Source organism: Mameliella sp. MMSF_3455 (genome assembly GCF_030733205.1).
Classification (GTDB): Bacteria; Pseudomonadota; Alphaproteobacteria; order Rhodobacterales; family Rhodobacteraceae; genus Antarctobacter.
Window position 1 is genome coordinate 1 of record NZ_JASHJL010000006.1, and the last position, 202,260, is coordinate 202,260.

Sequence of the window (202,260 nt, forward strand, 5' to 3'; positions counted from 1 at the left end):
GGCTGGCGGCGGGGCAGGGGGCGGCGGTGCTCATGGCCTCGATCAACGGGTATACTGCGCATCCGGATCAGGCGCTCTATACAGCGACGAAACACGCCGTTCTCGGGCTGGCGCGGGCCGCCGCGCTGGACATGGGCCGCGACGGGGTGCGGGTGAACGCGCTTGCTCCCGGGCCGATCCTGACCGACGCCCTGCGTGGGCGGATCGAAACCCGCGCCGCGAATGGCGGCACGCCAGCCGATCAGGCGATTGCCGCGCTTCAGTCCGAGACCGCGCTGGGACGGCTGGCCACAGAAGCGGACGTGGCCCATGCCGCCTGTTTCCTTGCCTCGCCGCTTGCTGCCGGGATCACCGGCACCTGCCTGCCGGTCGAGGCCGGGCTGGCCTGATCCACACCTTTTGAATTGACGAGACTTCCATGACTGACAAGACACCCGCCATCATCTGCGTGGCGATCACCGGATCCTTGCCGACCAAGGACGACAATCCCGCCGTGCCGATCACGGTCATCGAACAGATCGAAAGCACCCATGCCGCGTTCGAGGCCGGGGCCACGATCTGTCATGCCCATGTGCGCAATGATGACGGCACGCCCAGCTCGGACCCGGATCGTTTCGCGCGACTGAAGGAGGGGTTGAACAAACATTGTCCCGGCATGATCGTGCAGTTTTCCACCGGCGGACGGTCCGGCGCGGGGCAGGCGCGGGGCGGTATGCTGCCGCTGTGCCCGGACATGGCCTCGCTGTCGGTGGGGTCCAACAATTTTCCGACGCGTGTCTATGAGAACCCGCCGGACCTGGTTCAGTGGCTGGCCAATGAGATGCGGACCTATGGCATCAAGCCCGAGATCGAAGCCTTTGACCTGAGCCACATCCTGCAAGCGCGGGCCATGATGGACCGCGGAGAACTGACCTCGCCGCCCTACGTCCAGTTCGTCATGGGGGTGAAGAATGCCATGCCTGCCGATCGCGAGGTATTTGATTTCTATGTCAAAACCGTCCATCGCCTGTTTGGCGACGTGCCGTGGTGCGCGGCCGGTATCGGGCGTCATCAGTTGGAGCTGAACAGATGGGCCGCAGAGGCCGGCGGACATCTGCGCACCGGTTTAGAGGACAATATTCGGCTGGACAAGTCGAGGCTTGCCCCGTCCAATGCCGCGCTGGTCACGCGCGCGGTGGAGATCTGCGCAGAGAGCGATCGGAAGGTCGCAACCACCTCGGAAGCGCGCGAAATCCTTGGCTTGGCAGCGGCGCGCTGAACCATATGCGACTGCAGGTCGATGCTCGTGCCTAGCTGCGTATCGGGGGCAAGAACCTGCCAAAGGGCTCCGAAACGGACAGGGGGATGCCCATCTCGAAGCCCTTTGCAGGAAGACGCCGCTTGGATGACACGGACATTGGGCGTCTCCCTGATGGGTGTGGTGCGTCGGAACTGGCGGGTCAGGCCACGACGGCCACTTCGTCACCGCCCAGGGCCGTTTCGTTCATGGCCAGGTATTTCTCGGCTTCGAGCGCGGCCATGCAACCCATCCCGGCCGAGGTGACCGCCTGGCGATAGATGTGATCGGTCAGGTCGCCCGCCGCGAAAACGCCGGGTATCGATGTTTCCGTCGAGTCGGGCTTGGTCACCACGTAGCCGCCGTGATGGGTTTCCAGCTGGTCCACGACCAGTTCCGAGGCGGGGGCATGGCCGATGGCGACAAAGACGCCGTCACAGGCGATCTCGGTCGTCTCGCCGGATTTGACGTTGCGGGCGCGGATCCCTTCGACGCTGCGCGGGTTGTCGGCGCCAAGGACCTCGTCCAGTTCGTGTTCCCAGAGCACCTCGACTTTTGGGTTGTTGAACAACCTGTGCTGAAGGATCTTCTCGCAGCGCAGCGTGTCGCGACGGTGGATCAGGGTGACCTTCGCCGCGAAGCTGGTCAGGAACAGGGCCTCTTCGACCGCGGTGTTGCCGCCGCCGATCACGACCACGTTCTTGCCGCGGTAGAAGAACCCGTCGCAGGTGGCGCAGGCCGAGACGCCAAAGCCTTTGAATGCCTCTTCGCTGGGCAGACCCAGCCATTTTGCCTGCGCCCCCGTCGCCAGGATGAGGGCATCGGCGGTATAGGTGGTGCCGCCATCGCCCTGGGCCGTGAAGGGGCGGCTGGACAGATCGATCGCGTTGATGTGGTCGCTGACGATCTCGGCGCCGACCTCGCGGGCGTGGGCCTCCATCCGGACCATCAGGTCGGGCCCCTGAACCATCGCATCCCCCGGCCAGTTCTCGACCTCGGTGGTGATCGTCAGTTGGCCGCCGGGCTGGATCCCCTGGACCAGCACCGGTTCCAGCATGGCACGGCTGGCGTAGACGGCGGCGGTATAGCCGGCGGGGCCGGAACCGATGATCAGGACTTTGGTGTGCTTGTTGGGCATTGGGGGCGCTCTCTGACAAATGGACGGGCCGGCCCGGGACGCGGGCCGATGATGGGGCAAGGCGACCGTGAAGGTCGCCTTGCGGGGCAGGAGGAGTGAGTCTGCCCCGGAAACGCACCGGGAGCGTGCGTTTCGATCCGCAGGATGGCTCAGGCGGTGGCCTTGGCTTTCGACTCGGCCTGACCCTGTTCGGCGCGCTCGGCGGCGCCCACCTCGGCGAAGCGGCCGGCATAGGCCTCGATATCCTCGATCGAAAGTCCCTTTACCGCGTTCCACTGTTTCTGGTTGTATTCCTCGGTTTCGAGGTTGGTCCAGAAACTGTCGTTCAGGCGGTTGATCATGTTGAACATCGCGCAGGCCATCGAGATCTCGACGATCTCGGTGTCGGTGAAGTTCTCTTTCATCGCGGCCCAGACGTCCTTGTCGCGCTGTGCCGTGTTCTTGGTCATTGCCTCGGACCAGGCGATGGCGGCACGGTCGCGTTCGTCGAACAGCGGGCTGGTCTTGTAGCTGTCGTCCATCATCGCCTCGAGTTCTTCGTCGGAGATGCCGAGGCCCTGGCCGAAGGTCGAGGTATGCGCGGTGCAATAGGCGCAGGCGTTGGTCATCGAGGTCTTGATGCAGGCCAGGCCGCGCAGGCGCGGATCGGTGGTGGCGCCGAGGTCGGGCTGGCGGACGGCGGCGACGAGGCCACCGAACCAGCGCGCCAGGTAGGGGCTGTGGGTGGCCAGGATGCGCTGAAGATTGGCGGTGCGGCCAAGAAATTTGTCCGAGGCTTCGAAGATCAGCTTGGCGGTTCCCGTCGCTTCTTCGTGGCTCTTGCCGGTCAGTCGTTGTGTCATGAATCCTCCCTATGGATGCTGGTGTTACGCGGTGGTGTCGGTGACGGGTGGCCAGACGCGGCGTCCGGCATGCGGGCTGCCGTAGGCATGTATCGCGTATTCGAGCACGTGCCGCCCCTGCCAGTTCTCCCCCCGGTCCGCCGCGACGAACCGGTGCTCGAAGCTGCTGTCGCCCTCGGGCAGATCGGTGAATTCCCACAGGACGCCGTGCTTGGCCCAGCCCGCGATCGAAAGCAGCTTGCGGCCACGGATCATGCCCGGGGTGACGGAGACGCGGGCAAAGCGTTCGGCCCTGTACCAGCGAGCCAGTTCGACCTCATCCTCGGGGGTGCCGACGTTGTAATTTCCCAGCTGCATGGCCGGGGGCGGGCCCATGCCGTAGGGCGAGGCGCGCAATTCGGGGGAATTGACCACCTGTTCCTCGATGTAGACGGCGCTGCGGTGATTGCGAAGCCGGGCAAGCTGGTCGGCGTGGGATTGCGCCAGGGTATCCAGCGGGTCGTTCCGGCCAAAGAAGACCTCGGGTGAAACGGCGGCAGTGAGAATGACGTTCTGCCATCCGGTAGGCAGGGTCGGGTCCGTCGTTTCCTGCCGTTGCGGGGCGCCCGCGATATAGGGCTTGTCGGGGATCTCGACGATCTCGTAGTGGGCGGTCCATGCGACGCCCGGAACGGACTGGACTTGCGGCAGGTAGCTGTCATGCAGCCAGGACCGGATCGCGACGCTGGACGAATTGTCTAAATCGAACCAATCGGCCTTGATCACTTCGCCCATGCTGGTCTCCTGCGAGGTCGGGGACAGGTCTTTGGTGGGGCGACCATCGTCACCTCCACCGGTTGTGCCCGGCGAGACGTACCAGCCCTGAAGGCAAGTCAGTAAACATCCTTACTGATGCCGCTTATCAGGTTTTTGGATAGATAAATGGAATAGGCATCCTTTTGTCGGATGCCGGGTCCCATGCCGAGGGACCAAAATTCCCTGTCAAAGCAACAGGGTCTGCCAGTATCCGCTTGGGGATTGGCGTGCGGCGAGGCGTGCAAAATCGACTGGCCGCGATGCGACATCTGGCGTGAGCATAACGCGCGGATCGAAGCGACCGCACCTGACTTTGCAGCAAGACAGGCGCGGTTCGGTCTGTGTCGGCCCATACGGCCGACCTAAGGCGTCAGGCGTCGAGGTGACGATGCATGATGTGCTGGCCCACGGTCATCCGGTCGAGCCCGTGTTCGGCCAGCTGGGCGTCCGACATGTTCGAATAATGGTCATAGGCTTCTGCCGCGGCAGTCGCGCGCGCCAAACTGTCGAAGAATGCCGATACCGCGCCGACCGCCTGTTGGAAATAGCCCGCGCCTTTGGAGAAATTCTCTGTGATAGCAGTCATTGGGACCGTCCTTTGCGTCATACCGACTTCGGTTCAAGGTTCCCATTTGATATCGTGCAGAGGGCCCGCCACGACCACCCACGATCGCGAAAGGCCGCGTTGCGCCTGACGCAACGCTTGCGATGGCTGTCTTGGCGCAAAGAACGGGGCGGCGCCGGCCGTGCAACCGGTCACCGCCCCTGGGATGTCGCCCGTATCGGACCCTGCGGGCCGGTCCGGTCAGGCGGTCCCGTCCGTGTCCTGCGTCAGCTTGTCGAGCGCGGGATAGAGGCGGGTGAAATCCTCATCGGCCATGCCGGCATCAATCGCCGCCTGGATCCAGGCAAGCGTCTGGTGCCCGATCCGCATCGGGCTGCCAAGCTCCTTGGACAGGGCGACGGCCATGCCCACGTCCTTGCGCAGGTTGTAAATGCGCGAGCGGCCGTCCCAGGTTTCGGTGAGGATGTGATCGGGAAAGCGGCGTTCGGAAATGAAGCTGCGCGCATTGCCCGCGTTGAACACCTTGATCATGTCGGCAAGGTCGATCCCCGCCGCCTCGGCGAGGCGGCCGGCCTCGGAGCAGGCAAGGAAATTGGTATGGGTGATCAGGTTGTGGACCACCTTCATCGTGTGCCCGGCCCCCGACGGCCCGAGATGGATCAGCTTGCCGGCGCAGGCCTCCAGCGCCGGGCGCGACCGTTCCAGGACCTCGGCATCGCCGCCGATCATCAGGGTCATCGTGCCCTCGTCGGCGCCCTTGGCGCCACCGCCCGTCATGCCCGCGTCCATGTAGGGCACCCCGGCCTCTGCAGCCCGCGCGGCCAGCCGTTTGGTGTAGACCGGATCGGAGGTGGTGAAGTCCCAGAGGATCAGGCCGGGGCGGGCGTTCGCCAACATGCTGTCAAGGATGTCGTCGATTTGCGGTGACCCCGGAACCACGAAAATCACGATCTCCGCCTCGGCGGCCATCGCGTCCGGTTCAAGGATGCGGGCGGTGTCGGAAAACCGGGACCTGGCCTCTTCGGTGGTGTCCCAGGCAATCAGATCGTGGCCCGCTTTGGCGATGTTCCGTGCAATTCCCCGGCCCATGTTGCCCAGGCCGATCACGCCGACGGTTTTGGTCATTTCTGTTTCCATTTCAGTGGTTTGGTGCCATCTGCGAGTGGCGGGTTTCGGGGCAGGGCGGGACCGGATCGGTGCCGTTCCCGTCAAGGCGCAGCTTCTGGCCCTTGCATTTCGCGGCCAGACCTTGAAATCTCTGCATCACTTTCGTTCCTAGACCGATATCATCTCTGAAAGCCCCGCCTTGCCCCGTTCGCAAATCGTACGTTCGTCGCTTTCCGCACAAATCCGCGAGCATCTGATGAAGCAGATCCTGTCCGGCGCCCTGCGTCCGGGGGACAGGCTGGTGGAGTTGCGGATCGCGGCAGAGCTGAACACCAGCCAGGCGCCGGTGCGCGAGGCCGTGCGCGAGCTGGAGGCGATGGGGCTGGTGGAAACCCGCCACAACAAGGGCGCGCGGGTTCGGGTGATCAGCGACGACGAGATCCGCGAGATCTATGACGTACGCGCCCAGCTGGAGGCCTACGCGTCGGAATGTGTCGCCAAGGCCGGCATCGATCTGCGGTCCAAGCTGGAAAAGCAGATGGAACAGATGCGCAAGGCCGCCCATGCCGCGGATTCGTTTCTGTTTGCGCAGCACAACATGCGCTTTCACCGCATCATCCTGGAAGCGGCGGGCAACGACACGCTGCTGTCGGTGTGGGAGGGGCTGAACGTGCGTTCGCGGACCAGCCTGAACGTCATGCGCCACAGCGCCGACCTTTTGCGGGTGACCGATTCGCACCAGGTGCTGGTCGATACGCTGTGCTCGGGCGATCCCGAGGCGGCGCGCCTGGCGGCCCGGGACCACGTGCTTGTCAACAAGCCGTGACGGCCTGCCTATAATTCCCGTTTTTCCTTGAAACCAGGCGATTGCGGCTGACTCTCGGTTGCACAAGTTATCGATAATCGATACTTTAGCCGCAATGCGCCGGTGAATCCAGAGGCATGCGGCCAAGGCCGCCCAACCTGGCGCTCAGGTATGAGGAGAGGACCGCCCGATGTTCGAGAAAATGCCGCATATCAAGGAAGAGGCCTATATCGGCTTTCTCGACCGGACGGTCGAGATCCACTGGAACTACCATGCGATCCTGATGGTCAGCATCTGGTTGTTCCTGGTGCCGCTTCTCGTGACGATCATCCGCTACGGCAAGCCCAAGCCGACCAAGTACGGCCTGCGCCGCAAGGTGCACATCAGGCATATCGAATGGTGGTGGTTCAACGCCCATAAATACGGGCTCTGGACGGCGGTTCTGTTGTCGCTGGCCGGGGTGACGGTGGCCTTTGTCGTCAGCAAGGGATTCAGCGGATCGGTGCATTCGATCCTGGGTATCCTGACCGTCATTCTGGGCGTGATCCAGGTCACCGCGGGGATGCTGCGGGGCACCCACGGCGGCAAATACTACAACAACGCCGACCCCGAAGACCCGTCGACCTGGCATGGCGATCACTACAGCCGCACCACCCGCCGCCGGATCTTCGAGGCGTACCACAAGACAGCCGGTTATTTCACGCTGTTCTGCGCCGCCGGGGCGATCGGATCCGGCCTGATGCAATACCCGATGCCGACCCTTGCGACCATCGCTCTGATCACGCCCTTTGTTTTCCTGGCCTTCTGGGTCCTGATGGAATTCCTCGAGCGGCGCTATGACGGCTACCGCGCTGTGCACGGCTACGGAATGGAACATCCCTACAACAAGGAACGCGAATACCTCTGAGCGGTGCGCCGCATCGGAAATTCGTTTTGGCCCCGGTGGGCCACATATCGGGCCACGGGGCCAGAAAGAGGATCAGAGCATGTCGGATGTCGTCATTTCCGAATTCATGGACAAGGAAACGGCCGAGGGGCTGATCGCAGAGTACGATGTCCACTGGGACCCGAACCTGTGGGACAAGCGGGCGGAACTGCTGGAAAAGATGGCCGACGCGCGTGCCATCGTCGTGCGCAACGCGACGCAGGTGAACCCGGAGCTGCTTGACGCCGCGCCCAACCTCAAGGTGGTTGCGCGGATGGGGGTCGGACTGGACAACATCGACGTCGAGGCCTGCAAGGAACGCGGCGTCGATGTTTGCCCGTCGATCGGGGCGAACGCGGTTTCCGTCGCCGAATACGTCATCACGACCGCGATGGTGCTTTTGCGCGGACCCGCCTATTTCGCGACGCCAGAGGTGGCCGGCGGCGCCTGGGATCGCCCGAAATTCGCCGGTGCGCGCGAAATCGCGGGGCGCACCATCGGCATCGTCGGGTTCGGCTCCATCGGTCAGGTGGTGGGCGAAAAGGCCCGTGGCATGGGCATGAACGTCATCGCCTATGATGCGATGATGCCGGACGACCATCCGGCCTGGACCGATGCCCGCCGGGTCGATCTGGACGATCTGATCGCCGAGGCGGACGTGGTCACGCTGCATTGTCCGAAGCTGCCGCAGACCATCGACCTCATTGATGCGCGACAGTTCGACCGCATGAAGCCGGAGGCCGTCCTGGTCAATTCCGCGCGCGGCGGCATCGTGAACGAGGCCGCCTGCGCCGAAGCCTTGCGTGCGGGCAAGATCGCCGGGGCGGCGCTGGATACGCTGGATGTCGAACCGATCACGCCCGAGGTCTGCAAGATCTTCGAAGGTGTGCCCAACCTGATCCTGACGCCGCATATCGCCGGTGTGACGCGCGAATCCAACCGCCGCATCGCCGAAGTGGCGGCCGAAAACGTGCGTCGGGTTCTGGGCTAGGGTATGGGGGCGGGCGGCTTATGCCAGCCGCTCGCCCAGATCGTCGAGATCGGTGCTGCCGATCAATGCGATGGTCCGGTCGATTTCCGCGGACAGCAGGTTGATCGCGTGATCGATGGCTGGCTGTTCGCCCACCGCCGCGGCGTAGAGGAACGGCCGGCCGACAAAGACGAAATCAGCCCCAAGCGCCAGTGCCTTGACCACGTCGACGCCCCTGCGGACGCCGCTGTCCAGCAGCACGGCCATATTGCCCTTTTCGCGCGCGATCTCTGGCAGCACCTTGATCGGCGGGATGGAGGAATCCAGCATCCGCCCGCCATGGTTGGACACGATGATCCCGTCCACCCCGGCTTCGGAGGCCGCACGCGCATCGTCGGGTGCAAGGATGCCCTTGAGCAGCAGCTTGCCCTGCCACTTGTCGCGCAGCCACTTGATGTCTTCCCAGTTCAGCGCGTCGCGCACATGTTTGCGCTGTGGCGCGCGGGCCGAGATGATCGGGATGCCCCGGCCTTTGCCGTAATTCTCGATATGCGGCATCCCGCTGGTCATCAGGGACCGCAGGAAGGTGCCCGTCAGCCAGCGCGGGTGGCACAGCCCGTCGACCGCGATCCTCATGCTGGGCCGCATCGGGTATTCGAACCCTTGCCGATAGGTCGCGCGGCGATTGCCCGGAACGGGGACATCCACCGTGACCACGAGGGTCGAGATCCCGGCGGCGCGGACACGCTCGATCAGTTCCGCGATGGTGGCGCGGTCCGCCGCGACATAGGCCTGGAACCAGACATCCGGGTTGACCTCTGCGACACGTTCCATCGGGACCAGCGCGCTGCCCGACATGCAGAAGGGAATCCCGGCCTCTTTCGCGGCGCGGGCAAAGTTCAGATCGGCCTGGTAGCCGAACATGGCGCTGGCGCCCATCGGCGCGATGCCGAACGGCGCGGCATAGCTCTTGCCCAGCAAGTCCTGCCGGATCGACCGGTCCGAGACATCCCTCAGGACGCGGGGTTGCAGCCAGATATCCTCGAACGCCTGCCGGTTGCCGTCTCTCGACAGGTTGTTTTCGGCCCCCTGCGCGGCGAATTCCCACAGCGCCCAGGGCAGCAGGGACTTGGCGATGGGTTCGAGGTCCTCCAGGCGTTGAACCTTGCCCTTCCAGCGCGGGCCTAGCATGACGCCGGGCCCGAAAACGTTTGTTCGACTGGCGTCGGCGCCGCGCCGGGCACGGAGCCCCTGTCCATGGTCATGGATGTCACCATAGTTTCCTTTTTCCGAAATTTTCGACCGGGGCGCCCTACAGGAATTCGCGCTGCTTGTTGTAGGGATGTTCCAGGCCATAGCCGTGGGCGACGCGATAGCCGTCATAGGCGCGTCCCCTGAAATCATAGAGCGCCCAGGCCGCCAGCCATCCCAATCCGGTGAGCACGACAACCCCTGTCAGCACGGGCATGGCGTATTGCATCAGCCCGGAGCCCACCGCCGCGAAGGCGCAGATCAGGGTGAAGTAACCGCAGGTCTTGTGCACCGCCTCGAACAGGCGCCGTTTGGGCGTGTGATCGTACTGGTCGCCGCGCCATGTCGCGGGATCGTCGGGGTCGGCCCCCACGCGATATCGCCCGCCGCGGGTGCCGCGCATCTGCGAGGACAGGATCTGGCCCAGCCCCATCGCCACCGTGAGCGCGCCCAGGCAGGCATGAACCGATCCGCTGAACCCGCCGCTCGCCCAGAAGGCCACCGCCGTGCCGGCAAGGACCGCGGCCATGGCCAGAAACAGGCCGTATTTGTGCACGCTGAAGAACCACCATTCGCGGTGCCACAGGCTGACGTCGCGCCGGATGCCCTTTTCGGACGGCGGCGGTTTGTGGAACCGCATGATGGTGACGCAGAGCGGCACAAGGCCCATCCAGACGACGTACATCAGAACCGCGTGGTAGTTCCAATGCACGTCGATCGTACGGCCGAGAATGCCCAGGTAGACCTCGGTGGGGATGTGGCTGGGGTGGTCGATCACGGCGTGCCCATGTGTCCTGTCCAATCGTTCCGGGGGCGCGTGTCAGCCGTTGTATTCCAGGATGTACATCCCGGCGTTGTAGTCGGACACGTAGCAAAGACCCTCTTTCGAGACCCAGATATCGGTCGACTGGATCACCTTCGCCCGGTTCGGGCGGCGGTCCATCAGCCGGGCCGGGGCAGGGGGCACGAAGGCCGCCGTCTCCTTGGGCTGATACTCGTTGGAGATGTCGTAGACCCGCACCCCTGCATTCTGTTGGGTCGCAAAGATCAACTGGTCGCTGACCATTCCGTCGGGGCGGTTCTCGTGGATGTTGTGGGGGCCGAAATGGGCACCCTTGGCACAGTAATCCTCTTCGTTGGGGATCGGCACGGTGGCGATGCTGACCGGGTTGGACGGCTCGCGGATGTCGAAGATCCAGATGTGCTTGATCCCGTCTGCGCAGTTGTCCAGCACGGCCTCGTCGGCGACGACCAGCAGGTTGCGGTCGGGCAGGGGGAGCGCGTTGTGCGTCCCGCCGCCAAAGGGCGGGGACCAGTTGCGATGCACGATCAGTTCCGGGTTGGTCCGGTCCTTGACGTCCATGATGACAAGCCCGCCGTCACGCCAGGCGCCATAGGCAGTGTCGCCGTGGACGATGGCGTGGTGCAGGCCGGCGCGCGCCTGGTCCTGCGACGGATCCTCGCCGGCGGCCACGTTCATGCCGGGCAGCCAGAAGCGGCCAGCCTCTTTCGGGTTGGTCGGATCGGCCATGTCGATGGTGATGAAGATGTAGTCCGTGAACCCGTCCAGCAGCGCCGAGGCATAGGCCCAGCGGCCGCCGGTGTACCACAGCCGGTGAATGCCGCCGCCCTCGATGTCCATGAAGCCGATCTTTTTCGGCTCTGCCGGGTTCTTGATGTCATAGACTGCCATGCCCGCGGTCCAGTCGCGCCCGGTCGAGGCAGTGGCGGCGGTGCCCACCTTGTCGCCCAGCTTGCCCTTGTAATATTCCTCTTCGTTCTGGAATTCCTCCGCCGCGAACATGTTCTTGGCGTTGATCACCAAGAGCAGGTCCTCGTGGGATTGCAGGTGGATGTTCCAGGTGTTGGGAGGGGCCGGGATATAGGCGACCGGCTTTGGTTCGCGCGGGTTGCGGCAATCGATCACGCTGAACCCGTCCGAGAACATGTGACCGACGATGGCGTGGCCCTTGTTGACCATGAGTTGCACGCCATCGGGCCGTCCGCCCTGATCGGAATAGCCGATCAGTTTCATGTTGCGCACGTGGTCGGGTGTGGGCAGGTCCGGTTGTGTCATCTGGGCTGTCTTTCCTTGCTTCGGGCCTTGGTTCGGGCCTTGTTTCTGGCCTTGGGTCCGGCGTCAGGCCGCGCTCAGTTCACGATCGAAGAGATCCCGCAGTTCTGGCGAAAAGGCCTTGCGGGTCTCGTCCACCTCGGGGCGGGTCGCGGCGGCGAAGGCGGCGCGCGTTTCGTCGTCAAGCTCGACCAGTTCGACGCCCTGCTTGCGCATCTCGTCGCCGCAGATCTGATCATCCTCTTCGGCGAAGCGGCGCTGCTCGGCGGTGGCGCGGTCGACGGCGCGCTGCAAACCGGCCCGCAGATCCGGGTCCAGCGTCCCGAGACGTTCGGCGTTGAACAGGACCAGCGCGACGCCCAGCAGGTGCCGGGTCAAAAGAATGTGCCGGTGGGTCTCATGCAGCTTGAAGTTCAGGATGTTGGTCAGCGGATTCTCCTGCGCATCGACCCGTCCCGTGACCACGGCCTCCGGCAGGTCGCGGACGTCTATGCTCTGCGGATCAAAGCCCAGGGCGCGGAACACGCGCTGGTGGGCCTCGTTGGCCAGTGTCCGGATCTTGAGCCCGTCGCAATCGGCCACGTTGCGGATCGGCGGCCCGCTGGAAATATGACGCAGCCCGTTGTCCCAGTAGCCCAGGACCTCGTAGCCGGTTGCCTTGGCGACCTCTGTCCGCAGACGGTCGCCAAGGGCGCCGTCCAGCAGCGCATAGGCGCGGCGCCGGTCGGGCACGACGAAATGCTGATCGAAGAGCCCAAGCTCTGGCACCCGCTTGGCAAGGTAGCTGGACGAGAAATAGCACCCGTCAAGGTCGCCGCTTTCGGTCAGGCTGAGAAGGTCGGCCGCCTTGTGCCCGCGGCTGACGATGTTTTCGTCGAAGACCAGGCGGATCTTGCCGCCTGTCTCTTCCTCGACCGCCTTTGCCAGCACCTGGCCGCCGCGGGTGTGAACGGAATTGGGGCCCTGGTAGCCCCCGAATTTCAACTCGATGCTCATTGCGGCCTCACGTCAGCTCTTTCATCAGCTCTTCGGGATCCGGGGGCAGAGCGACCGGGGCGCCGCGCTTGGCCGAAAGATCCATCGCCATTGTCATCAGCAGGTTGCGGTGCCCGTCAGAGGCAGTCGCGTGCGGGGTGCTGGCCCCGGTGTAAAGCCGTTGGAACCAGGCGTTCGTCTCTTCCCGCATCGGCCCCCAAAGCTGGCCGTCGTGCAGGTCGCCCGGCGGATAGCTGGTCAGGAATTCCACATGCCGGTCCGGGGCCGTGTAGCCCTCGGGCGCATAGCCGGCGCCCTGGGCGAAATTCGTCGCCATGACAAGGTCGCGGTGGGTGTCCTCGATGTCGATCACGCCTTCGGAGCCGACAATGCCGATCTCGATCCCGTAGACCGCGCCCGGCCAGACCTCTGGCAGGCCCCAGGAAATGTTCATCGAGAACACCGAACCGTCATCCATGGTGAAGATGCCGACCGTGGAATCCTTGGTGCCCCATTTGCCCAGGACCGGATCGGTTGATTGCGCAAAGACGGAGACGGGTTTCTTGCCCTCCAGCAGCCACAGCGACATGTCGAGGCTGTGTGTACCGGAGACGACCATCGGGGTCAGCGTGGCGCGTTCCTGCGTGCGCTGGACGGTGGCGATGGGGACCATGCGGTTCATGAAGGCGCGTGTGACCACCGTGTGAACGTCGCCGATCTGGCCGGTGATCAGGCGTTCCTTCACGGTCAGGAACCGGCGGCGGAAGCGGTTGGTGTAACCGATCACCGCGTCCAGCCCCGCCGACTGGATCGCGTCGAGGATCTGCGCCGATTGCCGCGCGTCGGTCGCCAGCGGCTTTTCGATGAACAGGGAATGTCCCTTTTCCACCGCCAGCATAGTGGGGTCGAAATGGAAGTTCTCGTCCGTTGCGATGATCGTCGCGGTCACCTCGGGCCGTTCCAGAAGCTCGCGGTAGTCGTTGGTGAAGAAATCGGCCTGGACGTCCTCGGCCAGTTTCTGGCCGATGTCCGATTTCAGATCGCACAAGCCGATCCAACCGACCCCGGGGTAGGCGCGCGCCAGTTCGGCGCGTATCCGGCCGATAGTACCGCACCCGACAATGGCCAACCCGATCTGATTTCGTTCCTGCATGGTGTCTCCCACTTAACTTGCTGTTCCATCGGCCTGTTCACCGACGGTATCTTTTCCTGAACGCGCCGCCCGGATCATCCGGACAGCACCTTCCACGATCACGAGTCCGACGCAGATCATCAGGAAGGTCCCGATCCACTGCGACAGGACGAACCCGGCGCTTTCGCCTTCGAACACCAGCAGCGACCGGCGCACGTTCTCGTCCGCGAGAGGCGCCAGGATCACGCCCAGCACGACCGGCGCGACCGGGAACTTGAACACCGAGAACAACCAGCCGACGACCCCGGCGGTGAACATCACCCAGACGTCGAACATCGACAGTTTCACCGCGTAGGCGCCGATGATGCAGACCGGCAGGATCATCGGCATGAGGATGCCGCGCGGCAGGCTGAACAGCTTGACGCAGGGGCCGATCAGGGCGAAGGCGGCCAGGTACATCAGGATGTTGGCCACGATCAGCGCCGAGTAGATGAAGTAGATCAGGCCCGGGTGATCGATTTCGATGGTCGGGCCGACGACGACGTTCTTGAGCGTCAGTGCCGCCAGTAGCGCCGCGGCCGCCGCGTTTCCGGGGATCCCCAGCGCCAGGGTGGGCAGCATCGAGCCGCCGATATTGGCGTTGTTGGCGGTTTCGGCGCAGACCAGCGCATGATAGCTGCCCTTGCCCCATTTCGCTCGGTCCTCGGAATTCGCGCGGCGCCGTCCGACGTCATAGGCCAGGAACGAGGCCACGTTGGCCCCGGCGCCCGGAATCGCGCCGATGAAGGTGCCCATGATGCCCGAACGAACGGCCGAGGGCGTATAGCGCGCCAGCAGCCTGAGCGGCGGGAACACCCGGCCCACGTCCGACGGGATCGTAGGCATGTCCTTGGCGGGCAGGGTGCGCAGGATTTCGGCCATGCCGAACAGGCCGATCAGCACTGCAACATAGGAAACGCCGTCGAAGAGCGCGAAGGAATCGAAGGTGAAACGGGGGACCGCGTGGATCGCGTCGAGGCCAATGAAGGCGATCAACATTCCGAGCCACCCGGAGATCCAACCCTTGATGGGCAGCGATCCAGCGGCCATCGTGCCGGACACCATGATCCCGATCACCGCCAACCAGAACATCTCCCACGAGCGGAAGTTCAGCGCGAAGGTTAGGATCACCGGGATGATCAAGACCAGCAAGATGATCCCGATGCCACCGCCGATGAAGGAGGCGGCGATCGACATGCCAAGCGCCTGTCCGCCTTCGCCCCGTTGGGCAAGCTGGTGGCCCTCGATCATGGTCGGCACCGCGTCGGGCGTTCCGGGAATATTGATGAGCACGGCAGAGATGGCGCCACCGAACACGCTGCCGGTGTAGACGCCCAGCATGAAGGAGATGGCGACCTCCTGCGACATGCCGGCCGACAGGCCGATCAGCAGGCCCATGGCCATCGTTGTCGACAAGCCCGGAAGGGCGCCCCAGATGATCCCGAGGCTGACCCCGGCAAGGGTCATCATCAGCAGGTAGGGCGTCAGCGCAAGAAGAAGGCCGTCGATCATCAGAATGTCCCCGGAAGTGGAATTTTGAACACCAGCTGGAAGACCAGCGACAGGACCAGCGTCCAGCAAGTCGCGATGGTTGTCGTGATCCAGATCGGGCCGCGCCAGCTGAGGTGCATGATCACGGCAAGCGTCAGGATCGTGGCCGGTTCGAACGCCGTGAAGGAAAGGTTCAGCCCCAACAGGTCAAGCCGGTATTGGAAGGCCAGGAACTGGAGCGCGGCGATATAGGTCGCGACGCCGCCAGCCAGGATGAGGGTCCGCAGGTCGGTCGCCACATCGCGGCCGTCCAGAAGCGGAACGCGCACGCCGCTGCGATACCGCGAGACCGCGGATGCGCCCAGCCCCAGTGCCATGAGCAGCAGCGAGGCCGACACGATGAAGGGCAGCAGCCCGGGCGCGGTTCTCAGCCCGCCGGGAACCGGCAGGCGCAGCGAGGCGATCATGACGGCAACCGCGATCGTGATCAGGATTGCCGTGGCGACCAGGTCGAGCACGGGCGACGCGTAGCCGGTGCCGGCCTCTTCGCCCTCAAACTCGAACTCGGGGTCTTTGGAATTGGACATGACGTTTTCCGTCGGTTCAGGAGAGGAGCCCGCGCACGCGCGGGCCCCTGCCAGGTGTCAGGTATCAGGTGTTCGACTTGATCGGCGGCGGCACGTAGCCCTGTGGCGGCCACCAGCTGTCGAAATCGGCCGGGGCGGGCAGGCCCAGCTCTTCGGCGGATCTGACCTCGGCACCGATTTGGTCGGCGTTCTTGTTGAAGATGTCGGCGGTGAGCGCCTCCATCAACGCGCCTTCGCGGTCCGCTTCCTCGCCGATCTTGATGTCGGCCTGATAGTACTTGGAGGCCAACAGTTCGAGGAACCCTTCGGAGCTTGCCGCTTCCACGAAGGCATCCGAGATCTCCTGCAGGATTTCCGGCGGCGTGTCCCGCTTCACCATGAAGTTGTAGGTCGAGCCGGCCGGCGTGTTCGTGGCGCCCGGGATCGCGGTGCTGAGGGTCGGCAGCACGGTGCCGTCTTCCAGGGTGATGTCCTTGCCGGTGGTCTGCACCAGGCACCGCATGTCGCCCGAGCGGATGAGGTCGATCTGCTCATGCAGGCCGCCGCCGGAGATGTCGGTTTCACCCTGCAGCCCGGCCAGCGTTGCCGGCTTGCCGCCCTGGTAGGGAACGTACTTGAGCTGGATACCCGCCGCGTCGGCGATGATCAGGGCGGCCTCGTGCCAGACCCCACCGGTGCCCGAGGTCGAGATCGAAAGTCCGCCGGGATCGGCCTTGGCGGCATCGATCACGTCCTGGATCGTCTGATAGGGGCTGTCGGTCCGGACGGCCCAGGCGGCAGGCGCGCTGCCCGCCTTGAACGGCAGCCAGTCTTCCCAGGGGGTGAACTCGGCATGGCCCATGACACGGACAAAGCGGTTGTAATTGGCGGCGCCCAGAATGGTGTAGCCGTCGGCCGGGGCATTCGAGACGAACCGTGTCGCCACGCCGCCAACCGCGCCGGGCCGGTTCTGGACCTGGATCGTCCAGCCCCTTGCGTTGGCCATCTCCTCGGCCAGCTTGCGCATGATCGTGTCGGTGCCGCCGCCCGCCGCGTACATCACGACGATGGTGATCGGACGTTCCGGGTAGCCAGCGGCCAGTGCCGCAGACGGCATGGTGATGTGAAGGGATGCGAAGCCGGCGGCTGCGCCTCCCAGGAATGTCCTTCTGCTAGGACCATTTCCATTGAACTTTGTCATTTCATCCTCCCTTTGGGTGTGACGTTTCTGCTCGGTTCAGGCTCTTGTTTCGGGCAGGTCGCCCGGCACTCGTGACTGCCTGGACCTGCGCCGGGGACGGGTATCCGCATCGGCGCGGGTCGCTGCCCTTTGTCAGGTGTTCGACTTGATCGGCGGCGGCACATAGCCCTGTGGCGGCCACCAGCTGTCGAAATCGGCGGGATCGGGCAGGCCCAGTTCCTCTGCGGTCCGGACCTCGGTACCCAGCTGGTCGGAGTACTTGTTGAAGATCTGGGTCGTCATCGACTCCATCAGAGCGCCTTCGCGGTCGGCCTCTTCACCGATCTTGATGTCGGCAAGCAGGTACTTGGAGGCGAGGAATTCGCGATACTCGTCCGAGCTGGTCGCCTGGAGGAAGGCATCGGCGATTTCCTGGAGCGCGTCCGCAGGCACGTCGCGGGGCACCATCAGGTTCATGGTTGCGGTGACGGGCAGGTTGGCCGCGGAGGGAATGACCGTACCCAGCGTCGGCAGCACGGTGCCGTCGTCCAGCGTCACGTCCTTGCCCGAGGTCTGCAGCAGGCAGCGCAGATCGCCGGAACGGATCAGGTCGATCTGTTCATGCAGGCCGCCACCGGCAATATCGGTTTCGCCCTGCAGGCCGGCCAGCGTTGCGGGTTTGCCGCCCTGGTAGGGGACGTACTTCAGGTCGATCCCGGCCGCGTCGGCGATGATCATCGCCATCTCGTGCCAGTTGCCACCGGTGCCCGAGGTCGACAGTGTCACGGTCCCCGGGTTGGCCTGTGCCGCCTCGATGACGTCGTCCAACGTCTTGAAGGGGCTGTCGGCGCGCACCGCCCAAGAGGCCGAGGCCGCGGCAGCCTTGAACGGCAGCCAGTCTTCCCAGGGCGTGAACTCGGCATGGCCCAGCACCCGGACGAACCTGTTGTAGTTGCCGGCGCCGAGAATGGTGTAGCCGTCGGAGGGGGCATTGGCGACGAACCGTGTCGCCACGCCACCGACCGCGCCGGGCCGGTTCTGCACCTGGATCGTCCAGCCCTTTGCCTTGGCCATCCCGTCGGCCACCTTGCGCATGACCGTGTCGGTGCCGCCTCCCGCGGCATACATCACCACGATATTGACGGGCCGTTCCGGGTAGCCGGCTGCGCGTGCCATGGTGGGCATGGTGATCTGAAGCGTCGCGACGCCAGCGGCCGCCCCCCCCAGGAAAGCCCGTCTGGTCGGAGTCCTTCGATTGAAGTCCGTCATGTCTTCCTCCCTTATGTCGGTTGTCGAGCCTGCTTTGGTCAGGTCTTGTTGCCGGGCAGGTCGCCCGGGCCGTGGTAGTCGCTATTGCCGATGAACGAGGTCACGGAGTCTTCGAGATCGGTCTGCATCAGCGCGTTCCAGCGGTTGTTGAAACCGAACAGCGCGATCACCGCCCCGATCTCGACGATTTGCGCCTCCGAGAAGTGCTCTCGCAGGATAGCCATGTCCTCGGGGGTGGCGTAGGAGGGGCATTGCCCGCCGGTCATCGCCACCCGCAGCGCGGCGCGTTCGCCCTCGGAGAACAGCGGCGAGGTCTCGAATTCCCACAGCGCCTCTAGCTTGTCCTGAGGCACGCCGTTGTCGGCACCGTTCTTGAAGGTATGGGCGGAACAGTATTCGCAGCCATTCGCCAGGCTGGTGACATGGGCCACCATCCAGCGCAGCGCGGGATCGACCGTGCCGTCCGGATTGCGGACCACGGCGCGGATCAGTTCCAGCACGGCCTTGGCAATTTCCGGGCGGTGCGACAGGGCCAGCATGGAGTTGGCGACAAATCCGGTGGCCGAGGCGAGCCATTCGATATCCGCCTTGGCTTCGGAATCGTTCAGGTCGAGCGGGGCTACATATGGCATGATCTTGCTTTCAGCTTTCGTGTGTTTCAGTGGCGGCAATCGTTTGGCGGTCGGCCGTCCGGCTGATCCGCCGGGCGGCTGGGTCCGCGGTCACGGTTTCGGGATGTCGTTCACGAATTTCGGCACGTCGTAGCCGCGCTGCACTGCGGGCCGTTCGGCGATGCGCAGGTACCAGTCCCGGACATTCGGATAGTCGTTCAGTTCGATCTGTTGCCAGTCGAACCGCGAGATCCACGGCCAGCAGGCCATGTCGGTGATCGAGTATTCCCCGCGCCCGGCACCGGCGATGAAATCGCGCCCCTCAAGCCGTTTGTTGAGCACCTCGTAAAGGCGGTTCGCCTCCTTGGAGTAGCGTTCCTCGGCGTATTCGGACTTGCCAGGGTTGTACTTCACGAAATGGTGGACCTGGCCCAGCATCGGGCCCAGCCCGCCCATCTGCCAGTTGAGCCATTCGATCGCGGCCCAGCGATGTTCTGCCTCTTGCGGCAGGAACCGGCCGTGCTTTTCGGCCAGGTACTGCATGATCGCGCCGGTTTCCATCATCTGGACGCCGGTCTCATGGTCGACGATGGCCGGGATCCGGTTGTTCGGTGCGATTGCGAGGAAGTCGGGCGCGAATTGTTCGCCCTTCGAGATGTCGATCGCGTGGACGGTGTAATCCACGCCCAGTTCTTCCAGCAGGATGGAAACCTTGCGGCCGTTCGGCGTGGTCCATGTGTAGAGGTCAATCACGGTGTCAGTCGTCCTTCAGTAGGGTTGCTCGCACGGATTTCAGATGCGTCTTCATCGCCTGGTAAGCGGCGGCGCGGTCGCGTTTTTCAAGCGCTTCCAGGATCTCGTCGTGTTCGGCAAAGGAGTGGTAATCGCGCGTCGGTCCGCCCTGCGGCAGGTCGAGACCCGACCACACGACCGAGACGCGCACAGCGTCCACGATTCGGTGCAGTTCCAGCAGGATCGCGTTGCCCGACGCAATGGCGATGAGCCGGTGAAACCGCGAATCGTGGTGTTCGTATTCCGCCCAGGTCGTGGCCGAGCGCATTGCTTCGCATCGCCGCCTGAGTTCGGCCAGGTGCCGTGGGGCGGCATGGATGGCCGCGTGTCCGGCAAGTTCGGGTTCCAGCGAAAGTCGGGCCATCATCGCGGCGTGCGGGCTGGAGATCTCTGACAGGCGCTGAACGATCGCTTCGCCGGTATCCTCCATGTCCGCCGGTGACTTGAGAAAGGTGCCGCGCCCGACATGCCGTTCGATGATGCCCTCGGCCTCCAGCGCCATCAGAGCCTTGCGCAATTCGCCACGCGAAACGCCGAGCTCCGCGGCCAGCCTGCGCTCCGGCGGAAGCCGGTCGCCGACAGCGGTATCGGAGGACGCCAGCCAATTGGCCAAGACACATCTGGGTTCGGTATGATTGTCGTGCACGTCCATAATGGTTAACCAATCGGGCCTCCTCGGATTGAAGAAAACGGCAGGAGAAGTCACCTGTCAACAGAAGAATCTCATTTACTGCGCCAAAAATTTCGATATTATCGATAATCAGAGAGCGCGATACGGCTTGCCAATATCCAAATTGGTCAACCAATTTGCGCATTGATTTTTGATACAAACGAGGGGGAGCAGGGTGGAGAAAAGACCTGCGATGACCGTCAAGTACGACGACTCGATGCCCGTTCCGGCGAAGATGAAGGCATGGGTTCTCGGGGATCCCGACGAACTCAAGCTGATCGACAAGGAAGTGCCGGCTCCGGGCCGTGCCGAGGCGCTGGTGCGCATCGATGCGGTCGCGATCTGCGCGACCGACCTGGAGATCATCAGCTACGGTACACCGGCGATGTTCGAAGGCGGTCCGCCGTTCAACAAGAACTTCACGCCCGGGCATGAATACATGGGGACGATCGCCGCGCTTGGCCCCGGTGTCGACGAATTCGAGATCGGCGACCGCGTGACCGTCGAGATCCATGCCGGGTGCGGACAGTGCAAGCGGTGCCGGTCGGGCATGTACACGTCATGCCACAATTACGGCCTGAACTACGGCGACCGCGACAAGGGACACCGCGCCAACGGGTTCACCACCAATGGCGGGTTCGCGGAATACGCGGTCAACAACATCAACACGATGATCAAGGTTCCCGACCAGATGTCAGACGCCGAGGCCACGCTAGTCGTGACCGCCGGCACGTCCATGTACGGCCTGACGGAGCTGGGCGGCCTGGTTGCCGGAGAAAGCGTGGTCGTCATCGGGCCGGGGCCCATCGGCCTGCTTGCGGTTGCGGTGGCAAAGTCGCTGGGGGCGGATCCGGTGGTGCTGGTCGGCACGCGCGAGAATCGCAACCGAATCGGCAAGGAGCTGGGCGCGGATGTTACCATCGATGCGCGCAACGAGGACGCGCTTGCCCGGGTCAAGGAGCTGACCGGGGGCAAGGGGGCCGACTATGTCGTCGACTGTGCCGGCAGCGAAACGACAGTGAACCAGGCCATCCACATGACGAATCGCGGCGGCAAGGTCTGCCTCGCCGCCTTCCCGAAAAAGCCCGTGGAATTCGATCTGGGCCATCTCGCGGTGAACAACATCTACCTTTACGGCATCCGTGGAGAGGGCAAGTCCGCCACCCATCGCGCGATGGCGTTCATGGCGGACAAGCGGTTCGACGCGACCAAGGTCCATACCCACACCTTCCCGATGCATGACCTGCCCAACGCGCTGAAACACGCGCGCGAGCGGATCGACGACGCGATCAAGGTGGTGGTTTCGATGCGCGAGAACAGCGCCGAATCCTCTGCCGCAGAATAGGACGAAGACCAGATGACAAAAGCCAAGCGAGGCATCTACGCGGCCGCGATCACCCCTTTCAATGACGACGGATCGGTCGACGTGCCGAAGCTCACCGCCTACTGCAAACACCTGCTGACCGATGGCGGTTGCGATGGTGTTGCGCCGACCGGGACCACGGGTGAGGGCAATTCGATTTCCTACCGCGACCGGATCGCGCTGCCGGGCGCCTTTGCCGAAGCGGGGTTCGATGCCGACCGGGTCATTTTCGGAACCGGGTCCTGTGCCACGCAAGACGCGGTGGACGTGACCAGCGCCGCGGTGAAGGCGGGGTTCTTCAACGTCCTGCTGCTGCCGCCTTTCTACTACAAGAACCCGTCCGATGACGGACTGTATGCCTACTATGCCAGGCTGATCGAGAAAGTCGGCGACGACCGTCTGCGCGTCTATCTCTACCACTTCCCGCAGATGTCGATGACGCCGTTCTCGGTGGATTTGGTCAAGCGCCTGAAGGCCGACTTCGGACCCGTCATTGCCGGTCTGAAGGATTCGAGCGGAGATCTGTCGCAATCGTTGGCTTTTGCCAAAGCGACGGGCGGTGTCGACGGCGATTTCGATGTCTACCCTTCGAGCGAGGCATTCGTCTTTGACGGGCTGGACGGTGGTTGCGCCGGGATCATCTCGGGCTCGACCAATGTCACCGCCAACCTGGTTCAGGCGGCTTTGGCGGCCGAGGGCAAGGCGCGTGAGGACGCGCTGGGGGTCGTCAAGACCGCCCGCGCCACGGCGTCGAAATACCCGCTCATGGCGGCCATGAAACAGCTGGAGGCGTGGCGCACGGGCGACGAGACCTGGACCCGCATGGCGCCGCCGCTGGTTCCGCTGACGGAAGAACAGAAGACCGGGCTGAAAGCCGACGTCAGCGGTCTTGGCGTCGCAGCAAGCGCGGCCTGATCCCGGGGCGCGCAAACGCAATATCCACGGCCGGACCAGGTGGCGCGACGCCACCCGGTTCCGGAACCGCGAAAGGAGATCGAGCGAAACTGCAAGAAGGCCAAGCGGCGGGCACAACGTCGGAATGGCACGCAAAAACATCATTCCGGGAGGGGAATCATGAATAGACTCTTTGCCAGCAGCGCTGCTGCCATTGCCGCGATCGGACTCGGGCACGCCGCCCAGGCCGACAACATCACCTTGCGCATCGGATCCGGCCACCCGCCGGGGGTCGTCTATGCGGGGCTCATGCAGGACTATTTCCAGCCAGAGCTGAAGCGCCGGGTCGAAGAACGCACCGACCATACCATCAGTTTTGTCGAGGGTTATTCTGGTTCCATCGTCAAGGTGACGGAAGTTCTTGAGGGCGTTCAGGACGGGATCATCGACATCGGAGGCTTCTGCTTCTGCTTCGAGCCGTCCAACCTGCCGCTGCATGCGTTCCAGGTGATGATGCCCTTCGGGACCATGGACCCGGAAATGTCGCTTGCGATTGCGCAGGATGTCTATGCCGAGGTGCCCTACCTTGAAAACGTCTTTCCGGACCGATTCAACCAGGTGCTTCTGTCGCGGATCGCGGACGGCGGTTACAACCTTGGCACGTCCTTTCCCTGGGACGACCTGGACGATCTCCAGGATCAGAAGATCGCCGGGGCGGGCCTGAATCTCAACTGGCTCGAATATGCCGGCGTCTCGCCCGTGCAGTCGTCGCTTGCGACCGCCTATACCGAGATGACCACCAACGTCTACGAGGGCTGGATCATGTTCCCCTCGGCCTGGGTGAACCTCAAGCTGTACGAGCCGGGGCCGTACTACACGCTGATCGGCTTTGGCTCGATGACTTGGCACGGGCTGACCATCAACCAGCAGACCTACGACGCACTTCCCGACGATGTGCGGGAAATCCTGCTGGAGGTCGCGGCGGACTACGAGGAACAGACGGGTATCGTGAATGCCGCGGAGTACGACCGCCTCGTCGGCGAATTGCGTGACCTGATCACCGTCTCGGAGATCGATCCCGAGGTCCGCAAGGCTTGGGCCCAGAGCCTTGCCGATTGGCCGCAATCCTTGGCCGACGATCTGGAACAGCAGGGGCTGCCGGCCAAGCAGGTGTTGAACCTGGTGCTCGACAAGGCGGAAGAGCGCGGTCACGAATGGCCGGTCCGTTACGTGATCGAGTAACTGGGCCCGATCCGGAGGCGCCGCCGGACTCCCCCGGCGGCGCTGCATTCCGCGGGCAATCCTGCCGTTCCGTCGAATTTATGGATTTGATGCCATGTTCCTGATCAAGGTCGCGGATGGTCTGACCAGATCGCTATTGGTCCTCGCCGCCGCCTGGGCATTTGCCCTGTGTTTCTTCATCATGGCCGATATCATCGCGCGGGCCGCGAACATGCCCCTGCAGGGCACCAAGGAGATCGTGGCCAACTCGGTCGTGATGATCGTCTTTCTCCAGGTCGGTTTCGCGGTGCGCTCGGGTTCCATGCTGAGGACCGACTTCCTGACCAGTTTTCTGAGCCCGCGCGCTGCCCGCGCGCTGGCGATCCTCGGGTTCCTCCTGGGTGCCGCGTTTTTCCTGCTGCTCGCCAAGGCCGGAATAACCCCCGCCCTCAGGTCCTTTGCCAACGGTGAATTCGACGGCGAAGGCGCGTTGCGCGTTCCTGTCTGGCCAGCACGTTTCATGATCATCTTCGGCAGCGCGCTGGCGGCCCTCAACTACGTCATCCTGGCGATCGTGGAGCTGACCGGAAAATCCGAGGAGCTCTGGTTCCGATGACCTTCACAAATCGAGGTATGGACCGTGTTTGACGCCAGCACTGCCATATTGATGGCCGGAGTCCTGATGGGACTGGTGGTCATCGGAGTCCATGTGGCTGTGGCGCTGGGTGTGACCAGCGTGCTGGGGATCTACCTGGTCACCGGCAACATGCGCATCGTCGAGGCGATGGTCGCCTCGACCGCGGCCGAGGCCCTCAGGAGCTTCACCTTTGCCGTCATCCCGCTATTCATGCTGATGGGCGAGTTCATGGGGCGATCCGGCTCCGTGACCGACATATTCTACGGCATCAACCGGGGGTTGCGGCGATTGCCGGCGCGGCTGGGGATCGCGACTGTTCTGGGCAATACGGTGTTCTCTTTTGTCACTGGCGTGTCCATCGCATCGGCGGCGACGTTTTCGCGGATTGCTTACCCTGAGATGCGTACCTTCGGTTATCACCGGGGCTTTGCCCTGGGGGCCATTGCCGGGTCGAGTTGCCTCGGGATGCTGATACCGCCTTCCGTGCTGATGATCGTCTGGGGTATCCTGACAGAGCAGTCCATCGGCCGGATCTTCCTGGCCGGCGTGTTCCCCGGGCTGCTGCTGGCGTCGATGTTCATTTTTTACATCGTTGCCATGGCCATCGCGAAACCCGAGGTCGTGGGGGAGGGCGCCGAGCCGGAGGCGCGCGAAACAGAAGGCGACAAGACCGAATTGCCGGCGCGGCAACTCTGGACCAGCGTTCTGGGCGTCTGCGGCATAGTCGCGGCCGTTCTGGGCGGGATCTGGTTCGGCGTCTTCACCCCGACAGAGGGCGCGGGCGCGGGGGCCGCGCTGGCGCTGATCTTTGCATTTTTCAAGGGCATGAACCTGCGAGAGTTCCTGGACGCGGTCTATTCGGTCGGCAAGACCGCCGCGCCCATCCTGATCCTGCTCTTTGCCGCGGCGCTCTATTCCCGAACGCTGGCGATGACTGGCGTCACCAGCGCGATCCGCGAGTTTTTCCTGAATTCCGGCCTTGAGGCATGGCATGTGCTGGGGATCATCATCCTGATCTGGTTCGTTCTGGGCATGGTGATCGACAGCATCTCGATCATGTTGCTGACGGTGCCGATCGTGGAGCCGATCGCCGTAGCCTTCGGGTTCGACCAGCTGACCTTCGCCATCGTCGGAATCGTCGCGATCGAGGCCGGCCTGCTGACCCCGCCGTTCGGCCTGCTGGTCTACACGGTGAAGGCGGCGATCAACGATCCCGAGGTGCGCGTCGGGGACATTTTCAAAAGCTCGATTCCCTATTGGGGCATCATGTTGGTGGCAGCAACGCTGCTCGTGCTGTTCCCGCAGTTCGCCAACTGGTTGCCCAACAGGGTGATGTAGAAACAAACGGAGAAATCGCATGCCCGCTTACTGGATAGCACGCGCAAGGATCAACGATCCTGTCGAATACAAGCGTTATACCGATCTGGTTCCCGAGATCATCGAGAAACACGGTGGCAAGGTCCTGGCGCGGGGTGGCAAGTACCAGATCATGGAAGGCCCCGAGCATTTCCATCGGTTCGTGGTCATCGAATTTCCCACGCTTGAACAGGGGGTCACCTGTTTCGAGTCGCAGGAATATCAGGACGCCGCCGCGTTCCGTCGCGCCAATGGCGCCGGAGAGGTGCAGACGGTTGTCGTCGAAAGCGGCGACGCCACGGATTGAGGTCGAAACATGAAAGTATCCAAAGTCATCATCGAAGAGCAGGGCGGGCCGGAGGTCATGAAACTGACCGATGCCGAACTGCCGGACCCCGGTGAAGGGGAAGTGCAGATCGAGCAGGGCGCGATCGGCCTGAACTATATGGACGTGTACCAGCGCTCGGGCCTGTACGCGCTGGACCTGCCAAGCCCGCTGGGCCTCGAAGCGGCGGGAACGGTGCGCGCTGTCGGGGCCGGAGTCGAGGGTCTCGCGGTGGGCGACCGGGTGGCCTATGGCGGTGTGCTGGGGGCCTATGCCACAAGGCGCAACGCCCCCGCCGCGCGTATGGTCCGCATCCCGGGCGGCGTATCGGACGAGTTGGCCGCTGCTTCCCTGATGAAGGGCATGACAGTCGAATACCTGCTGGAGCGCACCTACAAGGTGAAGCCCGGCGACAAGGTCCTGTTTTTCGCGGCGTCCGGCGGCGTCGGGCAGATCGCGGGGCAATGGGGCAGGCACCTGGGCGCAGAGATGATCGCCGTCACCTCGGGGCCGGAGAATTGCGCCCGTGCGCTGGACCTGGGCTATGCCCATGCCATCGACCGCAAATCCGAGGACATCGTCGCGCGGGTCAAGGAGATCACCGGCGGCGAAGGTGTGCCGGTGGTCTATGACAGCATCGGCAAGGCCACCTTCGAGACCTCAATCGCCTGCCTCGCGACCTACGGGCTGTTCGTTTCTTACGGCGCCACGACCGGAGAGGCCCCGCCGGTGCCGCCCAGCCTGCTGCAGAAATCCGGATCGCTTTACTTTACCCGGCCGACGCTGGCGAACTACGTCGGTCCCCGTGCGGACCTGGAGCATTCGGCCGGACGGGTCTTCGAGATGATCCAGGCCGGGCATGTCTCGGTCAATATCGGCCGGCGCCTGCCCTTGGCAGAGGTGGTCGACGCGCATCGCGCGCTGGAGGCAGGCGAGACGACCGGATCCACGATCCTGATCCCCTGAGGCGGCCACATGCGACGTGTCTCTCCCCTGGCGGTGGCCGGCTTCGGCGTGGCCACCGGCGCAGGCCTGATTGCCTATGGCTTGGTCCTGGGCGCGTCCGGTGCCCTATGGACGGCCGCCGGGCTGGGCTTGGCGGGGATCACATTGTTCGCGACCCGCGCGGTGCCCGAGGTCGTGGCCGCCATTGCCATTTTCCTGGTGGCTCTGGGGTTGGGTACGGCCCCGCGCGACATCATCTTTTCCGGGTTCATGTCCGGCGGGTTCTGGTTGATCGTGTCGGGGATCATCCTGGGAACGGCGATCACCGCGACGGGGCTGGCGGCCCGGATATCCGGCCGGCTGTTCGCGCTGGCGGGCCCGTCCTATGGGCGTGCGACGCTGGTGATTGCGACGACCGGGCTGCTGCTGGGCATCCTGGTGCCGTCGACCATGCCACGGGTCATCGTGATGGTCCCGGTTGCGGCCGCCTTTGCCGAGCGGCTGGGGCTCGACCCCAAGGGGCGGGGGGGCATCGGCCTGATCGCAACCGCCGTCACCGCGACGTTGCTGCCGACCTACACGATCCTGACAGCAAACCTTCCTACCATCGTGCATGTCGGCGCGATGCAGCAAAGCTATGGTATCGCCAGCACCTATTCCGAATACATGATCCAGCAATGGCCGGTGAATGCGCTGCGGTTCCTGCTGATCGTGATCCTGATGATGCGCTTCACCACGGAAACGCCCGTGTGCGCTGCTGACGACGCAGCGGGGGCGGCGCCGCATCGCCCGGAACAGCGGCGGCTTCTGATCGTCCTGGGGGTCGCCATCCTTGGCTGGATGACGGATTTCCTGCACGGGATTGAACCCGCCTGGATCGCCATGGCGGCGGCGGCCATCGTGATCTGGCCCCGTTTCGGGATGCTTGATGGCAATGCGATGCGCGAGAGGATCGATTTCTCGCCGCCGATCTTTTTTGCCGCCCTCGTGACCGTTGTGGCCGTTGCCCGCGAGGCCGGGCTGGACCAGGTTCTGGCGGATTTGTTCATCGCTCGCCTGCCGTTGTCGCCCGCCGGTGACCTATCATCGGTCTACGCGGTCTACGGGTTCTCTGTCGTCATCTCTCACCTGACGACGGCGCCCGCGGCTCCGGCGGTGCTGGTGCCCTTCGCCGCCTCGTTGTCCGAGGCGACGGGCCTGTCGCTCAAGGCGGTTTCCATGGTGCAGATGATCGGGATCGCAACACCGGTCCTGGCCTACCAAGCGCCACCTTTGATCGTGGCGATGTCGATTTCCACGGTGCCCAACGCCGTGTTCGTCAGGCTCTGTGTCTGGCTGGCGCTGGCGGTATCCCTGATCGGTTTGCCGCTGACCTACCTGTGGTGGCAAGTGATCGGTTTCGTTTGAGAACGGGCAGCGGAGATCATCAGAAGACCCGAAACCGGGCAAAGGAGGAAACATGAAAATGACAATCGGCATCTTCGGGCTTGGCCTGATCGGAATGGCGCTGGCGGAACGCCTGCTCGCCGCGGGCCACACCGTGCTTGGAACCGATGTCGACCAGGGGCGGCTGGACCTCTTGGAATCGAAAGGGGGACGCAGGGCAGAGCCTTCGGCGCTATGGCAGACGGACGTTCTTCTGTCCGCCGTTTTCAGCACCGACCAGCTGGCCGATATCATCGAGGCCGCCCCGGACGGCACGGGCAGGGTGCTGGTCACCATGAGCACCTGCGATCCCGAACAGGTCGCCGCGTTGGAAGGCCGTGCTGCAGCCAAGGGCATCACCTTGGTGGAATCGCCGATTTCCGGCACTAGCCTTCAGGTGCAGCAGGGCACCGCGCTGCTGCTGCTGGCCGGGAATGACGCCGGACTGGACGAGTTCGAGGAATTCGCGGACGCGATTTCGACCCAGCGGGAGCGGGTGGGCGCCATCGGCAATGGCAACCGGACAAAGCTGGCGATCAACTGCGTGCTGGGGCTGACCCGCGCCGCGGTGGCCGAGGGGCTGGTCTTTGCCGAGGCCGTGGGGCTGGATCCCGAAACGTTCCTGCAGACAGCACTGCGGTCCGCCGCGCGGTCGGACGTGATGGCCGCCAAGGGGCCGTTGATGGTGAAGCGGGACTTCACCCCGTTGGGACGAATTGCCCAATCGCAGAAGGATTTCAAGCTGATCCACGAAATGGCCGGCCGTTTCGGTCACGGCGGCATGCCGATGGTCAACCGCTATCTCGAAGTCATGGAGAATGCCGAGGCCGCGGGCGACAGCGATCTCGACAATTCCGCGGTGTTCCGGGCCGTTCTGCGGATGGCAAAGGCCTAGGCGTCACAGCGCTGCGATATGCAGGGCGGCGGCGATCAGGACGGGCAGGCACAAGAAGTTCAGCACCGTCGAGCTGACAACAAACGCCGCCACCCGTTCTGGCTCGCGCCCGTAGTGCTGGGAAATCACGTAGGTGACCAGCGCAGAGGGCATGGCGGACATGAGAAAGACGGCACCCGCCTCGATTCCGTCCAGACCGAACAGAAAGACCATCGACAATCCGGTCGCGAGGCCGATTGCCAGTCTCAACATCGCCAGCAGGATCGACGTCGCGATATCCTTGACGCGCAAACGGGCCAGCGCGCCGCCCAAAAGGATCAGCATCACCGGGATCATCATCCCTCCCAGCAGGGCGGTGGTGTCGGCGATGATCTTGGGGGGCGCCACATCGGCCACGCGGAACCCGATGACAGCCAACACTGTCCAGATCAGCGGTTCCTTCAACAGTTTCCGCAGGCCCAGTTCACCGGAAACCACCATAGGCACAACCGTGTACTGAACCAGTGCGATGACGAAAAAGAACGCGGCGCCAATCGCCAATCCCGCATCCGAGAATGTGAAGAAGACAACCGGAAGCCCGGCATTGCCAGCATTGGGAAGCGCCAGAGGGGACAGAAACGTGCGTTGAGGCAGGCGGAACAGGGCCAGCGCCAGAAACGCAAGCGCACCACCCAGAACGGCCACCGCAAAGGTTATTCCGATCATGCGGGCAAGGGCCTCGTCCGGCAAGGCGGTGTTTGTCAGAGAGGAAAACACCAGGCAGGGTGTGCCGATCCAAAGCGCAAGGCGGCTAAGCGTGGTGGAATCGAAGCTGGGTCCGCGTTTTTCGAAAAGGAAACCAAGCGCCGCCACGACAAAGATGGGCGCGATTATCTCAAAGATTTCAAATACCAAGTTGCCCCCGATCATATGGAGCCCGAGACAATAAATCGTACCGCCACTCCGGTCTTGCCGGCCTCCGGCAAGACGGGCGGCGACCGCCGTGACGGTTCGGTGTCAACGGCGGCACAAGGGGGCCAGGCCCTCGATGACGCGAAAGGTCACTCCGCCGCCTTCATGTCCGCGAGGGTTGCCATCGCGTGGTTGGACAGCGGCAGGCCCACAGGCTCGCCAATCTCGGCCGAGATATCGGCGGCAAGGTAGCTTTCCATCACCATCCGCGCATGTTCCGGCGCCACCAGCGGCTGGCGATCAAGCAACACTGATTCGAGGAAATGCAGCGTCTCCGGCCCCATCTGACCTGCATACATGTGGTCCACATGCTCGCCCGGCATGGTCGACATGGGGAAGCGCGTGCCACCCTCGACGGTGTTGAACCAGTTGTCGCGCGAGGTGTCGTCAAGCACCAGGGAACCTTCGGTACCGGTGATCTCGATCCAGGTCGCGCAGTAGTTTGGATAGGACGGGGGCAGGTTCCAGCCACCGCCGATCACGACCAGCGCGCCATTGTCCATGTTCACCGTGTTCCACATGCAGTCGTAAGAGCCGTTCAGCTCTTTCATGTAGCCATAGGCGCCTTGCGAATAGACCTTGGTGGGTTTGGCATCGAGCAGCCAGTAGACAAAATCGAGGTCATGCGTGCTTTCCATCGCCGCCGGCGACAGCTTGACCCGGCCGGCAATGCGCGACCCGAGGCTGCGCGACAGGTGGCGCGACACCATGACATTGACGATCTTGCCCAGTTTGCCCTCGGCGATCGCCTTCTTGGCCCAGGCGATTTTCGGGTTGAAACGCTGCGAGTAGCCGATGGTGAACTTGACGCCCTTTTCCTTTGAAATGTTGATCAGGTCGTCGGCCTCGGCCAGTTCCATCGCGATGGGCTTTTCCAGCAGGACGTGCTTGCCCGCCTTCAGGCAATCGCGCGCGATGGGATAATGCGTCGGTTCCGGCGTGGTGGAGATGTAGACCACCTCGATCGCGGGATTGCGGACGATGTCCTGGTAATCATCCGTTGCCGTCGCGGGGTTGGTCAGCTCTTTCACTTCCTGCAACCGTTCGGGCCGGATTTCGCAGATGTGAAGCTTGTCGACCAAGGCCGACTTCGCCAGCGACTCCGCTCGCATTCCGCCACACCAGCCAGTGCCGATCACGGCCACTTCAACCTGTCTCATTCTCGCTCCCAACGTGTCTATGTTGCTGATCAGTTTCGCAAATGGAAAATGCCGCTACAAACAAGCATTCCTGATACCCGGTATGCATTCTTCTGAAGCCGCTTTTCAGGCCCGCGAAGCGGCGGTCATCTGCGAAAGGGTGCTTTCCAGATGGGCGCGCATCGCCTCTCCGGCCGCGGTCGGATCGCGGCTTTCCAGCGCCGCGAGGATGGCGTCATGTTCATCGAAAGAGTGATAATCCGGGTGCGGACCGCGATCCGAGGTGTTGAGCCTGCGCCAGACCACGGCCAACCTGACACCGTTCAGAATGCGGTGCAGTGATTGCAGCAATCCATTGCCGGAGGCGGCTGCGATGGCCTCGTGAAAGTCGCTGTCGAGCTGTTCGTAGTTGCTCCAGTTCGTGGCCTCGCGCATGGCCAGGGCCATTCTGCGCAAGTCCCGCAACTGTTTCGGCGTGGCGTGCAGTGCCGCCAGCTGACAAAGCTGCGGTTCAAAGGCCAGGCGGGCATTCATCGCTTCGACCGGGCCGGTGCTTTCGGACAGTGTCGCGATGGATCGATCGATCCTGTCGCCGCCGCGCGTGGTGCGGGGGGGCTTTGCCAGGAACGTGCCGCGCCCGACGTTGCGATCCAGGATACCTTCGGTCTCCAGCACCAGCAAGGCCTTGCGCAGTTCGGCCCGGCTGACGCCAAGCGTTTCGCAGAGCGTGCGTTCGGGCGGCATACGATCCCCGCGGGACAGGCCGGAGCCAGAGATCCAGTTGCGTAATCGCGTCAGGACGGTGTCATGCATTGGTTCACCAAATCGAGTTGATTTCGGGGCCATTCACAGCCATAAGGCTTTCGCATCGGAGCGCCTATGGCTATTGTGGAAAAGGGTTTCTTCCCTTCTGGCACGGCCCTGACAAATTGGTCAACCAATTTCGCACCTACACCTGATCGCGAGGCGACATATGCGCCACCGTTTCCCCGGTTTCGACAAACGTCCGCGTGACCTCGCGGGCACCGTAGATCCACAGGATCGTCAGCGGCCCGTCTCCAGTGTTGCGAAAATAATGCGGCACATCGGCGGGCACGAAACTGGTGTCCATCGGGCCAAGCTGCATCACCTCGCCGCCGACCATGGCCTCTGCTTGGCCTGCGAGGATGGTGACCTGTTCGGCGCAGTTGTGCGTGTGCAAAGGCGCGGCGCAGCCTGCCGGAAAGGTCGTCGTCCCGGTGGTGAAGGGGGCCGCCGGGTCGGTCTCACGACCAACCATCAACCGGGTCTCGACGCCGTCGCCCCGGGCGAAGGGCGTGATCTCTTCGTGGCGCACGATGGTGCCCTGGGGTGTTTCGGAATCCATATCCTGTCCTTTCAAAGTTTGAGGAAATCTTCATGACCGACAAGACCACGCATGCCGATCTGACTGCTTTCATCGCCCGCTGCCTCGAGGCTTGCGGAATGCCGGCCCCGGATGCTGCCAGGGTCGGCGGGTTGATGGCCAAGGCTGACCTGATGGGGCAGGACGGCCACGGGGTGTTTCGGCTGCCGATGTATGTCAGGCGCATTCGTGCCGGCGGCATGAACATGACGCCGGAATTCCGCCGACTCAAGGAACGGCCCGCGACGGCGCTGATCGATGGCGACAATGGCATGGGCCATCTGGTGATGCATCACGCCACCGAATTGGCGATGGAAAAGGCGCGGACCACCGGTGTTGCCTGGGTTGGGGCGCGACATTCGAACCACGCGGGGCCCGCGTCTCTTTATGCGATGATGCCGGCGGCCGAAAACATGATCGGGCTTTACCTGGCGGTGGGTAGCGCCAATCACATGCCGCCTTGGGGCGGAACGGATATGCTGCTCTCGACCAATCCGATTGCGGTGGCGCTGCCGTCGAAGGATTTTCCGCCCATCGTGCTCGACATGGCAACGACGGTCGCGGCCTATGGCAAGGTCAAGACCGCCGCGCAGAGAGGCGAAACCATGCCCGAGGGCTGGATGATCGACCGCGACGGCAAGCCGCTGACAGATCCTCGCCGAGCGGCCGAAGGTTTCCTTCTGCCGATCGGCGGCCCCAAGGGCTATGGGCTGTCGCTGATCTTCGGTATCCTGGCGGGTGTGCTGAACGGGGCGGCTTTTGGCCGCGATGTGGTGGATTTCAACGCGGACCCCAAGACGGTGACCAATACCGGACAGGTCATCCTTGCGCTTGATATCGCCGCGTTTGCCGATCCCGATGAATTCCGCGCCGGGATCGATGATGTCTGGCGGCAGATGAAATCCTCGGAAAAAATGCCCGGTGTCGACGAGATCCGCCTGCCGGGCGAGCGGCTTGACCGGGTGATGCACGACAGGTCCGAAGCTGGAATCCCGATCCCGCCGGCGCTCCGCGAGACGCTGGACGACCTGGCCAGGGACCTTGGTGTCGCCGCGCTCTGACGCGGACAAAAAAGCGCCGGGCACAGGGCCCGGCGCGATCGGTTTCGTCCGACAGTGCATTACTGCGAGGTCAGCTCGTCGACCAGGACCTCGTAGGCCTTCGACTGCTCGGCGCGCATCTTGTCGTATTCATCACCGGAGATGATGTTGATGTTCTCGCCGAGACGACCCATCATGCGGTTGAAGGTGGAGTCCTCTTCCAGCTTCTTGAAGGCTTCGGAAAGCTTGGTCAGCGCTTCCTCGGGCGTGCCTTTCGGGGCCAGAACGACCCGGTGCATGAAGCCGACGTCGCCTTCGACACCCACTTCGGCAAAGGTCGGCACACCTTCGTAGATGCGCTCTTCGCCCGCGGTGGCCAGCACGCGAACGGTGCCTGCATCAAGATGGCTGGACAGCGAGGACGGGAAGCCCATGGTCACGTCCGCATCCCCCGACAGCAGCGCCTGCAGGGCGGGTCCGCCACCCGGGTAGGGCACCAGGTTCCACTGCATGTCCAGCGCCTGCATCATCTGTGCTGCGGGCACGAACAGTGCGCCCCAGTTGCCGGAATGGGCCATCTGGATGCCACCGGGATTCTCCTTTGAGGCGGCAATCAGTTCGTCCATCGTCTGGTAAGGGCTGTCTGCACGGACGGCGACCGCGATGGGCGCATAGTTCACCCGTGCCACCGTGACGAAATCCTCCAGCGGATCATAGGGCAGGTTCTCGACGTGCTGTTGCAGCATGTCGATGTAGTTGTGGGTGAACAGAAGCGTGTAACCGTCTGCCGGAGCACGGGCGACCTCATGCGTGCCTTTCTGGCCGCCGGCGCCGGGGGACAACTGCACGATCATCGCCTGGTTCAGGTAGCTGGGGATGATCGAGGTGATGACCCGGGCATTCAGGTCGTGCGAACCGCCCGCACCCAGCGGGATCACCATCGTGACCGGTTTCTCGGGGAATTCCGCCTGGGCCGGCGCCGCGAAGGACGCGATCGCGGCCCCCGTCACGGCCAGCGCGGCCAGCGATTTCTTTGCGAAGTCTTTGAACATGGGTCTCTCCCTTGGTTTGGTCTTGTTTCGGCGCGGCGCCGGGCGGCGCCGCACCTGTCCTTGCAGTCAGGCTGCAACCGGTGAGCTGTAGAGACGTTTCCACAGCAGGTATCCGATGATGGGGGTGGACAGCAGGACACAAAGTGCGCCGATGCGGTCGGTGAAGAAGAACCCCAGCGGGTTGCCCTGCGACATAGCGACAGTCTGTCCGAAGGCATATTCCATCGACGGTCCGAGGATGAAGCCCATCACCATGGGCATGACGTCGAACCTTGCCGCCTTGGCAATGATGCCAAAGATACCGAAGGCCACCAGGATCATCAGGTCGTTGATGTCGGAACGGAACACGTAGGTTCCGGCAAAGGCGAACATGATCACCACGGGGATCAGGATCGATGTCTTGATCGTGACCAGCCGCGAGAACATGGGGATCGACAGGTAACCGATGACCAGAAACAGCAGGTTGGCGATCACCATGGCGACCAGGATGGCAAAGACGGTCGCGCCCTGCTGCTCGAAGAGTTCCGGGCCGGGACGCAGGCCCTGGGCCACGAAGGCGCCCAGCAGGATGGCTGTCACGTTGTCGCCGGGAATGCCCAGCGTCAGCAGCGGCACCATCGTCGGACCGTTGACCGCGTTGTTTGCGGCCTCTGCGGCGGCAACGCCTTCGATTTCGCCCTCACCGAAGGTTTCCGGGTGCTTCGATGCGTTCTTTGCTGCGGAATAGCCCATCATGGCCGCAACGATCTGGCCCAGTCCGGGAACCATCCCGACCCCGGCGCCGATGGCCGTCGAGCGGCAGATCGTGGGCAGGCAGCGACGGAACTCCACGCGGCTCAGTCGTTCGCCGACCAGAGCAGCAAGTTTCTTGCCCTTTTCATTGCGGATGATCACGTTGGCGACCTCTGGCAGGGCAAAGACGCCGATCAGCATCGGCAAGAGCGGAATGCCGGACTTCAACTCGAACAGGCCAAAGGTAAAGCGCTCTACCCCACCCAGCGGATCAGTCCCGATAAAGGACAGCCACAGCCCGAGCATCATCATGATCAGGCTCTTGAGCGGGTTGGCCCCGGAGGTCGCCGCGATGATCACCAGGCTCATCAGCAGAACCGCGAACAGCTCGGGTGGACCGAATTGCATGACGAGGAAGGCGATCGGAAAGATCATCATGATGGTGAAGATGTCGCTGGCCGTGTCGCCGAAGACCGACGAGAACAGGGCGATGTCCAGGGCCTTTCGCGACTTCCCCTTCTGCGTCAGCTTGTACCCGTCGCGCGATGTCGCCACAGCGGCGCCCGTGCCGGGCATGGAGATCAGGATCGCCGGAACCGAACCGCCGAAGATCCCGCCCTTGTAGATGCCCAGCAGGAACGGGATGCCCACGATGGGATCGAGGAAGAATGAGATCGGCAGCAGGATCGCCATCGCCATCAGGGTGGTGAACCCCGGCAGCGACCCGACAAGCATCCCGGCGAAGAGGCCGACGCTCATCAGTGCCATGGTGTCGAAACGCATGGCCATGGCGAAGCCTTCGGTGAATTGGTCTAGCATGGTTCTGGCCTCAGAGTTGGATACGTTTCATTCGGCAACTGTCGGATCGACTGCCTCGGCAGGTCCGGCGGATCCGGCTGAAAGAATGCTGGAATAGGTCTTTTCGACCACGTCGAGCTCAGGGAGCGACACCGCTAGAAGCTGGGTTGCGGCGAGGTACAGCGCGACCGGCCCGATCAGCGCCACGGCAGCGATCTGGATCACGTTCCTGGCGCCCATGTGCAGAGAGATCAGGGATGTCGCGATGGCCGTGGAAATCAGGAATCCGAACGGTTTCATCGTCAGCGCATACAGGATCATGATCCCGAACAGCGTGATTGCACGCACCCATTCGGTCCATGTCATCCGCGTTGACTGCTCGGCCACCACGCCCGAGCGGATCATCCAGAGCGCGCCGGCGCACATCACCGCCATGAGCGCCAACACGATGGTCGGGAACAGGCTGGGCGCGATGGGCGAGAGGGAGCGACCGAACAACACTTTCGGGGCTGCAACCAGGTATTGCATGAAAATCAACGACAGCACCGCCGCCAGCAGCAGCGCGACAAGCGTCAGCGTTTCGGGTGAGCTGAGGACTCTCTTGCGGGTCACGGTGATCCTCCCTTGTTGTGTGGAGCGCGCCTCGGCGTTGGCCGTCGGCAGCTCGTCATTGGTGATTACGGGGCTGTCGGTCATGCAGGAGACTTCCTTCGCTACGGGATCCTATGCCGCACGGGGCGCGCGGGTCGGCTGACTTGTGGCCTGTTGCGCCCGATTTGGCGAGATCCGGAACCAAGGTGCGATGCCGGGACGGCCGGTGCGGGGCATCACGCCGTCCCTCGGGACATGCGCGCTGCATCGGACAGCACAACGCTGTGAATCCGGACGGATCTGTTCTGCATGGTGTCCTCCCTTTTTTGCGGGCGCTCCGCTCGCCCTGATTGTCCTGTCGCACCCGGGCCGGTTCTCCCTTCCGGCGGGCGGGTCGTTTTCGGTTGCGCGCGGTCGATCTACTGGGTCAACCAACGGCATCCTTCGCTGTCCCGGCAGGTTCCGGCGAGATGCCGTCCGACCCCGAGATCGCGAGAGCCAGCCAGACGAGGCCCGGCAGGCAGATGAATGTCAGCAGGGTCGAAACCACGACCGTTCCCGCGACCTGGCGGGCATTGTGCTGATAGCGTTCGGCGAACACGTAGCTGACGATCGCAGTCGGCATCGTGGCCAGCAGGAACACGGTTCCCGCTGTGACGCCGTGAAGATCCAGTGCCCAGATCACCACGCAAGCCGAGACAAGGCCCAGCACCAGCCGCCCGACGGCCACCATCAGTGCCGGTCCCAGATCCGCGACCTTCAGTGTCGCCAGGGACACGCCAAGCAGCATCAGCATTGCCGGGATCATCATGCCGCCGAGGATCTCGGTCGTGGTCAGCAGGATCTTCGGCACCGGCAGCCCGGTCCAGGTGACCAGCAGCACGGCCGACACCGAATAGATCAGCGGTTGCCGCAACAGCATCGACAGCCGCAAAGACCCCGCGTAGATCGACAGGCCCAGCGAATATTGCACCAGAGCCACCACGAAGAAGTACGCGACGCCCAGTTGCAGCCCGTCTTGACCGAAGGCCAGCACCACCAAAGGCAGCCCCATGTTGCCCGAGTTCGGCAGCATGAGCGGCGGCAGAAAGCTGCGCACGGACCCATGAGCAAGCTTCAGCCCCACCAGGCCGAGAACCCCGGCGATGGTGACGCACATAAGCGCGGCCCCGGCCATGGTCTGGATTGTTTCGGGCGTGACCCGCAAGGATGTCAGCGTGTGGAAGATCAGCGCCGGCGTCGCGACGTTGATCACCACGGTCGAGAGCGAGCGCGTTTCCAGCCCGACCTTGGACCGCCCCATCAGGTAGCCGATCAAGGTGATCGCGATGATGGGACCGAGTATGTCGACCATCTGCATCAGCATGTCGTGATGTCCTCGGGGTCACGGGATCGCTCCGGTCCAGGTCTCGGCCTCAGACGGCTTCGCCGTTGAGGGTCCAGTTCTCGTTCACTTCGGTGCCGGATTCCTGCAGCATCTTGGACACCGCACAGTATTCCCGCAGCGTCCTGCTGACCTCGATGGCGCCTTCGCGGGGGCCTTCGTAGTCGGCCTTGATGTTCAGCGTGACCGAAGGGAAGGGCACGTCGATCGGGTTGATCAAGCGGGTGCCGTGGCTGTCCATTGTCACGTTGATGTCGATGTCCATCGCCGTGAACTTGATGCCGTTCGCAGCCGCCAGCTTGTTCGAGATCACATGCGTGCAGCCGGCCAGTCCCATGAACACGTATTCAACCGGCATCGGACCTTCGTCGGTGCCGCCGCGCTGGACCGGTTCGTCGATGATGACGCTTTTGCCCCGCGCCTCGGCCACGGATTGCGTTTTGGTGTTCTGGCGCCCGTTTACACTGAATTTCCAGATCGGTTTTTCCTTGACGGCCATTTCGGGTCCTTCTTGCATTTGTCGGTTCTGCAGGGTGGGAGAGGCTGCAGGCGCGCAGAAAGGCCGGTAGATCGCCTCTCAAGTTGCTGCCTGATCTCGCGGCCCCCTCCCCTGGAACGCGGTTCTGATGACAAAAACAATGCCTGCTCTCAATGTTCAATGGAAATGGTGTTTACTCCTAGCTGCCTTCAGAAAACCTGATAGAAAGAGGCCTGCTGCGCTATCAGTTTTCATGGAGCGTATCATCAAATTACATCGTTGGTTCCGATGGCAGACGCTTTGTAGATTCGGCGGGTACGCGCCGGGCGGAGCCTGTGCGCCGTGTGACGACTTTATCTGACAGGGAGACATCAATGACCGAGGCAACCGAGACCTTTACCGTTGCCATCGCCGGCTTTGGCTGGTGGGGCAAACACATCGCGACCCGGTTGCAGGGCCATCCATGGTTGCGCGTGGCGGGTATCATTGAACCGGTCACGGCCAACCACGCGGCAATCGGTGACATGGGGCTGACGGCCTGGGCGGATTTCGACGCCCCGCTGGCGATGGATGAGGTCGACGCGGTCATTCTGACCACGCCCAATACCCTGCACGAAGAGCAGATCGCCCTTGTCGCCGCGGCGGGCAAGCATGTCTTTTGCGAAAAACCATTGGGGTTGAACGCGGACTCCGCACGCCGTTCGGTCAAGGCCTGCGAAGACGCCGGGGTGCAGCTGGGGATCGGGCACGAGCGGCGCTTCGAACCGGCGATGTTGGCGCTGCGTTCCGCGTTGGACAAGGGTGAGCTTGGCACCGTGATGCATGCCGAGGCGGCCTTCAGCCATGACAAGCTGATCAACGTCCCCGCCAACGACTGGCGCACCCGCAAGGATGTCGCGCCCGCGGCGGGTATGACGGCGATGGGGATTCACCTGAGCGACCTGCTGATTTCCTTCTTTGGTCCGGTGGAGACCCTGCACGCCTTTACCGCGGACCGCTCTCTGGGTTGGGAAACCGGCGACGTTGTGACGGTGCAGATGAAATTCGAGGCCGGCATGACGGCCACCTTCAGCGCGGTCCTGCATACGCCGCATTTCATCCGGATGCATGTCTTCGGCACCGACAAATGGGTCGAGGTCCTGAACGACAGCCATCCCGACACGCCGGACGGAATCGTGCGCGTCCTGACCGCGGAATCCGGCAAGGACGTGAGCCAGGCAGAGTACAACTGGGAGGATGCGGTAACGGCCAATATCGAGGCCTTCGCCCATGCGGCCAAGGGCCGTGCGCCCTATCCGTTCACCAACGCGGAAATGGTCCACAACATCCAGGTGCTGGAGGCCATCGCGCGCTCCGCGGAAACGGGACAGTCGGTCAAGCTGGCGGACGTCTAAGGCGGGCCAAACGATTTGCGCCGCGCATCCCCTTGACGGGATGCGCGGCGCTTTCATTTCTGTCCGGGGCCAAGTCAGGCCTTCTGGTAGCCTCGTTCCAGACCCAGCGTATCAAGGACGGCCACGTTGAAGTCACAGGGGCTGTCGATGTTCACGATATGCTTGGCCCCCGGCACGACGGCCAGTTCGGATCCGGGGCAGGCCTCTTTCATGGCGCGCATGGCATCCGGCGGCGCGGCCATGTCGTTTTCGCCTGCAATAAAGAGTGTCGGCACCTTCATGTCACCAAGGTGGCGCAGGTAGTCCAGCCCCATCAGCGCATGAGCGCAACCACGATAGCCGTCGTCGGTCGTTTTCAGGAAGCTTTCGCGCAGGGCGGCCTCCCGCTCAGGATGATCGCGGCGGGTGTCTTCTCCCAGCCACATGCCGACGGTGTTGTTCCACACTTCTTCGACCCCGCCGCGCTCCAGCATGCCCAGGCGGTTGTGCCAGTTCTGCACGAAGGGGTCTGGCGCGTCAGCCCGCGCTGCGCAGCAAACCAGGCTGTTGATCCGTTCCGGCGCGGCCAGGGCCATGCCCAGTCCCGTCATGCCGCCAAGCGACAGGCCCATGACGGTTGCGGTTTCCACGTTGTGCCGATCGAGCACGGCAAAGGCGTCGGCCACGAGATCGTCAAAGGAATAGGGCGGCGTGGGTGTCGGGCTTTCGCCGTGGCCACGGGTATCGCACCGGATCAAGCGATAATGCGATTCCAGCAGCGACATCTGCGGATCCCACATCCTGTGCGTGGCGCCGAAGCTGTTCAGCAACAGCAGGACGGGCGCGTTTTCACGCCCTGAAACGATGGAATGAAGAGTTACTGCGGTCATGCGTATCCAAGCTTTCTGAATTTATGGCGCAAACGTGAGAGTCGGCGCGCAGGTCCGTGACTGGGCATCCGTGGCGCGGCCACAGCCAATTGCCCGGGCATCGGGCCTCCTCCACAAGGCGAAGGCGAGAGCCGCCTTCCTTGCGCCAGCTTAGGGCGGCGGGACCATACACAGAAATAATATATGGTCAGGGCAGGTATCGACAAATCCGATAGCCGTCGGCCCCAACTATGTCCGGCTTGTCGGATCGATTTCCAGGGCGGAGTTCAGCTCTTCCTGCAAGACATCGGCAAAGACCTGAGCGGCGGGGTTCAGCGGGCGCTGGCGCGTTTCGATCCGCATGTAATCGACATACAGCGGCGGATCGGCCAGTGGCACCACTTTGCGGCGGCTGCCATCCAGGTCAGGCAGGCACAGGATGCCGGGCAGGATCGTTACCCAGTCCGAATTCGCCACAAGACTCAGCGTTCCGTGCATCGTGTCCAGCTCCAGCAGTTCGGCCACTTCGATCTGGTTCACGTTCAGGTAGTTCTCGATCCTGTTGCGGCGCGCGTTGCCCGGCCCCGGCAGCGCCACGCGCAGCGGTGCCATATCGCGAAGCTGGACCCCGCCCTCTGTCAATGGGACGTCGCGGCCGGGGCTGCAGACGAGGCATTCACGGTCTTCTCCCATCGGCTTGGAGATCAGCAGGTCGTCCACTTCGAAGGACGATGGCACCACGCCGAAGTCCAGCCGCCCCTCTGCCACACCATCGGCAAGCACGCCGGAATAGGCCTCGGAAATCGAGACGCGCACCTCGGGGTATTCCTTTGCGATGCGCAGCAGCACCGAGGTCAGCACCGCACGGGTAAAGGTTGGCATAAGTCCCACGTGAACATGGCCGACGACCGCCCCGGACAACGCTTGCAGGCGATCCTCTGCATGGCGGGCCGCGGCCAGCACCTTCACGGCTTCCAGGTAAAAGTTTCGCCCCGTTTCGGTGGGCGTCACCCCGGAAGAGCTGCGCACGAACAGGGACACGCCATAGCGTTTTTCGATCTGGCTGACGTGCATCGACAGTCCGGACTGCGTTGCATTCACCTTTTCCGCAGCGGCAGAGAAGGATCCTTGCTCGTAGACCGCAGCGAAGTATCGCAGTTGTTGCAGTTTCATTTGGCCATCCGTTTCTCTTGTAGGTGATATCCGGTATTATTAGTAGTTGTGAAGGCCCCGGCGACCTATTCTGGGCAGGAAGAATAGGATCGAAGGACATCGCCATGACTGGGACCTGCAGCCCAAGCAGCATTTCCCCGAGGCATTCAGGTTCATTGACGCCGCTGCCACGCCTGATGGTTGCGCCCAATGGCGCAAGACGCGGCAAGGCAGATCACCCGGCGCTGCCGGTGACCGACGACGAGCTTGTGGAAACTGCGCGTGCGTGCCAGTTGGCCGGTGCGGACGGGTTGCATATGCATATCCGCGATGCTTCGGGTCGGCACCTGCTTGATGCTGGCCGCTACGCAGCGCTGGTCGAAAGACTGGCCGACCAGGTTCCGGGAATGTACCTTCAGGTCACCTCAGAGGCCGCCGGACGCTACGAGGCCGAAGAGCAACGCGCGATGATGCGCGGCCTGCGGCCGAAATACGTCTCGGTCGCCCTGCGAGAGATGGTGCGGCGTCCGGATGACTGGCCCGCGGCCCGCGATTTCTATCTCTGGGCCTTGGACAACGGGATCGAGATTCAGCATATTCTGTATTCCCCGCACGAAGTGCGCGCCTTTGCAGATGCCTGGGTGGCCGGTCTGATCCCGGGCACGATGCAACTATTGCTCTTCGTGCAAGGCAGTTATGCCAACGGGTCGCGCGACAGTATCCCCCTGGAAACCTACCTGCAGCAGCTGGACCGGGCCAGCGGGATGTCCTTTGACTGGATGTCCTGCGCTTTTGGCGCCGATGAAACAGCTAGCCTTGTGCGTGCTGCGGAACTGGGCGGCAAGGCGCGTGTCGGGTTCGAGAACTCGCTCCAGAACCGGGACGGCACGACCGCGACCGACAACGCCGAGCGCGTGCGCGAGGTTGATGCCGCCATTCGGGACGTCACCGGGGCGGCCCAACACGCAGACACGGCCTGACGGCGGCTGCCCCCGGGTCGGCAACCCGACCGTATCACACGCGGATAGCGGCCTTTCATGTCTCAGACAGATCAACCCGTCCTCTACGTCATCGTCCGAAGGTTCCGCCCGGAATTTTCGGGCGACATAGAGAAGGCCATCGAAAGCATCCAGAAAACCGTCGCCGACCAGCCGGGATTCATCGGTTTGCAAAACCGCATCACGCCGAAACATGACGGTCGCGAGCTTGTCACGATCGTCACCTTCGACACGCAGAAAAACCTGGAGCGATGGGAAAATTCACCGGTCCGGCGGCGCTATGCGGAAGAGCTGGACAGGCTGTCACAGGACTGCGCGACCAACACCCGTTTCGACGACCTGTCGCGACTTGTCGCCCCGACGGCGCGGATCAGCAAGCTGGAAACGGTCCTCATCCTGATTGCGTGGATCCTGGTTCTGGGCCACCTGCTTCGCCATCCTGTCGAGATCCTCGTGCCCGATTCAGTCGGTCAATTCTGGCAGAGTGCGTTGACGACCGCGATCATTGTCGTGCTCATCAGTTACGTTCTCTTGCCCGTCTCCAGCCTGGTGCTGACACGGATCAAGGCGCGATTGTCGGGACGGCGTCGGACCTGACACCGCCCTGACAAAGAGCCGTTTACTGCCGGATGAGTTGCCGCAGGACTTCGGTGAAGGTATCGACCTGTTCCTGGCTGAAGTCCCGGAAGGTCTCTTCGGCGTGGGCTTCGGCAAGGCCCCAGCACTGATCGGCTTTTGCCTGGCCCGGTTCGGTCAGAACGTATCCGCCATCCCGACGTGTCACCAGGTCCCGGTCGCTCAGGTTCAGCAGCGCGGCCCGCGCCTCGTCGATCTGGGTGTGCAGATGCACGACCAGTTCTTCGACGTCCAATCCTGACAGATCGTTGAGAACAAGCAGGATACGCGCCTCGATCAGGTTCAGGCCCAGGGTCTCGAGCTTGGGGTGATAGCGGTCCTGATAGGCGCGCACGGCCCGCAGCATCAGGAAGAACGCGTGATTGCCCATCCGGCCCTCGTCAGCACCTGCCGAGGCAACGCCCCCGGCCTTCGGCAAACTGCCGGGGTGGTTGAAGATCATGGCATAAGAGCCTTGGTGGAAACACAAGGGTGTGCGCCCGAAGTCGTCGAAGGCAACGACCCGTCCAACAAAAATCCAGTGATCGCCGCCGTCGAGCTTGTCATAGGTTTCGCACTGGAACCGGCCGGCGCAATTCGGAAAGATGGGGGCCCCGCCTATGCCTTCCTCGTATTCGATCCCCGCGAACTTGTCTTCCTGTTGCCGCGCGAAATGGTTCGACATCTCCATCTGGTCGGAGGCAAGGATGTTGACCGCAAAATGCGTCGCGCTTTCGAACACGGCACAGCTGCGGGCGTCCTTCATGCTGCTCCACAGGATCAGCGGCGGGTCCATCGACAGGGAATTGAAGCTGCTCGCGGTGACGCCGACCGTCGTGCCGTCGGGCGCGCGCGCAGTGATGATCGTCACCCCTGTCGCAAAGTTGCCAAGTGCCCGGCGGAATGCCTTGGGATCGATTTCGGCCTGTTTCGTCATCGTCGTCAATTTGGATCTCCCGGTTCGAACAGTGGCAACTTTGGACAGGGTGACAGCGCGTCAGGCGGCCGCGGCGGCGGGTTCCGACTTGGTCGCTTCGGTCAGGATCGGCATGACCTTCTCGGCCATCAGGATCATGCTCTTGCGGCCCAGGTCGTAGTCGGCCCAGTCATGGCCGGCATAGACCACGTGCTTGAACGGACCGGTTTCCTCGCGCAGCTCCAGGATCTGATCGGCCACCGACTGCGGGTCGCCGTGGATCACGAGGCGATCCATGACATAGTCCAGGGTGACCTCGTCGTCGGCCATGTTCTGGTCTTCCTTGAACAGGTTCAGGCGGCCACCGGCGCGCAACTTGGTCAGCAGTTGCGAGTAGTAGAGGACATAAGGGCTGTTCGGATCGCGGGCATAGGCGCGCGCGGTTTCCATGTCGTCGGCGACGCAGATGTTCTTGGCCACGCGCCAGTCGGAATAGTCCGGCACATAGCCGCCTGCCTCACAACCCTCCACGTACTTCGGCCAATGCGTGGCGACCCACCTGGGCAGCAGAAAGTTGGCCGAGATCGGTTGCCAGCCGCGCGCGGCCATGGCCGAAACCCCCTTGGAGAATGGGGCGACGGCGGTGCCGACGATCGGCGGGTGCGGATCCTGGTAGGGCTTCATGATCTCGCCCTGGCCGATTTCGGGCATCATCATGCGCTCGGTCGAAACCTCCCAGAAATCCCCCTTGAGGTTGTAGGGCGCCTCTCCGGACCAGATTTCCAGCACCATGTTGATGCATTCCAGGAACATGGCGTTCCTGTCCTTGTCGAGGTTTCCGAACACCTCCGCATCCGACATCAGCCCGCCCGGCGAGATGCCGAAGTTCAATCGGCCTTCGAGCATGTGATCCAGCATCGCCACTTCGGCGGCCACCCGTGCGGGGTGCGAGTTCGGCATGTTTACCGTGCCGGTGCCCAGGCGGATGTTCTTGGTCTCGTAGGCGAGGCTGGCCAGAAAGGCGACGCAGGATGTGATGATCTCTGCCTGATCCGTGGTGTGCTCACCGCAATAAGCTTCGGAAAAACCCAGCTTGTCGGCCAGAATGAAGGCTTCCCGATCTTCGACAAGACTCTTGGCAAAGGGCTTGCCCAGCGGATGGATCGGCATCGTGAAGAACGAAAGTTTCATGAGGGTGCTCCTTGAATTGGTGACAGTCTGAAGCACCGGGGACAGCGGAAAAATTGAAACTTTCTGAAGTGAGCCATCGGGTTTTCCGATACTGCGCGCGGACCGCGACCGGAACAGGGTCAAGGATATTCCACACGCGGCCACGGATAGGCGCGAGATGCTGAAATCGATCCGCCAAGTTCCCTCCACGCCGATCGCGATTGGCGAGGTCTTCAATTCAGAGTTGTGGATGCAACATGTTCATCAAGAACGAAACGATCGACTCCATGCGCCTTACCGCGACTTGCTCCGGTGGCATCACTTCGCTGAAACGCAACACCGACCGCGCGGGAATGCGAGGTGCTTGGTCCGGGCGTCGGGGACAAAGATCCTTGAGCGTGTTCGCGGGACTTCTGAATGTGGCACTTCAAGCCTCTGAAAAAATTATGGTTTGTGAGTTTCTGTGCCTTTGGTCGGGGATTTCATGTGGTGATCCGCAAAAGGCGTGGGGAACGCGGATGGACCAGTGCGCTCAGCCATTCGAATCGCGGTGTCACGGCGCGTCATAGGTATGGCCCTTGGCCGTCAGCCTGGCGTGCAGGGTCTGGTAGGGCGCCAACGCGCGGGGCAGCGTGGTGATGCCAAGGCCGGGGGACCGGGGCAAGTGCAAGTGACTGCGGGGCTGGGTCGGCGCAAACAGGTCGAAGGCCTCGCGCAGCGGGTTGGGGTTCACGTCCACCTCCAGCAGGCCGGGACCGCCCACCGCGGCCAGCAGCGCGGCAGAGGCCACAAGGCCGATCCCGCCGCCGAGGAAATGCGGGCAATAGGTGGCGCCGCTGGCGAGGGCGCGGCGGGCGACCGTCTCGCAGCCGGTGATGCCGCCCCACTTGGCAAGATCCGGTTGCAGGTAGGAAAATGTCCCTGCCGCGATACTGCGGTCAAAGGCCTCAAACCCGGCGAGGTTTTCACCGCCCGCAAGAGGGATGTCGCTGTCCTGGCCCACGCGCGCCCAGTCCTCTGCCGAGGCAGTGGCGATGATCGGTTCCTCTAGCCAACCAAGCGGCACTTCCGCGATCCCCTGCAGGTAGGAGGTGGCCTGATCCCTGTCCCATCCCTGGTTGGCGTCGGCAAAGAGGCGTTCGGCAGAGGCAAGGCTTGCGGCGATCCGGCGGGTGTCCGCGATGTCACGGGGCAGGTCAAAGCCGGTCTTGATCTTGAAGGCATCGTGCCCGGCATCGCGGCAGCGAGCAATGACCTTGTCGGCGTCGCGGATGTGGATGCCGCTGGCATAGGTGGGGACACGGGCCAGCGCTTCGGGGTTGAGGAACTGCGCAAGGCTTTGCCCCGCTTTGCGCGCCATGAGGTCATGGCAGGCCACGTCCAGCCCTGCGATGGCCTGATCGAAAGGCCCCCATTCACGGCATTGCAGGGCGCGGATGCGCGTCTGTTCGGTCAGCCGGTGGAACAGGTCCGAGCGGTGGGCAAACCGCTGCCCGATCAGCAGGTCGCCCATATCCTCGACCAGCAGGCGTGCGCGGTGTTCGGCCCCGGCGGCGGGCCAGTTGGAAAAGACCTCTCCCCAGCCAAAGGCGCCGTCCGAGTCCTCGAGTCGCAGGAACACTGCGGGACGGTCACGCATGGCGCCGAAACTGGTCACGACGGGCTGATCCAGAGGTACGCGAAACACCTGCACGTCAAGGCGGGTGAGGGTGATCGGGGCGGGAAACCGGGGCATGCGGCGATCCAGTGCTGTTGGGGAAGGAAAGAAAGTTTTTATTCATGGCAGGGGTTTAGTCGGTATATTTTGGTATGACCAAAATTGATAGTCGACAGGAGGCTAAAAATAATCGACGATTTTGGCAACATCATTGGTTGAAATATACCCGCGACCAATCCGAGTTTGGGAGGACTTCATGGGATCGGGACAGGCACCCACAGGCGCACTGGGACTTGGGGCATGAGCCGCGCGCCGGATATCCTGTTGATCACCACGGACCAGCAGCGCGGCGACTGCATCGGCGGGGCAGGGCGGGGCGTAAGAACGCCCAACATCCAGCGCATCGCCGACCGGGGCGCGCGGTTCGACACCTGCATCACGCCGCACCCCATGTGCCAGCCGGCGCGCGCCTCTATCCTGACGGGCAAGCTGCCCTATTCGCACGGTGTGCGGGACAATGGCCGCAACCTTGATCCGGCGATTGCCGAAGAGGGGATCGGCGGCGTCTTCGGTCGCGCGGGCTATGACACGCGGTTCATCGGCAAGGCGCATCTGTCCACGCATGAGACGTTCGAGCCCACCGGCGCGCCGGAGTGCTACAATTCGGTTGCCGATTACCCCGAGGACTGGACCGGACCCTACATGGGGTTCGACAAGGTCGAGTTGATGCTGCGGCCGCACCATCACTGCGGCTGGAAAGAGCGGCCGCACACCCTGCACTATGAACATTTCCTCGACTGGGACGGGCAGGGCGGCACCCGCTGGGCGCGCGCCAAGGAGGCGGTGCCGCCGCTGACCCATCACAAGCAGGTCTGGCGCTCGGCGCTGGAGGATGAGTGGCAGTCCACATCGTGGATCGGGGATCAGGCGATGGCGATGCTGGACGAGGACCGGGATCAGCCGCTGATGGCCTGGGTGTCCTTTCCCGACCCGCATCCGCCCTTCCTTGCCTCTGATCCGTGGTCGCGGCTGTACGACCCCACAGAGGTCGACCTGCCGCCGCATCGCGCGCTGGACCTGGACCGACGCCCCTGGTGGCACCGGGAATTCCTGGAAAGCCCGGTGCGTCGGAACCAGAAGCGCGACCACGCAGGCGATCAGCCGTTCTGGGGCTGGGACGGGGCGCTGGAGGACCGCGACCTGCGCGACGTGATCGCGGTGTACTACGGCATGATCGCGGCCATCGACTTTCAAATCGGACGCATCCTCGACGCGCTGGAGGCGCAAGGGCGGCTGGAGAACACCATCGTGATCTTCACCTCTGACCACGGCGAGTGGCTGGGCGATCACGGGCTGCTGCTGAAGGGACCGATGCTGTACGATGGCCTGCTGCGGGTGCCGCTGGTGATGGCGGGGCCGGGGGTGACACGCGGGCGGTTCGATGCGCCGGTGTCCACGCTGGACCTGCGGGCAACCATGGTAGAGCTGGCCGGCCTGAGCGTCAGCGCAGATGACGGCACCTCGCTTACCGATGTCATGGCCGGGGCGACCCGCGATGTGGCCCACAACGAATGGGAGGTCGACCCCCTGCGCAGCGGCGTCGACCTTGACCTGCGGACGGTGCGCTCTGCCACGCACCGGCTGTCCATCGACCTGAAGAGCGGGGCAGGGGAACTGTATGACCTCACCACTGACCCGCATGAAATGACCAACCTCTGGGACGATGCCGGGTCCGCGGGAATCCGCGACCGGCTGACCGCGAACATCGCGGCAGAGCGTCCCGGCATGATCCCCGCCGCGCCGCGCGTCGGCTGGCACTGAAAGGCCCTGTTTCCATGTCAAAGATTACCGCTATCGAACCGCTGCTGGCCCGCGTGGGCATCCGCAACCAACTGCTTGTGAAGGTCAGCACCGACGACGGGCTGATCGGCTGGGGCGAATCCGGGCTGTCGGCGCGCGAGGAGTCGGTCGCCGCCACGATCCGGCACTTTGCCGAGTTCCTTGTGGGCAAGGATTCCAACCAGATCGGGCGCATCTGGCAGGAAAGCTATCGCAGCCAGTATTTCGAGGGCGGGCGCGTGCTGACCGCCGCCATGTCGGCCATCGATATCGCGCTGTATGACATCCTGGGCAAACGTCTGGGCGTGCCGGTTTACCAGCTGCTGGGTGGCAAGCAGCGCGATGAGATTCCGACCTTCCCCAGCGCGCAGTCGACCGATCTGGATACGCTGATTTCCAAGGCGCGGGTGCTGGTGGATGCGGGGTGGGATTGCTTGCGCATCTACACGGGCGAATTCAACGGCAACGGTGTCTTTGACCCGCGCAAGAACCTGAACCGTGCCTCGAAAGAGCTGATCGCGCTGCGCGAGGAATTTGGTCCGGACCTGTGCCTTGGCATCGACCTGCACCACCGCCTGTCGATCGCCGAGACCGCGGATTTCTGCAACCGACTGCCTACCGGGACGCTGGATTTCCTTGAGGAACCGATCCGCTGCGAGACGCCCGAGGCCTATCGCACCCTGCGGGCCATGACCAACATTCCCTTCGCGGTGGGCGAGGAGTTCGCCAGCAAATGGCAGGCCGCGCCGTATATCGAGCAGGGCCTGACCCAGTACATGCGTCTGGACATCTGCAATATCGGCGGCTTCACCGAGGCGATGAAGGTCGCGGGCTGGTGCGAGCGGCATTACATCGACCTGATGCCGCACAATCCGCTGGGCCCTGTCTGCACGGCGGCGACGATCCACATGGCCGCAGCAGTGCCGAATTTCAGCTGGGCCGAGACCCGGCAGGGCCCGACCGAGGACCTGGGTTTCCACGATCCCGAGCTGTTCCCGGTGCAGATCCCGCTGGAGGGCATCACCTACACCGTCCCCGACCGGCCCGGTCTGGGCGTCGAGGTGGACGAGGACAGGATCCGCGCCACCACACCACAACATGTCGAACCGCCGCACCTGTGGCGGCCGGATGGGTCTGTCACCAACTGGTGACGCCGCCCTTGCCGCTACCCGGCGGCCAATACGTTCAGCAAGGAGGAGGAAACCAATGCTGAGAACGAGGAGAATGACGACGCTGGCCAGTGTCATCGCGCTTGCGGTGGGGGCACCGGCGTTCGCCTGGGAAGAGGCGCCGGACCTGGCGCAGAAGGTTGCCGACGGCACGCTGCCCCCCGTCGAGGAACGCCTGCCGGCGGACCCGCTGGTCATGGACGTGATCGAGGGGCCGGGCGAATACGGCGGCACCCTGCGCCGCGCCATCCTGGGCGGTGGCGATCAGCACAACATGGTGCGCACCATCGGCAGCGACAACATGGTGCGCTGGTCCCCGGACTGGAAAGAGGTGCGTCCGAACATCGCGAAATCCTGGACCGTGTCCGAAGACGCCTCCAAGTTCACCTTTACCCTGCGTGAGGGGATGAAATGGTCGGACGGGGCGCCCTTTACGGCCGATGACATCATGTTCTGGTACGAGGATGTCTTCAGCGACCCGACCCTGACGCCGAACAAGGACGCCACATTCGTTGGCCCGAACGGCCCGGTGAAGGTGACCAAGATCGACGACGTGACTGTCGAGTTCGATTTCGGCGCGCCGAACGGTCTGTTCCTGCAGGGTCTGGCCTATGGCTTTGGCTATCACCCGACGGCCTATCCGAAACACTACCTCAGCCAGTTCATGCCCAAGTACAACGACGATGTGCAGGCGTTGGTGGACGCGGAGCCGGCGGCGGGCGACTGGGTGCAGCTGTTCAACCTCAAGGCCGGGCCGATGGACACGCCGCTGTTCTGGCAGAACCCGGACCGCCCCACGCTGCACGCCTGGCACCTGACCAACGCCTATGGATCCACGGATCGGGTCGTGGCGGTGCGCAACCCCTATTACTACAAGGTCGACAGCGAGGGGCAGCAGCTGCCCTATATCGACCGCATCACCTATGACCAGGTCGAGGATGTGGAAACCATCCTGCTCAAGGCTTTCAACGGTGAGATCGACTACATGCTGCGCCACATCGGGCGGCCGTCGAACAAGGCTGCGCTGACCGACAACATGGACCGTGGCAAGTACCGGTTCTTCGACGTGGCCGACCTGCCGGGCAACAGCATGATCCCGATGATGAACCTCAACCACACCGACCCGGTGAAGCGAGAGGTGATCCAGAACAAGGATTTCCGCATCGGTGTCAGCCATGCCATGAACCGGCAGGAGATCATCGACCTGCTGTATTTCGGGGCGGGGGAGCCGGCGCAGGTGTCGCCACGCCGCGGCAGCACCTTCTACCGCGAAGAATACCAGAAACAGTACACCGAGTACGATCCGGAGCTGGCGAACGAGTACCTCGACAAGGTGCTGCCCGAAAAGGACGACGAGGGCTATCGCCTTGGCCCGGATGGCGAACGGTTCACCCTGATCTTCCTGGTCGCCGACGTCTTCGGGATGCAGTTTCCCGACGCGATGGAGCTGATCCAGGGCTATGCCGCCGACGTCGGCCTGGATTTCCAGATCCGCGCCACCGACCGGTCGCGCCTGATCGAGCTGCACACCTCGAACAACTTCGACGCCTACCTGTGGAATTGCTCGGGCGGACAGGCCGACATCTACACCTCGCCGATGTGCTACATGCCGATGATCTCGAACTCGGTCAGCTGGGCGCGGGAATGGGCGGCCTGGGGTCTGGACCCGACCACGGGTGAGGAACCGCCGCAGGCGGTCAAGGATATCTTTGACAAGTACAAGGAAATCCGCGCAGCCGCGTCGCCGGAACGGCAGGAAGAGCTGATGTTCGAAATGCTGGACATGCAGGCCGAGCAGTTCTTTACCGTCGGCATGATCCACACCGACCCGGTGTTCGGCATCGCGCGGAACAACGTGCGCAACGTGCCGGACCCGCTGCCGATCTCCGGCCAGCTGTGGTTCCCGGCGCCCTACACCGCGCAGATGTACTTCGAAGGCGGTGCCAACCTGCCCTGATCCGAAGTACCCTTGGGGCGCCGGGCCTCTCCTCCCGTCCGGCGCCCCGACCATCCCTGCAATGCAACGGAGAAGACATGGGCGGCTTTATCCTGCGGCGGGTTCTCTACATGATCCCGACCGTCTTCCTGGTCTCCATCGTGACCTTCATCATCATCCAGCTGCCGCCGGGCGACTACCTGGACACGCTGGCCGCAGAGATGGGCGAGGCCGGTGTCGACAACACCGCCGTCGTCGAGCAGCTGCGCGAGCAGTACGGGCTGGGTGAGCCCATGTACCTGCAATACTGGAAATGGATGACCGGCATCCTGTTCGAGGGCGACTTCGGCATTTCCTTTGAAAAGAACGTGCCGGTGACGGATGTGATCTGGGACCGGCTGGGCTGGACCTTTGCCATCTCGATCCTGACGCTGTTCTTCATCTGGATCGTGGCGCTGCCGATCGGCATCTACTCGGCGGTGCGCAAGTATTCGGTGGGCGACTACATCGCCACCCTGCTGGGGTTCATCGGCCTGGCGATCCCGAACTTCCTGCTGGCGCTGGTGATGATGTACGTGGCCTTCAAGTATTTTGGCCAGTCGGTCGGCGGGCTGGTCAGTCCGGAGTATCTGGATCAGCCGTGGTCATGGGCCAAGTTCGGCAACCTGCTGCAGCATATCTGGATGCCGGTTTTCGTGGTCGGCACTTCAGGGGCGGCGGCCTTGATCCGCATCATGCGCGCCAACCTGCTGGATGAACTGTACCGGCCTTATGTCGTGACTGCCCGGGCCAAGGGCATGCCCGAATTCCAACTGCTGATGCGTTACCCCGTGCGCGTCGCGCTGAACCCCTTCATCTCGACCATCGGGTGGATCCTGCCGACGCTGGTATCGGGGGAAATCATCGTGGCCGTGGTCATGAACCTGCCCACCACCGGGCCGCTCCTGCTGCGCGCGCTCCTGGTGCAGGACATGTACCTGGCCGGATCGCTGATCCTGATCGTCAGCCTGCTGACGGTGATCGGCACGCTTCTCTCCGACGTCCTGCTTGCCTGGGTCGACCCGAGGATACGTTACCAATGACAGCCATCGATTCCGCATCCGAGGTGCAGGCGGCCGAGTCCGTCAAGACACCTGCCCTGCTTGGCCCCTGGGCGCTGATGTGGCGGCAGTTCCGCCGGCACAAGATCGCCTACTTCAGCCTGTTCATCGTGGGGTTCATCTATTTCGTCGCTCTGTTCGGCGAGTTCCTCAGCCCCGCCGACCACCTGAAAACCAACACCCGCGCGCCCTTTGCGCCGCCGCAGGGCATCCATTTCTTCGCCCCCGCCGAGGACGGCGAAAGCCGGTTCATCCTGCACGCACGCGGCCTGAAGATGGAGATCGACCGCGAGGCGATGCGCCGCCATTTTGTCGAGGACCCGGAAAAGGTGATCCCGCTGGGGTTCTTCGTGAAGGGGTATGAATACAAGCTCTTGTGGCTGATCCCGACCAACCGGCATTTCTTCGGCCCCAAGAACCCGCGCGACACGGTGTATTTCCTGGGCGCCGACCGGCTGGGCCGCGATATCCTCAGCCGGATCATCATGGGCACGCGGATTTCCATGTCCATCGGTCTTGTGGGCGTCGCGGTGTCGCTGATCGTGGGGGTCAGCCTTGGCGGGATTTCCGGCTACTACGGCGGCTGGATCGACAACGCCATCCAGCGCCTGATCGAATTCCTGCGCTCTATCCCGACCATCCCGCTGTGGATGGGGCTGGCCGCCGCGATCCCGCTGGATTGGCCGCCGCTGCGGACCTACTTCGTGGTCACGCTGATCGTGTCGATGATCGGCTGGACGACCTTGGCGCGCGAGGTGCGGGGCAAGTTCCTGTCGCTGCGGCACGAGGATTTCGTCACCGCCGCGCGGCTGGACGGGCTGTCCGACTGGGAGGTGATCCGCAAGCACCTGGTTCCCAGTTTTGCCAGCCACATCATCGCTTCGCTGACCTTGGCGGTGCCGCTGATGATCCTTGCCGAAACCTCGCTGAGCTTTCTCGGCATCGGGTTGCAGCCGCCGATCGTGTCCTGGGGCACCCTGCTGAAGGAGGCACAGAACATCCGCACCATCATCGAAGCCCCCTGGCTTTTGATCGCGCCCGGCACGGTCATCGTGACCGCCGTGCTTGCCCTCAACTTCCTCGGAGACGGCCTTCGCGATGCCGCAGATCCCTATGCAAACTGACAACACAGACCAGCCGATGATTGAGATCCGCGGGCTGAAGACCCACTTTTTCACCGATGACGGTTTGGTGAAGGCGGTCGAAGGCGTCGATCTGGACATCATGCCCAACCGCACGCTCTGCCTGTTGGGGGAGAGCGGCTGCGGCAAGTCGATCCTCGCCCGGTCCATCCTGCGCATCGTCGATGCGCCGGGGCGGATCACCGGGGGCAGCATCCTGTACCACGCCGCAGACGGGCGCACCGTGGATCTTGCCCGCGCGCGGCCCGGGTCGCGGGAACTGCGGTCGATCCGGGGCAGCGATATCTCGATGATCTTCCAGGAGCCGATGAGCTCGCTTGGGCCGATCCAGAAGATCGGCAAGCAGATCACCGAGACCATCCGCCTGCACCGCGACGTGACCAGGGCCGAGGCCAAGGCAGAGGCCATCGACATGCTGGCCCGCGTCGGCATCCCGCGCCCGGCCGAACGGTTCGAAAGCTACCCGTTCGAGCTGTCAGGCGGGATGCGGCAACGGGCGATGATCGCCATGGCGCTGTCGTGTCAGCCGCGTCTGCTGATCGCGGATGAGCCGACGACCGCGCTGGACGTGACCACGCAGGCGCAGATCCTCGACCTGATCGCCGAGCTGAAGGAAGAGTTCCAGATGGCGGTGATGCTGATCACCCATGACCTGGGCGTGGTGGCCGAGGTCGCCGATGACGTGGCGGTGATGTACATGGGAAAGATCGTCGAGAAATCCGACGTCTACGGGCTGTTCGAAAATCCGCGCCATCCCTACACCCGCGCGCTTCTGAATTCGGTGCCGCGTATCGGGATGACGTCCAAGGACCGCCTGCCTGCCATTCGCGGGATGGTGCCGCATCCGCTGGCGCGGCCCTCGGGCTGTACGTTCCGCACCCGCTGCGACCAGTTCATGCAGGGCACCTGTGACCTGCGCGAACCTCGGCTGAAGCCGGTGGAGGGCGGCGAAGTCGCCTGTTTCCTGCATGAGGGGGAGACGACCAATGTCTGACGCCATTCTGGAGGTGCGCGACCTGACCATGTCCTTTGGCGGCAGCAAGGGCGGATGGCTGTCCAAACCCGCCAAGGGCTTCGTCGCGGTGGACGCGGTGTCGTTTGACGTGAAACGCGGAGAAACCTTTGGCATTGTGGGCGAAAGCGGCAGCGGCAAGACCACGCTGGGCCGTTGCATCCTGCGAGTGCTGGATCCATCGGACGGCAGCATCCGGTTCCGCCCGCAATCGGGGGCGGAGGTCGAACTGGCCGATGCGCCCATCGACCAGCTGCGGCAGGTCTGGCGCAAGCTTCGGATGATCTTTCAGGATCCGCAGGCCTCGCTCAACCCGCGCCTGCGGGTGATCGACATCGTCGGGCAGGCCTTGCAGAAATCCGAGGGGCTGAAGGGCAAGGAACTGGCCGAACGGGTCGGCGACCTGCTGGAGAACGTCGGGCTGCGCAAGGAATTCATGCAGCGCTATCCCAATGCCTTTTCCGGCGGTCAGCGGCAGCGGCTGGGCATCGCCCGCGCGCTTTCAACGGGTCCAGAACTGGTGGTCGCGGATGAGGCGGTTTCCGCGCTGGACGTGTCCATTCAGGCGCAGACGCTAAACCTGTTGCAGGACCTGCAACAGGAGTTCTCGCTGACCTTTCTGTTCATCGCGCATGACCTTGCGGTGGTGGAGCATATCTGCGACCGGGTGGCGGTGATGTACCGGGGCCAGTTCGTCGAGGTGGCCGATACCGAAACCCTGTTCCGCAACCCCCAGCACCCCTACACCCGCGCGCTGTTGCAGGCCGTGCCCGTGGCCGATCCGCGCCAGCGCCGCCGCAAGGCCGGGGCAGGGGCCGAACCGGTGGACGTGACCGCGCCGATGCGGGGCTGCCGCTTTGCCCCGCGCTGTCCCCATGCCACGGACCTGTGCCGCAGCACCCGTCCGCCCGCGCGCAACATCAGCGGCGCGGATGTGCTGTGCCACTATGCGGGAGAGATATGACCATGCGCGTCATGGCTATTTCCCAACAAGGGGGGCGTGGTTATAGTGGCTGCTGATCCGAAAAAACGGGCTTGGCGTATGGCAAAGGACGACGGCACCGAGGATACCTCTCTTTACGAGGCGATCCTTGACGACATCTACGAGGGCCGCCTGACCGGGGGTCAGCGGCTGAAGGTGTCGGAACTGGCCGAACGCTTTGGCACCTCGACCAGCCCGGTGCGCGAGGTGCTGCGCCGGATGCAGGGGGAGGGCTTCGTTCAGATCCATCCCAACAAGGGCGCCACGATCCGCCCCACGGACACCGGGTTCCTGCAGAACGTGTTCGAGGTGCTCCAGATGCTGGAGCCTTATTTCGTCACCTGGTTTGCCGATTATGCCTCTCCCGAAATGGTGGATGAGCTGGCGGCGATCCAGGAAAAGATCAAGGCGACGCCGCATGCCGAACAGCGTGCCTTTCGCAAGCTGGACTTTGAATTCCACGACGTGTTCAGCCGCCATCATTACAACCAGACCGCCGCCGAGATCTGGCACAACCTGCGCACGTCTTTGAACGTGCAAGCCGCGCGGTTGCGGATTTCGCCCGCGCGGTTCGAGACGATCAAGGAAGAACACGACGAGATCGTCGCCGCCTGCCGCGCCCATGACGCGGCGCGCGCGCACCTGGTGATCTGCAAGCATGTGGACGGGTCTTTTGTCCAGATGTCGCAGCAGATCCGCGCGCTTGGCCTGTCGGCCAACACCAGCTTCTGATCGCCACGCCGGGCATTGCCCGCGCTGTACCGGGCGCGCGTGCCCCCGGCTGATCGCCGCCATCCGCCTTCCCTGAACTTGGCCGACCGTGGCCTTGCCCCCGCGCTGCGGGACTGGGCCGCTTTGCCGAAAAATCATGCGTCTTTTCCAAGCGCAGGCAGCTTCGGGGCCGCCTGTCCGCAGAAAATTGTTGACTCGTTGTTACATGCTTCACATGCTGCATAGCAATACACATGTTCTGATATACAACACATGGAGATGACTCATGCATAGGGTTCTGGCCGCCAGCGCGATGGTTGCGGCGTCACTAATGGCGCCGCAGATCGCCCTCGCCGAAAGCGCGACGGTAAAGCAGATCGAGGAACGGGGAACGCTGCTGTGCTCGGGTCACAACGGCAGCTACTTTGGCTTTGTCGAGGTGAACGACAACAACGAGTGGAAAGGCCTGGACATCGACCTGTGCCGCGCCCTGACCACCGCGATTCTTGGCGATCCGGACAAGAACCAGATCGTGCCGCTCAGCTGGGCGCAGCGGTTCCCGGCGCTGCAATCGGGCGATGTGGACGTGATCATCAAGGCCACAGGCTGGACGATGGGCCGCGACACGGAACAGGGTCTGCAGTTCAGCCTGCCCTATTTCTTTGGCGGCGCGCAGCTGATGGCGCATGGCGATCTGGGTGTGACGGACGTCGCGGGCCTCGAGGGCGGCGTGATCTGCGTCGAGGCGGGCACCACGATCGAGCGCCTGGTGGCCAACTACCTGTCCACAGAGGGCATCGAACATGACATGGTGTCCTATGAAAGCGCGGCGGAACTGCGGTCGGCCTATCTTGCCAACCGCTGCGATGCCTTTGCGGCCTGGGGCCCGTTCCTGGCCGTGCTGCGCGCCACCGAAATCGGCGATCCCGACGCCCATGTGATCCTGTCCGACCAGCTATCTGCCGAACCCATCGCCGCTGCGATGCGCCAGGGCGACGAAGGCTTTGTCGATGTGGTGAACTGGATGCTGTCGGCGCTGCTGATCGCCGAGGAAGAAGGCGTGACCTCTGAAAACGTCAATGACATGGCGGCCAACCCGGCCAACCCGCGCGTCGCGCGCCTGCTGGGTGTCGAGCCGGGCATGGGCGAGCGTCTGGGTCTGCGCGATACCTGGGCGCGCGACATGATCGCCGCCGTCGGCAACTTTGGCGAGATCTACGACCGCAACCTTGGCAAGGACAGCCCCTACAAGCTGGACCGCGGGCTGAATAACCTGTGGAGCCACGGCGGCGTGCTGTACGCGCCGATCCTTGATTGATGACGTGACCATCCCGGGCCGCGCCCTGTCGGGGGCGGCCCGTTTTCCGAACAGGACGCAAGGGACGTATCATGCAATCGGCAGAACAGCTGCGCACACGGGTCAAACGGCGCAAACTGATCGTTCAGGGAACGATCCTCATCATCACGGTCCTGGCCGTCTGGGGTGCGGTATCCAACGCCCAATACAACCTGACGCGCCTGAACATGACCAGCGGGTTTGCCTTTCTGGAACGGGGCACCGGCTGGAACTACTCGTTCTCGCTGGTCGAGCGGTCGATCAACGATCCCTATGCCTACACCCTGTTCATCGGTCTGCTGAATACGCTGTTCGTGGGGTTCACCTGTATCGTCACCACCACCATCTTTGGCTTTGTCGTGGGGACGATGCGCGATGCGCGACACCCGGCGCTGAATTTCATTGCGAATGTCTATGTGCAGATCTTTCGCAACATCCCGCTGATCCTGCAGGCGGTTTTTCTCTACGCGCTGCTGATCCACATCGGCGGACCGAGGCAGGCCATCAGCCTTGGCGACGTGGCCTTTCTGTCCGGACGGGGGCTGATGCTGCCGGGGCTGAACGTCAGCCCTTGGGTGGCGGTTGCGATGCTGGGCGCATGTCTTGCGCTGGCCATAGGACTGATCCTGGCCAAGGTGACGCTCTGGCGCGGACTGGCGGGCTGGCTTGGCGGCAGTGTCGCGATGATAATGGTTATGGCCGTTTCCTTCCGGCCTGAGGGGGCAAACCTGCTTTCGCTCCCCGAATTGCAGGGGCTGCGGTTTCGCGGCGGTGTCTCTGTCCCGATCGAGCTGTTCGCGCTGGTGGCCTCGATCACCCTTTACGGCAGCGCCTATATCGCCGAGATCGTACGTGGCGGGCTGGCGCAGGTGCCGCGCGGGCTGGTCGAGGCGGGGCAGGCGCTTGGCCTGACGCGGGCCGCGATCTGGGCGCGGATCAAGGTGCCCATGGCGCTGCGCAGCATCATCCCGCCCTTGGGCAACCAGTGGATCTTCATGATGAAGGCCACAACCATCGGCATCGCCATCGGCTTCAGCGACCTGTTCTACATCACCGTCAACTCGATCAGCCAGTCGGGCCAGACGCTGGAATTGATCCTGCTGCTGATGCTGACCTTTCTCGCCATCAACTATTCCATCGCGATTTTCACCAACTGGCTGAACGCGCGCCTGCAACTTAAGGAGCACTGAGGATGGCACTGACAGAGATTGCCGCGCCCGCACCGATGGGCCTCACACCGCCCAGCCGGGTGCAGATCGCGCGGACAAAGTTCTTGAAATACGGCTTCGGCTCGCCGCTGGCGGCGGCGGTGTCGGTGCTGGTCTTTGCGCTGCTGGCCTATATCCTGTGGCGCTTTGTGGACTGGGCCGTGGTGCATGCGGTCTGGTCCAGGGACAACGTCGATCAATGCGGCCACGGCGGTGCCTGCTGGGCGGTGATCGACGCGCGTCACCGGCTGATCCTGTTCGGCACCTACCCGTTCGAGGAACATTGGCGATCGACACTGGCCGCCATAGCCATCGTCGCCACGGTGCTGCTGTCCTGCATTCCGGCCATGTGGCAGCCCGCCCGCCTGGCGGTTCTGTGGGTTGTGGGCTTTGCCGCCTATTACCTGCTGATGGAGGGCAGCCTGCTGGGCCTGCAACAGGTGACGACGGACGGCTGGGGCGGGCTGTCGCTGACGCTGTTCCTGTTTGCGGCGGTGGTGCTCTTGGGGATGCCGATGGGGCTGGGCCTGGCGCTGATGCGGCGGTCGGACATGCCGGTGGTCAAGTGGTTTGCCTTGATCATCATCGACACCATCCGGTCGCTGCCTCTGGTCACGACGCTGTTCACGGCGGCGGTGGTGGTGCCGCTGTTCCTGCCCGGCTGGCTGGACGGGGACAAGATCTGGCGCGTGATCCTGGCTTTTGCGCTGTTCTTTGCCTGCTACCAGGCAGAGGTCTTTCGCGGTGGATTCCAGGCGATCCCCAAGGGCCAGGTCGAGGCGGGCAAGGCGCTTGGCCTTGGGTATTGGAACATCATGGGGCGCATCGTGCTGCCGCAGGTGTTCCGCCACGCCCTGCCCAGCACGATCAACATGGTGGTTGTGACCTTCAAGGAAACGGCGATTGTGACCATCATCGGCTTCTTCGACATTCTCGCCTCTGGCAAGACGGCCTTCGGCACGGCAGACTGGGCGCCCTACTATATCGAGGTCTACCTCTTCGTGGCGGCGATCTACTGGGTCTTCATCTACTCGCTGGGTCAGTACGGCGAGTACCTGAAAGGTCGGATGGCCCTGTCCGAACGCTAGACGCGGCTTCAGGTCACCGAGGCGGCGATGATCCCTGATATGAGGTCTCGCAGCCAGACGTGGCCCTGATCCCGGCGCAGGTGCGGGTGCCAGGCGATCTGGCTGGGGAAGGTGCCCAGGTCCACCGGCACCTCCATGTTGCGCAGACCGTAGGGCCGGGCGGTCATCGTGGCCACCCGCGCCGGAACCGTGGCAATGCCGCCAAGGCGCAGGACAGTTGGCGCGGCGGTCAGGAAATGTGAGACCACGACAGCGGTGTTGCGTCTCAACCCGGTCGCCTCTGTGCGTTTGTGGACCCCGGTGCGCCAGTTTCCCGGGGGCGCCACGACCACATGCGGCAGCCGTTCGTACAGGTCCCGGTCCAGCGCGGCGCCCTCTGGCAGGGCTTGCGGGGCCACGATGCAGCGAAAGCCGTCGCGAAACAGTTCCGACACCACCAGGTCCTGTGGCGGGGTGGCGAAGCGCCCGATGGCCAGGTCAAAGGCGCGCCCGGCCAGATGGCGCGGATCCAGGTCTGGTCCGATGGGCGCGATCTCCAGCCGGGCGGATGGAGCCTTTGCCGCAAAGGCCGCCGCCAGTTCAGGCGCAAGCACAATTTCGGCATAGGGGCCGAGCAGCAGCCGGAACCGGCGCGTGGTACGGGCGGGATCAAAGGGCTCGGCGCTGCGAAAGGCCTGTTCCAGCCGCTCCAGCCCGGCGGCGATGTCCGGCGCGATTTCAAGCGCCTTTTCGGTCGGCTCCACGCCGTAGCGCGCCCGCAGGAACAGCTCATCCCCCAGCGCCTCGCGCAGACGGGAGAGCGCCGCGCTGACGGTGCTTTGGGACTGGCCCAGTCGTTGCGCGGCGGCGGTGACGTTGCGTTCCTCCATGATCGCATGGAAGACCCGCAAGAGAGAAATGTCCGGTGTCATATCTCCGAAATATCGATTTCTGACGTTGCCTGCATCAATTTCTTGATCGGCCATGGGCAACCTAAATCTGCGTCGACGCGTTCACGGCAAATATGCCAACGCGCTGACACGCATACATCAAGGAGACCCTCCACATGGCACGCATTCTGATCCTTTCCACCGCATCCGACGTTCTGGGCGAGACAGGCAAACCCACCGGCGTCTGGTACGAGGAACTGGCGACCCCCTATTACGCCTTCCTCGACGCGGGCCATCAAGTGAAACTGGTCACGCTTGGCGGCAAGGCCGTCCCGATCGACCCGAATTCGGACGTGACCGGCGATGATGCCCCGGCCTCTGTCACCCGGTTCCGGGCCGATCCAGAGGCCACCGCGTTGCTGGAAAATCCCGGCAAGCTGGAGGACGAGGACGTGACCACCTACGACGCGCTCTACATCCCCGGTGGGCATGGCGCGATGTACGACCTGGCGACCAGCGACTTGGTGGCCAAAGTCATCGGCACCGCCTGGGACAACGGCAAGGTCGTCGCCTCGGTCTGTCACGGACCTGCGGCCTTTGCCAAGGCGGTGGACGCAAACGGCGATCCCATCGTGAAGGGCCGCAAAGTGTCCGCATTTACCGACAGCGAGGAACATGGCGTGGGCCTTGCCGATGCGGTGCCCTTCCTGCTGGAAACCCGCCTGCGCGAGCTGGGCGCGAATTTCGAGAGCGTCGCGGACTGGCAGCCGCACGCCGTTGCCGACGGGCGACTGGTGACGGGCCAGAACCCGGCCTCGTCCGAGGCGGCAGCAGAGAAGGTGCTGGCGTTGCTTTGATGCCATGCTGCGCCACCCCCGCCGGGGTGGCGCAGCAGCGCCGAGGATCCGAATAACGTCTTGGTGATCACGGGCGGGGTGGGGAACGCCTTGTGCCTTGCGCCGTTGGCCCTGCAACGAAGACAGGAGATACCATGTCCACGATCACCACGAGGAACCCGGCAACGGGTGAGACGATCCAGACCTATCCGATGATGAGCGAACAGGAGGCCGTACAAAAGTTGGAGGCCGCCCATGCCGCCTTTCTGGAGTGGCGGCAGCTGTCCCATGCCGAACGCGCGCCCTACCTGACGAAAATCGCCGAGGTGCTGCGCGCCCATACCGATGAGCTGGCCGAACTGATGACGCGCGAGACCGGCAAGCTGTTGCGCGACGGCAAGATGGAGGTCGAAATCTGCGCTGCGATCTTCGAGTATTCCGCAGAGAACGGGCCCGACGTCCTGGCCGATGAAGAGCGCACGCATGGCCGAAAGGGGTCGCGCGGCATCGTCACGCATCAGCCGATCGGGGTGATCTATTCGATCCAGCCGTGGAATTTTCCGCTGTACCAGCCGGTCCGCGTGTTGGCCGCCAATCTGATGGCGGGCAATGCCTGCGTGCTGAAACATGCCAGCATCTGCACCGGGTCCGGCCTGCGTCTGCGCGAGTTATGCATCGAGGCTGGCCTGCCCAAGGATCTGTTCCAGGTCATCCTGATCGACCATGACACCAGCGACAACCTGATCCAGCACCCGCTAGTGCGCGGCGTGACATTGACCGGCAGCGATGGCGCGGGCCGCCACGTGGGCAGCGTTGCATCGAAGGCGCTGAAGAAAACCGTGCTGGAGCTGGGATCTAACGACGCCTACCTCGTGCTTGAGGATGCCGATATCGAGACGGCCGTGAAATACTCGGTCATGGGGCGGCTGTACAACAACGGCGAAACCTGCGTGTCGGCCAAGCGCTTTGTCGTGGCGGACAAGGTCTATGATGCCTTCGTGTCGGCCTTTGTCGACCAGATGAAGTCGATCAAGATGGGCGATCCCATGGACGAGGACGTCCAGCTTGGCCCGCTGTCCAGCGAGGACCAGTTCGAGACCGTCGAGGAACAGGTGAAACAGAGCGTCGCCAAGGGCGCCAAGGTGCTGTGCGGCGGCGAGGCGCCCGACCGGACCGGCGCCTATTACCCGGCGACCGTGCTGGCGGAGGTGGCGCCGGGGATGCCAGCCTATGATGACGAGATCTTTGGCCCGGTCGCCGCCGTGATCCGCGCCAAGGACGACGAGGACGCCATGCGCCTTGCCAATGACAGCCGCTATGGACTTGGCGGCGGTATCTTCTGCAAGGACGAACAGCACGCGCTGAAACTGGCGCGCGACCACTTCGACACCGGCATGGTGCGGATCAACTCCTTCGGTGCGGCCGATCCGAACATGCCCTTCGGCGGGGTCAAGGATTCGGGCTACGGGCGTGAACATGGCGGCTTTGGCATGAAGGAATTCACCAACGCAAAGGCGATCTTCCTGCCATGATCACGCTACATGCCCTGCAATATTCCCGCGCGACCCGCGTGTTGTGGTTGCTGGCCGACCTCGGCCAGCCCTGCAATCGGGTGGATTATGACCGCACCGATGCCTTTCGCGCCCCCGAGGCGCTGGCCAATGTGCATCCGCTGGGCAAATCCCCGGTGATCGAGGACGGCGGTGAGACGATCGCCGAATCCGCCACGATCCTGCGCTACCTCGCGGCGAAATACGGCGACGACAGCCATGCGCCTGCGCCCGGCACGGCAGAGTTCTGGCGCCACGAAGCGCTGCTGGACTATGTCGAAGCCTCGCTGGCCCCGGTGGCCTTGCAGGTGATCCTGCCGGCGTTCCAAGGTCAACCCGTGCCGGAGGAGGCGCGCGCCGCGCTGACCCGGCACCTCGACTACATCGCGCAGGCCATCGGCGACGGACCCCTGCTGTTCGGCGATACCGCGACACTGGCGGACATCCAGATCTCGTACATCATCGCGCTTTTGGCGCGGTTCGACCTGCTGGCCGACCATCCGACCGTCGCCGCCTACTGGACCGCCCTACAGGCACAGCCCGGCTACATCGCCGCCACGCAGGCCACGGGGCCGATGGCACCGCCTGCCTGACATCGAAAGGATCCGACATGCCCAAGAGCATTCTCATCGCCGGCGCGACCGGCAAAACCGGACGTATTCTGACCCGTGACCTGTTGGACCAGGGCCATGAGGTGACGGCACTTGTCCGCGATAGTTCCGACACGGGCGCGTTGCCCGAAGGAGCGAAGCTGCGGCAGGGCGACCTGACGAACCTGCAACCGGGCGTCTGTGACGGCGCAGATGTGGTTGTTTTCGCGGCGGGCTCTGGCGGGTCGACAGGCCCCGAGATGACAGAGAAGGTCGACCGCCAAGGGGCGATCCGGCTGGTCGATCTGGCCAGGGACGCGGGCGTCGAACGGTTCGTCATGCTCAGTTCCATCGGCGCGGACCAGACTGACCCGTCGGGGAAGCTGGCGCATTATCTGAAGGCCAAACATGACGCGGACGAACATCTGAAATCATCCGGATTAACCTACGCCATTCTGCGCCCCGTTGCCCTGACGGATGCGGGCCGCAGCGCCGAGGTCGTTCTCGGCGACGAGGTGAACGTGTCCGCCGAGGCGACCCGCGCCGACGTGGCCGCGGTTCTGTGCACGGCAGCGACCAGCGGAACGCTGGACGGCCAGGCGGTGAACATGCAATCGGCCTGAGGGGGCCGACCGTCAAGGTCGCGCAGGGCGCAAGTCCCTGTCCCGAGACCGGGGCAGGCCCCTGCGTTCACGCAACCTGCGGGCGCGGGCGCAGATACCAGTACCAGAGGCGATAGGCCTCTAGCAGGGTCAGCGGGACAAAGTGGACAAGCGACGGGCCAAGTCCGCCCCAGTCATGCTGCGCCGCCCAGTGCAGCAGGGTCAGGACGGCGGCGGCATAGGTCCAGCGTTGCAGCGTCTTCCAATTGCGGCCCATCTTGCGCACGAAATAGTCCGACGAGGTGACGGCCAGCGGCACGAAGATCACGAAGGCGGTCCAACCGGTCCAGATGTAGAATTTCGGCAGGTCGGTCAGGACCTTCTGCATGGAGGAAAGGTCGACCAGGTAGAGCACCGTATGCGCCAGCGCGTAGCCGAAGGCCGCAACGCCGAAGTAACGGCGGTTCTTCTTCAGCCAGCGCGGCCCGCGCCACCCCTTGAACACCAGCGCCAGCGGCGAGGCCAGCATGGCGATGATCATAAAGCGCGCGGCGAATTTGCCGGTGGGATGCAGCGCCTCGTGAATGGCGGCCGCAGTGGCGGTGGCGTCGGTCACGCCGAGGATGCCGGCGCTGATGGCAAAGCCCGGCAGTGCCATCAGCGCCCAGAGCCAATAGGGAGAGAGTCGAGACAGCATGTCGGTTGCCTTTCCTGTAGGGACCGACCGCCTGGCCGGAAGGATGGGTCTGGACTGTCACGCTGCGGCGCAGCGTTTCCGTCGCGCTCCGTTGCGCAGCGCGCAGAAATAATCGGTCCAGGTATGATGCGGGCGGCGGAAGAACCGGCCCGTCGCCCGGTCTGTGCCTAGCGGCCGTGATAGGCCTGGCTGACGGCAAAGCTGTCCTCGAACCAGTGCCACAGCACGACCTGACCATCGCGGACCTTGGCGCGCAGGGCGAACGTGAACTCACCGATTTCCTGGCCGGAATGGGGCGTGATGCCGTTCATCTTGCCAAAGACGGCAACCGTTTCGCCCGAAGCAAAGGCGTCGGTGTTTTCCCACTTGGTCGTCTGCAGGTTCTCGGAGAACACGGCAAGGAAGGCAAAGATGTTTTCCTTGCCTTTCGCACCGCCGATCCAGGGCAGGCTGGCGTCGCCCTCGTTGTGCCAGACCATGTCATCGGCCATCAGGCGGCCCATCGCTTCCATGTCGCCCGATCCCATCGCGCCCATGAAGGCCATGACCGTGTCAAAGCTGGCTTGTGTCCGGTCGTCCATTGTCTGTGCGCCTGCGTGTTGTGCGAGAAGGGCGGCGAGCGTCGCGCCCAGCGAGGTGGTCAAAAGGGTTCTGCGGTTCATGTTATGCTCCTTGGTTGATGGGGGTCTTGAATTTCCGGCTTCGTTGTGCGGGGCATCGTCGCCAGGCATGGGCGGGCATCAGGCCCCGGCGCTCTCGGTAATTGTCCAGGTCAGCTCCGGAGTTTCGCGAAAGGCAAAGCGGTCAAGATGGCTGGAGATGACGTCGATCGCCCTGTCGAGGGCGGGCCGATCCCTGGTCGAGATGGCCAGGTGCAGGCCGGTGGCATCCGCGCGCAGATCGCACTGGCCAAATGGCAGCTCGATCCGGCCCGCGCTGGTATCGAAGGTGACCGGAACCTTGTGGCCGAAATGCTTGCAGAGCGTGCCCAGGTAGCGGTGGGCGTTTTCCGTGGTGAAGAAGCCGTTGGCGTTCATGTCGATGCTCCGTCCTGTTGCACGAACCATCTATCCCCAGTGCATTGATCCGGGTATTCCTTGCCTCCAGACCACATAGTTCGGGCAAGCAGAACAATGATCGAGCATCTGCGCCACATGGCGATCTTTGCACGGGTCGTCGACGAAGGATCGTTCCGCGCCGCGGCCAAGGCCATCGGTCTTGCCCCCTCGCGGGTCAGCGAGACCGTGTCCGAGCTGGAAGAGTTCCTAGGCGTGACGCTGCTTTACCGGACGACGCGCAAGATCGCGCTGACCAACGAAGGGCGCATGTTTTACGCCCGCGTGGCCGAGATGCTGCGCAGCGCCGAGAACGGGTTGAACGAGCTGAACGCCCTGTCACTGGAGCCGGTGGGCGCGTTGCGGGTGTCCATGCCGGCCTTCATGTCCTCGTCCGCGCTGGCCACGGCCTTCGCGGAATTCGTGCGCCGCCACCCGCAGGTCGCGCTGTCGGTCAGTTTCACCGACGGGCGCACCGATCTGCTGGAGGACGGATTCGACGTGAACATCCGCGCCGGATGGCTGGACGACAGTTCGATGATGTCGCGCAAGCTGGGGGAAAGCGACCGGGCGCTGGTGGCCGGAACAGGCTATGCCGCCACACGCCCGCGCCCGGCACATCCGTCAGAGATGGAGGACTGGGACTGGCTGCGTTACAAGCATCGTTCCGACCATACAACGCTTTACGGGCCGGAGGGCGAGACGGTAAAGGTTCTGGGCCAGTCGCGGCTGGAGGTGGACAGCGTCGATGCGCTTTATCACTTTACCTGCCAGAACCTCGGCGCGACGGTCCTGCCCGAACACCTCGCCGCCCGGGGCGAGGCCGAGGGCAGGCTGGTGCGCCTGCTGCCGGACTGGCGTCTGATCCCGCTGGGCTTCTTTGCCGTCTGGCCGGATACCTCGCGCCGCGAAAGCCTGACGCTGCTGTTCGTGCGCTTTGTCGTGGAGTGGTATCAAGAGCTTGTTCAGAACGCCTGATCACGCTGCCGTCAGTCCAGGACCACGGGGCCGTTGGGCGATGTCATGGCAAAGGACAAGGCGGGGTCACCTGCGCTGACCTGCGCCAGGTGATCCACCTGCAGCGCCTTCAGAATGCCCCGCAGGTGATCCGGGTCCGGGTGCGACAGGTGCACCGATTCCAGGTGCACGCCTAGATCCTGCTGGCCGGTGCTGGGGTGCGGGCCGGGGGACCATTCAATGAAGGCGGGCAAGAGGCCGCCCATCGGCAGGCTGCCGTCCTTTGGCACCGTCAGCCGCCACGACCGGTCGCCGCGCGTGAACAGGACGACCTCGCCCAGGTCTACCGGGCTGGCAGCGATCACCGCGTCCAGATCATCGGTGCTCACCACCCAGCACAGGGCGCGCGGGCGTTCGGCCAGCCGGGCCTTTGTCGCCGGATCGTCCAGCGTGAACCAGCGGGTCCGGCCGGGATCGGCGGGGGCGTCGGGATCAATGGCGATCAGTTCGAAAAAGCTTTCGTTGCCGGACTGCATGACGCAGTTGTGCGTGCTCATGGCGTCATGCTTGCCGCCGCGCGGCACGGTCACGCCCAGCTTGGCCTCCATCGCGGCAACGCCTTGATCCAGAGTGTCCGCGCCGATGGCGAAATGGTCGATCTTGTTGTGCATGGGTCTACTCCGATGCGGTGTTGAGAAGGGGCAGGGCGGCGGCAAGGTCGGCCTTCAGGCTGTCGGTGTCCTCCAGCCCGATGTTGAAACGGACAAGCTGGCCCTCTTCGGTCCAGGTGCCCGCGCTGCGCTGAGGTGTGACCGGCAGGACGAGGCTTTCGTAGCCGCCCCAGCTGACGCCGATGCCGAAGTGATGCAGCGCATCGACAAAGGCGCGGATCCGGTCGTCGCCGCAGGGGTGAAAGACCACGCCGAACAGTCCCGCCGCACCGCTGAAATCGCGCTGCCAGAAGGCATGACCGGGGCAGGAGGGCAGGGCCGGATGCAAAACACGCTTGACCTGTGGCTGCCGGGCGAACCATTCGGCCATCTCACGCCCGGCCTTGTCGAAATGCTCCATCCGGATCTTGAGCGTGCGCAGGCCGCGCAGGGCAAGGGCGACCTCCTGTCCGCCGGTCTTGTCGCCCACGGCCATCACGGTTTTGCGGATGGGCATGGCGTGCTCGGCCGTGCTGGCGATCATGCCCATCATGCAATCCGAATGCCCGCTGAGGTATTTCGACATGGAGGCCACCGCCACATCCACACCCAGCGTCAGCGGCTGGCAGAAGACCGGCGTCGCCCATGTGCCGTCGAGGATCGACGGAATGCCCGCCGCGCGGGCGGCACCGGCAATGGCGGGGATGTCTGGCACCTCGAAGGTGCCCGAGCCCGGCGCCTCGAACATGACTGCGCAGGTGTCGGGGCGGATCAGGCCGGCGATCCCGGCGCCGATCATCGGGTCGAAAAAGGTGATTTCGACCCCCATGCGGGTCAGCACCGTGTCGCAGAAGGCGCGCGTGTTGCCATAGACATGATCGGCCACCAGCAGGTGGGAACCCGGTCGGGCATATGTCAGCAGGGTCAGCGTGATCGCGGCCACCCCCGAAGAAGTCAGCGTCACCCCCTGCGCCCCTTCCAGCCGCGCCAGCATCTGTTCCAGCTTGGTGGTCGCTGCATTGCCGTATCGGCCGTAGTACGGTGTTCCGCCTTGGTAACGGGCGTCGCGCGCGGCCTCGAAGGCGGCCAGCGTGTCGAACACCATGGTCGAGCCAAGCTCGATCGGCATGTTGACGTGTCGGCCCTCGGCACGGTCCGGGCGGCCCCACCGGACCAGCCCGTCAGCGATTGGTGGATCTGAAAGCGGCATCGTTTTGACTCTTGTGACGGATTGATTTCAGGATGACAGTGACGGCACGCTGTGTCAATATTCGGAAAACTTGTTTTCTATGCTGGCACAAAAGGTGAGCCATGAGCGAACATCAAAGGAAACTGACCGCAAGCCACTGGGGCGTCGGGCTGGCCACCGTCGAAGGTGGCAAGGTCACTGCCGTTGCCGGGCATCCGGGGGATCCGGCGGCTTCGCCGATCAACCAGAACATTCCCGGCAGCCTGCATGGCCGCGCCCGCGTCCGGCGGCCGGCCGTCCGCAAAAGCTGGCTGGAAGGCAGGCCGGGGGCCGTGCCGCGCGGACAGGACAGCTTTGTCGAGGTGGACTGGGACCGCGCGCTGGACCTGATCGCGGCAGAACTGACGCGGGTGCGCGAGACGCACGGGAATACCGGCATTTTTGCGGGGTCTTACGGATGGTCCAGCGCCGGGCGCTTTCACCATGCGCAGTCACAGCTGAAACGCTTTCTGAACACCATCGGTGGCTTTGTCCGATCCGAGGGCAACTACAGCTACAATGCCGCGCTGGGTCTGATGCCGCATATCGTCGGGCCGTATCGGTCTCATGTGGCTCGGGCCACGCGGTGGCGCGTGATCGCTGAACACAGCGACCTTGTAGTGATGTTCGGCGGCATGGCACTGCGCAACACGCAGGTCAGCGACGGCGGCGTGGCCCGCCACCGGATGAGCGACAACCTGGCCGCCTGCGCCAAGGCCGGGGTGTCCTTTGTCAACATCAGCCCGCTGCGCACCGATGCTGAGGAGGTGCTGAACGCCGAGTGGATGCCGGTCCGCCCAGGCAGCGACACCGCGCTGATGATGGGATTGGCGCATACCCTACTGGTCGAGAACCTGCATGACCCGGAGTTCCTGAACACCTACGCCGTCGGCTTCGACAAGGTGGAAACCTACCTGCTGGGCCACGAGGACGGCGCACCCAAGGACGCCGACTGGGCCGCGGAACAGACAGGGATCGAGGCCGAGGCGATCCGAGCGCTGGCACGGCGCATGGCGGCGGGCCGTACGATGATTAGCGTGGCCGCCGGGGTGCAGCGCACGGACCATGGCGAACAGCCGATGTGGATGGCGATCACCCTGGCCGCAATGCTGGGCCAGGTCGGACTGCCCGGCGGCGGCTATACCGTGGGCTACGGCGTGAACGCCAATATCGGCAACATCGAACGACTGTTCCGCTGGGGGACGCTGCCCCAGGGCCAGAACCCGGTGCAGGACTTCATCCCCGTGGCGATGATCAGCGAGATGCTGCTGAACCCCGGCGGCACCTATCATTACCAGGGGCAAGAGAGGGTCTTCCCGCACGCGCGCCTTGTCTGGTGGGCCGGAGGCAATCCGTTCCATCACCACCAGGACCTCAACCGCCTGCACGCCGCGTTCCAGACGCCGGAAACGATCATCGTCAACGAGGTGAACTGGACCGCCACCGCCCGGCACGCCGATATCGTGCTGCCGGTCGCCGCCGCGCAGGAGAGGACGGATTTCGGGGCCGGCAAGTCCGACAACGGGCTGGTTCCCATGCCCCGGCTTGTCCCACCCGAGGGTGAGGCGCGCATCGAATACGATATCTACGCCGAGCTGTCGGCACGCCTGGGCACGGCGGAGGCCTTTACCGAAGGCAAGTCCGCCGATGACTGGCTGCGCGAGATCTGGGAGATCACGCGCCACCGCGCGCAGGAGGCGGGATGCGACCTGCCCGATTGGGAGACCTTTCTGAGCGGTGATGTGATCACCCTGCCGGACCCCAGCCCGCAGCAGGTGTTCCTGGCCGACTATCGCGCCGATCCCGTGGCCAACAGCCTGCCGACACCCAGCGGCCGGATCGAGTTGTACTCGGAGACAATCGCCGGGTTCGACCTGCCGGACTGCAAGGGGCACGCCGCGTGGTTCGTGCCGCGCGATCAGGCGGCGGGGCAGGGGGCGCGGTATCCGCTTGCGCTGCTGTCCGGTCAGCCAAAAACCCGGCTGCACAGCCAGCTGGACAACGGCGCCTACAGCCTCAGCCACAAGGTGCAGGGGCGGGAACCGGTTCTGATCCATCCCGATGACGCGGCCAGTCGGGGGATCACGGATGGCGACGTGGTGGAACTGTTCAATGGACGGGGCCGCTGCCTTGCCGGCGCGCGGGTGACGCCAGAGATCCAGCAGGGCTGCGTCTTTCTCTGGACCGGGGCGTGGTACGATCCCGATTTCAGCGCGCCGCAGGCCCGCGACCGGCACGGCAACCCCAACGTCCTGACCCATGACCTGCGGACCTCGGCCCTGACGCAAAGCCCGGCAGCGCATTCCGCTCTGGTGGACCTGCGTCGCTTTGACGACGACCTGCCCCCGGTCGAGGCGCACCAACCGCCACCTTTCGAAGCCGGAGCGTAGGTGCTACCAAGTCCAAAATGGAACGGGAAACAATATGAGCCAGGCCCCAGCGAAAGAACCCAAGGTCGATTCCACGCTGTCCAAGGGGCTTGCCATCCTCGAAAACCTCGTCGGGTCGCAGCAGGGCAAGGGCGTCACGGAACTGTCCAAGGAATTGGGCCTGACCAAGTCCAACACCTTTCGGCTTTTGCAAACGCTGGCGACGCTGGGCTATGTTCAGCATCTGCCGGATAAGACCTATGCCGCCACGTTGAAGACGTGGCGCGTCGGGCGTGCGTCTGTCGAGAACCTGAACCTGCGCGAACTGGCGGCGCCGGAACTGGCCTACCTGTCGAAGGAAACCGGTGAGGCGGTCTATCTCGCGGTGCGTGAAAGCCTGTCCATCGTCTATATCGACAAGATCGACAGCCAGAAACCGATCCGGTCCTGGAACACGATCGGCGGCACCGCACCGCTGCATTGCGTGGGCACCGGCAAGGCGATCCTGGCCGCCGAGTATGACAAGCTGCGCGATCAGGTCGGCGCGGAACTGGTGGCGCATACAGACCGGACGATCACCGATCTTGCCGGGTTGGATGCCGATATCGAGGCAACGCTGAAGCGCGGCTATGCCTATGACACCGGTGAGTTCCGCGACCGCATCCTGAGCTTTGGCGCACCGATCACGCTGCCCGGGGGCGAGCCGGTCGGTGCGCTGGGGATCTCCCTGCCGGACATCAACCTGCCCGAGGGCGGCGTCGATCGCTACGGGGCGCTGGTGTCGCACGCGGCCCGCTCTGTCTCGCAAAAGCTGGGCCGCGGCTGAGGGACGTCAGTCCTTCTATTCGGGGAGTTCCACCGGGCCGCCGTGCCTTTCCCAGGTGGAAAAACCCTCTTTCAGGTGCGCGGCCTCGAATCCCATGTCCTGAAGCGTTGCGGTCGTCAGGGCCGAGCGCCAGCCCGAGGCGCAATGAAAGACGAATGTCTTGCCCTCCTGGCCGAAGATCTCCTTGAAATAGGGACTGTCGGGATCGACCCAGAATTCGATCATCCCGCGCGGCGCGTGAAAGCTGCCGGGGATGTATCCGCTGCGCTGTCGTTCGCGCACGTCCCGGATATCGACAATCACCACATCGGGATCGTCCACCATGGCGATCAAGTCCGGCGTCTCGATCTCTTTGATCCGGGCGCGGGCGTCTTTCACCATCTGGGCTGAGGAAATTTTAAGCGGCATCTTGGCGTCACCTGTATTGCTATGCAGAACATGTATTTCGTATGTTGACACGTTTCGGGGCACTGTGCAAGCTTTCGGACAAGGCTGCCACAGCATTTCGAATTGGAGAATCGACCCATGACACCTTCCGATGCCATTTCGCTTTGGGATGCGTCCGCGCAGGAACCGGACTATCGCGCGCCCTTGGATACGGGTGAGGAGATCCTTGACGTCGCCGTGGTCGGCGGCGGTTTTACCGGGCTGTCCACGGCCCTGCATTGCGCGGAAAAGGGACTGTCCGCCCATGTCATCGAGGCCGAGCAGATCGGCTATGGCGGGTCAGGCCGCAACGTCGGGCTGGTGAATGCCGCCCTTTGGCTTCCACCCCAGAAAGTGCGCGAACAGCTGGGCCAGACCTACGGGCCACGTTTCATCAAGCGGTTCGGGCAGGGGCCGGAATACGTGTTTTCGCTGATCGAAAGGCACCAGATCCGCTGCGAGGTCACGCGCACCGGCACAATCCACGCCGCCCACGGCCCCAGCGGCGTCAAAGACCTGCAGGACCGGCACAGGGAATGGCAGCGCCTGGGCGAACCGGTGGACCTGCTGACCCGGGAGGACGTGTCCGACCTGATCGGCACCACACATTTTCACGGCGGCCTGGTGGATCGCCGCTGTGGCACGATCAACCCGATGGGATATTGCCGGGGGCTGGCCCGCGCCGCGCTTGGCGCCGGGGCCAAGATCAGCACGGGCGTCCGCGCGACCGGCCTGAAACGGGATGGCGGCATCTGGACCGTGACCACCGATCAAGGCGAGATCCGGGCGCGGGCGGTCGTGCTCGGCACCAATGCCTACACCGACACGCTCTGGCCGGACCTGAACCGCACCTTCACGATGATCCATTACTTTCAGCTGGCGACCAAGCCGCTGGGGCCGGAGGCCGCTCACATCCTGCCGGGGCGGCAGGGGCTGTGGGACACGGGGCAGATCATGTTCAACGTCCGCCGCGACGCCTACAACCGTCTGCTGGTCGGCTCGATGGGCAAGGTGATCGGCACTAAGGATCGCGGGCTGTCGCACCGCTGGGCAAAAAAGCAGATCGCGCGCATCTTTCCGACGCTGGGACCGGTCGAGTTCGAAGAGGCCTGGCACGGCCAGATCGCCATGACACCCGATCACCTGCCGCGCGTGCATGAGCTGGACCAGAACCTGTTCACCGCGATCGGTTACAACGGGCGCGGGATCACCACCGGGACCATGTTCGGCGAAACCATGGCCGGGCTGATGACCGGCATGGACCGCGCCGATCTGCCCTTGCCGATGACCGAACTGTCGACGGTCTCCAGCGCGCCCTTCGTGTCGCGCATCTATCAATCCGCATTCACCGCCAAACAAATCATGAAGGCGATCTGATCATGGCCATTCCAAAGACTCGCGTCGGCGTCGATATCGGCGGCACGTTCACCGATGTCGCGCTTGCCCATCCCGGCGGGCTGTCCACCTGCAAGGTCCTGACCAACTACACACAACCCGAACAGGCCATCCTGGACGGGATCACCATCGCGGCGGAGAAGGCCGGGATCGCGCTGGCCGAGATCGGCCAGGTGATCCATGGAACCACGCTGGTCACCAATGCGCTGATTGAACGGCGGGGGGCGCGGCTGGCCTTTATCACCACCGAAGGGTTCCGGGACGTGATCGAGATGCGGTCCGAGAACCGCTTTGAACAATACGACCTGAACCTGACCCTGCCGGTGCCGCTGGTGTCCCGCGAAGACCGGTTCACCCTGAAGGAACGCATGGGTCCGAACGGTGAGGTCCTGTTGCCGCTGGACCCGGTCGAGGTGCAGACCATGGTGCAGCGGGTGCTGGACGGCGGCTATGACGCCGTCGCCATCGGCCTGATGCATTCTTACGCCAACGACGCGCATGAGGTGCAGATGGCAGAGGCCCTGCGCGCCGCCGTGCCCGACCTGTCGATCTCGATTTCCTCGGTCATTTCTCCGCAGATGCGTGAACTGCCGCGCTTCAACACCGTGATCGCCAATGCCTACGTCCAGCCACAGGTGGCCGATTACCTGGGGCGGCTGGTGGCGCGCCTGCAAGAGGCGGGGGTCTCTGCGCCGGTCTTCATGCTGCATTCCGGCGGCGGCCTGATCTCTGTCGACGTGGCCGCCGAACAACCGGTGCGCCTGCTGGAATCCGGCCCGGCGGGGGGCGCGATCTTTGCCGCCGATTTCGCGCGCGGTCACGGGCTGGACAGCGTGCTGTCCTTTGACATGGGCGGCACCACGGCCAAGATCTGCCTGATCGAAGGCGCGGAACCGAAAACGGCCAACACCTTCGAGGTTGCCCGGACCTACCGCTTCAAGAAGGGGTCGGGCATGACGGTTTCGACCCCGGTGGTCGAGATGGTCGAGATCGGGGCAGGGGGTGGGTCCATCGCATCCATCGACAGCCTTGGCCGGATCCAGGTTGGCCCCCGGTCGGCGGCCTCGGAACCCGGCCCGGCCTGTTACGGGCGCGGCGGCACGGAACCCACCGTCACCGATGCCAACCTGCTGCTGGGCCGGCTGGACCCCGAGAACTTTGCCGGTGGCGCGATCCCCCTGTCGCCCGACGCCTCGGACAAGGCGGTTGCGGACAGGCTGGCGGCCAAGCTGGACATAGGTGTTTCCGACGCGGCCTTTGGCGTGACGGAGATGGTCGATGAGAACATGGCCAACGCCGCGCGGGTGCACACGGTGGAGAATGGCCGCGACATCGAACATTTCACCATGATCGGGTTCGGCGGCGGCGCACCGCTGCACGCCTGCCGCCTGTGCGAAAAGCTGGGCATCCGCGAGTTGATCATTCCGCCGGGCGCGGGCGTGGGGTCCGCCATCGGGTTCCTCAAGGCGCCGTTCAGCTATGAGGCCACGCGCGGCTTGTTCCAGCGGGTCGAAAGTTTCGACGCCGAGGCGGTCAACGCCGCCCTCAAGGAGCTGGAGGCCGAGGCGGCCGCGTTCGTGAACGCCGGCGCCAACGGCGAGGCCACCACGACACGGCTGACCGCCTTCATGCGCTATTCCGGCCAAGGCTGGGAAATCCCGGTGCCGCTGCCCTACAAGACCTTTGTCGATGCGGACCGGACGCAGATCCTCGAGGCTTTCGAAGCCGCCTATCGCACCCTCTTTGGCCGGGTGATCGACGGGCTGGGGGTGGAGGTCACCAACTGGTCGCTCGTCGTCGCCTCTGTCCTGCCGGAGACGACACCGGTTGTCCGCCACGACAGCGGCACCGTCGTCACACCGCTGCGCACCCGGCAGTTCTATGACGCCGCACGCCGACAGGCCGTGGATGCCGTCGAGGTCGACCGTAAGGACATGACCCCCGGCCGCGCGGTCGATGGACCGGCCATCATCGTCGAGGCCGAGACCACCACCATCGTCACCTCGGCCTATCGGGCCGTGGGGCAGGGCGATGGCAGCCTTCGCCTTACCGCCAAGGGAGACACCCAATGACCCCCACTGCGATTGACTACCAGATCATGTGGAACCGCCTGATCGCCGTCGTCGAGGAACAGGCGACAACGCTGATCCGCACGGCCTTTTCCACTTCGGTGCGCGAGGCGGGCGACCTGTCGGCGGGCCTGTTCGACCGGCAGGGGCGGATGATGGCGCAGGCTGTCACCGGCACGCCCGGCCACGTCAACGCCATGGCCGAAAGCGTCACCCATTTCGTGCGCGAGATCGGCGCGCAGAACATATTCGAGGGTGATGTCTTCATCACCAACGATCCCTGGCTGGGCACCGGGCACCTGCACGACATCACGGTGGTGTCTCCCAGTTTCCGGAACGGCCAGCACATCGGGTTTTTTGCCTGCACCGCGCATGTGGTCGACATCGGCGGTCGCGGGTTCGGCCCGGACGGCAACGAGGTCTACGAAGAGGGCCTGCTCATCCCGATCATGAAATTCGCCGAACGCGGCGAGGTGGCCCGAGACCTGATCCGGCTGGTCCGCGCCAATGTGCGTGAACCCGACCAGGTCGTGGGGGACATGTATTCGCTGGCCGCCTGTAACGAGGCCGGGGATCGTCGCCTTCAGGCCATGATGGGCGAATTCGGTATCGACGATCTGCAGGGTCTGTCGGATTTCATTATCGACAGCAGCCGCAAAGCCACGCGAGAGGCCATCGCCAAGGTGCCGAACGGGACGTTCCGGCATTCGATGCAGGTGGATGGCTATGACGTGCCGGTGCAGATGGTGGTCAGGCTGGACGTCGAAGGCGACCACCTGCGCGCCGATTTCGACGGCACATCCGGGATGAGCCGTTTCGGCGTCAACGTGCCAGAGGTCTATACCCGCGCTTATGCCTGCTACGGCCTGAAATGCGCGATCGCGCCGCAGGTGCCCAACAACACCGGCTCTCTGGAGCCGTTCGAGATCACCGCGCCGGAGGGCTGTATCCTTGCGGCCAAGCGCCCTGCGCCGGTCTCGGTGCGCCACGTCCTGGGCCACCTTGTGCCGGACGTGGTGCTGGGCGCACTGCACCAGGCGCTGCCCGGAACGGTCCCGGCAGAGGGGGCAAGCGCGCTCTGGAACATCCAGATTTCTGCGCGGCCCAGCGACCCGGACAGCGGGCTGCCGAACCGCGAGGTGCTGATGTTCAACTCTGGCGGCACCGGCGCACGGCCTCAATTCGACGGGTTGTCCGCCACGGCCTTCCCCTCGGGCGTGTCCACCATGAGCGTCGAGGCCACGGAACACGTGGGTCCCATCACGATCTGGCGCAAGGATCTGCGTGCGGGATCAGGCGGCGCCGGTGCCCTGCGCGGCGGGTTGGGCCAAATCATCGAGATCGAGCCGCGCGAGGGCTATGACTTCTACTTCAACGCCATGTTCGACCGGGTCGAGAACCCCGCGCGTGGGCGCGACGGCGGCAGCAGCGGCGCGCCCGGTCGGGTCGAACTGGCCGATGGCACGCCCTTGCGCAGCAAGGGACGCCAGCAGGTGAAGAACGGAAAGCGGCTGAAGCTCAGCCTGCCGGGGGGCGGCGGTTACGGCGCCCCGGCAAACCGCGACCGCGCAAGCGTCGAGGACGATCTGAAGACCGGATTGATCACGCCGGAACAGGCGAAAGCAGACTATGGATACGAAGGGTAAGACGATGACAGGGAAACCTCTTGCACTGGTCACGGGCGCGGCCCAGGGGATCGGCTATGCCTGCGCCGAGGCGCTGATCGAAGACGGCTTTGACGTGATCCTGTCCGACATCCAGGCGGATGGCGTGGCCGAGGCGGCCAGGACGCTGGGTGCCGTTGCGGGGCTGGTTTGCGATATAGGCGACGTGGCCCAGATCGAGGCGATGTTCGCCCGGATCGCGGCAGATCACGGCCCGCTGCACGCATTAGTCAACAACGCGGGTATCGCGATGCCCGGCGATTTCCTGACCTATGACCTGAAAGCCTTTGAAAAGGTGATCGACGTGAACCTGCGCGGGGTCTTTGTGGCCACGCAACTGGCCGCGCGTGTCATGGTCGAGCACAAGATCGAAGGCGCCATCGTCAACATGTCCTCAATCAATGCGCAGGTGGCGATCCCGGCGATCCCGGCCTATTGCGCGTCCAAGGGTGGCGTGATGCAGCTGACCAAGGCTGCCGCTCTGGCGCTGGCTAAGGACAATATCCGCGTGAACGCGGTTGGCCCCGGTTCCATCGACACGGAAATGATGGCGGGCGTCAACGCCAACCCCGAGGCCTTTCGCGTGGCCATGTCGCGCACGCCGCTGGGCCGGTCGGGCAGCGCGCGGGAAATCGGTGACGTGGTGGCGTTCCTCTGCTCGAAGAAGGCCAGCTACATCACCGGCGAGACGATCTATGTCGACGGTGGCCGCCTTGGCCTGAACTACACCTGCTGAGGCTGCGCAAGATGTCGAGATATTCCGAGACTTACGCCGCCTGGCAGGCCGATCCGGTCGGATTCTGGAAGCAGGCAGCGCAGAACATCGACTGGTTCTCCCCGGCGACACAGGTGTTCAACCCCGACGCCGGGGCCTATGGGCGCTGGTTCGACGGGGCGATCTGCAACACCTGTTACAACTGCGTGGACCGGCACGTGGCGGCAGGGCGGGGCGATCAACCGGCCGTGATCCACGACAGCCCGATCACCGGCCATGTGGCGCGCTACACCTTTGCCGAATTGCAGGAACAGGTCAGCGCGCTGGCCCATGTCTTGCGCGGGCTGGGCGTGGCCAAGGGCGACCGGGTGGTGATCTACATGCCGATGGTGCCGCAGGCGATCTTTGCCATGCTGGCCTGTGCGCGGCTGGGGGCGGTGCATTCCGTTGTGTTCGGCGGTTTCGCCGCGCAGGAACTGGCCACGCGGATCGACGATGCCGCGCCCAAGGTGGTGATCTCGGCTTCTTGCGGGATCGAGCCGGGCCGCGTGATCGCCTACAAGCCGTTGCTGGACCAGGCGATCGACCAATCGCAGCACAAGCCCGAACACTGCGTGATCCTGCAACGCGACACCCTGACCTGTGACCTGATCGCGGGCCGGGACCTGGATTATGCGCAGGCGGTGGACGCTGCCATCGCGGCAGGCGCATGGACGGATTGCGTGCCCGTCGCCGCCACCGATCCACTCTACATCCTTTATACATCCGGCACCACGGGCCAGCCCAAGGGCGTCGTGCGTGACAACGGCGGTCACATGGTGGCGCTGCGCTGGACCATGGAACACCACTACGGCATCCAGCCGGGAGAGGTATTCTGGGCCGCATCGGACGTGGGCTGGGTCGTTGGGCACTCCTACATCTGTTATGGCCCCCTGCTGCACGGTGCGACGACCATCCTGTTCGAGGGCAAGCCGGTGGGCACCCCGGACGCAGGCGTGTTCTGGAAGGTGATCCAGGATCACGGTGTCTCGGCCCTGTTCGCCGCCCCGACAGCCCTGCGCGCGATCCGCAAGGAAGACCCGAGCGGTGCCCTGATCGGCGATTATGACCTCAGCAGTTTCCGCACGCTGTTCCTTGCCGGGGAGCGGTCCGACCCGGCGACGGTAGACTGGGCGCAGGCCAAACTGTCGCGCCCGATCATCGACCATTGGTGGCAGACCGAAACCGGCTGGCCCATGTCGGGCAACCCGGTGGGCCTGGGCGCATTTCCGGTCAAGCCGGGATCGCCGGGCAAGCCGATGCCGGGGTATGACATCCGTGTGTTGGACGACGAGGGCCACCCGGTGCCGCCCGGAACGCTGGGCAATATCGTCTGCAAACTGCCGCTGCCGCCCTCGGGCTTTCCGACGCTGTGGAATGCGCCGGAGCGCTTCGTGAAATCCTACTTGGCAGAGTTCCCGGGCTATTACGCGACCTCGGACGCCGGGATCATCGACGAGGACGGCTATGTCTTCATCATGGCGCGCACCGATGACATCATCAACGTGGCCGGGCACCGCCTGTCGACCGGCGCGATGGAAGAGGTCATCGCCAGCCATCCCGACATTGCCGAATGCGCGGTGGTGGGCAAATCGGACGCGCTGAAAGGGCAGAAGCCGCTGGGCCTGTTCGTGACCAATGACGGCAGCGACCGCGATCTTGTCGAGTTGGAGCGCGAACTGGTGACGCTGGTCCGGTCCAAGATCGGTGCCGTCGCCGCCTTCAGGACCGCGATCGAGGTCAAGCGCCTGCCCAAGACGCGGTCCGGCAAGGTGCTGCGCGGAACGGTCCAGAAGATTGCCGACGGAGCCGATTACAAGATGCCGGCCGCCATCGACGACCCCGCGATCCTTGATGAAATCACCGCCGCGCTGCGGGCCCGGCACCTGATCGGAGAACCAGCATGATCGAACGACTGCACACAGGTCCACGCATGAGCAAGATCGTCAAGCACAACGGCACCATTTACCTTTGTGGGCAGGTTGGTGCCGGGGACACCGTGGCCGACCAGACCCGCGATTGCCTGTCGCGCATCGACGCCCTGCTGCAAGAGGCCGGATCGGACCGCAACCACATCCTGCAGGCCATCGTGTGGTTGGCAGACATGGCCGATTTCGCCGAGATGAACGCGGTCTGGGACGCCTGGGTGCCCGAGGGCAAGGCCCCCGCGCGCGCCTGCGGCGAGGCGCGACTGGCCCGCGACGCGCTGAAGGTCGAAATCATCGTCACCGCCGCCGAGAAACCCAGCCCTGAGGGAGACCGCCCATGACCCCGGCCGTCGAAATGCGCAACGTCAACAAGTGGTACGGTACCTACCACGCGCTGAGGAATGTGAATCTTTCTGTTGCCAAGGGCGAAAGGATCGTGGTCTGCGGTCCGTCCGGCTCCGGCAAGTCCACCATGATCCGCACCATCAACCAGCTGGAGGAACACCAGTCCGGCGATATCCTGATCAAGGGTGAACCGATCAACGCCGACGCCCCCAACATAGAGGCGATGCGCCGAGAGGTCGGGATGTGCTTTCAGCACTTCAACCTGTTTCCGCACCTCAGCATCCTGGAAAACTGCACCCTTGCGCCGATGCTGGCCCGCAAGATGCCGCAGGGCGAGGCCGAGGATACGGCGATGAAATTCCTCAACAAGGTCCAGATCGGAAACCAGGCGCACAAGTTCCCTGGCCAACTGTCGGGCGGACAACAGCAGCGCGTCGCCATCGCCCGCGCCCTGTGCATGAAGCCGGAAATCCTGCTGTTCGACGAACCGACCAGCGCGCTGGACCCCGAGATGATCGGCGAGGTTCTGGACGTGATGGTGACGCTGGCACAGGAAGGTATGACCATGATCTGCGTGACGCATGAGATGGGGTTCGCCCGCAAGGTCGCGGATCGGGTCCTGTTCATGGACGCCGGTGAGATCATCGAGGAAAACGACCCCGAGACCTTTTTCACCGCGCAGTCGAACGAACGCACCCGCGCATTTCTGGACCAGGTCCTGACGCATTGACCCTGTCGGTTGGCGTGCCGGGGCAGATCGTGACCCCGGCTCCCTTCTGCGCGCAAAAATTACATAACACGCATTATTGGCCGGCGCGCGGGCGCCATCCGATCAGCGCACGCTGAAAGCAGATGTGATCCGGGCAACTCTTCTAAGTGGCCCGGATCGACCTTGACGATAATCAGGCTTTCACGTCGACCACGACCCGGCCCTTGACCTGGCCCTTGAGGATGTCACGCCCAAGACCCGGCAAGTCGGCAAGCGTGGCGGGCTGTACCATCGCCTCAAGTTTGTCCATCGGCAGATCGCGTGCGATGCGCTTCCACGCGCGGACGCGGTTGTCGTAGGGCTGCATGACCGAGTCGATGCCCAGCAGGTTCACACCGCGCAGGATGAAAGGCGTGATAAGGGCCCCTTCGATTGCCGCCCCGCCCGCAAGGCCGATGGCCGCGACCGAAGACCCGTATTGCATCTGCTTGAGCACCCGTCCCAGCATGGCCCCGGCAACGGCATCGACACAGCCGCCCCATTGCTCGGCTTCCAGCGGCTTCTTCGTGACTTCGGTCAGGTCCTCGCGCGCCACGATCTGTGCCGCGCCAAGGCCCTTGAGGTAATCCGCCTGATCCGGGCGCCCCGTGACGGCCGCCACCTCGTGGCCCAGCCTGGCCAGGATCGCCGTCGCCACCGAGCCAACGCCCCCGGCGGCGCCGGTCACCAGAACCGGGCCGTCCTTGATGCCCTGATCCTCCAGCGCCATCACGGCCAGCATCGCGGTCAGTCCAGCGGTGCCCACCGCCATCGCCTGGCGGGTGTCCAGCCCGTCGGGCAACGGCACCAGCATGTCGGCCTTCACGCGCGCCTTCTCGGCATAGCCGCCCCAGCGGTTTTCACCGACGCGCCAGCCGGTCAGAACCACCTTGTCGCCGGGCTTGTAGCGGTCGTCATCGGAACTCTCGACCGTCCCGGCAAAGTCGATCCCCGGCACATGCGGATAGCTGCGGACAAGCCCGCCGCCCGGCCCGATGCAAAGCCCGTCCTTGTAGTTCACGGTGGAATATTCCACCGCCACGGTCACGTCACCCTCGGGCAGTTGGTCTTCGCTGACCTCGGTGACGCTGGCGGATGTCTTGCCCTCGTCGTTTTTCTCGACGAGCAGTGCCTTGAACATGTCGTTTCTCCTTAGTTCCAGAATTCGCGAATGGTGACGGCGCACGGGCCGACGGATACCGGCGACAACGGCACGAAACTTGCCGAACCGGGGGCCAAAGCGCCGAAGGTCTGGTGCATGGCTGGCGCCTTTCCTTAGCGAGGGCCGTGCCAGTCGATCTGGCAGATCTCGGCCGAGCGGCCTTCGAAATCCCAAACCCGGCCAAAGGCACGCACGCGGCCCTTCTTGGCGGTGCCCACCGTCACGTCCGATCCCATCCAGTAGTCGGTGTTGGTGATCGTGGTCTCGCGCCCCTTGGCATCCTTGACGGGAACGACCTCGCCCTGGATCTTCTTGCCGACCATCAGGCGACGGGTGTCGCCGTCGTTCTCATAAGAGACCGGCGCGCTTTCGGCACCGAGGAACTCGCTGACCAGGATGCCGAATAGCCCCGTTGTGCCCCGCGCCGCGCCGCTGAAGATATTCACCAGGGCCTCATGCGCCGCCGCGCTGGCCCGGTCGTCGATGAAGACGGCGGCCTTCCAGTTGCCGCGCGCCATCTGTCCGGGAATCTCGATCAGAAGGCCGATGTTCAGCCCCGAGAGATCCTCTTCCCCAAAGCTGCCCTCGTCGATGCGCACCCCGCCCCAGGTCTGGCAATAGCCCTCGGTTGGCGGGTGCTTGCCCAGGCTGACAACGCAGGGGCAGAAGACCGTGCAGTTGCAGTTCAGGATCAGCTCACCCTTGATTATCCAGTCCGGAATGGCGGTCGCATCCAGTGCCATTTGATATCTCCTCCCTATGAGATCAGCGGCAGTGCTAGACCGGATGCGATCAGCATCCCGCCCAGCGGTTTTGTCAGGTGGCGCCCGATGTCGGGCAGTTTTTCCAGCGTCATCAGCAGCATGGCCAGCCCCATGAACCCCAGGTTCATCGTGCCCCCCACGAAGGCCAGCGCCATCAGCGCCCAGCAGCACCCGACGCAATCAAGACCCATCCGCAGCCCGTTGCGGAAAGGGCCTTCTTCCCAATGCTGGATGAAAAAGGTCAGCGGCGCGCGGCAGCGCGACAGGCAGGCCTCTTTCATGGCGCTGAACTGGTAGAGCCCGGCGCCGATCAGCAGGGCGACGGTCAGCGGCAGCGACAGGCTTTGGCCAAGCCCGCCGATCAGCCCGGCCCTGTACAACCCGACCTGCGCCAGCGCTGCCACGCCAGACAAGCCAACCCACACGGCGATGTATCCGCCAAGCAATTGCCAGAACGCGGTCTTGGTGACCTGTCCAAGATCATCATAGGTGGCCAGTGCGGGCACGGCGGTCGGCGCCATCATTGCCGCGCTCATCAGGACCCACATCGCAAAGGCAGAGGCAAAGCTCGATGTCCCCAGCAACCCGGTGCAGAGGAACTCCACCACCGACGTACCATATGTGGCCTCCAGCGCGCGCAACTCGGCGGGCACGGCCATCGCAAAAAGCACGCACCAGCACAGCAGAAGCCCGGCAAAAAAGGCGATCCAGTGCGCGCGCCGCAGCGATCTGATAGTCAGTGCAAACAAGACCGTTTCCTCCCTCACGGTGTGCGCGCCAAAGCATTGACCAGAAAATGCCTGACAATTAAATGTAAGACAAATGAAATCAGCCAAGCAAAAACAAGGACCTGACCTGCCGGCACAAATTGCCAAGGCGCTCCGGGATGCGATTCTCGCTGGTGAATTGACCGCTGACGACCGTCTGCCGTCCGAATCAGACCTTGCCGAACGCTTTGACGTGTCCCGCCCGACGGTGCGCGAAGCGCTCAAACGGCTGGCCGCGCAATCGTTGATCCGGACCGAACGGGGGGCCTTTGGCGGGGCTTTTGTCCGTCGCTTGTCCTACAAGGAGGCGCAGGCGCTCCACGCGACGTCGTCGACTCTTCTGCTTTCGATCAACCAGGTCGACTTCGACATTGCCTGCGAAGCGCGTTTCGCGCTGGAACGGTCCTGTACGGCGCTGGCCTCGGAACGGAGGACGGCAGAGGATCTCGCGGCGATGCGCGCCGAAATCCGACGCCAGGGCGAACCGGGGCTGAGCGACGAGACCTTCTGCGCCTCGGACGTCGCGCTGCACCGGGCACTGGTGGATGCGGCCAAGAACCCGATCCTGTCCTATCAACTGGCCGGAGCCGTCGAGGCAATGCAGCCGCTGATGAACATGATCACCTACTCGGCACGATCTCGGGAACAGATCGTGCATCTGCACACCGCCCTGACAGATGCGATCGAAAACCGCGAACCATCCCGGGCCGACGAGGTCCTGAGCGAACTCGCCCTCTATACGCTGGAGCTCGGCAAAGGCGTCATCGTGTCCAGGGCAGAGCGGAAACAGCGTGATCTCCGCGAGGAGATGTTCAGGTCGTGAGATCTGGCGCGACCTTGTCGCAGACAAGGCACGCTCGGATCCCAGCGGGCCGCGCGACCGCAGGGCCCGCTGCATGCGCGTCGTTGGGGCAGGACAAGGCCCTGCCCCAGTCCCCTCAGAACGGGCTGTCGGGGTAGTAGAAGTTTTCGGCATTTTCCGGCGTGACCAGAACCGAACCGATGGTAAAGGTGCCGGAGACAGGCGCTGTCGAGGTCATGGCAATCGCGGTCAGTTCGATTGCCGTGGCGATCATCGACGGCGGATAGGTCACGTCGGCGGGGATCATCTTGTCGCCGTCCATGACGCGCTTGACCATCTCTTTCATGCCTGCACCGCCCAGCACGAACTGGATGTCTTCGCGGCCCGCCGCGTCGATGGCGGCGAGGACGCCCACGGCCATGTCGTCGTCCGAGGCCCAGACCGCGTCGATCTGATCGTGCTTGGACAGGAAATCCTGCATCACGTCAAAGCTGTCGTCGCGGTTCCAGTTGCCGTGCTCCATGTCGATGATCTCGATGCCGGAGCCCTCGATCGCCGCCTTGAAGCCGTCGACGCGTTCGTTGTCGATGGTGGTCGGGATGCCACGCAGGACGACGATCTTGCCGCCTTCGGGCATCTTCGACACCATGTATTCACCCGATACGCGGCCAAAGCCCGGGTTGTCGCCGGCAACGTACAGATCCTCGATCCCTTCCACCGACAAGCCACGGTCCACCACGGTCACCCATGCGCCGCCTTCGGCGACCGCATGCACGGGCGAGGTCAGCGGCTCGGATTCGAAGGGCAGAACGACAAGCGCGTCGATGTTGCGGGTGGCGACCATGTCTTCGATGTCGTTCACCTGCTTGCCCGGATCCGAGGCCGTCGCCAGAACGAAGTCCAGTTGCGGATAGACGCCTTCCAGCCGTTCCACGGCCTCGCGCGCGTGAAAGTTCATGCCGCCGGCCCAGCCGTGGGTTGCCGCAGGGATCGAGACGCCGATCACCTTGGTGTCCTGCGCCATGGCGACGCTTGCGGTCAGGGCGGCCGCAACCAGTCCCGTTGCGAAAGTCTTTAGATAGGTCATGGAGTTCCTCCCGTTGGTTGGCAAAGGTTTCATCCCTTTGCCTTGGCTTCGCGCTGCAGAATGACAGCGAGAATGATGATGACCCCCTGGATCGCGCCGTTGAGATAGGGCGAAACAAGGTCTGTCAGATTCAGGATGTTGTCGATCAGGGACAGGATCAGAACGCCGATCACCGTGCCCCAGACCCGGCCGAAACCGCCCTTGAGCACCGTGCCGCCGATGATCACCGCGGCAATGGCCTCCAGCTCCCAGAGGACCCCGGTCGAGGCCGAGGCGGACCCCAGCCGCGGGACGTACATGATCGTCGCCACGCCCACCAGGATGCCCAGCATGGCGTAGGTGGTCATTCGGGTACGGTTGACGTTGACGTTGGAATAATGCGCGACCTCCTCGCTCGATCCGGTGGCGGCGCAGTGACGACCGAAACGGGCGCGGCTCATGACCACCTCGCCGATGATCACGACCAGCGCAAAGACGATGATCGGCCAGGAAATGCCAAGGATGCCGTCGAAATAGACCGGGCGGTAGAAGGTGCGCAGCCCGAAATCGAGACTAAGCGTGCCGCCGTCCGCCAGCCATGTGACAAGGCTGCGGTAGATCCCCATGGTGCCAAGCGTGACGATAAAGGCCTCGATCCCCAGCGTGGTGATGAGAAAGCCGTTCAGCAGCCCCGCCAGCAGCCCGGCGATCAGCGCGGTCGCCATGCCCAGCAGGATGATCGGCACCCCCACGCCCAAGGTCGGCAGCGCCGCGTTCATGACAAGGATCATCAACCCGGCGATGAAGGCCGCCATCGATCCCACCGACAGGTCCAGCCCGCCCGCGGTTATGACAAACGTCATGCCGACGGCGATGATTCCGATAAAGGCCGACCGGGCCAGAACGTTGGTGATGTTGCCCACCCCCAGGAAATTCTGGTTCAGGAAGGCACCGATGGCGATCAAGGCCAGCAGCGCAATGATCGGGCCAAGGACGCTCATCGAAGGGAGCGCGCGGCGCGGCGGAGTGTTCACGGTTTCACTGGTCATCAGGCGACCCTTTCCTCGGGATCGGCGCCCACGCCCATGGCGTGCCGCACGATGGCCTCTTCGTTGATGTCTGAGCCGGACAGTGTCCCGGCGATCCGGCCACGGTGCATGACCAGAACCCGGTCCGACAGGCCGATGATTTCCTGCATCTCGGACGAGATGACGACGATGCCGTGCCCCGCCGCGGCCAGCGTGCGAAGATAGGCATAGATTTGCTGCTTGGTTCCAATGTCGATGCCGCGCGTTGGTTCATCGACGATCAGGATGCGCGGTTCGGATTGCATGACCTTGGCCAGCAACAGCTTTTGCTGGTTGCCCCCGGACAGGTTGCCAACCCGCACGTCGCGGCGCCCGGCGCGGATATCGAATTCCCGGATCGCCTCGTCCAGCGCCGCATCCTCGGCTTTCTGGTCGATCAGGACACGGCCGAACTTGCGCAAGGCCTGCAAGGTCAGGTTCTCGCGCATCCCCTTGCCCAAGAGCAGACCGCGCAGCTTGCGGTCCTCGGTCAGGTAGCACAGGCCGTGCTGCAGGGCGTCCGCCGGGCGGCGGATCGTCACCTCGGTCCCGCCGATTTCCACCCGCATCGCGGTGGCCGGGCGCAGGCCGCACAGGCCTTCCATCGCCTCAGTCCGCCCGGCCCCCACCAGCCCGGCTATGCCCAGCAATTCCCCCGCCCGCAGCTCAAAGCTCAGCCCCGCGGCATGGCCCGGCACATCCAGCCCCTCGACCCGCATCATGACGGCTGCATCCGATCCGATGCCGGGCTTGGCCGGATAAAGGTCCGACACGTCACGCCCGACCATCGCGGTGGCCATGTCGTCCTCGCTGAGGTCGCCCGCCTTTGCGGTCAGCACGACCTTGCCATCCCGCATGACCGCCACGCGATCCGCGATCTGCTTTACCTCGCCCAGCTTGTGCGAGGTAAAAACGACGGCGGTGCCAGCCGAGCGCAGCGCCTCGACCTGGTCGAACAGGATGCTGGCCTCGGCATTGGTGAGGACGGCGGTCGGTTCGTCCATGATCAGAACCCGGGCATCGCGGCTGAGCGCCTTGGCGATCTCGACCATCTGCTTTTCAGAGTTCGACAGGCGCGACACCGGCGTATCCGGATCGACATGACACTTGACCTTGGCCAGGTACTCACGCGTCAGCGCACGCATCCGCGCCTTGTCCAGCAACAGACCGCGCCGCAATTCGCGGCCCAGAAAGATGTTCTGCTCGACGGTCAGCTGTTCGGCCAGGTTGAATTCCTGGTGGATCAGGACGACGCCCGCCGCCTCGCCGTCATGCAGCGAGGCGAACCGGGTGTCCGCCCCGTCCAGCAGGACCTGCCCCGAGCTTGGCGGCTGGTATCCGGCGAGGATCTTCATGGCCGTCGATTTGCCCGCGCCGTTTTCCCCGATCAGGGCCAGCACCTCTCCGGCCCGGATGTCGATGTCGATACCATGCAGCACCTCGACCGGGCCAAAGCTCTTGTGCACGTCGCGCAGGGACAGGACGGGAGGTGTGGTCACAGTGCCACCCATGCAGCGTTGTCGCCGGAGGATTGAACGCAGGCCCGGATAAAGGCCATCCCCTCCAGTCCGGCACCTATGCCCGGCAGGATACCAAGCGCCGCGTCCCTGTCTCCGCCTGCCTGAACATTGCGGATCGCCTCTGCGGCGGCGGCATAGATATTGGCGAACCCTTCCAGGTAGCCCTCGGGATGGCCCGGGGGAATGCGGCTGACCGCGTTCGCCGCGTCAGAGGCCCCTGCCCCCATGCGCGTGATCCGGCGTGTCGGTTCCCCAAGCGGCGTGAACCACAATTCGTTGGGGTTCTCCTGCGCCCATTCCAGACCGCCCTTTGCGCCATAGACCCGCAGGCGCAGACCGTTCTCGTTGCCCGGGGCGACCTGCGAGCACCACAACATCCCCCGAGCGCCGCCATTGAAACGCAGCATGACATGCGCGTTGTCATCCAGGCTGCGTCCCGCGCCGAAACTGTGCAGGTCGGCGGCGAGTTCGACGCCCTTCAGGCCAGTCACGAAACAGGCGAGGTTATAGGCATGGGTGCCGATGTCGCCCACGGACCCGCCGGCGCCCGACCGCGCCGGATCGGTCCGCCACTCGGCCTGTTTGACGCCCTCGGCCTCCAGCGTTTCGGTCAGCCAGTCCTGCGGATACTCGGCCTGGACCACGCGGATCTGGCCAAGGTCACCGTCGGCAACCATCTCTCGGGCCTGCCGGATCAGCGGATAGCCCGTGTAATTGTGCGTCAGGATGAACATCGCCTTGCTGTCGGCCACGGCCCTGGCCATCGCCTCGGCATCCTCTTGCGTGGCAGTGAGGGGCTTGTCGCAGATGACGTGAATGCCCCGATCAAGAAAGGCCTTGGCCGCCGGGAAATGCACGTGGTTCGGGGTGACGATGCTGACCGCCTCGATCCCATCGGCGCGGGCCGCTTCCCTTTCTGCCATCTCCACGAACGACCCGTAAGAGCGGTCAGGATCCAGCCCCAGCGCCTTGCCGCTGGCGGCGGCCTTTTCCGGGGTGGAGCTGAGAGCCCCGGCCACCAGTTCGAAACGGTCGTCGATGCGGCTGGCGATGCGGTGGACGCCGCCGATGAAGGCGTCATTGCCGCCGCCCACCATGCCCAGTCTGATGCGTGTCATATCAGTCGATCCCCAGCATCTTGCGGTTGGCCGCGTCATCGGTGCCGCCATCAGCGAAATCGTCGAAGGCGTGCGGGGTGACGTGGATGATGTGATCCTTGACGAACTGCGCCCCTTCGCGCGCGCCGTCCTCGGGGTGTTTCAGGCAGCATTCCCATTCGACGACAGCCCAGCCGTCGAAATCATTGGCTGCCATCTTGGAAAAGATCGCCCCGAAATCCACCTGCCCGTCGCCCGGGCTGCGGAAACGGCCGGCGCGTTTTTCCCAAGGCTGATAGCCGCCGTAGACGCCCTTGCGCCCGGTCGGATTGAACTCGGCGTCCTTGACGTGGAACATCTTGATACGGTCGGCGTAGATGTCGATGTTATCAAGATAATCAAGGCATTGCAGGACATAGTGGCTGGGATCGTACAGCATGTTGCAGCGCGCGTGCCCGTCCAGCCGATCCAGGAACATCTCGAAGGTGTCGCCGTCGTGCAGATCCTCCATCGGGTGGATTTCATAGCAGACGTCGACGCCGCAGTCCTCGGCGTGGTCCAGGATCGGACGCCACCGCGCGGCCAGTTCTTCGAACGCCGTTTCGACCATGCCCACGGGCCGCTGCGGGAACGGATAGACAAAGGGCCAGCACAATCCGCCCGAAAACGTCACGTGCTGACCGATGCCAAGGTTCTTCGAGGCTGTCAGCGCCTTCTTGACCTGCGCGATGGCCCATTCGGTGCGCTCTTTCGGCTTGCCCTGCACCTCTGGCGCGGCGAACCCGTCGACCCATGCGTCATAGGCCGGGTGCACCGCCACGAGCTGGCCGAGGATATGCGTGGACAGGTCCGTGACTTCGACGCCATTGGCGCGCGCCTGACCGACCCATTCGTCGCGATAGGCCTGCGAGTCTGCCAGCTTGTCCAGATCGACAAGCCGCGCATCCCAGACCGGAACCTGAACACCCTTGTAGCCGCAATCGGCCGCCCATTTGGTGATGGCATCCCATGAGTTGAACGGTGCCTCATCCCCTGCGAACTGTGCAAGGAACAGGCCCGGACCCTTGATCGTCTTCATGATGAAGTCCTCCCAGTCAAACGTAGCGATTGACGATGTTTTCAAGAATTTCCTGCCGCCCCGAAACGGGCTGCGGATCGACCTTGCCCGCCTCGACGGGCGCGGCCACGCTGGCCAGGTCCGAGGTCAGCATCGCCTGCGCCTCTGCCCGGTCCCACCCGGCGTATCGGTCGCGGCGTGGCGCCTCCAGCGCGTCATCCTCCAGCATCTTCGCCGCGGCCTTCAGGCCGCGCGCGCAGACATCCATCGCGCCCGCATGGGCCGCGACCAGATCGATCGGGTCGAGCGATTGCCGCCGCAGCTTGGCGTCGAAGTTGGTGCCGCCCTGCGTGAAGCCACCGGCTTTGAGGATTTCGTAGTAAGCCAGCGCCACCTCGGGCACGTTGTTGGGGAACTGGTCGGTGTCCCAACCGGATTGATAATCGTTGCGGTTCATGTCGATAGAGCCCAGAACCCCAAGCTCGCGTGCCAGGGCCAGTTCGTGCTCGAACGAATGCCCGGCAAGAATGGCGTGGCCCTGTTCGATATTGACCTTCACCTCCTTCTCCAGCCCAAAGCGCTGGAGAAACCCGTAAACGGTGGCGACGTCGTAGTCATACTGGTGCTTGGTGGGTTCCTGCGGCTTGGGTTCGATCAGGATCTGGCCGTCGAAGCCGATCTTGTGCTTGTAGTCGACCACCATCGACAGGAACCGGCCCATGTGCTCCATCTCGCGACCCATGTCGGTATTGAGCAGGGTTTCATAGCCCTCGCGCCCACCCCAGAGCACGTAGTTCTGCCCCTTCAGGCGGTGCGTCGCGTCAAGGCAGGTTTTTACCGTCGCCGCCGACCAGGCAAAGACGTCCGGATCGGGATTGGTGGCCGCGCCCGACATGAAACGGCGATGCGAAAACAGGTTCGCCGTCCCCCAGAGCAGCCGCACCTTCGCGCTTTCCATCTTTTCCTCGAAGAGGTCGATAATGGCGTCGAAGTTCGCCTTGCTCTCGGCGAAGGTCGCGCCTTCGGGACGGATGTCCGCATCGTGCCAGCAGAAATAGGGCACGCCCAACAGGTCATACAGTTCGAACGCCACATCGGCCTTCAGACGGGCCGCCGCCATGTCGTCGCCGAACCAGGGGCGTTGAAAGGTCTGGCCGCCGAACGGATCGCCGCCGGGCCAGGCAAAGCTGTGCCAGTAGGCGACGGCAAAGCGCAGATGGTCTTCCATGCGCTTGCCCATGACCACCTCGTCGGGGTCATAGTGACGAAACGCCAGACCGTCGCTGTCGGGGTCGAAATTCAGGGGCGCGAGGTCTCCAAAGAAGTCGCTCATCAGGGGGCTCCGTTCTGGTCGTCAGCAATGGTGTCGGGAAGGTTCTCGCGCACGTAGATCGCGGGAACGATCGGCACGGGTTGCGTCTGGTCCATGCGGTCGGCCATTCGGCGCAGGCATTCGAGGGCCAGCTTGATTTCGTCGTCGGGCCGCTGGTCAATCACCAGGTCGATCAGCCCGTCCTGCAAGGCGCGGCGCGAATGCGGCACCAGTTCGTGCAACACCACGACAGGGCGCGAAACATCCGGCGGCAGGTCTTCGAGCACGCGGACAAGGCCTGCATTGCCGGCGCCTGCGCTGTAGATCGCGGTTATTTCCGGGTCGTCCAGCAGTGCCTGCCGGACCAGGCGTTCGACGTGATCGTGCAGGTCGCGACCTTCGATCACGGGGGCCATGCTGACCCCGCCGCCGGTTTCGGCCAGGGTTTCACTCATGCCCTGCAGCCGCTCGGCGTGGTCCAGCGCGGCGCGCGACCCGACCACGGGCAGCACCCGCCCGCCGCGCCCGCCATGCGCAAGGATCAGCAGGCGACCCGCGGTGCGCCCGGCCACCACGTTGTCGATCCCGACATACAGGTCGCGCCCGGCCTCGGGCACGTCGGCAACCAGGGTCAGCACGGCGACCCCCTGCTCTTTCAGGCGGTCTATGGCATCGCGCAGCTTGGGGTCATCCATGCCGACAAGCGCGACACCGTCCAGCGTTTCGCCGGACAGTTCGACAAGGCATTGCGCCAGCGCCCCGGCATCGAAGGCGCGGACGTTTTTCACGACCACGTCGACCCGTTCGATCAGCAGCGCGTCATGCACCTCGGACAGCACCTGTCGCAGGTACTGGAAAAAGCTGTTAGGACCTTCGGGGATGACAAACACAAAGCGGTAGGTCCGCTTTTGGGACAGGTTGGCCGCCGCGACATTGCGCACATAGCCAAGCTCTGCAATCGCCTCACGCACCCGCCGCACGGATTTTTCAGCCACGCCGCCGCGGTCGTTGATGACCCGATCGGCGGTCGCATAGCTGACGCCCGCGTGGCGTGCCACGTCGCTCAACGTTGGCAGTTGCCGCTTCATGAATTCCTCCCGGCAGCGATCATCGGGGGGATAATGATTGACGTCAATCTTTTTTTGATAGACGTCAATCATATCAGTTTTTCGGCATTCTTGGCCAACCGCGCCAATCATCCATTGATGCCAAATGTTCTTTACCGAAAAAAAACAATTGACCGGACAGGAGTTTGTTTTTTATGCAATAGAGACCAAAATGGATCACGAAACCTTGGGAGGGGGGATCCAATGACACAGCCGACAAGCGCCCGGACCATCCTGAAGGCGCGCGGACTCAGCAAACATTACGGCGGCGTCGTGGCGCTTGATTCGGTCGACATGGACCTGCACGAGGGCGAGGTGCTGGCCGTGGTCGGCGACAACGGCGCCGGGAAATCGACCCTGATCAAGGTGCTGACCGGCGCCATCTCCAAGACCGCCGGGACGGTCGAGATGTACGGTCAGGAGGTACAGATCAACACTCCCACCGACGCCAAGGCCGCCGGAATGGAGACGGTCTACCAGGACCTGGCGCTGGTCAACGAACTGTCGATCACCAAGAACATGTACCTGGGCCGCGAACTGCTGCGAAAGGACTTTACCGGGCGGCTGTTCGGCGCATTGGACTTTGCCCGGATGGACACCGAGGTCCGCGCCCTGTTCCAGAAACTGGATATCCGCATCGTCGACATCTACCGCGAGGCCGCAGCCTTCTCCGGTGGCCAGCGGCAGGCCGTGGCGCTGGCGAAAACGGTCATGTTCGGCAAACGCATCGCCATTCTGGACGAACCCACCGCCGCGCTTGGCGTCCGCGAAAGCCAGATGGCCATGAACCTCGTACGCTCGCTCAAGGATCACGGACTGTCGGTCATCATGATTACCCACAACATGCAGCACGTCATGAATTATTGCGACCGCGTGATGGTCCTGCGGCTGGGGCGGCTGGCCGCCGTGCGCGACGTCAAGGATGTGGACGGCGACACCCTGGTTGGCCTGATCACCGGCACCACCGAAGACAAAGCAGCCTGAAATGAGCGACATGAGCCAGAATTCCTCGACCCAGGTCTCCACCCCCGCCCCCGTCGGCCGCAGCATCGACCTGCTCAAGCACCAGTTCCAGCAGATCTGGCAGGTGCTGGCGGCACTGGTGCTGATCTACCTGGTGTTCTTCGTGCTGTCCGAACCCTTCCGCAGCCTCGACACGCTGCTGTCGATCTTCGGTCAGGCCTCGATCCTTGCCATTCTCGCCTGCGGCACGACCGTCGTCCTGATCTCGGGCGGGCTGGACCTGTCCGTGGGGTCGATCTTTGCCGTCGTCGGCGTGATCGTCGGCATCGCGCTGGCCGAGTACCAGTTGCCGGCGCCCGTCGCGGTGCTGATCGGCCTTGGGGCGGGTGCGCTGTTGGGTGCGCTCAATGGCACCGTGCAGGTGCTGACCGGGGTGCCCGCCTTCATCGTGACGCTTGGCGGGTTGACCGCCTACAAGGGTATGGCCGAGATCCTGGCCAGCGGGCGCGACCTGTCGCGCTTTCCCGACAGTTTTCAGGTGTTGGGATCCGGCTACCTGGTTCCGATGCTGATCATGTTCGGCGTGGCCCTGCTGACGGGGCTGTTCCTGACCAAGACCCGGCTGGGCAACCATGCTTTTGCCATCGGCGGCAACGAAGAGGTCGCCCGTCTGTCCGGCGTCAATGTCCGCAAGAGCCGCATCTACTACTACATGATCGGCGGGTTGCTGGCGGCAACGGCGGCGATCCTCGAAATCGCCAAGCTGAACTTTGCCATGCCGTCCCGCGGCCAAAGCTACGAGCTGTTTGCCATCGCGGCGGTGGTCATCGGCGGCACCAGCCTGTTCGGCGGTCGCGGCGGCGTGGGCAAGACCCTGATCGGCATGCTGATCATGCAGACCATCATCGTCGGCCTGTCCTACCTGGGCGTCAGCACCTCGGTTCAGCGCATCGCCATCGGGATCATCATCATCGCGGCGGTCTACTGGGACGTCTGGCGACGCTCCAGCCGCTAATCCGGCGCAAATTAGCGAATTCTGCCCCGCTGGGAGGACAGCGCGCAGGACACGTCCGCCCGGACAACCGGGCAGACCACACCCCAAGGGAGGAACACAATGGAACTGAAATCTCTCAAGACCATCCTTGCCTCTGTTGCCGTCGGCGCAACCATGGCCGGGGCCGCAATGGCCGAGGATCTGCGGATCGCCTACACCGGCTATTCCACCGACAACACTTTCTGGATCGGCGTCGCAAAGGCCGCCGCCGCCAAGGCGGACAAGATGGGGGTCGAACTGCTGGACCTGACCGCCTCTTCCCCCGATGCGGCGGCGCAAAAGGACGCGGTGGACCGGGCCATCAACATGGGGGTCGACGGCATCATCATCGGGTCGGTCGACAACCGCGCCTTTGGCACCTCGCTGGACATGGCCAAGCGCAAGGGCATCCCGGTGGTCGCCGTGGACACCGGCATCCACCATGACCACATCGCCAGCCTCGTGCAGACCGACAACCTTGCCGCCGCGGGCATCGCGGGCAAGTACATCGTCGACCAGATCGACGGCGGCACCGTGCTGATCCTGGGCGGCTCTGCCGGGCACCAGACCGGCAACGCCCGCCGCGACGGCGTGAAGAATGCCGCCGAGGCCGCGGGCCATGAGGTGATCTTTCAGATCTGCGACTGGAAGGACGCCTGCGCCTATGAAACCACGATCAACTTTCTTCAGTCCAACCCGGACATCACGGCGATCTTCTCGGCCTGGGATCCGGGCGCGCTGGCGGCGGTTTCGGCGGCCTCCGAACTGGGCAAGCTGGACGACCTGGTCATCGTGGGCTTTGACGGCAACCCGGCCAACCTCGTGTCGATCGAGGCGGGCGAGCTGGCCGCGACCATCAAGCAGGACAATGCACGCATGGGAGCCGAGGCGGTGCAGAACCTCGTCGGGCTGATCAAGGGCGACGAGGTCCCCGAATTCACGCCGATCGACGGCATTCTGATCACCTCTGAAAACGTGGCGGATTACAAGTAATCCCGACCCTCGCCGGTCGCCCGCCCGCGCGGGCGACCCCCTGGCGCCATTCCAAGGACACAGCCGCAGATGCAAGCACTGGTCATCACAACCATCGGCGAAACAGCGTTCCGGACGGTGGACCCGCCCACCCCCGCCAAGGGAGAGGTGCTGCTGCGCGTCGGGCATGTCGGCCTGTGCGGCAGCGACCTGAACACCTTTCGCGGCCTCAACCCCCTGTCCGCCCTGCCCCGCATTCCCGGGCATGAAATCGGCGGAACGATCCTCGAGGCAGGCGCGGACGTGCCCGCCGAATTTGCCCCCGGCAAACGGGCCATCGTCATCCCTTACACCGCCTGCGGCACCTGTTCCGCCTGTCGGCGCAACCGCCCCAATGCCTGCAAGAACAACCAGACCCTTGGCGTCCAGCGCGATGGCGGCATGTCCGACCTTTTATGTGTTCCTCATGACAAGCTGATCCTGAACGACAGCCTCTCGCTGCCGCAGCTCGCGTTAGTCGAACCCCTGTCCGTAGGCTTTCACGCGGTGAAACGGGGACGGGTCACGGCGCAGGAGACCGTGCTTGTGCTGGGCGCGGGCATGATCGGTGTCGGTGCCGCGCTTGGCGCGCTGGCCCGGGGCGCGCGTGTCATCGTATCAGAGGTCAGCGACACCAAGAGCGCCGCACTGAAGGCCCTTGGCGTGAGCGCCGTAATCAATCCCATGACCGAGGATCTGCCCGCCCGCATCGCAGAGCTGACCGAAGGCCACGGCGCGGATGTGGTGATCGAGGCCGTCGGCCTACCGGAAACCTTTCGCGGCGCGGTCGACATGGCCTGCTTCGCCGGGCGCGTGGTCTATGTCGGCTATGCCAAGGCCGAGGTCAGCTACAACACCGCGCTCTTCAACCTCAAGGAACTGGACATCATGGGCTCGCGCAACGCCATGCGGGCGGATTTCGACGCGGTCATCGCCTACCTCGAAACGCGCCCTGATCTCCCGGACCTCCTGATTTCACGCACCTTCCCCTGGGCCGAGGCCGATCAGTCCTTTCGCTATTGGGAAGACAACCGACAGGAAACCTTCAAGGTGATGATCGACATGCAGGATGCGTCCAATGGCTGATACATCCGTACTTGCGGCCCAATACGGGCTAAACGGGAAAACCGCGCTGGTCACCGGCGGCGGCACCGGGCTGGGCAAGGCCATCGCCACCAGCCTGGCGCAAAGCGGCGCAAAGGTCGTGATCGCCGGCAGGCGAGAGGACGTGTTGCAAGCCGCCTGTGCCGAGATCGGCCATGACTGCGCCTACCAGGTTCTGGACTTGACCGACATTGCCGCCATTCCCGAGGCCGCAGCGCAAATGCACACCGCACACGGCTGTTTCGACATTCTCGTGAACAACGCCGGCAACACCGTCAAAAAGCCATTCATGGACTCCGACCTTTCGGATTTCGACCGGGTCTTTGACGTGCATGTGCGCGGAGCGCTGGAACTCAGCCGCGCGGTCATCGGCCGGATGCAGGAGGCGGCCAAACCCGGCTCCGTGCTCTTCATCTCGTCCATGACCGCCTACATCGGCCAACCCGATGTTTCGGGCTACACGATTTCCAAAACGGCGATCAACGGCGTGATCCGCGCCCTCTCCGCCGAATGCGCCGCCCACGGGATCCGGGTGAACGGCGTCGCGCCAGGCTGGATCGACACCGACGTGTTTCGCACGGCGACCAAGGGCGACCCCGAACGCAAGGCCAAGATCATGGGCCGCATTCCCATGAATACGCTGGGCGATCCCGCCGACATCGGCTGGGCCTGCGCCTTCCTTGCCTCTCCGGCCGCCAAATACATCACCGGGCAGGTGCTGCTGGTGGATGGCGGCGGCGCCACGGGTTTCTGAGGTGCATGCCATGACCGACACCGAGCTGTTCGCCACCATGAAGGACCGTCTGTTCACCGCCGTGATCGGCGATGTCCTGGACACAATGGGCCACCGCCGGCAATTCTTGCCGCAGCCGATCAAACTCCAGGAGTCCGAAGAACAGGCCATCGGCCTGGCGCTGGAAAATGTGGCCACCGAAAACGAGGTCGCCAAGGACATCCAAAAGGGTATGTGCACGCAAGAGGCCTTTGCAACATTTGGCGCTATGTAGGACTCTGTGTGCCCCTAAACAAAAGGCTCTCATCCGGATGTCGCGCGACAATTCCACTTACAAGGAGGCGTTCAACCGCAGCCTCGACTTTGTCGCCACGCTGGGGCCGGATGGCGCATTGCCGTCGGAAATCGAATTGACCCAGCAGCTGGGCACCAGCCGGACAACCGTACGGGCCGTGCTGTCCCATCTGGACGAACTTGGCGTGATCCGCTGGTCCGGGCGTACGAAGACCGTGCTGCGCCGGCCAAGGCCTGCCGACTACTTTGCCAAGGAGGAAACCCTGTCGACCAGCGAACGGGTGGCCTCGCAGTTCATGGAATTCATCCTTGGCAGCGATCTGGAGCCCGGCACCATCCTGCACGAAAGCGAGATGGTACGCGAATTCGGGGCCAGCACCTCGGTCCTGCGCGAATGCCTGATCAAGTTCTCGCGCTTTGGCCTGATCGAGAAAGAGCCGAACCGTCACTGGGTGCTGCGCGGGTTCACCCGCGACTTCGCGATTGAACTGTTCGACGTCCGCGAGATGTTCGAAGTGCGCGCCTTTCGCAACCTGCTGGAAAAGGGGCCGGGCGCCAGCGCGATGACCGATCTCATCGCGTTGGACAAGGCGCACGAAACGATCATCGCCGACAGCGAGCGCGAGTACCTGAATTTCCCCCGGCTGGACGAACAGTTTCACCGCGTGCTGATCGACGACCTGAACAACCGTTTCATCGACGATTTCTTCGAGCTCGTCTCGGTGATCTTTCACTATCACTATCGCTGGAACAAGCGCGACGAACGCGAACGCAACCTCGTGGCTGCCCGGCAGCACCTCGCCGTGATCCGCGCGCTCGAGGCCGGGGACGGCGACCTCGCCATGGCGCTGTTCAAGGACCACCTGAATTCAGCCCGCTCGACCCTGCTTACCTCTGTCGCCTGGGACACCGATAAATGACCGACGATCTTGCCACCGACAACCGCCTGCTGACGCTTGCGCCGGGCGCCAACATCGCCGTGCTGATCGCGCTTGGCGCGGGCGGGCGCACCGCCTCGGAAACGCTGGGCCATGTCGAATTTGTCCTGACCTACAAACCTGCCGCGGCCAATCCCGGCTGCCACCCGAACTAAGGCCCCCCATGCTGAACGACTCCCACCGCCTCTCGCTGGGCACCGCCGCGCTGGCGGGATTGTACCGCCCGGTCAGCAAGACCGCCGTGCAGGAGGTGCTGACCACCGCCTGGGACAGCGGCATCCGCTATTTCGACACGGCCCCGCATTACGGCAACGGCGCCGCCGAAAGCCTGATCGGGGATTTCCTGCGGGACCGCGATGGCTGGATCCTGTCGACCAAGGTCGGCCGCGTCCTGACACCCGACCCCGCACCGCCCGCCGTGGTCAACGGCTTTCACAACGGCAGGCCCTTTCGGCAGGCGTTCGATTTCACCCATGACGGCATCATGCGTTCGGTCGAGGACAGCTTTCAGCGGCTGGGCCTGAACCGGATCGACATCCTTTATGTCCATGACATCGGCGATCCGGGCGCGGGCACCGATACCCCGGACCACCGGGCGCAACTGCTGGACAGCGGCGCAAAAGCGCTGGAACGGCTGAAAGCCGACGGCACGGTCAAGGCCATCGGCCTTGGCGTGAACACGGTCGAAATCTGCCAGGAACTGGTCGGACAATTCGACATGGACCTGATCCTGCTGGCCGGGCGCCATACCCTGCTGGACCAATCCGCCCACCACGGCCTGTTTCCGCAGTTGGAGAAACACGGGGTCCGGCTGGTCATCGGCGGGGTGTTCAATTCCGGCATCCTTGCGACCGGCCCGGTGCCCGGCGCGCATTACAACTATGCCCCCGCCTCGGACGAGATCCTGGACCGGGTCGCCCGGATAGAGGCGATCTGCGACCGCCACGACACCCCGCTGCCCGCCGCCGCGCTGCAATACCCGGATCAAAGCCCGCTGGTCGCCTCGACCCTGATCGGCACGGCCAAGGCCAGCTCTCTGAAATGCAACATCGCCCAGTTCAACGATGATCTGCCGCCCGCGCTCTGGGCCGATCTCAGGGCCGCCGGCATCATCGAGGGCAGCGCAGCCTGAGATCGTCCGGGCTACAGCGTGCGCAGGCGCATCCGGTCCAGCAGGCCGGTCAGCACGTCGCGGGCATGGCGCCGGTGATCACGGTGCACCTGCCGCGCCTTGACAGGGTCCCCCGCAAGGATGGCGGCATAGACCGCGCGGTGATCCTCGTTCGACTGCACGGGCAAGGGCCGCGCGAACAGGGTCGATGACTTGGCACGTCGCACCTGGTCGCTCATCATGGAAACGATCATGCAGACGCGGGAATTTCCGCCCAACCGTACCAGTTCAGAATGGAACCGGTCATCCGCCTCGGCCCAGGCCTCGAGGTCTTCCTGCTCGATCGAGCGATCCATGTCGTTGATCGCCGCGGACAGTGCGGCAAGGTCCTGTTCGGAATAGCCCGCCTTGGCAGCGCTTTCGGCGGCCAGGCTTTCGAGTTCGGTCAGAACATCGTAGATCTCGCGCATGTCGTCCGAGGACACGGGCAGGATGCGCACCCCCTTGCGTGGGCGCAATTCCACCAACCCCTGACCTTCCAGTTGCAGCGCCGCTTCGCGCACCGGGGTGCGCGACATGCCCAGGCGTTCGGCCAGTTCGGTTTCAAGGTGGTCGGACCCGGCGGACAACTCGCCGGAAAAGATCATCTCGCGCAGCCTGCTCACCGCACGTTGTGCGCTTGAGACGGGCTTGGGCGGTTGTCCGTTCAAATGGCTACCCCTTCAACTCGATTTTCTGCCCCGAGGCGGCAGAGGCGTAGATGGCCTGTTCGATCCCGATCACCGTCAGATAGTCCCTTGCGCTGTTTTCCAACGGCGTGCCGTTCAGAAAAGCGGAAACGACATGACTCTGCAAGGCATGGACACAATCGCCGCCAAAGCCGTCCCATTCGTCGGGCGGCAACAGCTGCTCCGGCACCGTCTCGCCGTGGCGCCGCAGATGAACCGCGCCGTCGCCGCCAAGGCTCAGCACCCCGGCGGCGCCTTCGAACAGCGCCTCGCCCATGGTGCGGCGCAGGTTGTCGGCGGCGTGGTCCAGGTGGCGGTTGCCGTCAAAGATCGCGCGCACGCCATTCGGGTGATGAAAGAGAACGATGCCCGCATCCTCGCCCCGGATCGCCGGATTGAGCCGACGCAGGTCGGCATAGACATGTGTCGGGTTTCCCAGCAGCCAGCGGAAGGTATCGACCCAGTGTACCGCGGTCTCATGGATCAGGAAGCGTTCCATCCGCTGGAAGTAGGGTTGCCGATCCAGGTAGGCGCGCGGCCCCTGCCCGTCACCGGGGCGCAGCCGGAACGTCACCTGTTGCAACTCTCCCAGCACACCATCCGCCAAGGCGGATTTCACCGCGCGGTACCAGGGCTGAAAGCGAAAGTTCTCGTGCACCACGATCACCGCCCCCAGCGCTTCGGCCTCGTCGGTGATTGCCCGGGCCTCGTCAAGGTCGCGGCAAAAGGGCTTTTGGCAGATCATGCGTCGAACACCGGACGCCAGCGCCATGCGGATCGTCTCGGCATGGGCGTTGGGCGGCAGGATGATGTCCAGCAGGTCGGGCTGCAGCTCGTCCAGCATTCGCGCCGGATCGTCATAGGCCGGCAGGCCCGTGGCCCGGGCCTTTGCCAGATCGCGGTCACAGGCGCCGACCAGACGCGCGCCGTCCATGCGCGCCCAGCTGCCATAGTGGAACTGGCTGAAATAGCCTGCGCCGATGCAGGCCACGCGCAGAGGAGAGGGGACCGTCGCCGTGCTCATTCGGCGCGGGCCTGCTCCAGCACCCGCCGCACCGCGTCGGCGGCATCTTGGGTACTTGCCGTGCCGCCAAGGTCCCGGGTCAGACAGTCACCGCGCGCGATCACGTCCTCGACCGCCCGGCGCAACCGCGCGGCATCGGCGCACATGGCTTCGTGTTCGTGCCTGATGCCCAACCAGTCCAGCATCATGGCCGCGGACAGGATCATCGCATGGGGATTGGCCGCGCCCTGCCCCGCGATGTCCGGCGCCGAGCCGTGGCAGGGCTGGAACACCGCCTGTTTCAGCCCGATGTCAGCCGAGGGCGCAAGGCCCAGCCCCCCCATCAGTCCGGCGCCAAGGTCGGACAGGATGTCGCCGAACATGTTTTCCGTCACCAGGACGTCGAAATCCCAGGGTTTCTGCACCATCCACAGCGCGGTGGCATCGACATAGGCGTGATCGGCGATCAGGTCGGGATAGTCCTGTGCAACCTCGTCAAAGATCCCGCGGAAGAAGGCAAAGGCCCGAAACACATTGGCCTTGTCGACGCAGGTGACGCGGCCCGGTCCGCGCCCGGACTGCTTGCGCTCGCGGGCCAGGTCAAAGGAAAACCGGAAGAGATGTTCCGACACCTCGCGCGTGATCCGCAATGTCTCGCGCGCCTCGGTCTCGGTGACCTCACCCTGGCCCATCGAGTAGAACAGGCCTTCGGTGCTTTCGCGGACCAGCACAAAGTCGATCTCGCGGCCCTCGGGCAGGGTCAGCGGCCCGGCCTGCCCCGAGCGCACGCGCACCGGGCGGACGCCCGCAAACAGGTTGAACGCGATGCGGAGTTCGATCTGCGGCGAAATCTCTGTCCCGTCCGGGTAACGCACGTCCGGCAGGCCCATCGCCGACAGAAGGATCGCATCCGCCTGTTCGGCCACGCGCAGCGACTCGGCGGGCAGCGATTCTCCGGTCTTTGCATAGTGAGCGGCGCCGGCCGGCACCGTGACGAAATTCAAGGCATATCCAGCGGAGTCCGCAGCAAGCTGGTTCAGCAGAGCAATCGTCGGCGCCGTGATTTCCGGCCCGATTCCGTCACCCTCGAAGACCGCGATTTCAAATGTGTTGTTCATCTATGGCTACGCCTCATTCGTGAATTTTCTGTCAGAGACCGCCCGAACTCCAGCCCGGAGTGGCGTTGACAACGTGTTATTTAATGCATACACAAAAAAACGCAACAACCAACGCAATGCCTTTGGGAGGATTTGAGGACATGCACGCTTTGACAAAGGGAACGCTGGCCGCGCTGGCCCTTGCGACCGGGCTGGGCACTGCCGCGCAGGCGCAGGACTACCCCTATCGCGACATAACCACCGCCGTGGTCTGGGGCGCCGGTGGCGGCACCGACACGATCAACCGCATGATCATGGCCGAAATGGAAAAGCACCTGCCGGTCTCGATCAACGTGATCAACCAGACCGGCGGCGTCGCAGGGTCCAACGGCATGGTCTACGTCGCCAACCAGCCCGATGACGGCTACACGCTGGTCGGCCTGTCCGAATCCAATGTCACCGCCGCCGTGCAGGGCGGCTGGGACAAGAAATTCGACTTCTGGTATCCCTTCATCGTCGGCGGTTCGCCCGACCTGATCTCGGTCCCGGCCAACAGCCCCTACGACACGCTGGCCGACCTGGTGGAGGCCGCGCAGGCGGACCCGGGCAGCATTCCCGCCGCGGCCGGCGGCGCCGGATCGATCCACCACCTGAACCTGCTGGCGCTGGAACAAGGCGCCGACGTGACGTTCAAGTTCATCCCCTACAAGGGCTCCGCCCCCGGTCAGGAAGCCGCGATTGCCGGTGAGGTGGCGCTGGTCGTGACCTCGCTGGCGGAACAGGCGCCGCTGATCGAAGGCGGACAACTGAAGCCGCTGGCCATGCTGACCGCCGACAGCGTCGAGATCGCGGGCACCACCGTGCCCTCGGCCTTTGACAGCTATGCCGGGCTGAGCGAGGTGCTGCCGCTGAAACAGGCCATCGGCTTTGCGGTGCACGACTCGGCCCCCGACGGCGTCAAGGCCACGCTTTCCGACGCCTTCCAGAAGGCCATGGCCTCGGACACTGTCGCGGAATGGGCGGTCGCCAACAACTACGACATCGGCGGCCAGTTCGGCGAAGAAGCACAGGCGCTGTTCTCGACCCTCGAAAGCACCTTTGCCTACACGCTCAAGGATCTCGGCGCGGCAAAGGTCATGCCCGAGGACCTGGGCATCGAGAAACCATAAACACCAGACGCCCCGGCCCGACCGGGGCGCAGCGTTCGGCGGGCGCCCGGGCGTCCGCCGCCTGAGCGGGAGGCAAGGTCATGGATCAATCGACAGATGAGGCGTTGGCTGATCAGGCCCGCCTGCGGGCGCGGGATTTCTGGGGCGCGCTGGGGCTGATCGCCCTGTCGCTGTTCTTCTTGTGGCGCACGCTAGACATCCCCATGGGCGGCAGCAACGGCGTCGGCGTCAACAGCGCCGCTTGGTACACCTCGGCCGCGATCGTGCCTCTGGGCATCTTCGGCGCGCTTCTTGCCCTCAGCCTGGTACTGCTGGGCATTTCGATCCGCTCCGGCGGGGCCGCGTACGCGCTGAGCGCGGTTGGCATCGGCTGGAACCCGCGGGAAGTCTGGCGCTTTGTCGCCGTGGCCCTGATGCTGCTGGCTTATATCGCCGGTCTGGTCCCGCGCGTGGATTTCATTCTGTCCTCCGCTCTGCTCATCACCGCCCTGATCGCCAGCTTTCACGGTCACGACCGTCCCCGCCCACTGCTGCCGCTGCTGACCGTTGCCGCCGCCGGGGTCTATGCCCTTGTGGCCCACATGCCGCGTTCGGAATGGGGGCAGCACGATGACGACTGGGTGGCGCTGGCGCTGCTGGTCGGGTTGACGCTTTGGCACCAATGGACGGGGCACATGGGCCGTGCGTTGCGTCTGACACCGGTCCTTGCCGTCGGCGTTCCCTTGATCCTGGTCTGTGCAATGGCCTTCGGCTTTCGCCAGAACGTACCGAACCGGGGCGGCCTGATCTTCGCCAAGATCGAATACACCTACTACGTCCACCTGCGCCCGATCTGGAGATCGTGAATTGGAGTTTCTTTTCGGACAACTGGCGGGCTTTGGCGCCGCCTTCGCCGCCCTTGTCAGTGACCCCTGGACCTATGCCTACCTGGTGACCTCCGTCTTTCTGGGCATCGCCTTCGGCGCCCTGCCGGGGCTGACCGCGACACTGGCGGTGACGATCCTGACCGGCTTTTTCGGCGACAAGATCCCGCTGGACTATTCCCTGATCGCACTGTTGGGCGCCTATGTTGGCGCGATCTATGGCGGGTCCTACCCGTCGATCCTGCTGAACATCCCGGGCACCGCGGCCAGTGCCGCCACCGCCATGGACGGCTATCCGCTGGCCCGCGAAGGCCGAGGCGCCGAGGCGCTGGGGCTGACCACCACGGCCAGTTTCCTGGGCACACTCGTGGGCACGCTGGCGCTGCTGATCTTCGTCTGGGTGCTGCTGCTGATTTCCAAGAACATCGCCAGTCCGGAAAAGGCACTGCTGGCGCTGTTCGGCATCCTGCTGTCCGGCACCCTGATGAGCGAGGACCTCGCCATCAAGGGGTGGATCGCCGGGCTGATCGGTCTTGCGCTGGCGATGGTGGGCATGGACCCGATCCTGAGCGAGGCGCGCTACACCTTCGGCTGGGCCTACCTCCTGTCGGGCATCGCCGTCGTGCCTGTGCTGATGGGCGCCTTTGCAATCCCCCAGATCATCGAGGGGATGCGCCACATGGACACCGGCGAGGTTGCCACGCTGACCGGGCGCATCCTGCCCAACATGACCGCGGTCCGCCGCTACCTGCCGACGATCGGGCGTTCCGGCGTCATCGGCACCGGCGTCGGCGCCCTGCCCGGCGTGGGCGAGGACGTGGCCGGCTGGGTCAGTTATGGCGTGGGCAAGACCGTCTCTGCCGATGGCGACAAGTTCGGCAAGGGCAGCCTCGAAGGGCTGCTGTCCTCGGAAACCGCCAACAACGCCTGCATTGGCGGCGCGCTGATCCCGCTGCTGGTGCTGGGCATCCCCGGCTCACCCCCTGCCGCCGCGCTGATGGGCGCGTTCAAGATCAACAACGTGATCCCCGGCCCCACCATCGACCCGGACATCATCCTGCGTGTCGTGGCAATCATGGTACTGGCCAGTTTCACCATGTTCGTCATGGGGCTGTTCACCGCCCGCGTCTTCATCAGGATCCTGCGCATTCCGCAGACGCTGTTCCTGCCGCTGGTCATGATCCTGACCACCATCGGATCCTTCAGCGTCGGCGGCGGGTTGAACGATCTCTACCTGATGCTGGGCGTGGGTCTGGTGGCCTATTTGATGAACCTGATGCGCTATCCGATCGCGCCGCTGGTCATCGGCGTGATCCTGGGCGGCATGTTCGACGAGACCTTCCGCCGGTCGCTGTTGCTGTCGGACGGGGATCTCTCGGTCTTTGTCTCGCGGCCCGGATCGGCCATTCTGCTGACACTCATCCTTGCCCTGATCCTCGGCCAGTTGCCGGTGGCGAAACGGGCCATGACTCGCCTGAAAGGACGCAACGCCTGATGTATGCCGTGACCGTGACATTCACCTTGCACCCCGGCACGCGGGCAGAATTCCTGCCGCTGATGACAGAGAATGCCCGCCTGTCGCTGGCCAATGAGCCCGGCTGCCTACAATTCGATGTCTGCTGCAACGATGCGGCCGATGAGGTCTTTCTGTATGAGGTCTACGACAGCGCCGAGGCCTTTGACGTGCATCTGCAAAGTCCGCATTTCAAGTCCTTCGATGCCGCCGTTGCCGACATGATCGCCGCCAAGACGGTGCGGACCTACACACAGGTGATCCGATGAGTGGCTGGGAAATACACGCCGTCAAATACGCCGAGCGCAACGCGCGAACGCGGGCCGACAGCTTTCTGTTCGACGACAATCACGATGCGCCGCACGCGATGGATTACTACATCTGGGTGCTGCGCCGCGGGGCAGAGGTGATCGTGGTCGACACTGGCTATGACAGCAAAGAAGGCGCTTCGCGTGGCCGCCCGATCTTGCTGGACCCGCGCGAGGCGCTGAAACCGCTGGGCATCGCGGCAGAGGACGTCACCCGGATCATCGTCACGCATCTGCATTATGATCACGCGGGCGGGTTGCACCTGTTTCCCAACGCGACCCTTCACATGCAGGCGGCAGAGATGCAGTACGCTACCGGCCCCTGCATGTGTCACGGCACCCTGCGCGCGCCCTTTACCGCGCCGCATATCTGCGAGGCAGTCACGCGGCTCTATTCCGGCAAGGTCATCTTTCACGACGGCGACGCCGAGATCGCCGAGGGCGTGACCGTGCATTGCATCGGCGGCCATTCACGCGGCCTGCAATGCGTGCGGGTCCGGACAGAGGCAGGCTGGATGGTGCTGGCCTCGGACGCCGCGCATTACTATGAAAACGTCTTTGCGCGGAAACCCTTTCCCATCGTTGTTGACCTTCAGAACATGCTGGACGGCTTTGACCGGCTGGAGGCTCTTGCCTCGCATCCGCGCCTGATCGTGCCGGGCCATGACCCGCGCGTGCGCCAGTTGTACCCGCAGGGCGTGGCGCCGCATGTGTTCCGGCTCGACCATGGGCCAAATGGCAACCCGCAAGAGGACGCAAACACATGAAGATCGGTGTCATAGCGGATGATTTTACCGGCGCGTCCGACATCGCGCTGACCCTCGCCGAAGGCGGCCTGCGCACCACGCAATACAACGGCGTGCCCAAGGGCCGGGCCGACGACCTGCCGGAGGCGGCGGTGATCTCGCTGAAATCCCGGACTGCCCCGGTACAAGAGGCGGTGGACCAATCCCTGGCCGCCTGCGACTGGCTACGCGAACAGGATGCACAGCAGATCATCTTCAAGGTCTGCTCGACCTTCGACAGCACGGACAAGGGCAATATCGGCCCGGTACTGGATGCGCTGGCCGACAGGCTGGGGGCACGTGGGGTCATCGTCTGCCCCGCCTTCCCGGAAAACGGGCGCAGCGTCTACCAAGGACATCTGTTCGTCACCGATACGTTGCTCAGCGAAAGCAGCATGAAGGACCACCCGCTGACACCGATGCGCGACCCCGATCTGCGCCGGGTACTGGCCGCGCAGTCGCGTCATCCCGTGGGCCATGTGCCGATCTCGGCCGTGCTGGCCGGGGCCGAGGCGGTGCGCGTTGCCCTGCCCGATCACGGTCACGCCATCGTGGACGCGATCCGCGACGCAGACCTGCTGACCATCGGTGCCGCCGCGCGTGGCCTGCCGCTGCTTTGCGGCGGCTCGGGCATCGCGCTGGGTCTGCCGGCCAATTTCGGCGCCCAGCCCGCGACCCCGGCCTGGCCCGGCGCCACCGGGCCGGGTGTCGTCCTGTCCGGTTCTTGCAGCCAGGCAACCCGTGCGCAGGTCGCCACCTACGCCGAACAGGCCCCAAGCCGAGAGATCAGCGCCGAGGACGTGCTGGAGGGTCGGACCGACGCCGAAACCCTCTGCGACTGGGCGCTGGCGCAACGGAGCGCGCCGATGATCTATTCCTCGGCGGACCCGGAAACCGTGGCCGAGGTGCAGGAACGACTGGGCCGCGAGCGGGCCGCCAGCGCGCTGGAAGGGCTCTTTGCCGACCTTGCGGCACAGCTGCGGGCGCGCGGCGTGTCGCGGATCGTCGTGGCGGGCGGCGAAACCTCGGGCGCGGTGGTGCAGGGCCTTGGCGCGGACGCGCTGGACATCGGCCCGCGCCTTGCGGCCGGCGTCCCGGCCCTGCGCATGTCCGGCAGCGGTCTGGCCCTGGCTCTAAAATCGGGCAATTTCGGCCCGCCGAATTTCTTTGCAGAGGCCCTTGCCCGCATGGAGCAGGCCAATGACTGAACAGGCCCGGATACGCGAACAGATCTGCCTGTTTGCAAAAAGCATGTTCGACCGGGGCCTGACCTGCGGCTCCTCGGGCAATATCTCTGTCCGGCTGGAGGATGGCTCGGTCCTTGTCACGCCCACCGGCGTTTCGATGGGCATCCTCGACCCGGCCCGGATCAGCCACCTCGACCCGCAGATGCGGCTGCTGTCGGGCGATGCCCCCACCAAGGAAACGCCCCTGCATGCCGCGTTTTACGAAACGCGGGCAGGCACTGGTGCGGTAGTGCACCTGCATTCCACACATTCTGTCGCCTTGTCGATGCTGCCAGAGACAGACCCAGACGACGTGCTGCCGCCGCTGACCCCCTATTCGATCATGAAACTGGGCAAGGTAAAGCTGTTGCCCGTGTTCCTGCCCGGTGATCCCGCCATGGGGGACGCGGTGCGCGGCTTGGCGGGCCAACGCTCGGCGGTTTTGTTGGCCAATCACGGGCCGGTCGTGGCCGGCAAGGACCTGGGCGCCGCTGTCTACGCGATGGAGGAACTGGAAGAGACCGCCAAGCTGGCGCTGCTGACACGGGGCCTGTCCCCCCGGATGCTGCCGCCCGAAATGATCGGGAGGCTGCGGGACAAGGGATAGGCCGGTCAGCCCTGGCCGAGCAGCCTCAACAGGATGCGCGCGTCGTGATCCTGCCCTCCGAAGAACACCGCCAGCACGCGCAGGATCCGCCGATCGTCATCGACATCAAAGTAATAGACCGCGCGCCCCTTGGTGACGTTGCGGATCCCGTCGCCCAGATGCGGTCTCAAGGTGCCCTGATGGGGTACGCGGCCAAGCCCCGCCATGTCGGCCTCGATTTGGTTCAGGCGTTCTTCGGCTCGCGCGAATGCGGTTGCCGTGTCATCGCCAAAGGCCTCGGCGGCGGCGACGAGGAAATCGAATATCAGGTCGAGATCGACAGCAACATCCGCCGCGCGCAGGACCTTATAGGCCACGGTCCGCCCGCTTGCGCGCGATCATCTCGGCCGTGCCTTGCCGCCCCTCGTCCAACGACACGAAGGGCCCAGCACGGCGCCGATCCAACACTTCGCGCAGCGCATCGGTGGTCCGGGATTGCTCTCGCAACAACTCCAGCCCCTGCTGAAGAACCGCGCTCAGGCTGGAATAGCGCCCCTGCGCCACCAGTTCGCGGGCATAGGCCTCTTGGGATTCGGTCAGGGAAATCGATGCTTTCACGCTCATGTCGGCTCCACCGGGATGCTACCCAGTAGTATCTGGCCTGCCCACCCGCCTTGTCAACGCGCGTCCCGCAAAGGTGATCGTCAGATCACCAGCGATTGCAGGGCCCGGTCCCGCGCGCTGGCCAGGTGCTGCTCCAGCGCCTCTGCCGCCCCGGCTGCGTCCCCCTCGGCCAGCCGGTCCAGGATCGTCATGTGCTCATCCAGCGCCGGGCCGGTTTCCAAAAGGCTCTGTGGCAGGTTCAGCCGCGCCAGCAGCATGATCGTCTCGTTGCGGCGGTGCACCTCGGAGATCAGGTCGTTGCCAAGCGCGGCGACGATTTCGCGGTGCAGCGAATGGTCGGTCTCGATACGCCGCACTGTGTGATCCGGCCCGGTCACCCGCTGCCGCTGCTCCTCGATCAGGGCGAGTGTCTCTTCCTGAAAGCGGGCGATCTCTGCCGGGTCGACCTTGCGCGCGAAGGCGTGGATGGCCTTCAGCTCGATCATCATCCGCAACTCGTAGGATTCGGCCACCTCCTTGTGCGTGACCTCGTGGAATTCGACCCCGCGCTTGGGGATCAGCCGCACGATGTTTTCCGCCTCCAGCCATTTCAGCGCCTCGCGAATCGACGAGAGGCTGCATCCCGTGGTCCGGGCGATCTCGCGCTGGCTGATCAGCCGCCCGGTGCGCAGCTGCCGCGTCATCAGGGCAGAGATGATCTGCTCATAGGCCTCCTGACGCAGGCTGCCGCCGCTTTCCTCTTCGGTCGAAACCTCTGCCCGGTCAGGGCTGTCGGGCGTCATCTGTTCGGTCATCTGGTGTTCCCGCTGTGGCAGCGCGCAGGGTCGCGTGCGTGAAATTCTTGTCCGACCATATTGACGGAAAGCGGCGAATATGAAAAGTCTCAATTCAGCGCTTATCTGAGCGCTCAGTTGAAACGTTAGAAAAATCAAGCTCGGAAGACCGCCCATGATCCGCCCCGCAACCTCGCAGAACGGCCCCCTTTTCAAGGGCTTTGGCGGTGCCGGTCGTCGGCTGGGCAGTCGCAATCACCTGTTGGTGCTGAACGCCACCGGCCTGACCGAACAGATCGCCCGCCGCATCGCCGCCGCCCTGCCTGGCGCGGTCTTTGCCTCATATCCCTATGGCATGGGCGTCGTCGGCGCCGATGCCGATGCCGCCCGCCGCGCCCTGGCCGGGCTGGCCACACATCCCAACGCCGGCGCCGTTCTGGTGATCAGCGCGGACCGGTCGCGGCTGGAAGAGATCACCGCCCGGCTGGACGAGACACCCACCCCCTACGAGGCCTATGCCTTTGACGATGTGGCACATGACGCCCTCCGCCTGACCGCTCTGGGCATCGAGGCGGGCGCGCGGTTGCGCCACGCCGCCTCCCGACGGGAACGCCACTATGCCGCGATGAGCGATCTCGTCGTGGCGCTGCAATGCGGCCTGTCCGACCCGACCTCCGGCATAGCCGCCAACCCGCTGATCGGCCATGTCGCCGACCGTGTCATCGACTCCGGCGGGACAGTCATCATGGGCGAGACGCTGGAATGGCTGGGAGTCGAGGATCAACTGGCCGCCCGGGCCCGCACCCCCGACATCGCCAACCGGATCGAACAGGCCGTCACGCGGCGCGAGGCGCTGGCCGTGGCCAACGGCATCGACCTGGCCGGGATCAACCCCAACCGCCGCAACATCGAGGAAGGCCTGACCACGATCGAGGAAAAGGCCTCTGGCTCTGCCGCGAAATCGGGCCGCCATCCGGTCGAGGGCGTGCTGGACTACGCGCAGGCCCCCACCCATCCCGGCCTGTGGCTGATGGACGGGGCCAGCTATACGCCCGAATCCCTGACCGGGCTGATCGCGGCGGGCGCGCAGGTGGCGCTGTTCTCTACCGGCAGCGGCAACAGCTATGCCAGCGCGCTTTGCCCCACGATCAAGATCTCGGCCAATGCCGGGACGGTCGCCGCCCTGCCCGCCCAGATCGATTTCGACGCCTCGGCCCTGATGGACGGCGGCGATGCCGACACCCTTGCCGATGCCCTGCTGTCCGAGCTGATCGCAACCGTCAACGGCGCGCTCACCTGGGCAGAGGTCACGGGCGAAGGAAACGAAGTCATCAGCCGATACGGAGAGGCCCTATGACCAATGCGCTGTGCCTGCGCGAGGGCGACGACGTGGCCAATGTCCTGGCCCCGGTTAGCGCGGGCGATGCCCTGCGCGTGCTGCCCGACAGCACGCCCCTGACCGCCACTGGCGACCTGCCGCAATACCACAAGATCGCCCTGCGCCCCCTGCCCAAGGGACACCGGGTCCGGCGCGGCGGCATCGTCATCGGCATCACCACCGAAGACATCAACACAGGCGCGCATGTGCATGTGCACAACCTGCGCTCGCTGCGCGCCCGACCCGCCCGGACAGAGAAGGAAACCGCCTGATGCCACCGTTGCCCATTCTGGAAAAAGGCCGCGCCTTTCGCCGCAAACTGCAAACCGGCCAAAAGGTCAGCGGCGCCTGGTCCACGCTCGGTTCGCCCGAAGTCACCTGCCTGATGGCGCGCGCCGGGCTGGATTACATCCTGATCGACCTCGAACACGGGCGCGGCGGGATCGAGGGTCTGGCTGCGCAGGTACAGGCGCTGGCCGGTTTCGACACCGCCGTCATGGTCCGCCTGCCCGATCACGACGCGGGCAGCATAAAGCGCATTCTCGACATCGGCGCCAACTGCCTGCTGGTGCCGCAGGTGGACCATGCCGATCAGGCGAGCAGCATCCTCGACGCCGCGCTGTTTCCGACAGAAGGACGGCGCGGGGTGGCCGTGGGCGCCATCGCCGCCGCCGACTGGGGCTATGAACCGGCCGCCTATTACGAACAGGCCAACGATGCATTGACCATGCTGGTGCAGGTGGAATCGCCCGAGTCGGTGTCCAACCTGCCGCAGATCCTGTCCCTGCCCCGGCTGGACGGCGTCTTTGTCGGGCCGAATGACCTCAGCGCCTCGATGGGCCTTTTTCGCCAGTTCGAAACCCCGGAGTTCCGCCAGGTCTTTGACCAGGTGCAAGCACAGACATTGGGCGCGGGCAAGGTCTTTGGCGCGCTGCCCATTCCGCTCCCCGGTCTGGACGTGGCGGGGCTGTTCGCCTCGGGCGCGCAGGTCGTGCCCGCCGGATCGGACCAGACCATGCTGCGCGCCGGGGCCACGGCGATCGTCACCGACATGGCCCGCCAGCAGACGCAAGCCGACAAGGAAACCGCCTGATGACCCTCGACACTACCGTGACAGAGACCTGTCCGCCCACCCTGCCCGCGCCCGGCGACTGGTCCGCCGCCGACAGCTTTGAAACCGTCGATCCCGCCGACCGCAAGCGGCCCGTCGCGCGCTATGCGCTGGCCACCCCGGCGGATGCCGCGCGCATCCTGGACACCGCGCGACAGGGCTTTGCCGACTGGTCCGCCCTGCCGGTCAACCGCCGCTGCGACCTGCTCGAGACCTGGTTCCAGAGGATCGAGGCAGAGGCGGACGCGCTGGCCGGGGAGATGACCGACGAACAAGGCAAGCCGCTGGGTGAATCCAAGGCCGAAATCGGCAAATCCCTGCGCGAGGCCCACCAGATGCTGGGCTTTGCCCGGCAGCACGGCGGCCAGACCCTGCCGGGACGCGCACCCGGTTGGACCAACACCATCCTGCGCCGTCCGCGCGGCGTGGTTCTGGCGATCACGCCTTGGAACTTCCCCGTGCTGACCCCACTGCGCAAGTTGGTGCCCGCGTTGGCCACCGGCAATGCCGTTGTGCTGAAACCGTCCGAATACACGCCCGCCGCCGCCATGCGCCTGGTGCGCGCGGCAGAGGGCATCCTGCCCGAAGGCACGCTGACACTGGTGAATGGCGCGGGCGAGATCGCCGCCGCGCTGACCGCCGCGTCTGAAATCGACGCCATCTCCTTTACCGGCTCTGTCGCCACGGGCCGCAAGATCGGCGCGGTGGCGGGCGGCAACCTCGTGCCCGTCTCGCTGGAACTGGGTGGCAAGAACGCCGCCATCGTCGATGACGTGGCCGATCTGGATGCCGCGTTGGACGCGATCACCGGCGCCGCGATGCAATGCGCGGGCCAGCGCTGCACGGCGATCAGCCGCGTGATCCTGCATGACACCATTTATGACGCCGCCTGCAAGGGGCTGGTCCAACGCCTGAACGCCCTGCAACCGGGACCGGGCCGGGCAGAGGGCACGACCCTTGGCCCGATCACCACGCAGCCGCAGCTGGACCGGATCATCCACCTTGTGCGCGCCGCCGAACTGGACGGCGCTGAGGTGCTGACCGGCGGGCAACGGCTAAAGCCTGAGACCGCGCCGGACGGGATGTTCTTTGCGCCCACTCTGCTGGCTACGGACGACCCGCGGAACCCCGCCAACCGGGACGAGATATTCGGCCCCGTCCTGACCGTCTGCCGCTACCACACCGACGATGAGGCGCTGCGCCTGGCCAATGCCACCGCCTACGGGTTGACCAGCGCGATCTTCACCGACCGCCTCGATTTCGCCAACCGCGCCCTGCGCGAGCTGCAGACCGGCATGATCCACGTCAACCACGGCACCGCGCCCGACGACAACATGCCCTTTGTCGGCATCCGCGACAGCGGGCTGGGCACCGGGTCCGTCGGCCCCTCCACCCTTGATTTCTACACGACCGAACACGCCGCCTACACCGCCGGCTGAAGGAGCAGACATGAAGTTCACGAATATCGAGATCCGCGCCTGCCGCCATGAGCCGGAACAGGCCTACAAGCTGAAAGACGGCAAGCCGATCGACTTTGAATTCCTCGCCATGCGGTTCGACACGGACGAGGGGCTGAGCGTGGAAACCTTCGGCTTTGCCGGACGCAGCGCGCTGGCGATGGGGGCGGTGTCGGCGGAACTGCTGCGACCGTTCTTCCTGGGGCGTGACCCGGATTACCGCGAACAGCACTGGCACGATTACCGCCGCTTCAACCGGGCGTGGAACTTTACCCCCGGCTATGCCTATGCGCCCTATGACATTGCCTGCCACCTTGTGCAGGCCACCGCCGCCGGCCTGCCGCTCTACAAACACCTCGGCGCGGTGCGCGACAGCGTGCCGATCTACGGCTCGTCCCTGACCCTGCCCACGGCAGAGGCCTATGCCGAAGAGGCCAAGGACCTGCAGGCGCGCGGCTGGGCCGCCTACAAACTGCACCCCCCCGCCGATCTGGACATCGCGTTCGAGGCGCACCGCGCCTGCCGCGAGGCCGTCGGCCCGGATTTCCGCCTGATGAGTGACCCGGTCAACAACTTCAACTTCCAGCAGAACATCCACTTTGGCCGGATGCTGGAAGAGCTGAACTACTACTGGCTCGAAGAGCCGATGTTCGACGAATGCCACGGCTCTCTGCGCTCGCTACGCGACACTCTGAAAATCCCGATCGTCGGCGGCGAAACGGCGGAAAACCACCCCGCCGGCGTGGCCGAGCTGGTGGCCTCGCGGGCCATCGACATCGTGCGCGGCGATGCGTCCTGGTCGGGCGGGATCACCGGGCTGATGAAAACCGCGCACCTCGCCGAAGCGCATGGCATGAACTGCGAGATCCACACCGCGATCTATCACCCGCTGGAGCTGGTGAACCTGCATTGCGCGGCCGCCATCCGCAACAACGAATTCTTCGAGGTGCTGGTCCCCGAACACCTCTTTGCCATCGGCCTGAAGGATCCCATCGACATCCGCGACGGCCAGGCCCACCTGCCGCAGGCGCCGGGCCTTGGCATTGGGTTGGACTGGGATTTCATCGACAACGCCACGTTGAAGGTGCTCTGACATGGCAGATACGGCCCTTCCCCGCACCACGGTCGACGAGGAACGCCAGCGCCGCTGGCGGCAGGCCTCGATCTACGCGCTCCTTGCGCTGGTGACCTTCGTCATGGTCTTCCCCGTGCTCTGGATGATCTCGGTTTCCCTGAAACCGACGACAGAGACCTTCTCGCTGCCGCCGCGCCTGATCCCCGAGGAATTCCACTGGGGCGGCTATGCCAAGGTGCTGACCGATCCGAAGTTCCGCACCTTCCTGATCAACAGCTACGTTGTCGGGCTGGCCGTCACCTTCCTGTCGCTGATCATCGGCACCCTGGCCGCCTTCGGCTTTTCCCGCTACCGGTTCTTCGGCGACCGGGTGGCCAAGCTGTTCGTCATCACCACCCAGATGGTGCCGACGATCACCCTGCTGATCCCCTATTTCGGCGTGATCGTCTTTCTGGGGCTCTATGACACGCTCTGGGGTCTGGTGCTGACCTACCTGACCTTTGCCCTGCCCTATTCCATCATCATGATGAACGGCTATCTCGACACGATCCCCAAGGATTTCGACGAGGCCGCCACCATCGACGGCTGTACGCCCCTAGGCGTGCTGGTCCGCGTGCTGCTCCCGGTGGCGCTGCCCGGCATCATCTCGACCGCGGTCTACACCTTCCTGCTGGCCTGGAACGAGTTCCTGTTCGCCCTCGCCCTCACCCGGTCGATGGACATGCGCACCGTGCCGGTGGGGATTTCCATGATGGTGGGCGAGTTCGGCCTCAAGTGGGACGAGATGATGGCCTTTTCGGTGATCGGATCCCTGCCCGTGCTGATCCTGTTCATGCTTGTCCAAAGGTTTGTCGTCAGCGGCCTCGCCGCCGGGGGCGTCAAGGGCTGACCCGCCCGCAACACGGGGCCGGAACAGGCCCCGGATTTCCGCAGAGGAGGAGAAAGACCATGAAACGACACCTGCCCAAATGGGCGCTGGCCGCCGCCACCTCGGTCGCCACGTTGCTGCCCGCCAGCCTGCCCGCCGCCGAGATCGAATGGCTGCAGTGGTTCGCCGCCGAGGATCCCACCGGGTTCTATGACCAGCTGGTCGAGGATTTCGAGGCACAGCACCCAGACATCACGGTCAAGCTGGTCACACAGCCCTTCGGCAAGGTCCGCGAAAGCATCGTGACCGACAATGCCATCGGCGTGGGCTCTGACGTGCTGGGCCTGAACATGCCCTGGACCACCGAATTCCTCGATATCGGCATCCTTGAGCCGCTGGACGACTACCTCGCCCGCGATGACAACAGCTTTGCCACCTCCGACCTGGTCGAGGCGCCGATCGGCAAGATCGACGGCAAGACCTGGATGGTGCCGCTGAATGCCTTCCCCTTTGTCATGCACGTCAACATGGACCTTGTGAAACGGGCCGGTTTCGACGCACCGCCCACCAACTGGGAAGAACTGAGCGAACAGGCCGCCGCGATCGCCGCGCTGGAGGACGGGATTTCCGGCCTCGGCCTGCCGTTCAGCTCTCAGCCGCCCTCGAACGGCCCGATCCTGACCTTCCTGCCACTGCTCTATTCCAACGGTGGGCGGATCATGGATGGCACCACGCCAAACTTCGACAATGCCAAGGTTGTCGAGACGATGGAATTCATCAAGACGCTGAACGAGGCGGGCGCCATTGCCCCCGGCGCGGCCTCGCGCACCGGCGGTGTCGACCTTGAGGAATTCATCGCAGGACGCACCGGCTTCCTGATCTCTCCCGGTGTGCATTCCAGTGCGATCACCGGGCGCAACCCGGACATGGACTACACGCTGGTCCGCGTGCCCACCAATGGCACCAATGCGTATCGCGTGCACGGCTGGGAAATCGGCATCTCCGCCGACAGCCGCAACAAGGAGGCCGCCTGGACATTCGTGAACTACCTGCTCTCGCCCGAGGTCAACGCCCGCGTGGCCAAGGCGTCGAACGCCCTGCCCGGCAACCTCGCCGCGCTGGATGCGGTGCGCGAGGGCGCGGATGACACGCTGATCAAGCAGATGGACATCCTGTCCGGCGACACCCCCGTCGAGGAAATGCGCCAGTCGCCCAAGGCCGTGGCCAGCTGGTCCCTGATGACAGAGGAACTGCAATCCCTGCTGCGCGGCGACCAGACCGCCGCCGAGGCCGCCGCCGCCGTCCAGGCGCGCTGGATGGACCAGATCAAGTAAGCCCGCCGGGCGGGCGCCCCTTTTGGTGCCCGCCCCGCCCTGCTGACAAGGAAAAAACCGTGACCAGACCGTTCCGCCTGCTGACCGCTTCCGGCACGCCCTACCTGTTCCTGCTGCCGGGGCTGGTGATCCTCGGCGCGCTGTTGTCGGTGCCGCTGTACAAGGTCGTGGAATATTCGCTGTACGACAACGTGATCGTCGAGCGGAACCCGACCTTCGTGGGGCTCGACAACTATCGCAACATCCTGGGCGATCCGGGATACTGGAGCGCCGGGTTCAACACGATCGTCTTTACCGTCGGCTCTGTCGTTGGCCACATGATCGTCGGCATCGGGCTGGCGCTGCTGGTCAACGCCGACATCCACCCCCGCGCGCGCACCTTCTTTCGCTCGATGCTGGTGCTGCCGTGGATCTTTACCGCCGTGGTCGTGGCGCTGAACTGGCAGCTTCTGCTGAACCCCTTCGGCCTGATCAACTACATCCTCGACTGGCTCGGCCTGATCTCCGAACCGCTGGACTGGCTGGGCAATCCCGACCTGGCGATGTGGTCGCTGCTGCTGATCTCGACCTGGCGCGGCTATCCCTTCATCATGGTCAGCTTCCTGTCCGGCTTGCAGACCGTCCCGCGCGAACTCTACGAGGCCGCCGACATCGACGGCGCCGGGTTCTGGCACAAGTTCTGGCACGTCACCCTGCCCCAGCTGAAACCGGTGATCTTCGGCGTGGCGCTTCTGGACCTGATCTGGACCTTCCAGTTGTTCCCGCTGGTCTGGCTGACCACCGGCGGCGGCCCCGGCCGCGCGACAGAGGTGCTGTCCACGCTGACCTTCCGCCTTGCCTTCGTCGACTTCGAATTTGCCCAGGCGGCCACCGTCGCCGTCTCCATCCTCATCATCTCGGCAGCCTTCACCGTGCTCTACCTGCGCAACGAAGCGCGGCGCCTGTAACGCCCCGGAGTTTCCCTATGTCCCGCATCGAAATCTCAAACCTCGTCAAGATGTACGGCAGCCACCAGGCGCTGCACGGGATCGACATCTCGATCCAGCCGGGAGAGTTCTGCGTGCTGGTCGGCCCCTCGGGCTGCGGCAAGTCCACCACCCTGCGCATGGTCGCCGGTCTTGAAACCATCAGCGGCGGAGAGATCGCCATCGGCGACCGCGTCGTGAACGGGCTGCGCCCCAAGGATCGCGGCATCGCGATGGTGTTCCAGAACTACGCGCTCTACCCGGCCAAGACGGTCCGGGGGAACATGGCGTTCTCGCTGAAACTGTCCAAGATGCCCAAGGCCGAGATAGACCGCCGCGTGAACGAAGTGGCCGAGATCCTGGAACTCACCCCGCTCTTGGACCGCAAGCCCGCGGCCCTGTCGGGCGGTCAGCGCCAGCGCGTCGCCATGGGCCGCGCCATCGTGCGCGATCCAGAGGTGTTCCTCTTCGACGAGCCGCTGTCCAACCTCGACGCCAAGCTGCGCGGCCAGATGCGCGCGGAAATCAAGCGCCTGCACCAGCGGCTGGAAAACACCATCATCTACGTCACCCATGACCAGGTCGAGGCCATGACCCTGGCCGACCGGATCGTCATCATGCGCGACGGGCGGATCGAACAGCAGGGCACGCCCGACGCGGTGTTCCACGATCCCGAAACCGTCTTTGTCGCCGGTTTCATGGGCAGCCCGCCGATGAACCTGATCGACTGCACGGTGACACCGACGGGGCTGCGGCTGGGCGACACGGATCTCGCCTGCACCACGCCCGATGGCCTGCGGCCCGGCGATCGCGTCACCTTCGGCATCCGCCCCGACGACATCCGCCCGGCGGCGGACCTGCCGAACGGCGTAACCGCCAGCCTGCCGGTCGACCTGATCGAGCAGTTGGGCACCGAGAAGCTGGTGCATTTCCGCGCCGGTCCGCACGAACTGATCGGCAAGACCGGCGGCCGGGTAGAGCTGGACGAGGGCACGGCGCAGACGCTGGCCTTCGACATGGCCCACGCCTTCTTCTTCGACGCCGAAACCGGGCACCGCATCCGATGACCCCCGTGAAACCGGTCGGGCTGGGCTTTGGCCTGTTGGGCACCACCAACACGGCGCCCATAACGGACGCCGAGGCTGAGGAGATGTTCACAGCCGCCTGGGACATGGGGATCCGCCGTTTCGACACCGCGCCGCTTTACGGCGGGCGGCTGTCCGAGGAACGGCTGGGCCGGTTGCTGCGCGGGCGCCCGCGCGGCGACCATGTCCTCTCCTCCAAGGTCGGGCGCTACCGCGACTATGCCGCCACGGTGGTCAACCCCAAGGACAACCCCGGCGACTGGCACGACTACACGCGCGAGGCCACGCTGCAATCCGTCGACCACAGCCTGCACCTGCTGGGCACCGATCACCTCGATATCGTCTTTGTCCATGATTGCGACGCGCATCTAGACGACGCGCTGACCGGCGCCCTGCCCGCGCTGGCAGAGTTGAAATCGCAGGGCGTCATCCGTGCCATCGGTTGCGGCAGCAATGTCGCCGCAAGCCACGCCGCCCTGCTGCGCGAAACCGATCTGGACGTGCTGATGGTCGCCGGCCGCTTTACCCTGCTGGATCAAAGCGCGGCCGACACGCTGTTCCCGCTCTGCCTGTCGCGCGGGGTGCAGGTGGAATTGGCCGCGCCCTTCAACTCTGGCATCCTCGCCACCGGCCCGGATGTCGAGGTCACGCGCTTTGACTACCAACCGCCCGATGCTGCGCTGCGTGACCGGGTGCGCGCCATCCAGACCGCCTGCCTGGCCGAAGGCGTGGCCCTGAAACGGGCCGCGCTGCACTATGCCGCCGCCCATCCGGCGGTCACGCGGCTGGTGCTGGGCCTGATCCATCCGGGCGGCCTGCGCTCCAACCTCGAAGACCTCTCCGCCCCGGTGCCCGACACACTCTGGCCCGCGCTGGAGCGGCTGAACATCCCCAACCCGACGAGCCCAGCACAATGACCACAGCCATCGACGCCCATGTCCACATCTGGGACCGCACGCGGGGCGAAACCTTCATCGCCGAAAAGCAGTTCCCGGTGCTGACGGGCAAGGCCTTCTTGCCCGCCGACCTGGTCCCGGTCCTGGCCGAGACGCGCGCCGAGAGCGCGGTGCTGGTCCACGGCCCGGCCACCGTGAAACACGTGCATTACTGCCTAGACCTTTGCCGGCAGCACGAGATCTTTCGCTCTGTCGTCGGCTGGGTCGACCTGCGCGATCCGGACTGCGCGGCGCAACTGGCCCTTCAGGCCAGAGACCCGGCGTTTCGCGGCGTGCGCTTCACGCCCATGCTGGATGCCGGCCCCGAAGGCTACCTGCGCAGCGACGGCGCGCAAACCATCTGTGGCGCGCTGCAAACCGGCGGTCACCTGGTCGAGATCCTCGCCCCGCAACCGCTGTTCGGCGCCGTTGCCGACCTCGCCCGCGCCTTCCCCGACCTGCCGGTTGTCCTGGCCCATTTCGGCCTGCCCGACGGTTCGCCGGACAGCTATGACAGCTGGCGGCAAACGATGGCGGACCTTGCCCGCCTGCCCAATATCCACGTCAAACTCTCGGGCCTGCCGCTGACCGGCGACGCGCCAACAGACACCGACATGACGCAAAGCCATGTCGCCGCGATGCTGGCCCTCTTCGGCACCGATCGCCTGATGTACGCCAGCAATTGGCCCGTCGCCACGGCCCTTGCCAGCCCCCGCCACTGGCGCGTCCTGCTGGATGAAACGCTCGACAAGATGAACTTGGGCGCCCCGGACCGGGACGCCCTCTATCACGACAACACCGCGCGCCTTTACTGAGGCTTAGCGTCCCATCCAGCCGCCATCGACCACGAGGATCTCGCCGTTCACATAGTCGGAGGCCGCCGACGACAGGAACACCGCCGGTCCGGCGAAATCCTGTGGCGTGCCCCAACGGCCCTGCGGAATACGCTCAAGGATCGCCTCGGACCGGTCCGGATTGTCCTGCAACGCCTGGGTGTTGTCGGTGGCGATATAGCCCGGCGCGATGGCGTTCACGTTCACACCCTTGCCCGCCCATTCATTGGCCAGCGCCTTGGTCAGCTGGCCGATCCCGCCCTTGGACGCGGCATAACCCGGCACGGTGATCCCGCCCTGGAAGGTCAGCAACGAGGCGGTGAAGATGATCTTGCCCCGGCCCCGTTCGACCATGCCGCGCCCGATCTCGCGCGACAGGACAAACTGCGCGGACAGGTTGACCTCGATCACCTCGTCCCACCAGTCGTCGGGATGCTCGGCCGCGGGCTTGCGCTTGATGGTGCCGGCGTTGTTGATCAGGATGTCGGGCGCGACGCCATCCGCCTCCAACTGCGCAGCCAGCGCCGTGACCGCCGCGCGGTCGGAGAAATCGCACTGGTAGGGCGTGAACTTGCGCCCCAGTGCCGTCACCGCCTGTTCCACATCCGATCCCGGCTGCAAGGACGCGCTGACGCCCACGATATCCGCGCCCGCCTGGGCCAGCGCCTCGGCCATGCCGCGGCCGATGCCGCGCTTGGCGCCGGTGACGACGGCGGTCTTCCCGGAAAGGTCGAAACTGGAAAGGACGGTCATGCAGGGTCTCCCACCTTGATGAGGCTCTTCAGGGCTGTCGGGCTGGCGTCGAGCGATTCAAACGCCTGCTGGATCTCGGCCAGCGGGCTGACATCGGTGATCACCGTTTCGGCGTCGATCTTGCCCTCGGCCACCAGCGCGATGGCCTTGTCATAGTCTTCGGCTTCGTACACCCGCGCGCCGATCAGGTTCAACTCGCGCCAGAAGAACTGGAACATGTCGACCTGCGGTTTCTTGGCATGGATCGCCACCATGACGATCCGCGCGCGTGTCGCCGCAACCGCCGTCATCGCATCCACGCCGGGCTGGCTGCCCGAGACCTCGAACACCACGTCGGCGCCCTTGGTGCCGGTGCGCGCCTCGATCACCGCCTTCAGGTCTTCCTTGGCCGGGTTCACCGTGTCGAACCCCAGCTTGCGCGCGATCTCCAGCCGGGTCTCGTTGACCTCGGACAGGACGACATTGCCGCCCGCCTCGCACGCGACCATGGCCACCAGCACACCGATGGGGCCGCCGCCGATCACCACCACGTCCTCGCCCGGCTGAACCGCGGCCATGCGCACGTCATGGCAGGCCACGGCCACCGGCTCGATCAGCGCAGCGTGATCCAGGCGCATCCCCTCTGGTAGAACGTGCAGCGTATGCGCGGGAGCATTCCACAGCTCCTGCATGGCGCCATCGGTATCCAGGCCCAGGAATTTCTGGTTATGGCAGATGTGACCATGCCCGCGCTTGCAGGCGGGGCAATCCCCGCAGGGATCCAGCGGGCGCACCACCACGTTCTGACCCGGCGAGACATTGGTCACGCCCTCGCCCACCGCCTCGACCACGGCCGACATTTCATGCCCGACGATCCGGTTCAGGCCCACGCGCGCGTCCATGTTGCCGTGAAACACATGCATGTCCGTACCGCAGATGCCGCAATAGGCGATGCGCAACTGCACTTCGCCCGCGCCGGGGGCAGGCGCCTCGGCCTGCTCGACGGTAAAGGTGCGGTTGCCGCGGTAAAAGGCGGCGTCGATCTTGGTCATTCGTGCATCTCCTCATGGGCTGCTTGCAATCTGTCCCAGTCGAAGATCACGCCGGTGCCCGGCGTATCCGGCGCCACCGCCATGTGATCCTCGACCACCAAGGGACGGGTCGTGTAGGTGTCGATGGGGAAGGAATGCACCTCGATCCAGCCCTGCCCCTGCCCGGACACAAGGCTGACGTGCAGTTCCTGCATCCCGTGGCTGCACACGGTTATTCCGTGCTGCCGGCCAAGCGCGGCCACCTGCAACCAACCGGTGATCCCGCCGCAGTTCGAGGCATCGGGTTGAAGATAACTCAGCCGGGAATCCTCGACCGCGTATTCGAATTCATGGAACGTGTGCAGGTTTTCCCCCATGGCCAGGGGCACCCCCGTCGCCTCGGCGATCCGGCCATAGCCCTTGTAGCTGTCGGGGATGATCGGTTCCTCGAACCAGGTGATGTCATGGGGCGCAAAGGCGCGCGCGGCCTCGATCGCCTGATCCTCGGACATGGAATAATTCGCATCGACCATGAAGGTCACGTCAGGGCCGATCAACTCGCGCACCGCCTTCACCCGGGCCACGTCCTCGGCCAGCGTGGGCTGACCCACCTTGATCTTCACCGCGTCGAAGCCACGGTCCAGGTAACCGCGGATGCTGTCCAGCAGTTTCGGCAGCGGAAAGTTCAGGTCGATCCCCCCGGCGTAGGCCCGGCAGCGGTCGCCCGCCCCGCCCGCCATCTGCCACAGCGACTGGCCCGTACGCTTGCCGCGCAAATCCCACAGGGCGATATCCACCGCCGAAATCGCGAATGACGCCACGCCGCCCCGGGCCACGTAGTGCACGTGCCATTGCATCGCGTCGTACAGCGCCTCGACGTCCCCCGCCTCTTTGCCCAGCAAAAAGGGCGCAAGGTCATGTTCGATCATGGCGGCAATCGCGCGCCCGCCCTTGCCGCCGGTATAACTGTACCCGGTGCCCGTGCTGCCGTCCTCCAGCGTGACGGTCGCGGTGATCAGCTCGAAATGCGTATGGTCCCCGTGCTTGGCATCGGTCAGCACTTCGGCCAGCGGCACATCGAACAGACGTACGTCCACGCGGACGATACGAGAGGCAGGGTCAGGGTCGGACATCGGGGCGCCTTCTATTTTGATCGTACCAGGTTAAGGGCTTATGCTGGCAATCCGGCGGTTATGTCAATAATATATCGCCAAATTCCATTTTTAGTCGTACCAAAATACTCGAAATTGACTTCTGCGCGCCCTTTGGTCCAATTGCACGGGCCAAAAGGCCGGACCAAAAGGCGGATCGCAACATGCCACGACAGGACGAAACAGGCCGCGCAGCGGACCAGGTGGTGCGCAGCATCGCCGATCAGATTCGCTCGGGCGAACTGGCCGACGGCCAGCCGCTGCCGCCCGAACGCGACCTGATGGAGGCCTTCGGCATCTCGCGCACGGTGGTGCGCGAGGCGGTGCGCACCCTGTCCTCGCGCGGGCTGATCGAGGCGCTGCCGCGCCACCGCCCGGTGGTGCGCAAGCCGGGCTTCGACTCGGCCATCGACGCGGTGGGCAGCATCGTCACCCACCTGCTGGGCGAACCCGGCGGGGTCAAGAACCTCTTCGACACCCGCATCATGGTCGAAGCGTCGCTGGTCCGGCAGGCCGCCAAGGAGGCCAGCAAGGAAGACATCGCCGCGCTGACCGAGGCGCTGGAGGCCAATGGCGCCTCGATCCTCGACAGCGAGGCCTTCTACCGCACCGACAACGCCTTTCACGGCGTGCTGTACCAGATCCCGCAAAACCCCGTCCTGCCCGCCATCCACCGCGCCTATACCACCTGGCTGGCGCCGCAATGGTCGCAGATGCCCCGCCTGCCCGACCGAAACCGCACCAACTTCGACGCCCACAAGGCCATCTACGACGCCATCCTCATGCGCGATCCCGACACCGCGGAAACCCACCTGCGCGACCATCTCGCCACCGCATGGGCACAGGTCCGCGAAACCTTCGGCGACGTCTGAACCGTCAGAAGGCCTGGTACACCGTCCGCTTCTGCAGGTAGCCCTCGATCCCGTGCATCCCGTCCTCGCCGCCAAGGCCGGACAGCTTGTGGCCGTTGTGATAGCCCTGCACCAGCCCCGTGATCCCCGAGTTCAGAAAGATCGTCCCGGTCTCCAGCCGCTGGATCGCGTCCATGTAGACGCTTGGATTCTGCGTCCACAAATAGGCGGACAATCCGTCCGGGCGGGCATTGGCAACGGCAAGCGCCTCTTCATAGTCCGCCACGGGCACCACAGGCAGCACCGGGCCGAATATCTCTTCGCGCACCGCCGCCGTGTCGGGCGTGGCGCCGGTCAGCACGGTCGGTTCGTACCAGTTGCCGCCTTCCATCCCCTCGGGCCGCTTGCCGCCAAGCGCCACCTTGGCACCGCCTTCGACGGACTCGGCCACGATCCGTTCCACTCGCGCCAAGGCGTCGGCGGTGGTGATCGGCCCCATGCCGCCATTGGTGGCCGGGTCACCGACCCGCACCTTGGCCGCGTGGTCCAGCAGCTTTACGGTAAAGGCATCGGCCACCGCCTCTTCGACCAGCACCGATTCCGAACAGATGCAGACCTGTCCGGCGTTGGCGAAACGCGCCGTCGCACAGGCCGCCGCCGCCTTGTCGAGGTCGGCGTCCTTCAGCACGATGAAGGGCGCAGAGCCGCCCAGTTCCAGCGACAGCGCCGTGATGTTCTGCGCAGAGGCCCGCGCAATCGCCTGCCCCGCCCGGATCGATCCCGTCAGGGTGATCATCCGCACGATCGGGCTTTCGACCAGCGGCGCGCCGACCTCGGCGCCCGTGCCCGTGACCATGTTGATGACACCGGCAGGCACACCCGCCTCCTCGACGATGCGGCAGAAAACCGAGGCCGTGACCGGCGTCGCCTCATGCGGCTTGAGGATCATGGTGTTGCCGGTGACCAGCGCCGGGCCGACCTTGCGCCCGATCAGCGCCAGCGGATAGTTGTAGGCACACAGGCCCAGCGTCACGCCATAGGGCACCTTGTAGATGAACAGCCGCTCGCGCGGATTGTCAGATGGCAATATGTCCCCGCGCAGCCGGCGCGCCGCCTCGGCGGAATAGGTCATGTAGCGGATCGTGTCCGTGACCTCGCCCGCCGCTTCGGCGCGGGGCTTGCCCTGCTCCTTGACCAGCAGATCCTCGAACAGATCACGTTCCCGCTCGATCCCGTCTGCGATGCGGTAGAGGTAGGCGGCCCGTTCGACCGGGGGCAGCATCATCCAGGTCTTCTGCGCCCGCGCCGAAGACTCCAAAGCGCGCTCTACTTCGGCCCCGGTGCAGGCGGGCACCTCGGCCCAGGCCTCTCCGGTGGCGGGGTTTGTCACCTCCAGCCGCGCGCCATTCGACGCCTCGACCCATTCGTTGTCGATGAAGCATTTGTAGAACATGGGGGTTCCTTCAGGTCGTGTGACCGGCCCCGGCCATGTCGGCCAGCATCCGGTCCTTGTCGAAATGCGGATAGGCGTATTCCTGCACCTTGCGCCCCTCGAAGAGCGTCAGCACCCGGTCGCCCAGCATCAGCACCTCGTCGATTTCATAGGACAGGATCAGGATGGCGACGCCGCGTTCGGCCAGATCCTCGATGATGCGATAGATGTCGGCCTTTGCGTGCACGTCGATGCCGCGCGTCGGCTCCAGCAGGATCAACAGCTTCAGATCCTCGTCCAGCCAGCGCGAGAAGCAGATCTTTTGCTTGTTGCCGCCCGACAGAAAGCGGATTTCCTGCTCAGGCGAGGATGTCTTGGTCGAGGTGTCGCGGATAGCCTTGGCCACGATCCCGTCCACCCGCGCGCCGTCGATCAGCCCGCCCTTCACGGATTTCTCCAGGAACGGCAGGGCGATGTTGTCGCGCACCGACAGCGGCGGCAGGATGCCGTTCTTGTCGCGGTTCTCGGTCACAAGGCCCATGCCCTCACGCACCGCCACGGCGGGCCCGCGCCCCGGTTTCAGCACCCGGTCAAGGTAACGCACCTGCCCGTTATACCCGGCATCCAGACCGAAAATCGCCTTGGCGAGTTCCGGCGCACCGCAGCCGCGCAGGCCCGTCAGCACGACGATTTCGCCTTCGTGCACGTCCAGCGTCACACCTTCGTAGTTGCCGGGGCTCGACAGCTCGTCCACCGACAGCACCACCTTGCCGGTGATCTGCTTGTGGGGCTTCACGAACTGGTCCAGTTCGGCGCCGGTCATCGACTTGATGACCTTATCCTCTGTCGTGTCGGGGATGCGTTCGGACAGGACGATCACCCCGTCGCGCATCACCGTCACCTGCTCGGCGATGCCGAAAATCTCCGGCATGTGGTGCGAGATGTAGATGATCGCGATGCCCTCGGCCTTCATCCGGCGGATGAACTCGAACAGCATCTCCTTGTCCTCTTCGGACAGGGCCGAGGTCGGTTCGTCCATCACGATCAGCCAGGCATCGGACATCAGCGCCCGGATGATCTCGACGATCTGCTTTTCGCCGGAGTTCAACTCTCGCACGGGCTTGTTCGGGTCCAGCTTCAGTCCGAACCGGTCCAGCTGCGCCCGCACCTGCCGCGCCATTTCGCCCTTGTTCAGGAAGGGCGTTCCTGCGTGGCGGATCTCGCTCCCCAGAAAGATGTTGGCGGCGACGTTCAGCTCGTTGATTAGCGACAGCTCCTGGTGGATCATGGCGATCCCGTGCCGCGCGGCATCGGCGGGGGCGGCAATCTCGACCGCCTGCCCGTCCATGCGGATCTCCCCCTCATCCTTCTGATAGACACCGCCGAGGATCTTCATCAGCGTCGATTTCCCGGCCCCGTTCAGACCGACCAGGGCGTGCACCTCGCCCGCGGTACAGGTGAAATCAACGTTGTCCAGCGCGCGGGTGGCAAAGAAGGTCTTGCCGATGCCGGCCATTTCCAGACGTCTGGTCATTGCGCCTTCCTCCGCTGCACGAGCGTATCCAGCAGCACCACGCCCAGAAGGATCAGGCCCTTGATGAGGTTCTGCAAATAGGGGTTGGTGCCGGTCAAAACGAGCCCGTTGATGATGATCCCGTAGAGCAGCACGCCCAGGATCGTGCCCAGCAGACGACCCCGTCCGCCGAACAGAGATGTGCCGCCCAGGATCACCGCCGTGATCGCGTCGAATTCAAGGTACAGCCCCGTCCAGGGCTGCCCCGAGGACACGCGGCCCACGGTGATGATCGCCGACAGGCCCGCCAGCGCGCCGGACAGCACATAGACCCAGACCAGCGTGCGCTGCGGCATCCGGCCCAGCACGAAGGCGGTGTTGAAATTCGACCCGGCGGCATAGACGTCACGGCCAAAGGGCGACCGGTAGAGCAGCACCGACAAGGCGACAAAGACCAGCGCAACAAAGGGGATCACGACCGGCATGTTGCCCCAGCTCTGCCCGCCCAGCCACAGGAAGGCGCCGTTGAACACGTTGATCGAATCCGCGTCGTAGATCACCAGCGCCAGACCGCGCGCCAACGCGAAGGTGGCCAGCGTCACCATGAAGGCCGACAATCGCAGCCGCCCGATGAAGACACCGTTGATCGCGCCGATGGCCATGCCCGCCAGGACGGCGGCGGCAAATCCCACCAGCGCGCTGTCGGTGGCGGTCAGGGCGATCACCCCCACCCCGCCGGCGAAGGCCACGTTCGACCCGACGCTGAGGTCGATGCCGCCGGTCAGCATGATGAAGGTCATGCCCATCGACACCAGGAACAGCACCGCGATCGAGCGCAGCAGGATGCCGATGTTGGCAAGCGAATAGAAGTTGTCGTTGGCGATGCCGAACCCGACCGAGGCGATCACGATCAGCCCGATCAGGACAAGGTAGCGCTGGGTCAGGCTGTCCATCGCCTTGCCCCTGCGCGCAGGCGCTGCGGCCGTGGTTGTGGTCATGGCTTTCTTTCCGGAAATTCGGGGCGGCAGCGGGACACCCGCCGCCGCCCGCCTGTCTTACTTGACCGAGTCGGGGCCGAACTCGAGATAGCCCTTCGCGGCCACGTCCAGCGCCTCGTCGACGTAGTAGACCTCGACATCCTCGGGGAAGCCGTTGTCGAGCGCGGTCTTGTGGTTCTCCTCGGTCATCACCAGCGGCGTGAAGAAGTCATAGACCTTGTCCGGCGTCTCGCCCTCGTGGATGCGATAGGCCATCTGGACAAAGTTCCAGCCCTCGCGCGTGCCCGACAGCAGGATGTCGGCCTTCACGGTGCCGTTCTGCATCTGCTGCAGGATCGGGATATCGCCGTCGTAGCCGTAGAAATCCAGGTCCTTGCCGCTGTTGGTGGCAATGGCGATCGACGGGTACATGTAGGCGTCGGTGACGCCGGAAATCGCGTCGAGGTCCTCGAACTGGGTCAGCCAGTTTTCCGCAATGGACTGCGCCTTGACCGTGTCCCAGTCGGCGGGCTGCTCGGCCACGACCTCGATGTTGTCGCAGGCGCCGATGCCCTTCAGGATGCCCTCGCGGCGCGCCTCGCCCGACGGGTTGCCCGCCTGCCCCAGCATGATCGCCACCTTGTAGGGCTCTCCGCCCGACAGGGCGCACATGGCCAGGCCCTGATTGGTGCCGTTCACCACGTCGCCGAGGGTAAAGCTGTAGTCGGCGCTGTCCATGGGCGAATGCACGGCGATCCAGGTGATGCCCGCCTCCTGCGCCTTGGCGACCAGCGGCTCGAAGGCATCGACGTTGATGGCGTTGACGAACATCACGTCGGGGCCTTCGTTGATCGTCACCTCGGTTTGCTGGATCATCTTCTCCAGCGAGCCTTCGGCCGACAGCCAGCGGCCGGTGATCTTGGTATCCGGGAAGGCCTCGTCATAGGCGTCAATCGCATCCTCGAACCCCTTGAGCCAGGCAACGTGATAGGGCGCGACGTGGCCGTCGTTGATGAACACGATGTCCAGCGTGTCATCCTGCGCGACCGCCGGGGCGCCCATCAGGGTCAGCGCCGTCGCGGACATGAGTCCTGTCTTGAAGTTCATTGTCGTCTCCTCCGTGTTGAATTCTTCTGCGTCGTTCCTGCGTCAGTGAGCCTCGACCTGCCGCGACTGCCAGAGCACCCAGTTGGCCCCCAGCGCCGCCAGGATCACCGCGCCCTTGAACACCTGGTGCCAGACGTCCTCGACGTTCAGCAGGTTCAGCGCGTTGTTGATGACTCCGATGAACAGCAGCCCCCAGAAGGCGCCGCCGATGGTGCCGCGCCCGCCCAGGATCAGCGTGCCGCCGATGATGATCGCCGCGATCCCGTCCAGCAGCAGCCCGTTGCCGTCCAGCCCCGGCTGAACGAACCCCATCCGCGACGACAGCATGATCCCGGCAAAACCGCTACACAGCGCCGAGAACATGAAGACCCCGATCTTGACCCGGTCCACGTTCACGCCTGCCAGCCGGGCGTTTTCCTCGGAGTTGCCGACGGCGATCACCGCCGCGCCCCAGCGGGTGTGGTTGTAGACCACCCAGGCCAGCACGAAGAGCGCGACGAGGAACAGGAAGGACCAGTAAAGCCCCATGAATTTCTCGGCCCCGATGAAGCGAAAGAAATCGCCCATGAGAAAGATCTGCTGCCCGCGCGGGATGATCAGGCCCGACAGGCCCTGCGCGCAGAACAGCATCGACAGGGTGACGATGAAGGCGGGCAGCCTCAGCTTGGTCACCAAGACCCCGTTGAAGAACCCCAACGCCAGGGAACAGGCGATCACCGCCACGATCCCCAGCGCCACGCCCCCGGTCATGCCGAAAAACACTCCCAGCACGATGGCGAACAGCACCGATCCCATGCCCATCGACAGGTCGATGTTGCCGGACACGACGACAAAGAACTGCCCCAGCGCGATCAGCCCGATGGGCACGATCTGGCGCGAGATGGCCGACATGTTGTCAAGGCTCAGGAACCGCGGGCTGATCAGGTAGAACACCAGACACAGCGCCAGCGTAACGAAGATGATGTTCTTTTCCCGCAACAGGCGCGACAAGTCAGGCATGGTGTCCTCGGTTCATTTTGGTCGTACCAAATTCTAGCCATACGGCAGAGATTCGGCGATATTGTCAAGTTTATCTGCGAATATTCTGCATTTTGTCTTATGATACTCTCAGTTTGGAATGCTCAAACTACAGGTTTCCCAGCACCATCTCGGCACAGCGGTCGCCCAGCACCATCGCGGGCGCATTGGTGTTGCCCGCCGGGATCTCTGGCACCGCGGACATGTCACAGACCCGCAAGCCGCTGATGCCACGCACCCGCATCCGCGCATCCAGCACCGCCATCGGGTCGCCCTCGGCCCCCATCTTGGCGGTGCCCGCGGGGTGGAAATTGGTCTTCACCACCCTCCGACAGTGCTCTTCGAGCGCGGCATCAGACCAATCCGTGGGCGCGACCACCTCTGCCACCCTGTCGGCCAGCGGTCGGGTCTGCATGGTCTGACCAAAATAGCGCAGCCCCTTGACCATCTCGGCCATGTCGTGCGGATCCGACAGGAAGTTGGGGTTCACCTCTGGCATGGCGTCGGGATCACTTGATGTCAGCCGCACGGTCCCGCGCGATTGCGGTTTCAGCAGCACCATCTGGATCGACACGCCGTAATCCTCGCGGATCGTCTTGGCCTGCTCGGGGTTCAGGTACATCACCGGGATGCAATAGGCCACATGCGTGGGCAGCGCGTCCGGGTCCGTCGGGTTGACGAAACAGGCGGCCTCTAGCCCCGTTGTCGTGATCCGCCCGCGCCCAAACAGTTTGAACTCCAGCCCGTTGCGCAGCATGTTCCAGCCGCGATCCTGCCCATAATAGCCATAAGGCCCGTTGGCCCGCGCCACGATGGACACGTCCGGGTGATCCTGCAGGTTCGCGCCCACGCCGGGCAGGTCGGCCACCACGTCCAGCCCGTGTTCGCGCAGATGATCCGCCGGGCCGATCCCCGACAGCATCAACAGCTTCGGCGTCACGAAGGCCCCCGCCGACAGCAGGATCTCACCGCTGGCGCGCGCCTCATGCTCCACGCCGCGCGCATCGCGCCAGACCACGCCTACCGCGCGGCCATCTTCGATCACCACGCGCCGCACGCGCGCTTGCAGCTTGATCGTCAGGTTCGAGTTGTCCTTCAGCGGATCGAGAAAGGCATAGGCCGCCGACACTCGCTGTCCCTGATTGTAGGTGAACTGGAAAAAGCCCACCCCGCGCTGCCGATGCCCGTTGAAATCGGGATTGAACGGCTCGCCCTGCGCCTGCAGCGCCTGCACGAACCAGCGCGCCATATCGTCGATATGGCCGGGGTCCGATACCACCAGCGGCCCGTCGCAGCCGTGCAGATCGTCGTTGAACTTCCGGTTGCCTTCCAGCCGCTTGAAATGCGGCAGCACGTCCTCCCAGGCCCAGCTGACCCCGTCATTGCCGCCGCGCAGAACCTCGTGCCAGGCGTCGTAATCCTGTGGCCGCCCACGCACATAGGCCTGCCCGTTCACGGTGGACCCGCCGCCCAGCACGTTGCCCTGCGGGATCTCCGTCTGGCGTCCGTTCAACTGCGGTTGCGGCGTGCTGCGATGGGTCTGAAAGAACTTGGACCCGTTCTTGAGCAGCTTGAACACCCCCGGCGGCATGTCCAACAGCGGGTGCCGGTGGTGGTGCCCGCCCTCCAGCAGCAGAACCCGCGCCCCGCCCTCGACCAGCCGCGCCGCCGCGACCGCCCCGGCAGAGCCGCCGCCGACAACGATATGATCATAAGCGGCGCTCATGCCCCCGGCCCCAGAAGCAGAATCTTGCCATAGGCCCCGCCCGCCGCCATCGCGGCCAGCGCCTCACCCGCCTGTTCCAACGGATAGGTGGCGGCGGTCAGCGCGTCGAAATTTACCGCCCCGGATTCGACCAGTTGCACCGCCTCTTCGAATTCACGGTTGAACTGGAACGAGCCCACGATCTCGATCTCTTTCAGCATCACCAGATGCAGCATCACCTGCGCCTCGCGCGGCTGGATGTTGGACAGGATCGACACGCGCCCCTTGGGCCGCACCGCCTTGAGCGCGGTGTTGTAGGCCGGGATCGCGCCCGAGGCCTCGACCACGACGTCGAACCGCTTTTCGATCTCGCCTTCGTCGAACTGCCCGCCGATCAGCCCGGTCTCTGCGCCCGCTTTCAGCGCGACCTCGACCGCCCCTGCCCGCAGGTCCAGCGCGGTCACATACGCACCCCGCGCCGCCGCGCCCGCAATCGCCAGCAGGCCCATCGGCCCGCAGCCCGTCACCAAGACTTGCTGACCCGCAGAAACGCCACCCTTGTTCAAGGAATGCAGCGCGCAGGCCATCGGCTCGGCAAAGGTCAGGTGGCGGGGATTGACCCCCTCGGCCACCGGGCGGCAGCAGCGTGCCGGATGGTCGATCACCTCGCGAAAGAATCCGTCCAGATGCGGCACGGTGGTGGCCGAGCCGGGGAACTTCTTCGTCGTACAGAGGTTTTTTTCCCCCCGCTGGCAGGCCGCACAGATCCCGCAATTCATGATCGGGTTCAACGCCACCAACTGCCCCGCGCGCAGGTCAAACCCGTTCGGATCCACCACATAGGCGCAGGCCTCGTGCCCCAGCGTCACGGCGTTCTGCAACTGAAAGCCCGCGTTCGCAAAATGCGCGTAGTAATGCAGGTCCGTCCCGCAAAGGCTCGCCACCGCAAGGCGCAGGCGCACATGGCCCTCAGGGATCGGGCCGTCCTCCTGCGCCACGGTCTCGACCCGTTCGGCGGCGGTCAGTTTCGTCTGAAGCATGGTCATTCTTTCAGAACCCCACCGCATAGCCGCCGTCGACCGGCAGGTTGACGCCGTTCACGTAAGACGCGCGGTCCGAGGCGAGGTAAAACACGGCATCCGCCACATCCCGCGGGCTGCCAAAGGCATGAGACGGAATCCGCCCCTCGATCTTGTCCCGCCGCGCCGGATCCTTGGCCAGGATCGCGCGGGTCATGTCCGTTTCGATAAAGCCCGGAGAGACGGCGTTGCAGCGGATGCCGAAGGGCGCCGCATCCACGGCGACAGAGCGCGTCAGCCCCACCACCGCCGTCTTGGCGGTGACATAGGCGGCGGCCGAGGGCAGCGCCATGATCCCGCCCATGGAGGCGATGTTGACGATGGCGCCGCCCGCCTCGCGGTGCAGCGCCACGTAGCGGCCGCAGGCGGCGAACATGGCGCGCACATTAATGTCGAGCACGCGGTCCAGCTCCTCCGGGGCGACGTCCCAGACCGGCTTCTTCAGGTGCACGCCCGCGTTGTTGACCAGCGCCGAGATGGGGCCGGCCTGCCCACGCAGATCCGCCAGCCAGTCCGCGGCACGGTCGGCGGCGATGTCGCATTCCACGAAGCGCGCGCCCTCCAGCGTGTCCACCTCGGCGCGGCTGCGGGCCACGACATAGACATCGAAGCCCGCCTCCAGGAAGCGTTGCGTCTGGGCGAGGCCAAGCCCCTTGTTTCCCCCGGTGATGACGGCAGTGGGCATGGCTCAGGCCTCCTTGTGATGGCGGTAAAGCGCGTCGATCCGGCGCAGGAACTGGTCCTCGGGGATCGCCTTGCGAAAGAACTCCGGCATGATCGCGCAGACCTCGTCGACGAAGCCCAGGAACCAGGGCGCGCGCGGCCGGGTCCAGGCGTTGTCGATGGTGTGAAACCCGCCCTGAAAGAACCCGGCCACATCCGCGTTCCCCTGCTGCGCCAGCCAGGCATGGCGGTTCGCGGGCTGGCCATTGTTGTCCAGATAGACGCCCGATTGCACCGGCTCTGACGTGATCCACCGTGCAAAGGCCACCGCCTCCTCGGGGGCGCGGGTGCGTGCGGACACGCCGATTCCCGCCCCGCCCAGGATCGCGCGGGGCCGGTCGTGACCGGCGCAGAGCGGCAGATCGAAATAGCGGACGGGATGCGGACGAAAGCCGGGCCGCGCGTAGTTCACATAGCCAAACAGGCAGGGCGAACAGGCGAACTCGTCCGCGCAAGTCAGCGCCTCCAGCACCTTGATCGGGTTCATCTCGACCTGCTCGTCCGGGCCCAGCCGGTACAGCGCCCGCAGCACCCGCAGCGCGTATTCCCCGTTTTCCGGCGATACGAAATGCCGCCCGTCGCGCGGCATGTCCACCTCACCCCGGCCCGCCACCAGCGTCATCAGCATGTCAAAGGCATCGACCGGCAACAGCGGCGTCAGCGGACGAAACCGCGCCGCGTCATCTTGCAGGAAATCCTCCCACAGCTTTGGCAGCGACGCGCCCAGATCAGGCCGATACGCCGCCATCTGGCAGGCCGCGTCCAGCGCATAGGCCCAGCACTTGCCCTGCCACAGATAGCTTTCCGCCGATCCCCCCAGCGACGCACTGGCATCCCCCGGCGCGGGCAGCGGCAACAGCGCCCCGGTCTCGGCGATCTGCCCGACGTGCGGGTGATCCAGCACGATGAAATCATACCGCTCGGCCAACTCGGCAATCGGCGCATCGGCAAAGGCCTGCAAGGACCGCTTGTCCCAGGTGACCTCGACGCCCGTCTGCGCAGCATAGGCCGCAGAGGCCGCCACCACGGGGTCGAACCCACGCGGATGGTCCCAGGTCATGCCTGTCAGCTTCATGCGCCCTCCTCCCGATTCCGGCGATTGGCGGCCACCCTGCGCGCCGCCCGCCAAATTTTCAAGTATCAAAATTATTTTGACATATGGAAGTTACATGATACCCAAAAAGCCGCCATCCCGGCCCCGCGTGGCGCAGGGCGGCAGTCTGACCAAGGAGGGAACGATGGGTGACACCGATGGCGCCGTGCGCTTTGACCTGACCGGGAACATCGCGGAAATCACGCTGGACCGTCCCGCCAAGCACAACGCCCTGACCCCCACCATGTACCGCCAGATCGCCGCCTGCTGCGCAGAGGCGAACGACACCGCCGCCGCTCATGTGGTGATCTTTCGCGGCGCGGGCGAGCGCGCCTTTTGCGCAGGCTCCGACATCAAGGCTCTGGACGGGTACGAGGACTTCTGGGCCTGGCGGAACCGCTTCGATTACATCCCGCCGATCCTGTCCTTGCGCAAACCCGCCGTCGCGGCGGTCAAGGGCTGGGCGCTTGGCGGCGGTCTTGAAATCGCGCTGGCCTGCGATTTGCGCGTGGTGTCGCGCACGGCGGTCTTTGCCGCGCCAGAGGTACAACTTGGCTGGAACGGCGCGGGCGGCGCGGCGCAGCACATGACCCGCCTCTGCGGTCAGGGGCAGGCGCTGAAATACCTGCTGACCGGTGACCGCTTTGACGCCGAAGAGGCCGCGCGCATCGGCATGGTCGAATACCTCACCGAGCCCGGCGAGGAGCTGACCAAGGCCCGCGAAATCGCCCAGAAAATCGCCGGACACGCCCCCCACGCCACGCAGGCGGTCAAGGCGGCGGTGCGCGGCGCGATGGATTTGACGCTGGAACAGGGCCTTCGCAACGAAAACGAACTCATGTCCCTCTGTTTCGCCAAGGCGGAACAGGCCAGACTGCGCGCCAAGCAGTCAGGGGAAGAACTATGAGCAAGACCGAAGAGAAAAAGAAATCCACCGTCCCGGCCGTGGAAAAAGCGCTGGACGTGCTGGAACTGCTGACCGATGCACCGAATGGCCTGACGATGAACGAGATCACCGACGCGCTCAACCGCACGATGGGAGAGCTGTATCGCATCGTCATCTACCTGACCGAACGCGGCTACCTGCAACAGGATCCGCAGACCAGCCGCTATTCCCTGACGCTGCGCCTGTTCGAACTCTCGCACCGGCATGACCCGACCGAACGGCTGATCTATGCCGCCCTGCCCCGGCTGGAGCGCATCGCCGCACGCACCAATCAGTCCTGCCACCTTGGCGTGCTGAACCGGGAAAACGTTATGGTCCTGACCTCGGTTCAAAGCCCCCTGCCCGCCGGCTATGCCGTGCGGACCGGCGCGCTCTTCCCGGTCAGCCAGACCAGTTCCGGCCATGTGATCCTTGCTTTCTCGGACGAGGACACGCAGGCCCGCCACATCGCCCGCCAGCCCAAGGCAGAGCGTGACGCCCTGCGCGCCCGCCTGACCCGCATCCGCGACACCGGCTATGAGGACGTGCCCAGCACGATGATCGCAGGCGTGCGCAACCTCTGCGCGCCTGTCTTTGACGCGCGCGGCGTGGTGGCGGCCATCACCTCCGGTTTCATCCAACAACTCGGTCAGGCCTCCACCGCAGAGGCCACCCTGGCCGAAATCCGCGCCACCGCGCTGGACCTGTCGCGCGAATTGGGCTTTTCGCCCCAGAACAGCCCCCATGAAAAAGCGTTAACCTATTGATATAAGGCAACTAAATGACCCTTAACGCCCCTGCCCTGCCCCTGACCGGCCTGCGTGTTCTGGATTTCGCGCAATTCCTTGCTGGCCCCGTCGCCGCGCTGCGCCTTTGCGATCTGGGGGCCGAGGTGATCAAGGTCGAACGCCCCGACGGCGGCGATCTCTGCCGTTCGATGGTGGTCAACGATCAGCGGCTGGAGGGTGACAGCCTTGTGTTTCACACCTTCAACCGGGGCAAGAAAAGCGTCACCGCCGACCTGAAACAGCCCACCGATCTGGACCGCATCCGCGCGCTGATCGCAACCGCCGATGTCATGATCCACAACTTTCGCCCCGGCGTGATGGACCGCATCGGGCTGGGCTATGACGCGGTGCGCGCGCTGAACCCGCGCCTCGTTTACGGCGCTGTGTCGGGCTATGGCAGTATCGGCCCCTGGCGCGACACACCCGGTCAGGATCTGCTGGTGCAGGCGCTGTCAGGCATCGCATGGCTGAACGGCAATGCCGATGACGGTCCCGTCCCCACCGGCTTTGCCATGTTGGACGTGGCCACCGCCGGGCACCTGGTGCAGGGGATCCTGGCCTGCCTCGTTCGGCGCGGGATCACCGGCACGGGCGGACTGGTAGAGGTGGACCTGATGTCCGCCGCGCTGGACATGACCTTTGAACAGTTCACCTGTTTTCTCAACGACGACAACCAACAGCCCCGCCGCCACGCGCAGGGCAACGCCAACCCCTATCAGCCCGCCCCCTATGGCATCTACCGCGCGACGGACGGCTGGATGGCTCTGGCAATGTGCCCGCTGGCAAAGCTGGGTGATCTGCTGGACGCCCCACAGATCGCCGCCTTCGCGCAAGAGGACGCTTTCACCCGGCTGGATGAGGTCAAGGCCGTCGTCAGCAAGGTTCTGGAAACCCGCCCCCGGCAACATTGGCTGGAAATCCTAGGCGCGGCGGGTGTCTGGTGCGCGCCGGTTCTGGACTGGCCGGAATTTGCCGCGAGCGACGGCTTTGCCGCGCTCGATCCCCTGCAGACCATCCGCACGCCCGAAGGCGCCGAGGCCCGCACCACGCGCTGTCCCATCCGCATCGACGGTCAGACCCTGCGCAACCCAGCCGCAGCCCCTGCCCTTGGCGCCGACACCGCCGCGATCCTGACGCCATGAGCGCGCCACTGTCGGGCCTCACCGTTATCGATTTCAGCCAGTTTCTGGCCGGCCCCTATGCCTCTCTGCGGCTGCTGGATATGGGCGCGCGGGTCATCAAGGTCGAAAACCCCGACGGCGGCGATCTCTGCCGCCGGCACTATGTTTCGGACACGAGGATCAAGGGCGCCTCGACGCTGTTTCACGCCATAAACCGGGGCAAGGAAAGCATCGCGCTGGACCTGAAGGCGCCTCAGGGGCTGGATGCCGCCCGCCGCCTCATCGCGCAGGCAGACATCGTGATCCAGAACTTTCGCCCCGGCGTGATTCAACGTCTTGGCCTTGCCTATGAAGACTTGCGCCCCCTCAAACCCGACCTGATCTATGGCAGCATCTCCGGCTATGGTGAGAGCGGCGCATGGTCTTGCGAACCGGGACAGGATCTCTTGGCGCAGGCGCGGTCTGGCCTGATGTGGCTATCGGGCAATGCCGATGACGGCCCGGTGCCCGTTGGCCTGCCCATTGCCGATATTTCCGCCGGGGCCTGCCTTGCGCAGGGTCTGCTGGCGGCGCTGTTCCACCATGCCCGCACCGGCAAAGGCACTCATGTGCGGACCTCCCTGCTGGAGGCGCTGATGGACATGCAGTTCGAGTTCCTCAGCACCTGGCTCAGCAATGGAGAGGCGCCCCCTGCCCGCCGCAGCGAAGGCTCTGCCCACGGCTACCTTGGGGCGCCCTATGGCGTCTATGCCTGTGCCACGGGCCATCTTGCGCTGGCCATGACCCCGCTGGACCGGCTTGGCCCCTTGCTGGACCTGCCCGATCTTGCCGGGGATCCCTTCAAGGACCGTGAGGCGCTGTGCCAGCGTATTACCCGGCGGCTGCGCGACAAGCCTGCCGAGGCTTGGGAAGCGGAACTGGGGGCGCAAGGCGTCTGGTGCGCTCGGGTGCTGACCTGGGACGAGCTGCGCGCCAAGGGAGGCGATCCGGTCAGCCGCATGTTACCACCGTCCCTGCCTCTGCGCATGGGCGGTTCTGTCGGCTCTTCGGCCCGCGTCGGTCCGGGACTGGATGAGCACGGCAGCGCCTTGCGCGCGGAATTCGGGTTGTCGCCAAAACGGTAACAAGGTCTGGTCGTGGACTGACAACAACCGCTGTGCCTGGCCTGGCGATTTGAACCGGCTCATGATCTACTCACGCCGTCGCACATGCCAGTGTGCGGCCTCGGCCCGATCGTTCACCCCCTTGTGCTGACGATGTACGAGCCCGGTGGTTATCCCAGCTTTGGCCGTGCGTCGGATCCGGGCGGCCTGCAACCTGACAAAGCCCCTCGAAACCCATATGAGGGTGCCAGAGGCTATCCATGACCGCCCTTCGAGGCACCATCTGGGTAGAGACTTTGCACCTTGGTTTCGAGATCACCCGCGCAGACCGACAGCGCAGGCGATCAACATTCGTCGATTCAATCCAACCCACCCGGTGCGACCGACGCCCGGCTGCCAAGGTCTTTTCCTTGCGTCACAGCCCTGATACGGGCGCCGCATAAACCTGCTCAAAACTTCATCATCAAGGAGAGCATCATGCTCGGTTTTATTTCACGTCCCATGGTGCGGATCGTGGACCGTTACCTGCCGGATCCCTTTGTCTTTGTGCTTGTGCTGACGCTGGTGGCCGGGCTGGCCGCCGTGCTGACGCAGGGCACCGGCCCGATGGAGGTCGTCACCTACTGGGGTGACGGGTTCTGGTCGCTGCTGACCTTCTCGATGCAGATGCTGCTGGTGCTGGTCACCGGTTACATGATGGCCTCGACTCCGCTTGTGCGGCGCGGGCTGTCCGCGCTGGCCGGCATGGCCAGCAGCGCGGGCAGCGCGATCCTGCTGGTCAGCGTGGTGTCGCTGGCGGCGTCCTGGATCAACTGGGGTTTCGGCCTTGTGGTCGGGGCGCTGTTTGCGCGCGAACTGGCGCGCACGATCAAGGTGGACTACCGCCTGCTGGTCGCATCGGCCTATTCCGGCTTTATCGTCTGGCACGGCGGCCTGGCCGGGTCCGTGCCGCTGTCCATCGCGACCGAGGGGCACCCCTTTGCCGAAATCGCCGGCGTGATCCCCACCTCCGACACCATCTTTTCCACCTTCAACCTGATCATCGTGGCGGCGCTGTTCATCGCCGTGCCGCTGGTCAACCGGGCGATGATGCCGCGCGAGGATGAGGCCGTCTACGTCGACCCCGCCCTGTTAGCCGAGGACGACCGCCCGAAACCCGAAAGCCCCACCCCGGCGGAGCGGCTGGAAAACAGCATGGCCCTTTCGATACTGGTGGGCGCGGCGGGCGCCGCCTGGCTGATCCAGTACTTCGCGACGGGCGGCGGGCTGTCGCTGAACGTCATCAACTTCCTGTTCCTGACACTGGCGATCCTGCTGCACGGCACGCCGAAAAACCTGCTGAACGCGCTGACCGACGCGGTCAAGGGCGGGGCGGGCATCGTGATCCAGTTCCCGTTCTATGCGGGCATCATGGCGATCATGGTGCAGTCCGGGCTGGCGGCCAGCATCTCTCAGCAGCTTGTCGGGCTGGCTTCGGCGACCACCCTGCCCTTCTGGTCCTTCATCTCTGCCGGGATCGTGAACTTCTTCGTGCCCTCGGGCGGCGGCCAATGGGCGGTGCAGGCGCCGGTGATCCTTCCCGCGGCAGAGGCGCTTGGCGCGGACATCGCGCGCATCTCGATGGCGGTGGCCTGGGGCGATGCCTGGACCAACATGGTACAGCCGTTCTGGGCGCTGCCGATCCTGGGCATCGCGGGCCTGCGCGCCAAGGACATCATGGGATTCTGCGTGGTGCACCTGATCCTGTCGGGGATCATCATCGCGGTCGGACTGACCTTTTTCTGACCCACAGCCGGCCCATTGAACCGCCAAGAAACAGCCGCCGATCCCTGCACGGGGTCGGCGGCTTTCCTTTGCACCTTGCGCGCTCATTTCCGTCGCAGGGCCGCACCGCTCTGCCCCGCCCCGATCACGCACATCAGGCCGCGTCGCTGGTTCCCGGCAACAGGCTGGATGGATCGACACCGCGCTTTTCCGCGCTTTCGCGGACCGCGGACCGAAGCGCCTCGCTGCGGTGCAACAGGCGGCGGAACCGCTCTTCGTCCAGCACCAGCAGTGTCGTCGGCGCGATGGCGCGCACGTCCGCCCGGCGCGCCTTGCTGCTCAGCAGGGCCATCTGCCCGAACATCTCGCCCCGGCCAAGACGCCAGGTCTGTCCCGCGCTCTCAAGCTCGACGGCTCCGGAGGCGATGAAGTAGACGCTGCGGGCGGGGCTGTCCTTGCGGATGACATGGTCTCCGGCGTCGAAATATCGCGTCATCAGCGACCGGCCCAGACGCTTGAGGCTGCCGTCGTCCATTTCGGCAAAGAGGGGAAATTCGCGGATGAAGGCGGCGCGCTGGATCGCGACGTCAAGGCGCGGTCGCTCTTCCGCGGCACCTCGGCGCGCGGCAAGGTCCTGCATCAGCGCCATGTGAACCTCGGCGCCGATCAGCCCGTCCTCGCGCATCGCGGCGTATTCCCTCTCTTCCATCCGCAGCGCCGTCCGCCGGATGAAGCGGCGCTCAAGTTCTTCGGCATAGCCCGGATACTGCAGGCGCAGCCCCTCCAGCGCGGTTTCGACCGCTTCGATCCGCCGCGACAGCAGTTCGTGCAGCAGGTCCGCAACCCGCCGTCCGTGAATGCGCCGGATGCGGCCGTTGATAAAGGACCCGAGGTCGCGCATGATCAGCCGCTGGGACAACAACCGCTCAAAGCGGTCCGCGGTCATCCGGGCAAGAGGCCCCGACAGCCGCAAGCGCCCGTGCAACAACACCGCCGCGCGAAACGCGCGGCCATAGGCAAGGCTCTTTCGAGCCGCCCTCTGATAGCCGTTCCGCCCCTGCGAGCGGGCACCCTCGATCAGCCGGTCGGCATCCGAAAGCACGATTTCCGCCATCCGGGCCGAGATGGTCCTCTCTTTCATACGCGCGAGGATGGTGTCGCGTTCGTGCCCCGCAAGCGCGATCAACCCTAGTGCGATCCGGTCGCGGTCCAGAATACCGGCGTTGTCCTCGGCCATCTTCACGGCGGTTTCGAGGCGTTCACCGAACCGCTTGGCCTCGGACCGGACGGTGTCACGGTTCAGGTCGTAGTTATCGGTGGTTCGGGCCACGTCTTCGCGCACGGTCTGCAACGCAACAGCAACGACCTGCCGGGACAGGGCCTCGTCGATGGGCGACAGCCGGTCCAGCCCGAGCTTGCCGATGATCCAGCGCAGCGTCGTCCCCTGCACCAACAGGGTGAACAGGGTAAAGCCGGTGGCCAGGATGCCGACCACCCGCTGTATCTCGTCGGGCACGCGCACGCTCTCGGTGACGGCAAGTGCCAGTGCAAGGGTCACCGCGCCCCGCAGGCCACCCCAAAGGATCGCGGCGCGATAGGGTCTTTCCACGTTCGGAGACAGCTTGAGCGCCGTCAGCAGGGGCATCAACCCGAACAGGATCACGGTGCGCGCCGCCACGGCCGCGACAACCACCACGCCGACAAGGGCGAAATCCTCCAGCCGGACCTCTTGCAGCAGGCGCGGAATGAGCAGAGCGGCAAGGATAAAGATGAGGGCCCCCGCCCAGTGAGCCAGCACATCCCACAGGTCGCGCATGTTGCTCCACGCCTGGGGCGGCAGGCGGGCCGGCGCGGTCAGGTTCAGCGTCAGACCGGCGGCGACCACGGCAATGACGCCCGAGGCGCCGACACTCTGTTCCGCGATGATGTAGGTCAGGTACGGCAGCGCGACCGAGATCGAGTGTTGCGCCAGTTCGTGACCGCTGAAGAGGGACATCACCCAGACTGCCACGCGCGCGGCCACCCAGCCCGTCAGCGCGCCGCCCGCGATCAGGACGGGGAACCGCGCAAGGGCCTCGCCCAGGTTGGGATCCGGCAGCCCGAGCATCACGAAGCCCATGAACAGCCCGAACAGCGCGATGGCGGCCGCGTCGTTCAACAGGCTTTCGCCCTCGATGATCCGGGCCAGCCGCCGCGGGGCCGAGATCGAGCGGAAGATCGAGACCACCGCCGACGGGTCGGTGGTCGAGACGATGGACCCGATCAGGAAGCAGGCCGCCAGCGGCAGCGCGCTGGCCCAGGACAGCGCGTAGCCGATGCTGACGGTCGCCACCACGACGGCCACCACCGCCAGTACGAGGATCGGCACCCAGTCGTCCAGCATCCGGCGCAGGTTCATCCCGATCGTCGCCTGAAACAGCAGCGTCGGCAAGAAGACGTAGAGGAAGACGTTGGACCTGATCGGCAAGCCCAGGATCGCCTCCGCCACCGGGTTCAGCGCGTCCGTCAGCTCCGTTCTGAGGAAAAAGGTCGCCCCGGCGCCGATCAGGATGCCAAGCAGCGCAAGGATCACGCTGTAGGGCAATCGGATGCGCGCGGCAAAGGGTTCGGCAAGGCCGATGACAAGGAACAGGGACGCAATAACAGTGGTTACAAGTATGATGTCCATGTAGAGGAATTATCAGAAAACCGTGGGGGCGCACGCGCGATTCGGCATGTAGTGCCGGAAACCGCCATTTTCAGCCCTGCCGCCTACAGGCCCGTCTGGATGACCGGCAAATCGGCTGCCGGACCGCATGGCATGCAGTGAACCTCAAGGCCAGCGGACCCGGCAAAATCTTCTACAGCCTGCGGGAAGCTCAAATCCTGATCGGGCAGCGGCGCGGTCACCATGACACCGTCAGGCCACACAGCGCACTGGGATACCGCGCACTGGCGCTCAAATGTCACGATTGGGCGCGCAGCGCCTCGAATTCCGGCAAGAGTTGATCAAGCGTCATCTGGCGACAATACCCTTGGATCGCCCGCAGCGACGCGTCATGCCGTTCGTCGGTATAGGTCGCGCAGGCATCCGTGACCTGGGTCACCAGGTAGCCAAGATCACAGGCGTCGCGGATGGCGCTTTCCACGCATTGATCCGTGACCACGCCGGACACCACCAGTTGCGCAACCCCAAGGTTGCGCAGGACGTAATCGATATGGGTCGACACAAAGACCGAGGATGAGGATTTCGGCAGCACGATCTCATCCTCACCGGGCGCCAGTTCGTCGATCACCTTGGCGTCAAAGGACCCCTTCGGCACGTTGAATCCGGTGATCTTGTAGTCAAGGCTCCGGTCGCGCCCGTCCTTGGTCAGGCTTTCGATGGTCGTGTACATCACCTCCACCCCGGCCGCACGCGCCGCCTGCTGCAGCGCCTGCATCTGCGGCAAGGCCCGCGCGCGAAAACGGTCGATGAAGGGCAGCAGCTTGTCCCGCCGCTCGGCCTCTGTCGCGTCCCTGATTTCGCCACCCTCGGGGTGCAGGCAAAAGTTCTGAACATCCACGAACAGCACCGCCACCCGCCCCTTTTGCAAGGGAATGTCGCGGCTGGTTGTCGACAGGAAAGGCTGGGTCAAAACGGGTATCCTTTCAAGGCATTGAACAGGGCGTGACCGACGCGCGACACGCCCTCCGCGTCACTGATCAGATCATTGCGCACTTCCACCAGCACATGCGGCATCGCGCGCGCCTCGGCATGCACCGGGATCGTGTAGTCCGAGGCATCCTCGATCTCGTAGGGATCATTGGCCGCGACCTGCCCGGTCCAGACCCCCGGCAGCGCTGACATCAGATGCCGGAACAGCGGGTTCCCGTCCCGCGCCAACAGGCCGATTTCGGTGACCCGTGGCGCACCGTCCCGCTTGCGCGGCGTGAAACTGTGAACCGAGATCAGCGCCCGGTGCCGCCGCGCCGCATCCGCCACCTCGGCATGAAAAGGCTGGTGGATCTGGTCCCAACGCGCCGCGCGATCCGCATCACTCAGCCCGGCATTTCCGGGCACGGGCCGCCGGTCAGAGGTTTCGGGCATCAGGTCCGGCGCGCCTTGGGGGCGGTTGCAGTCGATCACCAGACGCGAATAGCGCTGCGCCACGCCGCGCGCGCCCAACATGTCCGCAAGGGCAAGCGTCAGGTTCAACGCGCCCGGATCCCAACCGATGTGATCCAGCAGGTCATCCCGCGCGATCCCCAGATCGCCCAACCGTTCCGGCACCGCATGACCCGCGTGCTCACAGGTCAGCAGCCACGCCCCACCGGACGGACTGCCGAAAGAATGGACGGGGGATGGATCGTTTTCCGTCAGAACCACGGGGCACCTATTGCATTATGCGAACACTTGTTCACATATTCGGAAAAACGACAAGCCGAATTGCGAGACGACATGCCGACGCCCCTCATCATGGCCTGCACAAGCGACCTTTCCGGGCAGGTCCGGGGCAAGGGATTTGCACTTGGCGATCTGGACCGACGCATTCGGGGCGGCGTCGGCTGGACTCCGACCAATGCGCAGATCACCTGCTTTGACGGCATCGCGCCCTCGCCTTTCGGCTCGCTTGGCGACGTGACCCTCTGGCCCGACGCGGACGCCCTGTTCGAGGCCCCCATTCCCGGCTCGCCTGCCCTGCGCATGGTGCTTGGCGATATTCGTGAACGGGACGGCACGCCCTGGATGGCCTGCACGCGCGGCCACCTTCGCGCGGCCATCGCCCGGCTGACCACCGCCGCCAATGCCGAGTTCCGCGTCAGTTTCGAACATGAGTTCACGCTTTCTGGGATCGACGGCGGCGCAGGCTTTTCCCTTGCCGGTTTCCAGGAGGCCCAACCCTTTGCCGAGGATCTGCTGGAGGCATTGACTACGGCGGGCATGGAGCCCGACAGTTTTCTGCGCGAATACGGCCCCGGCCAGTTCGAGGTCACATTGGCTCCGAAACCGGCCCTGCGCGCGGCGGATGAGGCCATCGCCCTGCGCGAAATCACCCGCGCCGTGGCGCGCGCGCACGGCCGAACGGCGAGCTTTGCGCCCCTGCCAGACGCGGAAAACGTCGGCAACGGCGTCCACATCCACCTCAGCCTTTGGGACGGTGACACGCCCGTGACCCATGACCCGGACGGCCCCGCCGGGCTGTCCCCGCGCGCCGCGCAGGCCGCCGCCGGCATCGTCCGCCACATGCCCGCGATCACCGCCCTGACGGCAAGTTCCGTCGCAAGCTACCTCCGCCTGACCCCGCACCGGTGGAGCGCGGCCTACGCCAACCTTGCTGTTCAGGACCGCGAGGCCGGTTTGCGCATCTGCCCGGTCTCCGCCACCGAACCAGACCGCATTGCGCGCCAATTTAATTATGAATACCGCGCGGCGGATGCGACGGCCTCGCCCTGGCTGGCGCTGGCCGCCCTGATCCACGCGGCCGCATCGGGGATCGAACAGGCACTGCCCTGCCCCACCCCGACGACGGGCGACCTGTCCGAATTGAATGACGCCACCCTGCGCGCCAAGGGCATCGCCCCCCTGCCCCGCGCCCTGCCCGACGCGCTGACGGCGATGCAGGCGGACGCCGCCCTGTCCGACTGGTTCGGCGCGGATTTCCTCGCTCTCTTCGCCGCGCACAAGACGCATGAGCACGGGGAGCTGTCCGGACTGGACACGCAGCAAATGCTCAACCGCTACGCAAAAACATATTGAAGACCGTTTCAGCGGCAGAAAATTTCTTGAATTGGTTCGCATAGCGCGCAATAGTTCGCCATACGAACAGGGAGACTCGACCATGAAACGCCGACCCACCGTACCCTCATCCCTCCGCAACCCGATGTCCGGCGCCTTGAGCAGGCGTCAGATGATGGGCGGCATGGCCGCCGGGCTGGCCGCCGCCGGACTGCCGATGAGCGCCCGCGCCCAAGCGGATCAGATCGCCCTGCTGACATGGGACGCCTATGCCGATCCGCGCCTTCTGGACATGTGGCGCAAGGAAACCGGCAAGGACATCCGCTACGAGATCCACATCTCTGACCCGACTTCGGTCAACCGTCTGCGCGCGGGTGAAACCAACGTCTGGAACTTCATCAACCTCAACAACCCCTGGGCGCGTCAGGTCCTGTGGCCCGAGGGCCTGATCTACGATCTGCCCCGTGACCGGTTTGAGCCGCTATACGCACAGATGTTCGAAAAATTCGCCATGCCCTACGACTGGGCCCTCTCCGAGGACGGCAACAACCTACTGGGCGTCGTGCAGCGTTTCGAGACCTTCGATTTCGTCGTCAATTCCGACGTGATCGCGCCCGCCACCGCCAAGGACGAAGGCTGGGACCTGTTCAACAACCCCGACTTCGCGGGCCGTTACGGCATCCTCGCCTACGAGGACTGGAACGTGATGGACATCTGCATGGGCGCGGGCATTCACCCCTACAAGCCCAAGACAGAGGCAGATTACGCCAAGTTCGAGGAAACCGCGCGGCGCTGGATCAACAACGCCAAGATGATCACCACGGATTTCGTGCAGCTGAACCTGGCCATGCTGAACGGCGAGATCGACCTCTATTTTACCGGCGGCACCTACACGGCCAGCTCTGCACGGGCCGAGGGCGCGACGAACATCTACGCCATCACGCCCAACTCCGGCCCCGCCGATGGCAAGGGCGGCATCAACTGGATCGAACTGAACTCCGCCGTAGCCAACCCCACCGGCAAGGAGGCGACCTTCGACTTCCTCGAATGGATCACCACCCCGGATGCGGCGGAAATCGTCGCGCGCGGCAACGGCAACCTGCAACCGGTCAGCCAGATGGCCCAGGACGAGGTCCTCAGCCGCTTCTCCGCGGACGAACTGGACGCGATCCAGTGGGATGAATTTGACGAACGCATCTCCAATGCCGTCGAATTCGACATCATCCCCGATTACGACCGTCTCTATGACATCTACTCGGCGGCGATCCGTGATCGCGGCTGATCCGCAGATGACCGGCACCCCTGCCGATACGCAACCCGCGCTCAGCCTCCAGGGGCTGAGCCGTCGTTTCGGCGACACCCACGCCCTGCGCGAGGTGTCGCTGGATATTGCCGAGGGCGAGTTTTTCACCATCGTCGGCCCCTCCGGCTCCGGCAAGACGACGCTCCTGCGCATCCTTGCCGGGCTGGACCAGCCGACCACCGGCACGCTGCTCTTGCGCGGCAAGGACGTGACGGGCCAACCGCCGAACAAACGTCCCACCGCGATGGTGTTTCAGTCGCTCGCCCTGTTCGATCACCGCAGCGTCGGGCAGAACGTGGAATTCGCGCTGAAGATGCGCGGCATCGACGCCGCCACCCGCAAGGCCCGCGCGCTGGAACTGCTGGATCTCGTCCGCCTTGGGCCTGACTACTACGGCAAGGCGGTCACCCAATGTTCCGGCGGCGAACGGCAGCGTGTGGCGCTGGCCCGCGCGCTGGCCTCGGACCCGGAAATCCTGTTCTTCGACGAACCGCTGTCCGCGCTGGATTATCGCCTGCGCAAGACGCTGGAAGTCGAACTGCGCAGCCTGCAACGCCGCACCGGGCGCACCTTTGTCTACATCACCCACAGCCTCGAAGAGGCGATGGTCATGTCCGACCGCATCGGCATCATGAAGGACGGCCAGCTGGTGCAGGTGGGCACACCTTCGGACATCTATGACCGCCCGCGCGACCGTTTCGTCGCCCGCTTCATGGGCGAGGTCAACATCCTGCAAATCCGCGATGAGCACCTGCCAGAGCTGAACAGCCCCCTGCCCGGCTTTGCCGATGGCCACCTGATCCTGCGGCCGGAGGCCCTGCACACGGACGGCCAGGGCATCGGGATCAAAGTCACCGTGCAGGAACGCTTTCAGCTTGGCTCTCGTGTGCAGCTGCACCTTGACACCCCCGCCGGCCTGATGATCGCGGAACAGCCCGCCTCCTGCGCACTGCAACCGGGGGATGAGGCGCAATTCCACTTTGATCCGGCGCAAGCGCATAGGGTCACGGAATGAAACCCGGTCCGCTCTTTGCCCTACCCGTCGCGCTGTTCCTGCTGGTCGGCTTTGCCGCGCCCATCGTCATCGTCGGCTGGTATTCCCTGATCGAGCCGCGCAGCTTTGATCTGACCTCGGACCTGACGCTGGCCAACTACCGCGCCGCCTTTACCGAGGGCTATGGCGGCCCGTTCTACTGGTCGATCTTCGGCGCATTGCTGACCACGCTGACCTGCGCTCTGATCGCCTGGCCCACGGCCAAGATGCTGCACGCCCGCGCCGGGCGCGGCGCGGCCATCATCACCGGCCTGATCGCCGTGCCGATCTTTGTCAGCGAAAGCGTGCGCCTGTTCGGCCTGTCGCTGTTCATGATGCCCGGCGGCGGTATCCTTGCCGGATCGCTCAAGGCGCTGTTCGGGGTTTCCATCGGCACGGTGCTGAACACCAAGATCGCGGTCTACCTTGGCCTCGTCTACGTGCACTTTCCCTTCATGCTGTTTCCCCTGCTGCTGGGGGTCGCGCTGATCCCGCGCGACCGTATCGACGCAGCCCGCGACCTGGGCGCCTCGCGCTGGCAGGTGTTGCGTGAGGTTGAATTGCCACTGGCCCTGCCCGGCCTCGCCATCGGCGCGCTGTTGACTTTTGTTCTCTGCATCGGCGCCAATGCAGAGGCGGCGATCCTTGGCGGGCAGGCAGTCACCGTCGTCACCCGCGCCATCGAACAGCGCTTTTCCTACGCGCAGGACTGGCCCATGGGGGCGGCGCTGACCATGCTGGTGACGCTGGTCACGGCCATCGTCGTCTTTCCCGTGCTCGCACGCATCGACCTCAACCGACTGATCCGCCGATGAGAAAACCGCTTCAGACCCTCTGGCTGACCGTCATCGTGGTGCTGCTCTACGTGCCGATCCTCTCGGTCATCCTCGCCAGTCTGGCCAACACGCGCTACATGCGCTTTCCACACCGGAACTGGTCCATCGGCGCCTACACGGACGCATTCTCGCAGCACGAAACACTGGTCCTGCACCTTGCCTCGCTCAAGGTGGCCGCGCTGGTCACGGTCTTCGCGTTGGTCCTCGCCACGCTGGGGGCGATGGCCTTTGCCCGCTACGACTGGCGCGGGCGGTCGATCTATCAAAAGGCCATCGTGCTGCCGATCTTCTTTCCGCAGCCGGTTCTTGGACTCGCCTTATTGCTGTTCTTTTCCGCGCTCGGCATCACGCCCAGCTGGAAAACCGCCGTTTTCGCGCATCTTGTCTGGATCCTGCCGATCGTGACGCTGGTCATCTCGATCCGCCTCTTCGGCTATGACCCGGCGCAAGAGGACGCCGCCCGCGACTTGGGCGCGACCCGCTGGCAGGTGCTGAAAGAGGTCACGCTGCCCCACCTCGCCCCCGGCCTGATCTCGGGCGGGCTGTTCGCCTTCCTGCTGTCCTGGTCCAACTTGCCCCTGTCGATCTTCACCACCGGCGCGGACACCACCCTGCCGGAATGGCTGTTCAGCCGGGTCGCGACGAACTACGCGCCGGTGGTCTCGGCGATTGCCGTCATCGGCACGCTGGCCTCTGTCGCCTTTGGCGTGGTGGTGCTGGCGGCGCTGTGGATACAGCGCCGCGCTTCGCGTCAGTCCAGTTCCGCCTCGGCCTCAATCTCGACCTCGTAACCACCGATCAACTCCTTGACGACGATCAGCGTATTGGCCGGGCGGATCTCTCCGAAATAGCGCGCGTGCACTTCGGAGACCGCCTGCCAGTCCGCCTCGTTGGTCAGGAAGATCCGCGTCCGCAACACGTCTTCCAGCGTGCCGCCAAGTGACGACACCGCCCCGGCGATCTTGTCGAGAATATAGACCGCCTGCCCCGCTGCGTCGCCCTTGCAGACGGCACCGCCATGCGGATCGGTGGCCGTGGTGCCGCTGACAAGGATGCGCTTGCCCTTGCGCACCGCGCGGGCGAACCCGGCCTTTTCCTCCCAGATCGACCCGCTCTCGGCCCGCTGCCGCCCCGGTCGCGGTTCCGACACCACCATCACCGGCGGCAAAGCGTCCAGGTGGTGCGACAGGTCGCCGGACGCGGTCAGGAAGGGCGGCTTGCGGTATTCATCGCCGCAATCGCCGGGAATAGGCTGCATCGCCGCCTCGGCAATCGCCGCCTTGTCCGCATCATCCAAGGCAAAGCCCAGCATCCGCCGGTTGTCGTCGCGATGCGCGTTCTCTCCCAGCCGGACGCCAACGATCACCCCCGCCGTCGCGCCCTGCTCCAGCACCCAGCGGCTGGCCACGTTGGACACCGACACCCCGTGCCGTTCTGCGATCAGGGCCAGCGCGCCCAGCAGATGTTGAAAGCGATCCCAGCCGCCCGCCGTTTCGACAAAGCGCATGTATTTCATGCGGCTCCAGTCTTCGATCTGTGCCGGTTTTTCTACACCCAGCCATTTCTGCGACAGGAACCCGCCGCAGAGCGTGCCAAAGCCAAGGATGCCAACCCCATGTTCGGCCGCCACGCGGGTCAACTCTCCGGCCGCGCGCCGATCCACGACGGAGAAACAGACCTGGTTGGTGGCGATCTCGATCCCCTGTTTCAGCACCATGCGCAGATGCGCCGCGTCAAAATTGGTCAGGCCGATATGCCCCACCAACCCCTCTTCGCGCAGCTTCATCAGCTCGGACAGCGCGTCCAGGTATTCCGGCGACTGGTACTGCCACCAGTGAAACTGCATCACGTCCACGCGGTCCATCGCCAACCGTTCCAGCGCGGTTTCCACCCCGCGCCGCACCGTGGCCGCGTCCATCTCGCCCGGCTCCGGGCACCACTTGGTCAGGATCGTCGGACGCGGTCCGCCCTCTGCCGCAAGGATCTGCGCCGCCTTGCCCGCCACGATTTCGGCGCTGCCGTAATGGTCCGCCATGTCGAAGGTGGTGAACCCCTCGCGCGCGTAATCGGCCAGCGCCTCGGCCGCCGCGTCAAGGTCGAACGCCTTGCCGTCCCGCTCCTGGTCGGCCATCTGCCACAGCCCGGTGACCACGCGCGACAGGGACAGGCCCGAAGGCAGGGTGATCTGGTCGAGGGATTCTTTCATCTTGTCGCTCTCCGCACAGGTGTTCGTATATTCTTTGGGCAGCATCCCGCGCCTGATCGCCAGACACAAGCGCGCGCAGCCCCTGAAAACCACCCGCAAAACGCTGTCAAAACTGACAAAAAAAGGCAAACGCACCTGCGTTTCGCAGTGCCATCCCGAAACCGGCGCAGCCCCGCCACGAAAAAACCATTGACCGAGCGAAAACCGTTCGTCAAACTATTTTCGGACATTTGTGCGCATAACGAACACATCAAGCCAAAGAATCCAAAACCGACCAACAGGAGAACCGAACCATGAAGAACTGGATCATCGCAGGGGTCACCGCCCTTGGGCTGGCGCTGACCGCCGCCCCCGGGGCACAGGCCAAATCGCTTGAGGAGATCCTCTCCGACGGCACCATCCGCATCGGCATCAACCCCAACTTCCCCAACATGAGCACCCGTGACGACAACGGCGACTGGCAGGGGTTCGACATCGAGATCGGCACCATGATCGCCGAGAAACTGGGCGTCGAGGTCGAATGGGTGCCCACCGAAACCGCGCAGCGCGTGCCCTTCCTCGTCTCTGACCGCATCGACATTTCCATGGGCGCGCTGACCCGCAATTCCGAACGCGCCAAGCTGATCGACTACACGGCCCCCCTGCACACCGAAGTGCTGGCCGTTCTGGCCACCGACAAGATCGAGGGCGACGGCTGGCAGGACTTCAACAAGGACGGCGTCGTTCTGGCGAACATGCGCGGCAACTGGACCGTGGGCTGGATCGAGGAAAACATGCCCGAGGTCGAGCTGGAGCTGGTCGACAGCATCGCTGACACCGTGCGCCTTGTGGCGCAGGGCCGCGCCGATGCCATCGTCGAGAACATCGACTTCTTCATGGGCTTCACCGGCAACCACGAAGGCGTCAACTGGCGCGTCGTGCCGGAACCGATCTTTGTTGCCTACTGCGCGCTTGGCGTCAGCCAGGGCAACGACAACCTGACCGAGGTGCTGAACATCATCCTCTATGACCTGCATTCGTCCGGCACCGTCAAGGAGGTCTGGGAAGCGAACTATGGCGCGCCGATGCTGCGCGAGGTGCCCGTCACCCCCTGGTTCTGAATCCTGACCGGGGCGCGGCCCGCCCGCGCCCCCTCCCCCATACGAAAGCCCGGCCATAAACCCGCATGGACTACAATTTTCAATTCAACGTCGTCTGGCGCAACTTCGACGAACTGCTGAGCGGTGCGTGGCTGACGCTGCAACTGGGCGTCTTCGCCTTCACCTGCGGGTGCCTGATCGGCCTTGTCGGTGCCGCCTGCCTCAGCTTTGCGCCGCGCCCGATCCGCTGGCTGGTTCAGGCCTTCGTGATCTTCATCACCAACACGCCTGCTCTGATCCAGATCTATTTCCTGTATTTCGGCCTGCCGGAATTCGGCATCCGCTGGTCGAACGAGGCCTGCGTGTTGATCGGCCTGACGCTGAACGCGGGCGCCTACCTGACGATGATCCTGCGCGCCGGCTTCCTGTCGGTCCGCGCCACGGAAATGGAGGCCGGAGAAACCATGGGCATGTCCCTGCCCCAGCGCATCCGCTACATCGTCGTCCCCCACATCGCCAAGTCGATCTACCCGGCGCTGGCCAATTTCTTCATCGTGATCCTTGTCATGGGCACATCCGTCGGGGCCGTCATCGGCGTGGATGAGCTGACCGGGCAGGCGATCAACCTGTCGACCGTGAACTACCGCTGGCTGGAATATTTCACCGTGGTCGCCCTGATGTATGTGGTCCTGACCTTCATCGCCTCCATCGGGCTGGCGCTGCTGGGCCGCTGGGCCTTTCGCGTCAAGGCAAGGATCTTCTGATGGAGCGTATCCTTGCCCAATTCCCCGACTTCTTCACCTGGAAGAACATCGCCCTGCTGGCCGAAAGCGCCGGACTGACGCTGGCCATGACCCTGCTGGGCTGCCTGATCGGCTTCGGCCTTGCGCTGGTGCTGGTCTACCTGCGGACCACGCCCGGCCTCTGGGCGCTGCCGCTGCGGGTGGCATGCATCGCTTATGTCGAGGTGTTCCGGCGCATCCCCTTCCTGGTGGTCATCTACTTGGTGCTGTTCTTCATCCAGACGGTCGCCTCGGATGTCTCGCTGTTTTCCATCGCGGTGATCTCGATCTGCATCTACGCCATCGCCTACACCGCCGACATCATCCGCGGCGGCATCGAAAGCGTCCCGAAGACCCAGATCGAGGCGGCGCAGGCCATGAACCTGTCCCGCTTTCAAACCATGCGCCTGTGTGTCCTGCCGCAGGCCCTGCCGGTCATCATCCCGCCCGCCATCGCCTTTGCCGTCAGCTTCATCAAGGACACCGCGCTGGTCAGCCAGATCGGCGTCTTTGAACTGACCTTTCGCGGCAAGGAACTGAACAACCAAGGATATTCCGGCGTGCTGGTCTTTGGCACCATCGCCTTCTGCTACTTCCTGATGTCCTTCCCGCTGAGCCTCCTCGGCCAATACCTGGAGAAACGACTTGCCACACCTCGCGGTCAACGACATTCACGCTAACTACGGCAAGCTGGCCGTCCTACACGGGATAGATTTCAAGGTCGACCGGGGCGAGGTCGTCTCGCTGGTGGGCCCCTCCGGCTCGGGCAAATCCACCGTCCTGCGGGCGCTGGTCGGGTTGACGCCTGTCACGGCGGGCAGCGTCGAGGTGGACGGCACCAGCATCGACTACGCAGCCCCCCGCGCGGTCAAGGCCGCCCGCGACCGCATGGCCATCGTGTTCCAGCAGTACAACCTGTTCCAGAACATGACCGTGCTGCGCAACGTCTCGCTTGCTCCGACCAAGGTGAAGGGCCGCAAACGCGCCGAGGTCGAGGCCGAGGCGATGGACCTGCTCAAGCTCGTCGGCATGGATCACAAGGCCCACGCCTACCCCGATGAACTGTCGGGCGGCCAGCAACAGCGCGTCGCCATCGCCCGCGCGCTGGCGCTGAAGCCGGAAATCCTGCTGCTGGATGAGGTCACCTCGGCGCTGGACCCCGAACTGGTGAACGAGGTTCTGGATGCCATCCGCCGCCTCGCCTCCGAAGGGATGACCATGCTGCTGGTCAGCCACGAAATGGCCTTCGTCCGAGAGGTCTCGTCCAAGGTCGTCTTCATGGACGCCGGCAAGGTGGTCGAGGCCGGCCCCCCGGCCGCCATTTTCGACACTCCCAAGAGCGACCGCGCCCGCGACTTTTTCGGCAAGGTCCTGCGATGACCGAATACCCCTACCACTGGCCCGAAAGCCACTGGCGCGAACGTGTGAACACCGTCCGCGCCGGGCGCCGCCTCTGCCCGCCCTGGCCCAACGGGGCCAAGGCCGCGCTGGCCCTGTCCTTCGACTGCGACCACGAGACCTTTGAGATGGGTGGCGGACGCAGCGCCGTGGGTCGCCTCGCCTGGGGCGAATACGGCCGCCGCAAAGGCGTGCCGCGCATCCTGGACACGCTGGCGCGCCACGATGCGCAGGCCAGCTTTTTCATCCCCGCCGTTTCCGCCCTGATCGACCCGGATGAGCCCCGCCGCATCGTGGCCGAGGGCCACGAGATCGGCGTGCACGGCTGGATCCACGAGGTCAACGGCACGTTGACCCCCGAGGAAGAGGCCGAGTCCCTCGCCCGGTCCTGCAACACGCTGGAGCAGATCACCGGCCAGCGCCCCATAGGCCACCGCGCCGCCCATTGGGACCTGTCAGACGACACCATCCGCCTCGTGGCAGAGGCCGGGTTCCTCTACGATTCCAGCATGATGGCCGATGACGACCCTTATGAACTGATCACCCAAGGCACCCCCACCGGCCTGATCGAACTGCCCGTGGACTGGAACCGCGACGATGCGGTCTACCTGCTCTACAACCGCACCCCGCCGACGCGCCCCACCCTGACGCCGGACCAGGTGACAGAGGTCTTCCTCGCCGAACTTGACGGCGCCCGCGCCGAGGGCGGGTTGTGCCAACTGGTCATGCATCCCTTTGTCATCGGCTACCGGTCGCGCATCGCCATTCTCGACCGGCTTCTGACCCATGCCCGCGAAACCGGCGACGTCTGGATCGCCACCCATGCCGACATCGCCCGCCACTGCGCCCAAGGACTGACATGACATTCAACACCGACCTCGCCGCCGCCACCACGCAGGACGCCGCGTGGAAAGCCCTGCAAGACCTCGTGCAATCCACCGTCGGCGCAAAACTCTTCACCATCATGACCGTCGACATGGACGCCATGCTGGCCCGCCGCGCCTATAGCTCGGACCCGGTCAACTACCCCGCCGCCGGAACCAAGGAGATCACGCCAAACCGCTGGCTGGATCATGTCCACGGGCAGGGAAAGACCTTTGTCGCCAACACCCTGGCAGAGATCGACACGGTCTTTCCCGATGCGGACCTGATCGGGAAACTGGGCTGCGGGTCCGTCATCAACCTGCCGATCTGGCAGGACGGGCAACTGGTGGCGACCATGAACATCCTGCACGCCGAACAGCATTACACGCCCGATCGCGTCACCCTGACCGAAGAAACGCTCACCAGTCCCGCCCATGCCGCCTATGACAAGGCGCGCTCACTCGGCCCGCTGCTCTGATCCGCCCCGGTCCCCGAACAGGTCTATCGTTCCCGTCCACAGCACCTGCGCGGTTTCCTCGTAGGGGTTGGCCCAGGCGTGATCGCGGGTGGAGTCGTAATGCGCGCTGTCCCCGGCGGACAGTTCCATCCGCAGGCCGTCCAGCGTGAATTCCAGCCGACCGGACAGCACGTAAAAGGTTTCCTCGCCGCCGTGCCCGGTCGATTCAGACCGATAGCCGGGGTCGATGGTCATGACGAAACAGGACAGTTCGGACCCCGGAAACACCGCGCCCAGCCGTTCATAGCGCACCAGCGTCGAGCCCAGCAGGAACTGCGGCCGCTCGCCCGCCCGCGTGATGCAATCGGCGGGTTGCGGCTTGCCGACAAAGGCGTCGATCCCCACCCCCAGCGCCGCCGCGATCCGCGACAGCGTGGTCAGCGTGGGCGTCGCCTTGTCCCGCTCGATCAGGCTCAGGTAGCCGGTCGAAATCCCCGCCGCCTCCGACACTTCCTGCAAGGTCAGGTCCAGCTTCTGTCGCCGCGCACGGATCATGTTGCCGATCCACATCTCAGTGCCTTCGGTCCATGCGTCCAACCTTGTCCCTCCTGTCCTGCCCGCAACATGGCATGACCGAACATCCGCCGAAAGAAAGACTTACCCGGCACGGCGTGTCCGGTCCCCGGCGCCCAGGCTCGCGGCATAAAGGTCACGCGCATAGGGCTGTTGAAAGGCCCCGCTGCGCAGCACCGACACATCCGCCTCTTCGACAAGCCCGCCCTTGTGCAGCACGCCCAGCCGGTCGCACAGGAAGCTGACCACCGGCAAGGCGTGGGTCACCAAGACATAGGTCAGTCCGCGGTCCTCGCGCAGCCGCACCAACAGGTTCAGGATCTCGGCCTGCACGCTGACATCCAGCGCGCTGGTCGGTTCGTCCAGCAACAGCAGCTTGGGGTCCAGCATCAGCGCCCGCGCAATCGCCACCCGCTGTCGTTGTCCGCCGGACAACTGGTGCGGAAAACGGAACCGGTAGCGCGGGTCCAACCCGACCGACCGCATCATCTCGACCACCCTGTCGGCATGATCGCCAATGCCGTGGATGCGCAGCGGTTCGGACAGGGTGGCATCCACCGTCCGGCGCGGATGTAGAGAGGCGAAAGGATCCTGAAACACCATCTGGCAATGACGGGCAAAGGCCCCCTGCCCCATCGCGCTGCGCGGTTGGCCGTCCACCTGGATCGTCCCTCGCCAGTCGCTGGCCATGCCCACGACCGCACGCAGGATCGTGGATTTCCCCGATCCGCTTTCCCCCACAAGGGCATAGCTTTCGCCCTGCCCCACCCGGATCGACACGTCCTGCACCACGTCCTTGGTGCCGTAGCGGACAAAGAGGTTCTCGATGTTCAGCGCGCTCATGTGCCCATCCCCGCTACCCGGTCCATGACCGGCAGAAAGCGCCGCGTCTCGTTCATGCGCGGCACCGACTCCAGCAGCCCGCGCGTATAGGGATGCTGCGCCGAATGCAGCGCGCCTGCCTGCAATTCCTCGACCACCTCGCCCCGGTTCATCACCAGAACCCGGTCGCAATAGCGCGCCACAAGGTCCAGGTCGTGGCTGATCAGGATCAGCCCCATACCATTCTCGGCGATCATTTCCTCGATCAGGTCCAGAACCTGCGCCTGCACGCTGACGTCCAGCGCGCTGGTCGGTTCATCGGCGATCAGGATGTCCGGCTTCGGGATCAGCATCATCGCGATCATCACCCGCTGCCCCATCCCGCCCGACACCTCGTGCGGATACAGGCGCATGACGTGTTCAGGATCGTGGATGCGCACTTTCTCCAGCATGTCCAGCACCCGCGCCCGCACCGCGCGACGCGGGATGCGTTCGTGCACCCGCAGCGCCTCGGCGATCTGGGCGCCCACGGTCATCACCGGGTTCAGCGAATAGCGCGGGTCCTGCATCACCATGCTGATCCGCGCGCCCCGGACTGCCCGCATCTGCCGGTCGCTCATCGCCATCAGGTCCTGCCCGTCAAACCGCAGGTGATCCACACTGACCTTGGCCGGCGGGCGCAGCAGCCGCAGGATCGACCGCCCTGTCAGCGACTTGCCCGACCCGCTTTCGCCCACGATGCCCAGCCGTTCGCGCCCAAGGTCAAAGGACACGCCCCGCACCACCTCGACCGGACCGCGCGGACCGGGAAAACTCACCCGAAGGTTCTTCAACTCCAGCAGCGGCGGCATCAGCGGCCCTCCCTCTGTTTCGGGTCCAGCACGTCGCGCAGCCCGTCGCCCAGGAAACAGAAACCCAGCGACACGATGATGATGGCAAAGCCCGGCATCGTCGCCACCCACCATTGATCCAGGATGAACGACCGCCCGCGAGAGATCATTGCCCCCCACTCCGGCAAGGGCGGCTGCGCGCCAAGGCCCAGAAAGCCCAATCCGGCGGCGGTCAGAATGATCCCCGCCATGTCGAGCGTCACCCGGATGATCGTCGACGACAGGCACAGCGGCACCACGTGCAGCCCGATCACCCGCAGATGTGACGCGCCTTGCAGGCGCACCGCGGCGATGAACTCGGCATTCCGGAACGTCAGCGTCTCGGCCCGGGCGATCCGCGCATAGGCGGGCCAGGCCGTCACCGCGATGGCGATGATCGCATTCTGCAACCCCGCGCCCAAGGCCGCGACAAAGGCCAGCGCCATGATCAGTTTCGGCAAAGACAGGAACACATCCGTCAGCGCCATCAGCACCCGGTCCACCCAGCCGCCGAAATAGCCCGCCACAGCCCCGATCAACAGCCCCAAGGGGGCAGAGATCAGCGCCACCATGACCACGATCACCAGCGTGATCCGCGCGCCATACAGGATACGGCTGTAGATATCGCGGCCCAGCTCATCCGTGCCCAGCCAATGCTCCGCCGAAGGCGGCAACAGCCGCGACCCAAGGTCCTGCCCCACCGGCGAATAAGGTGCCAGCCACGGCGCGAACACCGCGACAAAGACCAGCGCCCCGATGATCACCGCCCCCAGCATTGCCAAGGGGTTCCGGGCAAAGGCCCGCGCGATGGACCATGCCTGCCCCGCCTGCGCCTGAAGCCGCGACGCCGGCGCATCATCCGTCAACCAATCCAGCACAGACATCAGCGGCTCCTCGGGTCAAAGACGCGGTAAAGCAGGTCCGACAGCCGGTTGATCACGATGAACACCGTCCCGATCAGGATCGTCGCCCCCAGCACCGCCGCCATGTCCGCCCGCAACAGCGCGGTGGTCAGGTAGTTGCCGATCCCGGGCCAGCTGAACACGATCTCGACCATGACCGACCCTTCCAGCAGCACCGCATAGCTGAGGCCGATCACCGTCACCAGCTGCACCCGGATCGGGTAAAACGCGTGCTTCCAGATCACCGCCCATTCGCTGACGCCCTTGACGCGCGCCGTGGTCACGAACTCCTGCGCTAGTTGATCCAGCATGAAACTGCGCGTCATCCGCGCGATATAGGCAAGGCTGAAAAACCCGAGGATCGCGGCCGGCAGGATCAGATGCGACACCGCGTTGCCGAAGATCGTCCAATCCCCGGCCAGCAGCGCATCCACCGTCAACAGCCCCGTCACCGTCGGCACCAGGCCGTCATAGAAAATGTCGATCCGCCCCGGCCCCGCGACCCAGCCGAGGCCCGCATAGAACACCGCCAGCCCGACAAGCCCCATCCAGAAGGCCGGCACCGAATAGCCAAGCAGTCCCAGCACCCGGATCACCTGATCCAGCCAGCTGCCCGCCCGCGCGGCGGCGATCACCCCCATCGGCACGCCCAGCAGCACGCCGATCAGGATGCCCGCAGTCGCCATTTCCACCGTCGCCGGAAAGAACCGCGCCAGGTCCTCGACCACCGGCCGCCCGGTGGTCAGCGACACGCCCAGGTCCCCGGTCAGCACGTCGCGCACATAGATGCCGAACTGCACCAGCAACGGCCTGTCCAGCCCCAGCGCCTGCCGCGTCGCCTCGTAGACCTCCTGCGTGGCGCGGTCGCCCACAACGGCCACCACCGGGTCAATCGGGACGACTCGCCCGATGAAAAACGTGATCGCCAAGAGCCCGAGAAAGGTCAGCGCCGTGACCGCCGCGAAACGCAGCACGCCGGCGGCCAGATCCATACCTCTTTCGGTCATGGAATGGGCAGGTTCGGACAGATTTCCCGACAAAACCGCGCTCTCCCTCTGTTTAGATGCCAGAATGTACGCATTACGAACAAAAGTTCTTTTAATGTAAAGATCAATCTGCTTACAGTAAAAATATTTTACGAGCACCGGACAAACCGGCGCCCGTGAAAACAGCAGCCGCATCAAAAGCGCGGCCCATTCGTTCAACAGGAGGTCACCTCATGAAATCCCCAATACGGCACGTCACTGCCGCCCTGACCGCGCTGGCCTTGCTGGGCGCCCCGGCCCTTGCCGATACGCCGCCCAATGTCCTTGTCGTGGCGCAGAACATCGACGACATCGTCGCGCTGGATCCGGCGCAGGCCTATGAATTCACCTCGTCGGAATACATGGCCAATGTCTATGACCGTCTCGTGCAATACGATGCCGAGGATACCACGGAACTGGTCGGCGGTCTGGCCGAGTCGTGGGAGATCGACGCCGAAAACCGCACCATCACCTTTACCCTGCGCGATGGCGTCAGCTTTCACTCCGGCAATCCGGTCACCGCGGCCGATGTGGTCTACAGCTTCAAGCGCGTCGTCGCGCTGAACAAGAACCCCGCCTTCATCCTGACACAGCTTGGCTGGACCGCCGAGAATGTCGAAGAGATGGTTTCCGGCGAAGGCAACACCGTCACCTTGAAATACGCGGGCGACTTCTCACCGGCCTTCGTGATGAACGTGCTGGCCGCCCGCCCCGCCTCGATTGTCGACAGTCAACTTGTCATGGCTAACGAGGTCGACGGTGACATGGGCAACGCCTGGCTGAACACAAATTCGGCGGGCTCCGGTGCCTTCTCGATGCAGATGTACCGCCCGGCGGAAATGCTGCGGCTGGTGGCGAACCCCGACTACTACAAGGGCGCGCCGAAGATGCAGCAGATCATCATCCGCCACGTGGCAGAGGCCGCGACCCAGCAGCTCTTGCTGGAACAGGGCGATGTGGACATCGCGCGCAACATGACCCCGGAACAGATCGCCGCCCTGCCCGAGGACGGGTTCAAGGTTGGCGTCTATCCGCAGGCCGCGATCCACTTCATCTCTTTCAACCAGAAGGTCCCTGCCCTTCAACATGAGGCCCTCTGGGAAGCCTCGCGTTACCTGATCGACTACGAAGGTCTGACCAGCACCCTGCTCAAGGGTCAGATGGACGTGCACCAGGCGTTCTGGCCCAAGGGTTTCCCCGGCGCGCTGGAAGACACGCCGTTCTCTTATGATCCGGAAAAGGCCAAGCAGATCCTGGCGGATGCCGGTGTAGACCTGCCGATCAACGTGGAAATGGACGTCTTCAATTTTGCGCCCTTCACTGATGTGGCGCAGTCGATCCAGGCCAGCTTTGCCGAGGCAGATATCAATTTCGATATCGTTCCCGGTACGACCGCTGCGATCATCACCAAGTACCGCGCCCGCGAACATGAGGCGATCATGCTGTACTGGGGGCCGGACTTCAACGATCCCCATTCGAATGCCAAGGCATTCGCCTATAACAAGGACAATTCGGACGACGGTTATGCCTCGACCACCACTTGGCGCAACGCATGGGCTGTCAGCAAAGAGATGAACGAACGGACCATGGCCGCGCTGACCGAAAGCGATCCGGCAAAGCGCGAAGAGATGTACCTGAGCCTGCAAAAGGACGTTCAGGTCAAGGCGCCCTTCGTCATCATGTTCCAGGCCACGTTGCAGGTCGGCATGGATGATGATGTCGACGGCTATGTCCATGGCGCCAGCTCAGACCTCGTGTTCTATCGTCTCGTCGAAAAGAACTGATCCTTAACGTAGCGAACGCCTTGTTAACCGCGGTCCTCGGGCCGCGGTTTTTTCATCCGGCCTTGGCATCGTGTTGGTTGACAGCTGTCAACAGGGCCAGAACCATCGGCAACGGCGTGAACAGATGCGCCCGCGCTTTCATGGACAGGTGCCTCAGATACGCCCCCGGCGATCGGATCCTGTCAAAGCGTTGCAGGATACAGGCAACCGTCGTTGCCGCCTGTTCCGGACCCATGCTTTCACAGGCTTCAGCCCAGGTTTCCGTTGAAATCCCCATCATCTTTGCGGCCAGCTGTGCAGCTCTGGTCAACCCATGCCATGATCTGAACACCTCCGGCTCATAGACTTCGATTTCTGGGCAGGCATCCGCAATCAGGTCGAGGCTCAGCGCCGGGCCAACCGGTTTTGCGGCAACCGGCCTTTCAGAAATATCGGTATCTTTTTTTGAACTATATTGGTGCCGCTCATTTTCGGGGTCTGTGCCGCTCACTTCTTCTGTTTGTTCGGTCGTGTTCTGGTCTTCGATGGGCTCTTCACGCGGCAAAAGTTGTTGCAGATGCGCTTTCAGTTCACCGAGCTCCTGCAAAAGATCCATCAGGACGTCGCGCTGCGGCTTCCGGCGCAACACGCGTTGCGCAAGGATCAGGCGGTCTGCAATTTCATCCCCTTGGGTGCGCACTAGGGCTGACAGGCCCGCAACGTCGCGCAACATCAGCACGCAGGTTTCGCGCAAGAGCTTCAACTGTTCGGCGGCTTCCTCGGCTTCCCGGGCGGCCGAGGCGATCTCCTGTGCCTTGGCCAGCAAGGGCGACAGGTCAAACCCGAACGCCCGCCGGATCGTGCCGCTGCGGTCCCGCCGTGCGTAGCGCTTGCCGTTGGGGCTGTCGTGCCGGTGGATCACGCCGGATTGCACCAGCTTGGCCACATGCCGCCGCAGGGTGCTTTCCGGCATTCCGTGGGCGCGGGACGATAGCGTGGCGTTCGACGGAAAGACGATAAGCCCATTGTCCGGGTCAAGCTCATCCGAGGGCAGGAAGGTCAGCATGGCATTCAGCACGACCAGATCCCGATCCGACAAGCCATAGGCATGGCGGGCGGTGGTGAGATGGCGAAAGACCTGCCATTTGGGCACAGGTGTCTGTTCCGTGGCGGTGCGATCAAGCGCCTCCAGCAGTTGGCCAGCAGAAACCGGCCCACGCCCAAAGGGCGTCAGTGTGACTCGTTCCATTAAATTTTCACGGGGCAAAGATTTCCCGCCCGGTTTCACGAAACCGCCGTTGACAGCTGTCAACTGTTGGGGCTACCTTGAGATTGCTACATAACAGGGAAGCCTTCCGGAATGCGTTCTGGGGGGCTTTTCTTTTTTGTCCTTGCCGGGTCGTGCCTCCTGTATTCTTGCTCGTTTTCTGCTCGTCGGACGCTTAGCTGCGGCCGTCTTCGTCGCGATTGGCAAGCCAGTCGCGGTGAAGCCTTTCAATGTTGTCCTCAAGCCATGTGTCGAAGCCCTGCGCCGATTTCCCGGTCAGGTCGATCCGCAGCTTGTCGCCCTTGCGGGTGATCTGTCCCAGGCGTTTGCCATCCGGCCGGGTCAACGCGCGCTTTTCGGCGGCCGGGGCAGGGGGGCTGTCGGCCAGCGGAACCGGCTTGCCGCCCTTGAGCTGCTTTTCCCGCTTTTCCAGCCAGGCAAAGAGCGCATCGAAACGATCGTCGGACTTGTCGCAGGCGTAGACGTCCAGCATCTCGATCCCCTGGTCGGGCTGGATCTCCTGCTCGGTCCACCGGGTGGCGAAGCTGAGCCAGCGATCACGACCGACGGAGGGGGCTGCACCGATGTGTTCGATGATCTCGACTGGGACGGATTCTGCCACCTGCAAGAGGCGTGAGATCAGTGTCTTGTCGGTGGTCAGCGCGTCGGCGATGATCTTGCGGTCATAGCCGGCCTCGACCATTTGCCGGGCAAAGTTCGCCTTTTCGATAAAGGACAGATCGCGCCGGGCCGAGTTCTCCTGGCCCTGCGCGAGAATCGCCTCGCGGTCGTCCAGATCGCGGATCATCGCCTTGACCGGCAGGCCAAGGTCGCGCAGCGCCAATACCCGGCGGCGGCCGTAAACGATGCGGTAGCGCTCGGAATCCTGCGGATCGGGGCGGACCAGCACCGGGACCTGCTGGCCATAGGTGCGGATCGATTCCATCAACGTGGCGTGTTCTGCCTCGTCATGTTCGACGCGGTCGCTCAAGCCGCCTTCGATAATGGTGTTGGGATCCAGTTCCACCACCGAACGGCTTTTGAGATCGGCGATGGATTGCGATACGGCGCCGATCGCGCCCTTGGCATAGCGGGGCGCGCGCTGCTGTGGCTCTTCCGGGGCAGGGGGCTCGGACTTGGCCTGATCCATCAGACCTTGCAACAGGTTCTTGCGTGCCATCAGCGCCCCCATGCTTTCTGGATGAGCTCCTGGATTTCACCGTTCACCGCATCAAGGCTTTCGCGGGCCCGGTCATAGGTGGAGCGGGTGAACTGGCTGCGCTCGACCTCGTATAGCGTCTGCTTGGTGATGCCGGCGTCGGAAATCGCGGTGGATTTCAGCACCGGGTGGTTCAGGACATGTTCGCCGAACATCGATCGCATGAAGCTGACCATCTGGTTCTGCGGGCCGTCGCCGGGCTCGTAGCGTGTTATAACATAACGTAGCCAGTCATAGGACATGTCGCCGCCCGCCTCTGCCACCACCGACAGCAGGTTCGAGGTCATCAGCAGGAACTGGCACATGGACATGACGTCCAGCATCTGCGGATGGACCGTGACCAGAACGGCGGTCGCCGCCGACAGGGCCGACATGGTCAGAAAGCCCAGTTGTGGCGGGCAGTCCATGACCACGATGTCATAATCGTCGGCCACCTGCGCCAAGACCGCGCCGATGCGGGTAAAGAAGGTGTCTCCGTCGCGGTTCAGGATCGCGCGGGGGGTGTCATGCTCGAACTCCATGAGGTCGAGGTTGCCGGGCACGATGTCGAGCGAGGGGTAATAGCTGCGCTGGATCACGTCGCGCAGGGGCACCGGATCGTCATAGCGGATCGCGTCATAGAGCGTGCCGCCGTCCATCAGGTCGAATTCCGGCTGATAGCCGTGCAAGGCAGAGAGCGAGGCCTGCGGGTCAAGGTCCACCGCCAGCACGCGATAGCCGTCCAGCGCACATTTCTGCGCAAGGTGGGCCGAGGTCGTGGTCTTGCCCGAGCCGCCCTTGAAGTTGATGACGGTGATGACCTGAAGGTGATCGCCTTCGCGCCGGCCGGGCAGGTAGGTGCCAGGGGCCTTGGCGCCCTGTTCGAGGTACTGGCGCAGGCCGACGATATCCTCTGCCGTGTAGAGCCGGCGGCCCCCCGGTCCGGTTTCCGGCTTGGGCCCCTTGTCGTCGAGGCTGAGCTTGCGCAGGTAGGCGTCCTTGACCCCCAGAAGGGCGGCGACCTCGCCACTGGTGAACTTGCGCAGCTGCTTGCGCGCGTGCGGGGGGAACAGCTGGGCGCGATGCGCCTGCAACCGTTCGGAAAGTTTCTCGGCATGGATGCCGACAAGCGTATCGATTCTGTCCTGACTGCCCATAACCGCCGTTAGCCTTGTTATTCGCCGCCTGTTGTTACGCTTCGCGGCGTGTTTTTCGGTTTATGGCGTAATTAGATGCCGACATTCTGGGATTCGAGCAAGCCCTTTTATCCCCATCTTGTGGATAACTGCGCGCTTTCCACAAGAAACACGGGGTCGCAGCAGGATCGTGAGGCGGATTCCGGGTCGAGTCCAGAGCGCCGGGGGTCTTGGCACGGGGCGGCCGGATTTTTCCGCTTGCGCGAGTCGGAGGGATTCGGCAGTGTTTCATTATGCGAACAAAAGTGCGTAGATTGGGCAAAGCGGCATGGCGCGACTGGGATTGGTGATCAACCCGGTGGCGGGATTGGGCGGCGCGATGGCCCGAAAGGGCAGCGATGAGCCCGATATTGCCGCGCGCGCCCGCGCGGAAGGCCGCGCACCGCTGGCTCCGCTGCGGGCCGACCGGGCGCTGACCGCCTTTCGCCAGGCCTGCACCGCCGAGGTGCTGGCCGGGCCGCAGGTGCCCGAGGGCACACGGCCCGTGGGGCCGGGTGACCTGACCCAAACGGCCGAGGATACGCACGCGGCGGTCGCCGCCATGCAGGGCGAGGTGGACCTGATCCTGTTCGCCGGGGGCGATGGCACGGCGCGGGACATCTGCGCGGCGAACGACGGTGGCATCCCGATCCTTGGCATTCCCTGCGGGGTGAAAATGCACTCGGGCGTCTTTGCGCGCTCGCCCGAGCGGGCGGGGCAGCTTGCCGCCGGGTTCCTGAATGACGCCCGCAGGCGGACCGAAATGGTCGAGATCCTGGACCTGGACGAAGCGGCGCGGCGGGCGGGGCGGCTGTCGGCGCGCCTGTACACCGTGGCGCGGACGCCGCTGGACGGGCAGGGGGCGCGACAGAACCCGAAGGCGGGAAACACCGACATGGTCGGAGAGGTGGACGCGGCCCTGGCCGCCTATGTCGCCGGAATGCGCGAGGACACGGTCTATGTGCTGGGCCCGGGGGCGACGATGATGGCGCTGAAGGACCGTCTGGGCGGCGGCAGCCTGCTGGGCGTGGACCTCGCCGAAGGCGGGCTCATCACGGCGCGGGATCTGGATGAAACGGCACTTATGACAAGGATGGTCGGGCGTCCGGTGCGGATCGTGCTGACGGTGGTCGGCGGGCAGGGCTTTGTCCTGGGCCGCGGCAACCAGCAGATCTCGGCCCGGGTGCTGCGGGCGGCGGGCCTGCCGCCCATCGACGTGATCTGCGGGCCGGACAAGCTGGCCGCGCTGACCCCGAGTGAATTGACCATCGACACCGGCGATCCCGGTCTGGACGCGGAACTGGCCGGGTATTGGCCGGTGATGACCGGGCCGGGACGCAAGCAGGTGATGCGCGTGGTCGCATAGCAACGAAGAACAGGAGAGGACGATGAAAGCGCATCCATGGATGGCGAATTCCGGCGGATCGGCCAAGCAGGAAATGCTGGCCGCGCTGGGGGAGAACGATGTCGAGTCGCTGTTTGCGCAGATCCCCGAGGATCACCGCATGACGCGGCCTTTGGAACTGCCGCCGCAATTGTCGTCGGAGGTGGCGCTTTCGCGGCATCTGGACGATCTGATGGCCAAGAACACGGTCTTTGCCGAGGGGTCCTGTTTCCGCGGCGCGGGGGCCTGGCCGCATTACGTGCCGGCGATCTGCGACGAGGTGGTGGGGCGCTATGAATGGCAGACGTCCGTGTTCGGCTCGCCGACCTCGGACCACGGGCGCAACCAGGCTTGGTTCGAGTTCACCAGCCAGATCGGCGCGCTGGTGGAAATGGATTTCGTCGGCCTGCCGGTCTACTCGTGGGGCTGCGCCGTGGGTCACGCGGTGCGCATGGCCAGCCGGATGACCGGGCGGCGCAAGGTGGTTGTGCCTGCGGTCATGGACCCCGAGCGCCGGATGGTGCTGGAAACCTATTGCGAACCCACGGAAATGGCGCGGCATATCGAGATCGTGACCGTCGCCGTAGGTGCGGATGGCTGCATCGACCGCACGAATCTGAAGGCCAAGCTGGAGGGTGCGGCGGCGCTGTATTTCGAGACGCCCGGCTACCTTGGTGTGATCGACGCCGATCCGGGTGAGTTGTGTACGCTGGCGCGCGAGGCGGGGGCCGAGGCGATTGTCGGGGTTGATCCGCTGTCGCTGGGCCTTCTGGAGGCGCCGGGCGCCTATGGGGCGACGATTGCCGTCGGCCCGACGCAGCCCCTGGGAGTGCATATGTACGCGGGCGGCGGGGTAGGGGGCTTTATCGCCTCGCCCGATGATGAGCGTTACGCGCGCGAATACAACACGTTGAACATCTCGATTTCCGAGACGCGGGAGCCGGGGGAGTTCGGCTTTGGCCTGACGCTGTTCCATCAGTCGTCCTACGGGATGCGGGACGAGGGCAAGGACTGGACCGGCAATTCCACCTACCTGTGGTCGCTGGCCAATGCCGCCTACATGGCCGCGATGGGGCCGGAGGGCTTTGCCGAGGTGGGCCGGTTGATCATGGCGCGCGCCAAGGCTGCGGCGGAGGCGCTGAATGCGCTGGAGGGCGTGGCGGTCGACCTGTCGCGCCCGGTGTTCAAGGAATTCGTCGCCACGTTCGACAAGCCGGTGGCAGAGGTCAACGCGGCGCAGCGCGCGGCGGGCATCCTTGGCGGCAAGGATCTGACCGGAGAGCCGGGGATCGCGGGCAATGCCATGCTGCTTTGCGTGACCGAAGTACATACCCAGGAAGATATCGACCGGCTGGTCGCAGCCGTGAAGGAGGCCATTCAATGACCGCTCCGATCAAGGATTATCTCAAGCAATCCAAGGGTTTTCATTCGGCCAAGTGGTCGGAGCCCGTGGTGATGGAAATGACCGGGACGGGGCGTCGCGGCGTGGTCTTCGAAGACGCGCCCGCGCCCGCGCTGCCGGGCAAGGCCGCGCGCAAGACGGCCCCGGCGCTGCCGGAGGTGACAGAGCACGACGCGCTGCGTCACTACCTGCACCTGTCGCAGATGTGCCTGGGCATGATGGGCGTGTCACTGTTCGGCACCTGCACGATGAAATACAACCCGCGCATCGGTGAACGCGCGACGCTGGAGCATCTGAAGAACCTGCACCCGCTGCAGGAGGCGGAGACGCTGCAGGGTGTGCTGGAGCTGTATGACAACTTCAGCGATTTCCTGTGCGAAGTCAGCGGCATGGACCAGTTTGTCTTTCAGGCGGGCGGCGGCGCGGACGCGGCCTATACCCATGCCTGCGTGACGCGGGCCTATCACGCCAGCCGCGGTGAATTGCAGCAGCGTGACCAGATCATCACCACGATCCAGACGCACCCCTGTTCGCCCGCCACGGCAAACACGGCGGGGTTCGAGGTGATCACGCTGTCTCTGGAAGAGAACGGCTATCCCTCGATCGATCAGCTGAAGTCCGTCGTCGGCCCGCGCACGGCGGCCTTGATGGTCAACAACCCCGACGACATGGGGATCTACAACCCGGACATAAAGGAATGGGTGCGGATCGTGCATGAGGCCGGGGGACTGTGTTTCTACGATCATGCCAATTTCAACGGTGTGATGAGCCGATTGCGGGCGCGGGAACTGGGTTTTGATGCCTGCATGTACATGCTGCACAAGACATTCGGCGCGCCCAAGGGCGGCGGCGGGCCGGCCGTGGGGGCCTATGGCTGTGCCGAACACCTTGTGCCGTTTTTGCCCGCGCCCGTGGTGGTGAAGGAGGGCGACAGCTACAAGCTGGACGAGGATCGCCCGCAGAGCATCGGCCGCGTGCGCGAGTTCTGGGGCAATGCCCCGCAGGTGATGAAAGCCTATGCCTGGGCCCGCGCGATGGGGGCCGAGGGGCTGCGCGAGGCGGCGGATATTTCGGTGCTGTCCAACAATTACATGGACTGGCGCCTGGGTCAGGCCAAGGGCGTGAGGCGGTCGAACCCTGGGATCGACGCGCCCCGCATGGAGATGACGCGCCATTCGGTGGAACAGGTGACGGCGGACACCGGTTGTACCGTTTTCGAGATCTCCAACCGGATGACGGATTTCGGCATCGACGCGCTGTGGCTGAGCCATGAACCCTGGCTGGTGGCGGAACCGTTCACGCCGGAGGCGGGCGAGCTGTGGTCGAAAGAGGACATCGACTACTGGATCGACGTGCTGGAACATGTGATCGGCGAGGCCTACGCGGATGCGGAGCTGGTCAAGACCGCGCCGCATAACGGGCCGATCAAGGCGCTGACCTCGGCACTGGACGATCCGGCGGTCTGGGCGACGACCTGGCGTGCCTATGAGCGCAAGCATCTGAAGAAGATGGCGGCGGAGTAGGCGTTTCGACGCCGGTGCGCCTGTCGGCGCGCTGGTCGGTTTGCGTTCAGGCCACGCGGGCCTTCAAGGGGCGCTGCCCCTTGAAAATCCCCGGAGTATTTTCGGAGAAAAGAAGACCGGGGCAGCGCGTCCCGATGCGCGCCTGCCATGCCATCAGGTGGGTGAGTACCGTATGCGTTCGTCATTCACGGTGACGCAGATCACACCGCGGCGTCCCGAGGGAATGGCGCGGCAGTCCTGGGCCACCTTTGGGTGAAGCGAATGCGTAAGTTGACGCTTTCCTCTGACCGCTGAAGGCGGCGTCGAAGGGCGGCAAAGCTGAGCGTGGTCTTGACGGTCGTGACGTTCCGCTTCGGTATGAAAACAACTTACCGAAGCGGAGATCTGCAAGAAGGTCAGATGAAGGCTTCGAGCCTGGTGTTGACGACGATTTCCGGCAGGCTGGCCTGGTTGGGCAGCGACAGGACCATCGAGACGATCTCAGCCACGTCCGCCGGTTTCAGGCGCTTGTCCTTGGGGGTGACGCCGGGGATGTCGGCGATCATCTCTGTGTCGATGGCGCCGGGGCAGACGGCGGTGCCGCGCAGGCCCTCGTCCCAGCCCTGGAAGCGGACCGCCTGTGTCATCGACAGGAGCGCGCCCTTGGTCATCACGTAGCCGAGTGAGGCGGTCGGGTCGCGGTAGCGTTTGGCATCGGTCGAGGCGATCGACACGACGCGGCCCCGGCCTGACGCCTTGAGGTGGGGCAGGGCGGCGCGGATCAGGCGGAAGGGGGCCTTGACGTTGACCGTCCAGAGATCGTCGAGGTCGGCCTCTGTGCCGCGGGTGAAATCGACCATTTTCAGGATGCCGGCGTTGTTGATCAGCGCGTCGGGCGCGCCCATCTGCGCCACTGTGGCATCGACCCAGGCTTGCGCGGTGTCGGGCGCGTCGGCGTCGAAGGGGTGCGCGTGCAACTGGTCGGGGTCGGCGTCGGGGAAGGCGGCGGCCAGCTTTTCGGGCTGGCGCAGACCGACCGAGACGCGGTGTCCGTCCGCAAGGCAGCGGGCGGTGATGGCGGCGCCGAGGCCCCGCGCACCGCCAGAGATCATGACGATCCGGCTCATCAGAACAGGCCCTGGTAGACGCCGCCGTCGTTGATGATGTTCTGACCGACGATGAAGCCCGCCTGTGCCGAGCAGAGGAAGGCCACGAGATCCCCGCATTCGCTGGGATCGGCAAAGCGGCCTGCCGGGACGCTCTGGATGCGGTTTTCGACGATCGCCTCGTAGGTGGTGTTGCCGCGCCGGGCGTGGTTGTGGAGATTGGTGTGCAGCGCGTCGGTGTCGAAGAAGCCCGGGCAGACGGTGTTGATCGTCACGTTGTCGCGCACGGTTTCCTTGACCAGCGAGGCGATGGCCCCGGACAGCGCAAGGCGGGCGCTGTGGCTGTGGGCGAAATGCGGCTGCGGAAACTTGATGAAGCTGACCGAGATGTTGACGATGCGGCCGAACTTGCGTTCGCGCATGCCGGGCAGGACGCCGGTGATCATCTCCAGCGAGGAGAAGAAATGCGCGTTGAACCATTCGTCCCAGTCGGCGCGGGTCCAGTCCTCGTATTCTCCGGGGATCTGGCGGATGCCGGGGTTGGTCACGAGGATGTCGGCGCCGTCGCCCTTGGCCAGCAGTTCGGCGCGGCCCTCGGCCGAGTTGAAATCTGCGGCGACGGTGGTGACGTTCACGCCATGCGCGCTGCGGATTTCCTCTGCCGTGGCTTCCAGCGCATCGGCGCTGCGGGCGTTCAGCACGAGGTCAACGCCCTCGGCGGCGAGCGAAAAGGCGCAGGCGCGGCCCAGTCCCTTGCTGGCGGCGCTGAGGATGGCGCGGCGGCCCTTCAAACCCAGATCCATGGGTGTTCCTTCCTTGGTCTTTTTTGTCTTGTGGCGCGAGTTTCGCGCCGGGATCAATGCGGTTCAGGCGGCGTCGTCCGTCACGTCGAGGATGCGGTCCAGCCCGCGGTGCAGACCGGCCAGCGCCTCTCCGGTGAGCGGTTGCAGGGGCGCGCGCGGGGCACCGCCGCCGGGCAAGCCCAGGTAGTCCATCGCGGCCTTGGTCGCGGGATAAAGCGTGCGGCCCTCGGTGATGAAGAGGTTGGTCAGGTCTTGCGCGCGGCTTTGCAGCAACCACGCCTGTTCGTATTCGCCGCGCTGGATCATCGGCCAGACATCCAGCAGCGCGGTCCAGACGTTGGGGAAACAATCCACCAGCCCGTCGCATTGCGCCAGCATGGCAGGCACGCCGATGGTCGAGGACGGACCGCAGAAGACCTTAATCCGGTCGCCGACGCGGGCCAGCGTCTTGTGGAAATTGAGCCAGTCGCCCGAGCTTTCCTTGATCGCCACGACGTTTTCCAGGTCGGCCAGTTCATCGACGATCTCCGGCGTCAGCGCGTTGCCGGCGTTTCCGGGGATGTTGTACAGCATGACCGGCAGGGGGGCGGCGTCCGAGATTGTGCGGAAATGCGCGACGATCTCTGCCCGGCTGAGATGGGCGAAGAAAGGCGGCATGACCAGGGCGGCGTCGGCGCCTTCGGTGGCGGCGTCCTGCATGGCGGCGATCACGTCGCGCGGAGTGATGCCCGCAGCGCCGACGATGGCGGTGCCCTTCTTGCCGACCGCGGTGCGCGCGGTGGCATAGACGGCGCGCCGCTCTTCGGGGCGCAGGGCCCAGAATTCGCCGGTACAGCCTGCGGCGACGACGCCGGTTGCACCCTGCTGCATGAGGCGGCGGATGTTGGCGGCCAGCGAGTCGTGATCGACCTCATCCCCCTTGGTGAAGGGGGTGGTGATGGCGGGCATGGCGCCGGACCAGGTGATGGAGTTTCTGTCCACTGGAACAATCCTCGAAAAATATTAAAGGGGCGCCAGCGCGTCTTCGGCGCGCAGCGCGTCGCAGACCGATTGGGCGGCCTTGCGGACGGTCGAGACGGCAAGGTCGATCTCTTCCGGCGTGATGGTGAAGGGCGGCGAAAAGCTGATCGCGTCGCCGTTGGGCAGGGCGCGTGAGATGACCCCGTCCTGAAGGGCGGCGCGGATGATGCGCGGGCCGACCTGAAGCGCGGGATCGAATTTCTGCCAGCCCTCACGAGTGGGGCGGGCAAATTCGACGGCAGCCATCAGGCCCTTGCCGCGCACCTCGGCGACGATGGGCAGGTCGCCAAAGGCCTTGGCCAGCGCTTCGTTCATGTAGGTGCCCATGCGGCCCGCGCGGTCGACAAGGTTTTCCTCTTCGAGGATGTCGAGATTGGCCAGCGCGGCGGCGGCCATGACGGGATGCGCGGTATAGGTGTAGCCGTGGCCGAAGGCGCCGTATTTGGCGGCGGCCTCGCCCGAGATCACTTGCCAGACCTTGTCGCCGACAAGGACGCCGGACAGCGGGGCATAGCCAGAGCTGATGCCCTTGGCGACGGACATCAGGTCAGGCGTCATCTCCATCGCTTCGCTGCCAAACCATGTGCCGAGACGGCCAAAGCCGCAGATCACCTCGTCGGCGATCAGCAGGACATCGTGACGGTCCAGCACCTCGCGGATGGCTGGGAAATAGCCCTGTGGCGGGACGATCACGCCGCCCGCGCCCATGACCGGTTCGGCGATGAAGGCGCCGACGGTGTCGGGGCCTTCGGCGACGATCAGATCGTCCAGTTCCTGTGCCAGCCGGGCGGAGAAGGCCGCGTCATCCTCGTCGGCCAGGCGGGTCCAGATGTTATGCGGGGCCGAGACGTGGCGGATCATCGGCAGCGGCAGGTCAAAGCCCGCGTGCAGCCCCGGCAGGCCGGTCAGGCCGCCGGACAGGACGGTGACGCCGTGATAGCCGCGGTCACGGGCGATGATCTTTTTCTTTTTCGGCAGGCCGCGGGCGTTGTTGTAGTACCAGACCAGCTTGGCCTGCGTGTCATTGGCGTCCGAGCCGGAGGCGCCGAAGAAGACCTTGGAAAAGCCCTTGGGCGCCTTTTCGATCACCCGTTCGGCAAGGATCGCGGCGGGTTCGGTCGCCATCGAGCTGAAGCCGTGGAAATAGGACAGCTTGCGCGCCTGATCGGCCATGGCATCGGCGATACGGTCGCGGCCGTAGCCCAGGTTGACGCACCACAGGCCCGCCATCGCATCCAGGTAGCGCTTGCCGCTGTCGTCGGTGATCCAGCAGCCCTCGGCGCTTTGCGCCATCATCTGCGCGCCGCTCTGTTCGTGCGTTTGCGCCATGCTGAAGGGGTGAAAGACAAAGCGTCTGTCCTGATCGCGGGTGTCGCTCATGCCCGGCCTCCTTTCCTGTTCTTGTTCACTTGGACCGCATCGGGATCACCGACGCGGGGGTTTCGTCGCGGTTGAGGCGGGCGCCGTTCTCGGTGGCCTCGAAAAGGTGGATGGCCGCCGGATCAAAGCGCAGCGCCACGTTATGGCCGACGTCCAAGCGGCGCGCCGCCTCGACCCGCGCGGCGATGCGGCTGTGATCGGGCAGTTCCAGCGTGACGATGGTTTCATGGCCGGTGTTTTCGGCCAGCCGCACGGTGGCGGGCAGGCCCTCGCCGGTGGCGATGGTGATGGCCTCTGGGCGGACGCCCAGAACGGCGGGGCCGTCGCGCAGGCTGTCGACGAATGCGGTGCGGTCGATGGGGATGCGGTGGCCCGCAACAACGAAATCGCCGCCGTCCACCGCGCCTTCGATCTGGTTCATCGGCGGGGTGCCGATAAAGCCCGCGACAAAGCGGTTGGCGGGGCGGTTGTAGATCGCGTCGGGGGTGTCGAATTGCTGGACAAGGCCCGCGTGCATCACCGCGATGCGGCTGGCCATGGTCATGGCCTCGAGCTGATCGTGGGTGACGTAGACCATGGTCTTGCCCAGCCTGCGGTGCAGCTCGATCAGCTCGGCCCGCATGTAGCTGCGAAGCTTGGCGTCGAGGTTGGACAGGGGTTCGTCCAGCAGGAACACCTGCGGTTCCCGCACCAGGGCCCGGCCAAGCGCGACGCGCTGTTGCTGGCCGCCGGACAGCTGTTTCGGCTTGCGGTCCAGGAGCGGTTCCAGTTGCAGAAGCGCGGCGGCCTTTTGCACGGCCTCTTCGCGCGCACGGCCCTTGATGCCGCGTTTCTTCAGCGGGTAGCCGATGTTTTCGCCCACGGTCATATGCGGGTAGAGCGCGTAGCTTTGGAACACCATGGCGATGTCGCGCTTGCCCGGGGCAAGGTCGTTGACCACGCGATCGCCGATCAGGATCTCGCCGCGTGTCGGGAAATCGAGGCCCGCCAGCATCCGCAGGGTGGTGGACTTGCCACATCCCGACGGACCCAGGAGGGCGACGAATTCGCCGTCGCGGATATCGAGGTCCAGGTTTTCCAGCGCGACATAGGTGCCGAAGGCTTTGTGGACGTTTCGGAAGGTTACGTTGGCCAATTCAGGCTCCTTTTTCTTCAGCCCTTGACGCCGCCGGCACCAAAGCCGCTGGTCAGGTAACTTTGCAGGAAGGCGAAGACGACGATCAGGGGGATGCTCATCATCACCGAGGCCGCCATCAGCAGGGACCATTCGATGTTGAAGGCCGAGATCAGCATGGACATGACGCCGGTTGTCAGGGGGGCAACCGCCTCGGAGTTCACCAGCACCAGGGCGTAGAGGTATTCGTTCCACGACAGGATGAAGGTGAAAAGCGCGGTCGAGATGATGCCCGGCAGAAGCTGGGGAAAGATCACGTCACGGAAGGCGCCCATCCGGCTGGCCCCATCGACGAGGGCCGCGTTTTCGAGGTCCTCGGGGATGCCCTCCATGAAGCTGCGCAACAGCCACAGCGCGTAGGGCAGGGCAAAGGTGGTGTGCGCGAGGATCAGACTGAACAGCGTGTTCGACAGACCCAGCGAGACCATCATCAGGTAGAGCGGGATGATCAGCACGACGGAGGGCAGCAGGTAGGTGAACAGCACCAGCATGGCCAGCGTTTCGCGCCCGCGATAGGTAAAGCGCACGAGGCTGTAGGCGCCCAGCGTCCCCAGTGCGACCACAAACAGCGTGGTCGTCGTGGCCAGCACCACCGAGTTGCGGAAGTAGAGCAGGAAGGAGGTTTCCGACAGCAGCCGCCAGTAGTGTTCGAAGGTGACGGTTTCGGGCAGCCAGGTGGGCGGGATGCGGAACAGTTCCGTCTGCGGCTTGATCGAGGTGACGATCATCCAGATCAGCGGGAAGGAGATCAGCAGGACCAGCGCCCATGTGATGACGTTCAGAAGGACGGGGCGGAGCAGCTTCATGCGTTTTTCTCCTTCGTCTGGCGGATGTAGAGCACCATGAAGACCAGCATCACCAGCATCATGCCCACCGAATAGGCCGCTGCTTGGCCCATCTGGTTCAGGCCGAACGCCTCCTGGTAGACCAGCAGCGACAGGGTCTGGGTCGAGGTCACGGGACCGCCGCCCGTCAGCAGGTACAGCAGGTCGAATTCCTTGAAGTCCCAGATCGCGCGCAAGAGGATGATGACCGTCAGGACGGAGCGTAGCTGCGGCAGGGTCACGTCAAAGAAGCGCGCGATGGGGCCGGCGCCGTCGATGCGGGCGGCCTCGTAGAGGTTTTCCGGGATCGTTTGCAGCCGCGCCAGCACGGCGATCACGACGAAGGGAAAGAACTTCCACGCGCCCACGAGGATCACGCCGATCATGGCATTGGGCATCGAGCCCAGCCAGTCCAGCGGCATGTCGATGATGCCCAGCTGCATCAACCCTTGGTTCAGGGCGCCGTAGAGGTCGTTGAACAGCCATTTCCAGACCAGCACCGCAACCACGGTGGAGAGGAAATAGGGAAACAGGACAAGGCTGCGCGCCAGCGAACGGAACCAGATGTTCTGGTGCAAGAGCAGCGCAAGGCCGACTCCGGCGACGATCTGCAGGGTCAGCGTGCCGACCGTCCAGATCAGCGTGACCTTGAGCGAGTTCCAGAAGGCCTTGCCCGTCAGCAGCTCTATGTAGTTGTCCGCACCGACAAAGCCGCCCTGAAGCGTGGGCGTGTAGATCGAGAAGACCGACAGGTAGATCGCCGCCAAGAGCGGATAGACGATCACCAGGCTGAAGACGAGGATGGTGGGCGCGATCAGCAGCACACCGAGCCGCGCATAGGCACGTTCGAGCGGCGGTGTCGCGCTTTTGGGGATGTTGGTTGCGATGGCTGTCATGAAGCGTCCTGGCAAAATCGCCCGGCGGCACAGGGTGAAAGCCGCCGGGCCGGAGTATGGCGAGTTGGGGAGGGATCAGCCCGCCATGATCTCTTCGATGCGCTTGGCGGTTTCGCCAAGAACCGTATCGACGTTTTCATCGTTCAGCACGACGCGCTGCACCATCTCGGCGATGACGCCGGAGTTGACGATTTCACCGGCCTTGACGTTGGGCTTGTGCGCGGTGCTTTCCCAGCCAAGGTTGAAGCCGTTGGCCGCGGCGGCCGCCATCTTGTCGACCTCTGCCGAGTATTTCTCGATGATCGGGTTGTTCTGGTATTCGGGCATCTCGGCGATGGTCGAGAGCACCGGAAGAACGTGGCCCGGAGCCGCGTGCAACTGCTGAATGTAGCCTTCGGGATCATACAGGAAGGCGGCGAACTGCTTGGTCGCCTCCATGTTGCCCGCCGCCTTGGGGATGAAGACCGAGGGGAAGTCGTTGAAGGTCCAGGGCGCGATATCGGCGGATTTTGTCGGGTAGGTGTCGCAGGTGACGTGATCCGCGATGCCCGGGTTCTGGTTGTTGACGTTGATCAGGACGCGCCCGGTGTAGATGCCGGTGGCGCAGGCCCCCGAGACGAAGGCCGTCAGGCTGTCACCCCAGCTGTAGTTGGTGGCACCCGGCGGGCAGTACTGGCGCATCGCCTTGTAGAATTCCAGCGCGTCGCGGGTTTCCTGGCTGTCGATGGCGACCTCCAGGTCGGGGCTGAAGACCATGCCGCCGGCCTGATGGATCACGCCGATGAAGATCAGCGTCGTCATCGAGTTGCGGCCATAGGGCAGGGGGGCGCCGTAGATTCCGCCGCCCTGCATGGCCGCACAGGCGGACAGAAGTTCGTCCCACGTACGCGGGTTCTTGTCGATGCCGGCCCTTTCCATCAGGTCCTTGCGCAGCCAGATCACGTTGGCGGCAGAGTTGCCGATCGAGGTGCCGGCATATTGGCCCTTGTCGATCTCGTAGATGCGGTTCACACCGTCATAGAATTTTTCCGGCCCGATCATTTCGATCACGTCGTTGAACGGCTCCAAAAGGCCGTTGCGCCAGTAGTTGGAGACCGCGAAGCTGGGCAGGTGCGTGACGATGTTGGGGACGTCGCCGCTTGCAAAAGCGGCAGCAAGTTGAGGGGCATAGCCTTCGTCCGAGGTTTTCTCGAACACGACTTTGACATTCTGGTGCAGCGCTTCGAAATTCGCGATCTGCGTCTTGTAGGCGGCAAGCTGTTCCGGCGAGGATTGCGGGGACCACCAGCGCAGGGTGATCTGCTCTTGCGCCTGGATGCGGCGCGGCATCAGAGCGGCAGCGCCAGCCGCGGCCATCCCGGTCAGAACTGTGCGACGCGGCAGGCCCGCGTTCATCCGTTTGTTGGTGGTCATTTGACACTCCACTGTTGGCAATGTTCGCATATCGAACATATGTTCGTATCATTGCCGCTGCGAAACTCGAATCGCAAGTGTTTTTTGACTCGGCCCCCCGGTTCAAGGTGGGTTTCGCTTCGAGTTTTGCGGTGATAGTTCGTATTGCGCACAATAAGTGAGACGTCAGATGGCGAAGCCCGTAAAGACCAAACCCGTTCAGGCCAAAAGCGAAACCCGGCTTGGCACCGTGACTCCTGACGGAGGAGAAGAGCAGGAAAAGCTGTCCAGCCGCGATTTTGTCAGCTCGCTGTCGCGCGGGTTGGAAATCCTGTCCAGTTTCAGCCGCACATCGCGCAAGATGACCCTGTCAGAGGTGGCCGCCGAAACCGGAATGAGCCGGGCGACGGCGCGAAGGTTCCTGCTGACGCTGGTCAAGGAGGGCTATGTCATCACCGATGGCAAGCTGTTCGACCTGACGCCCAAGGTGCTGGACCTCGGCTTTTCCGTGCTGTCCAAGATCGGTATCTGGGACCGCGCCCGTCCTTTCATGGAGCGGCTGTCGGAACAGACCGGCGAAAGCTGCACGGCGGCGATCCTCGACGGGCTGGACGTGGTCTATGTGGCCGGTGTGCAGGCGCATAACATCATCAGCGTCGGCATCACCGTGGGCAGCCGCCAGTCGGCCTTCTACACCGCGAACGGGCGGGTCCTGCTGGCCGCGCAGCCGGAGGAAAACTGGGACGGGATCATCGCCAATGCGCGTCTTGTCCCCCGCACGCGACACAGCGTGACCAACAAGACCGAGCTGCGCAACATCCTTGAACAGGTGCGCAAGCAGGGCTGGGCGCTGGTCGATCAGGAACTGGAAGAGGGGCTGCTGTCCATCGCCATTCCACTGAAATACCGGTCCGGTATCCTCGCCGGGTCGATCAACATCGCCGTGCCGTCGATCCGGGCCACGCCCGAGACGATGATCGAAACCTACCTGCCCAAGCTTCAGGCCACGGCGGACGACATCCAGCAGTCACTGGCGCATTAAGCGCGCCAACGCGCCGGGGCATAAGGCGCGGGGTCGATCGGCGGCTCAAGCCCCATCGCCAGCGCCGCGGCGGTCCGGCCTGTCACCGGCCCCAGCGTATAGCCCGCGTCCCCCGGCAGGGCGAGGAACACGCGGTTTTGCGGATGGGCGGGGCCGATGGTGGCCTTGCCATCGACCGGCGTGTTGTAGCCCGCCCAGGTGCGCAGCACGCGCAGCCCGCCGATGCCCGGCGCAATCTGCGCCGCCAGCGCGACATTGCCCAAGAGGCTGGTCTTGCGGATGGTGGGCGCGTGGCGCGCGTCGCTGGCAAGGTTCGCGTCCCAGCCGCCGCCGATCACCACTTGCCCGGATCGAAACTGTTTGAGCGTGATCGGTCGTTCGGCGTGCTGGACAAGATGGTGGATTTGGTACTCCCCGGCCTCGGTGATGTTCATGTGCAGTGGTTCGGGCGGGGTGCGCAGCGACAGGCCCAGAGGGGCGGTCAGCGCCTCGGCCCCCCATGCGGCAGCGATCAGGATGGTATCGGCGCGGTAGTCGGTGGCGCCGTGGGCGACGGGGCGGGGGCCGTCCTCTACCCTGGTGATGCGGTCGTGGACGTGGCGCACGCCAAGCGCGTCCAGCGTGGCGCGCATCTTGCGATTGGCAACCAGCGGGTTCAGCTTGCCTTCGTTGCGGCAGAGCTCTGCCCCGACGATCCGGGAGGACAGCCAGGGCGCAATGGCGTGCAGTGGGTCGCGGTTCAGGATCTCGACGTCCAGCCCCTTGCGCCGCTCGCGCTCGGCCTTTTCGTGCAGAAAGGCCAGTTGCGCGTCATTCTCGGCCAGCATCAACCCGCCCTCGCGGGTCAGTTCGACCCCGCCAAGCCGGGCGTCCAGCGCCTCCCACTCTGTCACGGCAGACAGGTACAGCGGCAGCGAGCTTTCGAGGTTTTCGGCCAGATGCGGGTTCAGCCGCAGAAAGCGGCTTTGCATCTGGACGTGCAGGCTGCCTGCGTTGGCATGGGAGCCGGCGTTGCGCTGCGAGTCGACGATGGTCACACGCGCGCCGGCCTCGGCGGCGGTCAGGGCGGCCACCTGCCCGGTGATGCCGCCACCGATGATCAGCAGATCCGTCATTCCTCGGGGTCCAGCAGCGCTTCGGCGGCGGTGATGGCGGCAATGTCCACGGGTTTGATCGGCACACGGGGCGCGAAGTAGGACAGATCCTCCAGCGGGCGGCATTGGCGGCGGGCCATGATCCCGGCGACGGCGGGCGCGCAATAGCGGCCCTGGCAGCGGCCCATGCCGACGCGGGTGGCACGTTTCAGCGCGCCGATGTCGGTGGGATCATCGGCCAGTGCGGCGTCCAGTTGTGCCTTGGTCACCTCTTCGCAACGGCAGATGTGGGTGTCCGGCGGGGCATCTTCGGGCAGCGGCAGGTCGGCGGAATAGACCCGCCAGAGCGCGTCCTGAAAGGCGCGATGGCGGGCCAGTTCCTCCTGATCCTCGGGCAGTGGGGCGCTGCCGGTGGCGGCGCGGCCTGCGATACGGCCTTCGGTCACGGCAGCGGGGGCGCCGCCAAGACCGCAGCAATCGCCGATGGCATAGACGTTCGGGACGGAGGTTTCGCAGGTTTCCGCACGGGTCACGCGGAGGTGGTCGAAACCCGCGTCGTAGGACATGTCGCAGCCCAAAAGGCGCAGCACCTCGTTCGAGGGTTGAAAGCCGTAGTTCAGGCAGACCGCATCGGCGGTGACGGTGCGGGTCTGGCCGCCCACGGTATAGGTGACCTCCAGCCCGTCGTCTGTCTGGCGAATGGCGCGGGGCAGGGCGTCATGGGTCGGGCGCACCTTGTGAGACCGCAGCCGGGCCAGCATCCGCAACCCCTTGACCGCCAGCGCCCGGTCACGGCGCAGCATGTCGGCCCCGGCCAGCGGACGACGCAGCGGGTGCGGCGCGGCTTCGGCCAGCAGGGCGACATCGACCCCGCCGTCAGCCAGTTCCAGCGCGACCTGCGTCACAAGGGGGCCGTTGCCGAACAGCGCGACACGCTTGCCCGGAAGCGTCCGGTAGCTGCGCCAGAGCGTTTGCGCCGCGCCCACGGTCATCACGCCGGGCAGGGTCCAGCCGGGGATCATGGTGGGCCGTTCGTAGGCGCCCGTGGCGACGATGAGTTTCTTCGGCGCGATGGCATAGACGGCGTCGGGCGCGGTGGCCATGATCTCTGGCCCGTCGAAAGCGCCCCAGACTTCTGTCTGAGGAAGGATCGTGACGCCCGCATCGCGTGCGGCCTGCACCAACGCGCGGCCCTCTGCCTGCTGATCGTCCAGCGGATCGCCCTGCGCGGCCTGCTTGTAATACTGCCCGCCGGGCACCTTGCGTTCGTCCAGCAGCACCACCTCGGCGCCGGACTCTCGCGCGGCGATGGCGGCGGACAGGCCGCCTGCGCCACCGCCGATCACCAGTACCGTGGGCCTCATGCGGTGCGGGGTCAGGTCGCGCGGGGCAGGGGGCGTCAGCGAGGGTCGCGCGGTTTGGGTTTCGACCGTCATGCCGTCGCGCGCCGGGGTCATGCAGGCGCGTTGGTTCGGGCGCCCGTCGACGGTGACAAGGCAGTCCTGGCAGACACCCATGCCGCAAAAGATGCCGCGCTGCGCGCCTTGCTCGGTGTCGCGAAAGGCACGGTGCCCGGCGGCGGTCAGCGCGGCGGCCAGGGACGAGGTGTCGGGGCAGGTGATTTCCTGGCCGTCAAAGGTGAAGCGAAGCGTCATTTGCCGGCACTTTCAAGGATTTCACGGCGGGCGTCCAGCAGACGCGCCAGCGCCTGTTCGCGCCATGCGCGGCGGGCGGGCAGGGCCTCCTCTGGCAGGGCCGCGCGCCGTTCGGCCTCGACCCGGTCGACCAGTTCTGGCGGCCAATCGGGCGCATGTTCGCCACGGTCGCGGCCGATGGCGGCATAGGCGGGGCCAAGCCGTTCGGCATGGCCGCGAATGCCGCCTGCGGTGTTCAGATCGGCGGTCTCGAACGGACCCGACAGCGCCCAGCGGGGGCCCAGTCCGTCGCGCACCAGCGCATCCAGCGCGGCAACGCCGATCACGCCTTCGTCGACCAGCCGGTAGGCTTCGCGCAGGAGGGCGCTTTGCAACCGGTTGAAGACAAAGGCGGGGACCTCGTGGCCCAGGCGTGCGGGATCAAAGCCGCCTTGCCGGAACAGGGCGTCGGCCTGGTCCATCGTGTCGGTCGTTGTGCCGGGCGCGGGCACCAGTTCCAGCACGCGCAGCAGGCTGGGCGGGTTGGCGGGATGCGCCACGAGACAGCGGGCTTGGTGGGCGGGATCGGGGAGGATTTGCGAAATCATCAGCGCCGAAGAGGCGGTGGCGAGGATCGCGGTGTCGCTGCGGGCCAGAAGATCCTGGAACAGCGCCTGTTTCAGCTCCAGCCGTTCCGGCCCGGCCTCGATCACCAGCGGGGCGGTGACGTGGTCGGGCAGGGTGGTGATGATTTGCGCATTCCCCGCAGGGGTGGGCAGACCGGCCAGGTCCATCGCGGCGCCATGCCGCGCGATCAGGTCGGGCGCATTGCTGCGCGCCTCTTCGGAGGGGTCACAGAGGGTGACCGCAAAACCCGCGCTGAGAAAGGCGGCGGCAAAGCCGCATCCGATGGGGCCGGCGCCCAGGATGAGGACCGATTGCGCGTCATTCATGTTGCCCGACTCCTCGTTGTTCGTTATGTGAACATTTGTGCGAAAATGGCAAAGGCGTCAAGGGCGCCATGAAGGAGAGGGCCGATGTTGGACGGCAAGACGATAATGGTGACCGGCGCGTCGAAAGGCATCGGACAGGAAATCGCCCGCGAGGTTGCGGCGCAGGGCGCGCGGGTCGTGGCGCATTACGGGCGCGACCGGGCCGGGGCAGAGGCGGCGTTGCAGGGCGTGCCCGCAGATCGCGCCATCCTGTTGCAGGGCGACCTTGCGACAAAGGGCGGGGCCGAGGCGATGTTCGCCGAGGCGGTCGCGCTGACCGGGGGGCTGGACGGGATCGTGAACAATGCCGCCGTGATGCATTTCGCCGGCGGTATCGACGACCCCGAGGACGAATGGGACCGGGTCTGGGCCGAGACCTTTCAGGTCAACGTGTTTTCTGCCTCTGCGCTGTTGCGCGCCGCCGTCAGACATTTCCGCGAAAGGGGCGGCGGAGAGATCGTGGGCATCTCCAGCTGGGCGGCGCAGAAGGGGGTCACCAACCCGCAGACGATCGGCTATGCCGCGTCCAAGGCCGCGTTCAAGGCTGCGCTCCAGACCGTTGCCACGGGCTATGCGCGCGACGGCATCCGCACCTACATCATCGCGCCGGGCGTGGTGGACACCAAGATGAGCCGCGATTTCGCCGAGAGCCAGGGCGGGCGGCAGGTGGTCGAAAACCGCCTGACAATGGGAGAGTTCGTACCGCCGTCGGACATCGCGGCGCTGACGGCCTTTTGCCTGTCGGGGCGGTGCCGCCACCTTTCCGGGGCGACGCTGGACGTGAACGGGGCAAGCTATATCCGCTAATCCGCGCTTGGCGCGTGGCCGGCAGGTCAGGCGCCGGAGGTGAGCGGCAAGCGGATCTCGAAGGCCGTGGTCCCGTCGCGGCAAGACACGCCGATGCTGCCATCATGCGCCTCCGCAATGGAAGAGGCGATATAGAGGCCCAGGCCCAGCCCAAGGCTTTTGCCTTCGGCATTCGAACCGCGCCGGAAGGGTTTGAACAGGTCCTCGTGCAGATCTCCGGGTATCGGGGCGCCGCTGTTGGCGACCGCGATGATGACGTGATCGCCATCGGTTCTGCCGCGAACCTCGATCGGATGCCCCTCGGCGCCATGCCGGACCGCGTTTGACAACAGGTTGGACACGGCCTGCGCGACCCGGTCCGGGTCGCATCGGACGGGTCTGTCCAGCGCAAGGTCCAGCACGATGTCCCGATCCGGGGCCGTGACGCGGACTTCATCGACCACATGGGCCAGCGCCTCGGCCAGGGGCGCGTCGGACACGGGCGAGATATGGATGCCGCGTCCAAGCCGGGACCGGGCGTGCAGCATGATGTTGTCGATCAGCTCATTCATCCGGTGCAGCGATGCCTTCATCAGCGGGATGACGACCTGCGCGCGCTCTGACTGGGCTTCGCGTTCAAGCTGTCGCAAACCCGCGCCGAAGGCGGCCACCGGATTGCGGAGGTCATGACCTAGGACGGCAACGAACTCTTCCTGGATCTGCGCCATCTGGCGCTCATGCTCCAGATTGTGTTCCTGTGCTTCCAGCCGCTCGACGGTTTCGAGGCTTTGCCCGATGATATCGGCAAACATCTCCAGCATCTTCACGGCGCGGGGATGCTTTATGTCGCGTGGTTCCCGGTCGATGGCGCAGAGCGTGCCGAAAAAACTGCCATCGCTGCGGTAGATCGGGAGCGAGGCATAGCTGGCAATGCCGAACTTCAGCGCAATGGGGTGGTTCGCGTAGACTTCGTCAGTCGCGGAATCGTTGAACAGCACCTTCTGGGCCGTGTCGCGCACGGATTGGCAGAAGGTCGACCTGATGTCGATCTCGTCTCCGGACTGCAACCCGAACTGGGTCTCATCCACGGTGCGGCAGGCGACCCAGCGATCCGTCGTCACGCGCGCGACGGCCGCAAATCGCATGCCGGTGGCCATCATGACGGTTTCCAGGATGGTCCCCACCAGATCGTTGTTGGCAAGGATCTCGATGTCCGACTGGAAATCATGGACCTGGGCCAAATAGGCGGCATGGTCCTGCAGGGTTACGCCGTCACTGCAGTCTTCAGTCATGGTTGGTCCGATCCCTTGCGCCCTGCCAGCATCGAAATATCACGCGGGATTTGACAGGGGCAAGGCAGATCGGTCGGGCCTGCACCGCTATACGGGATCGGGGGCAAAGATCTGTGGATAGAGGCTGCGCATGGCGACCTCGTCGAATTCGGCCTTGAACTGGTGGTGATCCTTCAGCGCCTGGGCCCGCGCGGCGGCAGGGCGGGCATCGATGGTCTTCATCAGCCGGTCGAGATTGGGATATTTCTGCATGATGTTGTCATCGCCCAGCATGTAGGTCAGGCGAGAGCCCCAACCCCAGACCGCCATGTCGACGATGGAATAGTGCTCGCCCATCATCCATTCGCCCTGCGCCAGCCGGTCATCGACGATCTGCCAGTGGCGGCGCGCCTCGAAGTCATAGCGTTTCACGGCATAGGGCGGCTTTTCCGGCGCGAAGTTGCGGAAGTGGACCGCCTGTCCCGAGAAGGGGCCGACACCGGAGGCCACGAACATCATCCAAGACAAAAGCTGGCCGCGCTGATCCGGCGTGCCCATGAACTGGCCGGTCTTTTCGCCGAGGTACAGAAGGATGGCGTTGCTGTCGAAAACCACGGTTTCGCCATCGGTCAGCACCGGCAGCTTGGCGTTCGGGTTGAGCGCCTTGAAGGTGTCGCTGTGCTGCTCGGCCTTGCGGGTGTCGATGGGGACGGGTTCGTAGTCCAGCCCGGACTCTTCGAGGAACAGCGCCACCTTCATCGGGTTCGGCGCCATGTTGTAGAAAAACCGGATCATGTCGGCTCCTGCGGATTGCGAAAGAAGACGGCGCCCCGGTGAGGGGACGCCGCGCTGTGTATCAGGCGATCAGGACGCCAGTTTCAAGTAGAAGGCATAGAGCTTTGGCAGGATCGAGGCCGGTTCCGGATGCCCCAGCGCCTGCGCGGCGTGGTAGGGCCAGGCTGGATCGCGCAGCATCCCGCGTGCCAGCGCCACGAGGTCGGCCTTGCCGGTGGCGACGATGTCATTGGCCATTTCGGCCTCGGTGATCATGCCGACGGCGACGGTGGCCAACCCGGTGTCTGCCTTGATGCAGTCCGCAAAGGGCACCTGGAACCCCGGTTCGGGTTTCTGCTGCGCCAGTCGCATCCCGGCGGGAATGCCGCCGCCCGAGGCGTCGATCATGTCCACGCCCTCGGCCTTCAGCGCGTGCGACAGCGCCACGGTATCGTCCAGCGTCAGCCCGCCCCCTTCGCCGTCCACGCAAGAGGCGCGGTAGAGCAAGGGCATGTCATCGGGCAGAACGGCGCGCACGGCACGCGCCACCTCGACGGCAAAGCGCATCCGGTTTTCGACCGGTCCGCCGTAATCGTCGGTGCGGCGGTTGGAAAAGGGCGACATGAACTCATGCAACAGGTAGCCATGCGCGCCGTGGATCTCGACGCCGTCAAAGCCGGCCTCGATCGCGCGTTCGGCGGCGCGGGCGAAATCCTGCACGATGGCGGCGATTTCTTCGACCTCCAGTGCCTTGGGCGTGTGCCACTCCTCGCGCGCGGGCACGGCAGAGGGGGCATAGGTCTGCCACGGCGGTTCGGCGCTGCCGGGGTCCAGCGGCCCCATGCCGTCCCAGGGACGCATGGTCGAGGATTTGGCCCCCGCGTGGTTGATCTGGACAAAGACCGGGATGCCCTGCGCGCGGTAGAGATCGGTGATCTGGCGCCAGGCCGCGACCTGTTCATCATTATAGAGGCCGGTGCAGCCGGGGCTGATACGGCCGCCGGGGCTGATGCCCGTCGCCTCTACCACCACAGAGCCGACGCCCGAGGTGGCATAGCGCCCGTGGTGGGCGCGGTGCCAATCGTTCGGGACGCCGTCGATTGCCTGATACTGGCACATGGGGGCCAGCATGATCCGGTTCGGAAAGGTGACGCCGCGCAGTTTGAACGGGGTGAAAAGCGGAATCTCCGTCATGCGGCCTTGCTTTCCAGCTCATCCATGAGGCGGTCAAGCTCATCCATGATGCCCTTGAGCCGTTCGGCCTTGGCCAGATCCTCTGCCCCCAGCGAGGCAAAGGTGGTCAGCGGCGGGCGCACGTCGCCCACGGGATAACCGGCCTTGGCGGCCAGCGCCTTGGAGTAACACTGGTGCCCGTAGGTGGGATGACCCTCGGCGATGACATGTTCGATCACGGTGATATGGCGCTGGATGCGCTTGGCGTCCTCGATCCGGCCCGCGGTTAGGAAATCCCAGATCCGGGTCGAGGCGCGCGGGATGTAGTTGCCAAAGGGGTTCACATAGCCGACCGCGCCCAAGAGGAAGCTTTCAACGATGCGTTCTCCGGCAAAGACGTTCATGACACCTTCGGTTTCCTCGATAATGTCATAAACGCGGGCGACGTCCATCGACGCCTCTTTGATGTAACGCACCGTGTCGAATTCGCGGGTCAGACGCCCGACCAGCTTGGCCGACATGTCCACGTTCGACGTGACCGGGTTGTTGTACAGCATGATCGGCAGATCACAGGTCGCTGTGATCGTGTCGTAATAGCCCATGATCTCGTCTTCGGTGGGCGTATAGTAATAGGGCGGGATGATCATCAACCCCTGCGCGCCGGCCTCTTGCGCCTCACGCGCGTAGCGGGCGGCTGTGGGGGAGTGGGCATTCGCCGCGCCGACCAGCACGTCGATCCGGCCGTTCACATGGGCAAGCGTGTCCTCGATATAACGGCGGCGCTCGTCGTCGGTGACGGTCAGGAACTCGCCCGATGTGCCAAGGATGATGATCCCCGGCACGCCCTGCGCGATCTGCCAGTCGATGAACCGGCGGTTGGCCGCAAGGTCGATGTCACCCCCGTCCTCGGTGAAGGGGGTGACGTTTACGGAATAGCTTCCGCGAAACTCTTTCATGGTCGTTCTCCGGAAATTACAGCGCCGCCCAGCCGTGTTCGGCAAGGATGGCGTGGGATTTGCGATAGTCGCTGTCGGGGTCGTTGGCGGGATCGTTCGCATCCGCGATGATCTCCAGCACGGTCATCTTGTCGTATCCGATGTCCTTGAGCGCCTGCATGGTCGGGCCGGGATGGACGATTCCGGTGCCAAGGCACTCATGCTTGAACACATCGGCGGGCGTGTCCGAGATGTGCACGTTCTCGACCAGGTCGCCCAGCATGCGGATCGCCTCGGCGGCGTCTTCCTTGATGTAGACAGAGTTGCAGACGTCGAAGTTCACGCCAACGTTACCGATCCGGTCACAGAGGTCTTTCATGTCCTGCGCGCTGGGGCGATGGGTGAAGGGCACGTTTTCCAGCAGGATGCGGACACCGGCGCCCTTGGCATGTTCGACGACCTTCTTCGCGCTGTCCACGAACCAGTCGTCCAGCCAGGGTTTCGGCGGGTCGATCAGACCGCCATAGATGCCGGGGATCATGACCACGTAGGGGCAGTTCAGCTCTGCCGAGAGGTCGATGGCCTCCTTGTAACGGTCGATCGTGTACTCCCGCATGAGCCGGTCGGGGGCGTTCGGGTTGTTGTCGATCAGCGGATAGCAGAACGAGGTGATCTGCGTGCCCTCGCCGTCCAGCCAGGCCTTGTATTCGGCAATCTGGTCCTTGCTCAGGTCCGCCGGCCAGCAATGCGGCGGAAAGATCATCAGCTCGAACTTCTTGTAGCCCAGCCCCTGCAGGTGGCGCAGGGATTCAAGGCCGGTGTTCGAGTAGAGATGGGGGAAGGTGCTGGCGGCGACTTCGAGAGCCATTTGAGGAAACCTCCGTGTCGGTGAATTCTCTATGTTCATTATGCGGACAAAAGTTAGTATATCGAACAAAGAAGGCGGTTCAACGGGGATTTTGTCCATGCGCTACGATCTTGCGATCATCGGTGGGGGGCTGGCAGGCACGGCGACTGCTTTTTATGCGGCGCAGATGGGCGCGCGCGTGATCGTCATCGAACGCCGGGACGTGAATCTTGGCGCTTCGGGGTCCAACGCGGGGTCGATCCACGCGCAGATCCCCTTTGATCCATTCCGCCATCTTGGGGCCGATTGGGCGCGGCGCTACTCCGAGGTGCTGCCGCTGTTCATCGAATCGATCCGCCTCTGGGCGGGGTTGGAGGTCGAACTGGGCGGTGATCTTGGCTTTGTCGCCAAAGGCGGGCTGATGGTGGCCGGGTCGGACCATGATATGCAGATGCTGCGCGAGAAATCGGCCATCGAACAGGTGCAGGGCCTGCGGATTGACCTGTGGGGCGCCGATGAACTTGCCGAGTGCGCGCCATTTCTGACCGGCGGCTTTCCAGGCGGGGCCTTTTGCCCGATCGAGGGCAAGGCCGATCCGTTCAAGGTGGCGCCGCTGTTCCTGAAACGCGCCCGCGAAACCGGGGCCGAATTGCTGCGAAATGCGCCTGTGACGGCGGTCGAACGCGATTCGGGCGGGTTTCTCATCACGGCGGGCGGGCAAAACATCCGCGCGGCGCGGGTGGTCAACGCCGCTGGCGCGCAGGCGGCCGAGGTGGCCCGAATGGTTGGTGTCACCGTTCCGATAGAGGCCCATGCCATCCAGGTCAGCGTCACGGAAAAGCGCCCGCCGCTGCTGCCCTGGCTGCTTTATTTCACCTCGGAAAAGCTGACGCTGAAACAGGCGGCAGAGGGCGGTTTCCTGATCGGCGGCGGCTGGCCCGCGCGGATGCGGGGCGGGCCGGTGGTCGATCATCGGTCGACCCTGCGCAACCTTGCGCTGGCGCAGCGTCTGGTTCCGGGGCTGGCCGATGTGCAGATCGTGCGCAGCTGGGCCGCGATGGTAAACGGCACCCCGGACTGGCGGCCGGTTCTGGGCGAGGTGCCGCAAGTCCCGGGCTTTTTCCTCAACCTGTTTCCATGGATGGGCTTCACCGCCGGGCCGGTGGTGTCCAAGGCCATCGCCGCGCTGGCGTTGGGGCAGGTGCCAGAGGTCGATCTGGCGCCATTTTCCATCTGACCCCGGTTCGCCTGTCGAACTTCTGTTGCAAGATTTGCGGACCGTGCGCTATACGAACAAAAGTACGATATATCGCGAAGGAAGATGCAAATGTCGGATTTGATGCGGCAGGCCAACCTGATTGGCGGGGAATGGGTTGGTGCCGATGACGGGGCCACGATTGACGTAACGGACCCCGCCAATGGGAATGTGATTGGCCAGGTGCCGAAATCCGGTGCCGCCGAAACACGCCGCGCGATCGAGGCCGCCCATGCTGCCTTTCCCGCCTTTGCCGCAAAGACGGTGACCGAACGCGCGGCCCTGCTGCGCGCTCTTGCGACGGAGATCACCGCCCATGCCGATGAACTGGCCCGCATCCTGACGCTGGAACAGGGCAAACCGCTGGCCGAGGCCAAGGCCGAGGTCCTGTCGTCGGCCGCCTATGTGCAATGGTTCGCCGAGGAAATCCGCCGCGCACGGGGAGAGGTCATTCCCTCGCCCTGGCCGAACCGCCGCCTGATGACGACCAAGCATCCGGTCGGCGTGGTGGCGGCGATCACGCCGTGGAACTTCCCGTCGTCGATGCTGGCGCGTAAATTGGGCCCGGCTCTGGCCGCCGGTTGCCCGGTTGTGGTGAAACCGGCCACGGCGACACCTTATAGTGGCCTCGCCTGGGGTGTGCTGGCGGAACGGGCGGGCTTTCCGCCCGGGGTGGTCAACATCCTGACAGGATCGGCCCGCGCCATCGGCGGCGAGATCATGGACAACCCCAAGGTCCGCAAGGTGACCTTTACCGGCTCGACCGAGATCGGCAAGGAACTGCTGCGCGGGGCGGCCGGGACGGTCAAGAAGGTCAGCATGGAATTGGGCGGCAACGCGCCCTTCATCGTCTTTGATGACGCGGATCTGGATCGCGCGGTCGACGGCGCCATGATCGCCAAGTTCCGCAACGCGGGTCAGACCTGCATCTGTTCCAACCGGGTTTACGTTCAGGCGGGCATCTATGATGCCTTTGTCGAACGGCTCGCCGAACGGGCCAAGGCGCTGAAAGTCGCGCCCGGTCTCGAAGACGGCGCCGAACAGGGGCCGATGGTCGATGCCCCGGCGCTGGAGAAGATTTCCGAACTGGTGCAGGACGCGGTCGACAAGGGCGGCCGCGTGCTGGCCGGGGGCGGTGCGCATGAACGCGGCGGGCTGTTCTATGCGCCCACCGTGATCGCGGGTGCAACGCCCGAGATGCGCGTCACGCAGGAAGAGATCTTTGGCCCCGTCGCCCCGGTCTATCGGTTTGAAACCGAAGAAGACGCGATCCGGATGGCCAATGACACGGTCTATGGCTTGGCCGCCTATGCCTACACCCGCGACCTTGGTCGGGCCTTCCGGCTGCAGGACGGTCTGGAATACGGGCTGATCGGCATCAACGAGGTCCTGATCGTCGCACCGGAAATTCCCTTTGGCGGGCTGAAGGAATCCGGCATGGGCAAGGAAGGCGGCTGGCAGGGGCTCGATGACTACCTGGAGACGCGCTACACCTGCATCGGCGGAATGTGAACTTTCGTTCGCCCTGTGAAATTTCTGGACCGAATCAACTTGGTCCGTTAAAAAACTTTTACAGCAGTTAACGGATTTAACCGTTGCGCCCCCAAGGCGCCCCGTCCGGGGCGCTGCCATCCAACAAGGAGACGATCCATGAAACACTGGATAACCGGCGCATTGTGCGCCGTACTGATGACGGCTGCGCCCGTCGTGGCCGAGGAGGTCCTGACCATCGGCGTCCGGTCCGAGTCCAGTTCACTGGACCCGCACTGGACCCAGCTGTCCGCCGACGTACAGGTGCATGAACATATCTTTGAAAAGCTGGTGGCGCTGGATTCCGCCTCGCAGCCGATCCCCGGACTGGCCGTGTCCTGGCAGCCGCTGGACGACACCACCTGGGAATTCAAGCTGCGCGAAGGTGTCAAATGGCACGACGGCGAGGATTTCACCGCCGATGACGTCATCTTTACCTTCGACCGGCTCAAGGCAGGGATTTCGGGCGCACCCGCCTCGCCGGCCTTCCAGCTGGACAAGGGTGGCAAGCAGTGGACCAAGGTCGACGATCTGACCATCCACATCACCACGGACGGCCCCTATCCGACTGTGGCCGAGGACCTGGCCATGCTGCCGATCGTGGCCGAACACGCGGCCAAGGGCGCAACGGAATCGGTGGATTTCAACAGCGGCAAGGCCACCATCGGCACCGGCCCGTTCAAATATGACACCTTCACCCCCGGCGACAGCGTCACCGTGGTCAAGAACCCCGACTGGTGGGGTGGTGACGTGGAATGGGACAAGGTCGTCTTTCGCCCTGTCACGCAGGACGCTTCGCGCCTTGCGGCATTGCTGAACGGTGACGTGGACATCATCGACTATCCGCCCACGGTCGACCTGCCGCAACTGCGCGACAACCCGGATTTCACCGTCTCGACTATCCCGTCGGACCGGCTGATCTACCTCATGCCGGGCTACAAGCATGTCGAGCCTTTCATCACCGACAACGACGGCAATGTCATGGTGCCGAACCCGCTGCGCGACTGGCGCGTGCGAAAGGCGCTGAGCCTGTCGATCAATCGCGAGGCCATCCGCGACCGGATCATGGGCGGCGCGTCCCTGCCGGCCAAGAACATCGTGCCGCCGGGCTTCTTTGGCTATGTCGACGGGTTGGAAGCAGACCCCTATGACCCCGCCGCCGCACAGGCCCTGCTGGAAGAGGCAGGCTATGGCGACGGCTTCCGCATCACCCTGCACGGCCCGAACGACCGCTACATCAATGACGCCCGCATCCTCGAAGCGGTGGCACAGATGTGGACCCGCGTCGGTGTCACGACAGAGGTCGACGCCATGCCGCGCAACATCTTCTTTTCGCGTCTGATCCGCGGCGATGAATTGTCGATGCCCGGCTTCGACGTGCCGGAATTCTCCATGTCGCTGACCGGCTGGGGCACCGTGGCGGGCGAGGCGACCTATACGGTCTCTGGCACGCTGGAAACCTACAACGCGGCGACGGGCGGCGGGAACGGCAACTTTGGCCGCTATTCCAACCCGGAAATCGACGCGCGTTCGGTTCTGGCCAAGCGTACCGTGGACCCGGAAAAGCGTCTTGCCCTCCTGCAAGAGGCGATCCGCATCGGCATGGAGGATTACGCCTACATCCCGCTGCACTTCCAGGTGAACAGCTGGGCGATGCGGTCCGGTCTGAGCCATGAGCCGCGCACCAACGAGCGCACGCTGGCGACCGAAATCCACCGGGTCGACTGACCAACAGGCGAGGCGAAGAGAATGGCCGAATATATCACCCGGCGCGTGCTACAGGCATTGCTCGTGCTGACCGTCATGACGCTGCTGGTGTTTTTCGGCGTCAACGTGATCGGGAACCCGGTCTACATCTTCGCCTCGTCCGAATGCGATCAGGCCTGCCTGACCGCGATCATCAAGGACCTGGGTCTGGATCAGCCGATTTGGCGGCAATACCTGACCTTCGTCGGCAACATGCTGCAGGGCGACATGGGCAAAAGTTTCACTCACGGAGTGCCCGCCCTGCACCTGATCTTTGAACGGCTGCCCGCCACGCTGGAACTGGCCTTTGCGGCCCTGGTTCTTGCGCTGGTCATTGGCCTGCCGATGGGCGTCTACGCCGGGCTACGGCCCGAAGGCATCGGCGCCAAACTTATCATGAGCTTTTCCATGGTGGCCTTCTCGCTACCGGTCTTCTGGATCGGCATCATCATGATCCTGACCTTTTCCGTGCAACTGGGCTGGATGCCCTCTGTCGGGCGGGGCGATACCGTCGATTTGGGGTTCGTGGAAACGAGCCTGCTGACGCTGGACGGGCTGCACCATCTGGCGATGCCGGCCTTTACCCTGTCGCTGATCATGATGGCGATGGTGATCCGGCTGGCCCGCGCAGGGATGCGCGAGGTCATGTTCACCGATTACATCAAGTTCGCCCGCGCCAATGGCGTGACCGAACGCCGCGTTCTGGGCGTGCACGCGCTGAAGAACATCCTGATCCCCATCGTCACCGTGCTGGGGATGGAGTTTGGCGGGGTCATCGCCTTTGCCGTGGTGATCGAGTCGATCTTTTCCTGGCCCGGTGTGGGCAAGATGCTGATCGACGCGATTGCCGTGCTCGACCGACCGTTGATCGTGGCCTACCTGATCTGCGTCGTCTTCATGTTCGTGACGCTGAACCTGTTGGTCGACATTCTCTATTCGCTGCTGGACCCGCGCATTCGTCTGGGCGGAGGTCGGGCATGAGCGCCGTGACCACCGCCCCCGCCGCCGGATCGGCCCGCGACCTGACCCGCCGGTTCCTGTCGAACCCCGGCGCGGTGATCGCCCTGATCGTCTTTGTCGGTTTCTGCATCGCGGGCTTTGGCGCGCCCTGGATCGCGCCGCAGAACCCCTATGACCTGCGACAGGTCGACATCCTCGACAGCCTGATGCCGCCGGGTTCGGAAAGCTTTACCGGCATGACCTATTGGCTGGGTACGGACGGGCAGGGGCGCGACATGCTGTCGGCCATGCTCTACGGCATCCGGATTTCGCTGGTCGTCGGGCTGGCCTCCGGTCTGCTGGCGCTGGCCATTGGCGCGCTGGTCGGGTTGATTGCTGCCTATCGGCGCGGTTGGGTCGATACCGTGCTGATGCGTATCGTCGATTTGCAGCTGAGCTTTCCGACGATCCTTGTCGCGCTGATCCTGCTGGTGATCCTGGGCCGCGGCGTGGACAAGATCATCTTTGCGCTGGTGGTTGTGCAATGGGCCTATTTCGCCCGCACCGTGCGCGGGGTCGCGCTGGTCGAAGGCGCGCGCGATTACGTCGAGGCGGCACGGGGCCTGCGCCTTGGCGGTATGCGCATCCTCTTGGGTCACATCCTACCCAACTGCCTGCCAACCATGCTGGTCGTGGCGACGATGCAGATGGCCATGGCGATCTCGCTGGAGGCGACGCTGTCCTTCCTGGGCCTTGGCCTGCCGCCGACACGGCCCTCTCTGGGGCTGCTGATCGCCAATGGCTTCGACTACCTGCAATCCGGCCGCTACTGGATCTCGGTCCTTCCGGGGCTGGTCCTGCTGGCCATCATCATCAGCGTCAACCTGCTGGGCGACCGGCTGCGCGACGTGCTGAACCCGAGGCTGTGATCATGACCGCCGTTCTGGAACTTCGCGGGCTGCAAACCAGCTTTGTCACCCCCGCCGCCACCATCCATGCCCTGCGCGATCTGTCCCTGACCGTGCAACGCGGTGAAATCCTTGGCCTTGTGGGCGAAAGCGGGTCTGGCAAATCGCTGACCGGGTTTTCCATCAACCGTCTGATCAGCCCGCCGGGCCGCGTGACAGAGGGCGAGGTGCGACTGCACGGGCAAAACATCCTGGCCTTGTCCGAACCCGAGATGCGCGGCCTGCGAGGGCGCAAGATCGCGATGATATCTCAGGATCCGATGATGACGCTGAACCCGGTTCTGCGCATCGGCACCCAGATCCGCGACGCCCTGCTGGCGCATGAGAAACTGGACAAGGCAGAGGTACGCCGCCGCGCCATCGCCGCGCTGGACGAGGTGGGCATTCCCGCGCCCGAGGATCGGCTGAGCGCCTATCCGCACCAGTTGTCCGGCGGAATGCGGCAGCGGGTGGCGATTGCCATCGCGCTGTTGCATCAGCCCGACCTGATCATCGCGGACGAACCCACCACCGCGCTGGACGTGACCATCCAGGGACAGATCCTTGCGCTGGTGCAGCGGCTGTGCCGGGATCGGGGAACGGCGCTGATCTGGATCAGCCATGACCTGGCCGTGGTGGCCGGGTTGGCAGATCGCGTGGCGGTCATGTACGCGGGCCGCATCGTCGAAGAAGGGCCGGTCGATGACATCCTCGACGCGCCCGCGCATCCCTATACGCAGGGGCTGATCGCCTCCGTCCCCGTGCCGGGCCAGCGCGGTGGGCGGTTGCAGCAGATCCCCGGGCGGATGCCCTTGCTGACCGATCTGCCACCGGGTTGTGCCTTTGCGCCCCGCTGTCCCCGCGCGACCGAGGCCTGCGCGACGATGCCCGCGTTGACACCTGTCAACAGCACCCGCGCGGTGCGCTGCGTCCATCCGTTGATCAAGGGGGCCGAGGCATGAGCGAGACCGTCCTTTCCGTCCGCAACCTTGGCCGCCGCTTTGGCTCCGAAGGAGATTTCGTCACACGGGGGCTGCGCCGGGTCGGTCTTGCGCCGCCGCCCGCGGTGGTGCGTGCCGTCGAGGATGTGAGCTTTGATCTCAAGAAGGGCGAAGTGCTTGGCGTTGTTGGAGAATCCGGCTGTGGCAAGTCCACGTTGGGCCGCATGGTGGCGGGGCTATTGGACCCCACCTCCGGCACCATCGACCGCCCCGATCCGGGCGGCAAGGCCCTGCCCATGCAGATGATCTTTCAGGATCCGTTCTCCTCGCTCAACCCGCGCAAGCGGGTGAAAACCCTGATCGGAGAGGCTCCGCGCGTGCATCGCCTGACCTCACCCGCCGAGGCCGAGAGCTATGTCGCCGAACTGATGGAACGCTGCGGCATCGACCCCAGCTATGCCGACCGCTTTCCGCACGCCTTTTCCGGCGGTCAGCGGCAGCGCGTGGGGATCGCGCGGGCCTTGGCGGTGCAGCCTGAAATCCTTGTCTGCGACGAGGCGGTCAGCGCGCTGGACGTGTCCATTCAGGCGCAGATCGTCAATCTTTTCATGGACCTGCGGGATGAGTTTGACCTGACCTACCTGTTCATCAGCCATGATCTGGGGATCGTCGAACATATCTCGGACCGGGTGCTGGTCATGTACCTGGGCCGCGTCGTCGAGATGGGCAGCGTCGACCGTATCTTTGACGCGCCTGCGCATCCCTATACCCGCGCGCTGATCGAAGGGGTGCCGCGGCTGGACCGCCGCCGCACGGTCTATGCCCCGATCAAGGGCGACATTCCCTCACCGTTGAACCCGCCTTCGGGCTGCGCCTTTCATCCGCGCTGCCCGCTGGCGACCGACCTGTGCCGGGCCGAACGGCCCGACCTGAGAGACATGGGCGATGGCCGGCAGGCCGCCTGCCACCACGCCGAAGAATTGACCAAAGAAGGAGAGCCCCAGTGGCCAGCTACTCAGACCGGATGACCCGGTTCCGCAACAGCATCGACGGACAAGCAGACCTGATCTTTTTCCCGATCGGGACCGATCTGGATTACTTGACGGGAATTCACCGCGATATTCCCAACTATGGCCGCAACCTGCACCCCGGTCATTGGATCGAGGGCATGTGGATCGCGCCGGGCAAGGAGCCGATCCTGACCCTGCCGCGCATGACCGCCGAGTTTGGCAGCGCGGGCGGGATCACCGGCGTCGACCTGCGTGTTCTGGGCGACTGGGATGACCCGGTGGAAATGGCGCGCGGCATTCTTGCGGACCTTGGTGTGGGTGCGGGCGCAACCGTGGCCGTGTCCGAGGACGGCGAGGCCGACACGCTGATCCACCTGCAATCGCTGATCCCCGGCGTGACTTTTGCCAATGGCACGGCCCTGCTGCGCCCCATTCGCGTGATCAAGGATCAGGACGAAATCGACCTCTTGCGCCGCGCGGGCGAGATCACGGAAAAGGCCTTTGCCGCGACGGTCAAGAACCTGAAATTCGGCATGACCGAATTGGAGATCAGCGCCGAGATCGACTACCAGATGAAGGCGCATGGCTCTTTGGGCCCGTCCTTCACCACCTCGCTGTACAACTCCGGCCCGGATCACCCGCTGATCTTTGGCGACAAGCTGAAGACATGGCCGCGCAAGCTGGACAAGCCGGTTTCTGTCAACTTTGACTTTGGCGCGGTGCTGGACGGCATGTGCTATGACTTTGGCCGGACCGTGGCCTTTGGCGCGCCGACCGAGGAACAGCGCAAGGTGCACAAGCTGGTCATGGAAAGCCAGGCGGCGGGGATCGCGGCGCTGAAGGCGGGTGACGTGACCTGCGAGCAGGTCGACAAGGCCGCGCGCGACGTGCTGGAGGATGCCGGCTATGGCAAGGACTTCCGTCACCGCCTGGGCCACGGCATCGGCTGGGACGTGCACGAACCGCCCTTCCTGACCAAGGGCGACGAAACGCTGGTGCGCGAGGGCATGATCTTTACCATCGAGCCGTCGATTTTCCGCGATGGTGATTTCAGCGCCCGGGTCGAGGATTGTATCGTTGCCCGTCCGGGCGGCGGTGAGGCGCTGACCAGCGGCTTTCAAGAGCTGATCGTCATCGAATGACGTTGTTGCGCCCCCGGTTCACGGGGGCGCCATGCTACGGGGGGATGCCATGATCGATCTGTCGGGAAAAACCGCTCTTGTGACCGGCGGCGCGCGCGGGCTGGGGCGGGCCATTGCCGGGATGCTGGCGCAAGCGGGGGCACAGGTTTGCGTGTTGGATCTGCCGGAAGTTTTGCAGGACGCGGCCCTGCCTGCGGGGTGGCGCGCCATCGCGATGGATCTGACCGCCCCCGATGCCGAGGCCCTGTTGAGCGCCGCGCTGACCGATCTGGGGGCCCTCGACATCCTGATCGCCAATGCCGGGATGGTGCCGCCGTGGCGGCGGATCTCGGTGCTGGATCTGGGTGAATGGGACCGGGTCTTTGCGCTGAACGTGCGTGGCGTGGCGTTGAGCCTGAAGTGCGCCGCGCCGTGGCTGGC

The 202,260-nt window shown here is 64.5% G+C and carries 198 protein-coding genes and 1 pseudogene; 104 read left to right on the top strand and 95 right to left on the bottom strand.

From position 1 onward, the window contains the following. On the top strand, window positions 1-389 hold a 389-nt coding region (locus RBB42_RS05555), incomplete at its 5' end, for an SDR family NAD(P)-dependent oxidoreductase (RefSeq protein ID WP_306043615.1). A 29-nt stretch (window positions 390-418) separates the two neighbouring features. Beyond that, entirely contained in the window at window positions 419-1,258 is an 840-nt protein-coding gene (locus tag RBB42_RS05560; protein WP_305969120.1) for a 3-oxoadipate:acetyl-CoA acetyltransferase, read from the top strand. Window positions 1,259-1,439: 181 nt separating this feature from the next. On the opposite strand, the gene trxB is transcribed toward RBB42_RS05560, so the two are convergent. The 6 genes from trxB to RBB42_RS05590 all read right to left on the bottom strand — a co-directional run bounded on the left by trxB (window position 1,440) and on the right by RBB42_RS05590 (window position 5,880). Continuing rightward, window positions 1,440-2,414: a thioredoxin-disulfide reductase gene (gene trxB, locus RBB42_RS05565; RefSeq protein ID WP_305969119.1), complete on the bottom strand. Its 975-nt coding sequence runs from the start codon at window positions 2,412-2,414 to the stop codon at window positions 1,440-1,442. A 149-nt stretch (window positions 2,415-2,563) separates the two neighbouring features. Further along, complete coding sequence (locus RBB42_RS05570) at window positions 2,564-3,256, bottom strand: carboxymuconolactone decarboxylase family protein (RefSeq protein WP_305969118.1); 693 nt, start codon at window positions 3,254-3,256, stop codon at window positions 2,564-2,566. A 24-nt stretch (window positions 3,257-3,280) separates the two neighbouring features. Beyond that, window positions 3,281-4,030, bottom strand: a complete 750-nt coding sequence (locus RBB42_RS05575; RefSeq protein WP_305969117.1) for a hypothetical protein — start codon at window positions 4,028-4,030, stop codon at window positions 3,281-3,283. A gap of 391 nt (window positions 4,031-4,421) precedes the next feature. Beyond that, window positions 4,422-4,637, bottom strand: coding sequence for a hypothetical protein (locus RBB42_RS05580; protein ID WP_305969116.1), 216 nt, complete (start codon window positions 4,635-4,637; stop codon window positions 4,422-4,424). A gap of 219 nt (window positions 4,638-4,856) precedes the next feature. Continuing rightward, the gene (locus tag RBB42_RS05585; protein ID WP_305969115.1) at window positions 4,857-5,741 is read right to left on the bottom strand and encodes an NAD(P)-dependent oxidoreductase; all 885 of its coding nucleotides are present in this window, start codon (window positions 5,739-5,741) and stop codon (window positions 4,857-4,859) included. Window positions 5,742-5,754: 13 nt separating this feature from the next. Beyond that, the gene (locus RBB42_RS05590; RefSeq protein ID WP_305969114.1) at window positions 5,755-5,880 is read right to left on the bottom strand and encodes a hypothetical protein; all 126 of its coding nucleotides are present in this window, start codon (window positions 5,878-5,880) and stop codon (window positions 5,755-5,757) included. A 42-nt stretch (window positions 5,881-5,922) separates the two neighbouring features. Between RBB42_RS05590 and RBB42_RS05595 the strand changes: the two genes are divergently transcribed. The 3 genes from RBB42_RS05595 (at window position 5,923) to RBB42_RS05605 (ending at window position 8,444) form a co-directional block, all read left to right on the top strand. Continuing rightward, window positions 5,923-6,549, top strand: coding sequence for a GntR family transcriptional regulator (locus RBB42_RS05595; RefSeq protein ID WP_305969113.1), 627 nt, complete (start codon window positions 5,923-5,925; stop codon window positions 6,547-6,549). A gap of 169 nt (window positions 6,550-6,718) precedes the next feature. Further along, window positions 6,719-7,435, top strand: coding sequence for a cytochrome b561 domain-containing protein (locus RBB42_RS05600; RefSeq protein WP_305969112.1), 717 nt, complete (start codon window positions 6,719-6,721; stop codon window positions 7,433-7,435). Window positions 7,436-7,514: 79 nt separating this feature from the next. Continuing rightward, window positions 7,515-8,444 carry a hydroxyacid dehydrogenase gene (locus RBB42_RS05605; RefSeq protein WP_305969111.1) on the top strand — a complete coding sequence of 310 codons (930 nt, stop codon included), beginning with the start codon at window positions 7,515-7,517 and terminating at the stop codon, window positions 8,442-8,444. Window positions 8,445-8,462: 18 nt separating this feature from the next. Here the strand turns inward: RBB42_RS05605 and RBB42_RS05610 are convergent, their stop codons facing one another. The 12 genes from RBB42_RS05610 to RBB42_RS05665 all read right to left on the bottom strand — a co-directional run bounded on the left by RBB42_RS05610 (window position 8,463) and on the right by RBB42_RS05665 (window position 20,416). Next, complete coding sequence (locus tag RBB42_RS05610) at window positions 8,463-9,614, bottom strand: alpha-hydroxy acid oxidase (protein ID WP_305969110.1); 1,152 nt, start codon at window positions 9,612-9,614, stop codon at window positions 8,463-8,465. Between the two features lie 121 nt (window positions 9,615-9,735). Then, a complete protein-coding gene (locus RBB42_RS05615) occupies window positions 9,736-10,476 on the bottom strand; it encodes a cytochrome b561 domain-containing protein (RefSeq protein ID WP_305969109.1) in 741 nt (246 codons plus the stop codon). 18 nt (window positions 10,477-10,494) lie between these two features. After that, window positions 10,495-11,751 (bottom strand): LVIVD repeat-containing protein, encoded by a 1,257-nt coding sequence (locus tag RBB42_RS05620; protein WP_305969108.1) that lies wholly within the window; start codon window positions 11,749-11,751, stop codon window positions 10,495-10,497. A gap of 63 nt (window positions 11,752-11,814) precedes the next feature. Beyond that, window positions 11,815-12,744: a TRAP transporter substrate-binding protein gene (locus tag RBB42_RS05625; protein WP_305969107.1), complete on the bottom strand. Its 930-nt coding sequence runs from the start codon at window positions 12,742-12,744 to the stop codon at window positions 11,815-11,817. Window positions 12,745-12,751: 7 nt separating this feature from the next. After that, window positions 12,752-13,876, bottom strand: a complete 1,125-nt coding sequence (locus RBB42_RS05630; RefSeq protein ID WP_305969106.1) for a Gfo/Idh/MocA family protein — start codon at window positions 13,874-13,876, stop codon at window positions 12,752-12,754. Window positions 13,877-13,888: 12 nt separating this feature from the next. Further along, window positions 13,889-15,406 (bottom strand): tripartite tricarboxylate transporter permease, encoded by a 1,518-nt coding sequence (locus RBB42_RS05635; RefSeq protein WP_305969105.1) that lies wholly within the window; start codon window positions 15,404-15,406, stop codon window positions 13,889-13,891. Further along, complete coding sequence (locus tag RBB42_RS05640) at window positions 15,406-15,972, bottom strand: tripartite tricarboxylate transporter TctB family protein (protein ID WP_305969104.1); 567 nt, start codon at window positions 15,970-15,972, stop codon at window positions 15,406-15,408. Before RBB42_RS05640 ends, RBB42_RS05635 begins: the two co-directional genes overlap by 1 nt. Window positions 15,973-16,036: 64 nt before the next feature. Beyond that, complete coding sequence (locus tag RBB42_RS05645; protein ID WP_305969103.1) at window positions 16,037-17,068, bottom strand: Bug family tripartite tricarboxylate transporter substrate binding protein; 1,032 nt, start codon at window positions 17,066-17,068, stop codon at window positions 16,037-16,039. A 216-nt stretch (window positions 17,069-17,284) separates the two neighbouring features. After that, entirely contained in the window at window positions 17,285-18,400 is a 1,116-nt protein-coding gene (locus RBB42_RS05650) for a Bug family tripartite tricarboxylate transporter substrate binding protein (protein WP_306043616.1), read from the bottom strand. 38 nt (window positions 18,401-18,438) lie between these two features. Continuing rightward, entirely contained in the window at window positions 18,439-19,032 is a 594-nt protein-coding gene (locus RBB42_RS05655) for a carboxymuconolactone decarboxylase family protein (RefSeq protein WP_305969101.1), read from the bottom strand. A gap of 90 nt (window positions 19,033-19,122) precedes the next feature. Further along, on the bottom strand, window positions 19,123-19,764 hold the full coding sequence (locus RBB42_RS05660; protein ID WP_305969100.1) for a glutathione S-transferase family protein: 642 nt from the start codon (window positions 19,762-19,764) through the stop codon (window positions 19,123-19,125). Window positions 19,765-19,768: 4 nt separating this feature from the next. Beyond that, a complete protein-coding gene (locus RBB42_RS05665; protein WP_305969099.1) occupies window positions 19,769-20,416 on the bottom strand; it encodes a FadR/GntR family transcriptional regulator in 648 nt (215 codons plus the stop codon). A gap of 250 nt (window positions 20,417-20,666) precedes the next feature. On the opposite strand from RBB42_RS05665, the gene RBB42_RS05670 reads away from it, so the two are divergent. The 9 genes from RBB42_RS05670 (at window position 20,667) to RBB42_RS05710 (ending at window position 29,534) form a co-directional block, all read left to right on the top strand. Continuing rightward, window positions 20,667-21,818, top strand: coding sequence for a zinc-dependent alcohol dehydrogenase (locus tag RBB42_RS05670; RefSeq protein WP_305969098.1), 1,152 nt, complete (start codon window positions 20,667-20,669; stop codon window positions 21,816-21,818). A 12-nt stretch (window positions 21,819-21,830) separates the two neighbouring features. Beyond that, window positions 21,831-22,751: a dihydrodipicolinate synthase family protein gene (locus RBB42_RS05675; protein ID WP_305969097.1), complete on the top strand. Its 921-nt coding sequence runs from the start codon at window positions 21,831-21,833 to the stop codon at window positions 22,749-22,751. 159 nt (window positions 22,752-22,910) lie between these two features. Further along, window positions 22,911-23,972, top strand: a complete 1,062-nt coding sequence (locus tag RBB42_RS05680; protein ID WP_305969096.1) for a type 2 periplasmic-binding domain-containing protein — start codon at window positions 22,911-22,913, stop codon at window positions 23,970-23,972. 94 nt (window positions 23,973-24,066) lie between these two features. Further along, window positions 24,067-24,567, top strand: a complete 501-nt coding sequence (locus tag RBB42_RS05685) for a TRAP transporter small permease subunit (protein WP_305969095.1) — start codon at window positions 24,067-24,069, stop codon at window positions 24,565-24,567. Between the two features lie 51 nt (window positions 24,568-24,618). Then, on the top strand, window positions 24,619-25,926 hold the full coding sequence (locus RBB42_RS05690) for a TRAP transporter large permease (protein WP_305969094.1): 1,308 nt from the start codon (window positions 24,619-24,621) through the stop codon (window positions 25,924-25,926). A gap of 19 nt (window positions 25,927-25,945) precedes the next feature. Further along, complete coding sequence (locus RBB42_RS05695) at window positions 25,946-26,251, top strand: DUF1330 domain-containing protein (protein WP_305969093.1); 306 nt, start codon at window positions 25,946-25,948, stop codon at window positions 26,249-26,251. A gap of 9 nt (window positions 26,252-26,260) precedes the next feature. Continuing rightward, on the top strand, window positions 26,261-27,235 hold the full coding sequence (locus RBB42_RS05700) for a quinone oxidoreductase family protein (RefSeq protein ID WP_305969092.1): 975 nt from the start codon (window positions 26,261-26,263) through the stop codon (window positions 27,233-27,235). Between the two features lie 9 nt (window positions 27,236-27,244). Continuing rightward, entirely contained in the window at window positions 27,245-28,621 is a 1,377-nt protein-coding gene (locus RBB42_RS05705) for an SLC13 family permease (RefSeq protein ID WP_305969091.1), read from the top strand. Window positions 28,622-28,673: 52 nt separating this feature from the next. Beyond that, complete coding sequence (locus RBB42_RS05710) at window positions 28,674-29,534, top strand: NAD(P)-dependent oxidoreductase (protein ID WP_305969090.1); 861 nt, start codon at window positions 28,674-28,676, stop codon at window positions 29,532-29,534. Window positions 29,535-29,537: 3 nt separating this feature from the next. Here the strand turns inward: RBB42_RS05710 and RBB42_RS05715 are convergent, their stop codons facing one another. The 4 genes from RBB42_RS05715 to RBB42_RS05730 all read right to left on the bottom strand — a co-directional run bounded on the left by RBB42_RS05715 (window position 29,538) and on the right by RBB42_RS05730 (window position 32,990). Continuing rightward, window positions 29,538-30,428, bottom strand: coding sequence for an AEC family transporter (locus tag RBB42_RS05715; protein ID WP_306043617.1), 891 nt, complete (start codon window positions 30,426-30,428; stop codon window positions 29,538-29,540). A gap of 146 nt (window positions 30,429-30,574) precedes the next feature. After that, a complete protein-coding gene (locus RBB42_RS05720; protein ID WP_305969088.1) occupies window positions 30,575-31,645 on the bottom strand; it encodes a Gfo/Idh/MocA family protein in 1,071 nt (356 codons plus the stop codon). Between the two features lie 105 nt (window positions 31,646-31,750). After that, window positions 31,751-32,437, bottom strand: a complete 687-nt coding sequence (locus RBB42_RS05725; RefSeq protein ID WP_305969087.1) for a FadR/GntR family transcriptional regulator — start codon at window positions 32,435-32,437, stop codon at window positions 31,751-31,753. Window positions 32,438-32,573: 136 nt separating this feature from the next. Next, window positions 32,574-32,990: a cupin domain-containing protein gene (locus tag RBB42_RS05730; protein WP_305969086.1), complete on the bottom strand. Its 417-nt coding sequence runs from the start codon at window positions 32,988-32,990 to the stop codon at window positions 32,574-32,576. A gap of 32 nt (window positions 32,991-33,022) precedes the next feature. On the opposite strand from RBB42_RS05730, the gene RBB42_RS05735 reads away from it, so the two are divergent. After that, on the top strand, window positions 33,023-34,069 hold the full coding sequence (locus tag RBB42_RS05735; protein WP_305969085.1) for an Ldh family oxidoreductase: 1,047 nt from the start codon (window positions 33,023-33,025) through the stop codon (window positions 34,067-34,069). 59 nt (window positions 34,070-34,128) lie between these two features. On the opposite strand, the gene RBB42_RS05740 is transcribed toward RBB42_RS05735, so the two are convergent. The 5 genes from RBB42_RS05740 to RBB42_RS05760 all read right to left on the bottom strand — a co-directional run bounded on the left by RBB42_RS05740 (window position 34,129) and on the right by RBB42_RS05760 (window position 39,122). Then, a complete protein-coding gene (locus RBB42_RS05740) occupies window positions 34,129-35,100 on the bottom strand; it encodes a Bug family tripartite tricarboxylate transporter substrate binding protein (protein ID WP_305969084.1) in 972 nt (323 codons plus the stop codon). Window positions 35,101-35,166: 66 nt separating this feature from the next. Next, on the bottom strand, window positions 35,167-36,651 hold the full coding sequence (locus RBB42_RS05745) for a tripartite tricarboxylate transporter permease (RefSeq protein ID WP_305969083.1): 1,485 nt from the start codon (window positions 36,649-36,651) through the stop codon (window positions 35,167-35,169). A 27-nt stretch (window positions 36,652-36,678) separates the two neighbouring features. Beyond that, window positions 36,679-37,326 (bottom strand): tripartite tricarboxylate transporter TctB family protein, encoded by a 648-nt coding sequence (locus RBB42_RS05750; protein ID WP_305969082.1) that lies wholly within the window; start codon window positions 37,324-37,326, stop codon window positions 36,679-36,681. 322 nt (window positions 37,327-37,648) lie between these two features. Then, entirely contained in the window at window positions 37,649-38,587 is a 939-nt protein-coding gene (locus RBB42_RS05755; RefSeq protein WP_305969081.1) for an AEC family transporter, read from the bottom strand. A gap of 49 nt (window positions 38,588-38,636) precedes the next feature. Continuing rightward, window positions 38,637-39,122: an OsmC family protein gene (locus tag RBB42_RS05760; RefSeq protein WP_306043495.1), complete on the bottom strand. Its 486-nt coding sequence runs from the start codon at window positions 39,120-39,122 to the stop codon at window positions 38,637-38,639. A gap of 335 nt (window positions 39,123-39,457) precedes the next feature. On the opposite strand from RBB42_RS05760, the gene RBB42_RS05765 reads away from it, so the two are divergent. Next, window positions 39,458-40,477: a Gfo/Idh/MocA family protein gene (locus tag RBB42_RS05765; RefSeq protein WP_305969079.1), complete on the top strand. Its 1,020-nt coding sequence runs from the start codon at window positions 39,458-39,460 to the stop codon at window positions 40,475-40,477. A gap of 74 nt (window positions 40,478-40,551) precedes the next feature. Here the strand turns inward: RBB42_RS05765 and RBB42_RS05770 are convergent, their stop codons facing one another. Together RBB42_RS05770 and RBB42_RS05775 are read right to left on the bottom strand one after the other, a co-directional pair. Then, on the bottom strand, window positions 40,552-41,346 hold the full coding sequence (locus RBB42_RS05770) for an alpha/beta fold hydrolase (protein WP_305969078.1): 795 nt from the start codon (window positions 41,344-41,346) through the stop codon (window positions 40,552-40,554). Window positions 41,347-41,574: 228 nt separating this feature from the next. Then, a complete protein-coding gene (locus tag RBB42_RS05775; RefSeq protein WP_305969077.1) occupies window positions 41,575-42,498 on the bottom strand; it encodes a LysR family transcriptional regulator in 924 nt (307 codons plus the stop codon). 176 nt (window positions 42,499-42,674) lie between these two features. On the opposite strand from RBB42_RS05775, the gene RBB42_RS05780 reads away from it, so the two are divergent. Next, the gene (locus tag RBB42_RS05780) at window positions 42,675-43,457 is read left to right on the top strand and encodes a beta-keto acid cleavage family enzyme (RefSeq protein WP_306043374.1); all 783 of its coding nucleotides are present in this window, start codon (window positions 42,675-42,677) and stop codon (window positions 43,455-43,457) included. Between the two features lie 57 nt (window positions 43,458-43,514). Continuing rightward, window positions 43,515-44,072, top strand: coding sequence for an antibiotic biosynthesis monooxygenase (locus RBB42_RS05785; protein ID WP_305969075.1), 558 nt, complete (start codon window positions 43,515-43,517; stop codon window positions 44,070-44,072). A gap of 22 nt (window positions 44,073-44,094) precedes the next feature. Here RBB42_RS05785 and RBB42_RS05790 read toward each other — a convergent pair whose 3' ends face one another. From RBB42_RS05790 to RBB42_RS05800, 3 genes are all read right to left on the bottom strand, one after another. Beyond that, entirely contained in the window at window positions 44,095-45,027 is a 933-nt protein-coding gene (locus RBB42_RS05790; RefSeq protein ID WP_305969123.1) for a p-hydroxyphenylacetate 3-hydroxylase reductase component, read from the bottom strand. 60 nt (window positions 45,028-45,087) lie between these two features. Continuing rightward, window positions 45,088-46,197 carry an LLM class flavin-dependent oxidoreductase gene (locus RBB42_RS05795; protein WP_305969074.1) on the bottom strand — a complete coding sequence of 370 codons (1,110 nt, stop codon included), beginning with the start codon at window positions 46,195-46,197 and terminating at the stop codon, window positions 45,088-45,090. Between the two features lie 532 nt (window positions 46,198-46,729). Further along, window positions 46,730-47,911, bottom strand: a complete 1,182-nt coding sequence (locus RBB42_RS05800) for a mandelate racemase/muconate lactonizing enzyme family protein (RefSeq protein WP_305969073.1) — start codon at window positions 47,909-47,911, stop codon at window positions 46,730-46,732. A 222-nt stretch (window positions 47,912-48,133) separates the two neighbouring features. On the opposite strand from RBB42_RS05800, the gene RBB42_RS05805 reads away from it, so the two are divergent. The 11 genes from RBB42_RS05805 to RBB42_RS05855 all read left to right on the top strand — a co-directional run bounded on the left by RBB42_RS05805 (window position 48,134) and on the right by RBB42_RS05855 (window position 61,356). Further along, complete coding sequence (locus RBB42_RS05805) at window positions 48,134-49,654, top strand: sulfatase family protein (protein ID WP_305969072.1); 1,521 nt, start codon at window positions 48,134-48,136, stop codon at window positions 49,652-49,654. A 14-nt stretch (window positions 49,655-49,668) separates the two neighbouring features. Beyond that, window positions 49,669-50,823 (top strand): mandelate racemase/muconate lactonizing enzyme family protein, encoded by a 1,155-nt coding sequence (locus RBB42_RS05810; protein ID WP_305969071.1) that lies wholly within the window; start codon window positions 49,669-49,671, stop codon window positions 50,821-50,823. A gap of 55 nt (window positions 50,824-50,878) precedes the next feature. After that, window positions 50,879-52,798, top strand: coding sequence for an ABC transporter substrate-binding protein (locus RBB42_RS05815; RefSeq protein WP_305969070.1), 1,920 nt, complete (start codon window positions 50,879-50,881; stop codon window positions 52,796-52,798). Between the two features lie 77 nt (window positions 52,799-52,875). Then, window positions 52,876-53,859, top strand: coding sequence for an ABC transporter permease (locus RBB42_RS05820; protein ID WP_305969069.1), 984 nt, complete (start codon window positions 52,876-52,878; stop codon window positions 53,857-53,859). Next, on the top strand, window positions 53,856-55,001 hold the full coding sequence (locus RBB42_RS05825; RefSeq protein ID WP_305969068.1) for an ABC transporter permease: 1,146 nt from the start codon (window positions 53,856-53,858) through the stop codon (window positions 54,999-55,001). Before RBB42_RS05820 ends, RBB42_RS05825 begins: the two co-directional genes overlap by 4 nt. A 16-nt stretch (window positions 55,002-55,017) precedes the next feature. Further along, a complete protein-coding gene (locus RBB42_RS05830) occupies window positions 55,018-56,013 on the top strand; it encodes an ABC transporter ATP-binding protein (RefSeq protein WP_305969067.1) in 996 nt (331 codons plus the stop codon). Continuing rightward, window positions 56,006-56,995 carry an ABC transporter ATP-binding protein gene (locus tag RBB42_RS05835; protein WP_305969066.1) on the top strand — a complete coding sequence of 330 codons (990 nt, stop codon included), beginning with the start codon at window positions 56,006-56,008 and terminating at the stop codon, window positions 56,993-56,995. Before RBB42_RS05830 ends, RBB42_RS05835 begins: the two co-directional genes overlap by 8 nt. Before the next feature lie 78 nt (window positions 56,996-57,073). Further along, window positions 57,074-57,745 (top strand): GntR family transcriptional regulator, encoded by a 672-nt coding sequence (locus RBB42_RS05840; protein WP_305969065.1) that lies wholly within the window; start codon window positions 57,074-57,076, stop codon window positions 57,743-57,745. Window positions 57,746-58,010: 265 nt separating this feature from the next. After that, a complete protein-coding gene (locus RBB42_RS05845; protein WP_305969064.1) occupies window positions 58,011-59,042 on the top strand; it encodes a transporter substrate-binding domain-containing protein in 1,032 nt (343 codons plus the stop codon). A 71-nt stretch (window positions 59,043-59,113) separates the two neighbouring features. Then, window positions 59,114-60,250 (top strand): ABC transporter permease subunit, encoded by a 1,137-nt coding sequence (locus RBB42_RS05850; protein WP_305969063.1) that lies wholly within the window; start codon window positions 59,114-59,116, stop codon window positions 60,248-60,250. Window positions 60,251-60,252: 2 nt separating this feature from the next. Beyond that, window positions 60,253-61,356 carry an amino acid ABC transporter permease gene (locus RBB42_RS05855; RefSeq protein WP_305969062.1) on the top strand — a complete coding sequence of 368 codons (1,104 nt, stop codon included), beginning with the start codon at window positions 60,253-60,255 and terminating at the stop codon, window positions 61,354-61,356. 8 nt (window positions 61,357-61,364) lie between these two features. On the opposite strand, the gene RBB42_RS05860 is transcribed toward RBB42_RS05855, so the two are convergent. Continuing rightward, the gene (locus RBB42_RS05860) at window positions 61,365-62,267 is read right to left on the bottom strand and encodes a LysR family transcriptional regulator (RefSeq protein ID WP_305969061.1); all 903 of its coding nucleotides are present in this window, start codon (window positions 62,265-62,267) and stop codon (window positions 61,365-61,367) included. A gap of 134 nt (window positions 62,268-62,401) precedes the next feature. Here RBB42_RS05860 and RBB42_RS05865 point away from each other — a divergent pair, with 134 nt between their 5' ends. The 4 genes from RBB42_RS05865 (at window position 62,402) to RBB42_RS05880 (ending at window position 65,824) form a co-directional block, all read left to right on the top strand. Then, on the top strand, window positions 62,402-63,082 hold the full coding sequence (locus RBB42_RS05865; protein WP_305969060.1) for a type 1 glutamine amidotransferase domain-containing protein: 681 nt from the start codon (window positions 62,402-62,404) through the stop codon (window positions 63,080-63,082). 134 nt (window positions 63,083-63,216) lie between these two features. Further along, on the top strand, window positions 63,217-64,593 hold the full coding sequence (locus RBB42_RS05870) for an NAD-dependent succinate-semialdehyde dehydrogenase (protein WP_305969059.1): 1,377 nt from the start codon (window positions 63,217-63,219) through the stop codon (window positions 64,591-64,593). Beyond that, window positions 64,590-65,204 carry a glutathione S-transferase family protein gene (locus tag RBB42_RS05875; protein WP_305969058.1) on the top strand — a complete coding sequence of 205 codons (615 nt, stop codon included), beginning with the start codon at window positions 64,590-64,592 and terminating at the stop codon, window positions 65,202-65,204. The genes RBB42_RS05870 and RBB42_RS05875 overlap by 4 nt, the downstream gene beginning before the upstream one ends. Window positions 65,205-65,221: 17 nt before the next feature. After that, a complete protein-coding gene (locus tag RBB42_RS05880) occupies window positions 65,222-65,824 on the top strand; it encodes an SDR family oxidoreductase (protein ID WP_305969057.1) in 603 nt (200 codons plus the stop codon). 67 nt (window positions 65,825-65,891) lie between these two features. Here RBB42_RS05880 and RBB42_RS05885 read toward each other — a convergent pair whose 3' ends face one another. The 3 genes from RBB42_RS05885 to RBB42_RS05895 form a co-directional block, all read right to left on the bottom strand. Then, a complete protein-coding gene (locus RBB42_RS05885) occupies window positions 65,892-66,500 on the bottom strand; it encodes a protein-methionine-sulfoxide reductase heme-binding subunit MsrQ (RefSeq protein ID WP_305969056.1) in 609 nt (202 codons plus the stop codon). A gap of 167 nt (window positions 66,501-66,667) precedes the next feature. After that, window positions 66,668-67,162 carry a nuclear transport factor 2 family protein gene (locus tag RBB42_RS05890; RefSeq protein ID WP_305969055.1) on the bottom strand — a complete coding sequence of 165 codons (495 nt, stop codon included), beginning with the start codon at window positions 67,160-67,162 and terminating at the stop codon, window positions 66,668-66,670. A 78-nt stretch (window positions 67,163-67,240) separates the two neighbouring features. Further along, window positions 67,241-67,537, bottom strand: a complete 297-nt coding sequence (locus tag RBB42_RS05895; RefSeq protein ID WP_305969054.1) for a DUF2218 domain-containing protein — start codon at window positions 67,535-67,537, stop codon at window positions 67,241-67,243. Between the two features lie 96 nt (window positions 67,538-67,633). Here RBB42_RS05895 and RBB42_RS05900 point away from each other — a divergent pair, with 96 nt between their 5' ends. Beyond that, complete coding sequence (locus tag RBB42_RS05900) at window positions 67,634-68,533, top strand: LysR family transcriptional regulator (RefSeq protein WP_305969053.1); 900 nt, start codon at window positions 67,634-67,636, stop codon at window positions 68,531-68,533. A gap of 11 nt (window positions 68,534-68,544) precedes the next feature. Here RBB42_RS05900 and RBB42_RS05905 read toward each other — a convergent pair whose 3' ends face one another. Next, entirely contained in the window at window positions 68,545-69,183 is a 639-nt protein-coding gene (locus RBB42_RS05905; RefSeq protein WP_305969052.1) for a VOC family protein, read from the bottom strand. A gap of 4 nt (window positions 69,184-69,187) precedes the next feature. Continuing rightward, window positions 69,188-70,372: a cystathionine beta-lyase gene (gene metC, locus RBB42_RS05910; RefSeq protein WP_305969051.1), complete on the bottom strand. Its 1,185-nt coding sequence runs from the start codon at window positions 70,370-70,372 to the stop codon at window positions 69,188-69,190. A 101-nt stretch (window positions 70,373-70,473) separates the two neighbouring features. Here metC and RBB42_RS05915 point away from each other — a divergent pair, with 101 nt between their 5' ends. Both RBB42_RS05915 and RBB42_RS05920 read left to right on the top strand, forming a co-directional pair. Further along, entirely contained in the window at window positions 70,474-72,780 is a 2,307-nt protein-coding gene (locus RBB42_RS05915; RefSeq protein WP_305969050.1) for a molybdopterin-dependent oxidoreductase, read from the top strand. A gap of 34 nt (window positions 72,781-72,814) precedes the next feature. Continuing rightward, the gene (locus tag RBB42_RS05920; RefSeq protein WP_305969049.1) at window positions 72,815-73,585 is read left to right on the top strand and encodes an IclR family transcriptional regulator; all 771 of its coding nucleotides are present in this window, start codon (window positions 72,815-72,817) and stop codon (window positions 73,583-73,585) included. Window positions 73,586-73,600: 15 nt separating this feature from the next. On the opposite strand, the gene RBB42_RS05925 is transcribed toward RBB42_RS05920, so the two are convergent. Next, window positions 73,601-73,993, bottom strand: coding sequence for a rhodanese-like domain-containing protein (locus RBB42_RS05925; protein WP_305969048.1), 393 nt, complete (start codon window positions 73,991-73,993; stop codon window positions 73,601-73,603). A gap of 117 nt (window positions 73,994-74,110) precedes the next feature. Here RBB42_RS05925 and RBB42_RS05930 point away from each other — a divergent pair, with 117 nt between their 5' ends. Genes RBB42_RS05930 through RBB42_RS05960 form a run of 7 tightly spaced genes read left to right on the top strand, consistent with a single transcriptional unit; the run spans window position 74,111 to window position 82,896 of the window. Then, window positions 74,111-75,388 (top strand): NAD(P)/FAD-dependent oxidoreductase, encoded by a 1,278-nt coding sequence (locus tag RBB42_RS05930; RefSeq protein ID WP_305969047.1) that lies wholly within the window; start codon window positions 74,111-74,113, stop codon window positions 75,386-75,388. 2 nt (window positions 75,389-75,390) lie between these two features. Continuing rightward, window positions 75,391-77,478 (top strand): hydantoinase/oxoprolinase family protein, encoded by a 2,088-nt coding sequence (locus tag RBB42_RS05935; protein WP_305969046.1) that lies wholly within the window; start codon window positions 75,391-75,393, stop codon window positions 77,476-77,478. Then, window positions 77,475-79,121 (top strand): hydantoinase B/oxoprolinase family protein, encoded by a 1,647-nt coding sequence (locus RBB42_RS05940; protein WP_305969045.1) that lies wholly within the window; start codon window positions 77,475-77,477, stop codon window positions 79,119-79,121. The genes RBB42_RS05935 and RBB42_RS05940 overlap by 4 nt, the downstream gene beginning before the upstream one ends. A gap of 4 nt (window positions 79,122-79,125) precedes the next feature. Next, on the top strand, window positions 79,126-79,875 hold the full coding sequence (locus RBB42_RS05945) for an SDR family NAD(P)-dependent oxidoreductase (RefSeq protein ID WP_305969044.1): 750 nt from the start codon (window positions 79,126-79,128) through the stop codon (window positions 79,873-79,875). An 11-nt stretch (window positions 79,876-79,886) separates the two neighbouring features. Next, the gene (locus RBB42_RS05950; protein ID WP_305969043.1) at window positions 79,887-81,800 is read left to right on the top strand and encodes a propionyl-CoA synthetase; all 1,914 of its coding nucleotides are present in this window, start codon (window positions 79,887-79,889) and stop codon (window positions 81,798-81,800) included. Continuing rightward, complete coding sequence (locus tag RBB42_RS05955) at window positions 81,797-82,162, top strand: RidA family protein (RefSeq protein ID WP_305969042.1); 366 nt, start codon at window positions 81,797-81,799, stop codon at window positions 82,160-82,162. The genes RBB42_RS05950 and RBB42_RS05955 overlap by 4 nt, the downstream gene beginning before the upstream one ends. Beyond that, window positions 82,159-82,896 (top strand): amino acid ABC transporter ATP-binding protein, encoded by a 738-nt coding sequence (locus RBB42_RS05960; RefSeq protein ID WP_305969041.1) that lies wholly within the window; start codon window positions 82,159-82,161, stop codon window positions 82,894-82,896. The genes RBB42_RS05955 and RBB42_RS05960 overlap by 4 nt, the downstream gene beginning before the upstream one ends. A gap of 172 nt (window positions 82,897-83,068) precedes the next feature. Here the strand turns inward: RBB42_RS05960 and RBB42_RS05965 are convergent, their stop codons facing one another. From RBB42_RS05965 to RBB42_RS05975, 3 genes are all read right to left on the bottom strand, one after another. After that, complete coding sequence (locus RBB42_RS05965; protein WP_305969040.1) at window positions 83,069-84,055, bottom strand: oxidoreductase; 987 nt, start codon at window positions 84,053-84,055, stop codon at window positions 83,069-83,071. A 134-nt stretch (window positions 84,056-84,189) separates the two neighbouring features. Beyond that, a complete protein-coding gene (locus RBB42_RS05970; RefSeq protein WP_305969039.1) occupies window positions 84,190-84,819 on the bottom strand; it encodes a DUF1326 domain-containing protein in 630 nt (209 codons plus the stop codon). 14 nt (window positions 84,820-84,833) lie between these two features. Further along, a complete protein-coding gene (locus RBB42_RS05975) occupies window positions 84,834-85,589 on the bottom strand; it encodes a DUF2182 domain-containing protein (protein WP_305969038.1) in 756 nt (251 codons plus the stop codon). A 73-nt stretch (window positions 85,590-85,662) separates the two neighbouring features. On the opposite strand from RBB42_RS05975, the gene RBB42_RS05980 reads away from it, so the two are divergent. Continuing rightward, complete coding sequence (locus RBB42_RS05980) at window positions 85,663-86,430, top strand: FadR/GntR family transcriptional regulator (protein ID WP_306043618.1); 768 nt, start codon at window positions 85,663-85,665, stop codon at window positions 86,428-86,430. 115 nt (window positions 86,431-86,545) lie between these two features. Here RBB42_RS05980 and RBB42_RS05985 read toward each other — a convergent pair whose 3' ends face one another. Genes RBB42_RS05985 through RBB42_RS06015 form a run of 7 tightly spaced genes read right to left on the bottom strand, consistent with a single transcriptional unit; the run spans window position 86,546 to window position 94,616 of the window. Further along, complete coding sequence (locus RBB42_RS05985) at window positions 86,546-87,496, bottom strand: ABC transporter substrate-binding protein (RefSeq protein ID WP_371931742.1); 951 nt, start codon at window positions 87,494-87,496, stop codon at window positions 86,546-86,548. 29 nt (window positions 87,497-87,525) lie between these two features. Then, window positions 87,526-88,524 carry an ABC transporter permease gene (locus RBB42_RS05990; protein WP_305969036.1) on the bottom strand — a complete coding sequence of 333 codons (999 nt, stop codon included), beginning with the start codon at window positions 88,522-88,524 and terminating at the stop codon, window positions 87,526-87,528. Next, entirely contained in the window at window positions 88,524-90,053 is a 1,530-nt protein-coding gene (locus tag RBB42_RS05995) for a sugar ABC transporter ATP-binding protein (protein ID WP_371931741.1), read from the bottom strand. The genes RBB42_RS05990 and RBB42_RS05995 overlap by 1 nt, the downstream gene beginning before the upstream one ends. Then, on the bottom strand, window positions 90,038-91,180 hold the full coding sequence (locus tag RBB42_RS06000) for a Gfo/Idh/MocA family protein (protein ID WP_305969034.1): 1,143 nt from the start codon (window positions 91,178-91,180) through the stop codon (window positions 90,038-90,040). The genes RBB42_RS05995 and RBB42_RS06000 overlap by 16 nt, the downstream gene beginning before the upstream one ends. A gap of 1 nt (window position 91,181) precedes the next feature. Next, complete coding sequence (locus tag RBB42_RS06005) at window positions 91,182-92,237, bottom strand: sugar phosphate isomerase/epimerase family protein (RefSeq protein WP_305969033.1); 1,056 nt, start codon at window positions 92,235-92,237, stop codon at window positions 91,182-91,184. 16 nt (window positions 92,238-92,253) lie between these two features. Further along, window positions 92,254-93,549, bottom strand: coding sequence for a xylose isomerase (gene xylA / locus RBB42_RS06010; RefSeq protein WP_305969032.1), 1,296 nt, complete (start codon window positions 93,547-93,549; stop codon window positions 92,254-92,256). Next, window positions 93,549-94,616, bottom strand: coding sequence for a LacI family DNA-binding transcriptional regulator (locus RBB42_RS06015; protein ID WP_305969031.1), 1,068 nt, complete (start codon window positions 94,614-94,616; stop codon window positions 93,549-93,551). The genes xylA and RBB42_RS06015 overlap by 1 nt, the downstream gene beginning before the upstream one ends. Window positions 94,617-94,838: 222 nt before the next feature. Here RBB42_RS06015 and RBB42_RS06020 point away from each other — a divergent pair, with 222 nt between their 5' ends. The 9 genes from RBB42_RS06020 (at window position 94,839) to RBB42_RS06060 (ending at window position 101,842) form a co-directional block, all read left to right on the top strand. Then, window positions 94,839-95,618, top strand: coding sequence for an ATP-binding cassette domain-containing protein (locus tag RBB42_RS06020; RefSeq protein WP_305969030.1), 780 nt, complete (start codon window positions 94,839-94,841; stop codon window positions 95,616-95,618). 10 nt (window positions 95,619-95,628) lie between these two features. After that, a complete protein-coding gene (locus tag RBB42_RS06025) occupies window positions 95,629-96,612 on the top strand; it encodes an ABC transporter permease (RefSeq protein ID WP_306043373.1) in 984 nt (327 codons plus the stop codon). 99 nt (window positions 96,613-96,711) lie between these two features. Further along, window positions 96,712-97,623 carry a sugar ABC transporter substrate-binding protein gene (locus tag RBB42_RS06030; protein WP_305969028.1) on the top strand — a complete coding sequence of 304 codons (912 nt, stop codon included), beginning with the start codon at window positions 96,712-96,714 and terminating at the stop codon, window positions 97,621-97,623. 69 nt (window positions 97,624-97,692) lie between these two features. Then, window positions 97,693-98,727, top strand: a complete 1,035-nt coding sequence (locus RBB42_RS06035) for a zinc-binding alcohol dehydrogenase family protein (RefSeq protein ID WP_305969027.1) — start codon at window positions 97,693-97,695, stop codon at window positions 98,725-98,727. Further along, the gene (locus RBB42_RS06040) at window positions 98,720-99,499 is read left to right on the top strand and encodes an SDR family NAD(P)-dependent oxidoreductase (RefSeq protein ID WP_305969026.1); all 780 of its coding nucleotides are present in this window, start codon (window positions 98,720-98,722) and stop codon (window positions 99,497-99,499) included. Before RBB42_RS06035 ends, RBB42_RS06040 begins: the two co-directional genes overlap by 8 nt. 10 nt (window positions 99,500-99,509) lie before the next feature. Further along, a complete protein-coding gene (locus RBB42_RS06045; protein ID WP_305969025.1) occupies window positions 99,510-99,752 on the top strand; it encodes a hypothetical protein in 243 nt (80 codons plus the stop codon). Between the two features lie 37 nt (window positions 99,753-99,789). Further along, the gene (locus RBB42_RS06050; protein WP_305969024.1) at window positions 99,790-100,692 is read left to right on the top strand and encodes a GntR family transcriptional regulator; all 903 of its coding nucleotides are present in this window, start codon (window positions 99,790-99,792) and stop codon (window positions 100,690-100,692) included. Then, a complete protein-coding gene (locus RBB42_RS06055; protein WP_305969023.1) occupies window positions 100,689-100,865 on the top strand; it encodes a hypothetical protein in 177 nt (58 codons plus the stop codon). Before RBB42_RS06050 ends, RBB42_RS06055 begins: the two co-directional genes overlap by 4 nt. 8 nt (window positions 100,866-100,873) lie before the next feature. Then, entirely contained in the window at window positions 100,874-101,842 is a 969-nt protein-coding gene (locus RBB42_RS06060; RefSeq protein ID WP_305969022.1) for an aldo/keto reductase, read from the top strand. Window positions 101,843-101,853: 11 nt separating this feature from the next. Here RBB42_RS06060 and RBB42_RS06065 read toward each other — a convergent pair whose 3' ends face one another. Genes RBB42_RS06065 through RBB42_RS06075 form a run of 3 tightly spaced genes read right to left on the bottom strand, consistent with a single transcriptional unit; the run spans window position 101,854 to window position 104,670 of the window. Further along, window positions 101,854-102,486, bottom strand: a complete 633-nt coding sequence (locus RBB42_RS06065) for a GntR family transcriptional regulator (protein ID WP_305969021.1) — start codon at window positions 102,484-102,486, stop codon at window positions 101,854-101,856. Window positions 102,487-102,535: 49 nt separating this feature from the next. Next, complete coding sequence (locus RBB42_RS06070; protein WP_305969020.1) at window positions 102,536-103,573, bottom strand: Gfo/Idh/MocA family protein; 1,038 nt, start codon at window positions 103,571-103,573, stop codon at window positions 102,536-102,538. Continuing rightward, window positions 103,570-104,670, bottom strand: a complete 1,101-nt coding sequence (locus tag RBB42_RS06075; protein ID WP_305969019.1) for an isocitrate/isopropylmalate dehydrogenase family protein — start codon at window positions 104,668-104,670, stop codon at window positions 103,570-103,572. The genes RBB42_RS06070 and RBB42_RS06075 overlap by 4 nt, the downstream gene beginning before the upstream one ends. Window positions 104,671-104,810: 140 nt before the next feature. On the opposite strand from RBB42_RS06075, the gene RBB42_RS06080 reads away from it, so the two are divergent. The 7 genes from RBB42_RS06080 to otnC all read left to right on the top strand — a co-directional run bounded on the left by RBB42_RS06080 (window position 104,811) and on the right by otnC (window position 111,120). Beyond that, complete coding sequence (locus RBB42_RS06080; RefSeq protein WP_305969018.1) at window positions 104,811-105,818, top strand: Bug family tripartite tricarboxylate transporter substrate binding protein; 1,008 nt, start codon at window positions 104,811-104,813, stop codon at window positions 105,816-105,818. A gap of 80 nt (window positions 105,819-105,898) precedes the next feature. Next, a complete protein-coding gene (locus RBB42_RS06085; RefSeq protein WP_305969017.1) occupies window positions 105,899-106,663 on the top strand; it encodes a tripartite tricarboxylate transporter TctB family protein in 765 nt (254 codons plus the stop codon). A gap of 1 nt (window position 106,664) precedes the next feature. After that, window positions 106,665-108,176: a tripartite tricarboxylate transporter permease gene (locus RBB42_RS06090; RefSeq protein WP_305969016.1), complete on the top strand. Its 1,512-nt coding sequence runs from the start codon at window positions 106,665-106,667 to the stop codon at window positions 108,174-108,176. After that, window positions 108,176-108,463, top strand: coding sequence for a putative quinol monooxygenase (locus tag RBB42_RS06095; RefSeq protein WP_305969015.1), 288 nt, complete (start codon window positions 108,176-108,178; stop codon window positions 108,461-108,463). The genes RBB42_RS06090 and RBB42_RS06095 overlap by 1 nt, the downstream gene beginning before the upstream one ends. Next, window positions 108,460-109,269, top strand: a complete 810-nt coding sequence (locus RBB42_RS06100; protein WP_305969014.1) for an N-acyl homoserine lactonase family protein — start codon at window positions 108,460-108,462, stop codon at window positions 109,267-109,269. Before RBB42_RS06095 ends, RBB42_RS06100 begins: the two co-directional genes overlap by 4 nt. Further along, on the top strand, window positions 109,266-110,495 hold the full coding sequence (gene otnK, locus RBB42_RS06105) for a 3-oxo-tetronate kinase (protein WP_305969013.1): 1,230 nt from the start codon (window positions 109,266-109,268) through the stop codon (window positions 110,493-110,495). The genes RBB42_RS06100 and otnK overlap by 4 nt, the downstream gene beginning before the upstream one ends. After that, on the top strand, window positions 110,488-111,120 hold the full coding sequence (gene otnC, locus RBB42_RS06110) for a 3-oxo-tetronate 4-phosphate decarboxylase (RefSeq protein WP_305969012.1): 633 nt from the start codon (window positions 110,488-110,490) through the stop codon (window positions 111,118-111,120). Before otnK ends, otnC begins: the two co-directional genes overlap by 8 nt. Window positions 111,121-111,125: 5 nt before the next feature. On the opposite strand, the gene RBB42_RS06115 is transcribed toward otnC, so the two are convergent. The 3 genes from RBB42_RS06115 to RBB42_RS06125 form a co-directional block, all read right to left on the bottom strand. After that, window positions 111,126-111,476, bottom strand: a complete 351-nt coding sequence (locus tag RBB42_RS06115; protein ID WP_305969011.1) for a type II toxin-antitoxin system RelE/ParE family toxin — start codon at window positions 111,474-111,476, stop codon at window positions 111,126-111,128. Continuing rightward, complete coding sequence (locus RBB42_RS06120; protein ID WP_305969010.1) at window positions 111,466-111,723, bottom strand: ribbon-helix-helix domain-containing protein; 258 nt, start codon at window positions 111,721-111,723, stop codon at window positions 111,466-111,468. Before RBB42_RS06120 ends, RBB42_RS06115 begins: the two co-directional genes overlap by 11 nt. A gap of 80 nt (window positions 111,724-111,803) precedes the next feature. After that, window positions 111,804-112,517, bottom strand: a complete 714-nt coding sequence (locus tag RBB42_RS06125; RefSeq protein ID WP_305969009.1) for a GntR family transcriptional regulator — start codon at window positions 112,515-112,517, stop codon at window positions 111,804-111,806. A gap of 154 nt (window positions 112,518-112,671) precedes the next feature. Here RBB42_RS06125 and RBB42_RS06130 point away from each other — a divergent pair, with 154 nt between their 5' ends. The 11 genes from RBB42_RS06130 to RBB42_RS06180 are packed head-to-tail and all read left to right on the top strand — an operon-like array spanning window position 112,672 to window position 123,519. Further along, window positions 112,672-113,853 (top strand): UxaA family hydrolase, encoded by a 1,182-nt coding sequence (locus tag RBB42_RS06130; RefSeq protein ID WP_305969008.1) that lies wholly within the window; start codon window positions 112,672-112,674, stop codon window positions 113,851-113,853. After that, window positions 113,850-114,146, top strand: coding sequence for a UxaA family hydrolase (locus tag RBB42_RS06135; RefSeq protein ID WP_305969007.1), 297 nt, complete (start codon window positions 113,850-113,852; stop codon window positions 114,144-114,146). Before RBB42_RS06130 ends, RBB42_RS06135 begins: the two co-directional genes overlap by 4 nt. After that, a complete protein-coding gene (locus tag RBB42_RS06140) occupies window positions 114,146-114,967 on the top strand; it encodes an HpcH/HpaI aldolase family protein (RefSeq protein ID WP_305969006.1) in 822 nt (273 codons plus the stop codon). Before RBB42_RS06135 ends, RBB42_RS06140 begins: the two co-directional genes overlap by 1 nt. Next, window positions 114,967-116,424 (top strand): aldehyde dehydrogenase family protein, encoded by a 1,458-nt coding sequence (locus RBB42_RS06145; RefSeq protein ID WP_305969005.1) that lies wholly within the window; start codon window positions 114,967-114,969, stop codon window positions 116,422-116,424. Before RBB42_RS06140 ends, RBB42_RS06145 begins: the two co-directional genes overlap by 1 nt. Before the next feature lie 10 nt (window positions 116,425-116,434). Beyond that, the gene (locus tag RBB42_RS06150) at window positions 116,435-117,535 is read left to right on the top strand and encodes an enolase C-terminal domain-like protein (RefSeq protein WP_305969004.1); all 1,101 of its coding nucleotides are present in this window, start codon (window positions 116,435-116,437) and stop codon (window positions 117,533-117,535) included. 1 nt (window position 117,536) lies between these two features. Continuing rightward, window positions 117,537-118,406: a carbohydrate ABC transporter permease gene (locus RBB42_RS06155; protein WP_305969003.1), complete on the top strand. Its 870-nt coding sequence runs from the start codon at window positions 117,537-117,539 to the stop codon at window positions 118,404-118,406. A gap of 59 nt (window positions 118,407-118,465) precedes the next feature. Then, on the top strand, window positions 118,466-119,719 hold the full coding sequence (locus tag RBB42_RS06160) for an ABC transporter substrate-binding protein (protein ID WP_305969002.1): 1,254 nt from the start codon (window positions 118,466-118,468) through the stop codon (window positions 119,717-119,719). A 59-nt stretch (window positions 119,720-119,778) separates the two neighbouring features. Next, the gene (locus RBB42_RS06165) at window positions 119,779-120,666 is read left to right on the top strand and encodes a carbohydrate ABC transporter permease (RefSeq protein ID WP_305969001.1); all 888 of its coding nucleotides are present in this window, start codon (window positions 119,779-119,781) and stop codon (window positions 120,664-120,666) included. A gap of 17 nt (window positions 120,667-120,683) precedes the next feature. After that, window positions 120,684-121,751, top strand: coding sequence for an ABC transporter ATP-binding protein (locus RBB42_RS06170; protein WP_305969000.1), 1,068 nt, complete (start codon window positions 120,684-120,686; stop codon window positions 121,749-121,751). After that, complete coding sequence (locus tag RBB42_RS06175; protein WP_305968999.1) at window positions 121,748-122,686, top strand: aldo/keto reductase; 939 nt, start codon at window positions 121,748-121,750, stop codon at window positions 122,684-122,686. Before RBB42_RS06170 ends, RBB42_RS06175 begins: the two co-directional genes overlap by 4 nt. Next, window positions 122,683-123,519, top strand: a complete 837-nt coding sequence (locus tag RBB42_RS06180; protein ID WP_305968998.1) for an amidohydrolase family protein — start codon at window positions 122,683-122,685, stop codon at window positions 123,517-123,519. Before RBB42_RS06175 ends, RBB42_RS06180 begins: the two co-directional genes overlap by 4 nt. A gap of 3 nt (window positions 123,520-123,522) precedes the next feature. On the opposite strand, the gene RBB42_RS06185 is transcribed toward RBB42_RS06180, so the two are convergent. From RBB42_RS06185 to RBB42_RS06195, 3 genes are read right to left on the bottom strand one after another with little or no spacing between them, the layout of a single operon-like run. After that, a complete protein-coding gene (locus RBB42_RS06185; RefSeq protein ID WP_305968997.1) occupies window positions 123,523-124,290 on the bottom strand; it encodes an SDR family oxidoreductase in 768 nt (255 codons plus the stop codon). Beyond that, a complete protein-coding gene (locus RBB42_RS06190) occupies window positions 124,287-125,321 on the bottom strand; it encodes a zinc-dependent alcohol dehydrogenase (protein ID WP_305968996.1) in 1,035 nt (344 codons plus the stop codon). Before RBB42_RS06190 ends, RBB42_RS06185 begins: the two co-directional genes overlap by 4 nt. Continuing rightward, window positions 125,318-126,433 (bottom strand): mandelate racemase/muconate lactonizing enzyme family protein, encoded by a 1,116-nt coding sequence (locus RBB42_RS06195; RefSeq protein WP_305968995.1) that lies wholly within the window; start codon window positions 126,431-126,433, stop codon window positions 125,318-125,320. The genes RBB42_RS06190 and RBB42_RS06195 overlap by 4 nt, the downstream gene beginning before the upstream one ends. 182 nt (window positions 126,434-126,615) lie before the next feature. Between RBB42_RS06195 and RBB42_RS06200 the strand changes: the two genes are divergently transcribed. Next, window positions 126,616-127,323, top strand: a complete 708-nt coding sequence (locus RBB42_RS06200; RefSeq protein WP_305968994.1) for a FadR/GntR family transcriptional regulator — start codon at window positions 126,616-126,618, stop codon at window positions 127,321-127,323. A gap of 4 nt (window positions 127,324-127,327) precedes the next feature. On the opposite strand, the gene RBB42_RS06205 is transcribed toward RBB42_RS06200, so the two are convergent. The 9 genes from RBB42_RS06205 to RBB42_RS06245 form a co-directional block, all read right to left on the bottom strand. Next, a complete protein-coding gene (locus tag RBB42_RS06205) occupies window positions 127,328-128,755 on the bottom strand; it encodes an aldehyde dehydrogenase family protein (protein ID WP_305968993.1) in 1,428 nt (475 codons plus the stop codon). A 10-nt stretch (window positions 128,756-128,765) separates the two neighbouring features. Then, complete coding sequence (locus RBB42_RS06210; RefSeq protein ID WP_305968992.1) at window positions 128,766-130,268, bottom strand: sugar ABC transporter ATP-binding protein; 1,503 nt, start codon at window positions 130,266-130,268, stop codon at window positions 128,766-128,768. Next, window positions 130,265-131,245 carry an ABC transporter permease gene (locus RBB42_RS06215; RefSeq protein WP_305968991.1) on the bottom strand — a complete coding sequence of 327 codons (981 nt, stop codon included), beginning with the start codon at window positions 131,243-131,245 and terminating at the stop codon, window positions 130,265-130,267. The genes RBB42_RS06210 and RBB42_RS06215 overlap by 4 nt, the downstream gene beginning before the upstream one ends. A 57-nt stretch (window positions 131,246-131,302) precedes the next feature. Then, complete coding sequence (locus RBB42_RS06220) at window positions 131,303-132,331, bottom strand: sugar ABC transporter substrate-binding protein (RefSeq protein WP_305968990.1); 1,029 nt, start codon at window positions 132,329-132,331, stop codon at window positions 131,303-131,305. Between the two features lie 42 nt (window positions 132,332-132,373). Further along, window positions 132,374-133,330, bottom strand: a complete 957-nt coding sequence (locus RBB42_RS06225; protein ID WP_305968989.1) for an ABC transporter permease — start codon at window positions 133,328-133,330, stop codon at window positions 132,374-132,376. 127 nt (window positions 133,331-133,457) lie between these two features. Next, window positions 133,458-135,074 (bottom strand): GMC family oxidoreductase, encoded by a 1,617-nt coding sequence (locus tag RBB42_RS06230; protein ID WP_305968988.1) that lies wholly within the window; start codon window positions 135,072-135,074, stop codon window positions 133,458-133,460. After that, complete coding sequence (locus RBB42_RS06235) at window positions 135,071-136,093, bottom strand: zinc-binding dehydrogenase (protein WP_306043425.1); 1,023 nt, start codon at window positions 136,091-136,093, stop codon at window positions 135,071-135,073. Before RBB42_RS06235 ends, RBB42_RS06230 begins: the two co-directional genes overlap by 4 nt. Window positions 136,094-136,103: 10 nt before the next feature. Next, window positions 136,104-136,817 (bottom strand): SDR family NAD(P)-dependent oxidoreductase, encoded by a 714-nt coding sequence (locus RBB42_RS06240; RefSeq protein ID WP_305968986.1) that lies wholly within the window; start codon window positions 136,815-136,817, stop codon window positions 136,104-136,106. Window positions 136,818-136,820: 3 nt separating this feature from the next. Then, window positions 136,821-137,930 carry an extracellular solute-binding protein gene (locus tag RBB42_RS06245; RefSeq protein WP_305968985.1) on the bottom strand — a complete coding sequence of 370 codons (1,110 nt, stop codon included), beginning with the start codon at window positions 137,928-137,930 and terminating at the stop codon, window positions 136,821-136,823. A gap of 163 nt (window positions 137,931-138,093) precedes the next feature. Here RBB42_RS06245 and RBB42_RS06250 point away from each other — a divergent pair, with 163 nt between their 5' ends. From RBB42_RS06250 to RBB42_RS06270, 5 genes are all read left to right on the top strand, one after another. Continuing rightward, entirely contained in the window at window positions 138,094-138,855 is a 762-nt protein-coding gene (locus tag RBB42_RS06250) for an enoyl-CoA hydratase/isomerase family protein (protein WP_305968984.1), read from the top strand. After that, a complete protein-coding gene (locus RBB42_RS06255; protein WP_305968983.1) occupies window positions 138,852-139,640 on the top strand; it encodes an IclR family transcriptional regulator in 789 nt (262 codons plus the stop codon). The genes RBB42_RS06250 and RBB42_RS06255 overlap by 4 nt, the downstream gene beginning before the upstream one ends. Window positions 139,641-139,654: 14 nt before the next feature. Then, entirely contained in the window at window positions 139,655-140,803 is a 1,149-nt protein-coding gene (locus tag RBB42_RS06260) for a CaiB/BaiF CoA transferase family protein (RefSeq protein WP_305968982.1), read from the top strand. Beyond that, entirely contained in the window at window positions 140,800-141,906 is a 1,107-nt protein-coding gene (locus tag RBB42_RS06265) for a CaiB/BaiF CoA transferase family protein (RefSeq protein ID WP_305968981.1), read from the top strand. Before RBB42_RS06260 ends, RBB42_RS06265 begins: the two co-directional genes overlap by 4 nt. A gap of 456 nt (window positions 141,907-142,362) precedes the next feature. Next, complete coding sequence (locus RBB42_RS06270; RefSeq protein WP_305968980.1) at window positions 142,363-143,670, top strand: short-chain fatty acid transporter; 1,308 nt, start codon at window positions 142,363-142,365, stop codon at window positions 143,668-143,670. Window positions 143,671-143,803: 133 nt separating this feature from the next. Here RBB42_RS06270 and RBB42_RS06275 read toward each other — a convergent pair whose 3' ends face one another. Continuing rightward, window positions 143,804-146,317 carry a cation:proton antiporter gene (locus RBB42_RS06275; RefSeq protein WP_305968979.1) on the bottom strand — a complete coding sequence of 838 codons (2,514 nt, stop codon included), beginning with the start codon at window positions 146,315-146,317 and terminating at the stop codon, window positions 143,804-143,806. Window positions 146,318-146,478: 161 nt separating this feature from the next. Here RBB42_RS06275 and RBB42_RS06280 point away from each other — a divergent pair. After that, window positions 146,479-146,637, top strand: a pseudogene (locus RBB42_RS06280) (integrase core domain-containing protein); the annotation flags it as partial. On the opposite strand, the gene RBB42_RS06285 reads toward RBB42_RS06280, so the two are convergent. Together RBB42_RS06285 and RBB42_RS06290 are read right to left on the bottom strand one after the other, a co-directional pair. Continuing rightward, complete coding sequence (locus RBB42_RS06285) at window positions 146,595-147,266, bottom strand: cysteine hydrolase family protein (protein WP_305968978.1); 672 nt, start codon at window positions 147,264-147,266, stop codon at window positions 146,595-146,597. The pseudogene RBB42_RS06280 and the gene RBB42_RS06285 overlap by 43 nt on opposite strands. Next, the gene (locus RBB42_RS06290; protein WP_305968977.1) at window positions 147,263-147,997 is read right to left on the bottom strand and encodes an N-formylglutamate amidohydrolase; all 735 of its coding nucleotides are present in this window, start codon (window positions 147,995-147,997) and stop codon (window positions 147,263-147,265) included. The genes RBB42_RS06285 and RBB42_RS06290 overlap by 4 nt, the downstream gene beginning before the upstream one ends. Window positions 147,998-148,069: 72 nt before the next feature. On the opposite strand from RBB42_RS06290, the gene RBB42_RS06295 reads away from it, so the two are divergent. From RBB42_RS06295 to RBB42_RS06315, 5 genes are all read left to right on the top strand, one after another. After that, window positions 148,070-149,368, top strand: a complete 1,299-nt coding sequence (locus tag RBB42_RS06295) for a type I glutamate--ammonia ligase (RefSeq protein ID WP_305968976.1) — start codon at window positions 148,070-148,072, stop codon at window positions 149,366-149,368. Between the two features lie 82 nt (window positions 149,369-149,450). Continuing rightward, window positions 149,451-150,629: an ABC transporter substrate-binding protein gene (locus RBB42_RS06300; protein WP_305968975.1), complete on the top strand. Its 1,179-nt coding sequence runs from the start codon at window positions 149,451-149,453 to the stop codon at window positions 150,627-150,629. Then, a complete protein-coding gene (locus RBB42_RS06305) occupies window positions 150,616-151,665 on the top strand; it encodes an ABC transporter ATP-binding protein (protein ID WP_306043619.1) in 1,050 nt (349 codons plus the stop codon). Before RBB42_RS06300 ends, RBB42_RS06305 begins: the two co-directional genes overlap by 14 nt. Continuing rightward, a complete protein-coding gene (locus RBB42_RS06310; RefSeq protein ID WP_305968973.1) occupies window positions 151,662-152,498 on the top strand; it encodes an ABC transporter permease in 837 nt (278 codons plus the stop codon). The genes RBB42_RS06305 and RBB42_RS06310 overlap by 4 nt, the downstream gene beginning before the upstream one ends. Further along, on the top strand, window positions 152,495-153,310 hold the full coding sequence (locus RBB42_RS06315) for an ABC transporter permease (protein ID WP_305968972.1): 816 nt from the start codon (window positions 152,495-152,497) through the stop codon (window positions 153,308-153,310). Before RBB42_RS06310 ends, RBB42_RS06315 begins: the two co-directional genes overlap by 4 nt. Here the strand turns inward: RBB42_RS06315 and RBB42_RS06320 are convergent. After that, window positions 153,271-154,725 carry an aldo/keto reductase gene (locus RBB42_RS06320; protein ID WP_305968971.1) on the bottom strand — a complete coding sequence of 485 codons (1,455 nt, stop codon included), beginning with the start codon at window positions 154,723-154,725 and terminating at the stop codon, window positions 153,271-153,273. The genes RBB42_RS06315 and RBB42_RS06320 overlap by 40 nt on opposite strands. A 293-nt stretch (window positions 154,726-155,018) precedes the next feature. Here RBB42_RS06320 and RBB42_RS06325 point away from each other — a divergent pair, with 293 nt between their 5' ends. The 6 genes from RBB42_RS06325 (at window position 155,019) to RBB42_RS06350 (ending at window position 159,326) form a co-directional block, all read left to right on the top strand. After that, window positions 155,019-155,825: a transporter substrate-binding domain-containing protein gene (locus RBB42_RS06325; protein ID WP_305968970.1), complete on the top strand. Its 807-nt coding sequence runs from the start codon at window positions 155,019-155,021 to the stop codon at window positions 155,823-155,825. Between the two features lie 65 nt (window positions 155,826-155,890). Then, a complete protein-coding gene (locus RBB42_RS06330; RefSeq protein WP_305968969.1) occupies window positions 155,891-156,568 on the top strand; it encodes an amino acid ABC transporter permease in 678 nt (225 codons plus the stop codon). Then, window positions 156,568-157,266 carry an amino acid ABC transporter permease gene (locus RBB42_RS06335; protein ID WP_305968968.1) on the top strand — a complete coding sequence of 233 codons (699 nt, stop codon included), beginning with the start codon at window positions 156,568-156,570 and terminating at the stop codon, window positions 157,264-157,266. The genes RBB42_RS06330 and RBB42_RS06335 overlap by 1 nt, the downstream gene beginning before the upstream one ends. Then, on the top strand, window positions 157,232-157,966 hold the full coding sequence (locus RBB42_RS06340; protein ID WP_305968967.1) for an amino acid ABC transporter ATP-binding protein: 735 nt from the start codon (window positions 157,232-157,234) through the stop codon (window positions 157,964-157,966). The genes RBB42_RS06335 and RBB42_RS06340 overlap by 35 nt, the downstream gene beginning before the upstream one ends. Then, window positions 157,963-158,847, top strand: a complete 885-nt coding sequence (locus tag RBB42_RS06345) for a polysaccharide deacetylase family protein (RefSeq protein WP_305968966.1) — start codon at window positions 157,963-157,965, stop codon at window positions 158,845-158,847. The genes RBB42_RS06340 and RBB42_RS06345 overlap by 4 nt, the downstream gene beginning before the upstream one ends. Further along, complete coding sequence (locus RBB42_RS06350) at window positions 158,844-159,326, top strand: GAF domain-containing protein (RefSeq protein WP_305968965.1); 483 nt, start codon at window positions 158,844-158,846, stop codon at window positions 159,324-159,326. The genes RBB42_RS06345 and RBB42_RS06350 overlap by 4 nt, the downstream gene beginning before the upstream one ends. Here the strand turns inward: RBB42_RS06350 and RBB42_RS06355 are convergent. Genes RBB42_RS06355 through RBB42_RS06375 form a run of 5 tightly spaced genes read right to left on the bottom strand, consistent with a single transcriptional unit; the run spans window position 159,306 to window position 163,478 of the window. Continuing rightward, window positions 159,306-159,902, bottom strand: coding sequence for a helix-turn-helix domain-containing protein (locus RBB42_RS06355; RefSeq protein ID WP_305968964.1), 597 nt, complete (start codon window positions 159,900-159,902; stop codon window positions 159,306-159,308). The genes RBB42_RS06350 and RBB42_RS06355 overlap by 21 nt on opposite strands. Before the next feature lie 60 nt (window positions 159,903-159,962). After that, a complete protein-coding gene (locus RBB42_RS06360) occupies window positions 159,963-160,721 on the bottom strand; it encodes an ABC transporter ATP-binding protein (RefSeq protein WP_305968963.1) in 759 nt (252 codons plus the stop codon). Beyond that, window positions 160,718-161,551 (bottom strand): ABC transporter ATP-binding protein, encoded by an 834-nt coding sequence (locus RBB42_RS06365; protein ID WP_305968962.1) that lies wholly within the window; start codon window positions 161,549-161,551, stop codon window positions 160,718-160,720. Before RBB42_RS06365 ends, RBB42_RS06360 begins: the two co-directional genes overlap by 4 nt. Then, entirely contained in the window at window positions 161,551-162,453 is a 903-nt protein-coding gene (locus RBB42_RS06370) for an ABC transporter permease (protein ID WP_305968961.1), read from the bottom strand. The genes RBB42_RS06365 and RBB42_RS06370 overlap by 1 nt, the downstream gene beginning before the upstream one ends. Further along, the gene (locus tag RBB42_RS06375) at window positions 162,453-163,478 is read right to left on the bottom strand and encodes an ABC transporter permease (RefSeq protein ID WP_305968960.1); all 1,026 of its coding nucleotides are present in this window, start codon (window positions 163,476-163,478) and stop codon (window positions 162,453-162,455) included. The genes RBB42_RS06370 and RBB42_RS06375 overlap by 1 nt, the downstream gene beginning before the upstream one ends. A 212-nt stretch (window positions 163,479-163,690) precedes the next feature. Between RBB42_RS06375 and RBB42_RS06380 the strand changes: the two genes are divergently transcribed. Further along, window positions 163,691-165,280 carry an ABC transporter substrate-binding protein gene (locus RBB42_RS06380; protein WP_305968959.1) on the top strand — a complete coding sequence of 530 codons (1,590 nt, stop codon included), beginning with the start codon at window positions 163,691-163,693 and terminating at the stop codon, window positions 165,278-165,280. A 52-nt stretch (window positions 165,281-165,332) separates the two neighbouring features. Here RBB42_RS06380 and repC read toward each other — a convergent pair whose 3' ends face one another. The 3 genes from repC to repA form a co-directional block, all read right to left on the bottom strand. Then, window positions 165,333-166,571, bottom strand: a complete 1,239-nt coding sequence (repC, locus tag RBB42_RS06385; protein ID WP_305968958.1) for a plasmid replication protein RepC — start codon at window positions 166,569-166,571, stop codon at window positions 165,333-165,335. A 130-nt stretch (window positions 166,572-166,701) separates the two neighbouring features. After that, a complete protein-coding gene (gene repB / locus RBB42_RS06390) occupies window positions 166,702-167,706 on the bottom strand; it encodes a plasmid partitioning protein RepB (RefSeq protein WP_305968957.1) in 1,005 nt (334 codons plus the stop codon). Next, on the bottom strand, window positions 167,706-168,881 hold the full coding sequence (repA, locus tag RBB42_RS06395; protein WP_305968956.1) for a plasmid partitioning protein RepA: 1,176 nt from the start codon (window positions 168,879-168,881) through the stop codon (window positions 167,706-167,708). Before repA ends, repB begins: the two co-directional genes overlap by 1 nt. A gap of 307 nt (window positions 168,882-169,188) precedes the next feature. Here repA and RBB42_RS06400 point away from each other — a divergent pair, with 307 nt between their 5' ends. From RBB42_RS06400 to gcvPB, 3 genes are read left to right on the top strand one after another with little or no spacing between them, the layout of a single operon-like run. After that, complete coding sequence (locus tag RBB42_RS06400; protein ID WP_305968955.1) at window positions 169,189-170,265, top strand: ATP-NAD kinase family protein; 1,077 nt, start codon at window positions 169,189-169,191, stop codon at window positions 170,263-170,265. A gap of 22 nt (window positions 170,266-170,287) precedes the next feature. Next, window positions 170,288-171,667 (top strand): aminomethyl-transferring glycine dehydrogenase subunit GcvPA, encoded by a 1,380-nt coding sequence (gene gcvPA / locus RBB42_RS06405; RefSeq protein WP_305968954.1) that lies wholly within the window; start codon window positions 170,288-170,290, stop codon window positions 171,665-171,667. Continuing rightward, entirely contained in the window at window positions 171,664-173,208 is a 1,545-nt protein-coding gene (gcvPB, locus tag RBB42_RS06410) for an aminomethyl-transferring glycine dehydrogenase subunit GcvPB (protein WP_305968953.1), read from the top strand. Before gcvPA ends, gcvPB begins: the two co-directional genes overlap by 4 nt. A 395-nt stretch (window positions 173,209-173,603) precedes the next feature. Here gcvPB and RBB42_RS06415 read toward each other — a convergent pair whose 3' ends face one another. The 8 genes from RBB42_RS06415 to RBB42_RS06450 all read right to left on the bottom strand — a co-directional run bounded on the left by RBB42_RS06415 (window position 173,604) and on the right by RBB42_RS06450 (window position 181,803). Beyond that, window positions 173,604-174,314, bottom strand: a complete 711-nt coding sequence (locus RBB42_RS06415; RefSeq protein WP_305968952.1) for an SDR family NAD(P)-dependent oxidoreductase — start codon at window positions 174,312-174,314, stop codon at window positions 173,604-173,606. Beyond that, complete coding sequence (locus tag RBB42_RS06420; RefSeq protein ID WP_305968951.1) at window positions 174,314-175,096, bottom strand: SDR family oxidoreductase; 783 nt, start codon at window positions 175,094-175,096, stop codon at window positions 174,314-174,316. The genes RBB42_RS06415 and RBB42_RS06420 overlap by 1 nt, the downstream gene beginning before the upstream one ends. A gap of 63 nt (window positions 175,097-175,159) precedes the next feature. Next, the gene (locus tag RBB42_RS06425) at window positions 175,160-176,077 is read right to left on the bottom strand and encodes a dihydrodipicolinate synthase family protein (protein WP_305968950.1); all 918 of its coding nucleotides are present in this window, start codon (window positions 176,075-176,077) and stop codon (window positions 175,160-175,162) included. 21 nt (window positions 176,078-176,098) lie between these two features. Beyond that, window positions 176,099-177,496: an aminotransferase gene (locus tag RBB42_RS06430; RefSeq protein ID WP_305968949.1), complete on the bottom strand. Its 1,398-nt coding sequence runs from the start codon at window positions 177,494-177,496 to the stop codon at window positions 176,099-176,101. A gap of 25 nt (window positions 177,497-177,521) precedes the next feature. Further along, window positions 177,522-178,631, bottom strand: coding sequence for an ABC transporter ATP-binding protein (locus tag RBB42_RS06435; RefSeq protein WP_305968948.1), 1,110 nt, complete (start codon window positions 178,629-178,631; stop codon window positions 177,522-177,524). 17 nt (window positions 178,632-178,648) lie between these two features. Further along, window positions 178,649-179,476 carry a carbohydrate ABC transporter permease gene (locus tag RBB42_RS06440; RefSeq protein WP_305968947.1) on the bottom strand — a complete coding sequence of 276 codons (828 nt, stop codon included), beginning with the start codon at window positions 179,474-179,476 and terminating at the stop codon, window positions 178,649-178,651. Then, complete coding sequence (locus RBB42_RS06445) at window positions 179,473-180,390, bottom strand: carbohydrate ABC transporter permease (RefSeq protein WP_305968946.1); 918 nt, start codon at window positions 180,388-180,390, stop codon at window positions 179,473-179,475. Before RBB42_RS06445 ends, RBB42_RS06440 begins: the two co-directional genes overlap by 4 nt. Before the next feature lie 75 nt (window positions 180,391-180,465). Continuing rightward, window positions 180,466-181,803: an ABC transporter substrate-binding protein gene (locus RBB42_RS06450; RefSeq protein ID WP_305968945.1), complete on the bottom strand. Its 1,338-nt coding sequence runs from the start codon at window positions 181,801-181,803 to the stop codon at window positions 180,466-180,468. Window positions 181,804-181,972: 169 nt separating this feature from the next. Here RBB42_RS06450 and RBB42_RS06455 point away from each other — a divergent pair, with 169 nt between their 5' ends. Continuing rightward, window positions 181,973-182,824 (top strand): IclR family transcriptional regulator domain-containing protein, encoded by an 852-nt coding sequence (locus RBB42_RS06455; protein ID WP_305968944.1) that lies wholly within the window; start codon window positions 181,973-181,975, stop codon window positions 182,822-182,824. Here RBB42_RS06455 and RBB42_RS06460 read toward each other — a convergent pair. Genes RBB42_RS06460 through RBB42_RS06470 form a run of 3 tightly spaced genes read right to left on the bottom strand, consistent with a single transcriptional unit; the run spans window position 182,821 to window position 186,505 of the window. After that, window positions 182,821-183,939, bottom strand: coding sequence for an NAD(P)/FAD-dependent oxidoreductase (locus tag RBB42_RS06460; RefSeq protein WP_305968943.1), 1,119 nt, complete (start codon window positions 183,937-183,939; stop codon window positions 182,821-182,823). The two genes, RBB42_RS06455 and RBB42_RS06460, sit on opposite strands and share 4 nt — an antisense overlap. Then, window positions 183,936-185,573, bottom strand: coding sequence for an FAD-dependent oxidoreductase (locus RBB42_RS06465; RefSeq protein ID WP_305968942.1), 1,638 nt, complete (start codon window positions 185,571-185,573; stop codon window positions 183,936-183,938). The genes RBB42_RS06460 and RBB42_RS06465 overlap by 4 nt, the downstream gene beginning before the upstream one ends. Continuing rightward, entirely contained in the window at window positions 185,570-186,505 is a 936-nt protein-coding gene (locus RBB42_RS06470) for a 3-hydroxyacyl-CoA dehydrogenase NAD-binding domain-containing protein (RefSeq protein WP_305968941.1), read from the bottom strand. The genes RBB42_RS06465 and RBB42_RS06470 overlap by 4 nt, the downstream gene beginning before the upstream one ends. 84 nt (window positions 186,506-186,589) lie before the next feature. On the opposite strand from RBB42_RS06470, the gene RBB42_RS06475 reads away from it, so the two are divergent. Next, a complete protein-coding gene (locus RBB42_RS06475) occupies window positions 186,590-187,351 on the top strand; it encodes an SDR family NAD(P)-dependent oxidoreductase (protein WP_305968940.1) in 762 nt (253 codons plus the stop codon). Between the two features lie 26 nt (window positions 187,352-187,377). Here the strand turns inward: RBB42_RS06475 and RBB42_RS06480 are convergent, their stop codons facing one another. The 5 genes from RBB42_RS06480 to RBB42_RS06500 form a co-directional block, all read right to left on the bottom strand. Beyond that, window positions 187,378-188,622 carry a sensor histidine kinase gene (locus tag RBB42_RS06480; RefSeq protein WP_305968939.1) on the bottom strand — a complete coding sequence of 415 codons (1,245 nt, stop codon included), beginning with the start codon at window positions 188,620-188,622 and terminating at the stop codon, window positions 187,378-187,380. A gap of 87 nt (window positions 188,623-188,709) precedes the next feature. Then, a complete protein-coding gene (locus tag RBB42_RS06485; RefSeq protein ID WP_305968938.1) occupies window positions 188,710-189,396 on the bottom strand; it encodes a glutathione S-transferase family protein in 687 nt (228 codons plus the stop codon). A 69-nt stretch (window positions 189,397-189,465) separates the two neighbouring features. After that, a complete protein-coding gene (locus RBB42_RS06490; protein ID WP_305968937.1) occupies window positions 189,466-190,569 on the bottom strand; it encodes an NADH:flavin oxidoreductase/NADH oxidase in 1,104 nt (367 codons plus the stop codon). Further along, window positions 190,566-191,504: a dihydrodipicolinate synthase family protein gene (locus tag RBB42_RS06495; protein ID WP_305968936.1), complete on the bottom strand. Its 939-nt coding sequence runs from the start codon at window positions 191,502-191,504 to the stop codon at window positions 190,566-190,568. Before RBB42_RS06495 ends, RBB42_RS06490 begins: the two co-directional genes overlap by 4 nt. A 16-nt stretch (window positions 191,505-191,520) precedes the next feature. Further along, window positions 191,521-192,351 (bottom strand): sugar phosphate isomerase/epimerase family protein, encoded by an 831-nt coding sequence (locus RBB42_RS06500; RefSeq protein ID WP_306043620.1) that lies wholly within the window; start codon window positions 192,349-192,351, stop codon window positions 191,521-191,523. A gap of 97 nt (window positions 192,352-192,448) precedes the next feature. On the opposite strand from RBB42_RS06500, the gene RBB42_RS06505 reads away from it, so the two are divergent. The 9 genes from RBB42_RS06505 to RBB42_RS06545 all read left to right on the top strand — a co-directional run. Beyond that, a complete protein-coding gene (locus RBB42_RS06505) occupies window positions 192,449-193,567 on the top strand; it encodes an NAD(P)/FAD-dependent oxidoreductase (RefSeq protein WP_305968934.1) in 1,119 nt (372 codons plus the stop codon). 90 nt (window positions 193,568-193,657) lie between these two features. Continuing rightward, window positions 193,658-195,097, top strand: a complete 1,440-nt coding sequence (locus tag RBB42_RS06510) for an NAD-dependent succinate-semialdehyde dehydrogenase (RefSeq protein WP_305968933.1) — start codon at window positions 193,658-193,660, stop codon at window positions 195,095-195,097. 138 nt (window positions 195,098-195,235) lie between these two features. Beyond that, window positions 195,236-196,843 (top strand): ABC transporter substrate-binding protein, encoded by a 1,608-nt coding sequence (locus RBB42_RS06515; protein ID WP_305968932.1) that lies wholly within the window; start codon window positions 195,236-195,238, stop codon window positions 196,841-196,843. A gap of 21 nt (window positions 196,844-196,864) precedes the next feature. Next, complete coding sequence (locus tag RBB42_RS06520) at window positions 196,865-197,842, top strand: ABC transporter permease (RefSeq protein ID WP_305968931.1); 978 nt, start codon at window positions 196,865-196,867, stop codon at window positions 197,840-197,842. Further along, window positions 197,839-198,729, top strand: coding sequence for an ABC transporter permease (locus tag RBB42_RS06525; RefSeq protein WP_305968930.1), 891 nt, complete (start codon window positions 197,839-197,841; stop codon window positions 198,727-198,729). Before RBB42_RS06520 ends, RBB42_RS06525 begins: the two co-directional genes overlap by 4 nt. A 2-nt stretch (window positions 198,730-198,731) precedes the next feature. Beyond that, window positions 198,732-199,709 carry an ABC transporter ATP-binding protein gene (locus RBB42_RS06530; protein WP_305968929.1) on the top strand — a complete coding sequence of 326 codons (978 nt, stop codon included), beginning with the start codon at window positions 198,732-198,734 and terminating at the stop codon, window positions 199,707-199,709. After that, entirely contained in the window at window positions 199,706-200,716 is a 1,011-nt protein-coding gene (locus RBB42_RS06535) for an ABC transporter ATP-binding protein (RefSeq protein ID WP_305968928.1), read from the top strand. The genes RBB42_RS06530 and RBB42_RS06535 overlap by 4 nt, the downstream gene beginning before the upstream one ends. Continuing rightward, the gene (locus RBB42_RS06540) at window positions 200,692-201,840 is read left to right on the top strand and encodes a M24 family metallopeptidase (RefSeq protein ID WP_305968927.1); all 1,149 of its coding nucleotides are present in this window, start codon (window positions 200,692-200,694) and stop codon (window positions 201,838-201,840) included. Before RBB42_RS06535 ends, RBB42_RS06540 begins: the two co-directional genes overlap by 25 nt. Before the next feature lie 49 nt (window positions 201,841-201,889). Beyond that, window positions 201,890-202,260: SDR family NAD(P)-dependent oxidoreductase (locus RBB42_RS06545; protein ID WP_306043621.1), on the top strand; the 371-nt coding region annotated here is incomplete at its 3' end.

Excerpts from the sequence above, each read along its gene's own strand:
- RBB42_RS06345 (WP_305968966.1), top strand. The coding sequence starts at position 157,963 with ATGACCGAATACCCCTACCACTGGCCCGAAAGCCACTGGCGCGAACGT.
- RBB42_RS06490 (WP_305968937.1), bottom strand. The coding sequence starts at position 190,569 with ATGACGGAGATTCCGCTTTTCACCCCGTTCAAACTGCGCGGCGTCACC.
- RBB42_RS06140 (WP_305969006.1), top strand. The coding sequence starts at position 114,146 with ATGCCACCGTTGCCCATTCTGGAAAAAGGCCGCGCCTTTCGCCGCAAA.
- RBB42_RS06500 (WP_306043620.1), bottom strand. The coding sequence starts at position 192,351 with ATGGCTCTCGAAGTCGCCGCCAGCACCTTCCCCCATCTCTACTCGAAC.
- RBB42_RS06050 (WP_305969024.1), top strand. The coding sequence starts at position 99,790 with ATGTCGCGCGACAATTCCACTTACAAGGAGGCGTTCAACCGCAGCCTC.
- RBB42_RS05750 (WP_305969082.1), bottom strand. The coding sequence starts at position 37,326 with ATGACCGACAGCCCCGTAATCACCAATGACGAGCTGCCGACGGCCAAC.
- repB (WP_305968957.1), bottom strand. The coding sequence starts at position 167,706 with ATGGCACGCAAGAACCTGTTGCAAGGTCTGATGGATCAGGCCAAGTCC.
- RBB42_RS06415 (WP_305968952.1), bottom strand. The coding sequence starts at position 174,314 with ATGAGCCGGATCGTCATGATCTCTGGCGGTGCGCGGGGCCTCGGCGCC.
- RBB42_RS05820 (WP_305969069.1), top strand. The coding sequence starts at position 52,876 with ATGGGCGGCTTTATCCTGCGGCGGGTTCTCTACATGATCCCGACCGTC.
- RBB42_RS05710 (WP_305969090.1), top strand. The coding sequence starts at position 28,674 with ATGAAAATGACAATCGGCATCTTCGGGCTTGGCCTGATCGGAATGGCG.
- RBB42_RS05800 (WP_305969073.1), bottom strand. The coding sequence starts at position 47,911 with ATGCCCCGGTTTCCCGCCCCGATCACCCTCACCCGCCTTGACGTGCAG.
- RBB42_RS05895 (WP_305969054.1), bottom strand. The coding sequence starts at position 67,537 with ATGAACGCCAACGGCTTCTTCACCACGGAAAACGCCCACCGCTACCTG.
- RBB42_RS05775 (WP_305969077.1), bottom strand. The coding sequence starts at position 42,498 with ATGAAACTGCAACAACTGCGATACTTCGCTGCGGTCTACGAGCAAGGA.
- RBB42_RS05575 (WP_305969117.1), bottom strand. The coding sequence starts at position 4,030 with ATGGGCGAAGTGATCAAGGCCGATTGGTTCGATTTAGACAATTCGTCC.
- RBB42_RS06240 (WP_305968986.1), bottom strand. The coding sequence starts at position 136,817 with ATGCCCACTGCCGTCATCACCGGGGGAAACAAGGGGCTTGGCCTCGCC.
- RBB42_RS05985 (WP_371931742.1), bottom strand. The coding sequence starts at position 87,496 with ATGACCTATCTAAAGACTTTCGCAACGGGACTGGTTGCGGCCGCCCTG.
- RBB42_RS05770 (WP_305969078.1), bottom strand. The coding sequence starts at position 41,346 with ATGACCGCAGTAACTCTTCATTCCATCGTTTCAGGGCGTGAAAACGCG.
- RBB42_RS06430 (WP_305968949.1), bottom strand. The coding sequence starts at position 177,496 with ATGAGCGACACCCGCGATCAGGACAGACGCTTTGTCTTTCACCCCTTC.
- RBB42_RS05955 (WP_305969042.1), top strand. The coding sequence starts at position 81,797 with ATGATCGAACGACTGCACACAGGTCCACGCATGAGCAAGATCGTCAAG.
- RBB42_RS06270 (WP_305968980.1), top strand. The coding sequence starts at position 142,363 with ATGCTCGGTTTTATTTCACGTCCCATGGTGCGGATCGTGGACCGTTAC.
- RBB42_RS05690 (WP_305969094.1), top strand. The coding sequence starts at position 24,619 with ATGGCCGGAGTCCTGATGGGACTGGTGGTCATCGGAGTCCATGTGGCT.
- RBB42_RS06325 (WP_305968970.1), top strand. The coding sequence starts at position 155,019 with ATGAAGAACTGGATCATCGCAGGGGTCACCGCCCTTGGGCTGGCGCTG.
- RBB42_RS05960 (WP_305969041.1), top strand. The coding sequence starts at position 82,159 with ATGACCCCGGCCGTCGAAATGCGCAACGTCAACAAGTGGTACGGTACC.
- RBB42_RS05685 (WP_305969095.1), top strand. The coding sequence starts at position 24,067 with ATGTTCCTGATCAAGGTCGCGGATGGTCTGACCAGATCGCTATTGGTC.
- RBB42_RS05640 (WP_305969104.1), bottom strand. The coding sequence starts at position 15,972 with ATGTCCAATTCCAAAGACCCCGAGTTCGAGTTTGAGGGCGAAGAGGCC.
- RBB42_RS06525 (WP_305968930.1), top strand. The coding sequence starts at position 197,839 with ATGAGCGCCGTGACCACCGCCCCCGCCGCCGGATCGGCCCGCGACCTG.
- RBB42_RS06190 (WP_305968996.1), bottom strand. The coding sequence starts at position 125,321 with ATGACCAAGATCGACGCCGCCTTTTACCGCGGCAACCGCACCTTTACC.
- RBB42_RS06535 (WP_305968928.1), top strand. The coding sequence starts at position 199,706 with ATGAGCGAGACCGTCCTTTCCGTCCGCAACCTTGGCCGCCGCTTTGGC.
- RBB42_RS06160 (WP_305969002.1), top strand. The coding sequence starts at position 118,466 with ATGAAACGACACCTGCCCAAATGGGCGCTGGCCGCCGCCACCTCGGTC.
- RBB42_RS05810 (WP_305969071.1), top strand. The coding sequence starts at position 49,669 with ATGTCAAAGATTACCGCTATCGAACCGCTGCTGGCCCGCGTGGGCATC.
- RBB42_RS06200 (WP_305968994.1), top strand. The coding sequence starts at position 126,616 with ATGCCACGACAGGACGAAACAGGCCGCGCAGCGGACCAGGTGGTGCGC.
- RBB42_RS06030 (WP_305969028.1), top strand. The coding sequence starts at position 96,712 with ATGGAACTGAAATCTCTCAAGACCATCCTTGCCTCTGTTGCCGTCGGC.
- RBB42_RS05870 (WP_305969059.1), top strand. The coding sequence starts at position 63,217 with ATGTCCACGATCACCACGAGGAACCCGGCAACGGGTGAGACGATCCAG.
- RBB42_RS06400 (WP_305968955.1), top strand. The coding sequence starts at position 169,189 with ATGGCGCGACTGGGATTGGTGATCAACCCGGTGGCGGGATTGGGCGGC.
- RBB42_RS05880 (WP_305969057.1), top strand. The coding sequence starts at position 65,222 with ATGCCCAAGAGCATTCTCATCGCCGGCGCGACCGGCAAAACCGGACGT.
- RBB42_RS05840 (WP_305969065.1), top strand. The coding sequence starts at position 57,074 with ATGGCAAAGGACGACGGCACCGAGGATACCTCTCTTTACGAGGCGATC.
- RBB42_RS05950 (WP_305969043.1), top strand. The coding sequence starts at position 79,887 with ATGTCGAGATATTCCGAGACTTACGCCGCCTGGCAGGCCGATCCGGTC.
- RBB42_RS05725 (WP_305969087.1), bottom strand. The coding sequence starts at position 32,437 with ATGCATGACACCGTCCTGACGCGATTACGCAACTGGATCTCTGGCTCC.
- RBB42_RS05560 (WP_305969120.1), top strand. The coding sequence starts at position 419 with ATGACTGACAAGACACCCGCCATCATCTGCGTGGCGATCACCGGATCC.
- RBB42_RS05645 (WP_305969103.1), bottom strand. The coding sequence starts at position 17,068 with ATGCCGTCTGCGGCACTGGCCGCTGGCTACCCGGAACGTCCGATCACC.
- RBB42_RS05830 (WP_305969067.1), top strand. The coding sequence starts at position 55,018 with ATGATTGAGATCCGCGGGCTGAAGACCCACTTTTTCACCGATGACGGT.
- RBB42_RS06020 (WP_305969030.1), top strand. The coding sequence starts at position 94,839 with ATGACACAGCCGACAAGCGCCCGGACCATCCTGAAGGCGCGCGGACTC.
- RBB42_RS05995 (WP_371931741.1), bottom strand. The coding sequence starts at position 90,053 with ATGGGTGGCACTGTGACCACACCTCCCGTCCTGTCCCTGCGCGACGTG.
- RBB42_RS05720 (WP_305969088.1), bottom strand. The coding sequence starts at position 31,645 with ATGAGACAGGTTGAAGTGGCCGTGATCGGCACTGGCTGGTGTGGCGGA.
- RBB42_RS06215 (WP_305968991.1), bottom strand. The coding sequence starts at position 131,245 with ATGACCACAACCACGGCCGCAGCGCCTGCGCGCAGGGGCAAGGCGATG.
- RBB42_RS05925 (WP_305969048.1), bottom strand. The coding sequence starts at position 73,993 with ATGCCGCTTAAAATTTCCTCAGCCCAGATGGTGAAAGACGCCCGCGCC.
- RBB42_RS06235 (WP_306043425.1), bottom strand. The coding sequence starts at position 136,093 with ATGCTTCAGACGAAACTGACCGCCGCCGAACGGGTCGAGACCGTGGCG.
- RBB42_RS05675 (WP_305969097.1), top strand. The coding sequence starts at position 21,831 with ATGACAAAAGCCAAGCGAGGCATCTACGCGGCCGCGATCACCCCTTTC.
- RBB42_RS06455 (WP_305968944.1), top strand. The coding sequence starts at position 181,973 with ATGGCGAAGCCCGTAAAGACCAAACCCGTTCAGGCCAAAAGCGAAACC.
- RBB42_RS06095 (WP_305969015.1), top strand. The coding sequence starts at position 108,176 with ATGTATGCCGTGACCGTGACATTCACCTTGCACCCCGGCACGCGGGCA.
- RBB42_RS06225 (WP_305968989.1), bottom strand. The coding sequence starts at position 133,330 with ATGCCTGACTTGTCGCGCCTGTTGCGGGAAAAGAACATCATCTTCGTT.
- RBB42_RS06175 (WP_305968999.1), top strand. The coding sequence starts at position 121,748 with ATGACCCCCGTGAAACCGGTCGGGCTGGGCTTTGGCCTGTTGGGCACC.
- RBB42_RS05860 (WP_305969061.1), bottom strand. The coding sequence starts at position 62,267 with ATGACACCGGACATTTCTCTCTTGCGGGTCTTCCATGCGATCATGGAG.
- RBB42_RS05980 (WP_306043618.1), top strand. The coding sequence starts at position 85,663 with ATGAAATCAGCCAAGCAAAAACAAGGACCTGACCTGCCGGCACAAATT.
- RBB42_RS05605 (WP_305969111.1), top strand. The coding sequence starts at position 7,515 with ATGTCGGATGTCGTCATTTCCGAATTCATGGACAAGGAAACGGCCGAG.
- RBB42_RS05930 (WP_305969047.1), top strand. The coding sequence starts at position 74,111 with ATGACACCTTCCGATGCCATTTCGCTTTGGGATGCGTCCGCGCAGGAA.
- RBB42_RS06075 (WP_305969019.1), bottom strand. The coding sequence starts at position 104,670 with ATGAACAACACATTTGAAATCGCGGTCTTCGAGGGTGACGGAATCGGG.
- RBB42_RS06055 (WP_305969023.1), top strand. The coding sequence starts at position 100,689 with ATGACCGACGATCTTGCCACCGACAACCGCCTGCTGACGCTTGCGCCG.
- RBB42_RS05655 (WP_305969101.1), bottom strand. The coding sequence starts at position 19,032 with ATGCCATATGTAGCCCCGCTCGACCTGAACGATTCCGAAGCCAAGGCG.
- xylA (WP_305969032.1), bottom strand. The coding sequence starts at position 93,549 with ATGAGCGACTTCTTTGGAGACCTCGCGCCCCTGAATTTCGACCCCGAC.
- RBB42_RS06185 (WP_305968997.1), bottom strand. The coding sequence starts at position 124,290 with ATGACCGTCCTTTCCAGTTTCGACCTTTCCGGGAAGACCGCCGTCGTC.
- repA (WP_305968956.1), bottom strand. The coding sequence starts at position 168,881 with ATGGGCAGTCAGGACAGAATCGATACGCTTGTCGGCATCCATGCCGAG.
- RBB42_RS06265 (WP_305968981.1), top strand. The coding sequence starts at position 140,800 with ATGAGCGCGCCACTGTCGGGCCTCACCGTTATCGATTTCAGCCAGTTT.
- RBB42_RS05590 (WP_305969114.1), bottom strand. The coding sequence starts at position 5,880 with ATGCAGAGATTTCAAGGTCTGGCCGCGAAATGCAAGGGCCAGAAGCTG.
- RBB42_RS05885 (WP_305969056.1), bottom strand. The coding sequence starts at position 66,500 with ATGCTGTCTCGACTCTCTCCCTATTGGCTCTGGGCGCTGATGGCACTG.
- metC (WP_305969051.1), bottom strand. The coding sequence starts at position 70,372 with ATGCCGCTTTCAGATCCACCAATCGCTGACGGGCTGGTCCGGTGGGGC.
- RBB42_RS05920 (WP_305969049.1), top strand. The coding sequence starts at position 72,815 with ATGAGCCAGGCCCCAGCGAAAGAACCCAAGGTCGATTCCACGCTGTCC.
- RBB42_RS06330 (WP_305968969.1), top strand. The coding sequence starts at position 155,891 with ATGGACTACAATTTTCAATTCAACGTCGTCTGGCGCAACTTCGACGAA.
- RBB42_RS05610 (WP_305969110.1), bottom strand. The coding sequence starts at position 9,614 with ATGCTAGGCCCGCGCTGGAAGGGCAAGGTTCAACGCCTGGAGGACCTC.
- RBB42_RS05670 (WP_305969098.1), top strand. The coding sequence starts at position 20,667 with ATGACCGTCAAGTACGACGACTCGATGCCCGTTCCGGCGAAGATGAAG.
- otnC (WP_305969012.1), top strand. The coding sequence starts at position 110,488 with ATGACTGAACAGGCCCGGATACGCGAACAGATCTGCCTGTTTGCAAAA.
- RBB42_RS05945 (WP_305969044.1), top strand. The coding sequence starts at position 79,126 with ATGACAGGGAAACCTCTTGCACTGGTCACGGGCGCGGCCCAGGGGATC.
- RBB42_RS05580 (WP_305969116.1), bottom strand. The coding sequence starts at position 4,637 with ATGACTGCTATCACAGAGAATTTCTCCAAAGGCGCGGGCTATTTCCAA.
- RBB42_RS05765 (WP_305969079.1), top strand. The coding sequence starts at position 39,458 with ATGACCGAGGCAACCGAGACCTTTACCGTTGCCATCGCCGGCTTTGGC.
- RBB42_RS05745 (WP_305969083.1), bottom strand. The coding sequence starts at position 36,651 with ATGCTAGACCAATTCACCGAAGGCTTCGCCATGGCCATGCGTTTCGAC.
- RBB42_RS05600 (WP_305969112.1), top strand. The coding sequence starts at position 6,719 with ATGTTCGAGAAAATGCCGCATATCAAGGAAGAGGCCTATATCGGCTTT.
- RBB42_RS05865 (WP_305969060.1), top strand. The coding sequence starts at position 62,402 with ATGGCACGCATTCTGATCCTTTCCACCGCATCCGACGTTCTGGGCGAG.
- RBB42_RS06255 (WP_305968983.1), top strand. The coding sequence starts at position 138,852 with ATGAGCAAGACCGAAGAGAAAAAGAAATCCACCGTCCCGGCCGTGGAA.
- RBB42_RS05905 (WP_305969052.1), bottom strand. The coding sequence starts at position 69,183 with ATGCACAACAAGATCGACCATTTCGCCATCGGCGCGGACACTCTGGAT.
- RBB42_RS06420 (WP_305968951.1), bottom strand. The coding sequence starts at position 175,096 with ATGGATCTGGGTTTGAAGGGCCGCCGCGCCATCCTCAGCGCCGCCAGC.
- RBB42_RS05835 (WP_305969066.1), top strand. The coding sequence starts at position 56,006 with ATGTCTGACGCCATTCTGGAGGTGCGCGACCTGACCATGTCCTTTGGC.
- RBB42_RS06515 (WP_305968932.1), top strand. The coding sequence starts at position 195,236 with ATGAAACACTGGATAACCGGCGCATTGTGCGCCGTACTGATGACGGCT.
- RBB42_RS05635 (WP_305969105.1), bottom strand. The coding sequence starts at position 15,406 with ATGATCGACGGCCTTCTTCTTGCGCTGACGCCCTACCTGCTGATGATG.
- RBB42_RS05740 (WP_305969084.1), bottom strand. The coding sequence starts at position 35,100 with ATGTTCAAAGACTTCGCAAAGAAATCGCTGGCCGCGCTGGCCGTGACG.
- RBB42_RS06505 (WP_305968934.1), top strand. The coding sequence starts at position 192,449 with ATGCGCTACGATCTTGCGATCATCGGTGGGGGGCTGGCAGGCACGGCG.
- RBB42_RS05795 (WP_305969074.1), bottom strand. The coding sequence starts at position 46,197 with ATGAAACTTTCGTTCTTCACGATGCCGATCCATCCGCTGGGCAAGCCC.
- RBB42_RS05755 (WP_305969081.1), bottom strand. The coding sequence starts at position 38,587 with ATGCTGATGCAGATGGTCGACATACTCGGTCCCATCATCGCGATCACC.
- RBB42_RS06315 (WP_305968972.1), top strand. The coding sequence starts at position 152,495 with ATGAGAAAACCGCTTCAGACCCTCTGGCTGACCGTCATCGTGGTGCTG.
- RBB42_RS06375 (WP_305968960.1), bottom strand. The coding sequence starts at position 163,478 with ATGACCGAAAGAGGTATGGATCTGGCCGCCGGCGTGCTGCGTTTCGCG.
- RBB42_RS05965 (WP_305969040.1), bottom strand. The coding sequence starts at position 84,055 with ATGTTCAAGGCACTGCTCGTCGAGAAAAACGACGAGGGCAAGACATCC.
- RBB42_RS06155 (WP_305969003.1), top strand. The coding sequence starts at position 117,537 with ATGGCAGATACGGCCCTTCCCCGCACCACGGTCGACGAGGAACGCCAG.
- RBB42_RS05940 (WP_305969045.1), top strand. The coding sequence starts at position 77,475 with ATGACCCCCACTGCGATTGACTACCAGATCATGTGGAACCGCCTGATC.
- RBB42_RS06220 (WP_305968990.1), bottom strand. The coding sequence starts at position 132,331 with ATGAACTTCAAGACAGGACTCATGTCCGCGACGGCGCTGACCCTGATG.
- RBB42_RS06350 (WP_305968965.1), top strand. The coding sequence starts at position 158,844 with ATGACATTCAACACCGACCTCGCCGCCGCCACCACGCAGGACGCCGCG.
- gcvPB (WP_305968953.1), top strand. The coding sequence starts at position 171,664 with ATGACCGCTCCGATCAAGGATTATCTCAAGCAATCCAAGGGTTTTCAT.
- RBB42_RS05760 (WP_306043495.1), bottom strand. The coding sequence starts at position 39,122 with ATGCAAGAAGGACCCGAAATGGCCGTCAAGGAAAAACCGATCTGGAAA.
- RBB42_RS06230 (WP_305968988.1), bottom strand. The coding sequence starts at position 135,074 with ATGAGCGCCGCTTATGATCATATCGTTGTCGGCGGCGGCTCTGCCGGG.
- RBB42_RS05650 (WP_306043616.1), bottom strand. The coding sequence starts at position 18,400 with ATGACGGACTTCAATCGAAGGACTCCGACCAGACGGGCTTTCCTGGGG.
- RBB42_RS06150 (WP_305969004.1), top strand. The coding sequence starts at position 116,435 with ATGAAGTTCACGAATATCGAGATCCGCGCCTGCCGCCATGAGCCGGAA.
- RBB42_RS06445 (WP_305968946.1), bottom strand. The coding sequence starts at position 180,390 with ATGACAGCCATCGCAACCAACATCCCCAAAAGCGCGACACCGCCGCTC.
- RBB42_RS05855 (WP_305969062.1), top strand. The coding sequence starts at position 60,253 with ATGGCACTGACAGAGATTGCCGCGCCCGCACCGATGGGCCTCACACCG.
- RBB42_RS05935 (WP_305969046.1), top strand. The coding sequence starts at position 75,391 with ATGGCCATTCCAAAGACTCGCGTCGGCGTCGATATCGGCGGCACGTTC.
- RBB42_RS05700 (WP_305969092.1), top strand. The coding sequence starts at position 26,261 with ATGAAAGTATCCAAAGTCATCATCGAAGAGCAGGGCGGGCCGGAGGTC.
- RBB42_RS06130 (WP_305969008.1), top strand. The coding sequence starts at position 112,672 with ATGATCCGCCCCGCAACCTCGCAGAACGGCCCCCTTTTCAAGGGCTTT.
- RBB42_RS06260 (WP_305968982.1), top strand. The coding sequence starts at position 139,655 with ATGACCCTTAACGCCCCTGCCCTGCCCCTGACCGGCCTGCGTGTTCTG.
- RBB42_RS06070 (WP_305969020.1), bottom strand. The coding sequence starts at position 103,573 with ATGAGCACGGCGACGGTCCCCTCTCCTCTGCGCGTGGCCTGCATCGGC.
- RBB42_RS06015 (WP_305969031.1), bottom strand. The coding sequence starts at position 94,616 with ATGAAGCGGCAACTGCCAACGTTGAGCGACGTGGCACGCCACGCGGGC.
- RBB42_RS06035 (WP_305969027.1), top strand. The coding sequence starts at position 97,693 with ATGCAAGCACTGGTCATCACAACCATCGGCGAAACAGCGTTCCGGACG.
- RBB42_RS06295 (WP_305968976.1), top strand. The coding sequence starts at position 148,070 with ATGCCGACGCCCCTCATCATGGCCTGCACAAGCGACCTTTCCGGGCAG.
- RBB42_RS05815 (WP_305969070.1), top strand. The coding sequence starts at position 50,879 with ATGCTGAGAACGAGGAGAATGACGACGCTGGCCAGTGTCATCGCGCTT.
- RBB42_RS05850 (WP_305969063.1), top strand. The coding sequence starts at position 59,114 with ATGCAATCGGCAGAACAGCTGCGCACACGGGTCAAACGGCGCAAACTG.
- RBB42_RS05785 (WP_305969075.1), top strand. The coding sequence starts at position 43,515 with ATGTCTCAGACAGATCAACCCGTCCTCTACGTCATCGTCCGAAGGTTC.
- RBB42_RS06380 (WP_305968959.1), top strand. The coding sequence starts at position 163,691 with ATGAAATCCCCAATACGGCACGTCACTGCCGCCCTGACCGCGCTGGCC.
- RBB42_RS06480 (WP_305968939.1), bottom strand. The coding sequence starts at position 188,622 with ATGACTGAAGACTGCAGTGACGGCGTAACCCTGCAGGACCATGCCGCC.
- otnK (WP_305969013.1), top strand. The coding sequence starts at position 109,266 with ATGAAGATCGGTGTCATAGCGGATGATTTTACCGGCGCGTCCGACATC.
- RBB42_RS06205 (WP_305968993.1), bottom strand. The coding sequence starts at position 128,755 with ATGTTCTACAAATGCTTCATCGACAACGAATGGGTCGAGGCGTCGAAT.
- RBB42_RS06495 (WP_305968936.1), bottom strand. The coding sequence starts at position 191,504 with ATGAAAGAGTTTCGCGGAAGCTATTCCGTAAACGTCACCCCCTTCACC.
- RBB42_RS06440 (WP_305968947.1), bottom strand. The coding sequence starts at position 179,476 with ATGAAGCTGCTCCGCCCCGTCCTTCTGAACGTCATCACATGGGCGCTG.
- RBB42_RS05570 (WP_305969118.1), bottom strand. The coding sequence starts at position 3,256 with ATGACACAACGACTGACCGGCAAGAGCCACGAAGAAGCGACGGGAACC.
- RBB42_RS06320 (WP_305968971.1), bottom strand. The coding sequence starts at position 154,725 with ATGAAAGAATCCCTCGACCAGATCACCCTGCCTTCGGGCCTGTCCCTG.
- RBB42_RS05680 (WP_305969096.1), top strand. The coding sequence starts at position 22,911 with ATGAATAGACTCTTTGCCAGCAGCGCTGCTGCCATTGCCGCGATCGGA.
- RBB42_RS05875 (WP_305969058.1), top strand. The coding sequence starts at position 64,590 with ATGATCACGCTACATGCCCTGCAATATTCCCGCGCGACCCGCGTGTTG.
- RBB42_RS06245 (WP_305968985.1), bottom strand. The coding sequence starts at position 137,930 with ATGAAGCTGACAGGCATGACCTGGGACCATCCGCGTGGGTTCGACCCC.
- RBB42_RS06510 (WP_305968933.1), top strand. The coding sequence starts at position 193,658 with ATGTCGGATTTGATGCGGCAGGCCAACCTGATTGGCGGGGAATGGGTT.
- RBB42_RS05705 (WP_305969091.1), top strand. The coding sequence starts at position 27,245 with ATGCGACGTGTCTCTCCCCTGGCGGTGGCCGGCTTCGGCGTGGCCACC.
- RBB42_RS05805 (WP_305969072.1), top strand. The coding sequence starts at position 48,134 with ATGAGCCGCGCGCCGGATATCCTGTTGATCACCACGGACCAGCAGCGC.
- RBB42_RS05970 (WP_305969039.1), bottom strand. The coding sequence starts at position 84,819 with ATGGCACTGGATGCGACCGCCATTCCGGACTGGATAATCAAGGGTGAG.
- RBB42_RS06365 (WP_305968962.1), bottom strand. The coding sequence starts at position 161,551 with ATGCCGCCGCTGCTGGAGTTGAAGAACCTTCGGGTGAGTTTTCCCGGT.
- RBB42_RS05900 (WP_305969053.1), top strand. The coding sequence starts at position 67,634 with ATGATCGAGCATCTGCGCCACATGGCGATCTTTGCACGGGTCGTCGAC.
- RBB42_RS06170 (WP_305969000.1), top strand. The coding sequence starts at position 120,684 with ATGTCCCGCATCGAAATCTCAAACCTCGTCAAGATGTACGGCAGCCAC.
- RBB42_RS06475 (WP_305968940.1), top strand. The coding sequence starts at position 186,590 with ATGTTGGACGGCAAGACGATAATGGTGACCGGCGCGTCGAAAGGCATC.
- RBB42_RS05845 (WP_305969064.1), top strand. The coding sequence starts at position 58,011 with ATGCATAGGGTTCTGGCCGCCAGCGCGATGGTTGCGGCGTCACTAATG.
- RBB42_RS05625 (WP_305969107.1), bottom strand. The coding sequence starts at position 12,744 with ATGAGCATCGAGTTGAAATTCGGGGGCTACCAGGGCCCCAATTCCGTT.
- RBB42_RS06100 (WP_305969014.1), top strand. The coding sequence starts at position 108,460 with ATGAGTGGCTGGGAAATACACGCCGTCAAATACGCCGAGCGCAACGCG.
- RBB42_RS06210 (WP_305968992.1), bottom strand. The coding sequence starts at position 130,268 with ATGACCAGACGTCTGGAAATGGCCGGCATCGGCAAGACCTTCTTTGCC.
- RBB42_RS06040 (WP_305969026.1), top strand. The coding sequence starts at position 98,720 with ATGGCTGATACATCCGTACTTGCGGCCCAATACGGGCTAAACGGGAAA.
- RBB42_RS06250 (WP_305968984.1), top strand. The coding sequence starts at position 138,094 with ATGGGTGACACCGATGGCGCCGTGCGCTTTGACCTGACCGGGAACATC.
- RBB42_RS05730 (WP_305969086.1), bottom strand. The coding sequence starts at position 32,990 with ATGGATTCCGAAACACCCCAGGGCACCATCGTGCGCCACGAAGAGATC.
- RBB42_RS06145 (WP_305969005.1), top strand. The coding sequence starts at position 114,967 with ATGACCCTCGACACTACCGTGACAGAGACCTGTCCGCCCACCCTGCCC.
- RBB42_RS06450 (WP_305968945.1), bottom strand. The coding sequence starts at position 181,803 with ATGACCACCAACAAACGGATGAACGCGGGCCTGCCGCGTCGCACAGTT.
- RBB42_RS06470 (WP_305968941.1), bottom strand. The coding sequence starts at position 186,505 with ATGAATGACGCGCAATCGGTCCTCATCCTGGGCGCCGGCCCCATCGGA.
- RBB42_RS06360 (WP_305968963.1), bottom strand. The coding sequence starts at position 160,721 with ATGAGCGCGCTGAACATCGAGAACCTCTTTGTCCGCTACGGCACCAAG.
- RBB42_RS05695 (WP_305969093.1), top strand. The coding sequence starts at position 25,946 with ATGCCCGCTTACTGGATAGCACGCGCAAGGATCAACGATCCTGTCGAA.
- RBB42_RS06485 (WP_305968938.1), bottom strand. The coding sequence starts at position 189,396 with ATGATCCGGTTTTTCTACAACATGGCGCCGAACCCGATGAAGGTGGCG.
- RBB42_RS05790 (WP_305969123.1), bottom strand. The coding sequence starts at position 45,027 with ATGACGAAACAGGCCGAAATCGATCCCAAGGCATTCCGCCGGGCACTT.
- RBB42_RS06180 (WP_305968998.1), top strand. The coding sequence starts at position 122,683 with ATGACCACAGCCATCGACGCCCATGTCCACATCTGGGACCGCACGCGG.
- RBB42_RS06310 (WP_305968973.1), top strand. The coding sequence starts at position 151,662 with ATGAAACCCGGTCCGCTCTTTGCCCTACCCGTCGCGCTGTTCCTGCTG.
- RBB42_RS06195 (WP_305968995.1), bottom strand. The coding sequence starts at position 126,433 with ATGTCCGACCCTGACCCTGCCTCTCGTATCGTCCGCGTGGACGTACGT.
- RBB42_RS05620 (WP_305969108.1), bottom strand. The coding sequence starts at position 11,751 with ATGACACAACCGGACCTGCCCACACCCGACCACGTGCGCAACATGAAA.
- RBB42_RS06080 (WP_305969018.1), top strand. The coding sequence starts at position 104,811 with ATGCACGCTTTGACAAAGGGAACGCTGGCCGCGCTGGCCCTTGCGACC.
- RBB42_RS05890 (WP_305969055.1), bottom strand. The coding sequence starts at position 67,162 with ATGAACCGCAGAACCCTTTTGACCACCTCGCTGGGCGCGACGCTCGCC.
- RBB42_RS06300 (WP_305968975.1), top strand. The coding sequence starts at position 149,451 with ATGAAACGCCGACCCACCGTACCCTCATCCCTCCGCAACCCGATGTCC.
- RBB42_RS05735 (WP_305969085.1), top strand. The coding sequence starts at position 33,023 with ATGACCGACAAGACCACGCATGCCGATCTGACTGCTTTCATCGCCCGC.
- RBB42_RS06520 (WP_305968931.1), top strand. The coding sequence starts at position 196,865 with ATGGCCGAATATATCACCCGGCGCGTGCTACAGGCATTGCTCGTGCTG.
- RBB42_RS05630 (WP_305969106.1), bottom strand. The coding sequence starts at position 13,876 with ATGCAGGAACGAAATCAGATCGGGTTGGCCATTGTCGGGTGCGGTACT.
- RBB42_RS06335 (WP_305968968.1), top strand. The coding sequence starts at position 156,568 with ATGGAGCGTATCCTTGCCCAATTCCCCGACTTCTTCACCTGGAAGAAC.
- RBB42_RS06370 (WP_305968961.1), bottom strand. The coding sequence starts at position 162,453 with ATGTCTGTGCTGGATTGGTTGACGGATGATGCGCCGGCGTCGCGGCTT.
- RBB42_RS05915 (WP_305969050.1), top strand. The coding sequence starts at position 70,474 with ATGAGCGAACATCAAAGGAAACTGACCGCAAGCCACTGGGGCGTCGGG.
- RBB42_RS06085 (WP_305969017.1), top strand. The coding sequence starts at position 105,899 with ATGGATCAATCGACAGATGAGGCGTTGGCTGATCAGGCCCGCCTGCGG.
- RBB42_RS06005 (WP_305969033.1), bottom strand. The coding sequence starts at position 92,237 with ATGAAGACGATCAAGGGTCCGGGCCTGTTCCTTGCACAGTTCGCAGGG.
- RBB42_RS06530 (WP_305968929.1), top strand. The coding sequence starts at position 198,732 with ATGACCGCCGTTCTGGAACTTCGCGGGCTGCAAACCAGCTTTGTCACC.
- trxB (WP_305969119.1), bottom strand. The coding sequence starts at position 2,414 with ATGCCCAACAAGCACACCAAAGTCCTGATCATCGGTTCCGGCCCCGCC.
- RBB42_RS06060 (WP_305969022.1), top strand. The coding sequence starts at position 100,874 with ATGCTGAACGACTCCCACCGCCTCTCGCTGGGCACCGCCGCGCTGGCG.
- RBB42_RS06460 (WP_305968943.1), bottom strand. The coding sequence starts at position 183,939 with ATGACGGATCTGCTGATCATCGGTGGCGGCATCACCGGGCAGGTGGCC.
- RBB42_RS05780 (WP_306043374.1), top strand. The coding sequence starts at position 42,675 with ATGGTTGCGCCCAATGGCGCAAGACGCGGCAAGGCAGATCACCCGGCG.
- RBB42_RS06135 (WP_305969007.1), top strand. The coding sequence starts at position 113,850 with ATGACCAATGCGCTGTGCCTGCGCGAGGGCGACGACGTGGCCAATGTC.
- RBB42_RS06125 (WP_305969009.1), bottom strand. The coding sequence starts at position 112,517 with ATGACCGAACAGATGACGCCCGACAGCCCTGACCGGGCAGAGGTTTCG.
- RBB42_RS06025 (WP_306043373.1), top strand. The coding sequence starts at position 95,629 with ATGAGCCAGAATTCCTCGACCCAGGTCTCCACCCCCGCCCCCGTCGGC.
- RBB42_RS05990 (WP_305969036.1), bottom strand. The coding sequence starts at position 88,524 with ATGACCAGTGAAACCGTGAACACTCCGCCGCGCCGCGCGCTCCCTTCG.
- RBB42_RS06275 (WP_305968979.1), bottom strand. The coding sequence starts at position 146,317 with ATGGACATCATACTTGTAACCACTGTTATTGCGTCCCTGTTCCTTGTC.
- gcvPA (WP_305968954.1), top strand. The coding sequence starts at position 170,288 with ATGAAAGCGCATCCATGGATGGCGAATTCCGGCGGATCGGCCAAGCAG.
- RBB42_RS05825 (WP_305969068.1), top strand. The coding sequence starts at position 53,856 with ATGACAGCCATCGATTCCGCATCCGAGGTGCAGGCGGCCGAGTCCGTC.
- RBB42_RS05585 (WP_305969115.1), bottom strand. The coding sequence starts at position 5,741 with ATGACCAAAACCGTCGGCGTGATCGGCCTGGGCAACATGGGCCGGGGA.
- RBB42_RS06000 (WP_305969034.1), bottom strand. The coding sequence starts at position 91,180 with ATGACACGCATCAGACTGGGCATGGTGGGCGGCGGCAATGACGCCTTC.
- RBB42_RS06465 (WP_305968942.1), bottom strand. The coding sequence starts at position 185,573 with ATGACGCTTCGCTTCACCTTTGACGGCCAGGAAATCACCTGCCCCGAC.
- RBB42_RS06120 (WP_305969010.1), bottom strand. The coding sequence starts at position 111,723 with ATGAGCGTGAAAGCATCGATTTCCCTGACCGAATCCCAAGAGGCCTAT.
- RBB42_RS06045 (WP_305969025.1), top strand. The coding sequence starts at position 99,510 with ATGACCGACACCGAGCTGTTCGCCACCATGAAGGACCGTCTGTTCACC.